General features: G+C 69.6%; 212 protein-coding genes and 3 tRNA genes (1 of these 215 running past the window's edge). 86 read left to right on the forward strand and 129 right to left on the reverse strand.

The features are described 5' to 3' along the window. Positions 1-59 precede the first annotated feature (59 nt). Entirely contained in the window at positions 60-1139 is a 1080-nt protein-coding gene (locus tag ACLF3G_RS18440) for an EDSAP-1 family PEP-CTERM protein (RefSeq protein ID WP_430670868.1), read from the reverse strand. A gap of 379 nt (positions 1140-1518) precedes the next feature. Then, a complete protein-coding gene (locus ACLF3G_RS18445) occupies positions 1519-1752 on the reverse strand; it encodes a hypothetical protein (protein ID WP_430671095.1) in 234 nt (77 codons plus the stop codon). On the opposite strand from ACLF3G_RS18445, the gene ACLF3G_RS18450 reads away from it, so the two are divergent. After that, positions 1690-2274: a GNAT family N-acyltransferase gene (locus ACLF3G_RS18450; RefSeq protein ID WP_430671084.1), complete on the forward strand. Its 585-nt coding sequence runs from the start codon at positions 1690-1692 to the stop codon at positions 2272-2274. The two genes, ACLF3G_RS18445 and ACLF3G_RS18450, sit on opposite strands and share 63 nt — an antisense overlap. A 15-nt stretch (positions 2275-2289) precedes the next feature. Here the strand turns inward: ACLF3G_RS18450 and ACLF3G_RS18455 are convergent, their stop codons facing one another. Continuing rightward, positions 2290-4806, reverse strand: coding sequence for a calcium-binding protein (locus ACLF3G_RS18455; protein WP_430670869.1), 2517 nt, complete (start codon positions 4804-4806; stop codon positions 2290-2292). Between the two features lie 169 nt (positions 4807-4975). Here ACLF3G_RS18455 and ACLF3G_RS18460 point away from each other — a divergent pair, with 169 nt between their 5' ends. The 3 genes from ACLF3G_RS18460 to ACLF3G_RS18470 are packed head-to-tail and all read left to right on the forward strand — an operon-like array spanning position 4976 to position 8646. Then, positions 4976-7318: a penicillin acylase family protein gene (locus tag ACLF3G_RS18460; protein ID WP_430670870.1), complete on the forward strand. Its 2343-nt coding sequence runs from the start codon at positions 4976-4978 to the stop codon at positions 7316-7318. A 10-nt stretch (positions 7319-7328) separates the two neighbouring features. Beyond that, the gene (locus ACLF3G_RS18465; protein WP_430670871.1) at positions 7329-7838 is read left to right on the forward strand and encodes an RDD family protein; all 510 of its coding nucleotides are present in this window, start codon (positions 7329-7331) and stop codon (positions 7836-7838) included. Positions 7839-7875: 37 nt separating this feature from the next. Then, positions 7876-8646: an arginyltransferase gene (locus ACLF3G_RS18470; protein WP_430670872.1), complete on the forward strand. Its 771-nt coding sequence runs from the start codon at positions 7876-7878 to the stop codon at positions 8644-8646. Between the two features lie 15 nt (positions 8647-8661). Here the strand turns inward: ACLF3G_RS18470 and ACLF3G_RS18475 are convergent, their stop codons facing one another. Then, entirely contained in the window at positions 8662-9306 is a 645-nt protein-coding gene (locus ACLF3G_RS18475; RefSeq protein ID WP_430670873.1) for an isochorismatase family protein, read from the reverse strand. Positions 9307-9416: 110 nt separating this feature from the next. Between ACLF3G_RS18475 and ACLF3G_RS18480 the strand changes: the two genes are divergently transcribed. After that, entirely contained in the window at positions 9417-10292 is an 876-nt protein-coding gene (locus ACLF3G_RS18480; RefSeq protein WP_430670874.1) for a LysR family transcriptional regulator, read from the forward strand. Between the two features lie 34 nt (positions 10293-10326). Here the strand turns inward: ACLF3G_RS18480 and ACLF3G_RS18485 are convergent, their stop codons facing one another. The 3 genes from ACLF3G_RS18485 to recO form a co-directional block, all read right to left on the reverse strand. After that, positions 10327-11463, reverse strand: a complete 1137-nt coding sequence (locus tag ACLF3G_RS18485) for an alpha/beta hydrolase (RefSeq protein ID WP_430670875.1) — start codon at positions 11461-11463, stop codon at positions 10327-10329. 71 nt (positions 11464-11534) lie between these two features. Then, positions 11535-13778 carry a DNA topoisomerase IV subunit A gene (gene parC / locus ACLF3G_RS18490; RefSeq protein ID WP_430670876.1) on the reverse strand — a complete coding sequence of 748 codons (2244 nt, stop codon included), beginning with the start codon at positions 13776-13778 and terminating at the stop codon, positions 11535-11537. A gap of 32 nt (positions 13779-13810) precedes the next feature. Further along, positions 13811-14554, reverse strand: coding sequence for a DNA repair protein RecO (gene recO / locus ACLF3G_RS18495; protein WP_430671085.1), 744 nt, complete (start codon positions 14552-14554; stop codon positions 13811-13813). 560 nt (positions 14555-15114) lie between these two features. Here recO and ACLF3G_RS18500 point away from each other — a divergent pair. Then, positions 15115-15843, forward strand: a complete 729-nt coding sequence (locus ACLF3G_RS18500; protein ID WP_430670877.1) for a calcium-binding protein — start codon at positions 15115-15117, stop codon at positions 15841-15843. A gap of 609 nt (positions 15844-16452) precedes the next feature. Here ACLF3G_RS18500 and era read toward each other — a convergent pair. From era to folK, 7 genes are all read right to left on the reverse strand, one after another. Beyond that, entirely contained in the window at positions 16453-17370 is a 918-nt protein-coding gene (gene era, locus ACLF3G_RS18505; protein ID WP_430670878.1) for a GTPase Era, read from the reverse strand. Next, complete coding sequence (rnc, locus tag ACLF3G_RS18510; RefSeq protein ID WP_430670879.1) at positions 17367-18056, reverse strand: ribonuclease III; 690 nt, start codon at positions 18054-18056, stop codon at positions 17367-17369. The genes era and rnc overlap by 4 nt, the downstream gene beginning before the upstream one ends. After that, on the reverse strand, positions 18053-18805 hold the full coding sequence (gene lepB, locus ACLF3G_RS18515; RefSeq protein ID WP_430670880.1) for a signal peptidase I: 753 nt from the start codon (positions 18803-18805) through the stop codon (positions 18053-18055). Before lepB ends, rnc begins: the two co-directional genes overlap by 4 nt. A 106-nt stretch (positions 18806-18911) precedes the next feature. Further along, positions 18912-19334: a holo-ACP synthase gene (gene acpS / locus ACLF3G_RS18520; RefSeq protein WP_430670881.1), complete on the reverse strand. Its 423-nt coding sequence runs from the start codon at positions 19332-19334 to the stop codon at positions 18912-18914. A 12-nt stretch (positions 19335-19346) separates the two neighbouring features. Then, entirely contained in the window at positions 19347-21593 is a 2247-nt protein-coding gene (locus tag ACLF3G_RS18525; protein WP_430670882.1) for a RelA/SpoT family protein, read from the reverse strand. Positions 21594-21666: 73 nt separating this feature from the next. After that, complete coding sequence (gene rpoZ, locus ACLF3G_RS18530) at positions 21667-22062, reverse strand: DNA-directed RNA polymerase subunit omega (RefSeq protein WP_430670883.1); 396 nt, start codon at positions 22060-22062, stop codon at positions 21667-21669. Positions 22063-22143: 81 nt separating this feature from the next. Further along, a complete protein-coding gene (folK, locus tag ACLF3G_RS18535) occupies positions 22144-22677 on the reverse strand; it encodes a 2-amino-4-hydroxy-6-hydroxymethyldihydropteridine diphosphokinase (protein ID WP_430670884.1) in 534 nt (177 codons plus the stop codon). 38 nt (positions 22678-22715) lie between these two features. Here folK and ACLF3G_RS18540 point away from each other — a divergent pair, with 38 nt between their 5' ends. After that, positions 22716-23345: a uracil-DNA glycosylase gene (locus ACLF3G_RS18540; RefSeq protein ID WP_430670885.1), complete on the forward strand. Its 630-nt coding sequence runs from the start codon at positions 22716-22718 to the stop codon at positions 23343-23345. 11 nt (positions 23346-23356) lie between these two features. After that, positions 23357-24049 carry a hypothetical protein gene (locus tag ACLF3G_RS18545; protein ID WP_430670886.1) on the forward strand — a complete coding sequence of 231 codons (693 nt, stop codon included), beginning with the start codon at positions 23357-23359 and terminating at the stop codon, positions 24047-24049. 169 nt (positions 24050-24218) lie between these two features. Here ACLF3G_RS18545 and ACLF3G_RS18550 read toward each other — a convergent pair whose 3' ends face one another. From ACLF3G_RS18550 to dapA, 5 genes are read right to left on the reverse strand one after another with little or no spacing between them, the layout of a single operon-like run. Continuing rightward, the gene (locus ACLF3G_RS18550) at positions 24219-24719 is read right to left on the reverse strand and encodes a glutathione peroxidase (RefSeq protein WP_430671086.1); all 501 of its coding nucleotides are present in this window, start codon (positions 24717-24719) and stop codon (positions 24219-24221) included. A gap of 37 nt (positions 24720-24756) precedes the next feature. Then, positions 24757-25428 (reverse strand): sulfite oxidase-like oxidoreductase, encoded by a 672-nt coding sequence (locus tag ACLF3G_RS18555; protein ID WP_430670887.1) that lies wholly within the window; start codon positions 25426-25428, stop codon positions 24757-24759. Positions 25429-25484: 56 nt separating this feature from the next. Then, positions 25485-26360, reverse strand: a complete 876-nt coding sequence (locus ACLF3G_RS18560) for an alpha/beta hydrolase family protein (protein ID WP_430670888.1) — start codon at positions 26358-26360, stop codon at positions 25485-25487. A gap of 53 nt (positions 26361-26413) precedes the next feature. Next, on the reverse strand, positions 26414-26899 hold the full coding sequence (gene smpB, locus ACLF3G_RS18565) for an SsrA-binding protein SmpB (RefSeq protein ID WP_430670889.1): 486 nt from the start codon (positions 26897-26899) through the stop codon (positions 26414-26416). Between the two features lies 1 nt (position 26900). Beyond that, on the reverse strand, positions 26901-27779 hold the full coding sequence (dapA, locus tag ACLF3G_RS18570; RefSeq protein WP_430670890.1) for a 4-hydroxy-tetrahydrodipicolinate synthase: 879 nt from the start codon (positions 27777-27779) through the stop codon (positions 26901-26903). Positions 27780-27884: 105 nt separating this feature from the next. Here dapA and ACLF3G_RS18575 point away from each other — a divergent pair, with 105 nt between their 5' ends. The 6 genes from ACLF3G_RS18575 to ACLF3G_RS18600 all read left to right on the forward strand — a co-directional run bounded on the left by ACLF3G_RS18575 (position 27885) and on the right by ACLF3G_RS18600 (position 33700). Next, a complete protein-coding gene (locus ACLF3G_RS18575; RefSeq protein ID WP_430670891.1) occupies positions 27885-29852 on the forward strand; it encodes a transglycosylase SLT domain-containing protein in 1968 nt (655 codons plus the stop codon). Continuing rightward, the gene (locus ACLF3G_RS18580; RefSeq protein WP_430670892.1) at positions 29849-30691 is read left to right on the forward strand and encodes an alpha/beta fold hydrolase; all 843 of its coding nucleotides are present in this window, start codon (positions 29849-29851) and stop codon (positions 30689-30691) included. Before ACLF3G_RS18575 ends, ACLF3G_RS18580 begins: the two co-directional genes overlap by 4 nt. After that, positions 30688-31134, forward strand: coding sequence for a phosphatidylglycerophosphatase A family protein (locus tag ACLF3G_RS18585; protein WP_430670893.1), 447 nt, complete (start codon positions 30688-30690; stop codon positions 31132-31134). Before ACLF3G_RS18580 ends, ACLF3G_RS18585 begins: the two co-directional genes overlap by 4 nt. Further along, entirely contained in the window at positions 31134-31637 is a 504-nt protein-coding gene (locus tag ACLF3G_RS18590) for a CinA family protein (protein ID WP_430670894.1), read from the forward strand. Before ACLF3G_RS18585 ends, ACLF3G_RS18590 begins: the two co-directional genes overlap by 1 nt. A gap of 2 nt (positions 31638-31639) precedes the next feature. Continuing rightward, a complete protein-coding gene (locus tag ACLF3G_RS18595; RefSeq protein ID WP_430671087.1) occupies positions 31640-33016 on the forward strand; it encodes a dipeptidase in 1377 nt (458 codons plus the stop codon). A 72-nt stretch (positions 33017-33088) separates the two neighbouring features. Then, positions 33089-33700, forward strand: a complete 612-nt coding sequence (locus ACLF3G_RS18600) for a methyltransferase domain-containing protein (protein WP_430670895.1) — start codon at positions 33089-33091, stop codon at positions 33698-33700. 1 nt (position 33701) lies between these two features. Here the strand turns inward: ACLF3G_RS18600 and ACLF3G_RS18605 are convergent, their stop codons facing one another. Together ACLF3G_RS18605 and ACLF3G_RS18610 are read right to left on the reverse strand one after the other, a co-directional pair. Further along, a complete protein-coding gene (locus ACLF3G_RS18605) occupies positions 33702-34769 on the reverse strand; it encodes a threonine aldolase family protein (protein WP_430670896.1) in 1068 nt (355 codons plus the stop codon). Between the two features lie 70 nt (positions 34770-34839). Beyond that, positions 34840-35484 (reverse strand): glutathione S-transferase family protein, encoded by a 645-nt coding sequence (locus tag ACLF3G_RS18610; RefSeq protein ID WP_430670897.1) that lies wholly within the window; start codon positions 35482-35484, stop codon positions 34840-34842. Positions 35485-35601: 117 nt separating this feature from the next. Here ACLF3G_RS18610 and ACLF3G_RS18615 point away from each other — a divergent pair, with 117 nt between their 5' ends. Further along, positions 35602-36249, forward strand: coding sequence for a hypothetical protein (locus tag ACLF3G_RS18615; RefSeq protein ID WP_430670898.1), 648 nt, complete (start codon positions 35602-35604; stop codon positions 36247-36249). Here the strand turns inward: ACLF3G_RS18615 and ACLF3G_RS18620 are convergent. From ACLF3G_RS18620 to secG, 15 genes are all read right to left on the reverse strand, one after another. Further along, the gene (locus ACLF3G_RS18620) at positions 36246-36824 is read right to left on the reverse strand and encodes a hypothetical protein (protein WP_430670899.1); all 579 of its coding nucleotides are present in this window, start codon (positions 36822-36824) and stop codon (positions 36246-36248) included. The genes ACLF3G_RS18615 and ACLF3G_RS18620 overlap by 4 nt on opposite strands. 1 nt (position 36825) lies before the next feature. Continuing rightward, the gene (locus ACLF3G_RS18625; RefSeq protein WP_430670900.1) at positions 36826-37512 is read right to left on the reverse strand and encodes a response regulator transcription factor; all 687 of its coding nucleotides are present in this window, start codon (positions 37510-37512) and stop codon (positions 36826-36828) included. 229 nt (positions 37513-37741) lie between these two features. Then, the gene (locus tag ACLF3G_RS18630; RefSeq protein ID WP_430670901.1) at positions 37742-38212 is read right to left on the reverse strand and encodes a type II toxin-antitoxin system RatA family toxin; all 471 of its coding nucleotides are present in this window, start codon (positions 38210-38212) and stop codon (positions 37742-37744) included. Continuing rightward, on the reverse strand, positions 38212-39177 hold the full coding sequence (gene lipA, locus ACLF3G_RS18635) for a lipoyl synthase (protein ID WP_430670902.1): 966 nt from the start codon (positions 39175-39177) through the stop codon (positions 38212-38214). The genes ACLF3G_RS18630 and lipA overlap by 1 nt, the downstream gene beginning before the upstream one ends. Before the next feature lie 4 nt (positions 39178-39181). Next, a complete protein-coding gene (gene lpdA, locus ACLF3G_RS18640) occupies positions 39182-40576 on the reverse strand; it encodes a dihydrolipoyl dehydrogenase (RefSeq protein ID WP_430670903.1) in 1395 nt (464 codons plus the stop codon). A gap of 1 nt (position 40577) precedes the next feature. Beyond that, positions 40578-41060 carry an N-acetyltransferase family protein gene (locus ACLF3G_RS18645; RefSeq protein WP_430670904.1) on the reverse strand — a complete coding sequence of 161 codons (483 nt, stop codon included), beginning with the start codon at positions 41058-41060 and terminating at the stop codon, positions 40578-40580. Next, entirely contained in the window at positions 41057-42367 is a 1311-nt protein-coding gene (locus ACLF3G_RS18650; protein ID WP_430670905.1) for a pyruvate dehydrogenase complex dihydrolipoamide acetyltransferase, read from the reverse strand. Before ACLF3G_RS18650 ends, ACLF3G_RS18645 begins: the two co-directional genes overlap by 4 nt. A gap of 12 nt (positions 42368-42379) precedes the next feature. After that, positions 42380-43753, reverse strand: coding sequence for a pyruvate dehydrogenase complex E1 component subunit beta (locus tag ACLF3G_RS18655; RefSeq protein WP_430670906.1), 1374 nt, complete (start codon positions 43751-43753; stop codon positions 42380-42382). Continuing rightward, positions 43750-44784 (reverse strand): pyruvate dehydrogenase (acetyl-transferring) E1 component subunit alpha, encoded by a 1035-nt coding sequence (gene pdhA / locus ACLF3G_RS18660; protein WP_430670907.1) that lies wholly within the window; start codon positions 44782-44784, stop codon positions 43750-43752. The genes ACLF3G_RS18655 and pdhA overlap by 4 nt, the downstream gene beginning before the upstream one ends. A 325-nt stretch (positions 44785-45109) precedes the next feature. Continuing rightward, positions 45110-45418: an FtsB family cell division protein gene (locus tag ACLF3G_RS18665; protein ID WP_430670908.1), complete on the reverse strand. Its 309-nt coding sequence runs from the start codon at positions 45416-45418 to the stop codon at positions 45110-45112. Between the two features lie 128 nt (positions 45419-45546). Then, a complete protein-coding gene (eno, locus tag ACLF3G_RS18670; protein ID WP_430670909.1) occupies positions 45547-46824 on the reverse strand; it encodes a phosphopyruvate hydratase in 1278 nt (425 codons plus the stop codon). 69 nt (positions 46825-46893) lie between these two features. Next, positions 46894-47199, reverse strand: a complete 306-nt coding sequence (locus ACLF3G_RS18675; RefSeq protein WP_430670910.1) for a hypothetical protein — start codon at positions 47197-47199, stop codon at positions 46894-46896. Positions 47200-47233: 34 nt separating this feature from the next. Further along, on the reverse strand, positions 47234-47398 hold the full coding sequence (locus ACLF3G_RS18680; RefSeq protein WP_430670911.1) for a hypothetical protein: 165 nt from the start codon (positions 47396-47398) through the stop codon (positions 47234-47236). A gap of 2 nt (positions 47399-47400) precedes the next feature. After that, positions 47401-49035, reverse strand: coding sequence for a CTP synthase (locus tag ACLF3G_RS18685; RefSeq protein WP_430670912.1), 1635 nt, complete (start codon positions 49033-49035; stop codon positions 47401-47403). Positions 49036-49137: 102 nt separating this feature from the next. Then, positions 49138-49461, reverse strand: a complete 324-nt coding sequence (gene secG / locus ACLF3G_RS18690; RefSeq protein WP_430670913.1) for a preprotein translocase subunit SecG — start codon at positions 49459-49461, stop codon at positions 49138-49140. Between the two features lie 86 nt (positions 49462-49547). On the opposite strand from secG, the gene ACLF3G_RS18695 reads away from it, so the two are divergent. Next, positions 49548-50012 carry a hypothetical protein gene (locus ACLF3G_RS18695; RefSeq protein WP_430670914.1) on the forward strand — a complete coding sequence of 155 codons (465 nt, stop codon included), beginning with the start codon at positions 49548-49550 and terminating at the stop codon, positions 50010-50012. Positions 50013-50022: 10 nt separating this feature from the next. On the opposite strand, the gene tpiA is transcribed toward ACLF3G_RS18695, so the two are convergent. Then, on the reverse strand, positions 50023-50769 hold the full coding sequence (gene tpiA, locus ACLF3G_RS18700; RefSeq protein ID WP_430671088.1) for a triose-phosphate isomerase: 747 nt from the start codon (positions 50767-50769) through the stop codon (positions 50023-50025). 108 nt (positions 50770-50877) lie between these two features. On the opposite strand from tpiA, the gene ACLF3G_RS18705 reads away from it, so the two are divergent. The 3 genes from ACLF3G_RS18705 to ACLF3G_RS18715 all read left to right on the forward strand — a co-directional run bounded on the left by ACLF3G_RS18705 (position 50878) and on the right by ACLF3G_RS18715 (position 55081). After that, the gene (locus ACLF3G_RS18705; protein ID WP_430670915.1) at positions 50878-52779 is read left to right on the forward strand and encodes a SurA N-terminal domain-containing protein; all 1902 of its coding nucleotides are present in this window, start codon (positions 50878-50880) and stop codon (positions 52777-52779) included. Next, complete coding sequence (trpE, locus tag ACLF3G_RS18710; protein ID WP_430670916.1) at positions 52776-54281, forward strand: anthranilate synthase component I; 1506 nt, start codon at positions 52776-52778, stop codon at positions 54279-54281. Before ACLF3G_RS18705 ends, trpE begins: the two co-directional genes overlap by 4 nt. Before the next feature lie 101 nt (positions 54282-54382). Then, positions 54383-55081, forward strand: a complete 699-nt coding sequence (locus ACLF3G_RS18715) for a hypothetical protein (protein WP_430670917.1) — start codon at positions 54383-54385, stop codon at positions 55079-55081. Here ACLF3G_RS18715 and ACLF3G_RS18720 read toward each other — a convergent pair. From ACLF3G_RS18720 to ACLF3G_RS18730, 3 genes are all read right to left on the reverse strand, one after another. Beyond that, on the reverse strand, positions 55021-56499 hold the full coding sequence (locus ACLF3G_RS18720) for a hypothetical protein (protein WP_430670918.1): 1479 nt from the start codon (positions 56497-56499) through the stop codon (positions 55021-55023). The genes ACLF3G_RS18715 and ACLF3G_RS18720 overlap by 61 nt on opposite strands. Before the next feature lie 65 nt (positions 56500-56564). Beyond that, positions 56565-57767, reverse strand: a complete 1203-nt coding sequence (locus ACLF3G_RS18725; protein WP_430670919.1) for a mandelate racemase/muconate lactonizing enzyme family protein — start codon at positions 57765-57767, stop codon at positions 56565-56567. After that, positions 57764-58735 (reverse strand): Bug family tripartite tricarboxylate transporter substrate binding protein, encoded by a 972-nt coding sequence (locus tag ACLF3G_RS18730; RefSeq protein ID WP_430670920.1) that lies wholly within the window; start codon positions 58733-58735, stop codon positions 57764-57766. Before ACLF3G_RS18730 ends, ACLF3G_RS18725 begins: the two co-directional genes overlap by 4 nt. Positions 58736-58865: 130 nt before the next feature. Between ACLF3G_RS18730 and ACLF3G_RS18735 the strand changes: the two genes are divergently transcribed. From ACLF3G_RS18735 to lexA, 6 genes are all read left to right on the forward strand, one after another. Beyond that, positions 58866-59468, forward strand: coding sequence for an anthranilate synthase component II (locus tag ACLF3G_RS18735; protein WP_430670921.1), 603 nt, complete (start codon positions 58866-58868; stop codon positions 59466-59468). Beyond that, positions 59465-60505, forward strand: a complete 1041-nt coding sequence (gene trpD / locus ACLF3G_RS18740) for an anthranilate phosphoribosyltransferase (protein ID WP_430670922.1) — start codon at positions 59465-59467, stop codon at positions 60503-60505. Before ACLF3G_RS18735 ends, trpD begins: the two co-directional genes overlap by 4 nt. Beyond that, on the forward strand, positions 60502-61317 hold the full coding sequence (gene trpC / locus ACLF3G_RS18745; protein WP_430670923.1) for an indole-3-glycerol phosphate synthase TrpC: 816 nt from the start codon (positions 60502-60504) through the stop codon (positions 61315-61317). The genes trpD and trpC overlap by 4 nt, the downstream gene beginning before the upstream one ends. A 41-nt stretch (positions 61318-61358) precedes the next feature. Next, the gene (gene moaC, locus ACLF3G_RS18750) at positions 61359-61790 is read left to right on the forward strand and encodes a cyclic pyranopterin monophosphate synthase MoaC (protein ID WP_430671089.1); all 432 of its coding nucleotides are present in this window, start codon (positions 61359-61361) and stop codon (positions 61788-61790) included. After that, a complete protein-coding gene (locus ACLF3G_RS18755) occupies positions 61790-62995 on the forward strand; it encodes a molybdopterin molybdotransferase MoeA (protein ID WP_430670924.1) in 1206 nt (401 codons plus the stop codon). The genes moaC and ACLF3G_RS18755 overlap by 1 nt, the downstream gene beginning before the upstream one ends. A gap of 134 nt (positions 62996-63129) precedes the next feature. After that, the gene (gene lexA / locus ACLF3G_RS18760; protein ID WP_430671090.1) at positions 63130-63849 is read left to right on the forward strand and encodes a transcriptional repressor LexA; all 720 of its coding nucleotides are present in this window, start codon (positions 63130-63132) and stop codon (positions 63847-63849) included. Positions 63850-64032: 183 nt separating this feature from the next. On the opposite strand, the gene ACLF3G_RS18765 is transcribed toward lexA, so the two are convergent. Then, positions 64033-66195 carry a ComEC/Rec2 family competence protein gene (locus tag ACLF3G_RS18765; protein WP_430670925.1) on the reverse strand — a complete coding sequence of 721 codons (2163 nt, stop codon included), beginning with the start codon at positions 66193-66195 and terminating at the stop codon, positions 64033-64035. Between the two features lie 117 nt (positions 66196-66312). Here ACLF3G_RS18765 and gltX point away from each other — a divergent pair, with 117 nt between their 5' ends. The 3 genes from gltX (at position 66313) to ACLF3G_RS18780 (ending at position 71935) form a co-directional block, all read left to right on the forward strand. After that, positions 66313-67719 (forward strand): glutamate--tRNA ligase, encoded by a 1407-nt coding sequence (gltX, locus tag ACLF3G_RS18770; RefSeq protein ID WP_430670926.1) that lies wholly within the window; start codon positions 66313-66315, stop codon positions 67717-67719. A gap of 67 nt (positions 67720-67786) precedes the next feature. Next, positions 67787-68437 (forward strand): hypothetical protein, encoded by a 651-nt coding sequence (locus ACLF3G_RS18775; RefSeq protein ID WP_430670927.1) that lies wholly within the window; start codon positions 67787-67789, stop codon positions 68435-68437. A gap of 87 nt (positions 68438-68524) precedes the next feature. Further along, a complete protein-coding gene (locus tag ACLF3G_RS18780; protein ID WP_430670928.1) occupies positions 68525-71935 on the forward strand; it encodes a calcium-binding protein in 3411 nt (1136 codons plus the stop codon). Between the two features lie 6 nt (positions 71936-71941). Here the strand turns inward: ACLF3G_RS18780 and ACLF3G_RS18785 are convergent, their stop codons facing one another. The 17 genes from ACLF3G_RS18785 to rpsB form a co-directional block, all read right to left on the reverse strand. Further along, positions 71942-72826, reverse strand: coding sequence for a DUF697 domain-containing protein (locus ACLF3G_RS18785; protein ID WP_430670929.1), 885 nt, complete (start codon positions 72824-72826; stop codon positions 71942-71944). Then, positions 72823-74220: a YcjX family protein gene (locus ACLF3G_RS18790; RefSeq protein ID WP_430670930.1), complete on the reverse strand. Its 1398-nt coding sequence runs from the start codon at positions 74218-74220 to the stop codon at positions 72823-72825. The genes ACLF3G_RS18785 and ACLF3G_RS18790 overlap by 4 nt, the downstream gene beginning before the upstream one ends. Before the next feature lie 10 nt (positions 74221-74230). Continuing rightward, positions 74231-74638: a lactoylglutathione lyase gene (gene gloA, locus ACLF3G_RS18795; RefSeq protein WP_430670931.1), complete on the reverse strand. Its 408-nt coding sequence runs from the start codon at positions 74636-74638 to the stop codon at positions 74231-74233. Continuing rightward, positions 74635-75513 (reverse strand): LpxI family protein, encoded by an 879-nt coding sequence (locus ACLF3G_RS18800; RefSeq protein ID WP_430670932.1) that lies wholly within the window; start codon positions 75511-75513, stop codon positions 74635-74637. Before ACLF3G_RS18800 ends, gloA begins: the two co-directional genes overlap by 4 nt. Further along, a complete protein-coding gene (gene lpxA, locus ACLF3G_RS18805) occupies positions 75510-76334 on the reverse strand; it encodes an acyl-ACP--UDP-N-acetylglucosamine O-acyltransferase (protein ID WP_430670933.1) in 825 nt (274 codons plus the stop codon). Before lpxA ends, ACLF3G_RS18800 begins: the two co-directional genes overlap by 4 nt. 29 nt (positions 76335-76363) lie before the next feature. Next, positions 76364-76840 (reverse strand): 3-hydroxyacyl-ACP dehydratase FabZ, encoded by a 477-nt coding sequence (fabZ, locus tag ACLF3G_RS18810; RefSeq protein ID WP_430670934.1) that lies wholly within the window; start codon positions 76838-76840, stop codon positions 76364-76366. Between the two features lie 34 nt (positions 76841-76874). Next, entirely contained in the window at positions 76875-77906 is a 1032-nt protein-coding gene (gene lpxD / locus ACLF3G_RS18815) for a UDP-3-O-(3-hydroxymyristoyl)glucosamine N-acyltransferase (RefSeq protein WP_430670935.1), read from the reverse strand. Positions 77907-77911: 5 nt separating this feature from the next. Continuing rightward, complete coding sequence (locus ACLF3G_RS18820) at positions 77912-78700, reverse strand: OmpH family outer membrane protein (protein WP_430670936.1); 789 nt, start codon at positions 78698-78700, stop codon at positions 77912-77914. Between the two features lie 23 nt (positions 78701-78723). Then, positions 78724-81069 (reverse strand): outer membrane protein assembly factor BamA, encoded by a 2346-nt coding sequence (bamA, locus tag ACLF3G_RS18825; protein ID WP_430670937.1) that lies wholly within the window; start codon positions 81067-81069, stop codon positions 78724-78726. 100 nt (positions 81070-81169) lie between these two features. Continuing rightward, positions 81170-82279: an RIP metalloprotease RseP gene (gene rseP, locus ACLF3G_RS18830; RefSeq protein WP_430670938.1), complete on the reverse strand. Its 1110-nt coding sequence runs from the start codon at positions 82277-82279 to the stop codon at positions 81170-81172. Positions 82280-82322: 43 nt separating this feature from the next. Beyond that, positions 82323-83492, reverse strand: a complete 1170-nt coding sequence (dxr, locus tag ACLF3G_RS18835; protein ID WP_430670939.1) for a 1-deoxy-D-xylulose-5-phosphate reductoisomerase — start codon at positions 83490-83492, stop codon at positions 82323-82325. A 4-nt stretch (positions 83493-83496) separates the two neighbouring features. After that, a complete protein-coding gene (locus ACLF3G_RS18840) occupies positions 83497-84366 on the reverse strand; it encodes a phosphatidate cytidylyltransferase (protein ID WP_430670940.1) in 870 nt (289 codons plus the stop codon). Between the two features lie 16 nt (positions 84367-84382). After that, positions 84383-85177 carry a polyprenyl diphosphate synthase gene (uppS, locus tag ACLF3G_RS18845; protein ID WP_430670941.1) on the reverse strand — a complete coding sequence of 265 codons (795 nt, stop codon included), beginning with the start codon at positions 85175-85177 and terminating at the stop codon, positions 84383-84385. 31 nt (positions 85178-85208) lie between these two features. Next, a complete protein-coding gene (frr, locus tag ACLF3G_RS18850) occupies positions 85209-85781 on the reverse strand; it encodes a ribosome recycling factor (RefSeq protein WP_430670942.1) in 573 nt (190 codons plus the stop codon). Positions 85782-85855: 74 nt separating this feature from the next. Next, entirely contained in the window at positions 85856-86578 is a 723-nt protein-coding gene (gene pyrH, locus ACLF3G_RS18855; RefSeq protein ID WP_430670943.1) for a UMP kinase, read from the reverse strand. Positions 86579-86710: 132 nt separating this feature from the next. Continuing rightward, positions 86711-87619: a translation elongation factor Ts gene (tsf, locus tag ACLF3G_RS18860; protein ID WP_430670944.1), complete on the reverse strand. Its 909-nt coding sequence runs from the start codon at positions 87617-87619 to the stop codon at positions 86711-86713. Between the two features lie 135 nt (positions 87620-87754). Beyond that, positions 87755-88621: a 30S ribosomal protein S2 gene (gene rpsB / locus ACLF3G_RS18865; protein WP_430670945.1), complete on the reverse strand. Its 867-nt coding sequence runs from the start codon at positions 88619-88621 to the stop codon at positions 87755-87757. 254 nt (positions 88622-88875) lie between these two features. Between rpsB and ACLF3G_RS18870 the strand changes: the two genes are divergently transcribed. The 3 genes from ACLF3G_RS18870 (at position 88876) to ACLF3G_RS18880 (ending at position 94588) form a co-directional block, all read left to right on the forward strand. Then, positions 88876-91206 (forward strand): glycosyltransferase, encoded by a 2331-nt coding sequence (locus ACLF3G_RS18870; protein WP_430670946.1) that lies wholly within the window; start codon positions 88876-88878, stop codon positions 91204-91206. 149 nt (positions 91207-91355) lie between these two features. Beyond that, complete coding sequence (locus tag ACLF3G_RS18875; RefSeq protein ID WP_430670947.1) at positions 91356-92528, forward strand: glycosyltransferase family 4 protein; 1173 nt, start codon at positions 91356-91358, stop codon at positions 92526-92528. Beyond that, entirely contained in the window at positions 92513-94588 is a 2076-nt protein-coding gene (locus tag ACLF3G_RS18880; protein ID WP_430670948.1) for a DUF6212 domain-containing protein, read from the forward strand. The genes ACLF3G_RS18875 and ACLF3G_RS18880 overlap by 16 nt, the downstream gene beginning before the upstream one ends. 16 nt (positions 94589-94604) lie before the next feature. On the opposite strand, the gene ACLF3G_RS18885 is transcribed toward ACLF3G_RS18880, so the two are convergent. Together ACLF3G_RS18885 and ACLF3G_RS18890 are read right to left on the reverse strand one after the other, a co-directional pair. Next, positions 94605-95435, reverse strand: coding sequence for a hypothetical protein (locus ACLF3G_RS18885; RefSeq protein WP_430670949.1), 831 nt, complete (start codon positions 95433-95435; stop codon positions 94605-94607). Continuing rightward, entirely contained in the window at positions 95432-96244 is an 813-nt protein-coding gene (locus ACLF3G_RS18890) for a sulfotransferase family 2 domain-containing protein (RefSeq protein ID WP_430670950.1), read from the reverse strand. Before ACLF3G_RS18890 ends, ACLF3G_RS18885 begins: the two co-directional genes overlap by 4 nt. A gap of 109 nt (positions 96245-96353) precedes the next feature. On the opposite strand from ACLF3G_RS18890, the gene cysQ reads away from it, so the two are divergent. The 5 genes from cysQ to ACLF3G_RS18915 all read left to right on the forward strand — a co-directional run bounded on the left by cysQ (position 96354) and on the right by ACLF3G_RS18915 (position 102365). Further along, a complete protein-coding gene (gene cysQ, locus ACLF3G_RS18895; protein WP_430670951.1) occupies positions 96354-97193 on the forward strand; it encodes a 3'(2'),5'-bisphosphate nucleotidase CysQ in 840 nt (279 codons plus the stop codon). Positions 97194-97374: 181 nt separating this feature from the next. Next, positions 97375-98787 carry a hypothetical protein gene (locus tag ACLF3G_RS18900; RefSeq protein ID WP_430670952.1) on the forward strand — a complete coding sequence of 471 codons (1413 nt, stop codon included), beginning with the start codon at positions 97375-97377 and terminating at the stop codon, positions 98785-98787. After that, positions 98780-100063, forward strand: coding sequence for a glycosyltransferase (locus ACLF3G_RS18905; RefSeq protein WP_430670953.1), 1284 nt, complete (start codon positions 98780-98782; stop codon positions 100061-100063). The genes ACLF3G_RS18900 and ACLF3G_RS18905 overlap by 8 nt, the downstream gene beginning before the upstream one ends. After that, positions 100060-101103 (forward strand): glycosyltransferase family 4 protein, encoded by a 1044-nt coding sequence (locus ACLF3G_RS18910; protein WP_430670954.1) that lies wholly within the window; start codon positions 100060-100062, stop codon positions 101101-101103. The genes ACLF3G_RS18905 and ACLF3G_RS18910 overlap by 4 nt, the downstream gene beginning before the upstream one ends. A gap of 329 nt (positions 101104-101432) precedes the next feature. After that, entirely contained in the window at positions 101433-102365 is a 933-nt protein-coding gene (locus ACLF3G_RS18915; protein WP_430670955.1) for an alpha/beta fold hydrolase, read from the forward strand. Here ACLF3G_RS18915 and ACLF3G_RS18920 read toward each other — a convergent pair. The 4 genes from ACLF3G_RS18920 to ACLF3G_RS18935 form a co-directional block, all read right to left on the reverse strand. Continuing rightward, positions 102362-103516 carry a hypothetical protein gene (locus ACLF3G_RS18920; RefSeq protein ID WP_430670956.1) on the reverse strand — a complete coding sequence of 385 codons (1155 nt, stop codon included), beginning with the start codon at positions 103514-103516 and terminating at the stop codon, positions 102362-102364. The genes ACLF3G_RS18915 and ACLF3G_RS18920 overlap by 4 nt on opposite strands. A 2-nt stretch (positions 103517-103518) precedes the next feature. Continuing rightward, positions 103519-104169 carry a hypothetical protein gene (locus ACLF3G_RS18925; RefSeq protein ID WP_430670957.1) on the reverse strand — a complete coding sequence of 217 codons (651 nt, stop codon included), beginning with the start codon at positions 104167-104169 and terminating at the stop codon, positions 103519-103521. Positions 104170-104336: 167 nt separating this feature from the next. Next, complete coding sequence (dnaE, locus tag ACLF3G_RS18930) at positions 104337-107774, reverse strand: DNA polymerase III subunit alpha (protein WP_430670958.1); 3438 nt, start codon at positions 107772-107774, stop codon at positions 104337-104339. 182 nt (positions 107775-107956) lie between these two features. Beyond that, positions 107957-108829: a hypothetical protein gene (locus ACLF3G_RS18935; RefSeq protein ID WP_430670959.1), complete on the reverse strand. Its 873-nt coding sequence runs from the start codon at positions 108827-108829 to the stop codon at positions 107957-107959. 71 nt (positions 108830-108900) lie between these two features. Here ACLF3G_RS18935 and ACLF3G_RS18940 point away from each other — a divergent pair, with 71 nt between their 5' ends. The 3 genes from ACLF3G_RS18940 to ACLF3G_RS18950 are packed head-to-tail and all read left to right on the forward strand — an operon-like array spanning position 108901 to position 110653. After that, the gene (locus ACLF3G_RS18940; RefSeq protein WP_430670960.1) at positions 108901-109542 is read left to right on the forward strand and encodes a hypothetical protein; all 642 of its coding nucleotides are present in this window, start codon (positions 108901-108903) and stop codon (positions 109540-109542) included. A 2-nt stretch (positions 109543-109544) separates the two neighbouring features. After that, entirely contained in the window at positions 109545-110180 is a 636-nt protein-coding gene (locus ACLF3G_RS18945) for a class I SAM-dependent methyltransferase (protein ID WP_430670961.1), read from the forward strand. Further along, positions 110180-110653, forward strand: coding sequence for a nucleoside deaminase (locus tag ACLF3G_RS18950; RefSeq protein ID WP_430670962.1), 474 nt, complete (start codon positions 110180-110182; stop codon positions 110651-110653). The genes ACLF3G_RS18945 and ACLF3G_RS18950 overlap by 1 nt, the downstream gene beginning before the upstream one ends. Before the next feature lie 7 nt (positions 110654-110660). Here the strand turns inward: ACLF3G_RS18950 and ACLF3G_RS18955 are convergent, their stop codons facing one another. The 32 genes from ACLF3G_RS18955 to ACLF3G_RS19110 all read right to left on the reverse strand — a co-directional run bounded on the left by ACLF3G_RS18955 (position 110661) and on the right by ACLF3G_RS19110 (position 144244). Beyond that, on the reverse strand, positions 110661-111344 hold the full coding sequence (locus tag ACLF3G_RS18955) for an ABC transporter ATP-binding protein (RefSeq protein ID WP_430670963.1): 684 nt from the start codon (positions 111342-111344) through the stop codon (positions 110661-110663). Further along, positions 111337-112587, reverse strand: a complete 1251-nt coding sequence (locus ACLF3G_RS18960; RefSeq protein WP_430670964.1) for a lipoprotein-releasing ABC transporter permease subunit — start codon at positions 112585-112587, stop codon at positions 111337-111339. Before ACLF3G_RS18960 ends, ACLF3G_RS18955 begins: the two co-directional genes overlap by 8 nt. 4 nt (positions 112588-112591) lie before the next feature. Then, the gene (proS, locus tag ACLF3G_RS18965; RefSeq protein ID WP_430670965.1) at positions 112592-113896 is read right to left on the reverse strand and encodes a proline--tRNA ligase; all 1305 of its coding nucleotides are present in this window, start codon (positions 113894-113896) and stop codon (positions 112592-112594) included. Positions 113897-114326: 430 nt separating this feature from the next. Then, complete coding sequence (locus tag ACLF3G_RS18970; protein ID WP_430670966.1) at positions 114327-114626, reverse strand: DUF1467 family protein; 300 nt, start codon at positions 114624-114626, stop codon at positions 114327-114329. A gap of 4 nt (positions 114627-114630) precedes the next feature. Then, positions 114631-116268 (reverse strand): ribonuclease J, encoded by a 1638-nt coding sequence (locus ACLF3G_RS18975; protein WP_430670967.1) that lies wholly within the window; start codon positions 116266-116268, stop codon positions 114631-114633. A gap of 102 nt (positions 116269-116370) precedes the next feature. After that, entirely contained in the window at positions 116371-117186 is an 816-nt protein-coding gene (locus ACLF3G_RS18980) for a type III pantothenate kinase (protein WP_430670968.1), read from the reverse strand. 4 nt (positions 117187-117190) lie between these two features. Continuing rightward, the gene (locus ACLF3G_RS18985) at positions 117191-117913 is read right to left on the reverse strand and encodes a biotin--[acetyl-CoA-carboxylase] ligase (RefSeq protein WP_430670969.1); all 723 of its coding nucleotides are present in this window, start codon (positions 117911-117913) and stop codon (positions 117191-117193) included. Next, positions 117910-119325, reverse strand: a complete 1416-nt coding sequence (gene nuoN / locus ACLF3G_RS18990) for an NADH-quinone oxidoreductase subunit NuoN (RefSeq protein WP_430670970.1) — start codon at positions 119323-119325, stop codon at positions 117910-117912. The genes ACLF3G_RS18985 and nuoN overlap by 4 nt, the downstream gene beginning before the upstream one ends. Before the next feature lie 5 nt (positions 119326-119330). Then, positions 119331-120842 (reverse strand): NADH-quinone oxidoreductase subunit M, encoded by a 1512-nt coding sequence (locus tag ACLF3G_RS18995; RefSeq protein WP_430670971.1) that lies wholly within the window; start codon positions 120840-120842, stop codon positions 119331-119333. Further along, positions 120839-122758 (reverse strand): NADH-quinone oxidoreductase subunit L, encoded by a 1920-nt coding sequence (gene nuoL, locus ACLF3G_RS19000; protein ID WP_430670972.1) that lies wholly within the window; start codon positions 122756-122758, stop codon positions 120839-120841. Before nuoL ends, ACLF3G_RS18995 begins: the two co-directional genes overlap by 4 nt. 4 nt (positions 122759-122762) lie before the next feature. Continuing rightward, the gene (gene nuoK / locus ACLF3G_RS19005) at positions 122763-123074 is read right to left on the reverse strand and encodes an NADH-quinone oxidoreductase subunit NuoK (RefSeq protein WP_430670973.1); all 312 of its coding nucleotides are present in this window, start codon (positions 123072-123074) and stop codon (positions 122763-122765) included. Next, the gene (locus ACLF3G_RS19010; RefSeq protein ID WP_430670974.1) at positions 123074-123754 is read right to left on the reverse strand and encodes an NADH-quinone oxidoreductase subunit J; all 681 of its coding nucleotides are present in this window, start codon (positions 123752-123754) and stop codon (positions 123074-123076) included. The genes nuoK and ACLF3G_RS19010 overlap by 1 nt, the downstream gene beginning before the upstream one ends. 11 nt (positions 123755-123765) lie before the next feature. Beyond that, complete coding sequence (gene nuoI / locus ACLF3G_RS19015) at positions 123766-124254, reverse strand: NADH-quinone oxidoreductase subunit NuoI (protein WP_430670975.1); 489 nt, start codon at positions 124252-124254, stop codon at positions 123766-123768. Positions 124255-124257: 3 nt separating this feature from the next. Continuing rightward, a complete protein-coding gene (gene nuoH, locus ACLF3G_RS19020; protein ID WP_430670976.1) occupies positions 124258-125265 on the reverse strand; it encodes an NADH-quinone oxidoreductase subunit NuoH in 1008 nt (335 codons plus the stop codon). A 5-nt stretch (positions 125266-125270) separates the two neighbouring features. Then, positions 125271-127310: an NADH-quinone oxidoreductase subunit NuoG gene (nuoG, locus tag ACLF3G_RS19025; protein ID WP_430670977.1), complete on the reverse strand. Its 2040-nt coding sequence runs from the start codon at positions 127308-127310 to the stop codon at positions 125271-125273. A 4-nt stretch (positions 127311-127314) separates the two neighbouring features. Beyond that, positions 127315-128625: an NADH-quinone oxidoreductase subunit NuoF gene (gene nuoF / locus ACLF3G_RS19030; RefSeq protein ID WP_430670978.1), complete on the reverse strand. Its 1311-nt coding sequence runs from the start codon at positions 128623-128625 to the stop codon at positions 127315-127317. Positions 128626-128628: 3 nt separating this feature from the next. Then, complete coding sequence (locus ACLF3G_RS19035) at positions 128629-129246, reverse strand: complex I 24 kDa subunit family protein (RefSeq protein WP_430671091.1); 618 nt, start codon at positions 129244-129246, stop codon at positions 128629-128631. Between the two features lie 62 nt (positions 129247-129308). Further along, positions 129309-130547, reverse strand: coding sequence for an NADH-quinone oxidoreductase subunit D (locus ACLF3G_RS19040; RefSeq protein WP_430670979.1), 1239 nt, complete (start codon positions 130545-130547; stop codon positions 129309-129311). Then, the gene (locus ACLF3G_RS19045; RefSeq protein WP_430671092.1) at positions 130544-131164 is read right to left on the reverse strand and encodes an NADH-quinone oxidoreductase subunit C; all 621 of its coding nucleotides are present in this window, start codon (positions 131162-131164) and stop codon (positions 130544-130546) included. Before ACLF3G_RS19045 ends, ACLF3G_RS19040 begins: the two co-directional genes overlap by 4 nt. A 10-nt stretch (positions 131165-131174) precedes the next feature. Further along, complete coding sequence (locus tag ACLF3G_RS19050; RefSeq protein ID WP_430670980.1) at positions 131175-131735, reverse strand: NuoB/complex I 20 kDa subunit family protein; 561 nt, start codon at positions 131733-131735, stop codon at positions 131175-131177. Between the two features lie 40 nt (positions 131736-131775). Then, positions 131776-132144, reverse strand: a complete 369-nt coding sequence (locus tag ACLF3G_RS19055; protein WP_430670981.1) for an NADH-quinone oxidoreductase subunit A — start codon at positions 132142-132144, stop codon at positions 131776-131778. A gap of 284 nt (positions 132145-132428) precedes the next feature. Then, positions 132429-132505, reverse strand: a tRNA-Asp gene (locus ACLF3G_RS19060). 61 nt (positions 132506-132566) lie between these two features. Continuing rightward, the gene (locus ACLF3G_RS19065; protein WP_430670982.1) at positions 132567-133535 is read right to left on the reverse strand and encodes a tetratricopeptide repeat protein; all 969 of its coding nucleotides are present in this window, start codon (positions 133533-133535) and stop codon (positions 132567-132569) included. Beyond that, positions 133532-134338: a hypothetical protein gene (locus ACLF3G_RS19070; RefSeq protein WP_430670983.1), complete on the reverse strand. Its 807-nt coding sequence runs from the start codon at positions 134336-134338 to the stop codon at positions 133532-133534. The genes ACLF3G_RS19065 and ACLF3G_RS19070 overlap by 4 nt, the downstream gene beginning before the upstream one ends. Positions 134339-134503: 165 nt before the next feature. Next, positions 134504-134575: transfer RNA gene (locus ACLF3G_RS19075), tRNA-Val, on the reverse strand. Between the two features lie 114 nt (positions 134576-134689). Next, the gene (locus ACLF3G_RS19080) at positions 134690-134962 is read right to left on the reverse strand and encodes an HU family DNA-binding protein (RefSeq protein ID WP_430670984.1); all 273 of its coding nucleotides are present in this window, start codon (positions 134960-134962) and stop codon (positions 134690-134692) included. Between the two features lie 255 nt (positions 134963-135217). Further along, on the reverse strand, positions 135218-137635 hold the full coding sequence (lon, locus tag ACLF3G_RS19085; protein WP_430670985.1) for an endopeptidase La: 2418 nt from the start codon (positions 137633-137635) through the stop codon (positions 135218-135220). Positions 137636-137796: 161 nt separating this feature from the next. Then, positions 137797-139053, reverse strand: a complete 1257-nt coding sequence (clpX, locus tag ACLF3G_RS19090) for an ATP-dependent Clp protease ATP-binding subunit ClpX (RefSeq protein ID WP_430670986.1) — start codon at positions 139051-139053, stop codon at positions 137797-137799. Positions 139054-139195: 142 nt separating this feature from the next. Next, positions 139196-139840 (reverse strand): ATP-dependent Clp endopeptidase proteolytic subunit ClpP, encoded by a 645-nt coding sequence (gene clpP, locus ACLF3G_RS19095; RefSeq protein ID WP_430670987.1) that lies wholly within the window; start codon positions 139838-139840, stop codon positions 139196-139198. Positions 139841-140089: 249 nt separating this feature from the next. Beyond that, entirely contained in the window at positions 140090-141427 is a 1338-nt protein-coding gene (gene tig, locus ACLF3G_RS19100) for a trigger factor (RefSeq protein ID WP_430670988.1), read from the reverse strand. A 275-nt stretch (positions 141428-141702) separates the two neighbouring features. Further along, positions 141703-141783 (reverse strand) — tRNA-Leu (locus ACLF3G_RS19105). Between the two features lie 49 nt (positions 141784-141832). After that, complete coding sequence (locus ACLF3G_RS19110) at positions 141833-144244, reverse strand: 1-deoxy-D-xylulose-5-phosphate synthase N-terminal domain-containing protein (RefSeq protein WP_430670989.1); 2412 nt, start codon at positions 144242-144244, stop codon at positions 141833-141835. 204 nt (positions 144245-144448) lie between these two features. On the opposite strand from ACLF3G_RS19110, the gene ACLF3G_RS19115 reads away from it, so the two are divergent. The 5 genes from ACLF3G_RS19115 (at position 144449) to ACLF3G_RS19135 (ending at position 148785) form a co-directional block, all read left to right on the forward strand. Then, positions 144449-145957, forward strand: a complete 1509-nt coding sequence (locus ACLF3G_RS19115; RefSeq protein WP_430670990.1) for a sensor histidine kinase — start codon at positions 144449-144451, stop codon at positions 145955-145957. Next, positions 145954-146391 (forward strand): response regulator, encoded by a 438-nt coding sequence (locus ACLF3G_RS19120; RefSeq protein WP_430670991.1) that lies wholly within the window; start codon positions 145954-145956, stop codon positions 146389-146391. The genes ACLF3G_RS19115 and ACLF3G_RS19120 overlap by 4 nt, the downstream gene beginning before the upstream one ends. Beyond that, on the forward strand, positions 146388-147434 hold the full coding sequence (locus ACLF3G_RS19125) for a sensor histidine kinase (RefSeq protein WP_430670992.1): 1047 nt from the start codon (positions 146388-146390) through the stop codon (positions 147432-147434). The genes ACLF3G_RS19120 and ACLF3G_RS19125 overlap by 4 nt, the downstream gene beginning before the upstream one ends. 97 nt (positions 147435-147531) lie before the next feature. Next, positions 147532-148023, forward strand: a complete 492-nt coding sequence (locus ACLF3G_RS19130; protein ID WP_430670993.1) for a hypothetical protein — start codon at positions 147532-147534, stop codon at positions 148021-148023. Positions 148024-148140: 117 nt separating this feature from the next. Next, a complete protein-coding gene (locus ACLF3G_RS19135; protein ID WP_430670994.1) occupies positions 148141-148785 on the forward strand; it encodes a PEP-CTERM sorting domain-containing protein in 645 nt (214 codons plus the stop codon). 40 nt (positions 148786-148825) lie between these two features. On the opposite strand, the gene ACLF3G_RS19140 is transcribed toward ACLF3G_RS19135, so the two are convergent. From ACLF3G_RS19140 to ACLF3G_RS19150, 3 genes are all read right to left on the reverse strand, one after another. Beyond that, on the reverse strand, positions 148826-150004 hold the full coding sequence (locus tag ACLF3G_RS19140; RefSeq protein ID WP_430671093.1) for an MFS transporter: 1179 nt from the start codon (positions 150002-150004) through the stop codon (positions 148826-148828). Positions 150005-150070: 66 nt separating this feature from the next. After that, positions 150071-151510, reverse strand: coding sequence for a malonyl-CoA decarboxylase (locus ACLF3G_RS19145; RefSeq protein WP_430670995.1), 1440 nt, complete (start codon positions 151508-151510; stop codon positions 150071-150073). Positions 151511-151531: 21 nt separating this feature from the next. Continuing rightward, a complete protein-coding gene (locus ACLF3G_RS19150) occupies positions 151532-152971 on the reverse strand; it encodes an NAD(P)H-hydrate dehydratase (RefSeq protein ID WP_430670996.1) in 1440 nt (479 codons plus the stop codon). 66 nt (positions 152972-153037) lie between these two features. Between ACLF3G_RS19150 and ACLF3G_RS19155 the strand changes: the two genes are divergently transcribed. The 5 genes from ACLF3G_RS19155 to ACLF3G_RS19175 all read left to right on the forward strand — a co-directional run bounded on the left by ACLF3G_RS19155 (position 153038) and on the right by ACLF3G_RS19175 (position 156237). Then, positions 153038-153400: a hypothetical protein gene (locus tag ACLF3G_RS19155; RefSeq protein ID WP_430670997.1), complete on the forward strand. Its 363-nt coding sequence runs from the start codon at positions 153038-153040 to the stop codon at positions 153398-153400. A gap of 61 nt (positions 153401-153461) precedes the next feature. Beyond that, positions 153462-154097, forward strand: coding sequence for a ParA family partition ATPase (gene parA, locus ACLF3G_RS19160; protein ID WP_430670998.1), 636 nt, complete (start codon positions 153462-153464; stop codon positions 154095-154097). Between the two features lie 163 nt (positions 154098-154260). Further along, complete coding sequence (locus ACLF3G_RS19165; RefSeq protein WP_430670999.1) at positions 154261-154692, forward strand: GNAT family N-acetyltransferase; 432 nt, start codon at positions 154261-154263, stop codon at positions 154690-154692. A gap of 13 nt (positions 154693-154705) precedes the next feature. After that, the gene (locus ACLF3G_RS19170; RefSeq protein WP_430671000.1) at positions 154706-155998 is read left to right on the forward strand and encodes a hypothetical protein; all 1293 of its coding nucleotides are present in this window, start codon (positions 154706-154708) and stop codon (positions 155996-155998) included. Positions 155999-156075: 77 nt separating this feature from the next. Then, the gene (locus tag ACLF3G_RS19175) at positions 156076-156237 is read left to right on the forward strand and encodes a hypothetical protein (protein ID WP_430671001.1); all 162 of its coding nucleotides are present in this window, start codon (positions 156076-156078) and stop codon (positions 156235-156237) included. Positions 156238-156255: 18 nt separating this feature from the next. On the opposite strand, the gene ACLF3G_RS19180 is transcribed toward ACLF3G_RS19175, so the two are convergent. After that, positions 156256-157188 carry a DMT family transporter gene (locus tag ACLF3G_RS19180; protein ID WP_430671002.1) on the reverse strand — a complete coding sequence of 311 codons (933 nt, stop codon included), beginning with the start codon at positions 157186-157188 and terminating at the stop codon, positions 156256-156258. 37 nt (positions 157189-157225) lie between these two features. Here ACLF3G_RS19180 and ACLF3G_RS19185 point away from each other — a divergent pair, with 37 nt between their 5' ends. Genes ACLF3G_RS19185 through metC form a run of 4 tightly spaced genes read left to right on the forward strand, consistent with a single transcriptional unit; the run spans position 157226 to position 160675 of the window. Next, positions 157226-157900, forward strand: a complete 675-nt coding sequence (locus tag ACLF3G_RS19185) for an NUDIX domain-containing protein (RefSeq protein ID WP_430671003.1) — start codon at positions 157226-157228, stop codon at positions 157898-157900. Further along, positions 157897-158613 carry an alanyl-tRNA editing protein gene (locus tag ACLF3G_RS19190; protein ID WP_430671004.1) on the forward strand — a complete coding sequence of 239 codons (717 nt, stop codon included), beginning with the start codon at positions 157897-157899 and terminating at the stop codon, positions 158611-158613. The genes ACLF3G_RS19185 and ACLF3G_RS19190 overlap by 4 nt, the downstream gene beginning before the upstream one ends. 5 nt (positions 158614-158618) lie before the next feature. Then, complete coding sequence (locus ACLF3G_RS19195; RefSeq protein ID WP_430671005.1) at positions 158619-159473, forward strand: sulfurtransferase; 855 nt, start codon at positions 158619-158621, stop codon at positions 159471-159473. After that, a complete protein-coding gene (gene metC, locus ACLF3G_RS19200) occupies positions 159473-160675 on the forward strand; it encodes a cystathionine beta-lyase (RefSeq protein ID WP_430671006.1) in 1203 nt (400 codons plus the stop codon). Before ACLF3G_RS19195 ends, metC begins: the two co-directional genes overlap by 1 nt. A 92-nt stretch (positions 160676-160767) precedes the next feature. On the opposite strand, the gene ACLF3G_RS19205 is transcribed toward metC, so the two are convergent. Together ACLF3G_RS19205 and ACLF3G_RS19210 are read right to left on the reverse strand one after the other, a co-directional pair. Continuing rightward, positions 160768-161127, reverse strand: a complete 360-nt coding sequence (locus ACLF3G_RS19205; protein ID WP_430671007.1) for a hypothetical protein — start codon at positions 161125-161127, stop codon at positions 160768-160770. Between the two features lie 59 nt (positions 161128-161186). Continuing rightward, entirely contained in the window at positions 161187-161672 is a 486-nt protein-coding gene (locus ACLF3G_RS19210; RefSeq protein WP_430671008.1) for a Fur family transcriptional regulator, read from the reverse strand. A gap of 49 nt (positions 161673-161721) precedes the next feature. Between ACLF3G_RS19210 and hisI the strand changes: the two genes are divergently transcribed. The 4 genes from hisI to ACLF3G_RS19230 all read left to right on the forward strand — a co-directional run bounded on the left by hisI (position 161722) and on the right by ACLF3G_RS19230 (position 164249). Then, positions 161722-162132 (forward strand): phosphoribosyl-AMP cyclohydrolase, encoded by a 411-nt coding sequence (gene hisI, locus ACLF3G_RS19215; RefSeq protein ID WP_430671009.1) that lies wholly within the window; start codon positions 161722-161724, stop codon positions 162130-162132. Then, positions 162129-163160: a CobW family GTP-binding protein gene (locus ACLF3G_RS19220; RefSeq protein ID WP_430671010.1), complete on the forward strand. Its 1032-nt coding sequence runs from the start codon at positions 162129-162131 to the stop codon at positions 163158-163160. The genes hisI and ACLF3G_RS19220 overlap by 4 nt, the downstream gene beginning before the upstream one ends. 76 nt (positions 163161-163236) lie before the next feature. Then, complete coding sequence (locus tag ACLF3G_RS19225) at positions 163237-163887, forward strand: GOLPH3/VPS74 family protein (protein WP_430671011.1); 651 nt, start codon at positions 163237-163239, stop codon at positions 163885-163887. A 29-nt stretch (positions 163888-163916) separates the two neighbouring features. Next, positions 163917-164249: an STAS domain-containing protein gene (locus ACLF3G_RS19230; protein ID WP_430671012.1), complete on the forward strand. Its 333-nt coding sequence runs from the start codon at positions 163917-163919 to the stop codon at positions 164247-164249. Positions 164250-164305: 56 nt separating this feature from the next. On the opposite strand, the gene ACLF3G_RS19235 is transcribed toward ACLF3G_RS19230, so the two are convergent. Next, complete coding sequence (locus ACLF3G_RS19235) at positions 164306-165289, reverse strand: Bug family tripartite tricarboxylate transporter substrate binding protein (protein WP_430671013.1); 984 nt, start codon at positions 165287-165289, stop codon at positions 164306-164308. Between the two features lie 104 nt (positions 165290-165393). Here ACLF3G_RS19235 and ACLF3G_RS19240 point away from each other — a divergent pair, with 104 nt between their 5' ends. Further along, positions 165394-166134 carry an aspartate/glutamate racemase family protein gene (locus ACLF3G_RS19240; protein ID WP_430671014.1) on the forward strand — a complete coding sequence of 247 codons (741 nt, stop codon included), beginning with the start codon at positions 165394-165396 and terminating at the stop codon, positions 166132-166134. A gap of 6 nt (positions 166135-166140) precedes the next feature. Here the strand turns inward: ACLF3G_RS19240 and ACLF3G_RS19245 are convergent, their stop codons facing one another. The 4 genes from ACLF3G_RS19245 to ACLF3G_RS19260 form a co-directional block, all read right to left on the reverse strand. Beyond that, complete coding sequence (locus tag ACLF3G_RS19245) at positions 166141-166533, reverse strand: hypothetical protein (RefSeq protein ID WP_430671015.1); 393 nt, start codon at positions 166531-166533, stop codon at positions 166141-166143. Between the two features lie 214 nt (positions 166534-166747). Continuing rightward, positions 166748-167536 (reverse strand): cold-shock protein, encoded by a 789-nt coding sequence (locus tag ACLF3G_RS19250; RefSeq protein ID WP_430671016.1) that lies wholly within the window; start codon positions 167534-167536, stop codon positions 166748-166750. A 102-nt stretch (positions 167537-167638) separates the two neighbouring features. Beyond that, positions 167639-168904, reverse strand: a complete 1266-nt coding sequence (locus ACLF3G_RS19255) for an NAD(P)/FAD-dependent oxidoreductase (RefSeq protein ID WP_430671017.1) — start codon at positions 168902-168904, stop codon at positions 167639-167641. Further along, positions 168901-169311: an AtzH-like domain-containing protein gene (locus ACLF3G_RS19260; protein ID WP_430671018.1), complete on the reverse strand. Its 411-nt coding sequence runs from the start codon at positions 169309-169311 to the stop codon at positions 168901-168903. The genes ACLF3G_RS19255 and ACLF3G_RS19260 overlap by 4 nt, the downstream gene beginning before the upstream one ends. 163 nt (positions 169312-169474) lie before the next feature. Between ACLF3G_RS19260 and ACLF3G_RS19265 the strand changes: the two genes are divergently transcribed. Beyond that, entirely contained in the window at positions 169475-170737 is a 1263-nt protein-coding gene (locus ACLF3G_RS19265) for a family 1 glycosylhydrolase (RefSeq protein WP_430671019.1), read from the forward strand. A gap of 49 nt (positions 170738-170786) precedes the next feature. Here ACLF3G_RS19265 and ACLF3G_RS19270 read toward each other — a convergent pair whose 3' ends face one another. From ACLF3G_RS19270 to ACLF3G_RS19345, 16 genes are all read right to left on the reverse strand, one after another. After that, a complete protein-coding gene (locus ACLF3G_RS19270; RefSeq protein WP_430671020.1) occupies positions 170787-171584 on the reverse strand; it encodes an FAD binding domain-containing protein in 798 nt (265 codons plus the stop codon). Positions 171585-171601: 17 nt separating this feature from the next. Then, positions 171602-173989, reverse strand: coding sequence for a xanthine dehydrogenase family protein molybdopterin-binding subunit (locus ACLF3G_RS19275; RefSeq protein WP_430671021.1), 2388 nt, complete (start codon positions 173987-173989; stop codon positions 171602-171604). Between the two features lie 99 nt (positions 173990-174088). Next, a complete protein-coding gene (locus ACLF3G_RS19280) occupies positions 174089-174595 on the reverse strand; it encodes a (2Fe-2S)-binding protein (protein ID WP_430671022.1) in 507 nt (168 codons plus the stop codon). A 109-nt stretch (positions 174596-174704) separates the two neighbouring features. Continuing rightward, the gene (locus ACLF3G_RS19285; protein WP_430671023.1) at positions 174705-175754 is read right to left on the reverse strand and encodes an ABC transporter ATP-binding protein; all 1050 of its coding nucleotides are present in this window, start codon (positions 175752-175754) and stop codon (positions 174705-174707) included. Next, the gene (locus ACLF3G_RS19290) at positions 175751-176743 is read right to left on the reverse strand and encodes an ABC transporter ATP-binding protein (protein WP_430671024.1); all 993 of its coding nucleotides are present in this window, start codon (positions 176741-176743) and stop codon (positions 175751-175753) included. The genes ACLF3G_RS19285 and ACLF3G_RS19290 overlap by 4 nt, the downstream gene beginning before the upstream one ends. Position 176744: 1 nt before the next feature. After that, complete coding sequence (locus ACLF3G_RS19295; RefSeq protein ID WP_430671025.1) at positions 176745-177692, reverse strand: ABC transporter permease; 948 nt, start codon at positions 177690-177692, stop codon at positions 176745-176747. Next, positions 177689-178630 carry an ABC transporter permease gene (locus tag ACLF3G_RS19300; protein WP_430671026.1) on the reverse strand — a complete coding sequence of 314 codons (942 nt, stop codon included), beginning with the start codon at positions 178628-178630 and terminating at the stop codon, positions 177689-177691. Before ACLF3G_RS19300 ends, ACLF3G_RS19295 begins: the two co-directional genes overlap by 4 nt. A gap of 70 nt (positions 178631-178700) precedes the next feature. Continuing rightward, a complete protein-coding gene (locus tag ACLF3G_RS19305; protein ID WP_430671027.1) occupies positions 178701-180305 on the reverse strand; it encodes an ABC transporter substrate-binding protein in 1605 nt (534 codons plus the stop codon). A gap of 142 nt (positions 180306-180447) precedes the next feature. Continuing rightward, positions 180448-182031 carry an ABC transporter substrate-binding protein gene (locus ACLF3G_RS19310; protein WP_430671028.1) on the reverse strand — a complete coding sequence of 528 codons (1584 nt, stop codon included), beginning with the start codon at positions 182029-182031 and terminating at the stop codon, positions 180448-180450. Between the two features lie 5 nt (positions 182032-182036). Further along, positions 182037-183617: an ABC transporter substrate-binding protein gene (locus tag ACLF3G_RS19315; protein ID WP_430671029.1), complete on the reverse strand. Its 1581-nt coding sequence runs from the start codon at positions 183615-183617 to the stop codon at positions 182037-182039. A gap of 37 nt (positions 183618-183654) precedes the next feature. Further along, on the reverse strand, positions 183655-185247 hold the full coding sequence (locus ACLF3G_RS19320; RefSeq protein WP_430671030.1) for an ABC transporter substrate-binding protein: 1593 nt from the start codon (positions 185245-185247) through the stop codon (positions 183655-183657). Between the two features lie 69 nt (positions 185248-185316). Then, a complete protein-coding gene (locus ACLF3G_RS19325) occupies positions 185317-185901 on the reverse strand; it encodes a hypothetical protein (protein ID WP_430671031.1) in 585 nt (194 codons plus the stop codon). Continuing rightward, a complete protein-coding gene (locus tag ACLF3G_RS19330) occupies positions 185898-187664 on the reverse strand; it encodes a hypothetical protein (protein WP_430671032.1) in 1767 nt (588 codons plus the stop codon). Before ACLF3G_RS19330 ends, ACLF3G_RS19325 begins: the two co-directional genes overlap by 4 nt. A gap of 192 nt (positions 187665-187856) precedes the next feature. After that, the gene (locus ACLF3G_RS19335) at positions 187857-189470 is read right to left on the reverse strand and encodes an ABC transporter substrate-binding protein (protein ID WP_430671033.1); all 1614 of its coding nucleotides are present in this window, start codon (positions 189468-189470) and stop codon (positions 187857-187859) included. A gap of 94 nt (positions 189471-189564) precedes the next feature. Beyond that, complete coding sequence (locus ACLF3G_RS19340; RefSeq protein WP_430671034.1) at positions 189565-191076, reverse strand: aldehyde dehydrogenase family protein; 1512 nt, start codon at positions 191074-191076, stop codon at positions 189565-189567. Continuing rightward, on the reverse strand, positions 191076-191933 hold the full coding sequence (locus ACLF3G_RS19345; protein ID WP_430671035.1) for an NAD(P)-dependent oxidoreductase: 858 nt from the start codon (positions 191931-191933) through the stop codon (positions 191076-191078). The genes ACLF3G_RS19340 and ACLF3G_RS19345 overlap by 1 nt, the downstream gene beginning before the upstream one ends. A 158-nt stretch (positions 191934-192091) precedes the next feature. Here ACLF3G_RS19345 and ACLF3G_RS19350 point away from each other — a divergent pair, with 158 nt between their 5' ends. From ACLF3G_RS19350 to ACLF3G_RS19390, 9 genes are all read left to right on the forward strand, one after another. Beyond that, a complete protein-coding gene (locus tag ACLF3G_RS19350; RefSeq protein WP_430671036.1) occupies positions 192092-192565 on the forward strand; it encodes a GtrA family protein in 474 nt (157 codons plus the stop codon). Positions 192566-192568: 3 nt separating this feature from the next. After that, the gene (locus ACLF3G_RS19355; RefSeq protein ID WP_430671037.1) at positions 192569-193537 is read left to right on the forward strand and encodes a glycosyltransferase; all 969 of its coding nucleotides are present in this window, start codon (positions 192569-192571) and stop codon (positions 193535-193537) included. 121 nt (positions 193538-193658) lie between these two features. Continuing rightward, positions 193659-194135 carry a hypothetical protein gene (locus tag ACLF3G_RS19360; RefSeq protein ID WP_430671038.1) on the forward strand — a complete coding sequence of 159 codons (477 nt, stop codon included), beginning with the start codon at positions 193659-193661 and terminating at the stop codon, positions 194133-194135. A 2-nt stretch (positions 194136-194137) separates the two neighbouring features. After that, the gene (locus ACLF3G_RS19365; protein ID WP_430671039.1) at positions 194138-195895 is read left to right on the forward strand and encodes a type I secretion system permease/ATPase; all 1758 of its coding nucleotides are present in this window, start codon (positions 194138-194140) and stop codon (positions 195893-195895) included. A gap of 22 nt (positions 195896-195917) precedes the next feature. Next, on the forward strand, positions 195918-197345 hold the full coding sequence (locus ACLF3G_RS19370) for an HlyD family type I secretion periplasmic adaptor subunit (RefSeq protein WP_430671040.1): 1428 nt from the start codon (positions 195918-195920) through the stop codon (positions 197343-197345). 53 nt (positions 197346-197398) lie between these two features. Further along, complete coding sequence (locus tag ACLF3G_RS19375) at positions 197399-197689, forward strand: hypothetical protein (protein WP_430671041.1); 291 nt, start codon at positions 197399-197401, stop codon at positions 197687-197689. A 4-nt stretch (positions 197690-197693) separates the two neighbouring features. Continuing rightward, positions 197694-198560, forward strand: a complete 867-nt coding sequence (gene mepA / locus ACLF3G_RS19380; RefSeq protein WP_430671042.1) for a penicillin-insensitive murein endopeptidase — start codon at positions 197694-197696, stop codon at positions 198558-198560. A gap of 160 nt (positions 198561-198720) precedes the next feature. Next, a complete protein-coding gene (locus tag ACLF3G_RS19385) occupies positions 198721-199530 on the forward strand; it encodes an ABC transporter ATP-binding protein (protein WP_430671043.1) in 810 nt (269 codons plus the stop codon). After that, positions 199520-200425, forward strand: coding sequence for an ABC transporter permease (locus tag ACLF3G_RS19390; protein ID WP_430671044.1), 906 nt, complete (start codon positions 199520-199522; stop codon positions 200423-200425). Before ACLF3G_RS19385 ends, ACLF3G_RS19390 begins: the two co-directional genes overlap by 11 nt. A gap of 19 nt (positions 200426-200444) precedes the next feature. On the opposite strand, the gene ACLF3G_RS19395 is transcribed toward ACLF3G_RS19390, so the two are convergent. After that, positions 200445-201608 (reverse strand): lactonase family protein, encoded by a 1164-nt coding sequence (locus tag ACLF3G_RS19395; RefSeq protein WP_430671045.1) that lies wholly within the window; start codon positions 201606-201608, stop codon positions 200445-200447. A gap of 155 nt (positions 201609-201763) precedes the next feature. On the opposite strand from ACLF3G_RS19395, the gene ACLF3G_RS19400 reads away from it, so the two are divergent. The 10 genes from ACLF3G_RS19400 to pcaB all read left to right on the forward strand — a co-directional run bounded on the left by ACLF3G_RS19400 (position 201764) and on the right by pcaB (position 211448). Next, positions 201764-202627: a 2-dehydro-3-deoxygalactonokinase gene (locus ACLF3G_RS19400; protein ID WP_430671046.1), complete on the forward strand. Its 864-nt coding sequence runs from the start codon at positions 201764-201766 to the stop codon at positions 202625-202627. Then, complete coding sequence (locus ACLF3G_RS19405; protein WP_430671047.1) at positions 202618-203226, forward strand: 2-dehydro-3-deoxy-6-phosphogalactonate aldolase; 609 nt, start codon at positions 202618-202620, stop codon at positions 203224-203226. Before ACLF3G_RS19400 ends, ACLF3G_RS19405 begins: the two co-directional genes overlap by 10 nt. A 78-nt stretch (positions 203227-203304) precedes the next feature. Further along, positions 203305-204348: a TRAP transporter substrate-binding protein gene (locus ACLF3G_RS19410; RefSeq protein ID WP_430671048.1), complete on the forward strand. Its 1044-nt coding sequence runs from the start codon at positions 203305-203307 to the stop codon at positions 204346-204348. A gap of 103 nt (positions 204349-204451) precedes the next feature. Next, positions 204452-204964, forward strand: coding sequence for a TRAP transporter small permease (locus ACLF3G_RS19415; protein WP_430671049.1), 513 nt, complete (start codon positions 204452-204454; stop codon positions 204962-204964). Continuing rightward, the gene (locus ACLF3G_RS19420) at positions 204964-206286 is read left to right on the forward strand and encodes a TRAP transporter large permease (RefSeq protein ID WP_430671050.1); all 1323 of its coding nucleotides are present in this window, start codon (positions 204964-204966) and stop codon (positions 206284-206286) included. Before ACLF3G_RS19415 ends, ACLF3G_RS19420 begins: the two co-directional genes overlap by 1 nt. A 55-nt stretch (positions 206287-206341) precedes the next feature. After that, the gene (gene pcaF / locus ACLF3G_RS19425) at positions 206342-207550 is read left to right on the forward strand and encodes a 3-oxoadipyl-CoA thiolase (RefSeq protein WP_430671051.1); all 1209 of its coding nucleotides are present in this window, start codon (positions 206342-206344) and stop codon (positions 207548-207550) included. A gap of 68 nt (positions 207551-207618) precedes the next feature. Beyond that, positions 207619-208761 (forward strand): alpha/beta fold hydrolase, encoded by a 1143-nt coding sequence (locus tag ACLF3G_RS19430; RefSeq protein ID WP_430671052.1) that lies wholly within the window; start codon positions 207619-207621, stop codon positions 208759-208761. Beyond that, the gene (gene pcaH / locus ACLF3G_RS19435) at positions 208758-209462 is read left to right on the forward strand and encodes a protocatechuate 3,4-dioxygenase subunit beta (RefSeq protein WP_430671053.1); all 705 of its coding nucleotides are present in this window, start codon (positions 208758-208760) and stop codon (positions 209460-209462) included. Before ACLF3G_RS19430 ends, pcaH begins: the two co-directional genes overlap by 4 nt. A gap of 1 nt (position 209463) precedes the next feature. Beyond that, positions 209464-210003 (forward strand): protocatechuate 3,4-dioxygenase subunit alpha, encoded by a 540-nt coding sequence (gene pcaG, locus ACLF3G_RS19440; RefSeq protein WP_430671054.1) that lies wholly within the window; start codon positions 209464-209466, stop codon positions 210001-210003. 101 nt (positions 210004-210104) lie between these two features. Beyond that, a complete protein-coding gene (pcaB, locus tag ACLF3G_RS19445) occupies positions 210105-211448 on the forward strand; it encodes a 3-carboxy-cis,cis-muconate cycloisomerase (protein WP_430671055.1) in 1344 nt (447 codons plus the stop codon). Here pcaB and ACLF3G_RS19450 read toward each other — a convergent pair. Continuing rightward, positions 211445-211720: a SemiSWEET family sugar transporter gene (locus ACLF3G_RS19450; protein ID WP_430671056.1), complete on the reverse strand. Its 276-nt coding sequence runs from the start codon at positions 211718-211720 to the stop codon at positions 211445-211447. The genes pcaB and ACLF3G_RS19450 overlap by 4 nt on opposite strands. Positions 211721-211742: 22 nt before the next feature. Here ACLF3G_RS19450 and ACLF3G_RS19455 point away from each other — a divergent pair, with 22 nt between their 5' ends. Genes ACLF3G_RS19455 through ACLF3G_RS19470 form a run of 4 tightly spaced genes read left to right on the forward strand, consistent with a single transcriptional unit; the run spans position 211743 to position 215321 of the window. After that, the gene (locus ACLF3G_RS19455) at positions 211743-212339 is read left to right on the forward strand and encodes a GNAT family N-acetyltransferase (protein ID WP_430671057.1); all 597 of its coding nucleotides are present in this window, start codon (positions 211743-211745) and stop codon (positions 212337-212339) included. Further along, positions 212336-213217, forward strand: a complete 882-nt coding sequence (locus ACLF3G_RS19460) for a carbon-nitrogen hydrolase family protein (RefSeq protein ID WP_430671058.1) — start codon at positions 212336-212338, stop codon at positions 213215-213217. Before ACLF3G_RS19455 ends, ACLF3G_RS19460 begins: the two co-directional genes overlap by 4 nt. Further along, positions 213214-214362, forward strand: coding sequence for a lipid-A-disaccharide synthase (gene lpxB, locus ACLF3G_RS19465; RefSeq protein WP_430671059.1), 1149 nt, complete (start codon positions 213214-213216; stop codon positions 214360-214362). Before ACLF3G_RS19460 ends, lpxB begins: the two co-directional genes overlap by 4 nt. After that, positions 214359-215321, forward strand: coding sequence for a DUF808 domain-containing protein (locus ACLF3G_RS19470; RefSeq protein WP_430671060.1), 963 nt, complete (start codon positions 214359-214361; stop codon positions 215319-215321). Before lpxB ends, ACLF3G_RS19470 begins: the two co-directional genes overlap by 4 nt. Positions 215322-215469: 148 nt before the next feature. On the opposite strand, the gene ACLF3G_RS19475 is transcribed toward ACLF3G_RS19470, so the two are convergent. Continuing rightward, positions 215470-216405: a Gfo/Idh/MocA family protein gene (locus ACLF3G_RS19475; protein WP_430671061.1), complete on the reverse strand. Its 936-nt coding sequence runs from the start codon at positions 216403-216405 to the stop codon at positions 215470-215472. A gap of 164 nt (positions 216406-216569) precedes the next feature. Here ACLF3G_RS19475 and secD point away from each other — a divergent pair, with 164 nt between their 5' ends. The 4 genes from secD (at position 216570) to ACLF3G_RS19495 (ending at position 221373) form a co-directional block, all read left to right on the forward strand. Then, entirely contained in the window at positions 216570-218153 is a 1584-nt protein-coding gene (secD, locus tag ACLF3G_RS19480; RefSeq protein WP_430671062.1) for a protein translocase subunit SecD, read from the forward strand. 22 nt (positions 218154-218175) lie between these two features. After that, positions 218176-219126: a protein translocase subunit SecF gene (secF, locus tag ACLF3G_RS19485; RefSeq protein WP_430671094.1), complete on the forward strand. Its 951-nt coding sequence runs from the start codon at positions 218176-218178 to the stop codon at positions 219124-219126. Further along, positions 219123-220076 carry a Bug family tripartite tricarboxylate transporter substrate binding protein gene (locus ACLF3G_RS19490; RefSeq protein ID WP_430671063.1) on the forward strand — a complete coding sequence of 318 codons (954 nt, stop codon included), beginning with the start codon at positions 219123-219125 and terminating at the stop codon, positions 220074-220076. Before secF ends, ACLF3G_RS19490 begins: the two co-directional genes overlap by 4 nt. Positions 220077-220215: 139 nt before the next feature. Further along, on the forward strand, positions 220216-221373 hold the full coding sequence (locus tag ACLF3G_RS19495; RefSeq protein WP_430671064.1) for an EAL domain-containing protein: 1158 nt from the start codon (positions 220216-220218) through the stop codon (positions 221371-221373). Here ACLF3G_RS19495 and ACLF3G_RS19500 read toward each other — a convergent pair. The 3 genes in view from ACLF3G_RS19500 to ACLF3G_RS19510 are tightly spaced (at most 32 nt apart) and all read right to left on the reverse strand, a layout consistent with a single transcriptional unit that may run on beyond the window. Then, positions 221361-222530: an iron-containing alcohol dehydrogenase gene (locus tag ACLF3G_RS19500; protein WP_430671065.1), complete on the reverse strand. Its 1170-nt coding sequence runs from the start codon at positions 222528-222530 to the stop codon at positions 221361-221363. The genes ACLF3G_RS19495 and ACLF3G_RS19500 overlap by 13 nt on opposite strands. A gap of 32 nt (positions 222531-222562) precedes the next feature. Then, positions 222563-223639 (reverse strand): ABC transporter ATP-binding protein, encoded by a 1077-nt coding sequence (locus ACLF3G_RS19505; protein WP_430671066.1) that lies wholly within the window; start codon positions 223637-223639, stop codon positions 222563-222565. Then, a protein-coding gene (locus tag ACLF3G_RS19510; protein ID WP_430671067.1) for an ABC transporter ATP-binding protein crosses the window boundary here: on the reverse strand, positions 223636-224336 show its 3' portion. The gene runs 292 nt beyond the window's last position; 701 of the gene's 993 nt are visible here — the last part of the coding sequence; the start codon falls outside the window, past its right edge — the gene reads right to left on this strand; it ends in the stop codon at positions 223636-223638. Before ACLF3G_RS19510 ends, ACLF3G_RS19505 begins: the two co-directional genes overlap by 4 nt.

Genomic DNA, 224336 nt, shown 5'->3' on the forward strand with positions numbered 1-224336 from the left:
GGGGGGGGGGGGGGGGGGGGGGGGGGGGGGGCCCCCCCCCCCCCCCCCCCACTCCGGGTTCAGCCGCGCTGACGGCGGCGGCGGACCAGGCCGAGGCCGAACAGGCCGGCGCCCAGGATCGCAAGCGAAGCCGGCTCCGGCACCGGCACGCCGGGGCTGATCGTGGCGCCCGCGGTCGAGCGCAGCGAGATGGTGTAAAGCTCACCGACAGCCAGCGGCGAGGAAGTGAAGGTGTCCGTGAACGACACCGGGCCGATCGTGCCCGTCGGCGGGACGCCGCCGGCCGAACCCGCCTGCCGGTTGATGTTGGCCGGCGAGTAGCTGTCCACCTCGTTGCCCTCCTCGTCGAAGATCTGGAAGGTGTTGGTCACCGTCGCATTCGCCGTTTCACCGGGCGCGGAGGTGGAGACCACCAACTCGATCAGGTCGGTCAGCGACAGCACGAGCGAAGCGCCGGTGCCGGTCAGTTCGAAGTTGATGGTCGAGGTGTTCTGCCCGCTCGCGGTGCCGGGCAGATTGCCGGTGCCTTCGGCGACATTGCTGACGCTGACGCCGCCGCCCTGCAAGGTGCCGGCACCGATGCTGGCATCCGCGCGCATGCCCCCCGTGCCGAAGGCGCCCGGCCCGGCGGCGGTAAACACGTTTTCTCCGATCGAGCAGGCCGACCCGCCGGCGCAGGCCTTCTGGATGTCGAGCGCGTTGCCGACGGTGCCGGTGCCGAGGAAGCCGGAGATCGGCAGGTTCGCCCAGACAGCAGAGTCGGAGGCCGAGATCGAGGCGGTGCCGAGCGGCTGGATCTGGCCCGTCGTGGTGGTGATGGTCAGGTTGGTGATCTGGTTGGACGCGTAGGCGTAGGGCGCCGCCTCCGCCGCGATCGGCACGGCGGCCACCACGGCTGTCGCCGCGCCGGCCAGCAGCATCGTCCGGAAGTATCTGCGGGTCGTGTCTCGCATGGTCTCGTCCCCTTCCTCGTCTCCCCGTGATCGGAGAGCAGTACGAGACGAGCATTTTCCATGCCAGTTGAAGTGAACGCTGATTCTACAGAAGTATTTAATGCCGGACGTGAAATTAACCTTGTACTTGTCATATTGTTCGACGGTTCCGGCTAAATCCTCTGATTGAGTTTTGTCGGTGGTCATCTTCCAAGCAGGTTGCACTGCCGATGGTGAATCAATTGCTACAGCAAAATATCCTGGAAGAAATGACCCTGCGAGTTGGTATGCAATAATCTCGTCAGCTTGATCTATTTAATGGACTCTTCACTTATTATAATCATGAACAAATTTTATCGTCTATCCGTCCGTCGCGAGCCTGTTTCATTGCGAACGGAATGATGTCCTAATCATCTGCTTCATTGAGAGAAGACATACTGTATATCGCCTCTAGGTTGCTGTTCTGCAGCATACTGTAGTACAATTATTGTCAGAATCCAGAATCTTCATAGTAACTGGCGCGGTTTCTCTGTGGCGGCCAAGTTCCAGCTGGACGATTCTTGCTTTTCCTCGGGAACTACCTCCGTTAACCCGAAGCGTACTCAAGCAACGGGGGGCAAAAGCTTCTATGGAACACCATCGGATCGACGCAATTTCGACAATCGATCGCCACTTTTTTGTCGAATTTGCCCGCACGCCCGCATCGGTTCGAGAAGTCCAGCACCTGAGACATCAGGTCTTCCGCACGGAACGCGGCATCCTTCCTGGCAGTCCTGGCACCGCGATCGAGGCGGATGAGTACGACGCCGGGTCCCGCCATGTCGTGCTCCGTAGCCGCTTGGACGGACAGGTCGTCGGCACGGCGCGCCTCGTCGCCAATGTGGGTGGCGCGGCACGTCCTGACCTGCCGATGCTGCGCTACTGCAGCCCGGACCTGCTGCGTCACCTGCCATTGCGGACAACCGGGGAGATTTCCCGCTTCGCGCTGTCCAAGCGCCGTCGTCCCATGGGCACGCCGACAGACCGGTTGCTCCGCCTTGCGCTGATGCGGGGCATCCTGCACGCCAGCCTTGATCTTGGGCTCACCCATTGGTGCGCACTGATGGAGCCGACCCTACTGCGCCTGATGCGCAGCAGCGGCATCCGCTTCAGCCCGCTCGGACCGCTGGTCGAGGCCTACGGCCTGCGTCAGCCCTCGGCCGCCACGATCGGCCATGCCCTCGCCGATGGGCGTGATCGTCATCCGGACCTTTACCGCTTCGTGGCCGGCGCGCCGGAGCCCCCATTGCGGCCGGAGGCATTCCGACCGCACGCGCCAATCTTCCTGCCCGCACCACCCTGAAGCTCGGATGCGGGCCTAGGACACCACCCAGACCTCCGCGGCCGTGATCGTGGGTGCGCCGACAATCACGGCCAATTCCATACGCGCCGCACCTCCGTTGCCATCGGCGTCCCAATACAGGCGTCCGGATGTCGTGGCGTAGAGCAGCACGCCGTTGCCGGCGGTGTTCGCCTGGCCGCTGGCGTTCGCCTCGAAGCGGTCGGATGCCAGTGCGCCTGCCGCCAGGCCGAAGCCGCCGGCCGACAGCAGCAGGCGGTCCTCGGCGACGTCGAAGTCGAAGATGCGGTCGCTGCCCTCGCCGGGGGCAGCGAACTGGAAGGCGTCGGCGCCGGTGCCACCGAACAGGCGGTCGAAGCCCAGGCCACCGGCCAGCAGGTCATGGCCCACCTCCCCGCGCAGCACGTCGTCGCCCGACCCGCCCAGCAGGGTATCCGCCGCGGCGCCGCCGAACAGCACATCGGCGTCGGCGCCACCATCCAGCAGGTCGGCATCGTCGCCACCCAGCAGCCGGTCGGCGCCATCCTGCCCCAGCAGCGTGTCGGCGCCCGCATCCCCGGACAGGAAGTCGTCGCTTGCTCCGCCCTCGATCAGGTCGTCGTCTGCCTGGCCGTAGAGTCGATCCGAATCCCCGTCGCCGCGCAACGTGTCCCGGCCGTCGCCACCATACAGCGTGTCGCGCCCGTCCCCGCCTTCGGCCACGTCGTCGCCCACCATGCCGAACAGGCGGTCGTCCTCGGCACCGCCGGCAAGCGTATCGGCGCCCGCGCCCCCGCTGAGCAGGTCGCGGCCATCGCCGCCATCCAGCACGTCGTGGCCCGCTCCGCCGAACAGAGTGTCGGCGCCGCCGCCGCCGGACAGGGTGTCGTCGCCTCCGAGGCCCAGGATCTGTTCCGCACCCGCGCTGCCCGCCAGGCTGTCCGGGCCACGGGTCGCCACCAGTGACGGGGCGAATTCCAGCGCCACGATGGTGTCGGAAAAGCGCAGCGACTCGATGCCCTCGACCGTGTCGGTGCCTTCCAGCAGGCTGGTCACGATGAAGGCGTCGCCACCCAGCGCCGCGACCACGTAGTTCGCCCGGACGCCGGCGAACGCCGCCACATCCCCACCCGCGCCGCCACGCAGCAGATCGTCGCCGTCATCGCCGCGCAGCGTATCGGCCCCGCCACCGCCCACCAGGGTGTCGCCGCCGCCGAAGCCCAGCAGGCTGTCATCACCCTCGCCGCCGATCGCATGGTCGGCCCCGAACACCTGGCCGACCAGAGTCAGGCCACGCTGCGTGGCCTGGCCGAAGGCGTCGACCTGCGCCAGTGCCCCAAAGTCGAACACGCCATCCGTCAGCAGGTTGATGACGGGCCGGCCGCCGCCCTCGCTGAACGCCAGCGCCTGGAAGGCCGCCAGTTCCGCCGCGCCGATCCCAAGGGTGCCGCCGAGCCGCAGCGTCTCGATGCCCGTGATGCTGGCGCCGAGCAGCGTCGCGCCATCCGCCTCCAGCGTGTCGTTGCCGGCGCCACCATCCAGCACCGTCCCGGCGCCGAGCGTCCCGACGTCGCGCAGCAGGTCATCGCCTTCGCCGCCGCGCAGTGTGTCGTTGGCGGACAGCGAGGCACTGAGGGTGTCGTTGCCTACGCCGCCTTCCAGCAGGCTGCCGCCACCGCCGGCGGACAGGCTGTCGTCGCCATCGCCACCCCACAGGTCGTCCGCGCCGTGGAAGGTGGTGATGGTGTCGTTGCCATCGCCCCCATCCAGCCAGTCATCCGACAGGGTCTGCTGGCTGTCGGACAGCAGGTCGTTATCCGCCCCGCCCTGGATCGTGCCGGACCCCGACAGGGTATCGTCCCCCTCGGCACCGCGGATCGTGTTGGCGCCGCCGCCGCCCGCGATCGAATCGCCCAGTTCGGTGCCGATCACGTCCTCGTCGCCGGCACCGCCGAGGAAGCGCACGGTGTAGATCACCGAATTGATCGCGTCGTATTCCTTCGATCCGAAGTCATAGGTGCCGCCGACGCCGAGAAAGGTCGTCCCGGTGCCCAGTTCCAGGACCTGGAAGGTGGCGAAATTGGTGGCGCTGAAGGTCAGGTTGACGGTCCCCCCGGCCGACGTCGCCAGCCGCTCCAGGCTGGTGACGATAGCGGAGACCAAGCGGACGTTGCCGCTCAGCAGCAACGTATCGAAACCCTCTCCGCCATCCAGCAGCGCGGCGGCCTCGACCAGGGAGCTGGTACCGGTCTCGATCAGTAGGTCGGGGTCGCCATTGCCCTCGAGCCGGTCGAGGCCGCCGCCGCCCTGGAGCGTGTCGCGCCCGGCCCCGCCGGCGAGCGTGTCCGCGCCCTCCCCTCCATCGAGCGAATCACCATCTGCCGCGCCGCCACCGACGATCAGGTCGTCGCCATTCAGGCCGGACACCCGAAATTGCGTATCGAGGCCGGGGATCAGTCCGCCAAATGAGAAGCCCGAGGACTGGATCCCGGGCGAGAAGGAGTCCGCGTCATTGCTGCCAAACCACGTCTGGATGCCGATCCCGAATCCGCTCAACCCGACCTCCATGACCAAAGGACAATTTGTTGCCGGGAAGATTAAGTAACCGCTGTGGTTTGGCAATGGATGCCCGTGGGCCACGGGCCGCACCCTGCCTCGCCCCGCGCTTCCACCGATGGTAGAGCCGCCGGATGACGGCACCGCTTGAAGGGGGGCGCTGGCCCTGATGCGCTTCCTGCTTCGGCTTACGGGCCGCCTGGTCCTGCTCAGCCTGTTCGTCGCGGGCCTCGCCGTGGCCTTCGCGTTGGCTCTGGTTTTCACCTCCCTGCCTGATGCGCGGGACGAGCTGGCGATCCCGAGCCTGTCGGCCCCGGTCGCCATCCGACTGGATTCGCTGGGCATCCCCCGCATCCGGGCGGAGACGGAACGCGATGCCGCCGTCGCGCTGGGCTACCTGCATGCGCGGGACCGCATGTTCCAGATGGAGGCGATGCGACGCGGAGCGGCGGGACGGCTGGCCGAATTGGGCGGCCCCGCCGCGCTGCGCCTGGATCGCTTCACCCGCACGCTCGGCCTGCTGCGCAGCGCGGAGGCGGATCTTGCCGCGCTCGACCCGGGCTCTCGCGACATGCTGGAGGCCTATGCCGAGGGTGTGAACGCGCTGATCGCGGTCCGCGGCCGCCTCGCCGCGCCGGAGTTCCTGGTGCTGGGTGAGCCGGAGCCCTGGAGGCCGGAGCATTCCCTGCTGTGGGGCAAGGTCATGGGCCTCTGGCTGTCCGGCAACTGGCGGCGGGAGCTGGAGCGCGCGGCGCTGGATGCCGCGCTGCCGCCGGAGAAGGTGGAGGACCTGTGGCCGCGCGACGGCAGCGACGGCCGCGCCGACCAGGCCGCGCTGCCCCCCGCCACGCACCTCGCCCGGCTCCTGCAGGCGATCCCGGTGTTCGGCGAGGATGCGCCGCTTCCGTCCTCCGCCTCCAACGCCTGGGCTGTCACCGCGGCCCGCAGTTCCACCGGCGCGCCGTTGCTGGCGAACGATCCGCATCTTGGCTTCAACGCGCCGGTGCTGTGGTACCTGGCGCGGATCGACCTGCCCGGCGGCCAGTTCCGCGTCGGCGCCACAGCCCCCGGCGTGCCCGGCATCGTCATCGGCCGCAACCAGGCCGTCGCCTGGGGCTTCACCACCACGCATTCCGACACGCAGGACGTGTTCGTCGAACGCCTGTCCGGCGCCGACGCCTACGACACGCCGGAAGGCCCCCGCCCCTTCACGGTGCGGGAGGAACGCCTGGCTGTGCGCGGCCAGGAGGAGCCGGAAGTGCTGCGGGTGCGGGAGACCCGGCATGGCCCGGTGATCTCAGGCCTCGACCCGTTCCTGCCGACGCAGGACGGCTTCGTGCTGGCGGTGTCCATGGCCAACCTGGCGCCGCAGGACACCACCGCCGCCGCGCTGCTGGCGCTGAACCGCGCAACATCCGTGGCCGAGGTGCGTGCCGCGGGCGCCTTGTTCACCAGCCCGCCGCAGACGCTGATGGTCGCCGGCACGGATGGGCGCATCGCGCAGTACCTGGTCGGCCGCACCCCGATCCGCGCAACCGGCAACGGCACCACCCCTGCCCGCGGCTGGGATGGCAGCATGGACTGGACCGGCTTCGTGCCGTTCGACGCCATGCCGCATGTGGAGGACCCGGAGTCGGGCCAGCTCGCCGCTGCCAACAGCCGCCCAGCTCCGCTCGACCATCCGGTGTTCCTCGGCCGGGACTGGTTCGGCGACTGGCGCCTGCGCCGCATCCGCGAATTGCTGGCGGCGCGGCCGCAGCACGACGCCGCTAGCTTTGCGGCGATGCAGAACGACGTGGTTTCCCTGCTGGCCCGGGACCTCCTGCCGGTGCTGCGGGCGGTGCCGATGCCGTCGGGACCGGCCGCAACCGCCCAGGCCCTTCTGCGCAACTGGAATGGCGAGATGCGGGCGGACCTCGCCCAGCCGCTGGTCCACCACGCCTGGCTGCGCCAGTTCAAGCGCCTGGTGCTGGAGGCCGGCGGAGCCCCGGCGGGCAGCGATGCGGGCCCGGAATTCGTCGCCCGCATCCTGCTGGACCCGGCCCGTGGCGCCGCCTGGTGCGGGCCGGAAGGCTGCAACCCGCTGCTCGCCCGCGCCCTGGCGGAGGCGGTCGCGGAGCTGGAGTCGGTGCATGGCGCCGACCCCGTGGCCTGGCGCTGGGGGGCCGCCCACGTCGCGCATTTCGAGCACCCGCTGCTGCGCTTCGTCCCGGTGCTCGGCCGCATGACCCGCCTGAAGGCCGCCACCGGCGGCGACAACGAGACGTTGTCGCGCGGCGGCATGCGCGGCACCGGGCCCGACCCCTTCGCGCATCTGCATGGCGCCGGGCTGCGACTGGTCGCCGACATGGCGGATGCCGATGGCACGCGGGCCATCATCGCCACCGGCCAATCCGGCCACCCGCTGTCCGATAATTTCGAGAGCCTGCTGGAACGTTGGCGGTCCGGCAGCGTTCTTCGGCTGGCGCGGCAACTGGACAGCGAGACCGGCGCCATCGACCTCACCCGTTGAGGAGACCCACGTGGCGGCCCGGACTGGCGACCCCTTTCAAGGCGTGATCGGCCGCCGGATTGCCGCCTGGGCAATCGACGCGACGCTGCTGCTGATACTGTCGTGGGTCGCCTGGGGTGGTGCCGCGCTGCTCACCGTGCTGACTATCGGCCTGGCCGGCGGGCTGCTGCTGCTGCCTTGGGCGCTGATCCTGCCGATCCTGTACGGCACGCTGTCGATCGGCTCGCCGCTATCGGCGACTCCGGGGCAGGCGGCGATGGGGCTCGTCGTGCAGTCCGAGGTGGGTGGCACGGCGCCCAGCTTCGGGCAGGCCTTCACCTCGACCACGCTCTACGCCCTGTCCTGGGCCATGGGCGGGGTGGCTCTGCTGGCGCCGTTGTTCTCCGCCCGCAGCCGCACGCTGCATGACCTGTTCTCCGGCACGCTGGTGCTGCGCCGGTCGCGCGCGGTGCAGCCGGCTTGCAAGCCCGGCCGGTCCGACCAGGTTCAAAACCAGGGGTTGGCCGCGGAGGACGGTTGATTTGCGGCCGCCCAGCGCCGACAATCATCCCAAGCAGATGTTGCACAGACCCACCCGACGCCCGCAGTTCTTCTATACGACCGCGCCCCTGCCATGCCCCTATCTGGCAGGGCGGACGGAGCGGAAGATCGTGACCGAGTTGTCGGGCGCGGAGGCGGAGACGCTGCATGACAGGCTGTCCCGCGCCGGCTTCCGTCGCAGCCACAACATCGCGTATTCCCCGGTCTGCCCCGGCTGCCGCGCCTGCATCCCGATCCGCATCGTCGCCGGCCAGTTCCTGCCCGACCGCACGCAGCGCAAGATCATTCGTGCCAACGAGGACCTGACCACCGCCGAGCTTCCGGCACGTGCCAGCGCGGAGCAGTTCAGCCTGTTCCAGCGCTACCAGGGCGCCCGGCATGGCGATGGCGACATGGCGGCGATGGGCTTCTACGATTATCGCGCCATGGTCGAGGACACGCCGATCACCACCGGGGTGGTGGAGTTCCGCGATACCAACGGCCGACTGGTTGGCGCCTGCCTGACCGATTGGCTCTCCGACGGTCTGTCCGCCGTCTATTCCTTCTTCGACCCCGAGGCGAACCGCCGCAGCCTCGGCACCTACGCGATCCTGTGGCTGGTGGCGCGCGCCCGTGCATTGGGCTTGCCCTATGTCTACTTGGGCTACTGGGTGCCGGAGAGCGCCAAGATGGCCTACAAGTCCCGCTTCCGCCCAAGCGAGACGCTGTCCGGCGGCGTCTGGCGCGTGCTGCCTGACCATGGCGCGGCCGCCATCGAGGCGCCCGCGCTCACATCGATCGAGGCCTGAGAGACTTCGGCCGCGTCAGGTCTTCGGCAACTGCATGCCATGTCCATCCGGCGTGGTGTCCTGGACCTGCCCCGTGGTGGAGGCGGGCCAGTGGCGCTGGATGACCTGCATCATCCCCGCCCCGAACGGCCCCGCGAAATCCGCGCCGAGTTCCGTCAGCGTGTTCAGCCACCCGGCATTCACCGAGCCCGCCGCCTGCAACCGCGCAAGGGCCGCATCCTCCGCAAGCCTGCTGTTGCTGCCCGAGACATCGACCACGACCTGCACGTTGTAGCCGGCCCGGAGCAGGTCCAGCGCCGTGTGCAGGGTGCAGTTGTCGATGGAGATCCCACCGATGATGACATCGCGCCGGCCTTTGGCCTGGAGCCATGCCATGAAGTCCGGCGTACAGCCGGAGGGCGTGCTGCGCGGAAATGTCGCGGCACCGGCATCGATCAGCGTGCGGATCTCCGGCAGGAAGCTGCCATAGTATTGATTTTCCTCGCCAAACACGGCGGTCGGCAGCTTGAACAGCGGCGAGAATCTGGCGAAGGCCTGGATGTTGTTGCGGAAGACCGGGCCCGGGATCGTCGTGACCAGGTTATCGAGCCCGGTGACGTAGTCGACATAGGCGATCACCGCGCTCTCGGGCGTCATGCGCCGCAGGGCCGGGTTGGTCATGGCTGGGATCCTGTCCTTGTTGGGATGCCGGACCATGTGTTGACCCGGCCCGCCTGCTGGCAGGTCCGCCGCCGGGACGCGCCGTTCCCGGGCTGGAACGGGCACCTGATGTGAACAGCGACGACCTGCGCGTCTTTCTCCGCATTGCGGAGGCGCAAAGCCTGACCAGTGCGGCGCGGCTTCTGCGGCGCCCCAAATCCTCGGTCAGCCGGCAATTGGCCCGGCTGGAGGCGGAGGCAGGGGCGGCGCTGCTGGACCGGGGCCGCGATGGGCTTCGGCTGACGGATGCCGGGCGCGTTCTGCTGGATCATGCCGTGCAGGTAGTCGCGCTGGTGGATGGCGCGGCGGCCGCCGTGCAGGCAAGCTTCACCTCCCCGAGAGGCCTGCTGCGGCTCAACGTCCCGTCGCTGTTCGCCAGCCATATCCTGGCGCCGCGCCTGCCGGAGTTCCTGCAGGATCATCCGGCGCTGGAGGTGGCGCTGGAGGTCTCCTCGACTATCGCGGGCGCGAACAAGCCGGAGATCGACATCATCGTCCGGGTCGGTGCGCTGGAGGACAGCGCCCTGCTTGCCCGCCGGATCGGCGCCAGCAGCCTGCGCCTGCTCGCCAGCCCAGCGGGCTTGGTTGGCCTTGCGCCGGAGGCAGCGCTACGCCTGCTGGAGGAGGCCGGGGTCCTGCAACCAGGGCGAGGCCGCTTCAACCGGGTGCTGGGCCTTGCGGGCGGACGCGCCATCCAGCGGGTCGAGGCACCGGACCCGCTGGTGCGACACGCCCTGGCGCTGTCCGGGGCCGGCGCCGCCTGGCTGCCGGAGTTCCTGTGTCGGGCCGACATCGCCGACGGCCGCCTCGTGGAGGTTGCGCTGCATCAGGCGCCCAGCCCGCTGCCACTGCACGCGGTCTATACCGCGCAGGCCGCGACCAGCCCGAAGGTCCGGCATTTCGTCGACTTCCTGGCACGGATCACCACGGCGGCCCTGGCCCGGTAGTAGTTCGCCGCCGGGTCGGCTCGTATTGCCGGCGCTACTCCAGGATCGCGTGCCGGCAGCGCCCGGCTTCCACCCGAAGCAGCGCATCCAGCGGCTTGTGCGGCGGTGGCTTGCCCTGGAACAGAGCCGTCAGCGCCGCCCGCGCTTTCAGGTCGTTCCGGTACCACTGGTGCTGCACCACGTCCCATTCGGTGCCGCCCTTGGCCAGAATGCGGTCGCGCGATCCGGCGTCGAGGCCGAGGAAGTAGTCGACCACCTCCACCCCCTCCGGCACCAGGTCCAGCCGTGCAGGGCCATAATGGCCGAGGCGCTTGTTGCCGTTGGCGAATTGGCTGGCGACGGACAGCGTGCAGTCATGGCTGATGCAGACCGTCACCTGGTCCGCGATCAGTGGCAGCAGGCGCATCGGCTGGCCGGGCTCGAAGCAGGTATTCGGCAGGTCGGCGCTCGCCAGCACGGCCTGCGCGAACAGCCCGGCGAGCTCACGCGTCAGCAGCCCGTTGTTCATGGCGGCGAGGCCGCTGGCCAGGGCGAGGTTGCCCATGCTGTGCGCCAGCAGCACCAGGCGGGGCGGCGTGCCGGTACCTCCCGCCGCCCGCTGGCGTGCCCGCCAAACCTCCCGCAGCAGCCGTGCCAGGGCGGGGGCGGAGTTCATTGCGTCCCGCTGGTCGTCCAGGTACTGCGCCTTGACCCCGGCATCGGCGGCGAAAAGCTGCGGGTCCAGCACGCGGCCATCGGACGGCCAGGAGAAGACCAGGGGCGCGAGCGCCAGCTTCTCCCCGTCATAGAATTCCTCGATCTGCGCCGCGCGTTGCAGCGCATCGCCGAAGCCATTACCGAAGCCGTGGATGTAGAACAGCGGCACGGCGCCGCGGGCCGCGGCATCGGCCAGCCAGGCGTCCAGCACGCGAGCGTTGCTGCCGGCGACGGGATCGGCGAAGTCATCCTCCCCGCTGATCTCGGCGGCCTCAAGCAACTGCCGGCCGGATTCGGTTTCCATCGGGTCGCCCACCCAGCCGATCCGCGCGCGGCCGAGCCACAGCCGCTGGATGGTACCGGGGGCGATGTCCGCCTCCTCCCAGAACCCATCCGACAGGCGATGACGGTTGGTGGCGAAGACGATGGTGGTGCTGTCGCGCACCGCCGGCACGGGCTTCTTCCGCCTTGGCATGGCCGCCTCCCCCGAGGATGGGGAAGCGGATCATGCCGGCCCTGCCCTGTCCACAAGGATGTGGAGTGGCGTCAGACCCCGAACTTGCGCGTCTTCGGGAAGCGGTCGGGCGGCATCTTGCCGGCGCCAGCGCGCTGGCCGCGCCAGGTTCGCAGATCCGTCTCCAGCTTCACGCCGCCGCCATGGCGCCAGGCGAGACCTTCCTTGGCCGCGAAGACCTGGGCATCGAGCAGCGTCGCGCCATCCTTCAGTTGCAGGAGCTGAACGCCGCGGCCGCGCGACATCTCCGGCACCTGGTCCAGCGGGAAGACCAGCAGGCGGTTGTTGCTGCCGGTGACGGCGACGCTGTCGCCCTCCACCGGAACACACAGCAGCGCTTCGACCGCCGCATCGACCACCAGCACCTGCTTGCCGGTGCGCTTTTCCGCCAGCAGGTCCTCGCCCTTGACCACGAAGCCTTTGCCGTCCGTGGCGGCGACCAGGAAGCGGCGACCATCCTTGTGGACGAACAGCGTCACCACGTCGTCGCCATTGGTCAGATCCAGCAGCAGCCGCACCGGCTGGCCATCGCCTCGGCCGCGCGGCAGGGAATCCGCCTTCACGGTGTAGGCCTTGCCGTTCGTGGCCAGCACCACGATGCGATCCGTGGTCTCCGCATGGATCGCCTGCTTCAGGCCGTCGCCTTCCTTGAAGCGAAGCTCGGCATCGGCGCCAAGATGGCCCCTCTGCGCCCGGATCCAGCCCTTCTCCGAAAGGATGATGGTGATCGGCTCCCGCTCGATGAACGCGGTCTCGTCGACCACCGCGCCGGCCTCGATCGTGCCGGGGATGGTGCGGCGGCGGCCCAGCGCCGTCGCCTCGCCGAATTTCCGCCGCGTCTCCGCGATCTCGTCCGCGATCGCGCGCCAGCGCTTCGCCTCGCTGGTCAGCAGGCCCCGCAGCTTCGCCTGTTCCGCCGAGAGCTTCTTGTGCTCCTTGCGGATTTCCATCTCCTCCAGCTTGCGCAGCGCGCGCAGGCGCATGTCGAGGATGGCGTTGGCCTGGGTCTCGGTCAGCTCGAAGGCGGCCATCAGGGCGTCCTTCGGCTTGTCCTCCTCCCGCACGATGCGGATCACCTCGTCCAGGTTCAGGTAGACGATGAGGTAGCCATCGAGGATTTCCAGCCGCCGCGCGATCGCGGCCAGCCGGTGCTCCGACCGCCGCACCAGCACCACGTGGCGATGGTCGAGCCAGCTCCGCAGCACCTCCCGCAGCCCCATCACGCGCGGAGTGCGGTTGGCGTCCAGCACGTTCATGTTGAGGGGGAAGCGCGTCTCGAGCTGGGTGTGGCGGAACAGCGTCTCCATCAGCATCTTGGCATCGACGCTGCGCGCCTTCGGCTCCAGCACCAGGCGGACCACGTCGGTCGATTCGTCCCGCACGTCACCCAGCAGCGGCAGCTTCTTTTCTTCCATCAGCGCCGCGGTCTGTTCGATCAGGCGGGACTTCTGGACCTGGTAGGGGATCTCGGTGACGACGACCTGCCAGGTGCCGTTCTTCAGCGGCTCAACGTTCCATTGCGCGCGCAGGCGGAAGCCGCCGCGGCCGGTGGCATAGGCCTCCCGCATCGACTCAGGGCTTTCGACCAGCAGTCCGCCGGTCGGGAAATCCGGGCCCTTCACATGCGCCAGCAGCTCGTCGATGCCGGCCTCCGGCCGGTCGATCAGCACCAGCGCGGCAGCGCACAGCTCCCCGGCGTTGTGCGGCGGGATCGAGGTCGCCATGCCCACGGCAATGCCGGCCGCGCCGTTGGCGAGCAGATTCGGGAATGCCGCCGGCAGCACCAGCGGTTCCTTGTCCTCGCCATCGTAGGTGGCGCGGAAATCGACCGAATCCTCCTCGATGCCCTCCAGCAGCGCCTGGGCGACCTCGGTAAGGCGGGCTTCGGTGTAGCGCATGGCCGCGGCGTTATCGCCGTCGATATTGCCGAAATTGCCCTGGCCCTCGACCAGCGGATAGCGCGCGGCGAATTCCTGCGCCTGGCGGACCAGCGCCTCATAGATCGAACTGTCGCCATGGGGGTGGTACTTGCCCATCACGTCGCCGACGATGCGGGCGCATTTCTTGAAGCCGCCGGTGGGATCCAGCTTCAGCTGGTTCATCGCGTGCAGCAGGCGGCGATGCACCGGCTTGAGCCCGTCGCGCACATCTGGCAGCGACCGGCTGACGATGGTGGACAGCGCATAGGCCAGGTAGCGCTCGGACAGCGCATCGGCCAGCCCCGTCTCCCGCATGTCGCCGCCTTCGGGCGGCAGGCCCTTGATGTCATCCGGCATGGTGCATGATTCGTGCTTTGTTCAGGGTGGGTTTAGCCGCTGGCGGCAGGCGAGGCCAGGGTGGTGACGCGGTCCACCAGCAGGTCCCGCGCCGCAGGCAGGCCCCTGTTGTGCACGCCGAAGACGTCCCGCGCCAGGAAATGCCCGGTCAGCCGCAGGCCCGCCGCCCAATCGACCGGGCCGGACGGCCCCTGCCCCAGCAGGAAGGCCGGCAGCGGCAGCAGCCGGTCGCGCCATTCCCCGGCGGCGGCGGCGGAGACGGCGCGGGCCGATTTCGGGGAGACGAAGGCCAGATCCTCCCGCTCCCCCGTCACCGCGCAGGCGGAGAAATCGAGGCCGTAGCCGAGATCGGCCAACAGGTCGGCCTCCCACCGCACGAGGTCTGGCAAGGCGAGGTCGGTGCCGCGGGCCAGGGTGGCAATGAAGGCGACCAGGCCATGGAAGGCGCGTGGATGTGCCTCCCGCTCCGGCAGCGCGCCCTCCGCCACGGCGCAGGCGGAGCGCAGCGCGGCAAGCGCCAGCGGATCCTCCATCGCCAGCGCCGCGGCGGGGTGTACCATCTCCGCGGACAGGGCGCCGAGCTGTTCGGGCAACCGGGCCACCCACCGCGCCTCCACCAGGTTGCCGGGCTGCCACAGCGCCGATTGGCCGCGGGAGGTGCCGCCCTTGGCCAGGCCGGCGTGGCGGCCGTGTTGCTCGGTCAGCAGCGTCGCAATCGCGCCGCCCTCGCCATGCGGGCGGATGTCGAGGATGATTGCCGGCGCGGTCCATTCGATGCTCACGGCGACCAAGGTGGGCGTTCGTCGGGCTGGTGGGAAGGCGGGAGCGGGCGATCGGCGTCCGTGCGCCAAAGAAGCCGCCCATCGACGGTGGCGCCGCCATCGCCGATCGGGACCGCCTCATGAGCAGGTCTCGGCCGCCACAGTAGCATGGCGCGGTACTTCATCCTGCGTCTGGCGCGGCACCATTCCGCGCAGGGCCCCGGTGGCCAGCGGGAGCCGCACCTGGCCGTGGATCCCGACGGGTCGAATGCTGGCCAGTCCGGCGACCGTGACGCCACATCTGAGGGACGGCCCGCACAGGACCGATCTCGACGGCCTTCTCAAGTACATGCCGCGAAACGCTCGACTTCGCCAGGGTCAGGCGTCTCGGGCGGGGCTGCGGCACCGGGCTTGGTGCCGAAACGTCGCCCGCGCCTCCCAGGCCGGTGGCCAACTAGCTCGGCGAGAGGCAGCAACTATGAATGAAACAGGAAAGAACCGCCTTCGCAAGAAAATCGCAGCATGGGAAAAAGGCGGCGCCGGCCGGATCACCCGCCGGGGGACAGGAGCGATTGATGACAGACAAGCAGGCGATCAGCGACAAGGAGTTGTCGATCGTGATCGGCGGCGTGAACCGCACCGGCGGCGACGGTCGTGACACCCTGGAGGGGACTTCGAACAACGACAGCCTGATGGGAGGCGGCGGAGACGACTTTCTCAACTCCGGCAATTCACAGGACACGCTGGATGGCGAGGGCGGCAACGACGTGATCCTGGCCGGCGACGGCGACGACAGGGCACGGGGCGGCGCGGGCAGTGACGTCATATATGGCGGAGCAGGCCAGGACCGCCTGTACGGCAATGCCGGCAATGACGAACTGAACGGGGACGGCGGCGACGACACGCTGATCGGTGGCACCGGCGCCGACCTGATCAACGGCGGCCAGGGCGGCGACACGATCGTATGGTCGAACGGCGCCGGCAACGACACGATCGACGGTGGTCCGGACAACGACGTCCTGACGCTTCAGATGACGAACGAGACCCTGGACCGCGCTTTCGGCGTCTCCCTTAACGGCATGACCTCGAGCGAGGTCCTGAATGGCATTATCAGCAAGTCCGGAGTCTTCACGCCGGATCCCGGCAGCTCGATGCCGACGCTCAGGGGCAACTACATTGATCTGACAGGCTTCTCGGGAACGATCACGATCAACCACGAGCAGATCCGCGTCACCAACCTCGAGCGCCTGTACGTCCAGAACCTGCCCACGGAACCCGACGCCATGCGTGCCGAGGTGACCTGATACTCCGCCACAACTGCGGGGGCGGCGGGATCGTCGCGATGCCCGGGACATCGGCCATGCGCAGCAGTCTCATCATCCAGCGCGAGGACGACGCCCTTGTCGGCATGGCAGGCCCGCCGCCTGCACGCGGGCAGGGCGGAGACCTCACGCAGGAGAGTAGAAGTGCGCGGCCGATGCCGCGCGCTATTTCCCATCACTTCGGCGGAGAAGCCCGATCGTTCCGCCTCGGCCCGCCCGGTCCGGAGCAGGCCAGGATGCGGTGCAGGCGCTTTGGGCTCCGTCGAAGCCAGCCGGCGCCAGCGCGTGAGGTTGGTCCAGCCGCGTCCCAGGGCGTGATCGCCGAAGGCTGCAACGGCCGCAGGGGTGATGTCGTTGAAGATCAAGAGGGGCCGGCTCTCATTCGGCGCGTCCACAGGATGGACGGATTGCAGCGCCCGCCCCCGCAACGGCGCGCCTCGCCCGCAGCATGCGCAGGCTGCAACCAGCAGGTTGCAGCACCTCGCCATTCCGGTTGCCGACCTGTCTGCCGCGAGGACCCACGACGATGAGCACCGCGGAGTCGCCGTGCAGGATGCGCGTGAAGGCTGGGCTGACGCGTGAGCCGCCTGGTCAGCCCTGATCGTCCAGCCCGAGTGCCCTGATCCGCCCGCGCTCCTCGTCCCAGCCGGCGCGTTCCTTGACGTTGACGAACAGGTGGATGCGACGTTCCAGCAACTGCTCCAGCTCCCGCCGCGCCTGCTGGCCGATCGACTTGATCTTGGCGCCGCCATCGCCGATCAGGATCGCCTTCTGGGTGGGCCGCGTGACATAGATGGTCACGTCGATCCGCGCGCTGCCATCCTTGCGCTCGGTCCAGGTCTCGGTCTCGACGGTCGCGTGGTGAGGCACTTCCTCATGCGTCTGGCGAAGCACCTGCTCACGCACGATCTCGGCGGCCAGCATGCGCTGCGGAAGGTCGGAAAGGTCGTCCTCGGGGAACAGCCAGGGGCCCTCCGGGACGTTTTCCGCCAAGACCTGCATGACCCGGTCGAGTCCCCTGCCCTTCAGCGCGGACACCATGAAGGTCTCAGCGAACGGCAAAATCTCGTTCAGGTCGCGCGCCAGCGGCAGCAGCCGGGGCGGGTCCACGAGGTCCGCCTTGTTGAGCAGCAGCATGGCGCGCCGGCCGCCCTTCTTCAGCTTCTCCGTGATGCCGCGCACCTCGTCCGTCAGCCCGGCCCGGGCGTCGACGATCAGAAGCGCCAGATCGGCATCCTGCGCCCCGCCCCAGGCGGCGGCCACCATGGCGCGGTCCAGCCGGCGGCGCGGGGCGAAGATGCCGGGCGTGTCCACCAGTACGATCTGCGCCTGGCCCTGCATCACCACCGCGCGGATGCGGAAGCGCGTGGTCTGCGGCTTCGGCGAGACGATGGACACTTTGGTGCCCGCCAGCGTGTTCACCAGCGTCGACTTGCCCGCATTGGGCGCACCCACCACGGCGATCAGTCCGCAGCGGCGGGGAAGTTCGGCAGCCTGCGTTTCGCTCATGCCGCACCCAATACTTTCAAAAGCTTCTCCGCGGCCGCCTGTTCGGCGGCCCGCTTGTTTTCGCCGGTCCCTTCCGCCTCCCGCCCCGCCACCACGGCGCGGACGATGAAGACCGGATTGTGGGAAGGGCCGGTGGTCGACATCATGACATATTCTGGCAGCCCGAGCCCTCGCCCGAGGCTCCATTCCTGCAGGCGGCTTTTCGGGGAGACCGGCGGCCGCAGCGGACCTTCCAGCAAAGCATCCCATTCGCGCCGGATCAGCGACCGCGCCGCATCCAGGCCACCATCGACATACAGCGCGCCCAGCAGCGCCTCCAGCGCATCGGACAACACGCTGGCGCGGTTGCGGACGCCGCTGCGTTCCTCGTTCGGCGTCACCCGCAGCGCCGGGCCTATGCCGAGCGCCACGGCGACCCGGGCCAGGCTGTCCTGCGCCACCAGCACGGCGAGCCGCTTTCCGAGGTCGCCCTCGCGTTCCTGCGGGAATCGTTCCGCCAGCCATTCGGCCATGACGAGCGCCAGGACACGGTCGCCGACGAATTCCAGGCGTTCGTTGCTGTCCAGCATCTGCCGCCGGGGATCGGCGGCGGAACGGTGGGTCAGGGCGTGTTGCAGAAGCTCCGGCCGCTGGAACTGGTGCGGCAACCGTGCGGCCAGCGCCGCGACGGGATCGACCTCGCTCACCGCACGGCGCTGAGCAGCCGGGTCCAGCGGATCGCCATTGGCCAGCCCCAGACTTCCCACCAGCGGGCGGAGCCATCGACGGAGAAGAAGATGAACTCGGCGCGGCCCACCAGGTTCTCCACCGGGATGAAGCCCACGGCGTTCTGCTCGCGGCTGTCCAGGCTGTTGTCGCGATTGTCGCCCATGGCGAAGACGTGGCCCTCGGGAACCCGGAATTCCTGGGTGTTGTCGTAGCGCTGGTCGTCCGACATCTCGAGGATGTAGTGGGTGTGCGCCTCCACCCCCGGCTGCGGCGGCAGGATTTCGCGGTATTCGCGCACGATCAGGCGCGGGCCGTCGCCTTCCACCGTGAAGGGGCCAACCAGTTCGCGTCGCACCGGCTGGCCGTTCAGGTGCAGCAGGCCGGCGCGCACCTGGATGCGGTCCCCGGGCAGGCCGATGATGCGCTTGATGTAGTCCGTCGAATTGTCCCGCGGCAGCTTGAACACCGCCACGTCGCCGCGTTCCGGCAGGCTGCCGAAGACGCGGCCGTTGAACAGGTTCGGGCTGAACGGCATGGAATGCCGCGAATACCCGTAGGAGTACTTCGACACGAACAGGTAGTCGCCCACCAGCAGGGTCGGGATCATGCTGCCGGAGGGGATGTTGAAGGGTTCGAAGGCGACCGTGCGGATACCGATGGCGATCAGCCCGGCATAGACCACGGTCTTGATGGACTCGAGCCAGCCGCCCGACTTCTGTTTGGCCATGGTAGGAATTTGCGCGGGCATCCTCAACGGACGCCCCAAATGCCGGACGCGTCTCTACGGGGCGGGATAGAGCCCGCCACGGCCCGACCTGTCAAGGAAAGCGCCACTAGGCACCCGCCGGGCGCGGCAGAGGCACGGCTGTGATGATGACCATGGCCTGGGCGTAGGGGAATTCGTCCGTCATCGTCAGCGCCACATGTGCGGCGTGGCCGGCCGGCGTGATGGCCGCCAGGCGCGCCGCCGCGCCGCCGCCCATGCGCAGCGTCGGCTGGCCGGAGGACAGGTTCACCACGCCGAGGTCGCGCCAGAACACGCCGGCCCGGAATCCGGTGCCGAGCGCCTTGGAGGCCGCCTCCTTCGCCGCGTATCGCTTGGCATAGGTGGCGGCGCGGATCTTCTCCGTCCGCCGGTTCGCCTTGGCCCGTTCCGCGGGCGTGAAGATGCGCTCCAGGAAGCGGTCGCCGTACTTGGCGATGACACGCTCGATCCGCCGGATGTCGATGATGTCGCTGCCGAGGCCGATGATCATGACGAGAGCAGCCTATCCCTTGGATCGCTCGACCTGCGCCACGCCCTGCAAGGCCCTCAGTGCAGCGATGATGTTGGACAGGTGGCGCAGATCCTGCACTTCCACATCTACCGCAATCTCGGTGAAGTCCGGGCCGCGATGGACGATGCGGATGTTCTCGATGGCGCCTTCCTGCCGCGCAATCGCCTCCGTCACCGCGGACAGGGCGCCCCGGTCGTTGCCGGTCACCACCTCGATCCGCCCGGTATGGGCAACGCCGGCGCCGCCGGCGTAGTCCCAGTCCACGTCGATGAAGCGTTCCGGGCTTTCGGCGAAGCCGGACAGGTTGTGGCAATCCGTTTTGTGCACGGTCACGCCCTTCCCCGTCGTGACGATGCCGAGGATCCGGTCGCCAGGCAGCGGGTGGCAGCAGCCGGCGAAATGCACCTCCATCCCCGCCACCAGCCCGGTGATGCCCATGGTGACGTCGCGCTTGAAGCCGCCCTTTGCGAGCGGCACGGCGCGCGGGCGGGACCGCGCGAGAGGCAGCGAATCGGCAGCCCGCGGCGGCCCGCGCAGCTCAGGATAGATGGCGTGCAGCACGTCCTTGGCCGAGAGCGTGCCGGCGGCGACCAGCAGGCACATCTCCTCGAAGTTGGTCTGCTTCAGCGCCTTCAGCGCCGGCTCCATCTGCTTCTCGGAGAACTCGACGCCTTCCTGCCGGAACGCCTTGGCGATCGCCGCCCGGCCTTCCTGCTGCTGCACCTTGCGCTGTTCGGCGTGCATGAAACGCCGGATGCGGGCGCGGGCTTTCCCGGTGACGACAAATCTTGCCCATTGCGGGTTCGGCGTGCCGCCGCGGGCGGTGATGATCTCGACCTGGTCGCCGTTTTCCAGCGGCGTGCGCAGCGGCTTGATCTGGCCGTTGATCTTGGCGCCGACACATTGGTCGCCAACCTGGCTGTGCACCTGGTAGGCAAAGTCCACGCAGGTGGAACCGCGCGGCAGCGCGATCAGCTCGCCCTTCGGTGTGAAGCAGAAGACCTCGTCCCTGTGCAGTTCCAGCCGCGTGGCATCGAGGAATTCCTGCGGCTCGCTGGCCTGTTCCAGGATCTCCAGCAGCGCCTTCACCCAAGGAAACTTGTGCTGGTCGCGCGCCGCGGCACCGCCCTGCTTGTAGATCCAGTGCGCGGCGACGCCGTATTCGGCGACCTCGTGCATTTCCCGCGTGCGGATCTGCACCTCGATCTTGGCGTTGCGGCGTTCCGGAACCGTCAGGCCGGTGTGGATGGACTGGTAGCCATTGGTCTTGGGGGTGGAGATGTAGTCCTTGAACCGCCCCGGCACGACCCGGTAGGCCGAATGCAGCACGCCGAGCGCCTGATAGCAGGCGGCCTGGTCCGGCACGATGACGCGGAACGCCATGATGTCGGAGAGCTGCTCGAACTCGATGCTCTTGCCATGCATCTTCAGCCAGATGGCGTAGGGCGATTTCTCGCGGCCCGTCAGCTCCAGCAGCTCGATGCCGGCTTCCTCCAGCACGCGGCGCAGGTCGGTGCGGATTTCGGCGATCAGGTCGGCACCCTGACCGTACAGGAAGCCGCGCCGGGCGACGATGGACTGGCTGGCGTCGGGCTCCAGTTCCCGAAAGGCGAGCGTTTCCATCTCGGTCTTCAGCGCGTCCATGCCGATGCGTTCGGCCAGTGGCGCATAGATTTCCATGGTCTCGCGGGCCGTCTTCCGCCGGCGGGCTTCCTGCGGCACGAAATGCAGCGTCTGCATGTTGTGCAGCCGGTCCGCCAGCTTCACCAGCAGCACCCGTATATCCTCGCTCATCGCCAGGACCAGCTTGCGGAAGTTCTCCGCCTGCTTTGTGCGCTCGGACTGCAGTTCCAGCCGGGTCAGCTTGGTGACGCCATCCACCAGCCGTGCAACCTCGCGGCCGAACTGCTTCTCCAGCTCCGCCAGCCCGACCTTGGTATCCTCCGCCACGTCGTGCAGCAGCGCGGTGGCGATGGAGGCGGCGTCGAGCCGGTACTGCACCAGGGTGCGGGCCACGGCGACAGGATGGATGATGTAGGGGTCGCCGTTGTCGCGCTTCTGCCCCTCATGCGCCGCGGTGGCGGTGAGCCAGGCCCGCTCGATGATGGAGGTATCGCTGCGCGGGGAATAGGCGGCGACGAGGCGGGCAAGTTCCTGCCCGACGGTCTCGCCCTGTATGGGCGGGATCTCGGGCACGGATGGCAGCGCGACCGCTGCCTGCTCGCCGGGCGCGTTCATGCGCGGCTCGGCCCGCCCTTCGGGGCCGTCGTTGGAAGCGCGGGGGGTGTCCCCCCGCGCCGACAACCCGGGGTCAGCGCTTCCCGCCGAGTTCGGCGGCGATCGCCGCCTCGATGTCGTCGGCCGAGAGATCCTCCAGCCCGGCGCCATCGCCGATCTGCTCCTCGTTCACGTCCATGACGCCGAAGATGTTCTCGTCGGTCGCGATGAGGTCCAGCACCTCCTCCTCGGCCGGCTCCGGCTCCGGCGCGCGCTGCAGCGACTTCACCAGGTCGGCCTGCAGCAGGTCCAGGTCGACGGTGCCCTCGGCGATCTCGCGGAGCGCCACGACCGGATTCTTGTCATTGTCACGCTCGACCGTCAGGTCCTCGCCTCGGCTGACATTGCGGGCGCGCTGCGCTGCGTGCAGGACCAGCTCGAAGCGGTTGGGGACGCGGAGGATGCAGTCCTCGACTGTGACGCGGGCCATGGCGGCTCCAATCCCAATGCGTGGGGTGCGGATGTGGGACCCGAGGCGCGAGGATCGCGCGCAGGACTCCCTTCCCCAACCCTATGATGAACCTTCCATGTAGCCATCCGGTCCGGATTCCGCAAGCACGCGAACACCTTCCAGCCCGACCGCCGCCAGCAGCCTGGCGGCGGTGGCACCTAGGCGCGGATGCACCCAGCCCGGCGCCACATCGGCCAGCGGCGCCAGCACGAAGGCCCGCAGATGCGCTCGCGGATGCGGCAGGATCGGGTCGGGTGCGTCACGCACCAGCCCATCCAGGTCGATGAGGTCCAGGTCCAGGGTGCGCGGCGCGTTGGGATAGGGCCGGACCCGTCCGAACCGCGCCTCCACCGCCTGCAGCGCCGCCAGCAGCGAAGCCGGGTCCGGCGCCCGCCCTTCAAGCCGCGCCACTCCATTCACGTAGTCAGGGGAAGCCGGGGCGGCCGGGACCGGCGCCGTCGCATACCAGAGGGACAGCGCCCGCAGCCGCAGCCCAGGCAGGGAGTCCAGTGCTGCGGCCGCGGCGCGGCAGGTGGCAAGCGCATCGCGCCCATCTGGCCCGGGCAGGTTGGCGCCGAGCGCGACAAGGATCATCCTGGCGGCTTACCGCCACCTTCAGGATTATCCAAGCCTTGGACAGCCCGGGCCATGACTGCCCCCTCTGCCCCCGCCTCGTCGCCTACCGGCTGGAGAACCGCGCCAAATGGCCGGACTGGCACAACGGCCCCGTGCCCTGCTGGGGCCAGCGGGAGGCGCGGTTGCTGGTGCTCGGCCTGGCGCCGGGGGTGCGCGGCGCGAACCGCACCGGGCGGCCCTTCACCGGCGACCACGCCGGCAAGCTGCTGTATGCGACGTTGCTGAAGTACGGCCTGGCGACAGGTTCGTACGGCGAAGATCCGGCGGATGGCATGCAGTTGCGCGGCGTGCGCATCGCCAATGCCGTGCGCTGCGTGCCGCCCGAGAACCTGCCGACGCCGGCCGAGATCGCCACCTGCAACCGCTTCGTCATCGCCGAGCGCGAGGCCATGCCCAATCTGCGCGTGGTGCTGGCCCTCGGGCTGGTGGCGCACAACGCCTGGCTGAAAAGCCATCGCATTCCGGCGGCGCGCTACCGCTTCGCGCATGGCGCGGTACACGTCCTGCCCGATGGGACGCAGCTGGCCGACAGCTACCATGTTAGCCGCTACAACACGAACACCGGCCGGCTGACGACAGAGATGTTCGAGGCGGTGGTACAGGATATCGTCGCCCGTCTGAAATGAGGACCTGAACCATGCCGGAGACCGGTCGCCTCGCGCGCCTCGCAACCGGCCAGCCGGTCTTCGGCCCCACGCTCGACGCGCTGCTGCGGGAGTTGGCGCCGCGCCTCGACCAGGAGACGCGGGTGATGGTCGAGGCATGGCCAACCCAGCCCGATGGCACGCCGAAGGATGGCGAGGCGCTGTTCGACCGGCTGATGTCGTTGCGCGCAAGGCTCGGTCCGGCGCCACTGCCGCCCGGGCGCAGACCCGGTTCGCCGGGACGGGCGCTGGGCGGTCTGCTCCTGGGCGCCGCCATAGCGCTGCCGCTAAGCTTCCTGGTCGCCTTCATCCTGCTGGAATGGCTGCTGCCGCCCGATCTGGTTCCGCCGCTTCCGGGCCTGTGGGTCCTGGTCGCGGGCATCGTCCTGGCCGGCGCTGCCGGCGGCGGGCGGCAGGGCGCGCGGCCGAGCCGGTGGGGTCATGTCGCGATGCATGGTGCCGGAGGCTTCCTGGGCGGCGCCGTCCTGGGCGCACTGCTCAGCCTGTTCGTGGCCATCGGGCTGGGGGCGGTGCTGAACGTTTCGCAGCGCGAGGGCGCCTTCGCCATGGGCGTGGTCTTCGCCATCATGCCGCTTGGCGGGTTGATCGGCGGCCTGGGCCTCGGGGCTTGGATGGCAGGTCGCGCCTGGCGGGGCTGGGACCAGGCGGCCCCCGCCCCGCCCTGAACCTCAGCGCAGGCCGAGGAAGCTCAGGATGGCGATGACGATAACCACGGCGCCGACGATGTAGACGATGCTGTTCATGACTGTCCCTCTCTCACGACAGCCCCCCAACGAAGTGGCTGCATGAAAGTTGCAGACTCGCCTGCATCGTCCGGCGTCAGGCCAAACCGGGTCAGGAGAACGCGCGACCGGCCAACGCCGCCTCCACCGCGCCCACCACGGTCGGGCTGTCCGGCGCCGTCCCGGTGGTGAAGGACCGCACGGCGAGGCCGTCCCGCGCCACGAGGAACTTGTGGAAGTTCCAGCGCGGCGGCCCGCCGCCCCGCGCCGCGAGCCAAGCGAACAGCGGATGTGCCCGAGGCCCGCGTACCGAGGTCAGGCCGGCCATGGGGAAGGTGATGCCGTAGACCGTCTCGCAGAGCTCACGGATCTTGCCCTCGTCGCTGCTTTCCTGCCGGAAGTCGTTGGAGGGCACGCCGAGCACCGTCAGGCCCTGCGGCTCGAAGCGGTCATGCAGGCGTTGCAGCGCTTCGTATTGGGGCGTGAAGCCGCAAAAGCTGGCGGTGTTCACCACCAGCAGCGCACGGCCGCGGAAGCTGGCGAGGGCGAGCGGTCCGCCCTCCAGCGACTCCAGGCGGAAATCGAAGGCCGTGCCGCCGGGTGCGGCGGCCATCAGCAGGGGCGTGGCCAGCACTGCGCGGCGCGAGACATCAGCCATACCTTTCCTCCATCCAGGGGTCGCCGCGGTTGTGGTAGCCGCGCACCTCCCAGAATCCCGGCCGGTCCTCCCGCAGCAATTCAATGCGGGTCAGCCATTTCGGGCTTTTCCAGAAATAGAGGTGCGGCACCACCAGCCGCACCGGGCCGCCGTGCCGGCGTTCCAGCGGAGCGCCGTCCCAGGCATGGGCAAACAGGTTCTCCGGCCGGGCGAAATCGGCCATCGCCAGGTTGGTGGTATAGCCGTCGTAGCTGGTCAGGTTGACGAAGCGCGCTTCGTCCTTCGGACGGGCGAGCGCAAGAAGCGCCGGTACCGGCACGCCGTCCCAGCGGTTGTCGTAGCGCGACCATTGGGTGACGCAGTGAATATCGTTGGTCCGCGTCGCCTGCGGAAGCGCCAGGAATTCGTCGAGCGTCAGCCGCAGCGGCGCGGCGACCAGCCCTTCTACCCGCAGCCGGAACTTGTCGGCCGTCACGTCCGGCTGCAGGCCGAGGTCGAGGACGGGGAAATCCGTCACCAGCCGCTGGCCCGGCGGCAGGCGCGCGGCCGCGGGGTCCGCGGTGGTGCCGGTCAGCAGCCGGCCATCGCGGGCCCAGCCCTGCTTGGTCTCCACCAGCTTGTCCCGAATGCCGCCGCTGAGCGGGACGTCGTCATCCTCGGCCATCGCCGCCTCCTGCTGATGGATAGGTGAAGCCGGGTTCCGCGGATGCAAGACCCTGCTCACGGGGTGCGGGTGGCAAAGCCCTGCTGGCGCAGGAAGGCTTCCACCGGTGGGCCCCAGACAGCACTGCCACCCGCGCCGAAGAACAGCGCGTGTCCATCGGTGGCGAAGGCCGGCAGCGCCCGTAACTCGGCCCGTCCGCCCGAGGCCGTGAAGGCGCGATGCATCCCGGCCGCCAGCTCCGGACCGAAGAAGCTGTCATTGGCCGTGTACAGCCACAGCGTCGGCAGGATGGCGGACCGGCCATAGTCGCCGGCCGCCGCCACCAGCCGGTCCGGCGCGCAAACCTGCCCCGCCACGCCGCCGGCCCAGCCGCCGCGGCCGCCGGCCATGTTGATGACCGCGGCCACCCCCACTGGCCGGTCCGCCGCCAATGCCAGCGCACCCCAGCCGCCGGCGGACTGTCCAACGACGACCACCCCGTCCGGCCTGATCCCTGGCAGGCGCATCGCGTGCAGGAGGGCGGCTTCGATATCCAGGGCCGATTCGCGCCCGGCACGGGCATAGTCCGGGCCGTCGCAGGACCCAAAGCCTTCCGCCCAGCGCCCGCCCGCCGCGCCGTAGCCCCGCCGCAGCGGCAACAGCACGGCGAAGCCGCGTGCCGTGAACCATTGCACCGCTTCCGCCGAACACGCCGCGGGCCGCATGCCAGGGCGCGCGGCGGCCCGTGCCGGGGAGCCATGGTTGATCACGGCCAGGGGCACCGCGCCGGACAGCGCCGGTCGGCAAAGGCGCGCGGAGATGAATTGTCCGGTGCCGGGCACTGCAATCTCCAGCAGACCCCGCTCTGCGCCAGGCACAGGCACCGCGCCAGTCGGCACCGCCGGCGCCGCGCAGCCCGCCAGCCACAGCCCGATCAACCATCCGGCACGCATCGCGACATCCCCGCTCAACCCATGCGGAAGGTCGCAGAGCCGGAGCCTTGCGGCTACCCGCGGTCCCGCATCAGCCGGGCCTTGTCGCGCGACCAGTCGCGCTCCGCGATTGCCGCGCGCTTGTCGTGCTTCTTCTTGCCCTCGCCGACGCCGAGCAGGATCTTCGCCACGCCGCGCTCATTGAAGTGGATGTCGAGCGGCACGAGCGAGATTCCGTCCCGCGCGATACTGGCCGCCAGGGTCTGCACCTGCTTTCGGTGCAGCAGCAGCTTGCGCGGCCTCCGCGGCTCGAACGTCGCCACATGGCTGCCGGCCTGCCATTCCGGGATGTAGCAGTTGAACAGCCACATCTCCCCGTCCCGCTCGCCGGCCCAGGCTTCGGTCAGCGTGGCGCGGCCGGCGCGCAGCGACTTCACCTCCGGCCCCACCAGCATGACGCCGGCCTCGATCTCCTCGCCGATCTTGTAGTCGTAGCGCGCCTTGCGGTTCTGGGCGGCGATGCCGTGGCTGATCAGGCCCTTCTTGCGGGGTTCCGCCATATTAGTTCAGCAACCCCGCGCCTGTCATCGCGGCGCGCACCCGGCTGCGGGACGTCTCCGCGATCGGCGCCATCGGCAGGCGGCAATGCGCCGTGCCGTGTCCGAGCAGGCTGGCCGCGTACTTCACCGGGCCGGGCGAGGTCTCGCAGAACATCGCGTCGTGTACCGACAGCAGCCGCGCTTGGATCGCCAGCGCATCACCGATGCGACCTTCCGCCCAGGCATCGTGCATCTCCCGGCACAGCCGGGGCGCGATGTTGGCGGTGACGCTGATGCAGCCATGGCCGCCGGCGGCGAGGAAGGCGAGCGCGGTATGGTCCTCCCCCGACAGCTGGCAGAAATCCGGGCCGCAGGTGGCGGTGGTGTGCTGCGGGCGGGTCAGGTTCGCCGTCGCATCCTTCACGCCGACGATGTTCGGGTGCTTCGCCAGCCTGGCCATCGTCTCCACCGACATGTCCACCACGCTGCGCGGCGGGATGTTGTAGATGATGATAGGCAGGTCCACCGCATCCGCGATCGCCATGAAGTGCAGGTAAAGGCCTTCCTGCGTCGGCTTGTTGTAGTAGGGCGTCACCACCAGCGCGGCATCGGCGCCCGCTGCCTTGGCGTGGCGCGTCAGGTCCACCGCTTCGGCCGTGCTGTTGGACCCGGTGCCGGCGATCACCGGCACGCGCCCGGCGGACGCCTCGATGCAGAGGTCCACCACCTTGTGGTGCTCGGCATGGCTGAGCGTCGGGCTCTCCCCGGTGGTGCCGACGGGGATGAGGCCCTGCGTGCCTTCGGCGATCTGCCACTGCACGAAGTCCGAAAAGCCCTTGGCGTCCAGGGACCCATCGGCTTGCATGGGCGTGACCAGCGCCACGAGCGATCCCTTGAACATGTTCTTCTGCCAATCCGGTGGTTTGCAAGGACCGGAGAAGCTAGTCGTCCGTCCCCCGCGCGACAAGGGCGCGAGGTTTTGCATATCCTGCGCTAGGATCACCTGATGCGCCCTGCCCTCACCCTGCTGCTCCTCGCCGCCCTTGCAAGCCCGGCTGCCGCCCAGCCCTGGGCGCCGGAGCCCAGCCGCGCCGCCGGCCGGCAGGCCCTTGAGGCACTTCGGCAATCCCGCTTCGAGGAGGCCGTGGCGCTGGCCCGTGCGGCCGATCCCTCCGTCCGCAAGCTGGTGGACTGGACCCGGCTGCAGAACCGCTCCAGCGGCGCCGGCGCGGCTGAGCTGGCCGCCTGGGTGGAGGCGAATCCGGACTGGCCGCTGCCCAACACCCTGGCGCTGCGCGCCGAGGAAGCGCTGGTCTACGACCGCGACGACGCCCTGGCGCTGCGCCATTTCGCCCGCAACCCGGCGCGCAGCCTGGCGGGCGCGCAGCGGCACGGCGATGCGCTGACCCGCGCCGGCCAGCCCGCCCAGGCCACCGCCGCGCTGCGGCTCGGCTGGCAGGATGCCTCCGGTGACAGCTTCGCCGAGACGGATTTCCTGGCCCGCAACACGGCGCTGCTGACGCCGGACGACCATTGGCGGCGGGCCGACCGGCAGTTCTGGGACGGGGCCACCGCCGGTGCGGCACGCCTGCTGCCACTGCTGGATGCGCCGCGCCGCGCCATCCTGGACGCCCGGCTGGCCGCACGCGGCGGGCGCAACGACTCGGCGCTCGACCAGGTTCGCGACATCGGCGTGGCGCATGAGCGTGCCAGGCTGCTGCGCCGCGCCGACCGCGACGCGGAGGCCGCCGCCATCTGGACTGCGGCCGCGCCCTGGCAGGCGGACATCCCGCCGGAGGCTGCCAAGGCGATCTGGACCGAACGCCAGGTGCTGTCCCGCAAGCTGCTGCGCCTCGGCGACCCGGCCGCCGCCTACCGGATCGCGGCGAACCACGGACAGGCGGAGGCCAGCCTGGAACGGCAGGAGGCCGAGTTCCTCGCCGGCTTCATCGCGCTGCGCCGCCTGGGCGAATCGGCCCAGGCCCGCACGCATTTCGCCCTGGTCGGCGAAGGCAGCCGCAGCGTCATCACCCGCTCGCGCAGCGCCTATTGGGAAGGCGCCGCGCTGGCCACGATGGGCCGCGCGGCGGAAGCGCAGGCGAAGTGGCAGGACGCCGCGACGCTGCCGGTGGCCTTCTACGGGCAGCTCGCCAGCCTCGCCCTGGGGGAAAGCCCGGCGCAGCTTTCGGCGCGCATCGCCCGGGTGCCAACCGCCGCGCCAGCGCAGGATGTGGGCGTTCGGTTTCTCGGGCGGGACATGGTGCGGGCGGCCATCACGCTGGCCGATCTCGGCCAGTCCGACCGCGCGCGCACCTTCCTGTTGCGGCTGGAGGAGTTGTCGCCGGATGCCGCGGATCGCTGGCTGATTGCACGCCTGGGCGTCGCCATCGGCCGGCCGGACCATGCCGTGTGGATCGCCCGGCGTGCCGGGGCGGATGGCGTGATGCTGCTGGAGGATGGCTGGCCCACCCCCTACGCAGCGCCCAGCGACGGCGCCGAGCCGGCACTGGTCTACGCAATCACCCGGCAGGAAAGCAATTTCGACCTTTCCGCCGTCTCCTCGGCCAATGCGCGTGGGCCCATGCAGTTGCTGCCGGCGACGGCGGCCTCCGTCGCGCGGCGGCTCGGGGTGCCACACAGCACGGCGATGCTGACGAGCGACGCCGCCCATAACCTCCGGCTCGGCAGCGCCTTCATCAATGAGATGCTGTCGCGCTTCGGCGGCGCCATGCCGCTGGCCGCCGCCGGCTACAATGCAGGTCCGGGCCGCGTGGACCAGTGGCTTTCCACCTATGGCGACCCGCGCCTGCCGGACGGGCCGCATATCCTGGACTGGATCGAGCAGATCCCGTTCTCCGAGACCCGCAACTACGTGCAGCGCGTGATCGAGAACGTGGTCGTCTATCGCGCCCGCAACCCGGCCACCGGCGACCTCCCGCATCCGCTGTCGGCGCTGATGGCGGGCCGCCAGTGAGCAGCCGGCGGGTCTCCTTCACCGCGCGTGACGGCCTGACTCTGTCGGCGCTGGACCATCCGGGGCCGGAGGGCCGCACCCCCATCCTCTGCCTGCCCGGCCTGACCCGCACCGCGGAGGATTTCGACGCGCTGGCGGAGCGGCATGAGGGCCGCCGCCGCGTGCTGGCGCTGGATCATGCCGGGCATGGGGAGAGCGGACGCGCTGGCTCGCCCGCCCGCTATGGCATCGAGCACAGCCTGCGCGACGTGCTGGATGCGATGGCGGCGCTGCATTGCCACCGCGCGGTGATCGTCGGCACCAGCTTCGGCGGCATCCTCGCCATGATGCTCGGCGTCCTGCGTCCGACCGCGATCGCCGGCGTGGCGCTGAACGATGTCGGGCCGGTGCTGGAGCCGGTGGCGCTGGACCATGTGCGGAACTTCGTCGCGCGCGACCCGGCCCTGCCGAGCCTGGATGCCGCGGTGGATCACCTGAAGCAGACCCTGCCGCCGATGGTGATGGACGCCGAGGCCTGGCGCCGCTTTGCCGCCGGCACCTACCGCCCCGGCCCGGACGGAGCCTGGCACCCGCGCTGGGACATCCGCATCGCCGAGGCGATGCGCGACGCCGGCAAGATGCCCGACCTCTGGCCCGCCTTCGGCGCGCTGGCCCACGCCCCGCTGCTGCTGCTGCGCGGTGCACTGTCCGAATTGCTGTCGGAGGATACGGCCGACCGGATGCAGGACGCCCGACCGGACATGCGCTTCGTCGAGATCGCCGCGACCGGCCATTGCCCGACGCTGGAGGAACCGGCCTCGGTCGCGGCGCTCGACGCCTTCTTCGACCGCATCCCATGACCCCGGCCCTGCTGGTCGCGACCCTCGGCGGCGTCGGCCGCCTGCGCCCGGGGCCGGGCACCTGGGGCTCCGCGCTGATCCTGCCCGCTGCCTGGCTCGGCCCCCTCGCCTGCCTCGTGCTGGCGATGGTGTTCGCCGTCGCGGGCTGGTGGGCAGCGCGGGAGGTGCTGCGCGACGAAACGGAGGACCCGGGCTGGTTTGTCGCGGACGAGGCCGCCGGCATGGCGCTGACGCTGGCCGCCCTGCCCGCCGCCACCCTGCCCGGCGTGCTGCTGGCCTTCGCGCTGTTCCGGCTGCTCGATATCGCCAAGCCCTGGCCGGTGTCCTGGGCGGATCGCCAGCCCGGCGCCTTCGGCGTGATGCTGGACGATGTGATCGCGGGCGCCCTCGCCGCGCTCGCCCTGCTGGCGTTTCATGCCCTGCTGCCGGGAGTGATCGCGTGATGCTGCAAGCCGAAATCCTGGACGATGCGGAGGCGCTGCTGGCGGAACTGGGGGCGCGGGGCCTGACCCTCGCCACGGCGGAATCCTGTACCGGCGGGCTCATCGCCGCGGCACTCACCGCCATCCCCGGCTCCTCCGCCATCGTGCTGGCGGGCTACGTCACCTATTCCAACGAGGCCAAGACCCGCATGGTCGGCGTACCCGCCGCGATGATCGAGGCCTTCGGCGCCGTCAGCGAGCCCGTCGCCCGCCGCATGGCGGAAGGCGCGCTGGCGGAAAGTGCGGCCGAGGTCGCCGTCTCCTGCACCGGCGTCGCCGGGCCGGGTGGCGGCAGCGCGGCGAAGCCGGTGGGCCTGGTCCACCTGGCCTGCGCCATGCGCGGCCACGCCACCCTGGCCGAGCACCATGTCTTCCCCGGCGACCGCACCGCGATCCGCGCCGCCACCGTCTCCGCGGCCTTCCAGTTGATCCGCCGCGCCCTGCCAACGGAGCCTGCCGCATGAGTATGACTGACCAGCTTCTGGCGACAATCGACGCCGACCACGACGCCGCCGTCGGCCGCCTGGTGGAGTGGCTGCGCATTCCCTCGATCAGTGCCCAGCCGGACCACGCTGGCGACTGCGTCCGCGCCGCCGAGTGGATCCGCGACCAGCTCATCGGCATCGGCTTTACCGCCAGCCTGCGCCAGACACCGAAGCATCCGGTGGTGGTGGCGCACCATCCGGGTCCCTCCGGCAACACGCGCCACCTGCTGTACTATGGCCATTACGACGTGCAGCCGCCGGACCCGCTGGAACTGTGGACCAGCCCGCCCTTTGAGCCCGTCATCATCGACGGCCCGCATGGCAAGCGCGTGGTCGCGCGCGGCGCGGTGGACGACAAGGGCCAGGTGCTGATGTGGATCGAGGCGCTGCGCGCCTACCACGCCACCGCCGGCGGCCCGCCCTGTGCCATCACCGCCGTCATCGAGGGCGAGGAGGAAATCGGCTCCCCCAACCTGGCGCCCTTCATGGCGGACAATGCGGCGGAGCTGCGCGCGGACGTCGCCATCATCAGCGACACCGGCATGTGGGACATCGAGACGCCGGCGCTGTCCACCCGTCTGCGCGGCATGTGCTTCGTGCAGCTCGACATCAAGGCGGCCAGCCGCGACCTGCATTCGGGCATGTATGGCGGCAGCGCGCTGAACCCGAACAACCTGATCACCCGGATCCTGGGCGACCTGCACGACGCGAATGGCCGCGTGCAACTTCCGGGCTTCTACGACGGCGTCCCGGAACTTTCGCCTGAACTGCGGGCGCAGTGGCAGGCACTGGGTTTCTCCGAGCATGATTTCCTGGGCGCCATCGGCCTGTCCGTGCCGGTCGGCGAGAAGGATCGCGGTGCGCTGGAGCGGCTGTGGGCGCGTCCGACGGCGGATATCAACGGCATCTGGGGCGGCTATACCGGCGCCGGCAGCAAGACCGTGATCCCCAGCGAGGCACACGCCAAGATCACCTTCCGGCTCGTCCCCGGCCAGCACCACGACAAGGTCTTCGAGAGCTTCAAGCAGTTCGTCCAGGCACGGCTTCCCGCCGATGCCACCGCGACCTTCCAGGGCGGCGGCGCCAGCCCAGGGATCGAGGTGCCGGCGGACAGCGCCTTCGTGAAGGCGGCGCAGGCGGCGTTGGCCGATGAATACGGCAAGCCCGCCGCCATGATCGGCTGCGGCGGGTCCATCCCCATCGTCTCCTCGATGAAGGACGTGCTCGGGCTGGACAGTGTGCTGATGGGCTTCGGGCTGGAGGACGACCAGGTGCACAGCCCGAACGAGAAGTTCGACATGCGCTGCTTCCACCAGGGCACCCGCAGCCACGCGCGGCTGCTGGCGAAGCTGGCCTGAAGGGCGCGAAACACGGCGAGACGCATCCGCCACGGCATCGGCGTAGAACACCCGCTTTTGCGGGAGGCAGCCATGGGCGTGGGCTTTGGCGGCAATGCGGTGTTCAACCGGGCCTCGCCCTCCAGCCACGCCGGCTGCGTCGCCCGGATCGTGCAGGACTACCTGCCCACGGCGCGGGCGCCGCGCATCCTCGATGTCGGCGGCACATCCGGCGGCTTCCGCAGCCGGGCCGCGCTGCCGCCGGGCACGCGGGTGGTGATCGCGAACCCCGAATCCGGCACAGGCGCCGACTACGGCTTCGTCTCGGACATGCCACCGGCCGAGGCCGGTTTCGACCTGGCCATGCTGTTCGGCGTGATGATGTACATCGAGCCGGCGCCGCTGCTGTCGCTGCTGCGCGACATCCGCCAGCGGCTCCGCGCCGGCGGCACGCTGCTGGTGGCAGAGCCGGACCCGGAAGGCGTCGTGGGCCGGGCGGAGGTGGCGGCAAAGACGGTCTATGCCGCCATCCGCAGCCTGTGGAACCCGACCCGCTTTACCTTCCACACCGCGGGCGACACGCGGCGGATGCTGAAGGAGGCTGGCTTCGTGCAGATCCGCGACCGGCCGGACCTGACGCCCAACGCCATGGGCGTGAAGCCGCCGCCGATGCCGCGCTACTTCGTCATCGCAGCCAGCCTGTAGCCTACCCCTTCGCCAGCGCCGCCCGGATGACCGAGAGTGCTTCGTCAATCATCGGCGCCGTCACGTCGAGATGCGTGCAGGCGCGCAGCCTGCCGCCGAGCATGGAAAGCTGCACCCCCTCCATCCGAGCCCGCCGCATCACATCCCCCGGTGCCACGCCGGTGCCGGCGACAGTGAAGAACACCAAGTTCGTGTCCGGGTCCTGCACCTCCACGCCCTCCATCTGCGCCAGGCCACGCGCCAGGGCCTTGGCGTTGGCGTGATCCTCCGCCAGCCGGTCGACGTGGTGATCCAGCGAGTAGAGGCACCCGGCCGCGCACACCCCCGCCTGCCGCATCGCGCCACCCAGCCGCTGCTTCCAGCGCCAGGCCTCGTCGATGAACTCGGCGGACCCGCACAGCACGGCGCCGAGCGGCGCGCCGAGGCCCTTGGTGAAGTCGAGCCACACGCTGTCCCAGCCCGCGACCATGTCCGCGGGCGCGACGCCCGCGGCGACGCAGGCATTCATCAGCCGCGCGCCGTCCATATGCGTCGATAGCCCGGCGCCATGCGCGATGCCGGCAATCTCATCCAGCGTCGACTTCGCCCAGACGGCGCCGCCACCCGTGTTGGCGGTCTGCTCCACCTCCACCAGCCGCTGCGTCGGCGTGTGGCGGGACTTGCCGCGCAGCGCGCCGCGCAACTGGTCCGGCGTGTACATGCCGCGCGGACCCGGCAGGGGAAGAATCTGCACGCTGCCGAGTGCTGCATGGGCGCCGCCCTCGCTGGTCAGGATGTGCGCGGTCTCATGCGCGATGATCTCCTCGCCGGGGCGGCAATGCACCAGCGTGGCGGCGACGTTGCACATGGTGCCGGTCGGCATGAACACCGCCGCCTGCTTGCCCATCAACGCCGCCATGCGATCGCACAGCGCATGCACCGTGGGATCGTCGCCATGCTGCTCGTCGCCGACCTCGGCCCGCATCATCGCGTCGAGCATGGCAGGCGTCGGCTTCGTCTGCGTGTCCGAGTACAGGTTGACGCGAACGGGCGGCGCGCCTTCGGGCGGGCGTTCGGGGGCATGGACCATGGGGCGCTCCGGCAATGTGCTGCCGCGCATCCCGCCCCGCGCGGCCTGTTCCGTCAACCCAGCCCATTCCTCAACCCAGGCCGTGCCGGTCCCACACCGGCGCGACCGCCGGTCGCACCGCCACGGCGCGGGCCAGCACCTCCAGCTTCGGCAGGTTCTCCGGCGTCCAGACCCGGCCGCCCATCCAGCGCGACAGCACCGCCAGGTACAGGTCGGCAACGCTGAAGCGCTCGCCGAGCAGGAAGGGTGCGGCGGCATCGCCGGTGAGACCCGCGTGCCGCTCGATCACGCCCAGCACCTCCTGCCCCATCTCCTGCGCCCGCCATTTCACGGGCTGCGCCTGGTCTGGCCCGATGCCGAACCGCTCCGGATAGTCGTAGCGCGTGACATGCGGGTAGAATTCGCCGGCCAGCAGCGCCATCCAGCGCAGCGCCGTGGCGCGGCCGAGGTCGCCGGGCGGCGGCAGTAGCCCCGCCTCCGGATGCAGATCGGCCAGTGTCACCAGAATGGCGAGGCTTTCCGTCATCACCATCCCGCCTGGCAGCACCAGCGTCGGCAGCCGGCCCATCGGGTTCAGCTCGAGGTAGTCCGCGCGACGCTGGTGGTCGCCTTCCAGCGGCACCTCCCGCAGTTCCACCTCGGCCCCGGCTTCGGCCAGCGCCATCTCCACCGGGCCAGAGCCCGAACCCTTGTCGCCGTAGAGTATGTATTTCATGGCGGTGAGCCTGCCCGATTTCCGCGCAAGGCGCGCGACGCAAAGCCGTGAAACAGGCGGCAACGTGGATGCCATGTCCCCGTGCTTGGTTACGCGCCCGCAGGCGGAAGACAGGGCATGGTCGGTTTGCAGCTCAGCATCGGGGAGATCCTTGCGGATCAGCGGGAGGGTGCGGCGGCGCGCGCCGGCGCCTCGGCCCGGGATATCCGGGTGGCGCGGGAGACCGGCTTCGACCCGGAGGACGTGATGACGCTGCGCCAGGCCTCCGCCGCGCAGAACCTGCTGCTGTTCTTCCGCTGCCCCAACCTCGCCGCCCGGTCCCTGCACGGCCTGCTGCCCGCCAAGACCGCGGTGACGAAGGCGAAAAGCGGTCCCTCCGGCGCCGTGCAGGGCGCGCAGGGCCACCTCATGGTGTCAGACTACGACATCATGAGTTGCTGGCGGCAGCAGGCCGGCGGCTTTCGGAAGATCCCTGTCACCGCCACCACACCCGGCTCGAAATACGGCGCCTGGCCCGTGGAGGCGCGCGAGCTGGTCCGCGGCCTGAACCGCCGGCTTCTGACCCGCATCCAGCATGGCGCGCAGGATGATTGGCTGGACCCGGCCCGGAACCGCGGCGTGAAGCCTGGGGACCTGTTCCTGGCCTTCCGGCTGGGAGTGGCGGAGCCGCTGAACGGGCCGGAGGCGCTTCAGCGCGCCTACCTCACCAACGGCCTGTTCTGGCCCTACCTGCCGAACGGCGCGCATTGCGGGCGAACGGCCTAGCGACGTGCCGCCGGCAAACCGAACAGGCGGCGCCGCCTTGCGGCGGGGCGCAGCAGCACGCCGGTGAACAGCACCAGGAAGCCGGCGAACAGCACGATCGAATCCGGCTCGGGCACCGGCACGAGGACGGTCTCAAGCGGCGGGTGCAACTCGCCGACCAGAGGTAGCTGGTCCTGGAACAGGCCGCCCAGCCTGAACAGGCTCGGGCCGCTCATGAGCAGGCCGAGCGTTTCGCCTTCCGCTGCCAAGCCGAATGGCACGCCAGCACTTTCCGCACCGGCCGTGGGTGCGGGCTGCGCGGCGTGCGGGCCGGAGAGCAGGCTCGGCAGGCCGAGGGCCTCGCAGGCCAGGATCATGCCGCTTGCCGCAGCCGCGCCGGCGGCCACCGGCGCCACGACCTGGGACGCGCGCCTTGCCACCCCGGCTGGCGCGGTAACGCCAATGACTTGCCACCGGCCATCGACGAGTTCGGTCGGCGCAGCCTCGCCCAGGCCCGCCCCTGGTCCGCCCTGTGGCCTCGGCCGGGGCCGTGGCACCAGGCGGCAGATGGCCTGGATCGCGTCCAGGGCGCCCATGTCAGGCGGCCTGGTTCAGGCGATAGCCGTCGCGGTTGGACAGCAACAACCGGGCATTCGCGGGATTGGGCTCGATCTTCTGCCGCAGCCGCCAGATATGGGTCTCCAGCGTATGGCTGCTGACGGCGTTGTTGTAGCCCCACACATCCATGAGCAGGGTCTGCTTGGCGACCGGCTGCCCATCCGCCTCATGCAGGTATTTCAGCACCGCGACCTCCTTTGCCGTCAGCCGTATCGTCCGGTTGCGGGCCCGCTCCAGCAGCAGCTTGGCGGAGGGGCGGAAGGCATAGGGGCCGATGGTCCGGACCGCGGTCCCGGCGCTGGCATGCACCCGATGATGGGCGCGAAGCCGTGCGGCCAGTTCCGGCAGGCTGAACGGCTTGACGATGTAGTCGTTGGCGCCGCTGTTCAGTCCACGGACGATGTCCTGCGCGTCTCCGGCTTCGCTGAGCAGCACGATCGGCAGGTCGACGCCGCTGGCGCGCAGGCTTGCACAGAGATCCGGACCCTCGGCCGGGGACATGCCGGTGTCGATCAGCACCGCGTCGCAATCAACGCCTGAGCCGCTGAGCAGGACCCGGGCGGCGGCGGCATCCTCCGCCTGCTGCACCGTGAAGGATTGGGCAAGGCTGTCGGCGAGGCTGGCGCGAAGGCGTTGATCGCCTGAGACAAGCAGGACGGACAACATTTGGGATGATCCTACAAAAAGATTGCGCTGCCCCGCAGTATAGGTTGTAGGTTTGCCACCGCGATTTGACGTTTATGGCATAATCTGTATTTTTATACGAGATTTGTACCATTTTTGCGCGACCTGTCACGCAGATCAGGCTTGGTTACCGCAGCCAGGCGCAGGAGAGGCCGGTTCGGCGTTCAGGCTGCCGCCGACAGTCCCAGGGACCCAGCGAAGCTAGCCCGTTTCAGGCGGAGGGGGCCGGCGTGGCGGCGGCGGGCGGCGCGGCGCGGCGGTAGAGGTTGGCGGCGCGGCGCTCGAAGGACCGCACCATCAAACGAACGGCCTCGTTGAACACGGTGCCGATCACCGCCTGCAGCAGGCGGGACTTGAACTCGAAATCGACGAAGAAATCGACTTCGGTACCGTTCGCCACTGGCCGGAAGCGCCAGTGGTTGTTCAGGTAGCGGAACGGGCCCGTCAGGTAGCGCACATGCACATGGTGCGGCCGTTCCAGCGTGACCTGGCTGCGGAAGGTCTCCCGGAACATCTTGAAGCCGATGGTCAGGTCCGCGATCAGCTCGCCCTCGGTGCGGGAGACGATGCGCGCCCCGACGCACCAGGGCAGGAATTCCGGATAGCGGCGAACATCGGCGACCATGTCGAAAAGCTGCTCGTCCGAATACGGCAGCACCCGCTTTTCCGCGTGAGTCGGCATCAGGCGGCCTTCAGCCTGGCCGCCCGCGCATCGCGCAACGCCGCGAAGTCGCGGTCCGCGTGGTAGCTCGACCGTGTCAGCGGCGTCGCCGACACCAGCAGGAAGCCCTTGCCGCGCGCTGCCTGGCCGTAATCGGCGAACTCGTCCGGCGTCACGAAGCGATCGACCGCCGCGTGCTTCACACTGGGTTGGAGGTATTGCCCGATGGTCAGGAAATCGACCTCCGCACTGCGCAGGTCGTCCATCACTTGCAGCACCTCGATCCGCTTCTCCCCCAGTCCGACCATGATGCCGGACTTGGTGAAGATGGACGGGTCCTGCTGCTTCACCCGGTCGAGCAGCCGCAGCGAATGGTAATAGCGGGCGCCCGGCCGGATGGAGGGGTACAGCGCCGGCACGGTTTCCAGGTTGTGGTTGAACACATCCGGCCGCGCCGCCACCACGACCTCCAGCGCGCCATCCTTGCGCAGGAAATCGGGCGTCAGGATCTCGATGGTCGTCTCCGGCGCCGCGGCGCGCAGCGCCCGGATCGTCTGGGCGAAGTGCTCCGCCCCGCCGTCCTTGAGGTCGTCGCGGTCCACGGAGGTGATGACAACGTGCCGCAGGCCGAGCTTCGCCACCGCATCCGCCACCCGCCGCGGCTCATCGGCATCGAGCGCCTTCGGCATGCCGGTGATGACGTTGCAGAAGCTGCAGGCGCGGGTGCAGGTGTCGCCCATGATCATCATGGTGGCGTGGCGCTGCGACCAGCATTCCCCGATGTTCGGGCAGGCGGCTTCCTCGCAGACCGTCACCAGACCATTCGCCCGCATCAGCGCCTGCGTTTCCCGGTACACCGGGCTGGTCGGCGCCTTCACCCGGATCCAATCCGGCTTCCGCTGGATCGGATTGTCGGGGCGGTTTGCCTTTTCCGGGTGCCGGATGGCTCCGGCCCTGGCGTGGTTGATCTCGACGCGGGTGCTCATGGCGCTAGATGTGGATCACCCGGCCATAGGCATCAAGCACCGACTCATGCATCGCCTCGGACACGGTGGGGTGCGGGAAGACGGTATGCATCAACTCCGCCTCGGTCGATTCCAGGGTGCGGGCGATGCCGTAGCCCTGGATCATCTCCGTCACCTCCGGCCCCACCATGTGCGCGCCGAGCAATTCGCCGGTCTTGGCGTCGAACACCGTCTTCACGAAGCCCTCCGGCTCCCCCATCGCGATGGCCTTGCCGTTGCCGATGAAGGGGAAGCGGCCGACGCGCACCTCATGGCCCGCCTCCTTGGCGCGCGCTTCCGTCATTCCCACGCTGGCGACCTGCGGGCGGCAGTAGGTGCAGCCGGGAATGTTCAGGATATCCATGGCATGCGGATGCTTGCCCGCGATCGCCTCGACGCAGATCACCGCCTCATGGCTCGCCTTGTGCGCCAGCCAGGGCGCGCCGGTCAGGTCGCCGATGGCATAGACGCCCGGCTCGCCGGTCTTGCCGAAGGCGTCCGTCACCACATGGGTGCGCTCCACCTTCACCTTCGTGCCTTCCAGCCCGAGGTCTTCCACGTTGCCGACGATGCCGACCGCTGAGATCAGCCGGTCCGCCGTGATGTCCTGGACCTTGCCGCCGGCTTCGACGATTGCGGTGATGCTGTCGGCCGACTTGCGGACACCCTGCACCCGCGCGCCGGTGATGATCTTCATGCCCTGCTTGGTGAATGCCTTGTGGACGAAGGCCGAGATCTCGGCGTCCTCGACCGGCAGGATGCGGTCCATCACCTCGATGAGCGTCACCTCTGCGCCCATGTTCAGGTAGAAGCTGGCGAATTCGGAGCCGATGGCGCCCGAGCCCATGACGATCAGCTTCTTCGGCAGCGCGACCGGCGTCATCGCTTCGCGGTAGGACCAGATCAGCTTGCCGTCCGGCTCCATCCCCGGCAGCACGCGGGCGCGGGCGCCGGTGGCCAGCAGGATGTGCTTGGCCTGAAGCTCGGCTACCGGCTTGCCGTCCTTGCTGACTGATACCTTGCCCGGCCCGGCGAGCTTCGCGTGGCCGTCGTAGACGGTCACCTTGTTCTTCTTCATCAGGTGCTTCACGCCACCCGACAATTGCCCGGCAACCTGGCGGCTGCGCTTCACCACCTTGGCGAAATCGAAGCGGATATTGTCCGCCGCGAAGCCATAGGCATCCAGCGTATGCAGCAGGTGATTGATCTCGCTGGCGCGCAGCAGCGCCTTGGTCGGAATGCAGCCCCAGTTCAGGCAGATGCCGCCCAGGTTCTCGCGCTCGACCAGCGCCACCTTCATGCCGAGCTGGCTGCCGCGGATGGCGCCGACATAGCCACCAGGGCCGCCGCCGACGACGACGAGATCGAAACTCTCCGCCATTTCAGGACTCTCCTGCCAGGGCACGCAGCGCGTCACCCGAGAGGCGCCTCACGCGCCATTCATCGCGGCTGTCCGAGCCGATGCGGTCATAGAACTTGATGGCCGGTGCGTTCCAGTCGAGCACCTGCCATTCCATCCGCGTGCAGTTTTCCGCCACCGCGCGCTGCGCCAGGTGCCGGAAGAAGGCGCCGCCGGCGCCGAGCCCGCGATGCGCCGGCTCGACGTAGATGTCTTCGAGGTAGATGCCGGGCCGGCCGGTGAAGGTCGAGAAATTATAGAACCAGATGGCCTGCCCGATCAGCCGCCCCTCGCGCTCCGCCAGCGTGCAGAAGACGCGCGGGTTGGCGCCGAACAGTGCCTCGCGGAAATCCGCCTCCGTCCCCACCGCCTCATGCAGCAGCTTCTCGTATCCGGCGAGGTCACGGACCAGCCGGAGGATCTCCGGCAGGTCCGCAGGCTCGGCGTCGCGGAGGGTGAAGCTCACAGCATCAGGCTCAGCGGCTCCTCGACGACTTTCTTGAACGCCGCGATCCACTCCGCCGCCAGCGCGCCATCCACAACGCGGTGGTCGACGCTCAGCGTGCAGGTCATCACCGTCGCGATCGCCAGCGCGCCATCCTTCACCACGGGCCGCTGTTCGCCGGCGGAGACCGCGAGGATGCCGGCCTGCGGCGGGTTGATGATCGCGGAGAAGTCACGCACGCCATACATCCCCATGTTGGAGATGCTGAACCCGCCGCCCTGGAACTCCTCCGGCTTCAGCTTGCCCGATTTGGCCCGCGCCGCGAGGTCCTTCATCTGGCTGCTGATGGAGGCGAGGCCCGCCTGATCGGCCTTGCGGATGATCGGCGTGATCAGGCCATCGGGGATGCTGACGGCCACCGAGATGTCGACGTCGTGGTACTGAAGGATCGCATCCTCCGTCCATGTCGCATTCACCGCAGGCATCCGACGCAGCGTCACCGCCGCCGCCTTGATCACCAGGTCGTTCACCGAGAGCTTGAACGCGCCCGGGCCATCCTTCGGCGACGTCGCGTTCAACTGTGACCGCAGCTTCAGCAGCGCGTCGATCTCGATATCCATCGAGACGTAGAAGTGCGGCACCGTCTGCTTCGATTCCGACAGCCGCCGCGCGATCACCTTGCGCATCGTGCTGTTCGGGATCGCGGTATGCGGCGCCGTGATCGCGGGCGCCGGGGCCTTCGGGGCCGGTACCGCGGCGGGCGCCGCAGCCGGTGCGGGTGCCGAGGCTGCTGCCGCGGGCTTCGCCGCCTGCGGCTTGGCCAGCGCCGCCTCCACATCCGTCTTCACGATGCGGCCGTTCGGCCCGCTGCCGTTGAGGCCAGCCAGGTCGATGCCCGCCTGCGCCGCCATGCGCCGCGCCAGCGGCGAGGCGATGGTGCGGTCGCCGGAGGATGCGACGGTCTTCGGCGCCTCCGTCTTCGGCGCCGCGGCGGGTTCGGTCTTGGGCGTTTCAGGCGCCACGGGCTTGGATGCCTCGGCCTTGGGCGCGTCCGCCTTGGCCGCCGGCGCCGCATCGGCGGACTCACCCGGCTCAACCAGCACCGCGATCGGGTCGTTGACCTTCACGCCCGCGGTGCCGCCCTGGACCAGGATCTTGCCCAGCACGCCCTCATCCACGGCTTCCACTTCCATGGTCGCCTTGTCGGTCTCGATCTCGGCGATGATGTCGCCGGCCTTCACCGTGTCGCCCTCGGCCTTGAGCCAGCGCGCCAGCGTGCCCTCGGTCATCGTCGGGGACAGCGCCGGCATCAGGATGTTCGTTGCCATCTGCTGTCGCTCCTATTTGTAGGTCACGCGCTTGGCAGCATCGATCACCTGTTCCAGCCGCGGCAGCGCCAGCTTCTCCAGGTTCGCCGCGTAGGGCATCGGAATATCCAGGCCGTGCACCCGCACCGGCGGCGCATCCAGGTCGTCGAAGCAGTTTTCCAGGATCTGCATGGCGACCTCCGCCCCGATGCCGGCATAGGGCCAGCCTTCCTCGAGCGTGACCAGGCGGTTGGTCTTCTTCACCGACTTCACCACGGTCTCGATATCCAGCGGCCGCAGCGTGCGGAGGTTGATGACCTCGGCACTGATCCCCTGCGCCTCCAGCGCCTCCGCCGCCTGCATCGCCATGCCGACCATGATGGAGAACGCCACCAGGGTCACGTCGGTGCCCTCGCGCTCCACCTTTGCCTTGCCGATCGGCAGGATGAAATCCTCATCCGTCGGGCAGTCGAAGGTCTGCCCGTAGAGGATCTCGTTCTCCAGGAAGATGACCGGGTTCGGATCGCGGATCGCAGCCCGCAGCAGGCCCTTGGCATCCGCCGCCGACCACGGCGCCAGCACCTTCAGGCCCGGAAGATGGGCGTACCATGAGGCATAGCACTGGCTGTGCTGCGCCGCGACGCGGCTGGCGGCACCATTCGGGCCGCGGAACACGATCTGGCAGCCAAGCTGGCCGCCCGACATGTACAGCGTCTTCGCCGCGGAATTCACGATCTGGTCGATCGCCTGCATGGAGAAGTTGAAGGTCATGAACTCGACGATGGGCTTCAGGCCCGTCATCGCCGCGCCGACCGCCATGCCGGTGAAGCCATGTTCGGTGATCGGCATGTCGATGACACGCTTCGGCCCGAACTCGTCCAGCAGGCCCTGGCTGATCTTGTAGGCACCCTGGTACTGGCCGACTTCCTCACCGATCAGGAACACGTCCTTGTCGGTGCGCATCTCCGCCGCCATCGCGTCGCGCAGCGCCTCACGCACCGTGATCGGCTTGGTCGCGCCCCATTCCTTTTCCGGCGCAGGGGCCTTGGCCATGGCGGGCGTCGTCTCGGGGCGGGTCTCGGTGCCCTTGGCCGCGATCGCACCGGCATCCTCACCATTCTTCGCCGGTGCAGGTGCAGCCTGGGGCGCCGGCTTCGCCGCGGTCTCGTTGCCGTCGGCCAACTCCGCGATCGGCGTGTTCACCGCGACGGCGTCGGTGCCTTCCGGCACCAGGATCTTGGTCAGCGTGCCCTCATCCACGGCTTCCACTTCCATGGTCGCCTTGTCGGTCTCGATCTCGGCGATGACGTCGCCGGCCTTCACCGCGTCGCCCTCCGCCTTCAGCCAGCGGGCGAGCTTGCCCTCCGTCATCGTCGGCGACAGCGCCGGCATCAGGATCTGAGTCATGCCTTCGACTCCACCAGCACGTCCGTCCAAAGCTCGCTCTCATCCGGCTCCGGCGAGGTCTGCGCGAACTCGGCGCTGTCCTGCACGATGGCCTTCACCTCGTCGTCGATCACCTTGAGCTCGGCCTCGGAGGCGCCGAACTGCTCCAGCAGCATCTTCCGCGCGGTCTCGATGCAGTCGTTCTGCTCGCGCATCTTCTGCACTTCCTCCCGCGTCCGGTACTTCGCCGGGTCGGACATCGAATGCCCGCGGTAGCGGTAGGTCTTCATCTCCAGCAGGTACGGGCCGTTGCCGGCGCGGCAGTGGGCGACGGCGCGTTCGCCGGCCTCCTTCACCGCCAGCACGTCCATGCCGTTGACCTGCTCGCCGGGGATGCCCCAGGGCGCGCCGTTCTTCGACAGATCGCGGGAGGCGCTGGCACGCTCCACGCTGGTGCCCATGCCGTACTTGTTGTTCTCGATGACGAAGATGCAGGGCAGCTTGAACAGTGCTGCCAGGTTCAGGCTCTCGAACACCTGGCCCTGGTTGGAGGCCCCCTCGCCGAAATAGGTCACGGCGACCGCGCCATCTTCCCGGTACCAGTTGGCGAAGGCCAGGCCGGCGCCGAGCGAAACCTGCGCGCCGACGATGCCGTGGCCGCCATAGAAGCCCTTCTCGCGGGAGAACATGTGCATGCTCCCGCCCTTGCCCTTGGAATAGCCGCCGATGCGGCCGGTGAGCTCGGCCATCACGCCGCGCGCTTCCATGCCGGTGGCCAGCATGTGCCCATGGTCGCGGTAGGAGGTGATGACCTCGTCGCCCGGCTTGAGGCAGAGCTGCATGCCGACCACCACGGCTTCCTGGCCGATATAGAGGTGACAGAAGCCGCCGATGAGGCCCATGCCATAAAGCTGGCCGGCCTTTTCCTCGAAACGGCGGATCAGCAGCATGTCGCGATAGGCACGGGTCAGCAGATCCTTGCTGACGGCGGGCTGGCTGCCCCCCTTGGAGGCCCCCTTTCCGCGAGCTGCGCGGGCGGCGGTCTCGGCCATGCGGTTCCTCCTCAGGGCTTGCCTTTCAACGCATCTACGCGCGCCCAAACCGCGGTGCAAGCACGCGGTTTCGATGAAATAGCGTTATTGTGCAATGCAATAAGGCGATTAACCGCGGATCGGTTAACTCAACCTCGCCGGTTTTTCGCGCTTCCGGAATGGGATTGCGAGGGCACCAGGGCAGCCAGCCGAATGCTGCTATCCGGCGGCGCCTGCCGCAATTTCACGAAATCCGCGGCCGCAAGGCAGCATGCCCGCCATCAGGGCAGGAAATTCGGGGCTCATGCCCCCTCACCCGGCCGCCCCCGATCGGGGCGGCAGCGCATCAGAACAGGCGACGCTCCGGCCCGTAGGGAACGACGATCTCGTTCTTGTCGACCATGTTGAGCAGTTGCCGCGCCCGCTCATCCAGCTGGTCGCGGTCCAGCCGGTCGCCACGAAGACCGTGGACGCGCCGTTCCACCGCCTCCAACTCGGTCTGCACCCGGGTTAGCTCCAGCCGCGCCTCCTGGATGCGCTCCTGGCGCACGTCGCGCGCGATCAGGCCGCGCTCGCCATGCACCGCATGCCAGACAAAGTAGCCGCTGGTGCCCAGGAACAGCACCGGCAGCACGGCCGCCCTGACCCGACGCATGATCCACGCGCCGGCGCCCCCCCGCCGTTCTGGCGGTAGATACAAATCACTCACCCCTGCGAGTCCCCCGACCGACAGACCCCCTGAATCGCAGCCGGCCCCGCCCCTGTAAAGCGGAAACGACGGGCTCAGCGGCGCAGGACGCTCCGCCCTGCATAACGGGCCGCGGCTCCGAGGTCCTGTTCAATGCGAATCAATTGGTTGTACTTCGCCGTACGATCGGAGCGGGACAGCGATCCGGTTTTGATCTGTCCGCAATTCGTCGCGACCGCGAGGTCCGCGATGGTCGAATCCTCGGTCTCGCCGCTGCGATGGCTCATCACTGCCTTGAAGCCGGCGCGCTGGGCCATCTCCACCGCCTCCAGCGTCTCGGTCAGGGTGCCGATCTGGTTGACCTTGACCAGGATGGCGTTGCCCGTGCCGGTCTCGATGCCACGGCGCAGGCGTTCCGTGTTCGTCACGAAAAGATCGTCGCCGACCAGGTTGACCTTGGCGCCCAGCCGCTCGGTCAGCAGCTTCCACCCCTCCCAGTCATCCTCGGACATGCCGTCCTCGATGGACACGATCGGGAACTTCCTCACCAGGCCATCGAGGTAGTCGACCATCTGGCCCGAGTCGAAGGTCTTGCCCTCGCCTTCCATGACGTACTTGCCGTCCTTGAAGAACTCCGTGGCGGCGGCATCCAGGGCGAACAGGATGTCCTCCCCCACCCGGTGGCCGGCGGCCTCGCAGGCCTTGCTGATGAAGCCCAGTGCTTCCTCGGCGCTGCCGATGTTCGGCGCGAAGCCGCCCTCGTCACCGACATTGGTGTTGTGGCCGGCGGCGTGCAGCTGCTTCTTGAGCTGCGCGAAAACCTCCGAGCCGATCCGTACCGCATCCGCCACCGTGCCGGCGGCGACTGGCATGATCATGAATTCCTGGATGTCGATCGGGTTGTCCGCGTGCTGGCCGCCATTGATGATGTTCATCATCGGCACCGGCAGGGTGCGGGCGAACACGCCACCAACATAGCGGTACAGCGGCATGTCGAGATCCGCCGCCGCCGCCTTTGCAGTGGCGAGCGACACCGCCAGGATGGCATTGGCGCCGAGGCGGGACTTGTTTGGCGTGCCGTCCAGCTCGATCATCGTTTCGTCGATCTTGACCTGCTCGGCCGCGTCCATGCCGCCGATCGCATCGAAGATCTCACCCTCGACATGGCCGCAGGCGCGCGTCACGCCCTTGCCGCCGTAGCGGGCCTTGTCGCCGTCGCGCAGTTCCACCGCCTCATGCGCCCCGGTCGAGGCGCCGGAGGGAACAATCGCGCGGCCCACGGCGCCGCTGTCCAGGATGACCTCGGCCTCCACGGTCGGGTTGCCGCGGCTGTCGAGGACCTCGCGGGCGATGATGTCAACGATGGCGGCCATGGGGCGCTCCGGGCGGTGGGGTTGCGCCGCGCTTAACGGTGTATCGGCCGGCCGGCAAGACGGCCCGGCTCAACGCGGGCGGCGGGTGTCCCACACCGCGGCGAATCCGCGGCGCAGCGGCATCCCGGTACGGTCGCACGGCTCGACGCGCCCGCAGGGCACCGCCACCGCCCGGGTCAGCACGGAATCCTTGGCCCGGCTGTACCCGGCCAGCTTCAGGTCCAGTGCGCCGCAGGGGTGCACCCGCGTGACCAGGCCCCAATCGCCCGGCCTGGCGGTGCTGACGCTGCCGCCCTCCGGGCGCGTCAGCCGCACCAGATCGCCAGGCTCATAGAGGTAGGATTCGACGCCGGAGGCGCCGTGCAGGGTCCGCATGGCGCATTAGCGCCCGGAACAGGTTACCGCCGGCCTAACCGCGGGAACGGCCGCCACCCAGCAGCAGCGTGATGCCCAGGCCGATCGCCAGCGACAGCGGCACCGCGAGGGAGCCGAATACCGCACCTACAACCACGGTGATGGCCAGCGTCACCGCCATGCCGATCCCGAACCGCCGCAGCCGCGCCTTCTCATCCATCGTCAGACCAGCCTCGCCTGCTTCACCGCCGCCCCGATGAAGCCCTTGAACAGCGGGTGCGGCTCGAAGGGCTTCGACTTCAACTCGGGGTGAAACTGCACACCGATGAACCAGGGATGGTCCGGCACCTCGACGATTTCAGGCAGCAGCCCGTCCGGCGACATGCCAGCGAAGCGCAGGCCGACCTCCTCCAGCCGGTCGCGATAGGTCACGTTCACCTCGAAGCGGTGGCGGTGGCGCTCCGTGATCTCGGGCGCGCCGTACACGTCCCGCACCAGGGACCCCTCGGCCAACTTGGCCACATAGGAGCCCAGCCGCATCGTGCCGCCCAGATCGCCGCCGGCGCTGCGCTTTTCCACCTGGTTGCCGCGGGCCCATTCGGTCAGCAGCCCCACCACCGGCTCCGGAGTCGTGCCGAATTCGGTAGAGGAAGCGGCCTTGAGCCCGACCAGGTTCCGCGCCGCCTCGATCACCGCCATCTGCATGCCGAAGCAGATGCCGAGGAAGGGGATCTTGCGCTCGCGGGCGAAGCGCACTGCCTCGATCTTGCCGGAGGAGCCACGCTCGCCGAAGCCGCCCGGCACCAGGATGCCGTGCACGCCTTCCAGCTGCTTCACCGCTTCCTCGTCGCCGGCCTCGAAGACCTGGCTGTCGACCCAGTTCAGCTTTACCTTCACCTTGTTGGCGATGCCGCCATGAGTCAGGGCTTCGGCGAGGGATTTGTAGCTGTCGAGCAGGTTGGTATACTTGCCGACGACGGCAATCGAAACCTCGCCCTCCGGCGCGCGGATCGACTGCACGATCCGCTCCCAGCGGCGCATGTCCGGCTCGCCGTAGAAGGACAGGTTGAAGTGCCGCAGCACTTCGCGGTCCAGGCCCTCCGCATGGTAGCTGATCGGCACGGAATAGATGCTGTCGGCGTCATAGGCCGGGATCACCGATTCCGGCCGGACGTTGCAGAACAGCGCGATCTTGCGGCGCTCGTTCTCCGGGATCGGCCGGTCGCACCGGCACAGCAGGATCTGCGGCTGGATGCCGACGCCGAGCAGTTCCTTGACGCTGTGCTGCGTCGGCTTGGTCTTCAACTCCCCGGCCGAGGGAATGTAGGGCACCAGTGTCAGGTGGATGAACAGGCTGCGCGTCGGGCCGAGTTCGTTGGCGAGCTGGCGGATGGCTTCCAGGAAGGGCAGCGATTCGATATCGCCGACGGTGCCGCCGACCTCGACCAGGACGAAGTCGTAGGTGTCCGTTTCCGCCTGGATCACGTCCTTGATCTTGTCGGTGATGTGCGGAATCACCTGGACCGTGCCACCGAGGTAGTCACCCCGTCGTTCCGCCGCGATCACGTCCGAGTAGATCCGGCCCGTCGTCCAGTTGTCGAGCTTGCTGGCGGCGACGCCGGTGAAGCGCTCGTAATGGCCCAGGTCGAGGTCGGTCTCCGCCCCGTCATCGGTGACGAAGACCTCGCCATGCTGGTACGGGCTCATCGTGCCCGGATCAACGTTGAGATAGGGGTCGAGCTTGCGAAGGCGCACCTTGTAGCCGCGCGCCTGCAGCAACGCACCCAGCGATGCCGCCGCGATGCCCTTGCCGAGGGAGGAGACCACGCCGCCGGTGACAAATACGAACCGCGTCATGGACGCCCCTCATAGCGAAGCCGGACGGGCATTGGAACCCGCCCGGCATGTGGAACCGGTTGTGACAGACATGCTCCCGGCACGCGACCGGGGCAGGAAGCTTCAGTTGTTCGGAACGGTCGGCACCGCAGGTACGGCCGGTGCGGTCGCGGCCGGGACGCCGCCGGCCGGCGCATCCAGGATCGACCCGCGCGGCGCCTCGTTCCGGCCCAGCATGGCCAGCACCAGCGCCAGCGCCATGAAGATGGTGCCGAGCACGGCGGTGGTGCGGGTCAGCAGGTTGGCGGTGCCGCGCCCGGACATGAACCCGCCCATGCCCTGGGAGGTGCCAATGCCCAGCCCACCCCCTTCGCTGCGCTGCACGAGGATGACCCCGATCAGCGCAAGGGTGACGAGCAGGAAGACGACGAGGAGAATGGAGGTCATGGCAGCGGGCTTGTAGCGGAACCCCCTGCGTCCCGCTACCCTGACCACCGAAGGCGGAGGCGCCTTCGTGGTGGAGAATTTGCGCCATGATCGCAACATTCCCGGACTACGGTGGAGGCGACCCCCGGCCGGCACTGTCGGCATTCCTGGACGGCTTCAGGACCGTCATGGACGATATCGCCGAAAACGCATCCACCCATGAGCAAGCGTTCCCGCCAGACATTGCCGCCCTCATCCCTCCGGCCTGGAGGGATCTGTCAAGCAGGTACGAAGATCTCTTGCGATCCGTCGATCGCCTTCAGGAGCCGACCATTTCGCAGCATGGCCTCGTTGGCCCGCAGCTTGCACTCAAGCTTGCCTTGGTACGCGCCAGGAACACTCCATTCCGGGGCGCGGCGACCTACCTGGCTGGAGGGCTGCTGGACTGGCTCATCAAGCTGCTCAAATCCATCGACGTGCTGCTGAAAAGCCTCATCAAGGCGCTGAATGCCGACAGCGCCTGGGAGGAACTCAAGGAAGCCATAGAGAACGCCTTGGACAACCTGCGCTGACGCGGGAGCGTCAGGCCGTGCCATCGCCGGCCGCGGCAGCGATCGCCAGGAAATCCGGCGCGACCAGGCTCGCGCCCCCGACCAGGCCACCATCGACATTGGCAAGGGCCAGGATCGCCTTGGCGTTGCCCGGCTTCATGGATCCCCCATAAAGGATGCGCGTGGCCTGCCCCGCCGGCCCGAACCGCGCCACCAGGGCGGCGCGGATGGTGCCGTGGATGGCGGCAATGTCGGCCTCCGTCGGCGTCCGGCCGGTGCCGATCGCCCAAACCGGCTCATAGGCCACGATGCCGGCGAAGCCGTCCGGCAAGGACCCGGCCAACTGGCCCTCGACCACCGTCTCGGCCTCCCCGGCCAGGCGCTGCGCCTCGGTCTCGCCGACGCAGACCACCGGCACGAGGCCGGCTGCCAGTGCGGCGTCCACCTTGGCGCGTACGCCGGCATCGGTCTCGCCATGGTCGGCGCGGCGTTCGGAATGCCCCAGGATCACATGCGTCGCGCCGACATCCCGCAGCATGGCGGCGGAGACATCCCCGGTATGCGCGCCCTTGCCCGCCGCATGGCAATCCTGCGCGCCCACCGCCACCTTCTGGCCCAGCATCGCCGCCGCAACGATGTGGATATGCGGGAATGGCGGGCAGACCAGCAGGTCCGCCGGCAGCCCGTCCACGGCCCCGGCGCGCACCGCCTCCGCCAGGGCGCCGGCCTCGCGCAGGGTGCCGTGCATCTTCCAGTTGCCGGCGATCAGGGGGCGGATGCCTGGGGTCACGACAGTCTCCTTATCGACAGGCTTCGCCTACCAACGTCGCCAACCGCATGCAACCGACCCCTGGCAACCAAACCCGTTCCGCGCTACCCGAACCGGATGATCACCTGGTTCCGCAACCTCACCCAGACCTGGTTCGCCAAGGTCCTGTTCCTGCTGCTCGTGCTGTCCTTCGCCATCTGGGGCATCGAGGACACCGTGCGCAATTTCGGCCGCGAGACCGCAGTGGTCAGCATGGCCGGCGGCGACATCGAGGTGCCGGAGGCCCAGACGGCAGCACGGCGCGAGCTCCAGCGCGTCCAGCAGCAGCTCGGCGCCAGCTTCGAGGCGGAGGAACCGCTGCGCCGCGCCGTCACCATGCAGGCAATCGAGCAGCTGATCGCGGAGCGCGCGCAGCGGGCGGAGGCCGCGCGCCTCGGCCTCGCCACGCCGGATGCCGCCGTGCAGGCCTATGTCTTCGCCATTCCCAACTTCCAGACCGCCGGCCAGTTCGACCGCCTGACGCTCGACAGCTTCCTGCGCCAGAGCAACCTGACGGAGGCGCAGTTCCTCGAGATCGTGCGCGACGATCTGCGCCGCATCCAGCTGTCCGGCGCCGTCCGCGCCGGCGCCCCGGCGCCGGACCTGCTGGCCCGCGCCATGGTCCGCTACGAGCGCGAGCGCCGTATCGCCGACGTGGTGGAACTACCCTTGCTCAGCGCGCCCGATCCGGAGCCCCCGGCCGAGGCGGCCCTGGCGCGCTACCACGCCAACAACCCGGAACAGTTCTCCACCCCCGCGCTGCGGGAGGCAACGATTGCCGTACTGAACGCCGAGACGCTGGCTGACCAGATCGAGGTCTCCGACGCCGACGTCGCCGCAGCCTACGAGGCCCGCCGCACCCAGTACGAGGTGGCGGAACGCCGCGACCTGCAGCAGGCGCTGCTGCCGACGGAGGAGGCCGCCCGTCAGGTCGCCGCCACCTGGCGCGCCAACCCGGATTTTCCCGCGATCGAGCAGGCCGCGACGGCGGCCGGCGGCGCGGCGCTCGCCATCGGCAACGTGCCGCGCGGCGACCTGCCGATCGAGGCCTTGGCCAACGCCGCCTTCAGCGCGCCACCTGGCGGCGTGACGGACCCGGTGCAGTCGCCCTTCGGCTGGCACGTGATGCGCGTCGCCGCCGTCACCCCGGGCGCGACGACGCCACTGGCGGAGGTCTCGGACCGGCTGCGGCAGGAACTAGCCCTGGAACGCGCCGCCGACCTCGCCTTCAGCCGCGCCAACCAGGTGGAGGATGCGCTCGCCGGCGGTGCCGCGCTGGACGCCGCGGCGCGGGAGTTCGGCCTGACCGTCGCCAACGTGACGCTGGATGCACAGGGCCGCGACGCGGAGGGCCTGCCCGCCATCCTGCCGGTGCCCGCCGCCGCCCGTGCCGAGGCGCTGCGCCTGATCTTCGCCGCCCAGCAGGGCGCCGCCCCGCGCCTGCAGGAACTGCGGGACGCCGAGGGTTTTGTCGGCGTGGAGTTGAAGGCGATCCGTCCCGCCGCGCTGCGCCCCTTCGAGCAGGTCGAGGAGGACGTGCGCCGCGCCTGGATCAACGACGCGAAGCGCCGCGCACAGGAAGAACGCGCCGCGGCCCTGCTCGGCGCCGTGCGCGGCGGCCAGCCCCTGCCGGAGGCCGCCGCCGCCGCCGGCTTCACCAGCCAGCGCATGGGCCCCTTCGGCCGTCAGCCGGAGCAGGGCGCACCGGGCCTGACGGTGCCCCGCGAATTGCTGCCGGTGCTGTTCGGCCTTTCGCCTGGGGAGCCGACCATGGTCCCGACCCCGGCCGGCTTCGCCGTGGCGCAGCTCGTGGAAGTGGTCGGCGTCGATCCTGCCGCGGATGCGGAGGCGCTGGCCAATGCCCGCCGCACCGCGCAGCAGCAGATGGCGGACGATTTGAACGCCGCCTACATCGCCGCGCTGCGGGCCCGCGCCAACCCGCAGATCAGCCCAGCCCTCCTGCAACAGGTCGTCCCATGAGCGCTCTCTCGACCTTCGCCGCCTTCGCGGAGGGGCTGTCCGCCGGCCAGGGGCAGGTGGTGTTCCGCGAACGGGTCGCGGACCTGGATACGCCGGTCGGCGCCTATCTCCGCCTGGTGCAGGGCCGGCACAACGCCTTCCTGCTGGAATCGGTGGAAGGCGGCGCCGCGCGCGGTCGCTTCTCAGCCCTCGGCCTCGAACCCGACCTGGTCTGGCGCTGCCGCGGCGGACAGGCTGAGATCAACCGCCACGCGTTGTCAGCGCCGCACGCCTTCGAGGCCGATCCGGCCCCGCCGCTCGACAGCCTTCGTACCTTAGTGCAGGCGACGCGGATGCCGATGCCGCCGGGCCTGCCCTCCATCGCGGCCGGGCTGTTCGGCTATCTCGGCTACGACATGGTCCGGCACATGGAACGCCTGCCGGACAGCAATCCGGATGTGCTCGGCATTCCGGAGGCGGTGATGATCCGCCCGACGCTGGTCGCCGTCTTCGACCATGTGCGGGATACGCTGACCCTGGTGACGCCGGTGTGGCCCGACCCGGCGCTGGACCCGAAGGCGGCCTGGGACCTGGCACAAGCGAGGCTGGACGAGGCGGAAGCCGCGCTGGACCGCCCCCTGCCCCGCCCGGCGCCGCCCGCTGCATTGCCGGTGCCGCCGGCGCCGTCCTCCAACTTCACGCCGGATGCCTACAGGGCCGCGGTCCTGCGCGCGAAGGAGTACATAGCGGCCGGCGACGTGTTCCAGGTCGTGCCCTCGCAACGCTTCACCGCGCCCTTCGGCCTGCCGCCGTTTTCCCTGTACCGCGCGCTGCGCCGGCTGAACCCGGCGCCCTACCTGTTTTTCCTGGACCTTGATGGATTGTCGCTGGTCGGCGCCTCGCCGGAGATCCTGGTCAGCGTGAAGCATGGCGAGGTGAAGCTGCGCCCCTTGGCTGGAACGCGTCCTCGTGGCGCGACGCCGGAAGAGGACAAACGGCTGGAGGCGGAGCTTCTGGCCGACCCAAAGGAGCTGGCCGAGCACCTGATGCTGATCGATCTCGGCCGCAACGACGTTGGTCGCGTCGCGGAAATTGGATCCGTCCGGGTGACCCAAAAGTTCCAGGTCGAGCGCTACTCCCAGGTCATGCACATCATGTCGGAGGTAGTCGGCCGGCTGCGCCCCGGCCTGGATGCACTGGATGCCCTGGCCGCCGGCTTTCCCGCCGGCACGCTCTCGGGCGCGCCAAAGGTGCGGGCGATGCAGATCATCGAGGAATTGGAGCCTTCGCGGCGCGGCGCCTATGCCGGCGGTGTCGGCTATTTTGGCGCCGATGGCGACATGGATATCTGCATCGCGCTGCGCACCGCCCTGGTGAAGGACGGCCAGATGCACGTCCAGGCCGGCGCCGGCGTGGTGGCCGACAGCGACCCGGAAGCCGAGTTCCAGGAGACCCACCAGAAGGCCCGCGCCCTGTTCCGCGCCGCGGAGGAAGCGGTGCGCTTCGCCGCGCAGCGGCGCTGATCTCGCGCCGCCACGCGCTGGCCCTGCTGCCGGCGCTGGCGGGATGCGCCGGCGCGGCGCGATCCGGCGGCAGCGCGGGCCAGGCCGTCCTGCCCCGTGTCGTGGCCCTGGCCAGCCATGGCAGCATCGCCGGCGAGCCGGATTGCGTGCTGCGCTGGAACGCCATTCCGGCCACGGCCACCAACCTTCGCATCGTCATCCACTTCCACGGCTTCGCTGCGCCCGATGAGCCGTTGCGCCTGGCGCCGGGCCGCCTGCCCGGCAGTGGCCTGGTGCTGCCGCGCCAGCCGCCGACCCTGGCGCTGCTGCCGCGCGGCCGCCCCATCCCTGGCCGGCCCGGTCGCTTCGACTGGCCGGCGCTCGCGGCACCTGGCGGCATGGCGGCCCTGGTGGCGGAGATCGGCGTAGCCTTCCCGCCGCCCTCCGCCCTGGTCCTGACCGGGCATTCCGGCGGCGGCAGCGGGTTGCGGGCGGCCTTGGCCTCCGGCGCGCGGGTGGACGAGGTGCATCTGTTCGACGCGCTGCATGGCGACCCCACGCCGCTGCTGCGCTGGGCCACCTCGCGCGCCGGCCTGCGCGGCGCGGTGCCGCCGCCGGCCCTCGTGGTGCTGGCGCGCGCGGGTGGCGGCACGGAAGCGCCGGCCCGCCGCCTCACCGCCGGGCTCCGCGCGGCCGGGCTCATGGGACCGCGCTGGCGGGTACTGCTGACCGCGGCGCCGCACAACGACGTGCCGCGGCTCTACGGCCCGGCGCTGCTGGCCGATGCCGGCGCGGCGCTGCCCGGAACCGTCCCGGCCTGATCCGGCCAGCAGCGCGCCACCGCCTCCGGCCGGGCCGGCACCAGCCGCAGCGGCGCCAGCACGCCGCGAAGGCCTTCCTCGGGCCAGAGCATCACGTAGTGCGACCAGTCCGTGGCGTTGAAGACCGATTGCGCCGCTGCCTCCGGCAGCGTGCAGTCGCGGCTCGCGCGCCAGGGCCGGTGGGTCAGCACGCTGGCCTCCATCGCCTGCCCCGCCGCCCCCAGCACCAGCACCGCGGCCAGTACGCCACGCCGCCAGCCGGGCGCCGCCTGCGCCAGCGCCAGCCCGGCGGCCACCGCCAGCACCGCGAGCGCGGCGATGCCGGTTCGCATCGTCATCTCGTTGCCCGGCCCGAAGACATACAGCGGCAGCAGCGCCAGCAGGACCAGGCCCGCCGCCAACAGCCGCGACCGCAGCAGCAGGCCCACCGCCAGCGCCGCGAGGCCGACCTCCAGTGCCATGAACAGCGCAAGACGGGGCAGCACTGCGACGCCGTGGCGTTCGAGCAGCGCCCAGTGCGGAATCTCGCCGGAGCCCGCCGTCAGGTACAGGACCAGCGGCACTACCATCCCCGCCGCGAGCCAGTTTACCGGGCCAAGCAGCGCCGCCCGGAGCAACCGCCAGCCCCCCAGCAGCGTCGCCACGCCGGTCAATACGCCCGCGCCCAGCGCGGCCAGCGGCGACCACCCCGCCGCCGCCGCCAGCGGCAGGGCGGCGGCGCGCAGGAACTCCGGCCGCCGGCCGTGGCGCAGCAGCAGCAGCACCGGAATCCAGCCGGCCAGCGCGTGGTTCGGCACCCACAGCAGCAGCGTGACATGGCCGGAATACTGGAAGATGCGCGCCCACCACTCGCCGCCGCGCCCCCAATAGGCGGAAAGGCCCCCGCCCTCCGTCAGGTCCAGCCAAAGGTTTGGCAGCAGGTCCAGCCCGCCGAAGCCGACGAAGACCAGCGCCACCAGCAGGGCGGCGCCGCGGCGCCCGGGCGCCACCTGCCGTGCCAGCCCGGCCAGCAGCGCCAGCACCAGGGCCAATCCAATCGCCGTCCAGCCATACAGCGCGGCCTGCGCCCACCCGGGCCCGGCCAGCGCCGCCGGCAGGTAGTAGTGCAGCGGCGCGCGCAGCAGCCAGGTCGCGTCGCCCACCACGTAGCCCACCGGCCAAGCATGGGTGGCGAGGTCGCGCAGCACCGCGTCGCGGATTTGCCAATCCATCGGGGCGTGAAGCAAGTGGTGCGTGCCGCTGCTGCCGAAGGCCCAGGCGAAGCCACCTATCAGGCAGGCCAGGGTGGCGCGCCAGCGGAAAGGCCACGCGCCGCGCCACCCCGGTAGCAGGGCCAGCCCGGCCAGCCCGGCCAGCAGGCTCGCCACCGCCCAGGGCCAGGAGGGAAAGCCGACAGAAAAGATCAGCGCCGGCAGCAACAGATACAGCGTGCAGGCCAGGAACAGCCGGTCTGGCGCCGCCCCGCCCAGCGCCGTGTCGAGATTCAGCCGCGGCTTTCGCGAATCGCCGCGCGCCGGCGCGTGTCCGGCTGCAGTTTCGTCCCGAGGCCCGGCCCCTTCATCGGGTAGCAGAAGCCGCGCTCCACCCGAGGCAGTTCCGTCACCAGGTCGCGGTACCAGGTGGCCAGCGTCGCCCGCACCACCTCCTGGAAGATCGCCGTCGCCGCATGCAGGGCGAAGTGCAGGCTTGCGACCAGCGTCACCGGCCCCGTGCAGTCGTGCGGCGCCACCGGCCGCGCCCAGGATTCCGCCAGCGCCGCGATCTTCCGCGCCTCCGTCAGGCCGCCGCACCACGTCAGATCCACCATCACCACATCGGTGGCGCCCGCCACCAGAAGATCCCGGAAGGCGACCTTGCCGCCCAGCGTCTCACTGGCACAGATCGGCACCCCAGGCACGGCCCGTCGCAGCTCCACCAGGGCCGCCGTGTCGTCCATCTTGCAGATCGGGTCCTCGACCCAGAACGGCCGGATGGGTGCCAGCGCCTGGCAGATCCGGGTCGCGGCAGGCAGCGAGAAGATGCTGTGCAGTTCCGCCATCACCTCCATCCGGTCGCCGACCGCCTTCCTGATCTTTTCGAAGGGCTCCATCCCGCGCTTCAGGTCATCGAGGTTCATCACCTGCCCGCCCGAGGCCGGCGCATAGACGTCGAAAGGCCAGATCTTCATCGCCGTGAAGCCTTCCTCCAGCAGCGAATGCGCCAGTTCGTCGGCGCGCTGCATGAAGGCGACCTGGTCGTCATAGGGACCGGCGGCGTTCTCCCCGGCCCGCACGTCGCGGCGGTCCCGCGCGCTGTTGTAGTCGTAGCCGGCGCAGGTGTTGTAGGCGCGGATCCGGTCCCGGCTCAGCCCGCCCAATGCCTCATGCACAGGCACGCCCAGGCGCTGGCCCATCAGGTCCCACAGCGCAATGTCGACGGCGGAGGCGGCGCGCATCTCGGCCGAGGAGGCGCCGAAGCCGACATAGGGCGTCATCAGGTGGCGGTGGATACGCTCGATGTTCCGCGAATCCTGGCCGAGCAAGAACGGCGCGACCAGCTCGTGGATCTGCCCCTCCACCGCCGCCGCGCCCCGGAAGCTTTCGCCGAGGCCGACCAACCCCTCTGAAGTCTCGATCTCGACCCACAGGATGTTCGCGCGCTCCGGCACGCGCAGCGTGCGGACGCAGGTAATGATCGAGGAAATCATTGCGCGCGAATCCCCTGCCGCCGCACTACATCCGCCCAGCGCGCGACCTCGCCTTGGACATGCGTGCCCATTTGCTCCGGCGTGCCGCCGAGCGGCGCCACGGCCAGTTCCGTCAGCCGCGCCCGCACGCGCGGGTCCGCCAGCGCTTGGTTGAAGGCCGCGTTCAGCGCCGCGATGGCGGGCGCCGGCGTGCGGGCGGGCGCCATGAAGCCGAACCAGCTATCGATCGCCATGCCCTGCACGCCCTGCTCGGCGAAGGTCGGCACCTCCGGCAATTCGCCGATCCGATGGTCGCTGACCGCGGCCAGGGCGCGGACGCTGCCGGCGCGGATGTGCGGCAGGATGGAGGGCAGATTGTCGAAGAACACGTCGATCCGCCCGGCGATGAGGTCCGTGATGGCGGGGCCGGAGCCGCGATAGGGCACATGCACCATCTCGATCCCGGTCACCGCCCGCAGCAACTCCGGCCCGAGGTGGTTGGAGGCGCCGACGCCGGAGGAGCCGAAGCTGACGCCGCCGGCCTGGCTGCGGGCGAGGGCGATGAATTCCGGCACGTCCCGCGCCGGCAGGTCCCGCCGCACCGCCATCACGTTGCGCACCGCGCCGGTCAGTACCACCGGCGCGAAGTCGCGCAGCAGGTCGTAGCCGGGGTTCGCATACAGTGCCGGGTTGGCGCCGCAGGGGCCGAAGGCGCATTGCAGGAGCGTGGTGCCGTCAGCCGGGCCGCGCGCTGCCTCGGCGGCACCGATGTTGCCACCGCCGCCCGCACGGTTCTCCACCACCGCGCCGCGCGGCAGGTGGGCGGAGGCGGCCTCCGCCAGGACGCGGGCCACGATATCGCTGGTGCCGCCGGGGGCGAAGGGCACGATGATGCGGACCGGCCGTTCCGGCAGGTCGGCGGCCAGGACGGCTGGCGCGATAAGTGTGAGGCCAATGACGGGCAGCAATCGGCGCAGGATCTCTTGCATCTGGGGGTCCTCCAATCCGTTCTTGGGCCGAAGCCTAGGCCCGGTCGTGTCGCCTTCGGAACCCCGGCGAGCCCCCGCGGACCTGCCCCGGCTTGATTCCCCCGCGCTCCGGGACAAAAGTCACGGAACCATGATCCTCCTGATCGACAACTACGACAGCTTTACCTTCAATCTCTACCACTTCCTCGGTGATCTTGGGGCGGTGGTTGAGGTTCGGCGCAACGACTCCCTTTCGGTTGAGGCCGCGATGGGCCTGGACCCGGAGGCGATCGTGCTGTCCCCCGGCCCCTGCACGCCGAATGAGGCGGGCATCTGCCTCGACCTTATCGGCGCCGCCGCCGCGCGGCGCCTTCCGCTGCTCGGCGTCTGTCTTGGCCACCAGGCCATCGGGCAGGCTTTCGGCGGACGCGTGGTGCGGGCGCCGGAGCCGGTGCATGGCAAGGTCTGGGACGTGACCCATGGCGGCACTGACATCTTCGCCGGCATCCCCTCCCCGTTCCGCGCCACCCGCTATCATTCGCTGGTGGTCGAGGACCTGCCGGAGACGTTGCTGCCTACCGCCCGCACCGCCGATGGCCTGGTAATGGGCCTGGCGCATCGTGACCTGCCGGTCTGGGGTGTGCAGTTCCACCCCGAGAGCATCGCCAGCGAGCACGGCCACGACCTGCTGCGCAATTTTCTCGCCCTGGCCGGCCGCAGGAACACCTTCGCATCCTCGACCGCGGCAGCATGAAGAAGATCCTGGCCCGCCTCGCCGCCGGCGAAAAACTGGCGGAAAGCGAGGCCGAGGCCGCCTTCGGCATGATCATGGCCGGCGAGGCAACGCCCGCTCAGATCGCCGGCCTGCTGATGGCGATGCGCGTGCGCGGCGAGACGGCGGCGGAGATGACCGGCGCAGTCCGCGCCATGCGCGCCCGGATGCTGGCCGTCGACGTGCCGGACGGTGCCATGGACATCGTCGGTACCGGTGGCGACGCCGCGGGCACGCTGAACATCTCGACCGCCACCGCCCTGGTCGTCGCCGGCTGCGGCGTGAAGGTGGCGAAGCACGGCAACCGCGCGCTGTCCTCGCGCTCCGGCGCCGCCGATGCGCTGTCGGCGCTCGGCATCCCGGTGATGGACACGCCGCTGGAGGCGCTGCCGCGCATCCTGGCGGAGGTCGGCATGGTGTTCCTGATGGCGCCGCGCCACCATTCCGCCCTGCGCCACGCCGCCGGGCCGCGCGTCGAACTCGGCACCCGCACCATCTTCAACCTGCTCGGCCCGCTGGCGAACCCGGCCCGCGTCACCCGGCAGATGACCGGCGTCTTCGCCCCTGAATGGCTGCGCCCGATGGCGGAGACGCTGGCCCGCCTTGGCACGCAGCGCGCCTGGCTGGTGCATGGGCAGGGGCTGGATGAGTTGACCCTCGCCGGCCCTTCCCAGGTGGTGGAACTGCGCGACGGCCGGCTTCACGAATTCGAGGTGGCCCCGGAACAGGCGGGCCTGCCGCGCGCGCCGGCCAGCGCCCTGAAAGGCGGCGATCCGGCCGAAAACGCCGCCGCGCTGCTGGCGCTGCTGGAAGGCGCGCCGGGGGCCTATCGCGATTGCGTGCTGTTGAACGCCGCCGCGGCCCTTGTGGTCGCGGGCCGGGTGGACGACATCCGCGCCGGCGCGACCCAGGCTGCCGCCGCCCTCGACAGTGGCGCGGCGCTTGCCGTGCTGACCCGCCTGCGCGCCGCCACCGCCGCTCCCCCCGAGCCGCCCCCTGCCGAGCACCCGCCCCGATGAACGTCACAACCCCCGTCATCTCCGACACCCTGGCCCGCATCCTCGCCGACAAATACGAGGAAGTGCGCCAGAGATCCGCCGCCATGCCGCTGTCCGAGGTCGAGGCGCAGGCCCGCCACGCGGACGCGCCGCGCGACTTCACCGGGGCGCTCTGCGCCGCCGTCGGCGAGGGCCGGGTCGGGCTGATCGCCGAGATCAAGCGCGCTTCGCCCTCCGGTGGCCTGATCCGCGACCCCTTCGAGCCCGCCGCGCTGGCCCGCGCCTATGAGGAAGGCGGCGCCGCCTGCCTGTCCGTGCTGACCGATGGCCCGTGGTTCCAGGGCGACCTCGGCCACATGGTCGAGGCTCGCGCCGCCTGCAGCCTGCCGGTGCTGCGCAAGGACTTCATGGTGCATCCCTGGCAGGTCTTCGAGGCGCGCGCGATGGGCGCCGACGCCATCCTGCTGATCCTCGCTGCCCTTTCGGACGAGCAGGCGCAGGAGCTTGAGGATATCGCGCGGTCGCTCGACATGGCGGTACTGGCGGAGGTGCATGACCAGCGGGAGCTGGACCGGGCGCTGGGACTGGAGACGCGGTTGATCGGTGTGAACAATCGCAATCTCAAGACCTTGGTCACCGATCTTGCGACGTCGGAGGAACTGATCCCGCAGATCCCGGCGGACCGCATTCCGGTCGGCGAAAGCGGCATCCGCACCCCCGACGACGTTCGCCGCATGTGCCATGCCGGCGCTCGCTGCCTGCTGGTGGGCGAGCACCTGCTGCGCCAGCCGGACGTCGCCGCCGCGGCGCGCGAGTTGATCTCGGCGATCTAGCGGTGGCTCTGACGCATTTCGACGCCACCGGCGCCGCCGCCATGGTGGATGTCTCCGCCAAGGCGGAGACCAGCCGCACCGCCATCGCCCGCGGCCGCATCACCATGGCGCCGGAGACGCTGGCGCTGATCCAGGCTGGTCAGGTGGGCAAGGGCGACGTGCTGGGCGTGGCGCGCATCGCCGGGATCATGGCGGCGAAGCGTACTGCCGACCTGATCCCGCTCTGCCACCCGCTGGCCCTGGCGAAGGTCACGGTGGACCTCACCGTCGCCGCGCCAGATGCCGTGGAGATCGAGGCGCTGGTGAAGGTCACCGGCCAGACCGGCGTGGAGATGGAGGCACTGACGGCGGTGACCGTGGCGGCGCTGACGATCTACGACATGTGCAAGGCCGCCGACCGCGGCATGCGGATCGAGGCGGTGCGGCTGGTGCATAAATCCGGCGGAAAATCCGGGACCTACGAGGCGTCCTGATGATCCCGCTGGAAGAAGCCCGCGGCCGGATACTGGAAGCGCTGCGCCCCACCGCGACCGAGACGGTCGCGTTGGCCGAGGCCTGGAATCGTACGCTCGCGCAGCCCGTCGTCGCCCGGCTGACCCAGCCACCGGCGGATGTCTCGGCCATGGATGGCTATGCCGTGCGCGCGGCCGACGCCGTGCTCGGCGCCCGGTTGGTCGTTGTGGGCGCCGCCCCGGCAGGCCATCCTTTCGCAGGGGATGTCGGCGCCGGGCAGGCCGTCCGCATATTCACCGGCGGCTTCGTCCCTCCCGGGGCTGATGGCATCCTGCTGCAGGAGGATGCCGAGGAAGCCGGCGGCGTGGTGACGGTGCGGGAGGCCGTGGCGCCGCAGCGCTGGATCAGGCGGCGTGGCCTGGACTTCACCACGGGCGACATCCTGCTGCCCGCCGGACGCCGGTTGACGGCCCGGGACATCGGCCTCGCCGCCGCTGCCAACCACCCCTGGCTGATGGTGCATCGCCGCCCGCGCATCGGCATTCTGGCCACGGGCGACGAGATCGCCCTGCCCGGCGAGCCGATCCCGCCCGGCGGCATCGTCAGCAGCAACGCCCATGCCCTGGCCGCCCTGGTGCGGGCCGGCGGCGGCGATCCGCTGGTGCTGCCCATCGTGGCGGATGATCGGGATGCGATCGCCGCCGCCGCCACGGCCTCCCGCGGCTGCGACCTGCTGGTGACGACGGGCGGCGCCAGCGTGGGCGAGCATGACCTGATCCAGGCAGCGCTCGGCCGGGACGGCTTTGCGCTGGATTTCTGGAAGATCGCCATGCGGCCGGGCAAGCCGCTGATCTGGGGCCGGCTCGGCGCCACGCCGGTGCTGGGCCTGCCCGGCAACCCAGTCTCCGCCCTGGTCTGTGGCGTGCAGTTCCTGCTGCCGGCACTCGCCGTGCTGTCCGGGCTGCCGCCCGCGGCGCCGCGCACCATCCTGGTCCGGGCCGGCGCCGACCTGCCGGCGAATGACCGCCGATTCGATCATTTACGCGCCACGCTCGGCACCGATTCGGACAGCCACATCACTGCCACCCCGTTTCCGCAGCAGGACAGCTCCATGTTAGCCAATCTGGCGCGGGCAGAAGCGCTGATCCTGAGGCCGCCCTTGGCGCCGGCCCTGCCCAAGGGGGCCGAGGTGCCGGCCATCCCATTGGGCCAGTTCGGCATCTAAGCCCCGCTACGGCGCGTTTTTTGGCAAGAGCCGCGAAAAAGATTTGACGGCCTCGCAGGAACCTACATAGAACATCCATGCCGGTTGCCCGTTTGTTCGGCACCCCGTGGTCCCCCGACCGGCTGGAGAACGCCATGCTGACGCGCAAGCAGCACGAGTTGCTGATGTTCATCGACAAGCACCTGCGCGCGACCGGCTTCTCGCCTTCCTTCGAGGAGATGAAGGACGCGCTGCGCCTCAAATCCAAATCCGGCATCCACCGCCTGATAACGGCCCTGGAGGAACGAGGCTTCCTGAAGCGCCGCGCGCACCGCGCCCGTGCGCTGGAGGTTGTGCGCCTGCCGGAAAACGTCGCGCCGCGCCGGGCCGATCCCGGGCCGGCACCTGCTCCGCCATCCTTCACGCCGAACGTGATCCGGGGCCATTTCGCGCCGGGCCTTGCCGGGGTGCAGAAGGCAGCGAACGAAGCGGGCTCTGTCGCCCTGCCGCTGTATGGTCGGATTGCTGCCGGCATGCCGATCGAGGCGCTGCGCGACACCTCGGCCAGCATCGACGTCCCGGCCGCGCTGCTGAGCGGCGGCGAGCATTATGCGCTGGAGGTGGCTGGCGATTCGATGATGGAGGCTGGCATCCTGGACGGCGACACGGTGATCATCCGCCGCGGCGATACGGCCGACAGCGGCGCGATCGTGGTGGCACTGGTCGATGACCAGGAGGTCACGCTGAAACGCCTTCGTCGCAAGGGCAATTCGGTGGCGCTGGAGCCTGCGAACCGCGCCTACGAGACGCGCATTTTCGGGCCGGACCGGGTTCGGGTTCAGGGCCGGTTGATCGGCCTGCTGCGCCGCTACTGAGCCCTCAGTAGGGGTCCCATTCGTGGCGGCGTGCCGCACGCCAGGCGTGCAGCCGCTGCCACGCTGCCGTGGCGACGACACCGCTCAGAATCCCGGCGACCAGCATCCATGCCATGTCCATGACTCGCGTCCTTTCCGCCCTTCCTGTCCGGGCATCCTGGATCTGGCCCGGCTAAGGCATGGTTAACGCGATCCCGTATCGACGGTTGCGCGCGGCAGGTCGGAGGCGCGACCTGGCATCGGGACCGGCGGCACCCAGGGGCGGTCGCCTCGCAGGCCGCGGTCCGTGCGGATGACGGCCGCCGTGCCGAGCCAGGCGGCCTGGGCGCCGTCGCGCCACATCGCGAACCGGTCAATGGTGACGCCGCTGCGGCAGCGCGGCTCCATCGCCTCGAGCGCCACGACCAGCGCAGCGTGGCCGCAGGCCTGTCCGGGGTCCAGGGGCGGCATACGCTCCCCGCGCCGCGCCGGTGGCCCCCGTAGCAGCACGGCGACGGCGCTGCCGGGCCTTGGCTGGAAGCGGCACGCTGTCGGCGTGCACGAAATGGCGCCGCCCGCGACTTCCCCCTGTCCCGGCAGTGCCAGCGCTTGGGTCGCGCCCATCGCGCGCAGCATGTTGTCGCGCGCGAAGTTGCGGGCCCCCGGGACGCGGTAGAGGTAAATCCCGTCCGCCGTGCGCAGCGCCACCAGCCGGGCGTCGCTGGACACCAGCAGGTCCGGCGGTGGCGAGACGAGACCCGCCGCCAGGCCCGCCAGGATCACCGGCACCCCGAACAGCCGCAGACCGCCGCGCCACAGGCACAGCCAGCAGAATCCGAAGGCCGCCAGCGCCAGCCCCCAGCCCGGCAGTGGGGGCATCGCCGGCGCAGCCCCCGGCATGTCTGCGACCAGACGCGCCACGAGCAGGATGCACTCAACCCCCCATCCCATGGCCCAGAGCGGCCAGTCCTGCAGTCCGATCGGCAGCGCCAGCACCGCCGCCAGCGCGGCCGGCATCACCAGCAGGGAAGTCAGCGGCACCGCCACCGCATTGGCCAGCACCCCGAACACCTGCAACCGCCCGAAGTGGTGCAGGCCGGACGGGGCGGTGGCCGCGCCCGCCAGCAGGGATGTCAGCACCAGCCCTGCCAGCAGCAGCAGGCCGCGCCGCCACCAGGCGCGCCGGGGCTCCAGCCGCGCCAGCCAGGGCCGCAGGGCGTCATGCCCGGCGATCAGCGCCAGCACCGCGCCGAAGGACATCTGGAAGGATGGCCCCAGCACTTCCGCCGGCGCCACCACCAGCACCGCCGCGGCGGCCATGGCCAGCACCCGCAGCGACAGCGCCCTTCGCCCGGCGAGCAGCGCCAGCGTCATCAGCGCCGCCATGCCGAGGCAGCGTTGCATCGGCACCTGCGATCCGGTCAGCAGCATGTAGAATGCCCCCGCCGCCAGCGCCCCCACCGCCGCCACGGCCTTCCCCGGCACCCGCAGCGCCACCCAGGGCACCAGCGCCAGGCCCGCCCGCAGCACGCCGAAGACCAGCCCCATGACGATTGCCATGTGCAGGCCGGACACCGACAGCAGGTGCGCCAGCCCGGAATCGCGCATCGCAACCATGGCCGGCTCCGGGATGCCGCTCTGCGTACCGGTGATCAGCGCCGCGGCCACCGCGCCGGCTGCGCCGGGGATCGCCGCCGTCACCGCCTGTTCGAGCCGCGCCCGCAGCCGTGCGAGTTTCTCCCCCTGCCCCGGCTCCACCGCCGCTGGCCCGAGCGCGAAGCCCGACCCACCCAATCCGGAAAAAAACGCGGCGCGCTGGAAGTCATAGCCGTCCGGCACCACCGGCGCCCCGGGCTCGCGCAGCAGTGCGCGCACGGTCAGCCGGTCGCCCGCCTCCGGCCGCGCCGGGTCGTCGCGCCGCAGCCGCAGCCGCACCGGGCGGGCCAGCGGCGCCGCGTCATCCAGCCGCGCCGCCGCAAGCGTCACCCGCACCCCCTCCGGCAACGGCTCCACCACCGCGACGCGACCCGAAGCGACCACCGCGCCATAAGGCAGCGCCAGCGGCTCCGGCTGCCGAGCCGCGTGCCAGCCGGCCAACCCCATCCCCAGAAGGAACGCCGCCACCAGCCCGACCGCCCAGGCGGCGAGGGCCCGCCACCGCGCCAGCACCACCGCCGCCAGCGTGGAGGCCGCCGCGAGCCAGGGGGGCGCGGCATCCGGCTCCCGGTCCAGCGCGAAGTACCACAGGATGCCGGCCCCCAGGGCAACCGCCAGCCAGGGCGCGTACCGCCCATGCTGCGCACCCGCCTGCCCCGCCAGAAGCTCGGTGACGGAATCTCGTGCCGGGAGGGAAGTGGCCAGGGACATTCCACCCAGGGTGGAACATTGAGCACGACAGCGCAACGAAGTCCGACCTTTGGCCCCGCCGCCCTTCCGGGCTACCTATCCGGCCGATAAAACCCTCTGCCGGAACCCGGAAACAAGATGTCCGTCCGCACCCGCTTCGCCCCCTCGCCCACCGGTTACCTGCACATCGGCGGCGCCCGCACGGCGCTGTTCAACTACCTGTTCGCGCGCCATCACGGCGGCCAGTACCTGCTGCGGATCGAGGATACCGACAAGGCGCGCAGCACGGATGCCGCCGTGCGGCAGATCCTGGACAGCCTTGAATGGCTCGGCCTGAGCCCGGACGAGCCGCCCGTGATGCAGACCCACCGCGAGGCCCGCCACGCCGAGGTGGCCCGGGCGCTGCTCGCCGCCGGCCGCGCCTACCTCGCCTACGACACGCCGGAGGAACTCACGGCGATGCGCGCCGAGGCCGAGGCCGCGAAGCGCCCCTTCAAATATGACGGCAGCCGCTGGATAGACCTCGACCCGGCCCGGGCCCCGAGCCTGCCCGGCGCCATCCGCATCAAGGCGCCCCGCGGCGGGGAGACGGTGGTGGCCGACCTGGTGCAGGGCGAGGTCCGCGTCGCGCACACCGAGCTGGATGACATGATCATCCTGCGCAGCGACGGCACGCCCACCTACCTCCATGCCGTGGTGGTGGACGACCACGACATGGCGATCACCCATGTGATCCGCGGCGACGACCACCTGACCAACACGTTCCGCCAGTGCATGGTGTATGACGCCATGGAGTGGCGGCGGCCGCATTTCGCCCATATCCCGCTGATCCATGGCGCCGACGGCTCGAAGCTCTCGAAGCGCCACGGCGCCGTCGGTGCGCTGGATTTTGCCGAGATGGGCATCCTGCCGGAGGCGCTGTGCAACTACCTGCTGCGCCTCGGCTGGGGCCATGGCGACGAGGAGATCGTGCCGCGGGACCGCGCGATCGAGCTGTTCGACCTGAAGGATGTCGGCCGCGCCGCCTCCCGCATGGACTACGTCAAGCTGGTCCACCTGAACGGCGTCTACATCCGGGCTGCGGAGGATGACCGCCTGGTGCGGGAGGTGCTGGCGATCCTGACCCGTCGGCGGATCGATTTCGGGACGGAGGCCGCGGGCCGCATCCGCATGCTGATGCCGGACCTCAAGGCGCGTGCGAAGACGCTGACGGAACTGGCCGACGCCTGCCTTTTCGCGGTGCCGGAGGGCGCGCCCGAGCCCGACGCCAAGGCCGCCGCGCTGCTGACGCCGGAAGCCCGCGCCCGCCTCGCCAACCTCGCCGAGTTCCTGGCCGAGGCGCCGTGGGAACGGGCGGACCTGGAACAGTGGCTGCGCGACTATGCCGAGGTGAAGGGCATCAAGCTCGGGCAGGTGGCGCAACCCCTGCGGGTGGCGCTGACCGGCAGCACGCAGAGCCCGCCGATCGACGCAGTGCTCGTGGCACTTGGGCGGACCGAGGCGTTGAGCCGGATCAACACCGCCGCAGGCACGACATTGGCTTGACCTCCACGCAAGCGACATCTAGAAAATTACGACTTAGGTGATTTTTGACGTCGTTTGCGGAGTGGGCATGCCGGGCCGATCGAAATTCTTCTACTGGGCCATGGCCCTGCTCGGCATTGCAACCTGGACCGCGGGCATCATCGGGCTGTCGGGGCTGCCCCTGCCGACTCAGGTGGCGCTGTCCGGGATGGCGGTGATGGCCTGCCTGTGGGGCCACGCCGTGCTGTTCCCGAAGCCGGTTGCAGCGGCGCCGGCGGCGCGGCCTGCCCGACCGCTTCCCCTCGGGCGCGCCCGCACCCCGACCCGCCTGGCGCAGCGCAACCTGGCACTGGACCTGCCGCCTGGCGAGCTTCCAACCCTGCTGCGCGAACCCTTCGAGGAAGCGGCGCGGATGGAGGCGCATCGACTGGCGGAAGCCATCAGTGCCGCCGGCATCTTCGGCCCGGTGAACATCCGGCTGCAGCCCGATGGCATGGCGTTGGTCGCGCCGGTCCAGGCCGAGGCCGCCGTGCGGCTGCCGGCCGCCATCCTGGTGCGGCTGGCGCAACGGCTCACGAGCCAGCCCGATCGGCGCGCGGAGCCCGGGGCCGGTCACTGGCCCGGCGAGGATCTTGCCGCCGCCATAGTGGGCCGGCTGGAGGAGACGCGGCCGGCACAGGCTTCCCCCGCCCCTCGCCCCTCCGGGCGAGCCAGCCGCGCGGGTCTCGAATCGGTTTAATCAGAGTGCAAATCTGAGCGGATGCTTTATTGGTCCTGATGTCAGTCGCGCACATCCGGTCATCGTAGACCCAACCCAGGACGTCCCATGGCGAACATCGTCGGCACTGGCAATGACGACGTCATCACCCCCGGCTTCACCTCGGCAGGCCTCCCGTCGCCGACCTCGGATGCCGACGTGATCCAGGGCCTGGCCGGCAGCGACGTGCTTGATGCCTCCGCCGGCGATGACCTCGTGCTCGGCGAGGAGGGCGCGGACCTGCTGGTGGGTGGCGAAGGCGCGGATACGCTGGATGGCGGCACGGATGCCGATACGCTCTTCGGCGGGGCCGGCGCCGACCTGCTGGTCGGCGGCGACGGGTCCGACCAGGCCTTCGGCGGTGACGGCGCCGATATCCTACTGGGGGGGGCTGACCAGGACCTGCTCTCGGGTGACGAGGGCGATGACCTGATCGATGGTGGCACAGGTGCCGACACGCTGCGCGGCGGGGGCGGACGCGACACGCTGCTGGGCGGCGACCAGGGGGACCTTATCGAGGCGGACAGCGGCAACGACCAGGCCAATGGCGGCGAGGGCAGCGACCTTATCTTCGGCGGTGAAGGCAACGACACACTCGAGGGTGGCACCGATGCCGATACGCTGCACGGCGACGCCGGCGATGACCTGCTGGTCGGCGGCGCAGGAGTCGACTGGCTGATTGGCGGTGCCGGCCGCGACACGCTGGAGGGCGGCGACGATGCCGACAGCCTGGCGGGCGGTGACGACGACGACCTGATTCTCGGCGGCCAGGGCCAGGACAGCATCGCGGGCGAAGCGGGCGCCGATACGCTACTCGGCGGCCTGGACGGCGACAATCTGGATGGCGGCGCCGACGACGACCTTCTGCTCGGCGAGGAAAGCGCGGATTTCCTGCGCGGCGGCGATGGCCGCGACACGCTGCTCGGCGGCGACGACGTCGATACGCTGGAGGGCGGCGACGGCGATGACTGGCTGGATGGCGGGGCGAGCGCCGATATCCTGGGCGGCGGCGCGGGCAACGACGTGCTGATCGGCGGCCCCGATGCCGACACGCTGCTGGGCCAGGACGGTGCGGATACCCTGCTCGGCGGCAGTGGCTACGAGGTGCTGGATGGTGGCGACGGCGATGACCTGATCCGCAACGGTGACGGCGAGGACGTCATCACCGGCGGCACCGGGCGGGACCGCGTCGAGTTCGCCGAGGTTGCCGGGGCTGCACCCGGCTCGATCTTCTTCGTCGACCTCGGCGGCGGCGTCTTCGGCACGACCAGCTTTCCGACCGGCACGCTCGCGGGCATCGAGGACGTCACCGGCAGCAGCTACGCCGACAGCATCACCGGCAGCGCCGACGACAACCGGATCGACGGCGGCTCCGGCTTCGACAGCATCGCCGGCCTGGGCGGCGCGGATAGCCTGTTCGCCGGGGCGGACGGTGCCAGTCTTTCCGGCGGCGAGGGTGACGACCTTCTGGATGGCGGGTCCGGCGATTCCACGCTGCTGGGCGGCGCCGGCGACGATGTGCTGCGGGGCGGTACCGGCCACGATCTCCTCGAGGGTGGCGAGGGCAACGACCTTCTCGGCGGCGGCGCCGGCAACGATACGATGGATGGTGGCGCCGGGGCCGACACCATCTCCTATGCCGATGCATCGGCCGGCGTGTCCGTGGACCTCGCCAACAGCAGCGCCAGCGGCCCCGGAGGCGCCGACTCGCTGGCCGGCTTCGAGGCTGCGATCGGCAGCGCCTTCGCCGATCGCCTGGCCGGCAGCGCTGGCGACGATACGCTGGATGGCGGGGACGGTGCCGACACGCTGCTGGGCGGCGCGGGAGACGATCTGCTGACCGCGAGCGCCGACGGCTGGCTGGCAGGCGGCGACGGCGCGGATACGCTGCGCGGGGGTCCGGGCGCGACCTTATCCGGTGGAGACGGAAACGATCTGCTGGCCGGCGCCGCCGGCAGCATCAGCGAGGGCGGCGGGGGCGCAGACACGCTACAGGGTGGCGCGACGCTACTGGGCGGCGAGGGCGGCGACGTGCTGCTGGGCCTCGCCGGCAGCCTGCTCGATGGCGGCGAAGGCGAAGACACGCTTCAGGGTGGCGCGACGCTGCTCGGCGGCCTTGGCGATGACCTGCTGGTCGCCGACACCGGCACCCGGTTGCTGGATGGCGGAGACGGTGACGACATAATCGAGGGCGCCTTCGGCCAGGTGCTGGGCGGAGCCGGCGCGGATCTCCTCGTGGGTGGCGCGGGGCAGCAGACGCTGCATGGCGGCGCGGGCGCCGATACGCTGCTGGGTCTCGACAGTGACGACGTGCTGATCGGCGATGACGGTGCGGATGTGCTGGTGGGCGGGGCCGGCAACGACGTGTATTTCATCGAGGACCTGGCCGACACGCTGGTGGAGGAGGCAGGCGGCGGCGACGCCGATATCGTCGTGGCGTCGACCGGCTACGCGCTGTTCGACAACCTCGAAATCCTGATGCTGAAATCCACCGCCCAGGGCGGCACCGCGGTGCATGGCTTCGGCAACCAGGACGCCAACCGGCTGTTCGGCAACGAACTCGGCAACCTGCTCGCCGGCTTCGGAGGAGATGACACCATTGCCGGCGGAGCGGGCGCGGAAAGTGTCCTGGGCGGCGAAGGCCGCGACGTGATCTTCGGCCAGGATGGCGACGACGTGATCTTCGGCGAAGGTGGCGCCGACACCATCGATGCCGGCGCTGGCGCCGACACCGTCCTCGGGGGCGACGGAGACGACCTGGTGCTGGGCGGCCTGGACGGCAGTGCCGAGCTGCTGTCCGGCGGTGCCGGCCGCGATACTATCGATGGGCGCGGTGGCCGCGACACGATCTTCGGCAACGAGGGCGACGACCTGCTTCTGGGCAACAGCGGCGGCCAGCTAATGGCGGGCGGCACCGGCGATGACACCATCGATGGTGGCGGCGGCAGCGACACCATGCTCGGTAATGAGGGCGACGACCTGTTCCTGGTCGACCATGGCAGCGACGTGGTGTTCGAACTGGCAAACGAAGGCAACGACACCGTCATCGCCGACACCGCGGAGGGCTACTACCTGCTCGACCACATCGAGAACCTGTTGCTGGTCGGCAGCACCTACCTCGGCGTCGGCAACGCGCAGGCCAACGCCATCTCGGGCCATGCCGGAAGCAACATGCTGGCCGGTGGCGACGGCGCCGATACGCTGGATGGCGGCGGCGGCCGGGACGAGCTGTACGGTGGTGCCGGCCACGACACATTCGTCATCGGCAGGGGGGCCGGCCTGTCCACCGTGATGGACTTCAACGTGGCGGAGGACATGCTGCTGCTGCACGGCACCGGCTTCACCTCCCTCGCCACGGCGCTGGATGAGATGGTGACGCATGGCGCGGATATCGCGCTCGACCTTGGCAACGGCGCCGTGCTGCATCTGCGCGGCGTGGACTGGGAGGATTTGAACGGCGGCAACGTCGCGCTGGGATGAACCGCCTCAGCGCGGCGTGACGATCCGGCAGGCGCGCGCCGTCGCGCGTGCCAGCAGCAGCATCCGCCGCGCCGCCACAGCCCCGGTCGCGGCATCGCCAACCAGGGAGCCGACCACCGGGTTGGTGGTCACCGCCGTGACCGCCGCGTTGATCGCGACATCGGCCACCGCCACCGCCCCGGCCTCGAACAGGGTGCGCCGCAGCAGCTTCAGCGTGCCGACCAGGCCGGGCCGCAGCCCGTGGATCGCCGCAACCTCCCGCACCAGGCGCACGCCGCGCCAGGCGACAAAGATGCCGTCCAGCGCCGGGGACGGCACGATGGCGGTCGCCGCCAGGGATTGCAGCGCGGCCGCCCGACCGGCCGCCACCGCGGCACGGTCCAGTCGGGCGAGCGGCCCGGCCTCCAACAGCGCGAGCAGGGTCGGCAGGTCGTCGGCCTTGCGCAGCGCCGGCAGCATCGCCTGCGCCTCCGGCAGACGTGCCGCCCAGGCCAGGATCGCGGTGCGGGATTCGGCGAAGTCGCCGCGCGCCACCGCGGCGCGGCCGCGCTCGACCGTACCGAGCCCGGCGAGCCCGCGCAGTTCCCGCAGGATCGCCGCCGCGATCAGACCGTAGCCCGCGACGGCGACGCCAAGCGTCAGCCAGCCGAGCCAGCTTCCCCGCGTGAACTGATCCGCCACGAAGCCGGCGACGTCGATTGCCGACAGGCCCAGCAGCAGCACGCCGACACCGGTGGCCGCCAGGCTGATCGCCGACCAGCGCCGGCCGGCGGGCGGCGGCACGGCGATCGGTGCAACCGAAAGCTCCCAGCTGTGGTCGATCCGCGGCGCCGGTGGCTCGGTCGTGTCGGTCAGGATGCGGGGTCCGCGCGGGGCGGAAGGGTCGCTCACAGCAGGTCTCCGATCAGGGACGCCAGCAGCCGGTCCACCCCCAGATGGGGAACGCCGGCCATGCCGTCACCGGTCAGGCGGGGCGGGCGGAATACCGGCATCTCGAATTCCCCGGTTTCCCAGAACTGCGACTCCGGCCGCCGCAGCGGCACCTCGCCCGGATAGATCCGCGCACTGCGGCCACCCTGCATCAGCACGCCGCGCACCGCCTGCACCTGGCGCCCATCCACCACGGCCACGTCGTCCTGGGTGCAGCGCAGGCTGGCGATGGCATGGACGGACGTGCTGGCGCCGCCGATCGCGGTCGATTCCCGCCCCACCAGATCCCCCAGCAGCCGGACCAGCGCATCGCGAGACGCGGCCGGGACATGATCCGCCTTGGTCGCGGCGAAGCCCACATGCTGAACGCCCTGCCCGGTCAGCAGGTCCAGCCAGCCGCCGCCACGCCGCAGCGATCCGGCGATGGCGGACAGCGCCGCCGCGGTGTCGTCGAAGGCCTCCTCCCCGGCATGCAGCGCGCCGAGCGCATCGACGAGCACCGCCTGGCGGCGGAAGCGGCGGAAGAACGGCTCGAAGAACGCGGATTTCTGATCCGCCAGATAGGCCGCATGGCGCCGAGCCAGCAGTCGGCCGAGGTCGCCGCCCCGCCCGCCCGGCAGGGGAAAGAACCACAGCAGCGGCGCCTCCCCGCGCGGCCCCGGGTTCAGCGCGCGGCCTGGTTGCAGGAAGCGGAAGCCGAGGTCGTCCCGGCAGCGCAGCAGCGCCGCCTGATACAGGCGGAAGCCCTGCCGGGCCAGCGCCTCGTCATCCCGGGCATCGGCCGGCAGCGCATCGACGAATTGAAGGAAATCCCCCGCGGCCGCCGCACGACGCCCGATCCGCAGACGGGCCAGCGTCTCCCGCGACCAATCCTCGTAGGACTGGTCCAGCATCGGCAGGTCGAGCAGCCATTCGCCAGGATAATCCAGCAGTTCCAGAGTCACCTGCCGGCGGCCCATGACCATGCCGCGCGCCTGGCCGAGCCAGGAGGCGGGCTCGAGTTCCAGCGCGATTTCCAGCGTGGACAGGTCCTCGGTCCGCTCCGGCCAGCGCGGCGGATCGGCCGCCAGCGCGTCCAGATGCGCCCGGGCGTCGAAGCGTGGCGTCGCCTCGATGCCTGGGGGCACCAGCCGCGCGCCGCGCAGCCGGTTGCCGGAGGCGGCTGCCAGCGCCGGCAGCGTGTTCACCCCCTGCCCGGCCGCGATCAGGTTCGCCACCAGCGACGTGAGGAACACGGTCTTCCCGGCGCGCGACAGGCCGGTGACCGCCAGCCGCACCCTCTCCCGCCCCGCCAGCGCCCGCGCCGCATCCGTCATGCCCGCGAGGGCATCCTCCAGCGGCGTCAGGATTGCCATGCGAGGTGGCTTACTTCCGCTCGATCAGCTCGATCTTGTAGCCATCCGGGTCCTCGACGAAGGCGATGACCGTGGTGCCGAATTTCACCGGCCCCGGCTCCCGCGTGATCTTTGCCCCGCCGGCGCGCAGCTTGTCGCAGGTTGCGTAGATGTCCGGCACGCCGACGGCGAGGTGACCGAAGGCGTTGCCCTGCTCGTAGCTTTCCGTGCCGTAGTTGTAGGTCAACTCGACGGCGGCGGCGCCGGTCGATTCCTCGGCGTAGCCAACGAAGACCAGCGTGTACTTGCCCTCCGGCACGTCACGCCGGCGGAGTTCCTTCATGCCGAGCAGATTGGTGTAGAAATTCACGCTACGGTCAAGGTTGCCGACGCGGATCATGGTGTGCAGCAGCGAGCCGCTGGTGGTTGCTGAGCTCATGGTTCTGGGTCCTCGGTTTTCAGGAATGCGTCGACATCCAGCGCCAGCAGGAACAGCCCCGCGGCGTCGGCTTCCGATATGGTGGCCGCGCGGTCCAGGACGATGGTACCGACGTGGACGTTATATCGCGCCTCCACCGCCACGCCGCGCAGCCCAGCGGCGGCGGCGGCCCGGATTGTGTCCGGCCCGATCACCGGCAGATCGATCAGCCGGCTTTGCGTCGGCTTCACAAGCTTCACCAGCACGCCGCCCGGACCTTCCCGCCGCAATGCCGTGCAACGCGCCAGCATGGCATCGGTGCCCTCGATCGCTTCCACTGCCAGCACGAGGCCCTGTTGCACGACGCAGCCCTGCCCGGTGTCGGCCATTCCGAGCTGCCGCGCCACGCCGATGCCGCGCCTGATGTCGGCCAGCGCCTGCGCATCCGGCTGCGCGCGGGTCGGGCAGCCCGCCTCCATCAGCAGATCGGCAAACACCTGCTGCGCGCCGATCGGCTCGAAGCCTTCCTCGCGCAGCACGGCGAGCACGGCGCTCAGCAGCGCGTCGTCGCCGCCGAACAGGGCCCTGCGACCGACCTTCGCCGCCAACCGCACACCTTCGCCATCGAGGCGCAGCGACAGGATGGAGGGCCGCTTGATGCGCCCGGCCAGCACCAGTTGCCGCGCCCGAGCCTGACGCATCAGCCCGAGCATGCGGCCGACGGCACCCAGCCGCACCACCTCATGCGGTACCGCGCGCCATTCGCGCGGATCGGCGAACCCATCGACAAGGACCGCGAAGACAGGGCGCCCTGCGCGCGCGGCAGCGTCGGCCACGCGCAGCGGCATCACGCCGCCGCCGGCCAGGATGCCAAGGGGGGGCGGTGGCGCAGTCACGCGGCCTCCCCGCCTTCCTCCTCCTCCCCGGCCCGGCCGAAGGGCACAAGGCCGTGTCGGCCGCGGTTGCGCGCGAAGGCGAGGATCTCGGCAACGATGGGGTTGTCCGGGTAGCTGGCGGCAAGGGTCCCGGCCACTTCGTCCGGCCGTCCGCCGCGATACAGGTCGTGCACCGCATGGGCGACGGTCACCACCTGGTCCTTGCTGAGGCCCAGGCGGCGGCGCATGGCAATCGTGTTCAGGCCGGCATGCTTCGCGCGAAAACCCTTCACGCGGCCATAGGGCAGCACGTTGCGCTCCACGCCGGACATGCCGGCGATCATCGCCATGCGGCCGATGCGCACGAATTGCTGGATTGCGGCGCCGCCCTGCACCACGGCGAAGTCGCCGATGGTGACATGGCCGGCCAGCATCACGTTGTTCACCAGGATGACGCCATCGCCGATCTGGCAGTCATGGCCGACATGGGCGACGCACATCACCAGGCCATCGGCGCCGATCCGGGTCATGCCATCGCCGCCGGTGCTGCCGCGATGAATGGTGGCGTGTTCGCGCACCTGGGTCCGCGCGCCGATGGAAACGCCGGTAGGTTCGCCCTTGTACTTCAGGTCCTGCGGCGCGAGGCCGATGGTGGCGAAGGGGAAGATCTTCGCCCCCGCGCCCAGGCGGACCCGCCCATCGAGCACGACATGTGCCATCAGTTCGACGCCCGGCTCCAGCACCGCCTCCGCGCTGACGACGCAGCCCGGGCCAATGCGGCAGCCGGCACCGATCTCTGCCCCTGCCGCGACATGCGCAGATGGGTGGATGAAGGCTGGCATCGTTTGCGTGTCCAAGCCCGCGGTTGCGCTCACTTGTCGAGGATCATGGCAGCGTAGCCGGCCTCGGCCACCACCTTGCCATCCACCTTGGCCTCGGCGGTGAACTTCCAGATGTTGCCGCGCTGCTTTTCCTTGCGGACATGCACGCGCATCTGGTCGCCGGGCACCACGGGCTTGCGGAACTTGGCGCTGTCCACGGTCATGAAATACACCAGCTTGCCCTGCGCCGAGGGTCCCAGCGTCTCCACCACCAGTACGGCCGCGGTCTGCGCCATGCTTTCGATGATCAGCACGCCCGGGAAGACCGGGTGCTGCGGGAAATGGCCCTGGAAGAAGTTCTCGTTGATCGAGACGTTCTTGATGCCGACGGCGGATACGTCGGGCACGATCTCCACCACCCGATCGACCAGCAGGAACGGGAAACGGTGCGGGATCGCCTGCATGATCCGCGCGATGTCGTAGGTGTTCGCGGTGCCGGATGGCGTCGTGTCGTCGCTGTCAACCATGTCTCGTTCTTTCGCCCGCCCTGAACCCTGAACGTCAGCCCGGCTTTGCCGCTGGCTTTGCCAGCCGCCGCAACGCCGCGAAGGCGCGCAGGGTCTCGCGCATCGGCCAGGCCGGCGACCCGCCGACCACCTCGCCCGCCGCGACATCGGACAGGATGCCGGATTGCGCCGCGACCTGCACCCGGTCCCCGATCTCGACATGCCCTGCGACGCCCGACTGGCCGCCCATCTGCACGCCGTTGCCAAGGCGGGTCGACCCCGCGATGCCGACATGCGCCACCAGGACGCAGGCCTTGCCCGTCCTCACGTTGTGGCCGATCTGCACCAGATTGTCGAGGCGCGTACCCGCCCCGAGCACGGTGTCGGATTGGCTGCCGCGGTCGACGCAGGCATTCGCGCCGATCTCGACCGCATCCTCCAGCAGCACACGGCCGAGCTGTGGCATCGTCTCGAACCGGCCCTCCGGCGTCACCGCGAAGCCGAAGCCCTCCTGCCCCACGCGCGCGCCCGGGTGCAGCACCACGCCGCGCCCGGCGATGCAGTGGCTGATGCTGGCATGGGCGCCGATGCGGCAACCCTCCCCCAGCACCACGCCCGCGCCGATGACGGCATGCGGGCCGATGATGCAGCCAGCGCCGACCTCCGCCCCCGACTCGATCACGGCGAAAGGCCCGACCTCCACGCCCGCGCCGAGGCTGGCGGCCGGATCGACATGGGCGGTCGCATGCACGCCCGGCCGCACAGGCGGCACGGGGTAAAGGGCGCGGGCGATCCGCCCGAAGCCGAGATACGCATCCTTCGTGACGATGGCGACGCGACCCTCGGGCAGCCGCGGGAGCAGTTCCGGCGGCAGGACCACCGCCGCCGCCCGCGTTTCCGCCAGCAGCGGCAGGGCCTTGCGATTGTGCAGGAAGCTGATGTCGGAGGGTCCAGCCTCGCCGAGCGGGCCGACCCCAGTGATCCGAAGGGCGGCGTCGCCGCCCTGCAACGTGCCGCCCGCCAAGGCGGCGGCTTCACCCAATGTCAGCGGGACCCCCGCCGGAAAGAAGCGGGGATCGACCGCCATCGGCTTCAGTTCCGTCGTGCGGGCGCGGCCGGGGCCGCCGGGGCGGGCGGCGGCGGCGGCGGCGGCGCGCCGTTGGCGGCAGGCGGCGCATCGACCGGTGGGGCACCCTCCGGCGGAATGGTCACGCTGCGCAGCACGCGGTTCATCTGCGCGGAGATCTCGTCCGTCAGGTCGAAGCCGCTGTCATTAAAGATCACCAACGGCCGCGGCAGCACGATGTTCACACCGCGGGAGGCCGCCACCTGGCGGATTACGGCGCCCAGCGCCTGCTCGATCTGGCCAAGGCCGGCCTGCGCCGCCTGGTCGATGGCGCGCGAACGGTCGCGGAAGATGCGCTGCGCGTCGGTGATGCGCTCCTGCAACTCACGCTCCCGCTGGCGAAGCTGTTCCGGCGGCAGGGTGGCGCGGGCGGCGGCCAGCGCCTGCTGTTCCTCGCGCCAGCGGCCCTGTTCGCGCTGCAGGTCGGTGTTCAGCGTCGCACGGCGCCGCTCGATCTCCTCCCGCACCTGGTTGAAGGCGGCCGATAGGCGCTGCACTTCCGGAATGTCGACGATCGCGATCACCGGCGGCGGGGTGCGCTGGCCGGCGGCCGGGGCCTGGGCCGGGCGCTGCTGCTGCGCCGGCGGCCGTTGCTGCTGTGCGGGTGGGCGCTGCTGCTGGGCTGGCTGCTGCGCCCCCTGGCCGGGCGGCACGAACCATTGCTGGCCGGGCTGTTGCTGGCCAAGGGCCGACTGGCCGGTCAGCAGCGACGGCCCAATCAGCAGGGAAGCCGCGAGGAGGTGGCGCAGACGCATGAAAGGGTAATCCCGGATGGTGCTCAGAAGCGGGTGCCGAAGCCGAAGCGCACGAGCTGCGTCTCGTCGTAGTCCTTCTTCACCACCGCCTGGGCGATGTCGATGTTGATCAGGCCGACCGGCGTGCGCCAGGACACGCCGACACCGACGCCGACGCGCGGGGAAGTATCATCCTGCACGCCCGGCCCGGAGACCGGCGTACTGGACAGCGAGCCGACATCGACGAAGGCGCGGCCCAACAGGCCGATTTCCTGCGGCAGCGGCAGCGGGAAGCGCAACTCCGTCGTCTGCGTCCAGATCAGCCGTCCGCCGAGCGGGTCGTCGGCGCCGCCCGAGCTGATGTCACGCGGTCCGGCACCCGCCAGCGCGAAGCCGCGCAGGTTGTCGCCGCCCAGGAAGAAGCGGTCGATGATCCGCTCCGGCCGGTCGCCCCAGGGCGTCAGCAGGCCGACGCCGGCCTGAAGTGCCAGCACGTAGTCCGCATTGCCGAGGTAGCGCTCCAGCGGCACATACCCGGCCACGTCGCCGCGCCAACGCACATAGGCGACATCGCCGCCGAGGCCGGCGACGTCGGAGCCGACGCGGACGATGAAGCCACTCTTCGGCTCGATCCGGCTATCGCGCACGTCGTAGGACAGCGTCGTGCCGATCTGCGAGAGCAGCGTTACGCCCTGCTGTTCGCGGATGAAGCGGCTGGCGTCGGACTGGATGTCGAAGACATCGCGCTGCACCAGGCTGTAGGCCCAGCTCTGCCGCACGCGCTCGTTGAACTCATAGCCGGCGCGCAGCACCACGCCCTGGCGCTTCTCGGAGTAGGAGGACGTCTCCTGCAGGTTGCGCGTGACGTAGAACAGGTCGATGCCGGCCGCGAGGTTGCGGTCCAGGAAGGCCGGGTCGGTGATGCTGAAATCGACCTGCGTCCGGCGCTGCGCCAGCAGCGCCTGCAGCCGCGCGTCGATGCCAGTGCCGAGGAAATTTCGTTCCCGGATGCCGAAATCGGTCAGCAGGCCGGCATCGGTGGAGAAGCCGCCGCCAAGCGAGATCTCGCCGGTCGGGCGTTCCTGCACCGTGGTCTGCAACACTGTCCGGTCGGGCGCCGAGCCTGGCTGCACCGCGATCTCGGCGCCGGCGAAGTAGCCGAGGTCCCGGATGCGCTGGCGCGAGCGCCGGACCTGCGCGGCGTTGAAGGGGTCGCCTTCCGCGATGCGGAATTCGCGGCGGATCACGCGGTCTGCGGTACGGCTGTTGCCCAGGATGTCGATGCGCTCGACATAGGCGCGGGTGCCTTCCGCGACCTCGAAGGTCACGTCGACGCGCTGGTTTTCCCGGTCCCGGACGACGCGCGGGCGGACCTCCACGAACGGCACGCCGCGCAGGCCGACGGCATCGGACAGCGCCTCCACCGAGCGTTCCACCGCGTCGCCGTCGTACCAGTCGCCCTCGGATATCGCGAGCGCGCTGCGCAGCGATTCGGGCTCGACGCCACGCAGGCTGCTGGTGATCTCGGCACGGCCGACACGGTAGCGCGGGCCTTCGTTGATCGTGAAGGTAACGAAGAAGCCGCTGCGATCGGGCGACAGCTCGGCGACCGCACCGGTCACCTCCACATCCGCATAGCCCTGGCGCAGGTAGTAGCGGCGCAGCAATTCTCGGTCGAAGTTCAGGCGCTCGGGGTCGTAGATATCGGCGGTGGACAGGATGCGGTACCAAGCCTGCTCCCGTGTCGCCACCACGTCCCGCAGGCGACTATCCGAGAAGGCGGTGTTGCCGACGAAGCTGACGCGGCTGACCAGCGCCGCCTCGCCTTCCGTGATCTCGAACACCACGTCGACGCGGTTCTGGTCGAGCTGGATGACCTTGGGTTCCACCCGCGCGGCGAAGCGTCCGCGGCGGGCGTAGAGGTCCAGGATGCGCTGGCGGTCCGCCTGAGCCTGCTGCGGCGTGAACACCGCCCGGGCGCGCAGCTGGACTTCCGGCGTCAGCACATCGTCCGAGACCTTGCTGTTGCCCTCGAAGGCCACTCGGTTGACGATGGGGTTCTCCACCACCGCCACGGCGATCCGGTCGCCCTGCCGAGCCACGCGCACGTCCTGGAACAGGCCGGTGGCGAACAGCGTGCGAAGGCTGCGATCCAGCCGATCCGCGTCGAAGGCATCGCCGGGTTGCAGCAGCATGTAGGACCGGACGGTGTCCGCCTCGATGCGCTGGTTACCGGTGACATCGATGGCACGGACGATGCCGCCTGCGGCGGGCAATACCGCGGCCGGGCGCGTGGCGCGCGGCGTTCGGGTCTGCGCCTCCGCGTTCAGCGCGAAGCCGACGGGAACGAGGCAGGTGGCTGCGAGGAGCAGGAGCCGATTGCGGACCAAAGCGTATATCCCCGGCGGGGTGAGGGTGGCCGCGGAGACTACCCGAGCGGCAGGGGTGCCGCCACCCCCGCCACTGCCGGCGCGCGCCGGACCGCCCGGCTCAGCCGAACAACCCGGTCGCCCAGCGCACCACGCCGAGCTGCGACAGGTCGTTCCATGTGGCGAAGACGAACAGCGTGATGAGCAGCGCAAACCCAGCCCGGAAGCCGATTTCCTGCGCCTTCGGGGGCAGCGGACGGCCGCGGATGGCCTCCGCCGCATAGAACATCAGGTGGCCACCATCGAGCACGGGGATGGGGAACAAGTTAATCAACGCAAGGTTCACGGACAGCACCGCCATGAAGGAAACCAGGCTGGCAATGCCCAGCTCCGCCACCTGGCCCGACATCTGGGCGATTCGCAGCGGCCCGCCGAGTTCATCCGCGCCGCGCCCGCCGAAGATCATCTGGCCCACGGCGGCCAGGGTCTGGCGGGTGATGTCGGCGGTCTGAACCGTGCCGGCCCAGAGTGCGCTGAACGGGTCCAGCCGCTCGAAATCCGCCGGCGCGGCGCCGACGCCGAGCACGCCGACCGAGGTCTCGCCGGTGACCCGGGCCTGCGGCGTCGCCGTCATGGTGCGCTCCGCACCTTCGCGCTGCACCGTCACGGCGATCGGCGTGCCGGCACGCGGCTGGACGTGGCGCTGCACCTCCTCGAAGCGGGTCATCGCCTGGCCATCCAGCGCCACGATTCGGTCGCCGGGCAGCAGGCCGGCGCTGGCGGCGGCGGAGCCTTCCTGGACAGTGCCGATGGCCGTGGTGGCGGAGGGCCGGCCCACGGTCATGAACAGCAGGCCGAACATCACGGCGGCCAGGATGAAGTTGGCCAGCGGCCCGGCCGCCACGACGATGGCGCGGTCGCCCACCGATTTCTCGTGGAACGTCTGCCCCGGGCGCCAGGTGGCGCGCACTTCCTCCGGGACGTCGGCCGGTTGTTCCTGGCCATGCAGCTTCACGTAGCCGCCGAGCGGCAGCCAGCCGATACGCCATTCGGTGCCCTGCCGGTCGGTCCAGGTGGCGATGGCACGGCCGAAGCCGACGGAAAAGCGCTCCACGTAGACGCCGCGCCAGCGCGCCGCGAGGTAGTGGCCAAGCTCGTGGAAGAACACCAGCACGCCGAGCACGAGCACGAAGGCCAGCACGGTGCGGATCGGGTCGGGCAGGAAGTCCAAGGTGTTCTCCAAACGTGTTCAGGCCGTAGCGTCGGGACCGGCCTCAGGACACCGCGGCGCGGGCCCCGGCCAGCCGCGACGCCAGGCGCCGCGCCTCGGCATCGAGTTCCAGGATCGGCTCCAGCCCCTCGGCCAGTGGCGCCACCATCGCGGCCATGGTCGCCTCCACCACCGCGGCGATGTCGAGGAAACCCAGGCGACGGTCGAGGAACAATCCGACTGCCACCTCGTTCGCCGCGTTCAATATAGTCGGGGCGCCACCACCGGCCTGCAAGGCCTCCCGCGCCAGGCGAAGCGCCGGGAAACGTACGGGATCGGGCGCCGCAAATTCCAGCCGCCCGAGTGCCGCCAGGTCGAGCCGCGGAGCCGCCACATGGATGCGCTTCGGCCAGGCCAGCGCGTGGGCGATCGGCGTGCGCATGTCCGGCGTGCCGAGTTGCGCCAGCAGCGAGCCATCCGCGAACTGCACCAGCCCGTGCACGGCCGATTGCGGATGCACCAGCACCTCGATGCGCGCCTCCGGCACCGGGAACAGCCGGGCGGCCTCGATCAGCTCCAGCCCCTTGTTCATCATGGTGGCGGAATCGATGCTGATCTTGGCGCCCATTGACCACACCGGGTGGCGCACCGCCTGTTCCGGCGTGGCGCAGGCCATTTCCGCCAGCGTCCAGTCGCGAAACGGGCCGCCCGAGGCGGTGAGGATGATCTTCTCCACCCCTGCCGGGTCCTGGCCATCGAGGGCCTGGAAGATGGCGTTGTGTTCGGAATCGACCGGAAGCAGCGTCGCACCGCCCTTCCGCGCCACGGCCAGCACCAGTTCCGCCGCGCAGACCAGGCTTTCCTTGTTGGCCAGCGCCAGGGTCCCGCCGCGCGCCAGCGCCACCAGGGTCGAGCGCAGGCCGGCGGCGCCGACGATGGCGGCCATGGTCCAATCCGCCGGCCGCGCCGCGGCGTCCTCCACCGCCTGCGGGCCGGCAGCCGCCTCGATGCCGGTGCCGGCCAGCGCAGCCTTCAGGTCGGCCCAGGCGGTCGGGTCGGCGACCACGGCCAGGCGCGCGCCGTGCCGCACCGCCTGTTCGGCCAGCACGGCAAAATCCCGATTGGCGACCAGCGCCTCCACCCGGAAGGCCCCCTCCGGCGCCGCATCCAGCAGCGCCATGGTGGACCGGCCGACGGAGCCCGTGCAGCCGAGGATCGTAACCGACCGCGTCACCTGTTCAGCCCCATCCCCAAAGCGGTCGCCCCTGGCCCAGCATGAAGGACAGCAGCGCCGCCACCGGCGCCGCCGCCAGCACCCCGTCCAGGCGATCCAGCAGCCCGCCATGACCCGGAATGAGGGACGAGGTGTCCTTGACCTTGAAATGGCGCTTGATCGCGGATTCCAGCAGGTCCCCGGCCTGGGAGGCGGTGCCGACCAGAAGCACGACGGCGGATATGGCCAGCAGCGAGGCGCCCGGCGTGAAGGCCAGCGCGCAGGCGCCGCCCACCACCAGCGCGCAAACCATGCCGCCCACCGCCCCCGACCAGGTCTTGTTCGGCGAGATCGACGGCGCAAGCTTCGGGCCGCCGAAGGCCCGGCCGGCCATGTAGGCGCCGATGTCCGAGGCCCAGACCACCAGGAACAGGAACAGCACGTTACCGCGCCCGGCCTCGCCATCGTGCCGCAATTCGATCAGCGCCAGCCCGGCCAGGCCGATATACAGGACCCCCGCCGCAAGCCGCCGCGCCGGCTGGGTGATGCCGGATCGCCGCCCGCGCAGCGCGACCCCTATCCAGGTGATCGCGAAGCCCGCCAGCAGCACCACGACGCCAAGCCGCGTGCGTTCCATCACCGCCAGCGCGCCGGCGGCAAACACCACCAGCGGCACCGCAAGCCCCGGGAAGACACGCGTGCGGCGGCCGCAGAGATGCACCCATTCCCAGGCCAGCACCGCGACGGCCAACGCCACCAGCGCGGTGAAGGATTCGGCGCCGAACCAGATACAGGCCAGTGCCGCCGGCAGCAGCAGGGCGGCGGACAGGGCGCGCTTGCGCAGGTCCGTCCAGCGCTTCTTCTCGGCCTTCGTCGCCGGAGGCGCCGTCACCATGCGATCCGCCGGGCGTTCACGCGAGTCGGAGGCCGTAGCGCCGTTCGCGTCGTGCGAATTCGGCGATGGCCGCCGTCAGGTGCTCCTGGTCGTAATCCGGCCACAGCACGTCCTGGAAGACGAACTCGGCATAGGCGGACTGCCAAAGGAGGAAGTTGGAGATGCGCTGCTCGCCGCTGGTGCGGATGATGAGGTCCGGGTCCGGCATGCCGGAGGTCGACAGCATGCGGCCAAACGTCGCTTCGTCCAGCGAATTCGCATCCAGCGTACCAGCGGCCACCCGACGCGCCACTTCCCGCGCCGCCGAGACGATCTCCCCGCGCCCGCCATAGGACACGGCGACGTTCAGGTTCAGCCGGGTGCCCGCCGCGGTCGTCGCCTCCGCCGCCGCGATGGCGCGTACGGTGTCGGCCCCGAATCGTTCGCGTTCGCCGATCACGCGGAGGCGGATGCCTTCCTTTGCCAGCGCCCCGACCTCGGAGCGCAGGTACATCCGCATCAGCCCGGTCAGGTCGCGCACCTCATCCACTGGGCGGTGCCAGTTCTCCGAAGAGAAGGCGAACAGGGTCAGCCAGCCGACGCCGGCCCGCGCTGCCGCCTCGATGGTCCGTCGCACCGCCTCGGCCCCCGCCCGGTGCCCCATGACACGCGGCTGGCCGCGGGCCGCGGCCCAGCGGCCGTTGCCATCCATGATGATTCCGATATGGGTCGGAACGGCCGGCGGCGCTTCGCCGGACCTCGATGGCACCTGGCCGGAGGAGTCGGGCCCAGAGGCCTCCGCACCAACCAGCGGCTTCGCGGCCGCGCTCATCACCCGCACATCCCGGCCGACATCCCCGCCATCAGCTTGTCCGGATGTCCTTTTCCTTCTCCGCCAGGGCGGCATCCACGGTGCGGATGCTCTGGTCGGTCATCTTCTGGATCTCGTCGCTCCAGCGCTTCACGTCGTCCTGGCTGACCTCGGACTTCTTGTCCTTTTCCCAACCCTTCACCGTCTCCATCGCATCGCGCCGCACGCCCCGCATGGCGACCCGCGTCGCCTCGGCGTATTTCGCAGCGGTCTTCACCAGGTCGTTGCGGCGTTCCGTCGTCAGCGGCGGCAGCGGCACGCGCACCACCTGGCCTTCCGTCTGCGGGTTCAGCCCGAGGCCCGAATCGCGGATCGCGATCTCCACCGCCTTCACCACGGATTTGTCCCAGACCTGCACGGAAAGCAGCCCCGGCCCGGCGACCGAGATGTTCGCCACCTGCACCAGCGGCTGCACATTGCCATAGGCCTCGACGCGAATCGGCTCGAGCAGCGCCGGGCTGGCGCGGCCGGTGCGCAGGCCTTGGAACTCCTTCTTCAGCGTCTCCAGCGCGCCATCCATGCGGCGCTGCAGGTCCCGCTTGTATTCGGCGAAGTCGGCGGCCATGCCCGGTTCCCTCTAAAGCATCTTCGGGCCAGGCAAGCCTGCCGGACCCAGAGGAATGCAGCAAACAGACGGTCTTAAGGATCGACGACCGTGGTGAACTTCCCCTCGCCCTGCATCACGGCGGTGAAGGCACCCGGCTCATGGATGTTGAAGACGACGATCGGCAGCTTGTTCTCCCGCGCCAGGCTGATGGCGGCGGCGTCCATCACCGCCAGGTCGCGCGACAGGACATCGAGGTAGGTAATCGTCGTGTAGCGCTCGGCGTTCGGGCTTTTGCGCGGGTCCGCAGAGTAGACACCATCCACCTGCGTGCCCTTCAGCAGCGCGTCGCAGCCCATTTCCACCGCCCGCAGCGCCGCGGCGGTATCGGTCGTGAAGAACGGGTTGCCGGTGCCGGCGGCAAAGATCACCACGCGCCCCTTCTCCATGTGCCGCATGGCGCGGCGGCGGATGAAGGGCTCGCACAGGCTGGCCATGGCGATGGCGGACTGCACGCGCGTCGGCACGCCGAACTTCTCCAGCCAGTTCTGCATGGCCAGCGCGTTCATCACCGTGGCCAGCATGCCCATGGCATCGGCCTGCGCCCGGTCCATGCCGGCGGAGGCGCCGGCGACGCCGCGGAAGATGTTGCCGCCGCCCACCACCATGCAGACCTCGGTGCCGAGCGCGGTGACGTCGCGGATGTCCTCGGCGATGTTCTTCAGCGTCCCGATGTCCAGCCCGTAGTCACGGGAGCCCATCAGCGCCTCGCCCGAAACCTTGAGCAGTACTCGCTTGTAGATCGGGGGTCTGCTCATCTTATGACGATAATCCGGATGGCTGGGCGTTGCGCAACATAGGCGGCGCACCATGTCCGGAGCAAGGCGAGGCCCGCCCTCGGCGCGCCCTGCCCTGCCTTTCGTGATGTGCCCGTCCGGGTGGTATGCCGTTCAGCCCTTGGCGGCTGCGGCCACTTCAGCGGCGAAATCGCTGGCCGCCTTCTCGATACCTTCACCAAGCTGGAAGCGCGCGAATCCGGTCAGCTTGCCGCCGGCCTTCTGCACGACCTGGCGCACCCGGCTTTCGCCGTCATGCACCCAGACCTGCTCCAGCAGAACCACTTCCTCGTAGTACTTGCGGATGCGACCCTCGATCATCTTCTCGATGATCTCCGGCTTCTTGCCCGAAGTCGCGGCCTGCTCGCGCAGGACTGCCTTCTCGCGCTCCAGCGCGGAGGGGTCGACGGCGTCGACCTCCAGCGCCTCCGGCCGCGTCGCCGCGACATGCATGCCGATCTGGCGGCCCAGCGTCTCCAGCGCCTCGATCTCGCTGGATGCCTCCAGCGCCACCAGAACGCCGATCTTGCCGAGGCCCGGCTTCACCGCGTTGTGCATGTAGGTGGCGACGGTGCCGGACGGCACGCGCAGCACGCGGGCGCGGCGGATGGTCATGTTCTCGCCGATCGTGGCGATCATCCGGGTCAGCTCCTCCTGCGTGGAGTGGCTGGTGCCAGGGTATGTCGCGGCCTTCAGCGCCTCGACATCCTCGCCGACCGACAGCGCCAGGCCGGCGACCTCGGAGACGAAGTTCTGGAAGGTCTCGTTGCGCGCCACGAAGTCGGTCTCGGCATTGACCTCGACCATGGCGGCGACGTTCGGGCCGGAGGCGACGCCGACCAGGCCCTCGGCGGCGACGCGGCCGGACTTCTTGGCGGCGGCCGACAGGCCCTTCTTGCGCAGCCAGTCGATGGCGGCTTCCATGTCGCCCTCGGCTTCGACGAGCGCCTTCTTGCAGTCCATCATGCCGGCGCCGGTCTTCTCGCGCAGCTCGCGCACCATCGCCGCGGTGATCTCGGCCATATCGATCGCTCCCAAACCATCAAGTCCGGGCCGCTCCGGGACGGGCCGGGCGGCCTTGGTCATCGTCCTGTCGGAGGGCGGCATGGCCCCCCGCACCCAACCCTCCCCCCCTCAATGGGGGAGAGGGCTTCATCGTCAGGCGGCGGGGCCGTCCTTGGCCGGCTCGCCGTCGAGGCCGGCCTGGACCTCGGCCATCACCTCAGGCGACAGCGGCAGGGTAGCGACCGCCTCAGGCGCCAGCTCGGCGGCGACGTCCGGCAGGATCTCGGCCGGCAGTTCCTCGGCCGCGCCGATATCGGCGCCCGACGAACCCAGTTCCGCCGAGATGCCATCCAGCACCGCCCCGGCGACCATGTCGCAGTACAGGTGGATGGCGCGGATCGCATCGTCGTTGCCCGGGATCGGGAAGGCGATGCCCATGGGGTCGGCGTTGCTGTCGACCACCGCGACCACCGGAATGCCAAGCTTGTTGGCCTCCTCGATCGCCAGCTTCTCCTTCACCGTGTCGATGACGAAGATGATGTCGGGCAGCCCGCCCATGTCCTTGATGCCGCCGAGCGCGCGGTCGAGCTTCTCGCGCTCCCGCGTCAGCATCAGAACTTCCTTCTTGGTCAGGCCCTGGATGTTGCCGCCGAGCTGCTCCTCCATCTGCTTCAGGCGCTTGATGCTGCCCTGGATGGTCTTCCAGTTGGTCAGCATGCCGCCGAGCCAGCGGTGGTTCACGTAGTACTGGCCGCAACGCGCGGCGCTTTCCGCCACGTATTCCGCCGCCGCCTTCTTGGTGCCGACCAGCAGCACGCGGCCACCGGCGGCCACCACGTCGCGGATCGCACGCAGCGCGCGGTCCATCATCGGCACGGTCTGCTGCAGGTCCAGGATGTGGACCTGGTTGCGCACGCCGAAGATGTACGGCGACATCCGCGGGTTCCAGCGGCGGGTGTGGTGGCCGAAATGCACGCCGGCCTCGAGCAGGCCGCGCAGGGTAACGTCGGGCATCGCCATGGGCGAATCGTCCTTCACAGTGGTCCGGTTGAGCCTCCGCGTGGCCGCCCCCCTCCATCAGACCGAAGGACGGGGACCGGACCCTCGGGGATTGCCCCGGAAGGTGCCACGCGTGCGAATTTGCCGCCCCGGGACAGCCCCGGGCCGGCCGGCGCGGTATGCCCCACACGACGCGGCGCCGCAACCCCGAGCGCTTGCCGCACCCGCCCGACCCCCTATCCTGCCGCCTCGCCTTCCGGACAGCCGAAGCCGCCATGCGCATCCTGGTCGTCTCCCCCACCCCGAGCCATCCGCAGGATGCCGGCAACCGCGCCCGCATCCATGCCGTGCTGTCAGGCCTGAAATCCGCTGGGCATTCGATTACGCTCTGCCTGGTGGATCGTGAGAAGGTCGCGCCGGAACATCTTGATTCCATGCGGTCCACCTGGGGAGAGCTGATCCTGGTGCCGCATGACCGGACGCAGGAAAAGCCCAGCCTCGGCACCACCTACGGCCTCGACGACTGGATCCAGCCGCCGCTGGAGGATGCCTTGCAGGCGCTGGCGGCACGGCGGCCGGGGTTCGACATGGTGCTGGTGGAATACGTCTTCCTGAGCCGCGCCTTCACCTTCTTCCCGGCGCCGCACCTGCGTTTCCCGAGCCCGGTCCTGAAAGTGCTGGATACGCACGACCAGTTCGGCGGGAGGGACCACCGCCTGCGCGCGCTCGGCCTGCCGGCCGGCTTCTTCCACACCACGGCGGCCGAGGAAGCGCGTGGCTTCGGCCGCGCCGACCTGGTGCTGGCGATCCAGGACGAGGAACGCACGGCTTTCGAGACGATGAGCCCGGCGCCGGTGCTGACCCTCGGGCACATTCCGGCGGACCCGCGCCCGAAGCTGCCGCGGCGCATGCCCGATGGCCGCCTGGTCGTCGGCTACCTCGGAAGCTCGAACCCGATGAACACCCGCGCGCTGGGCCGCTTCATTGCGGAGCTGGACCTGCCCGCCTTCGCCGCCGCCGGCGGCGAACTGCGTGTCGCCGGCGCCGCCGCCAACGCGCTGCAGCCGGCGCCGGGCCTGGTCCTGCTTGGGCCCGTGACGGACCCGGACGAGCTGTACGCGCAGGTGGACCTGGTGGTGAACCCGCATGAAGGCGGCACCGGGTTGAAGATCAAGACGGTGGAGGCCCTGGCACGCGGCCGCCCGGTCGCCGGCACGGCGGAAGCCTTCGCCGGGTTGGCGCCGGACGAGGTTTGGCAGACGGCGGTGGACGCCGAAGCGCTGGCACGGCTTGTCCGGTCGTCGGCCCAGAACCCGGCTATTCACGCGGCAATATCATCCAGTTCAGCCGCACTCTTTGAGCGCTATGCGAGCTCTGTCGCGTCGCAGGCACGTCTTCTGGCGAACCCGGCGATGTTGCGGCTTGCGGCCAGCCGGCCGCGGACCCTGCTGGTCACCGATATCCGCTTCTGGCAACGGAGCCTCGGCAACCACGCCCGCATCGCGGCTCTGGCGCTGACAGCGCGGTCCGAGATGGATCTCGACCTGTTCTTTCTCGGCAGCATGTCCGCGCCGGAGACCGAGCAGGCCCAGGCCCTGCTGGGCGGCCGGGCGCGGCTGTTCCCAACCGGCCCGATGCCGCCGACGCCGGAGGCCAGGCTGCCCAAGGCCATGACGCCGTTCGAGCAGCGCTCCACCATCGCCGCGGCATTGCCGCTGCTGACCCGCCACCTGGCGGAGAACCCGCCGGATGCCGTCATCATCGAATACATCCGCCTGTCCTACCTGCGCCACGCGATTGCCGCCCCGGTCCTGAAGGTGCTGGACACGCACGACATCATGTCGCTCCGCGCCCGCAACTTCGCGCATTTCGGCCACCGCCACTTCATCGAGATCAGCGTGGCGGAGGAGCTGCGCATCCTGTCCGGATTCGACCATCTGCTGGCGATCCAGGCGGAGGAGTTCCGCTGGATCGACGCCCTGTTGCCCGGCCGTGCGCTGCTGGCCCCGCATGTGGTGCCCCAGGCACCCCGTCCACCACGGCGTGCCGAGGGACCGGTGCGCGTCGGCTTCATCGGCGGCGACAGCCCGATGAACCGGGATGGGCTCGGCTGGCTGCTCGACCAGGTTTGGCCCGCCATCGCGCCGCTCGGTGCCGAGCTGCATGTGGCCGGCGAGGTCTGCACCGCGATGCCCCAGGGCCGCGCCGGCGTGGTGCTGCATGGCGCGGTGCCGCGGCCGGAGGATCTGCTCGCCACGCTCGACGTCGCGGTGAACCCGGTGTTCTACGGCGGCGGCCTGAAGATCAAGACCGTGGAGTATCTGTGCCATGGCCTGCCCGCCGTCCTGACGGCGGAGGCGCTGTACGGCATCACGGGCGGCGCCGGACAGGCCTATGCCCTGGCGCAGGACCGCGCCGGCTTTGTCGCCGCCCTGGCCGGGCTGGTGCTGGACCCGGCGGCGCGGGCGCGGATGGGCGATGCCGCCTTCGCCTTCGGACACCGCAATTTTGGGCCCCAGGCGCTGGCGCCGGCCATGCGGACGCTGGCCGGCCTGGCGCGTGGGATCCCGGTCACTGCCGCACAGCCAGCCCTGGCGCAGGAATAGTGTCCCGGCCGAGTGTTGCGCCCTGGCCGGCCGGCTTGGCGTTTCCAGGCGGCCTGAGGTAGACCGACGTACAACGTGGCAACAAGATTCCCCCCCATCGCCAGGAGGCCGCGATCCCATCCACCGGCCGCAGCACCGGTCCGGGCGTGATGGCGTTCGCGCGGGTGACGCGGATCGAACATCTGCTGATCCTGCTGCCGGCCACGCGCTGGGGCGGGACGGAGGCCCATACGGCCGATCTCGCTGGCCGCCTGGCATCGCAGCCCGGCCTGCGCGTCACCCTGGCGGCGGAGCCCGCCCTGCTGGGCTCGCTGCACGCCGCCTCCCCCGCCCGGATCGTCCCCGCGGCCATCGGCTGGCAGCAGGGCGAGGAGCCGGCCCGTAACATTGCGCGCCAGCAGGCCGAGGCGACGCGGCTGATCGAGGGCCTGGCGCCGGACCTGCTGCTGGTGCCGCTGCCTTGGCCCAATGCCGGCCTCGGCCTGCTGCGCGCCGCAGCCCAGGCGAGCCTGCCGCGATTGGTGGTGGCGCATCTCGTGCCGCATGGCGCGCCACCGCCGGAGGTGACGGAGGCGCTGCCGGAGCTCGACACCGCGGGTACCACCTGGTGCGCTGTCTCATCCCCCGGGGCACGCCGCGTGGAGGCCTGCTTCGCGCTGCCGCATGGTCGGGTGGCGGTGATCGACAACCCCGCCCCGCCGCCGCCCACGGCCGAACCCGCGCTGCTGCGCGCCGGCCTGCGCGCCAGCCTAGGCCTGCATGCCGATGCGCCGCTGCTGCTGTTCGTCGGGCGGCTGGAGCGCGGCAAGGGTGCGCAGCTGCTGCCTGGCATCGCCGCCGCGGCCGGCATGACCCTGGCCTGCGCCGGCAGCGGCCCGCTGGGCCCGATGCTGGAGCGTCAGGCGGCGGCGAGGCCGGGCGCCTGGTTCCGCATGCTGGGCCAGTTGCCCGATCCGACGCCCTGGTACCTGGCCGCCGATGCGCTGGTGCTGCCCTCCCTGCTGGAGGGCCTGCCGCTGGTGTTCCTTGAGGCCGCGGCTGCCGGCTGCCCGCTCGTCGCGACGGAAGCGGCCATGGAAGGCCTGGGCAGTGCCGCACCGGACCTGGCCTGGCTGGTTCCGGACGCCACCGTGCCCTTGTTCGCCGCCGCCCTGCGCGACCTCATGGCCGACCCGGCCGGGCGCGCCGCCATTGCCGCCCGCGCCCGCGCCGAGGCCGCGCGCCGATCCTGGGACCGTATCCTGCCCGGCTGGCTCGGCCTGCTGCGCGCCGCCGCTTCCAACGCACACCACCCGGAGCCCCCCGCATGGCAACCCGCATGATGGGCCCCACCACGGCCGAATTCCTGATCGGCGCCAGCGAGAGCGCCAGCATGGCCGCCGGAGCGCCGGCCATCGTCGCCGATGGCGCGCTGCCCGGCCTGGAGGGGCTTCCGCTGCTGGTCCTGCGGCCACGCGAGGGCGTGCTGCGGCGGCAGGGTGCCGCGGACTCGCCCGCCCATCCCTTGCCTGCCGGGCTGCGCCCCCTGGCCATCCTTGCCGTCAGCGCCGGGGCGGCTGAGACCCTCGCGGCCGGCTTGCCGGACGGCGTACCGCGCCTGGTCGGGCCAGAGGCGATCCCGGCGCTGATCGGCCGCCTCGCGGATGCGCTGGCGGAATCCCAGGCCGCGCGGCTGCGGTTGCAGGGCCGTCCAGGCAGCCGGCCACCCGCAGCGCGGCGACTTGTCCTGGACCTCGCCCCGGCCATGGAGGCGGTGCCGCCGCCGGCACGGGTCACGCAGTACCTTGGTCGGCCGGCGGAGGGGCTCTGTTCCTTCTCCCTCTACGTCGCGGCGGCGCGTGCCAGCGCCGCAAGCCTGCTTCGGGTCCGGCTGGTGGCGGCGGGGCGCATCCTTGGCGCCTGGCTGGTGCCCGGCGACGCCGTCCAGCCCGGCTGGCTGCCGCTGGACCTGCCGGAGCCTGCGCCGCATGGCGCCGCGGAGGCGGTGCTGGAGGTAGCGGTTGAGGTTGCGACGGACGAGATCCTGCACCTTTCCACCACGGCAGGGGCTGGCCCCGATGCCGCGGCGCCGCTGGCGCTGCGCGCCGAGATCGCGGAGGCCGGCCACCTGGCGCTGCCGCAATTCTTCGACTGGGCGGCGCGGGACCTGCCGCTGCCCGCGCCCGGCATCGCGCTGCCCGTGCCGGAGCAGGTCCTGGCCGCGGCGCATGTGGAGGGGGCCACGCACCGCCTGCTTGCCGCCGGTGGCGAGGCGACGCGGATCCTGCTCGAGATCGCGCCGGGCGCCACGGCCTGGATGACTCTGCCCGCAGTGCCTCCGGGTGCGGCGGAACTTGCGCTCGGCGAGTTCGCCTGCCGGGCGGGCGACCACACGGCGTTGGAGTTGGTGCTGCTGGCGGGTCAGGAGATCAGGCCGGCCGAGGGCGGCGCTTCCGCGCGACCGCCGCGCCACAGCGACTGGCGCATGCCGGACGCGACCGGTGCTATGCGCGTGGCGCTGCCGCTGCCGGCCGGCCTCTGGGGAGAGGTCTGTCTCGGCGTCGTGGCGCGGAACCGCGGCGCCAGCCCGATCACGCTCGAGATCCTGACCCTGGCGCTGATGGCGGGTGCCGCCGGGGCGCCACGGCGGCTGTCGCCGGTGGCGGCAGGCCTGCCGTCGACGCGGACGCCGCGGCTGTTCGTGAAGCCATTGGGCGCGGCCGCGCCCGCCCAGCCCGCGGCCGCGGTTCCCGCGAAGGCGGAGGCCGAGCCTGCCGGCCTGCCGGGGCCCGCCAGTGCCGTCGGTCCTCGACCGCCACCGGTTGCCGCCACAGACCCCGGCGCACCCGTCGAGCCCGCCTTGCCGACCGCGACGCCGATGACCGCACCGGCGCCCGCCCCGAGCCTTGCCGCGGAAATGCCGCCCGGCGGTGCGGATTTCCAGGACCTTCGCCTGCACCAGCACACGGTCAGCCAGGACGGCGTCTACCAGCACCTGGAACTCGGCTTGACCGGGCTGATCGCCGCAACGGGTGTGTGGCGCGAGGTTCGGCTGAAGCTGTTCGAGCGGCGCGGCACGGTCGGGCTGGAGTTCCGGCGCATCAAGGGATGGCCGCAGATGTTCGACGCCTGGCCTCAGGGCGGCACCGACCAGTACGGGCCCTACTGGCGGCTTGAAAGCCAGGATACGTTGGATTCGATGGTCAAGCTGGGCAACGCGCATGACCGCGCGCTGGTCGCGGCGCTGCTGGAGGTGCTGCCGGTCCTGGCGCGACGCGGTGCCCGCATCGCCGCTTTGCCGGCAGAGGCGCAGGAGGCCTGGGCGGAGCGGGCCCGCATCCTGGCCGCCGCCGTCGATGCCACGCGTCCCGGGCAGGCCCGCCCTATGGCGCGCACAGCCTGAGCCGGGGCGGCGATCCTCAGGCGAGCTCGCCCCGCCTGGCGAGCCAGGCCTCGAGCGGCCGCGCAACCGCCTGCCAGCGCGCGGCAAAATGCCGGTGGATCGCGAAATCCAGCGCATGGGTTTCCGCGATGCGTCGGGCCAGGTCCGGGTCGCGGAGCCTGGTGCCAATTGCCGTGCGTTCTGCCGCCGCCGCATCATTCGCGCGCAGCCTTTGCGCCGGTTTGCGCGGGCGCCCCAGCATCGTCGTCAGCGCCCGGAAGCCTGCCGCGTAGTCTTCCTGCAGGCCAAGGAAGGCGAAATGCCGTTCGATGTGCTCGATCGCGGCAATGGTATCCCCGGCATCGACGATGGGCTTCGGCACCAGGTGGCGCGCGGCGCGGTTGCGCTGGCCGGGCAGCAGCAGGAACGCCTCGAAATCCGGCACCTTCTGGCGCACTTCCTCGGCCAGCGGATGCATGGCGGAACGCTGGTACAGGAAATCCGAGACCAGCCGCGCCGCGGGCTCGCGCAGCATGGTGAACAGCCGGGTTCCTGGAATGCCCTGCATCAGCCGGGCCACGTGGCGGTGCTGGACATGGCCGGAGGCGAGGCGGAACGGGCTGGCCGCATGCGCCGCCAGCGCCTGGTCCACCGCCCGGTCGTAGCGCACCAGCGCCGGGCTGCCGCGGTCCAGGTGGTCGATATGCAGGCTGCGATAGGGCGGCACATCCAGTGCGAGTTCCGCGGCAAGGGAGGAGCCGGCGGTCTTCGGCACATGCACGAACAGCCATAGCGGCGGCGGTGGTGTCGATGCCATCTCCAGCCAGTCGTCGAAGCGGCCCGCGAAGAAGGTCCGCAACGCGCTCACGCGCCAAGTGCCTCGGTCAGCAGGGGCTCGACCGCCCGAAGGCGGCCCGCGAAGTGGTCGTACAGCGCGCTGTCCAAGGGGTTGAGCGCACGGATCCGCGCGGCCATCGCGCCTGTCACCTCCGCCGGCTCCGCCAGCCCGACATTCTCCCGCAGTCGCGGCGCCCGCGACCGCCCGGCGAGGGCCGTGATCAGCCGGAAGCTCGTCGCGTACATCTCCTGGATGCCGACGAAGATGAAGCGCCGCTCGATGAAGTCGACGCAGGCCGCCACATCTCCGCGCCGCCGCAGGTCCGGCGGCAGCAGGTGCACCGCCGCCTTGTCGCGCTCCCCCGTCAGGTCGAGGTAGGCCTCGAGGTCCGGCACGCGCGCCCGGAACGCCTCGAACCCGGGCTGCCGTGGCGAACATTGGTGGCGGTAGTCGGACACCACGCGCGCCACCGGGTCGCGCAGCAGCGTCACGAACCGCGCCGCGGGAAGTTCCTTCGCGATCCGCGTCGCGTGCCGCGCCTGGATGTGGCCGGACGCGAAGCGGATGCCTTCCGGGGCGCGTTCGAGGAACCGCGTCACCGCATCATCCAGGCGGTCGTTGAAGCTGCGGCTGGCGTCGGCGTAGTCGACATGGATGTTGATGTCGGGCGGCAGCAGCGTGGCCAACTCGGCGCGCAGCGAGGTGCCGGCGGTCTTCGGCACGTGCACGAAGATGCAGGGGGCGTCGCCGAAGGCGGCCGCGCTCAGGTAGTCGCCGATCCGGCCGGAATACAGCAACTCCATCGGCGCGGCGGCGGTGGCGCTGGACGGCGTGAACATGGCGTGCGCTGCGGCTCCCCTGCAGCGGCGCCGGGCCGCTGCTTGCCTCGCGGCTATCCCATGGCCATCCTGCGCGCGGCAAGATGTGCGCCAGGATGCAATGCTTGAGATGACCGACCATACCGCCCTGCTCGCACTCTTCGCCGCCATCGCGGCGCGCGCTGGCCATCGCATCGTCGAGATCCGCGCCCGACCGCATGATGTCACCGCGAAATCGGACGGCTCACCACTGACCGAGGCCGACCTGGCGGCGGAGGCCATCATCGCCGAGGCGCTGCCCGCCGCCGCGCCGGGAATTGCCGTGGTGTCGGAGGAGGATGCGGCCCGGCCAGCCCCGCCGGAGGGCGCCGCCTTCATCCTGGTGGACCCGCTGGACGGCACCCGCGAATTCCTCGGCCCGTCCGGTGAATTCACGGTCAACATCGCGCTGATCGAAGCCGGGCGGCCGGTGTGCGGCGTGGTCTACGCCCCCGCGCTCAGCCGCATCTGGCGCGGTGCCCGCGGCACCGGGGCCGCCATGGCAAGCCTGCCACCCGGTGCCGACCCCTCACAGGCGGCGTGGCGGCAGATCCACGCGCGGCCGCGCCCGGCAGCCGACTGGACCGCTGTCGCCAGCCGGTCGCACCTCGATGCCGAGACGCAGGCCTTCCTGGCCGGCCTGCCCGTCGGCGAGCATCGCGCCATCGGCTCATCGCTGAAGTTCTGCCTGCTGGCGGAGGGGGTCGCGGATGTCTACCCGCGATTCGGGCCCACGATGGAATGGGACACCGCCGCCGGCCAGGCGGTGTTGGAGGCCGCCGGCGGCAGGGTCGAGACCCCGGCAGGCGGGCCCTTCACCTACGGAAAGTCCTCGCAGGGCTTCCGCAATGGCGCCTTCGTCGCCTGGGGCGCGACGGCGCCGACGTCGCCCGTGGTGTCGGTGCAGCCCGCGGAAGTTCAACACGGTTGACTCGCCCGGCGTAAGCCCTTTTGACGTTGGCGCAGGCGCGGCGTCGCGCCGTGATCGGGAGACCATCGTCATCGCAGCGGTCAGCAACCTTCCGCGCCTGGGCCTCGACTGTGTCGCGGCCCTGCCCTGCGGGCGACGCCTTGTCCTCGGCTGGGCTGCCACAAGCGAGGACGCGCCCGGCATGCTGTCCATTCAGGCCGGCGCGGCCGAATGGTCGATCGAGCATGCAAGCCTGCATCCGACCACCGAGCCCGTACCCGCCCAGGGCTTCATCCTGCTGGCGGTTCCCCCGCCCGCCGGTGCGACGGCAACGCCGGACCTGATCCTTGCCGCCGGCACCGCGCAGCGCCGCGTGATGCTTGCGGGCGGCGGCATCGAGACGGATCCCGGCCGCGGCCTCGCCACCGCTGATCCGCAGGCCGGGTTCGCCCTCCTGCGGGATGCCGCCTCCAGCCCAGCCATGGCCGGCCTTCTGGACAACGGCACGCCACCCTTCGGCGGCTTCGGCGCGTGGATCGCCCGGATCGAGCCGGTCCGCGGCAAGTCGGTGGAGGGAGGCGGCGGCCTCGAGGAGGCCGAGACGCTGACCTCCGCCGCCGGCGAGGTGCTGGTGGTGCTGCGCGGCGCCCAGCCCTTCCCGCCTATGGCGCGGGTCGAAGCCGTCGCCATCGGTGTGGTTGCCGATGCCGAAGGCGTCCACCGCGCGGTGCCGGTGCCCCTGCTGGACTGGCAATCGACGTGCCTGCCGCAGGCCCTGGTCGGCCACGCCCAGCTCGACCCTGCCTGGCTCGACCGCCTGGACGCGCTGGAACTGGTGCTCGCGGTGCATGGCGGGCCGGATGAGTGCCGCCTGCTGCGCTGCCGGCCGCGCGCCGCCACGGCGCCCGACCTGTTGGACGCGGTGTGCCGCACCACGCCTTTCGCCGAACGGACCGAGGCGGGTGCCGCGGGCGCGCTGGCGCTGCTGCGGCTGTTGATCGCCCGGCGCGAGGCTCGCCTGGCGCCGGTGCTGGCCAGCCTGGCCACGCCCAGCGCCGCACAGGGTGCCGGCGCCTCATCCCGCCTGCCCCGGATGGCGCTGCTTCTCGGCGCCGACGACCCGTTCGCCGCGCGCCTGTTCCAGGTAACGGCAGCCGAGATCGAGTCGCGATGCGACAGCCTGCTCGTGCTGGGCGATGCGGCGACGGAGGTGGCGGAGGTGTTCCTGCGCCGCGGCCGCATCCCGGTGCAGACCGGCGCCGCGGCGGCGCAGGCGCTGCGCCGGGCGGCCGGGTGCTGCACCGTACTGCCGGTGCCGGCAGCACGGTTTGCCGAGGCCGTCGCCCGAGGTCGCCCGGCGGAGGCGATGGACGACGCGTTCGGGGCGCGGGAGCTGGCCCTGCTGACCGTGCTGCATGGCGCGGCCGGCTGCGAGGCGGCGCTGGCGGATACCTTGGCGCGGCTGCTGCGGCTGCGACGCCTGCGCTCCGGAGAGGCGCCGTTCCTGCCGGTGCAGCGCGGCTGGACCAGTCTGGCTGCCGCCGACCTCGTCAACCGGCACCTGTCGCGGCTCTGGCAGGCCGCGGTCCCGCCGGAGGAGTCGCGGCATGGCTGAGCCCCGCATCTGCATCGTCGCCCATTCGCACCCTGAATTCTCCAAGGGCGGCGGGGAGCTTGCGGCCTGGCGGCAGTTCGAGGCGATGCGTGCCGCCGGGCGCGACGTCCGCCTCGTCGCGGCGTCGGAGGTCGGCACGCAGTATGCCGGGCTGCGCGGCATCGAGCCCGTCACCGCGCTCGGGGAAGACGAGTACCTGTACATGTTCGATGGCATGGCGGAGGACCGGCTGGCCTGGGACGACCCGTTCAAGCGCCGCGTGCTGGTCGACTTCCTGGCCGGGCTGGACTGCGATGTCTACCACTTCCACCACTATTGGCGCGTCGGCGTCGACCTGATCGATGATCTGATGCAGGCGCGGCCGGAAGCCCGCTTTGTCATGACCATGCACGAGATGCTGGCGATCTGCCTGCATCACGGCCAGATGGTGAAGACCCGTGCGCGGGAGCTGTGCCGGCGGGAGTCGCCGATGAGCTGCCTCGCCTGCTTTCCGGACCAGACGCTGGAACGCTTCGCCTACCGCAAGGCCATGCTGCTGGCCGTGCTGTCGCGCTTCGACAGCATTGTCCACCCGAGTGAATTCATCCGCGACCGCTACCGCGCCTGGGGCCTGACCGCGCCGCACGATCCGGTGGTGGAGAATTACCTGGGCGATCCGCTGCTGGCCTTGCCGCGTGTGGCGGCGGATGCCGGGGCCATGGCGCACCGCTTTGGCTTCTTCGGCCAGCCCACCTCGTTCAAGGGGCTCGACGTGCTGCTGCGCGCGCTGCCGATGGCGCTGCGGACCTCGCCCGGGATCTTGATGACCGTCTTCGGCGCGGAGCGGGAGGATGCGCTGCGCCTGTTCCCGGTGCTGGAGCCGCTGGTCGAGGAATGCGGCGCGAGCCTGACCTTCGCCGGGCGCTACGATCCCGCCGATGCGGTGGCGCTGATGCGCAGCGTCGGCTGGGTCGTGGTGCCCTCGGTGTGGTGGGAGAACTCGCCGGTGGTGATCCAGGAGGCCCGTCGGGCCGGCACGCCGTTGATCGTCTCCGACATCGGCGGCATGGCCGAGAAGGTGCTGCCCGGCATCGATGGCCTGCACTTCAAGCGCGCCGCGCCGGTGGATCTGGCGGCGGTGATGTTGGCGGCGACGCAGCCGAGGCTGCGCGCGGACCTCGGCGACAGCCTCCGCGATGTCCTCGGCCGCGCAGAGTTCCTGCGACAACTCGACGATGCCTATGCCGCGCGCGCGCCGCGGCGCGAGGCGATCCTGATGCCGGCCGGGCGCGCGTGAGCCAGGCCGTCGGACGGATGCGCGTCGCCATCCTGATGTCGCATGCCAGCCGCAACATGAACGGCGCGGTTCGCGACATGATCCTGGCGCGCGCCATGGCCACCCACGGGATGCAGGCGCGGGTCTTCCGGATGCATCCGGGACCTGCGACCGAGCACGAGATGATGCTTGGCGGCGCCGTGCCGGTGACCTTCTGCGCCGCCGACAACCCGCAGGACATCCCGCATCGGCAGCTTTCGGCCTCGCTGCTGGCCGAGGTCGTGTCCTTCGCGCCCGATGCGGTGCTGTACAAGGGCCTCGGCTACGCGGTGAACGCCAGCCTGCACGCGGCGCTGCCCGCCACCACGCGCGTCGTGCTGGTGATCGGTGGCGGCGTGACCGATCCGATCGTGCCGCAAGCCAGCCTGGTGCTCGGCGAGTACCCCGAGCAGATGCAGAAGCACTTCCCGGAGCTGGCCAAGGCCAAGCGCGCCCTGGTGCTGCCGAAGTTCATCGACATGGCAGTGGCGGGGTTGGGTCGGCCGGTGCCGTGGCGCGAGGCCGATTTCGACATCGTCAATGTCGGCAACTTCAACGAGAAGCGGAAGAACCAGGTGGCGCTGCTGCCCTTCACGGAGCGCTACCGCGTTCTGTGCATCGGCGCCGGACCGCTGGCAGTGCCGCTGAGGAAGGCCGAAAACCCGCGCCTGTTCCTGCCAGGCCGGCTCAGCCAGCCCCAGGTCTTCGATCATCTGCGTCGGTCGCGCATCATGGTGCATACCTCCACCATGGACGGGCTGCCGCGCGCGACGGTGGAAGCGATGGCGAGCGGCGTGCCTGTCATCGCCTTCCAGGCCACGATCGCGGGGGGCATTCCGCCGGCCGCGGGACTGCTGGTGTCCCCCGCCGGGCTGCCGCATGCGGTGGAACTGCTCATGGCGGATGACGGCATGCGCCTGCGCATGGGCCGTGCCGCACGGCGCTATGTGGAACGTGAGCATGGCGCGGCGGCGATCGAGCGCTGTGCCACCCAGGTCATCAAGCTCCTCGCGGAAAGCTGACGCGGGCACCACTCCCCGCACCGCGTCAGAGCGTCTCGCGGCGATGGAAGCAGAGCGAGGCGCTTCGTTCGCTTCACGGCCACATCAGGAAGACGACGCCGGAAGCCGTGCATCGCACCCATGGCAGGCGCCCGATCCGCGCCGCATTGGAAGCTTTCGTTGTGCCGGGCCTTGGTGCGGAGCGCGGCAGGCGACCGCACCTGCCACGGCCTGAAACGATGCCGGGCTTGCCGGATCGGCGCTGCCGTTGAATCCCCGCCGCCGCCACCGGATGGGCACCCTTGACCATCCGCGGCCGCCGCCCAAGGCTGGCCACGGAGGAAACACCCATGTCCGATGAGACCAGGCCGCCCAGCGCCGTGGCCGCCGCCCTGCTACCCGGCTTCCGCCATCAGCGCATCCGCACCGCTGGCGCGGACATCCAGGCGGCCATCGGCGGTTCAGGACCACCACTGCTGCTGTTGCACGGCAACCCGCTGACGCATGTGAGCTGGCACAAGGTGGCACCCGATCTCGCGCGCCGCTTCACCGTCGTCGCCATCGACCTGCGCGGCTATGGCGACAGCAGCAAGCCGGAGGGCGGCGCCGACCACGCCGGCTACAGCTTCCGCGCCATGGCGCAGGACGGGGTGGAGGTAATGGCGGCCCTCGGCTTCTCCCGCTTTGCCGTGGCGGGGCACGACCGTGGCGCCCGCGTCGCGTTCCGCATGGCGCTGGACCATCCTGGCTGCGTCGACCGGCTCGCCTCGCTGGACATCGTGCCGACCTGGCACCTGCTGTCCAACATCACGCTGGGCTGGGGCCTGGAGAGCTACCACTGGTTCTTCATGGCGCAGAAGGCGCCGTTCCCCGAAAAGCTGCTCTGCGCCGACCTCGACTACTACATCAACTACAAGCTGAACAAGAAAGGCGTGGGACTTTCGATCTTCTCGCCCGAGGCGTTCTCCGAATACGTCCGCTGCACGACGCCTGAGCAGGTGCATGCGGTGTGCGAGGACTACCGCGCCACCGTCACGCTGGACTACGAGATGGACCGCGAAGACTTTGGCAAGCGCCGGATCGAATGCCCGGTGCTGGTGCTGTGGGGCAGCAACAGCCATGTCGGGCGGCATCTGGCGGTAATGGAGGCTTGGTCCCCCTGGGCGCCGGATTTGCGCGGCTGGGCCATTCCGACCGGCCACTATCCGGCCGAACAGCGGCCGGACCTCGTGCTCGGCGCCTTCCTGCCGTTCTTCTCCGGCGAGGAGCCTGTGCCCGGTTAACCCGCGCGTTCCCTGGCGCGGGTCTGCGCCAGGTCCCAGGGAAGCTGGAAGAAGATTTCGTCCCAGCCCCAGAACTGCCGCAGGGAGGTGCGCAGCGCGTTGGGTGGCAGCACCGGCCGCCTGCCATCGCGCGCCGTCACCGCCAGCACCGGCGCCAGCAGGTCGCGCCAGAAATCCGCCGAGAGCCAGGCATCCACCACGCTGGCATGCCGGCCCGGTGCCAAATCGCCCCGGTGCGGCGCGACCCGCATCGGCGGCGTGCCGAGGAAGATCCCCTCCTTGCCAAAGAACCGCGCCTCCGCGACGACGGAGGAGGATACGCCGACGACGCGGCGGATCGCGTCCTGCGCCAGCAGGACATAGGCATTCTCCCGGGTCTCATGGATGCGGGACAGCCGCAGGCCCACCTGGTGCAGGCCGAAGCCATCCGGGTTGTAGGGGTGCGGCTTGAACAGCACCGGCCCGACCCCGCCGATCGCCGCGTGCAGCCGGGCCGCGAAATCCGACAGGTCCAGCAGCCGGCCATTGGCGATCAGCGCGCGGTCCACCTGGGTCTGGCCGACCAGCAGGCAGGGCTCCTCCACCGGGACGCGCGGCGGCATCTTCACCGCGGTCGCCGCCAGAAGGTCGGCCCAGGGCTCGAAGACATGGTCCTCGGCATGGTGAGGCACCAGGCGCGCGAGGATTTCCGGATGGTCGGTCGCGATGGCGAACAGCACGTCCGGGCCAAAGCGGTAGGGGTGGATGTTCACGTCGATCCAAGGCACGCCGACCAGCGTCAGCAGCCGCTTCTGCAACTCCGTCAGCTCGAATCCGATCACCGCCACGGCGCCGGCGAAGGGCTCCGCCAGCAGCGCCGCCGCGTCGCGCGGCAAGTCCCTGGCATCGAACAGGCCGACCCAGCCGGAGACGTCCGGCGTGGCGCCGGCCGCCGCGAAGAAGCCTGCGGTGTCGAAGCCCACCACGTCGGACTCCGGCGGCGCGATGCCTGGCTCGTCCCAGACCAGCGCCTGAACCGGCAGGCCGGAGGCCGCGGTCAGCGCGCGGCGCACCAGCCGGTGGAACCACAGGATGTTGCCGTTCTGCGATGGCTTGAACAGCCTGTCCTGCGGCCGCAGCAGGTCGCCGGTGACCAGGATGCGACGCGCCATGCTCAGGCCGCGCGCTCGATCCGCACCCAGCCGAGGCCCAGGCCCAATTCCCGCGTATCGCGACGCGGCCCGGTGGCGGCATCGGCGAAGCGGGTGCCGGTCAGCAGCAGCGCCACGCGCGACCCGGCCGGAAGTTCGGGCAGCATCGCAAGCGCACGGCAGGTGTGCACGGCACCGTCCTGCGACAGCACCTCAAGCTCCAGCTTCAGGCCATCCAGGAACAGGTCGTGCTGCGCCGGGTCCAGCGCCACGCCGAAGGGGGCGCGCAGCGCCAATGTCACCAGCACCGGCCCGCCGCCCAGCCCCGGCAGTTGCATCGTGGCGAAGCGTGCCGGGCCGGACCAGCGCAGGGAACCGGCCTCCGTGGATTCAGCGGGGTACCAGCCGAAGCCGATGAAATCTTCGGAGGCCACATCCACAGCATAGGGGCCGGCGTCCGGCGCCTCGGCCGGGCCGGAAGCCGCGTCGCGCCGCGCCGCCGGGATGAAGGGCAGCGGGTCGATCCGCAGCCGCTCGGCGCGGGAGAGCGCATCCGCCTGCCGAAGCTGCGCCATGCCCTCGACCTGCGCCGAGAGCCGCGCGACCTCCTCGACCAGGTATTCGCCGAATACGCGCTGATCGGCGTCGAGCCGCGCCAGGAAGGGCTCCGCCACCGCCCGCATCCGCGCCGCCTCCGCGGCGTGCAGCCCGGCTTCCAGCAGGACGGCGGCGCGACGATCCGGCGACAGGTCGAGCAGCGGATGATGACCCAGGGTCTGATCGTGCGGCAGGGCGAAGGTCCTCCGGCGGGCGCGGCCAATCTACCCGAGCGAAAGCGCCCCTACAATTCCGTGACATCCGCGACGCCGGGCAGCACCTTCATCGCCTGCATCAGCCGGGGGGAGACGTTGAAGCGGCCAGGCAGCGCGACCTCCACCTCCTGCCCAGGCCCGGTGATGGACACCACCCGCACCTCGCCACGTCCCTTGCCCTCCCGCGCCAGCAGGCCCCGGATGTGCTCAACGGCAGCGGTCTGATCGAGCCAGAGGCGGATGCCCTGCCCCATGCCCTGCGCCACCTTCTCCAGCGGCTCCAGTTCCTGCGCCGTCAGCCGCACCGTGTCGCCATCCAGTCGCACTTCGGTGGTCACCAGCAGTGCGGTGCCCTCGACCAGCATGCCGTCCGCGCGCGCCAGGCTTTCGCTGAAGAAGGTCACCTCGAAGCTGCCCTCGGCGTCGGAGAAGCGCACCCAGGCCATCTTGTTGCCGGACTTGGTGCGGCCGGACTTCACCGCGACCACGGTGCCCGCCAGCTTCATGCGGCCCGACCCGCCGCGGGCCCGTTCCTCGATGCGGGAGGACGGCACGGCGCCGAGCTTGCCGAGCACGCGGCGGTAGGTGTCCAGCGGATGCGCGGAGAGGTGGAAGCCGACGGCCTCCGCCTCGAAGGACAGTTTCTCCAGCCCCGGCCAGTCCTGCGCCTCCGCCAGGCGCAGCGGCGGCGGCGCGGTCTCGGCGCCGAACATGTCTCGCGTCGGGTTGCTGCGGCGTTCCGCGGCTTCCTGCGCGGCGCGCAGCACCGCCTCCGCGCCCTGCACCATGCGCGCGCGGTTGGGCTCCAGCGCGTCGAAGGCGCCGGCCTTGGCCAGGTTCTCGAGCTGCATCTTGTTCAGCAGCTTCGGATCGACACGCCCGGCGAAATCCGACAGCGATGCGAAGGGCGCCCCGCGGGCCGCGACCAGTTCCTTCATCGCGGCGAGGCCTACTCGCTTCACGGCCGCCAGCGCGAAGCGGATGGCGGGCGTGCCGTCCTCCTTCGCCTCGATGCTGAACTCCGCGTCGCTGCGGTTGATGTCGGGCGGCAGCACGGCAATGCCGAGCCGCGACGCTTCCTGCATGTGGCCCGCCAGCTTGTCCGTATTGCCGAGGTCGAGCGACATCGACGCCGCGAGGAACGCCACCGGATGGTTCGCCTTCAGCCAGGCGGTCTGGTAGCTGACCAGCGCGTAGGCGGCCGCGTGCGACTTGTTGAAGCCGTATTCGGCGAACTTCTCCATCAGGTCGAAGATTTCGCCAGCCTTCGCCTCCGGCACGCCGTTCGCGGTCGCGCCGTCGACGAAGATCTTGCGCTGCGCCTCCATCTCGGAGCGGATCTTCTTGCCCATGGCGCGGCGCAGCAGGTCCGCGGTGCCGAGCGAGTATCCCGCCAGTTCCTGCGCGATCTGCATCACCTGTTCCTGGTAGACCAGGATGCCGTAGGTCTCGCCGACGATCGCGGCCATCTTCGGATGCGGCGCTTCCCACTTCTCGCCGTGCTTGCGCTGGCAATAGGCGGGGATGTTCGCCATCGGGCCCGGCCGGTACAGCGACACCGCGGCGATCAGATCCTCGAAGCGGTCCGGCCGCATCATGCGCAGGCATTCGCGCATGCCCTGGCCTTCGAACTGGAACACCCCGGCGGCATCGCCCTTCGCCAGCATGGCGTAGGTCTTCGCATCGTCCAGCGGCAGGGTCTCGAGATCGATCGTGATCCCCTGCCGCGCCAGCAACTGAACGGCGCGTTGCAGCACCGTCAGCGTCTTCAGCCCGAGGAAGTCGAACTTCACCAGGCTCGCCTGCTCGACATACTTCATCGAGTACTGCGTGATCAGCGTCTCGCTGCGCGGGTCGCGGTACAGCGGCACGATGTCGACCAGCGGCCGCTGCCCGATAACGACGCCGGCGGCGTGGGTGGAGGCATTGCGGTACAGCCCCTCCAACTCCTGCGCCACTTCCAGCAGTCGGTGCACCTGTTCGTCGCTGCGCTGCATCTCCTGCAGCTTCGGCTCGCCGGCGATGGCCTGACCCAGCGTCACGGGCTTCGCCGGGTTGAACGGGATCAGGCTGGCGATGCGGTCCACCTGGCCGTAGGGCAGGCCCATGACGCGGCCGACATCGCGTACCGCCGCCTTGGCCTGCAGCTTGCCGAAGGTGATGATCTGCGCGACGCGGTCGGCGCCATATTCGCGGCGAACATAGTCGATCACCTCGTCCCGCCGGTCCTGGCAGAAGTCGATGTCGAAGTCCGGCATGGACACACGCTCGGGGTTCAGGAACCGCTCGAACAGCAAGCCCCAGCGCATCGGGTCGAGGTCGGTGATCAGCAGCGCCCAGGCGGCGACGGAACCCGCACCCGAACCGCGTCCCGGCCCGACTGGGATGCCCTGCGCCTTGGCCCATTGGATGAAGTCGGCGACGATCAGGAAGTAGCCGGAGAAGCCCATCTTCTCTATGACGGACAGCTCATAGGCAAGCCGTTCGCGGTAGGGCGCTCGCGCCGCGTCATCCAGCTTGAGCACGTCGAGCCGCCCCTCCAGCCCCTGCTTCGCCATGGCGAAGACCGTCTCGGCCTCCGTCATGCCCGGCGAGACCTTGGGGCAGATTGGCAGTTCGGGCTTCTTCGATTCCGCCATCACGGCGCAGCGCCGCGCGATCGCCAGCGTGTTGTCGCAGGCCTCCGGCAGGTCGGCGAACAGCGCCCGCATGGCCTCCGCCGATTTGAAGAAATGCTCCGCGGTGACGCGGCGCCGGTCGGTCTCGGCGATGACGCGGCTTTCGGCGATGCAGAGCAGCGCGTCGTGGGCTGCGTGCATCCCGGCCTCGGCGAAGTACACGTCGTTGGTCGCGACGATGGGCAGCCCGGCCTGGTCGGCCAGGGCCAGCAGGCCGGCCTCGATCATCTTCTCCCCGGGCAGCCCGTGGCGCTGCAATTCTACCACGAGGTCATCCGGCCCGAAGATGTCCCGAAGCTGCCGCAGCAGCTTCGCCGCCGCATCCCGCCGCCCCTCCGACAGCAGCCGGCCGAGCGGACCCGGGGTGCCGCCGGTCAGCAGGATGATCCCGGCGCGATGCCGGTCCAGCGTATCCAGCGACAGGCAGGGCAGGCCGGAGATGTCGCTGCCGAGAAATCCCGCGGAGGACAGCCTTTGCAGGTTGTCCAGCCCCTGCGCATCCCGCGCCAGCGCCACGATCGGGTCCGGCCGGAAGCGCGCCGGGTCGCCGCCGCGCCCCGATTCGTCCGTGACCGCGCGCCCGAGGAACAACTGGCAGCCGAGAATGGGCTGCACCCCCTTCCCAGTGCAGGCCTGGGAAAATTCCAGCGCCCCGAACAGGTTGCCCGAATCGGTCAGCGCCACCGCCGGCATCCCGGCCGCTCGCGCCAGCGCCGGCAGCTTGTCCGCCTTGATGGCGCCTTCGCTGAGGGAATAGGCGGAGTGGGTGTGCAGATGGATGAAGGACAAGTCGGCGCTCCCGGATCGGATTGCAGTCTAGCCGCCAGACCGCGCCGCCACCATCGGATCGCAAGCCGCAGCGCCGGGTCGCATCGTCGCGCGCCTCACTCGGTTCGGCCCCGGTTGCCGGCGAAGGACCGTGGCGCGGCCGGCTTCAGGCATCCGCGACTCCCGTGTCCTCCAGCGTGCCTTCAGGCCGCAACCGCCACCGAAGGCTGCGCCAGCGGCAGCAGGGCGTCGGGCCCGATCGGCATGCCGGATTCGGTCCCTTCCAGCACCGCCGCCATCTCCGCCGCGCTGCCGGTCCAGACATCGTGCGGCAGCAGGTGGAAGCGGTAGCGCGGGTCGGTCAGCGGCAGCAGGTCGATATCGGCACGCCGGCGCGGATGGTACATGCCGAGGATCGGCAGGTGGATTGTCTCCGCCTCGGACAGCCAGCAGGCCAGCCAGGAGAAGGTGCTGACGGATGCAACCAGGTGCCGGGCCGCGCGCAGCGCCGCGAAGTCCTCCATCGGGCCCTGGCTCGGCACGAAGGTCGCGGCCGGGAACTGCGCCCGCAGCGCCTGGGAATAGGCATCCTCGCCAAGCTGGCCGAGGAAGACAGGCGACAGGCCAGTTTCCGCCACCAGGCGGCGATACAGCGCGATGGGCACCGGCCGGTAGTCCTTGTGCACCCCACCGAGGATCTCGGCGCCCCGCACGCTGATCACAAGGCTGCCTTCCGGAAAGCGCAGCGGCTGCGTCGACGGCGAACGGAACACCTGGCGTGCCGCCGCGACCTCGCCCAGGTATTCCATGCGCATCCCGAGCGCCGTCGTCTCGATCCCCTGCACCAGGCCGCTGCGCACCAGGTAGGCCAGGCGCTCCAACTCCACCCGGTTGCCGGCAACCTTCACATGGCGGGCGGGCAGCGGCAGGCTCGGAAGGTGGATGCCCCATTGCAGCAGGCTCTTGCCCGTCAGCTGCATCTCCGGGATGCGGCGCAGGATGGCGCGCGCCAGCAGATGCTCGAACATGCAGTTGCCGAGGCCGCCAGCCAGTTGCTGGCTGAGGATGGGTGTCACGCTGCAGGCTTCCCCTGGCCTGCCCCGGGGAAGGTCCGTATCATCAACTTGCATCCGCCGAGGCCCGCCTGATGAAACTGCATACCTATCTCACCCCGGACGGTAAATTCGACTACGAGAAGTACAGGTCGGTGCAGGAGGCCGGCAACCGCCGCAAGCTGCATGCCCATTGGGTGCACCGGCAGACCATCGGCTTCCTGTCCAACTGGCTGCGTGACCACATCGACCCGCTGCGCTTCGGCCTGTGCCACGGCACCCGTCGCGGCTACGAACAGGTGTGGATGCGCGAACAGCTGGGCATCAAGGTGATCGGCACCGAGATCAGCCCGACAGCCAAGGATTTCCCCCATACCATCCAGTGGGACTTCCACGAAACAAAGCCGGAATGGCTGGAATCCGTGGATTTCATTTATAGTAATTCCTACGATCACAGCTACGACCCGGAGAAATGCTTCGCCGCCTGGGCTTCGTGCCTGCGGGTCGGCGGTGTGATGCTGCTTGAGCATACCGACCAGAACGCCCCGAAGGCGGTGACGGAACTCGACCCCTTCGGCGCGGAGCGGGACGAACTGGTGGCGCTGCTCAACCGGATCGGCGGCGCGCAGTTCGGGGTGCGGGAAGTAATCGGCACCTTCCCTTTCACCCCCGCCGCGCATCTGAAGGACCTGCACTTCATCATCGTCGAGAAGCGCCAGCGCATGGATGGGCGCTGAAGATGGCGCGACAGGACACCCTGGATGCGATCGGCATCCGGCACGGGACGGACAAGTCGAGCCGCAACCACGGCTACCTGCCGATCTATGACCGGGAACTGTCGGCCATCCGGGCCCAGCCCGTGACCCTGCTCGAGATCGGGGTATTCGGCGGATCGAGCCTGCGGATGTGGCAGGAGTATTTCCCGCAGGGACGAATCCTTGGCGTGGACCGGGATTCGTCCGCCCTCGCCCATGCCGGCGACCGGACCCAGGTCCTGCTGGCGGATCAGTCCGACCCGGAGGGGCTGCGGAAGGTCGTGGCGCCGCATGGGCCCTTCGACGTGGTGATCGACGATGGATCCCACATCTGGGCGCATCAGATCGCAAGCCTGCGCAGCCTTCTGGCACTGGTGCGGCCCGGCGGCTGCTACATCCTTGAGGATTTGCACACGAGCTACGGCCGCTGGGCGCCGAAATACCGCGGCGAGGGTGGCGAGACCGGTGCGGCCTTTGCGCTGCGCGTTGCCGAACGCGTGATCGCCTCCAACGCGATGACGCCACCGGAGCCGGACGACCCGTTCCTGCGGGATGCCCCCAATCTGCTGGAAAGCGTGCTGTTCGCCCAGCGCTGCGCGATCTTCCGGCGCAAGGCCTGATGTCGCCCGACACAACGGACCGCCTGCTGCGCCGCGCCATCGCGCTTGCCGCCGGAAGCCGCGCCGCGGGGCAGCATCCCTTCGCCGCGCTGCTGGTGGACCAGGACGGCAAGGTGCTGCTGGAACAGGGCAACGGGTTTCACCCGCATGGCGACGGAACCGGCCATGCGGAGCGGTTAATCGCCACCCGCGCCTGCGTCGAATTTTCGCCGGGAATTCGTGTCGCCGCGACGCTCGTCAGCAGCGCGGAGCCCTGCGCCATGTGCGCCGGCGCGATCTACTGGGCCGGCATCGGCCGCGTCGTCTACGGCCTGTCCGAGCACCGCCTGAAGGCGCTGATCGGCCCACACCCCGAGAACCTGACGCTGGACCTGCCCTGCCGCCAGGTCTTCGCCGCCGGGCAGCGCCGCATTGACGTGGTTGGCCCGCTGCTGGAGGACGAGGCCGAGGCGCCGCATCGCGGCTTTTGGTAGCCGCGCATCAGTCCGCGACCACGCGGCCATCCCTCAGCGTCACCACCCGGTCCATGCGGCGCGCCAGGTCCGGGTTGTGCGTCGCGATCAGCGCCGCCATCCCCTGCCCGCGCACCGCCTCCAGCAGTTCCGCGAAGACGCGATCGGCGGTGGCGACATCAAGGTTGCCGGTCGGCTCGTCCGCCAGCAGCACGCGCGGCTTGTTGGCCAGGGCACGGGCGATGGCAACGCGCTGCTGCTCGCCGCCCGAGAGCTTGCCTGGCCGGTGCTGCTCCCGCCCCTGGAGCCCGAAATCGGCCAGCAGCGACCGCGCCCGCGCCTCGGCATCCGTCTTCGCCACGCCCGCGGCCATCTGCGGCAGCGCGATATTCTCGATGGCGGAGAATTCCGGCAGCAGATGGTGGAACTGGTAGACGAAGCCGATACCGCCGCGGCGGATCGCGGTGCGCGCATCGTCGCCCAGCGTACCCACCGGTTTGCCGGCGAAGAAGACCTCCCCACCATCCGGGCGCTCCAGCAGCCCCGCCAAGTGCAGCAGTGTGGATTTTCCGGTGCCGGAGGGGGCCACCAGCGCCACGATCTCGCCGGCCACCAGGGTCAGGTCCGCGCCGGTCAGCACGGCAAGCTCGCCCGCCTCGGTGCGGAACTTCCGCACCACGGCGCGCAGTTCCAGCGGCGCGGCGTTACTCATTGCGCAGCGCCACCACCGGGTCGGTCTTGGCCGCGCGCCAGCTTGGATAGATCGTGGCCAGCAGCGACAGGCCGAGGCCCATGCCGACCACCTGCATGACCTCCTTCGGGTCGACCACGGCCGGCAGCCGCGTCAGGAAATAGACCTCGGCGTTGAACAACTCGGTGCCCGACAGCGCCTGGATCGCCTGGCGGATGGACTCGATATTCAGGCAGAACAACAGCCCTACGGTGAAGCCGATCAGCGTGCCGAGCACGCCGACGCTGGCGCCGCACAACAGGAAGATGCGCAGGATGGACCCGCTGGTGGCGCCCACAGTCCGTAGCACCGCGATATCCCGCCCCTTGTCCTTCACCAGCATGATGAGGGAGCTGACGATGTTGAACGCCGCCACGACGATGATCAGCGTCAGGATCAGGAACATCACGTTGCGTTCCACCTGCACCGCCGCGAAGAAGCTGGAGTTCGCGTCCTGCCAATCGACGATCCGCACGGGCCTGTCGCCGAGCTCCGCGCGGATCGCCCGGGTCACGGCGCGGACGCCTGTGGGGTCCTGCACGAAGACCTCGATCTGGCTCGCCGCGTCGCCGGTCTGGAAGAACACCTGCGCCGCCGACATCGGCAGGAAGACGAAGCTGCTGTCGTATTCCTGCATGCCCACTTCGAACAACGCCACCACGGAATAGGCGCGCACCCGCGGCACCGTGCCGAACACCGTGGTGCGCCCCTGCGGCGAGACCAGCGTCAGCTTGTCTCCCACCGTGATCCGCAGGCGCTGCGCCAGGCGCGTGCCGATGATGATGGCGTCCTCGCCCTCGAACCGCTCCAGCGACCCGGCCATGATGTTCTGGGCTACCAGCCCCCGCGCGCGCAGGTCTTCCGGCCGGACCCCCCGCGCAAGCCCGCCCGAGGCGCCGCCCTGCTCACTGGTCAGCAAGACCTGCCCTTCGACGATGGGCGTAGCCGACACCACGCCCGGCAGCGCCCGGATGCGCCCGGCGATCGCGTCGTAGTCGCTCAGCGGCCGCTCGATCCCGTGCACGCCAAGGTGCCCGTTCAGGCCGAGGATGCGGCCCAGCAACTCGATCCGGAAGCCGTTCATCACCGACATCACGATGATCAGCGTGGCGACACCGAGCGCTATGCCGACCAGGGAGAAGATCGCGATGACCGAGACGAAGCGCTCCCCCTTGCGGGCGCGCAGATAGCGGAAGGCGATGGCGCGTTCGAAGGCGTTGAACATGCGTTCAGCCGAGAATCTTCGCGAGCGCATCCTCGGGCGAGACTTCCTGCTTCTCCCCCGTCGCGCGCCGCTTCAACTCCACCACGCCGGCCGCCACGCCACGCGGGCCGATGACGATCTGCCAGGGATGCCCCATCAGGTCGGCATCGGCGAATTTCGGGCCGGCGCGTTCGGTGCGGTCGTCGTATAGCGCCTCCGGAATCGCGGCGTACATGCGCTCGGACAGCGCGTCGCAGGCCGCGTCGCCCTGCTTCAGGTTGATCACCACCGCCTTGAACGGCGCCACCGCATCCGGCCACTTGATGCCGGCCTCGTCGTGATTCGCCTCGATGGTGGCGCCGACCAGGCGGGAGACGCCGATGCCATAGCTGCCCATCTCCGGCACCACCGGCTTGCCATCGGCGCCCTGCACCGAGAGCCCCATCGTCGCCGAATACTTGGTGCCGAAGTAGAAGATGTGCCCCACCTCGATGCCCCGCGCCGAGACGCGCTTGGCTTCCGGCACCTGCTCCCAGGCAACCGGGTCGTGCATTTCCTCGGTGGCGGCGTAGTGGCTGGTCCAGGCCTTCACGGCCGGTTCAAGGTCGCCGGCAAAGTCCGGCGCGCCGGCCAGGGCATCCATGTCGAGCAGGTCCTGGCTGACGAAGACCTGCGATTCGCCGGTGTCGGCCAGGATGATGAACTCGTGTGACAGGTCGCCGCCGATCGGCCCGGTATCGGCGCGCATCGGCACCGCCTTCAGGCCCATGCGGGCGAAGGTGCGGAGATAGGCCAGGAACATCTGGCGGTAGCTGTGCTGCGCGCCTTCCTTCGTCAGGTCGAAGGAATAGGCATCCTTCATCAGGAATTCGCGCCCCCGCATCACACCGAAGCGCGGCCTGACTTCGTCCCGGAACTTCCACTGGATATGATAGAGATTCCGGGGAAGGTCCCGGTAGCTCTTCGCGTAGCCGCGGAAGATGTCGGTGACCATTTCCTCGTTGGTCGGGCCGAACAGCATGTCCCGTTCATGCCGATCCTTCAGGCGCAGCATTTCCGGCCCATAAGCGTCGTAGCGACCGGACTGGCGCCAGAGGTCGGCCGACTGGATCGTCGGCATCAGGATTTCCTGCGCACCGGCGCGGTCCTGCTCCTCCCGCACCACCTGCTCGATCTTCTGCAGCACCCGCCAGCCGAGCGGCAGCCAGGCATAGATGCCCGCCGAGGTCTGCCGCACCAGGCCGGCGCGTAGCATGAGCCGGTGCGAGGCAATGGTCGCCTCGGCCGGGGTTTCCTTCAGGGTGGGCAGGAACGCACGGGAGAGGCGCAAGACGCGGCTCCTAAAAGGACGGTGGGGCAGCGCAACCTAGTGCCCGCCATGGCGCGGCGCCAGTCATGCTGCCCGCCCTGGATGTCGGCCTCGGAAGCGGGTGCTGCACCGCAGCAACAAAAATACGCCGTCCCTGTCATTCAGGTAAGGAAAGAGCGGAAAAGCGCTTCGGACCTTAAGAAATGACTTGCAACAGGTTCGGACTGGGTCCAAAAAAGACGGGCCGCACCCGCTAGGGTGCAGCCCGAGTTTAGGGAGGAAACGCCAGTCACACGGCAGAAGGAGGATCAACCTCCCTCTGGAACCAAGATTGGCCCCAGCACCAAGGCGGCACAACAATAAACGCCGCCACCGGAAGCCAAAAAACAGGCTTCCAAAACTGAGTTGCCAGTTAAAGAGGCGGCACCCGCGGGGAGGCGGGTTTGCCGCCTTAATTTTGTGCAGGACGTCCCGGCAGCACCGCGGAACTGCCCGGGCCGGTATAGGCCCACCAGCCTTCCCGGAAGCTGACCCAGCCGCTTTCGACCACGGCGAAGACCCCGAGCCAGAGAATCGCGGCCAGCACCGTCGTCCCCACCACCTTGCGCAGGATCAGCGGGCGCTCCGGCGCACCGCGCCAGCCGCCATCCTCCGCCGCCGCATCCACCGGTCGCGTGCCGATGGGCAGCACGATGAACAGCGCCGTCCACCAGATCAGCAGGTAGACGAAGATCCCAGCGAGCAGGCTCATCGCCTCAAACCCGCATCAAATGCACCTCGATGGAGGGCCGCTTGCGCATGCGCCGCCCCACAGCCTTGCGCACCGCGGTCCGCGCGGCTTCGCGCAGCAGTCCGTCCTCGCGCTTCAAGTTGCCCGGCATCTCCGTGACCGCACGTGCCAGGTCGGCGGCGATCTGGCCGGATTCCTCGCCGGTTTCCTCGAACAGACCAGGTGCCGAGATCTGCGGCCGGCCCAGGACCTTGCCGGACCCGTCCACCACGAACGACGCCACGATGACGCCGTTCAGCAGCATCTTCTTGCGTGCCGCCAGCACGTCGCCGTCCAGCCGCAGCAGGCGGTCGCCATCGATGGCAAGGCGCCCGACGGGCACGCTCTCCACCACATCGACCTTGCCGGGAGCGAGGCGCAGCACGTCGCCATCCTCGATGACATGGGCGATGGCGCCCAGGCTCTCGGCGAGGTTTGCGTGCTCGTTCATGTGGCGCCATTCGCCGTGCACCGGCACCGCGTATTTCGGCCGCACCAGCTGGTACAGCCGCTTCAGCTCGTCCCGCGCCGGATGGCCGGAGACATGGACCATGTGGTCCTCCGCCGTCATCACCCGCACGCCGGCGCGCGAAAGCTCGTCCTGCACCCGCAGGATGGCGCGCTCGTTGCCCGGGATCATGCGGGAGGAATAGATCACGGTGTCGCCCTCCCCCATCGAGATGTGCGGGTGGGTGTCGGCCGCGATCTTGGTGAGCGCGCTGCGCGGCTCACCCTGGCTGCCGGTGCAGATGACCAGCAGCCGGTCGTCGGAGACGTCGTTTGCCTCGTCCTCGGTCAGGAAGGGCGGCAGGCTGCGGAGGTAGCCGCATTCCCGCGCCGAGGCGTCGGCATTGCGGAGCGACCGGCCGAAGAGCGCCACCTCCCGCCCCGCGGCGCGTGCCGCCAGGGTGATGGATTCGATGCGCGCCAGATTGGTGGAGAAGCAGGAAACGGCGATGCGGCCCTTCAGGCCCTTGATCAACGCCGCCAGGTTGCGCCGAACCTCGGCCTCGCTGCCGGAATGGCCCTCGACCATGGCGTTGGTGCTGTCGCAGACCATGGCCAGCACGCCCTCGTCGCCCAGGCGCCCGAAGGCGGCCTCGTCCGTCGGCGGGCCGATCAGCGGGTTGGGGTCCAGCTTCCAGTCGCCGGTGTGCAGGATGGTGCCGTGCTTCGTGCGGATCGCCAGTGCCTGCGGCTCCACGATGGAGTGCGCGACGCGCAGGAATTCGAGGTCGAACGGCGCAAGGTTCCAGCGGCCGCCGAGCGGGATGGTGATGATCTCCGCCTGCTGCAGCAGCCCCGCCTCGCCGAGTTTCCGGCGCAGCACGCTGGCCGTGAACGGTCCGGCATAGATCGGGCAGCGCAGCTTCGGCCAAAGGTGCGCCACCGCGCCGACATGGTCCTCATGCGCGTGGGTGATCACCAGCCCCACCAGCTTGTCGCGCCGCTCCGCCAGCCAAGCCGGGTCCGGCACCATGACGTCGACTTCCGGGTGCTCCGATCCCCCGAAACCGAGGCCGCAATCCACCGCCAGCAGTGCGCCATCGCAGCGGTAGACGTTGAAGTTGAGTCCAATTTCCCCCGTCCCGCCGAGCGGGATGAAGGCGAGGTCACCAGTCATTCTTTTTGTTCCAGTCTTGTGTAGCGTGTTCGATCTCGTGGCGCTTCGCGTCGTCTCGCCTGCTGCGCCGCCCCGTCGCCATCATGGGCGCCAGGGGTCGCGTCAGGGGTCGTCGCGTCGCGCGGTACGAGTAAAGATGGGGGCGGGGTTGCGGCTCGCCAACAGGCGCAACCCGTCCAAAGTCGTATCCTGGTCGGTCGTTTCGATCACGGTGGTGCCTTCGGCGAACAGAGGCGCCAGCCCGCCGGTCGCGATCACCTTCAGATTGCCGACCGGATGTTCCTCCTGCTCCGCCCGGATCCGGGCGACGATACCTTCGATCAACCCGACATAGCCCCAATAGATGCCGGACTGCATCGCCGCCACCGTATTCCGTCCCACCACGGCCTGCGGCCGGCCGATGCCGATGCGCGGCAGCCGCGCCGCGGCCCGGTGCAGCGCCTCGATCGACAGGTTGATGCCTGGCGCGATGACGCCGCCGAGATAGGCGCCATCGAGGCCGACCACGTCAAAGGTGGTCGCGGTGCCGAAATCAATGACGATCAGCGGCCCGCCGTAGCGTTGATGCGCCGCCAGTGCGTTCAGCAGGCGGTCCGCGCCCACCTCGTGCGGTGCGTCGACGCGGATGTCGAAGCCCCAGTCGAGGTTGGCGCGCGCGATCAGTGGCTCGCAGTCGAACCATTCGCGGGACAGTCGACGCAGGTTGTACAGCGCGGCAGGTACCACCGTGCCGATGACGCAGCGCTTGATGTCCGTGGCCCTCAACCCGCAGTGCTGCAACAGCGCCAGCAGCCACACCGCGTATTCGTCGGAGGTCCGCTCCGCATCGGTGCGGATGCGCCAGCGCCCGCGCCACTCGCGACCGTCATGCACGGCGAAGACGACGTTGGTATTGCCCGCATCCACCGCCAGCAGCATTGTCTCAACCCGTCCCTGCGATCTCGCCGCTGGCAATGGCGTGCACCCGGCCGCCCGTTGCGAGCAGCAGGCTGCCATCCTCGGCCAGGCCGGCGTAGCGTCCGGCGATGCCGCCGCGAATCGCCAGATGCTGGTCCAGCTTCGGCCCACGCGCCATCCAGGCCGCGCGGATCGCACCGAACCCCTCGACCAGCCAGGCGCGCCGCCAGCGATCCAGCGCCGCCAGCAGGGCCACCGCCACATCCTCCGGCGGCACGGCGCCGAGGCAGGTGGTCGCCCGATCCTCCAGCGCCGGCGCCACGGCGAGGTTGGCGCCGAGGCCGATCACCAGCCAGTCCATCCGCCCCTCGGCATCCGAGGCGCTTTCGCAGATCAGCCCGGCGAGCTTGGCCTCGCCCAGAAGCACGTCATTCGGCCACTTCAGCGTGATGGCGCCAGGATCCGGGGCGAAGCCCGCCAGCGCATCCGCCAGCGCCACCGCGCCCAGCAGGGACCACCGCCCCGCCTCTCGCGCCGGCCCAGCCGGGCGCAGCAGGACCGAGAGGTACATGTTTCCCGCCGGGCTTTCCCAGCGCCTTCCGTCCCGCCCACGCCCGCCGGTCTGCCGCCGCGCCAGCACCGCCAGCCCCTCCGGCTCCCCGGCCGCGGCGAGGCGCAGCAAAAGGTCACTGGTCGAGATCAGGCTTTCATGCACCCGCAGCCGCCAACCAGGCGGAATGGCGGTCACAGCAACGAAGCCACCGCCGCCTGCGCGAGCGCGATGATCGGTGCCGGGAACAGGAAGAACAGCACCGTCAGGATGCCCGTGCCGGCCATCACCACCGTGAGGCCAGCCGGGCGCGCGTCCAGCGCCTCCTCACCCGCGTCGAAGTACATCACCTTGACGATGCGCAGGTAGTAGTAGGTGGCGACGACGCTGGTACCGATGCCGACCGCGGCCAGCACCCAGTAGCCGCCCTGCACCGCCGCCAGGAACACGTAGAGCTTGCCGAAGAAGCCGGCGAGCGGCGGGATTCCGGCCATGGAGAACATGAACACCGCCATCCACATGGCCATCGCCGGATCCGTGCGGCCGAGGCCCGCCAGGTCGTCCACCTGCTCCAGCGCCCGGCCGCGGCGGCGCATCGCCACCAGCACGGCGAAGGTGCCGATGGAGGTCACCATGTAGATCGCCATGTACACCAGCACGCCGCGCAGCCCGACATCGCTGGCGACCGCGAGGCCCATCAGCGCGTAGCCGACATGGCCGATGGATGAGTAGGCCATCAGCCGCTTGATGTTGCGCTGCCCGATTGCGGCGAAGGCACCCAGCAGCATGGAGCCCACCGAGGCCACCCAGATCACCTGCTGCCACTGCCCCGCCAGGTCCTGGAACGGTCCGGCGAGCACGCGCATCAGCAGGGCGATGGCGGCCACCTTCGGCGCCGTGGCGAAGAAGGCGGTCACTGGCGTCGGCGCGCCTTCATACACGTCGGGCGTCCACATGTGGAACGGCACGGCCGAGATCTTGAAGCACAGCCCGGCCAGCACGAAGACCAGTCCGACGACCAGGCCCATCCCGGCCTGCCCGCCCACCAAGGCATCCGCGACCTGGTCAAAATTGGTGCTGCCCGAGAAGCCATAGATCAGCGAGGAGCCGTACAGCAGCAGGCCGGAAGCCAGCGCGCCAAGCACGAAGTACTTGAGGCCCGCTTCCGCACTGCGCGGATTGTCACGGTCGAAGGCCGCGATGACATAGAGCGACAGGGACAGCAGCTCGAGCCCGATATACAGCGACATCAGGTCGTTGGCGGACACCATCACCATCATGCCGACGGTCGCGAACAGCATGAGCACGGCGTACTCAAAGCGCCCGATGCCGGCCTTCATGTTGAAATCGAGCGCCAGCACCAGGCCACCCGCGGCACCGAGCAGGATCAGTACCTTGGCGAAGCGGCTGAAGGCATCGGAGACGTATTGCCCGAGGAAGGCGGTGCCATCCCCCTGCCCCATCACCAGAACCGCCGTCAGCACGAGGCCGCCAATCACTGCCATGGAGACAGGGAAGAACGTCTCCCGCTTCGGGATCACGCCCCCCACCAGCACCAGCAGCCCGAGGACGCCGAGGACTATTTCCGGCGTGGCCAGTTCCCAGTTCATCGCGCTCACATCCCGGCCAGTCGTGCGGCGCCCAGTGCCGCTTCATGGCGCGCCAACAGCGCGGCCACGGTCGCTTCGAAGAAGTTCAGGAAGGAGGAGGGGTAGACCCCCATCCAGATCGTCAGCAGGATCAGCGGCGCGAAGGTCGCGTACTCCCTCGGGCTGAGGTCGAGCAGCGCCTTCAGGTCATCCCGCACGATCTTCCCGAAGATTACGCGGCGATACAGGTACAGCGCATAGGCCGCGCCCAGGATCATGCCCATCGCGGCGCCGAGTGCGACCCACGGGTTCACCCGGAAGGCTCCGACGATCACCAGCAGTTCGCCCGGGAAGCCGGCGAGCCCCGGCAGCGCGACGCTCGCCATGGTGAACACCATGAAGACCAGCGCATAGGCCGGCATCACCTTCGCGACGCCGCCATACCGCGCGATCTCGCGCGAATGCACCCGGTCGTACAGCACCCCGACGCAGAGGAACAAGGCGCCGGAGACGACGCCATGGCTCAGCATGGTGAACAGGGCGCCGGACAGCCCCTGCGCCGTGAAGGTGAAGATGCCGAGCGTCACGATGCCCATATGCGCGATGGACGAATAGGCAATCAGCTTCTTCATGTCCTCCTGCGCCAGCGCCACCAGGCTGGTGTAGATCACCGCGATGACCGACAGCGCGAAGATCAGCGGCGCGAAGTCGGCGGAGGCCTGCGGCAGCAGCGGCAGCGAGAAGCGCAGGAAGCCATAGGCGCCCATCTTCAGCAGCACGCCCGCCAGGATGACGGACCCGGCGGTCGGCGCCTCCACATGCGCATCCGGCAGCCAAGTGTGCACCGGCCACATCGGCACCTTCACGGCGAAGGACGCGAAGAAGGCCAGGAACAGCCAGAACTGCATCTGCGGCGAGAAGGTCTGCTGCATCAGCGCCGGGATGTCGGTGGTGCCGGCCTGGTACCAGATCGCCAGGATCGCCAGCAGCATCAGCAGGCTGCCCGCCAGCGTATAGAGGAAGAACTTCAGCGCGGCATACACCCGGCGCTGGCCGCCCCAGATGCCGATGATGAGGAACATCGGGATCAGCACGGCCTCGAAGAAGATGTAGAACAGCACGAAGTCCAGAGCGGCGAACATGCCGATCATCATGGACTCGAGCACCAGGAACGCGACCATGTACTCGCGCACCCGGGTCTGCACGCTCTCCCACGACGCGAGGATGCAGAGCGGCGTCAGGATGGTCGACAGCAGGATGAACAGCACCGAGATGCCATCGACGCCCATGTGGTAGCCGACGCCGAATTCCGGCAGCCACTGCGCGCGCTCGACGAATTGGAACTCGGCCGTGGTCTGGTCGAAGCCGCCCCACAGCAGCAGCGACAGCGCCAGCGTGATCAGGCTGGCCCAAAGCGCTGTCCAACGCGCGTTGCGGGCGACCACCGCCTCCTCACCCCGCACCGTCATGATGATCAGCGCGCCGACCAGCGGCAGGAAGGTGACGAGGCTCAGCAGGGGAAACCCGGCGGCATTCATCGGGAGGGCATTCCAACCAGAAGAAGGCTCACGAACAGCACCAACCCGATGATCATGGTGAAGGCATAGCTGGCGACACGCCCTGACTGCAGCCGCACCGCACCGCCAGCGACACCGACCGCCATGGCAGCCGCACCGTTCGGCATGCCGTCGATCAGGCGGCCATCGCCGGTCTTCCACAATGCGCGCGCGAGATACAGGGCCGGACGGACGAAGATCGCGTCGTACAGCTCGTCGAAGTACCACTTGTTCAGCAGGAAGCGGTGCACGCCGGCGAAGCTGGCGGCCAGCTTACCCGGCAGGCTGGGCACGAACATGTACATCACATAGGCCAGCGCGATGCCCGCCACGCCCACTACGGTCGGTGCCAGCGGCACCCATTCCGGCACGTGGTGCGCGTGTTCCAGCACATGGTTGGTGGCGGCGGTAAAGATCGAGCCGTTCCAGAAATGCGCCTGATGCTCGCCTACGAACAACCCGTAGAACTCGTAGCCTGCCATCACCGCCCCGACGCCGAGCAGCAGGAGCGGCACCATCATGGTCCACGGGCTTTCATGCACGTGCTCCATGGTGTGGTGGTCAGCACGCGGCTTGCCGTGGAAGGTTAGGATGATCAGGCGCCAGGAATAGAAGGCCGTCAGGAAGGCGGCGAGCAGGCCCATCGCGAAGGCGTACATGCCGGCGTTGCTATGCGCGGCGTAGGCCACCTCCAGCACCATGTCCTTCGAGTAGTAGCCGGCGAAATACGGCACGCCGGCCAGCGCCAGCGAGCCGATCCACATCAGGCCATAGGTCATCGGGATCTTGCGCCAGATGCCGCCCATGCGCCGGATATCCTGTTCGTCCGACATCGCATGGATCACGCTGCCGGCGCCGAGGAACAGCAGCGCCTTGAAGAAGGCGTGCGTGAACAGATGGAACATCGCAGCCTGGTACGCGCCGACACCCACCGCGAAGAACATGTAGCCAAGCTGCGAGCAGGTCGAATAGGCGATGATGCGCTTGATGTCGTTCTGCACGCAGCCGATCGTCGCTGCGAAGATCGCCGTGGTGGCGCCGACGATGGTGATGATGGTCAGCGTTACCGGCGCGTATTCCAGCACCGGCGACATGCGCACCATCAGGAACACGCCCGCCGTCACCATCGTCGCCGCATGGATCAGCGCCGAGACCGGCGTCGGCCCCTCCATCGCATCCGGCAGCCAGGTGTGCAGCCCGATCTGCGCCGACTTGCCGCAGGCGCCGAGGAACAGCAGCAGCGCGATCACCTCCAGCGACGGCAGGCCAAGGAAGGTCGCGTCCCGCACCCGCTCGCTGGCGGCGAAGATCGTATCGAACTCGACGGACTGGAAGGTCCAGAAGGTCAGCGCCAGGCCGAGCATGAAGAACAGGTCGCCGACGCGGTTGACGATGAAGGCCTTCATCGCCGCTTTGTTTGCGCTGTCCTTCTCGTACCAGTAGCCGATCAGCAGATAGCTCGCGAGACCGACGCCTTCCCAGCCGAAGAACAGCTGCACCAGGTTGTCCGCCGTCACCAGCATCAGCATCATGAAGGTGAACAGGCTGAGGTAGGCGAAGAAGCGCGGGATTGTCGCGTCATGCGACATGTAGCCCACGGAATACAGGTGGATCAGCGTCGAGATGAAGGTGACCATCGCCACCATCACCACGCTCAGCGTGTCGTAGCGCAGCGCCCAGGAAACCTCGAAGCCGCCGACATCGATGAAGGTGAACAGCGGCGCCACGCCGGGGTTGCTGGCCAGCGCCACCTGGATGAAGGCGGCGATGCCGCAGCCCGCCGCCAGCGCCATGCAGAACACGGTGGCCCACTGCGCCGCCCGGTCGCCGATCCAGCGCCCGAGGAACCCGGCGATGCAGGCCCCGAGCAGTGGGAAGAAAATCGCGCCCACAAACATCGGTTCAGCCCCTCAGCGTGGACACGTCGTCCACCTCGATCGTGCCGCGGTTGCGGAAGTGAATGACGACGATGGCGAGCCCGATAGCCGCCTCCGCCGCCGCGACCGTCAGGATGAACATCGCGAAGATCTGGCCGGTCAGGTCGCCCAGCTGCGCCGAGAAGGCGACCAGGTTCAGGTTCACCGACAGCAGGATGAGTTCGACCGACATCAGGATGACGATGATGTTCTTGCGGTTCAGGAAGATGCCGAGGATGCCCAGCACGAACAGGATGGCACCGACCGTGAGGTAGTGCGCGAGGCCGATGGCCAGCATCAGTGGTGCCCCCCGCCGTGATGTTCGACTTGCTTGGCAGGCTTGGGCGCATCAACCGGCGGTCGCTCGATACCAATCTCGCCGAGACCCGCTCCGCTTCGCACCTGTCGCAATTGCACGCTGCCTGCGCGCGAAACCTGCTTCGAGATGTCCTGCCGCTTGGAAACCGGCTTGCCACGCAGTGTCAGCACGATAGCGCCGATCATCGCCACCAACAGGATCAGCCCGGAAAGCTGGAACAGCCAGACGAAGTCCGTATAGAGGATGCGCCCGATCGCCCGCGTGTTGTCCACGCCGACCGGCGTCGGATTGAGTCGCAACGCCGTCGCGTCGCTTGCGAAAGTCCAGGACCCGAAGACGAAGATCAGCTCCAGGAACAAGATCGCGCCGACCACGGCGCCGATCGGCGCGTAGCGCTGGAATCCTTCCCGGATCGCGGAAAAGTCCACGTCCAGCATCATCACGACGAACAGGAACAGCACCGCCACCGCGCCGACATAGACAATGACCAGGATCATCGCCAGGAACTCAGCCCCCGCGATCAGGAACAGGGCGGCCGCGTTGAAGAAGGCCAGGATCAGGAACAGCACGGAATGAACAGGGTTGCGGCTGGTCACCACCATGACCGCGCTGGCGATCAGCACGGCGGCGAAGACATAGAAGGCTAGGGCGGCGATCATCGTCCCGTCTTTCAGCGATACGGCGCGTCGAGTTCGAGGCGCTTGGCCAGGACGGCTTCCCACCGATCGCCGTTGTCCAGCAGCCGCGCCTTGTCATACAGCAGCTCAGACCGCGTCTCGGTGGCAAATTCCAGGTTCGGCCCCTCGACGATCGCATCCACCGGGCAGGCTTCCTCGCACATGCCGCAGTAGATGCACTTCGTCATGTCGATATCGTACCGCGTAGTGCGACGGGACCCGTCCTCGCGCGGCTCGGCCTCGATGGTGATGGCCAGCGCCGGGCACACGGCCTCGCACAGCTTGCAGGCGATGCAGCGCTCCTCCCCGTTCGGGTAGCGACGCAGCCCGTGCTCGCCCTTGAAGCGCGGCGACAGCGGCGTCTTCTCATACGGGTAGTTGATCGTCGCCTTGCGGCTGAAGAACTGCTTTAGCGTCAGCGCCATGCCGCCGACCAGCTCAGTCAGCAGCAGGCTGCGTGCGACGCGGTCCAGGGTTGCCATGGGTCAGACTCCTACCGGCAGCAGGCCGAAGATCTTCAGCACCGCGGCGGTCAGCACCAGCCACACCAGGCTGAACGGCAGGAACACCTTCCAGCCCAGCCGCATCAACTGGTCGTAGCGATAGCGGGGAAAGGTCGCGCGGACCCAGACGAAGACGAACAGGCAGAAGCAGATCTTCAGCACGAACCACAGCGGCCCGAGCGCCGGCAGCAGCCCGAACGGCCCGTACCAGCCACCGAGGAACAGAATGGTGATGAGCGCGCTCATCAGGATCATGTTCGCGTATTCGCCGAGGAAGAACAACGCGAAGGACATCGAGGAGTATTCGACGAAGAACCCCGCCACCAGCTCGCTTTCGCCTTCCGGAAGGTCGAATGGCGCACGGTTGGTCTCGGCGAGCGCACTGATGAACATGATGACGAACATCGGGAACAGCGGGAAGATGAACCACATTCCCTCCTGCGCCCGCACGATGGCCGACAGGTTCAGCGACCCCACGCACAGCAGCACCGTGACGATGACGAAGCCCATCGAGACTTCGTAGCTGACCATCTGCGCCGCGCTGCGCAGCGCGCCGAGGAAGGCGTATTTCGAGTTCGACGCCCAGCCCGCGATGATGATTCCGTAGACGCCGAGAGACGAGATCGCAAACAGGTACAGGATGCCCACATTGATATCGGCAATCGCCCAGCCATCGTTTACCGGAATCACCGCCCAGGCCAGCATCGCCAGCATGAAGGTGATCATCGGTGCCATGATGAACAACGCGCGCGATGCGCCGGAAGGTATGATGGTCTCCTTCATCAGCATCTTGATGGCATCGGCGAAGGGCTGGAGCATGCCGAACGGGCCGACGACATTCGGCCCCTTCCGCATCTGCATCGCGGCCAGCACCTTGCGTTCCGCCCAGGTGAGGTAGGCGACGCCCAGCAGCAACGGCACCAGCAGCGCCATCGCCTGCGCGACCGTCAGCGCCAGCACGCCGACCGGCGTGGCGAGGAAAGCATCCATTCCTGCTACTCCGCCGCGACCGGCACAGACGCGCCGTAGGTCGCCGCACATTCCGCCATCACGTCCGAGGCGCGCGAGATCACGTCCGCCTGGTGGTAGTTCACCAGCGGGAGGACGAACGGCGTGTCATCCATCGCGCCGGCATCACCCGCCGGACCGGCAGCGTCTGCGCAGAACGGCCGTTCGAAGGCCTCTCGCAGCGGCATCGCATCCCGCAGCTGCGGCAAGGTGTCGAAGGGCAGGGTCACGCCCAATGCAGCGCTTGCGGCTCGGATGATGCGCCAATCCTCGCGAGCCTCACCCGGCGGATACACCGCCAGGTGGCCGCGCTGAACGCGACCCTCGGTATTCAGCCAGGTGCCGTCCTTCTCGGTATAGGCGGCGCCCGGCAGGATCACATCGGCACGGCCCGCGATACGGTCACCATGATGGCCCTGGTAGATGACGAAGGTAGCCGGCGGGATCGCCCCCGGGTCCAGCCCATCCGCGCCGAGCAGCCAGAGCGCGTCGACGCCACCGCCCAGCATCTGGCCGAGATCCCTGCCACCGGCGCCCGGCAGGAAGCCGAGGTCCAGCGCGCCCACCTGCCCGCCGAACAGGTGCAGCAGGTTGAAGCCGTGCCAATCGGATCGCAGCGCATCTGCCGCCTTCGCCACAGCCCAGGCCGCGGCCAGCACCGCCAGGCCATCAGCCCGCGCGAGCGCGCCACGCCCGAGCAGCACCATCGGCTTCTTCGCGCCGCGCAGCGTGTCCATGAACGGGTGGGAGCCATCCAGCAGTGCGCGGATCGCCTCCGGCCCCTCACCCAGATGCTCATGACCATAGGTCAGGTCCAGCCCCGCCGGCCCAATGCGCCCGACCGGGAAGCGCCCCGCGGCCCAGCGCTTGCGGATGCGCGCGTTGATGACGGGGGCTTCGGTCCGCGGATTGCTGCCGATGATCAGCAGCGCATCCGCTTCCTCAATGCCCGCGATCGTCGTGTTGAAGCGGTAGAAATCCGGCCGCGTCGTATCGAGCGCCGCACCATCCTGGCGGCAGTCCAGGTTTGTCGAACCCAGCTTCGCCATCAGCGCTTTCAGCGCGAACAGGCTCTCGCCATCGACCAGGTCGCCAGCGATGGCGCCGATCCGGTCTCCCGACATGTCACGCAGCTTCCCTGCGATCGCCGCGAAGGCCTCCTCCCAGCTTGCCGCCTTCAGACGCCCCTCGACGCGAAGCCATGGCCGATCAAGCCGCTTGCGCTTAAGCCCGTCGAAGGAGAAGCGGCCGCGGTCGGCCATCCACTCCTCGTTCACCTCGTCATTGATGCGCGGGATGATGCGCAGCACTTCCGGCCCGCGCGTATCGATGCGGATGTTGGTGCCGGTCGCGTCCAACACGTCGATCCCCTCCGTCTTCCGCAACTCCCAGGGCCGCGAGACGAAGGCGTAGGGGCGCGAGGTCAGTGCGCCGACCGGGCAGATGTCGATCAGGTTGCCGGACAGCTCGCTGGTCAGCGCCTTCTCGACATAGGTCCCGACTTCCATCGATTCGCCACGACCCGTCGCACCCATCTCCGGCACGCCGGCCACTTCCGCGGCGAAGCGGACGCAGCGCGTGCAGTGGATGCAGCGGGTCATGATCGTCTTGATCAGCGGCCCGACATACTTGTCCTTCACGGACCGCTTGGCTTCGCGATAGCGGCTGTGGTCCATGCCGTAGGCGACAGCCTGGTCCTGCAGGTCGCACTCGCCGCCTTGGTCGCAGATCGGGCAATCGAGCGGGTGGTTGATCAGCAGAAATTCCATGACGCCACGCCGCGCGTTTCGCACGACGGGGCTGTCCGTCTTCACCACCATGCCATCCGCGACCGGATAGGCGCAGGAGGCGACGGGCTTCGGCGCCTTCTCCACTTCCACCAGGCACATCCGGCAATTGCCGGCGACGCTCAGGCGCTCGTGGTAGCAGAAGCGCGGGATTTCCTTGCCGGCCGCCTCGCAGGCCTGCAGCACCGTGGCCCCGTTCGGGACCTCGACCTCGATCCCGTCGACCGTGACCTTCGCCATGACCTTACTCCGCCGCCAGCGGCAGCGCCGCCGGCTTCGCATGACGCGCCTTGTACTCGGCGATGCGCGCTTCCATCACCGGTCGGTAGTGCCGGATCAGGCCCTGCACCGGCCATACGCCACCATCTGCCAACGCACAGATCGTGTGCCCCTCGATGCGCCGCGTCACTTCCTCCAGCACGTCGATCTCCTCGACCTCCGCGCGGCCCTGCACCATCCGGTCCATCATGCGGCTGACCCAGCCCATGCCCTCGCGGCACGGCGTGCACTGGCCGCAGCTCTCATGCTTGTAGAAGCGCGACAGGCGGGCAATGGCGCGGACGATGTCGGTCGACTTGTCCATGACGATGACGCCCGCCGTGCCGAGTCCCGACTTGTGCTCGCGCAGCGCGTCGAAATCCATCAGCACGTCGTCGCAGATGTGCTTCGGCAGCAGCGGCGTGGAACTGCCGCCGGGGATAACGCAGAGTAGGTTGTCCCAGCCGCCGCGCACGCCGCCGGCGTGGCGTTCGATGAGCTCCCGCATCGGGATGCTCATCTCCTCCTCCACGTTGCAGGGCTTGTTCACATGGCCCTGGATGCAGAAGATCTTCGTGCCGGAGTTCTTCGGGCGGCCGAAGCCCGCGAACCACGCGGCACCTCGCCGCAGGATGGTCGGCACCACCGCGATGGTCTCGACGTTGTTCACCGTGGTCGGGCAGCCGTAAAGGCCGACGGCCGCCGGGAATGGCGGCTTCAGCCGCGGCATGCCCTTCTTGCCCTCAAGCGATTCGATCAGCGCCGTCTCTTCGCCGCAGATGTAGGCGCCCGCGCCACGGTGCACATACAGGTCGAAGTCCCAGCCCGAGCCCGCCGCATTGGCGCCGAGCAGCCCCGCCGCATAGGCCTCCTCGATGGCGGCCTCCAGCACCAGGCTCTCGTTGTAGTACTCGCCGCGGATGTAGATGTAGCCGGCATGCGCGCCCATCGCGAAGCCGGCGATCAGACAGCCCTCGATCAGCGTGTGCGGATCGTGCCGGATGATGTCGCGATCCTTGCAGGTGCCAGGCTCGGACTCGTCGGCGTTTACCACCAGGTAGTGCGGCCGCTCACTCGCCTGCTTCGGCATGAAGGACCACTTCATGCCGGTCGGGAAGCCCGCGCCGCCGCGCCCGCGCAGACCAGAGGATTTCATTTCCTCGATGATCCAATCACGGCCCTTGGCAAGGATCCCGCCCGTGCCGTCCCAGTTGCCGCGCATCTGTGCCGCCGGCAGCCGCCAATCCTGCATGCCGTAAAGGTTGGTGAAAATGCGGTCCTTGTCGGAGAGTGCCATCGCCTATTCCCTCCCCGTCCCATCCATGTCGACAAGCGTCAGCGGGCCGCCCTCGGGCGCGCTGGTCTGCCGCCCGATCGTGCTGCCTGGCGTCGGCGTCTCGCCACGCTTCAGCGCCTCGAGCAACGCCACGGTGCGGTCGTAGTCGAGGTCCTCGAAGTAGTCGTCATCCACCTGCAGAACCGGCGCGTTGACGCATGCGCCGAGGCATTCGACCTCCGTCAGCGTGAACAATCCGTCGGCCGACGTCTCGCCGACCTTCACGTGTCCCGCATCGTGGCAGGCGCGCATCACGTCGTCCGAGCCACGCAGCATGCACGGCGTCGTGCCGCAAAGCTGCAGGTGGTGCCGGCCAATCGGCTTCATGTTGAACATGAAGTAGAAGGTCGCGACTTCGTAGACACGGATCGGCGCCATGCCGAGCCGCTCCGCGATCAGGTCCATCGCCACCTTCGGCACCCAGGCGCTGCCGGTGTCGCGGCCCATCTGGCGCTGCGCCACGTACAGCAACGGGATCACGCCGGACGCCCGCTTCTCTACCGGATAGCGCGCCAGGATCTTGGTGATCTGCGCCTCGCTCGCCTCGTCGAAGGCGAAGTGGCTCGGCTGCACCTTCGGCATCTGGTCGCCCGCATGGGTCGCGGACCAGCCGCCGCCCGGCGACTGCACTCCCTCATCGACGCTCACCGGTCGATCTCCCCGAACACGATGTCGAGGCTGCCGATGATGGCCACCGCATCGGCCAGCATGTGCCCCTTGGAAAGCGCCTCCATCGCCTGGAGGTGCGCGAAGCCCGGTGCGCGGATCTTGCAGCGGTACGGCTTGTTGGTGCCGTCCGCCACCATGTAGACGCCGAACTCGCCCTTCGGCGCCTCGGTCACGGTGTAGGTCGCACCTTCGGGCACGTGGTAGCCCTCGGTGTAGAGCTTGAAGTGGTGGATCAGGCTTTCCATCGACCGCTTCATCTCGCCACGCGAAGGGGGCGAGATCTTGTTGTCGGCGATCTTCACCGGACCCGGACGGATGTGGTTCAGGCACTGCTCGATCATCCGCAGGCTCTGCCGCATCTCCTGCATCCGCACCAGATAGCGGTCGTAGCAATCGCCTTGCACGCCAACGGGAATCTCAAAATCCAGTTGCTCGTACATCTCGTAGGGCTGTGACTTGCGCAGGTCCCAGGCGCAGCCGGAGGCGCGCAGGCACGGACCACTGAAGCCCCAGGACATCGCCTGTTCGGCCGACATCACGCCGATATCCACGGTGCGCTGCTTGAAGATCCGGTTTTCCGTCAGCAGGCCCTCGAGCTTGTCGAGAAAGGCGGGGAACTGCCGGCACCAGATGCCGATCCGGTCCTCCAGCCCCGCCGGCAGGTCGCGCGACACGCCACCCGCCCGGAAGTAGTTCACATGGTAGTGCGAGCCACCGACCTGCTCGTAGAACTCCAGCAGATGCTCGCGCTGCTCGAAGCCCCACAGCGACGGCGTGATGGCGCCGACGTCGAGCGCGTAGGTCGTCACGTTCAGCAGGTGGTTCAGGATTCTCGTGATCTCCGCGAACATCGTGCGGATCCACTTCGCGCGAAGCGGCACGTCGTCCTCGATGCCAAGCAGCCGCTCGACCGCCAGCACGAAGCTGTGCTCCATGCACATTGGCGACACGTAATCGAGCCGGTCCATGTACGGCATGGCCTGCAGGTACGTCTTGTACTCGATCAGCTTCTCGGTGCCGCGATGCAGAAGGCCGATATGCGGATCGGCACGCTCCACCACCTCGCCCTTCATCTCCAGGATCAGCCGCAGCACGCCATGCGCCGCCGGGTGCTGCGGGCCGAAATTGATGGTGTGCGTCTCGGCGTCGAACAGCTTCTGCGAAGCGTTCGGGCCATCGATCTGCGGCAGGCCGCTGATGAGTTCGGTGCTCATGCTTTCGGCCCTTCGATCTGGCCACGTTCCGCGCGTGTCAGATGCACCTTCTCGTCACCCGGAAGCGTGGTCATGCCTTCCCAGGGCGATAGGAAATCGAACGTCCGGAAATCCTGCGTCAGCGTCACAGGCTCGTTCACCACCTGCTTGCGGCTTTCGTCGTAGCGGACCTGCACATGGCCAGTCAGCGGGAAGTCCTTGCGCAGCGGATGACCCTCAAACCCGTAATCGGTCAGCAGGCGGCGCAGATCCGGCTGATTCTCGAACACGATGCCGTACATGTCCCAGGCCTCGCGCTCGTACCAGGTCGCAACCGGCCACAGTCCGGACAGGCTCGGCACCGGCGTTGCCTCATCCGTCGAAACCACCACCCGCACGCGCCGATTGGTTGCGAGCGACAGCAGGTTGCACACCACCTCGAATCGCTCTGCGCGCTCCGGCCAGTCGACACCGCACAGATCCATCAACTGCTCGAAGCCGAAGCGCGGATCGTCGCGCAGCATCGCCATCAGCGGCACCAGCGATTCGCGCCGCGCGCGCACGACAAGTTCGGCGCCGCGCTCGACAAAAACCTCGACCACCGCGTGCCCTGCGGCCTCCGCGATCGTCGTCCCCAGTTCCTGCAGGTCAGCCACGAAGAATGCTCCCCGTCCGGCGGATCTTCTTCTGCAACTGCAGGATCCCGTAGACCAGCGCCTCCGCCGTTGGCGGGCAGCCCGGGACGTACACGTCCACCGGCACGATCCGGTCGCAGCCGCGCACGACGCTGTAGCTGTAGTGGTAGTACCCGCCGCCATTGGCGCAGGAGCCCATGGAGATCACCCAGCGCGGCTCGCTCATCTGGTCGTAGACCTTGCGTAGCGCGGGGGCCATCTTGTTGGTCAGCGTTCCGGCCACGATCATCACGTCGCTCTGTCGCGGCGACCCGCGGGGGATGATGCCGAATCGATCAAGGTCGTAGCGCGCCATGTAGGCGTGGATCATCGGCACCGCGCAGCAGGCCAGGCCGAAGGTCATCGGCCACAAGCTGCCCGTACGCGCCCAGTTCACCACCTTGTCGAGGTTGGCGATGACGAAGCCTTTTTCCTCGATCTCACCGGTGATGCCCTTCACCACCGAATCCTGCGCCGGACCCGGAGGCAGCGCCTCGCGGTTCCAGGCGATGTCGTTCGTGTTCGAGATGCTCATGCCATTCTCCGGGCGCCCCGCCGGCGCCCCGCAACAGGCTTCATTCCCACTCCAGCGCACCCTTGCGCCACTCATAGATGAACCCGACCGTCAGGACGCCCAGGAAGCCCATCATCGACAGGAAGCCGAACCAGCCGATCTCGCCCAGCGTCACCGCCCAGGGGAACAAGAACGCCACTTCCAGGTCGAAAATGATGAAGAGGATGGCGACCAGGTAGAACCGGACGTCGAATTTGCGGCGCGTGTCGTCGAAAGGCTCGAAGCCGCACTCATAGGCTGAGAGCTTCTCGGCGTAGGGCTTCTGCTTCGCGGCCAGCAACGCCCCGCCCACCATCGCGCTGGCGATGACGGCGGCGATCCCCAGGAACACCAGGATCGGGAAATACTCTGCCAGCAGCGGCTCGGTCATTGGTGCCTCGGCTGTCCTTGCTGTCCGGCCGCCCTGCGAAGGCCGGGAAGTTCGATCTGCGCGCCAAGGCAGGGCTTATCTGCGCCAATCCCGCAGGCCCTACCCATTCGCGTTGCAGCGCAGCGCAGATTAGCCCCGCAGCGCCTGCTCCGCCATAGCCTCACTGCGTGATGGAAGCATTGACATCCGCAACGACGACGCCATGGGCATGAAAAGGATATAGGGCCCGCGCCGTAACGGCGAAGACCCTGATCCTGTCCAACATGCTGTAAAATCTGTTCGCGTGGCGCGAGTGACGGGGCTCGAACCCGCGACCTCCGGCGTGACAGGCCGGCGCTCTAACCAACTGAGCTACACCCGCCCGCGAACAGGAGGCCGGAATACGGGCGCGGTCGGCCGCTGTCAACCGCCCCGCAGCATTATCACCAGACGCCCACCACGTAGGTCACTGGCGGCGGCATCAGGAACGCCGCCAGGGCGACGGAGGCCCAGAGCGCCTGCGTCTCCGCCGCCTGAATCTGCAATTGCCGCTGGAACGCCAAATCCTCGCGCTCCTCCCGTTCGATCTGTCGCAGCCAGCCCTGCGCCTCCCGGTCACCGCGGTAGGCCGCGAGACTCAGCCAGCTCCGTGCCTCCGTCAGGTCCTGCCCCATGGTGTCGAGGCCGGTCATGTACAGCCGCCCCACTGCTTTCTGCGCCGGCGCATAACCGCCCTGGGCAGCCTGCCGCATCCAGCTCAGCGCGTCATGCAACTGGCGCGGCACGCCATCGCCGCGGAAATACATCAGGCCGAGATTGTACTGCGCCTCCGGAATGCCATTCTCCGCGGCCACGGTCAGCCAGCGCGCCGCCTCCCCGACGTCCCGGGCCACGCCATTGCCGGACCGGTGCATCATCCCGAGGTTGTGCGCTGCCGGCGCCACCCCGCCCTCGGCCGCCGCGAGGGTGAGCCGGACGGCGGCGGCGCGATCCCGCCGCCCGGCGGCACCCGATTCCAGCATCTGTGCCAGGCGGAACTGCGCCCAGGAATGTCCCTGGTCTGCCGCCTGGCCGTACCACCGCGCCGCCTCCGCGCCCCGCCGCGCCCGGCCACCCAGGCCGAATTCGTGCACCTGGCCCAGCAGGTAGGCGGCACGGGCATCCCCGGACGCAGCGGCGGCCTGCAGCGCGCCGAGGTCCTCGCCCCGGTACAAGTCGGGATCGGTTTGGCGGGTGCCGCGCCGATCCTCCTGCGGCGTCGCATTGCGAAGCTGCGCCGTCGGCACCACACGGCACGCCTCGCCGGCCCTACAGACCTGCACCTCCGGCCCGAATGCGCCGCCGGTCTGCGGGGCCTGCTGCACGCAGCCGGCCAGAAGCAGCGCCAGGGCGAATTGGGGCGCGCGCTTCATCGCACCCGCAGCCGGCCACCCGTTCCAGAGCCGCCGCGGACCTCCTGCGCCTGGTAGTTGCGCACGGCGATCACCAGCTTGTTGTAGGAATCGACGAAGGCCGCGAGCGTCGCCTGGCCCTGCGGTGTGCGCTGATAGGCAGCGAGCGTACCGCCCATGCCGCCGCCCGACCCGAGCCCAAGCCCGGCCAGCCCGCCCGACAGGTCATTGCTGGTGGAACTGCCTTCCGAGGCTGCAATCTGCACGCCGCTGCGGATATCGAACAGGGACATGGTGACGCTGGTCGAGCTGGTCCGCATCGCGGCGCCGGCCACGCCGGCCGCAAGCTGGCCCCAGCCGCCGCCGAAGCCGCCCAGGCTGCCGGCAAGGCCGCCGGTATTGGCGCCAGCGAACAGGATGGCCGGTTCCAGATAGTAGTCGGCTGCCACCCGTTGGCCGCGCTGCTGGTTGGAGCCGGCGCGGAATTCGCCGGAACGCTGCCGCGCGGTGATGTTCGACATCCGCGAATCAAGTCGCTCGTTGCCGATCGAGGTAATGATGAAGCAGTTGGACTGCTGCGCGACGATGCGGACCATCGGCTCGATCGTGGTGATCTGCGTCGCCTGCGTGAAGGGACCCCACCACGCCTGCTGGCGACCGTCATCGACCGCCAGGGTGCCCAGGGTCTCCGGGCAGCGCTCCAGCCCGGAATTCGCGCCGACGCTGGTCGAACCGCCGACGGAGCCGGACACCGGGCCGCCTCCCGTTCCCTGCGTGACGCCCTGCACGCAGCCCCCCAGGGCGAACATCGACAGAAGAAGCATGGCGCTGCTGGCGCGCGATCCAAGTCGGGTCACTGCACACTCCACTTGCTGTTTAAAGCCTGGTCGGGCGAAGTCCCTGCGCTGGGCGCGGGCGGCGGCCGAGGCTAACAGAAGCGGCTTCGTTCTGAAAAGCGCTCTGAAACAATACGGAACAGGGCGCGGGAATGGGCGCTGACGGGATCGAACCGCCGACCACCTGTGTGTAAGACAGGCGCTCTACCGCTGAGCTAAGCGCCCCTCGCCAAGCGACCTACGCCGGACGACCTGCACCTGCCAAGCCCCGGCCAATGAAAAAGGCCGGCCCCCCTGAGGAGAGCCGACCTTCAGGAACCGCGCAGTGTGAGCGACGAGTCAGGTCACCGCGTCCTTCAGCCCCTTGCCGGCCTTAAACCGCACGGTCGTGGAGGCTGGAATCTCGATCTCCTCCCCGGTGCGCGGGTTGCGGCCCTTGCCAGCCTTGCGCTTGGACGTGCTGAAGGTTCCAAACCCGACAAGCCGGACTTCCGCCTGCTTCTTCAGCGCCCCCTGGATCGCATCGAAGACCGCGTCGAGCACATCGCCCGCCTTGGCCTTCGGAATGTCGGCGGCCTCAGCAACGACGGCAACCAAATCCTGCTTGTTCATGTCGGACCCCCCTTCAGGTTCCTGGTCAACTGGCATCATGGAACGGGTCCGAATCTCGCCCCGCATGGCGGCACACTAGGAGGCGCGTTTCAGGCCAGTCAACGCCGCCTGCCCGTATTCGCCGCGGCGGACCGCCGTTTCAGCGACCGTTGGCTGCACATCGGGCGCAGTGTGGCCGAAAAGCTCGTCCTCACGATGAGAAAGGGCGCCGGCCTGTTCGGCCGACGCCCCCATCTCACGCAATAGTCAAGCTTCTCAATGAGGACGCACGGCGGCACCATCTCCGGTGCCACCTCCGGCCGGTGCCGCAGGCTCCGCCGGCTCCTCCCAGGTGATGGCCTCCGGCTTCCGCGCCAACGCCTGGGAAATCACCTCATCCGCATGGCTGACCGCCAGGATGGTGAGGTTCTTCTTCACGTTGTCGGGGATTTCCGCGAGGTCCTTCTCGTTTTCCTTCGGGATGAACACCGTGGTGACGCCGGCCCGCAGTGCTGCCAGCAGCTTCTCCTTCAGGCCGCCGATCGGCAGGATGCGCCCGCGCAGCGTGATTTCACCCGTCATCGCGATATCCCGCCGCACCGGAATGCCGGTGAGAACGGACACGATGCTGGTCGCCATCGCGACGCCCGCGGATGGACCGTCCTTCGGCGTCGCGCCCTCCGGCACGTGCACATGGATGTCCCGCTTCTCGAACACAGTCGGCTTGATTCCGAAGTTGATCGAGCGGCTGCGAACATAGGACAGCGCCGCGCTGACGCTCTCCTGCATCACGTCGCCGAGCTTGCCGGTGGTCTTCACCGCACCCTTGCCCGGCAGCACCACGGATTCGATGGTCAGGATCTCGCCGCCCACCTCGGTCCAGGCCAGGCCGGTGACCACGCCCACCATGTCCTCGGCCTCGGCTTCGCCGTAGCGGAACTTCCGGACGCCCGCGAATTTGTCGAGGTTCTTGACGTTGACCGCCACCTTCTTGGACTTCTTCGAGACGATCTCCTTCACCGCCTTGCGGGCGATGCCGGCCAGCTCGCGCTCCAGGTTGCGGACGCCCGCTTCCCGCGTGTGGTAGCGCACCAGGTCGCGCAGCGCCTCGTCCGAGATGCTCCACTCGCCGGTCTTCAGCCCATTAGCCTCGCTGACCTTCGGGATCAGGTGGCGCTTGGCGATCTCGACCTTCTCATCCTCGGTGTAGCCGGGGATGCGGATGATCTCCATGCGGTCGAGCAGCGGCTGCGGCATGCGCAGGCTGTTGGCCGTGGTCACGAACATCACGTCCGACAGGTCGTAGTCGACCTCCAGGTAATGGTCGTTGAAGGTCGAGTTCTGCTCCGGGTCCAGCACCTCCAGCAGCGCCGAGGACGGATCGCCGCGCCAGTCGGCGCCCAGCTTGTCGATCTCGTCCAGCAGGAACAGCGGGTTGGAAGACTTCGCCTTCTTCATCCCCTGCAGCACCTTGCCGGGCATGGAGCCGATATAGGTCCGCCGGTGACCACGCACCTCCGCCTCGTCCCGCACGCCGCCGAGCGACATGCGCACGAAGTTGCGCCCTGTCGACTTGGCAATGGACTTGCCGAGCGAGGTCTTGCCGACGCCGGGCGGGCCGACCAGGCACAGGATCGGGCCACGGATCTTCGGGCTGCGGGTTTGCACCGCCAGGTATTCGATGATTCGTTCCTTGATCTTCTCAAGGCCGTAGTGGTCGGCGTCCAGCACCTTCTCCGCCGCGACGATGTCGTTACGGATCTTGGTCTTCTTCTTCCACGGAATGCTCAGCATCCAGTCGAGGTAGTTGCGGACGACGGTCGCCTCGGCGCTCATCGGCGACATGGTCTTGAGCTTCTTCAGCTCCGCCATCGCCTTCTCGCGAGCTTCCTTGGTCAGCTTGGTGGCCTTGATCTTGGCCTCCAGCTCCGCAGACTCGTCCTTGCCTTCCTCGCCTTCGCCGAGCTCCTTCTGGATCGCCTTGAGCTGCTCGTTCAGGTAGTACTCGCGCTGCGTCTTCTCCATCTGCCGCTTGACGCGGCTGCGGATGCGCTTTTCCACCTGCAGGACGCCGATTTCCGACTCCATATGGGCGAAGACACGTTCCAAGCGCGGGCCGACACCTTCGATTTCCAGAAGCTCCTGCTTCTCGGCAATCTTCAGGTTCAGGTGGCTGGCGACGGTATCGGCGAGCTTCGCCGGCTCCTCGATCTGGTTGATCGAGACCAGGACCTCCGGAGCGATCTTCTTGTTCAGCTTGATGTACTGCTCAAACTGCGCGACGACGGTGCGCGCCAGCGCCTCGAGCTCACGCCCCTCGACCTTCGGCTCCTCCGCCGTCTCGGCAAAGGCTTCGAAGAAGGGCTCGGTGCCCTTGTAGGCGACGACCTTTGCACGGCGGCCGCCCTCGACCAGCACCTTCACGGTACCGTCCGGCAGCTTCAGCAGTTGCAGCACCGTGGACACGGTGCCGACCTGGTACAGGTCGTCGGAGCCCGGATCATCCTGAGCCGCGTTCTTCTGCGCGACGAGCAGGATCTGCTTGTCGTCGCGCATCACGGCTTCCAGCGCGCGGACGGATTTCTCACGCCCGACGAACAGCGGCACGATCATGTGGGGGAAGACAACGATATCGCGCAGGGGCAGAACGGGAAGAAGCTCGCCGCGCACGGGTTCAGTGGGATTGGCCGCCATATCGGACCTCGCTTTGGACGATCGGCGCGGAAGCCGCCCCCAGGATGATCCCACCAAGGGAGGCCTGGTTATCGGCACGGCCCCCGACGCCACGGGATTGTCAGATCAGATGCGTCCCCCTCCCCACCGCCGCAAGACACGGTGGGAAGGACGCGGGAGCCTCAGCCGGCGGACTGCTCCGCCGGCCGCTCACCATAGATATAGAGTGGGCTGGCGCGCCCTTCCGCCACTTCGCGGTTCACCACCACCTCCTCGATATCCTCGAGGCCCGGCAGGTCGAACATGGTGGTCAGCAGGATCGCCTCCATGATGGACCGGAGCCCGCGGGCTCCTGTCCGCCGCTGGATGGCCCGCGTCGCCACGGACTTCATGGCGTCCTCGGTGAAGGTGAGCTTTGCCCCCTCCATCTCGAACAAGCGCTGGTACTGTTTGACCAGCGCATTCTTCGGCTTGGTCAGGATCTCGATGAGCGCCTTCTCATCCAGGTCCTCCAGCGTCGCCACCACCGGCAGGCGGCCGATGAATTCCGGGATCAGCCCGAACTTCAGCAGATCCTCCGGCTCGACCTCCTTGAGGATAGCACCCGTCCGCCGCTCATCCGGGGCCCGCACCTCGGACCCGAACCCCATCCCCGAGCCCTTGCCGCGGGCGCCGATGATCTTCTCGAGGCCGGCGAAGGCGCCGCCGCAGATGAAGAGGATATTGGTCGTGTCCACCTGCAGGAATTCCTGCTGCGGATGCTTGCGCCCGCCCTGCGGCGGCACGGAGGCCACGGTGCCCTCCATGATCTTGAGCAGGGCCTGCTGCACGCCTTCGCCGGACACGTCCCGGGTGATGCTGGGGTTGTCTGACTTCCGGGAAATCTTGTCGACCTCGTCGATGTAGACGATGCCGCGCTGGGCGCGTTCCACGTTGTAGTCGGCCGCCTGCAGCAGCTTGAGGATGATGTTTTCGACATCCTCGCCGACATAGCCGGCCTCGGTCAGCGTGGTCGCATCGGCCATGGTGAAGGGCACATCGAGGATGCGGGCCAGGGTCTGGGCCAGCAGCGTCTTGCCCGACCCGGTTGGGCCGACCAGCATGATGTTGGACTTGGCGATCTCGACCTCGCCGGTCTTCCCGCCATGCGCCAGGCGCTTGTAATGGTTGTGGACCGCGACGCTCAGGACCTTCTTGGCGTGGTCCTGCCCGATCACGTAGTCATCCAGCACCTTGCAGATCTCGCGCGGCGTCGGGACGCCATCGCGGGACTTGACGAGGTGCGTCTTGTGCTCCTCGCGGATGATGTCCATGCAAAGCTCGACGCATTCGTCGCAGATGAACACGGTCGGCCCGGCGATGAGCTTCCGGACCTCGTGCTGCGATTTGCCGCAGAACGAGCAGTACAGGGTATTCTTCGAGTCGCCGGACTTGCTCATGCGCGCTCCGAAAACCTCAGGCCACGGCCGCCATGCAGGCTGGCGGCTCGGGACGCCGGCCCCCCCACTGGGGGGCGGGAAACATGTGAATGTAGCCGCACAAGCGGGTGGGGGGAAGGGCCACCCAACCCCGTCAGCCCGCTCAGATCTTCACCGGGTCGGCCGGCGGCAGCGGGCGCTGTTCCACCACCTGGTCGATCAACCCGAAATCGCGGGCTTCCTCGGCCGAGAGGTAGGTATCCCGTTCCATCTTCCGCTCGATCTCCTCGAGCGCCTGGCCGGTGTGGTGGACGTAGATCTGGTTCAGCCGGGCTCGGGTCTTGATGATCTCCCGCGCCTGGATCTCGATATCCGTCGCCTGGCCTTGGGCGCCACCGGAAGGTTGGTGGATCATCACCATGCTGTTTGGCAGGGCGAAGCGCTTGCCCTTGGCACCCGCCGTCAGCAGCAGCGAGCCGGCCGAGGCCGCCATGCCGACGCACACGGTGGAAACCGGGCTGCGGATGTACTGCATGGTGTCGTACATCGCGAGGCCGGCCGTCACCACGCCCCCGGGGCTGTTGATGTAAAAGGCGATCTCCTTGTTCGGGTTCTCGCTTTCCAGGAACAGCAGCTGGGCGCAGATCAGCGAGGCCACCTGGTCGAAGATTGGCCCGGTCAGGAAGATGATCCGCTCCTTCAGCAGGCGCGAATAGATGTCGTAGGCCCGCTCGCCACGTGCCGTCTGTTCGACGACCATCGGGACGAGAGAGTTGTTGTAGAACTCGACCGGATCGCGGTCACGCATGGTCGTCCCTTTCATGCCCTGCCGTTGCCGGCGCGGGCGCAATCCCTCGGCGGGGCGCACCCCACCTTGGCAGCGAATCTCTGCCATTCCGTTTAAGATGGGCAAACCGGGGCGGCCCGCAAAGCCCCCCTTCTTCAACCACCCATGCCCGTCATCGGGCCCATCCCGCAAATCGGGCGCCTGTCACGGAAAAGCAAGCGGGGCGGGCCTTCCGGCGCCGCCCCGTGCAACGCAGCCCGGCCGGGATCTTCAGGCCGGCTCGGCCGACAGGTCCGCCGGCGCCGTCGGAATCTCGGTCACCTTGGCCAGTTCCAGCACGAAATCGACGACCTTCTCCTCGAAGATCGGCGCGCGCAGGTTGTCGACCGCCTGCGGGTTCTTGCGGAAATACTCCAGGACCTGCTTTTCCTGGCCCTGGTAACGCGCGGCCTCTTGCCGCATCGCGGCGCCGAGTTCGTCGTTCGTCACCTGGATGTTGTTGGTCCGCCCGATCTCGGACAGCAGCAGGCCGAGCCGGATCCGGCGTTCCGCGATTGCGCGGTATTCCGTCTTCAGCGTGTCCTCGTCCTTGCCCTGGTCGTCGGCGTCGAGCTTGCCTTCCTTCAGGTCAGCCTCGACCCGCTGCCAGATCTGGGCGAACTCGCCCTCGACCATGCCGGCCGGGACCTCAAAGGTCGCGCGCTCGGCCAGCGCGTCCAGCAGGGCGCGCTTCACCTTCATCCGCGCCATGGCGTCGTATTCGGCCTGCAGGTTCTCGGCGACCTTGGCGCGCAGTGTAGCGATGTCGTCCAGGCCAAGGCGCTTGGCGAATTCGTCGTCCATCGCCGGCAGCACCTTGGTCTTCAATGCCTTGGCGTTGATGGCGAAGACCGCATCCTTGCCCGCGAGCGCGGCGGAGCCGTATTCGGCCGGGAAGCTGACATTGATGTCCTTCTTCTCGCCCGGGGTCATGCCTTCCAGCTGCTCGGTGAAGCCGGGGATGAAGCCGTCGCCGGCCACCTCGATCGGAGTATCCGTCGCCGTGCCACCCGGGAAGGGCTCGCCGAGGCTGCCGTCTTCCTGCTTCAGCCGCCCCTCGAAGTCGCAGACCAGCATGTCGCCCTTAACCGCCGGGCGCGGCTCGGCCACGTCCTCCAGCGTCGCCAGGCGGGTCGCCATGGTCGCCAGGAAGGCATCAATCTCGGCGTCGCCGGGCGTCGCCTTCTGCCGGTCCAGCGCGATGCCCGCGAAATCCGGCATCGGGATCTCGGGCAGCAGCTCCAGGTCGATCTTGTATTCGAGGTCGGCGCCCTCGCTGTAGTTCACCAGCTCGATCTTCGGCTGCATGGCCGGCCGCAGACCCCGGTCCGCGATCACCTGGCGCGTCGCGTCATCGACGGACTGCTCCAGCACCTCGCCGGCGACGGCGGTGCCGTAGCGCTGCTTGACCACGGCCACCGGCACCTTGCCGGGGCGGAAGCCGGGCAGCCGCATGTCGGCGCCGAGTTCCTTCAGTCGCTTCTCGCGCTTCTCGGCCAGGCTCGCGGCCGGAACCACGACCGTGAACGCCCTTTTCAGCCCCTCTGCGGGAAGCTCGGTGACCTGCATGGTGAACCTTCTTTATCGACAGGGGCGCGCGCGGGAACACCCCGGCGGGCGCGATACGCTCTGAGGCCCGCCCCGTTACCGCCCAACCGGGCCGGGGGCAATGCCTGACGGCCCGAAAGGCGTCCAAACCACACACGCTGGCGCTTGGCCACGCCGGGCGAGCGGCCGAATGGCCGCCGCGCCCAGACCACCAGCTTCACCTGGCGCAGCAGTGCACCGGCGCGCCAGGCACGGCGGCGGGGCCGCCGCCCGCCGCCTGAGGGCCGGCAAAATTCTGCGGGCGGAGGGACTCGAACCCCCATGGCTTGCGCCACTGGTACCTAAAACCAGCGTGTCTACCGTTCCACCACGCCCGCGCGCTGCCCCTCTATCGCGTCCGCCCCCCCAAGGCCAAGCCCCGGGCGGCTACTGGCCCAGCACCGCCGCGGCGCAGGCATCAACGATGGCCGCCGCATCGAGCCCGTATTCGGCATACAGGTCCGGCAGGTCGCCCGCCTGTCCGAAGCGATCCACACCCAGCGGCACCACCCGCTGCCCACGCACCGCGCCGAGCCAGGCATGCGCCGCCGGATGCCCGTCCAGGATCGTCACCAGCGCGGCGTCGCGGTCCAGCGGCGCCAGCAGCGCCTCGATGGCCGAGGGTGCCGCGGCGGTGCCGTTGCGGGCGCCGCGCCGCGCCTCCAGCCAGCCGGCCTGCAGCCGGTCCGGGCTGGTCACGGCCAGCAGGCCGGCATCCGGCACGTCCTCTCGCACCGCGTCGAACGCCTCCAGCACTTCGGGCGCCACCGGGCCCTGATAGGCGATGGCGAGGCTGGCCCCCGGTCCCGGCGGCACCACCCAGTAGCCGCCGGCGATCACGCCCGCCGGGTCCAGCCGGCGGTCGGGCTGCGCCAGCGCACGGGTTGAAAGCCGCAGCCAGACGGCGCTGCCATCGGGCTTCTGCATGTGCTCGAAGGCGAAGCGCATCAGGATTGCGAGTTCGTCGGCATAGGCCGGCTCGTAGGCCACCAGCCGGTCCTGGGCGATGCCGATCAGCGGCGTGTTCACCGACTGGTGCTGGCCGCCTTCCGGGGCGAGGGTCAGCCCGGACGGCGTTGAAACCAGTAGGAACCGTGCGTCCTGGTAGCAGCCATAGATCATCGCATCGAGGCCGCGGTTCACGAAGGGATCATACACCGTCCCCACCGGCAGCAGCCGCGCCCCATACAGCGAATGCGAAAGCCCCAGCGCCCCCAGCAGCAGGAACAGGTTCTGCTCGGCGATGCCGAGTTCGATGTGCTGGCCCTCCGGCCCCATCCCCCAGCGCTGCGCGCTCGCCAGCTTGGCGTCCCTGAACACGTCGTTCTTCAGGTGCCGGTCGAAGATGCCGCGCCGGTTGACCCAGGGCCCAAGGTTCGTCGAGACCGTCACGTCCGGGCTGGTGGTGACGATGCGCTCGGCAAGCGCCGCATTCTCCCCCTGCCCTCGCCCGATCTCGGCGAGGATTTCGCCGAAGGCCGCTTGGGTCGACATCATCCGCCCCGGCGGAACCCGCGGCGCGGGCAATAGCGCTGGCACCGGCACGGTGGGTGCCGAGAGTCGGCGTCCCTCCGGCGCCAACACCTGCGCGAAGGGGATGCCGGCGAGGAACGCCTCCAGTTCGCCGGGGCTGACCTCCAGCCCCTCGAACCGGTCCCATTCATGGCCGTCACGGATGCCCATGGCGTCCCGGAAGGTCGCCATCTGCTCCTTCGTCATCAGCCCGGCGTGGTTGTCCTTGTGGCCGGCGAAAGGCAGGCCCATGCCCTTGATGGTGTAGGCGATGAAGCAGGTCGGCTGGTCGCCCTCCGCCGCCGCCACCCGGAAGGCCTCGGTCAGCGTCTCGATGTCGTGGCCGCCGAGGTTGGTCATCAGCGCCGCGAGTTCATCGTCGGTCAGCGGGTCGATGATCGCCCGCACGCCCTCCACCCGGCCCAACTCCGCCAGCAGGGCCTGGCGGAAGGCGGCGCCGCCCTGGAAGGTCAGCGCGGCATACAGGCTGTTCGGGCAGTCATCGATCCAGCGCCGCAGCGCCTCGCCATCCGTCCGCGCGAAGGCGGCTTCCAGCCGGCGGCCGTATTTCAGGGTGACGACGTTCCAGCCCATGTCGCGGAACAGGCCTTCGATCCGGCCGAACAGCCGGTCCGGCACCACGCTGTCGAGCGACTGGCGGTTGTAGTCGACCACCCACCAGACATTGCGGACGTCGTGCTTCCAGCCCTCCAGCAGCGCCTCGTAGATGTTGCCCTCATCGAGTTCGGCATCGCCGACGATGGCCACATGCCGCCCGGCCGGAATTTCCGGCCGTCCCATCCCGTGCAGCTTCACGTAGTCCTGCACCAGGCTGCCGAAGGTGGTCAGCGCCACGCCGAGGCCGACGGAGCCGGTGGAAAAATCCACCTCCGCCCCGTCCTTGACCCGCGAGGGATACGGCTGGATCCCGCCGAACTGCCGCAGCGTCGCAAGCTTGTCGCGGTCCTGCCGCCCCAGCAGGTAGTTGATGGCATGGAACACCGGCCCGGCATGCGGCTTCACCGCCACCCGGTCCTGCGGCCGCAGGATCTCGAAATACAGGGCCGCCAGGATCGAGACGGAGGAGGCGCAGGAGGCCTGGTGGCCACCGACCTTCAGCCCATCCCGGTTTGGACGGATGTGGTTGGCGTGATGGATCATCCAGGCAGAGAGCCACAGCAGCTTGCGCTCCAGCGCATGCAGCAGGCGCAGGCGCTGCGCTTCCTCGCGCGCCTCCTCCCGGTCCGCCCCTGGCGATGGCTTGCCGATCGGCCGTTCCGCGGTCATCTGCGCCTTCTCCTCTGGTCCTTCGCAGCAGGATAGGACGCCCGGGCCGTGACGCGAAGGCGGCGCGCCAAGTCATGCCACCTGGCTCGTCACCGGTAATTGAGCAGGCTGCACATATCGTCAACAAACGCGCGCCTGTGCTAGAGACAAGCGCCGGGCAGGACGATCCAGGCCCGGGATTCCCGTCGTATTCGAAATGGTTGCATGACCTGGTCCCAGGCCGCGTTCGGCCGCATCACCCTTGGCCTGACCGCCTTCGGCCTGCTTGTGCTGTTCGCCCTCGGCGTCGGCATCGTCTGGATGGTGCAGCAGCAGCGCCTCTACACGGATGGCGTTGTCGCCACCCAGCAGTTGCGGGTGACCACCGCTGGCGTACTGGGCTCGCTGCAGGATGCCGAGACGGGCCAGCGCGGCTACCTTCTGACCGGCAACCCCGACTACCTTGAGCCGTACCACCGGGCGCAGGCGGACCTGCCGCAGGAACTGCGCGAACTCGCGGCGCGCGCCGTGGCCGATGGAGGGCGGGCCGACAGGCTCGAGGAGCTGCGCCTGCACATAGACGCGAAGCTGGCGGAACTGCGGGAGACGGTGGCGCTGGCCGAGGCCGGCAATGTCGGCGCAGCCATTGCCCGGGTGCGGGATGGCGAGGGCAAGGTGCTGATGGACGAGATCCGCCGGCAGATCGCGGGCGTCGAGGCGCGCAGCATGCAGCGGCAGGCAACGCGCAGCGCGCAGCTGGACCGCGCCGGCCGCCTGATCCTGTTCGCCGCCCTAGGCGGCCTGGCGCTGATCGCGCTGCTGAGCTTCGGAATCAGCCGCCTGGCGGTGAAATACACCCGGGACCTGGAACAGGCGCGCGCCGAATTGCAGCGTGCCAACGCCGGACTGGAACAGCGCGTCACAGCCCGCACCGGATCGCTCATGGCGGCGAACGAGGAGATCCAGCGCTTCGCCTACATTGTCTCGCATGACCTGCGCGCCCCGCTGGTGAACGTCATGGGCTTCACGCAGGAGCTGGAGACCGCGATCGGCACGGTGCGTGAGATGATGACCCGCGCCGAGGCCGGAGCGCCCGCCCTGGTCACACAGGATCTGCGCAATGCGGTGGAGGAGGACATTCCCGAGGCGATCGGCTTCATCCGGTCCTCGACCAACCGCATGGACCGCCTGATCGGCGCCATCCTCGCCCTGTCGCGCGAAGGCCGCCGGCGACTGACGGCGGAACAGCTGCAGGTGGGCACGCTGATGGAGGGGCTGTCCTCCAGCCTGCAGCATCAGTTCGATGCCGCGGGGGCGGAACTGCGCCTGGCCCCGCCCTTCCCCACGCTGCGGACGGACCGGCTGGCGCTGGAACAGATCCTCGGCAACCTGCTCGACAACGCCGTGAAGTACCTGGACCCGGCCCGCCCCGGCCGCGTGCTGGTCCGCGCGCGACGCGAAGGCGGGATGCACGCGATCGACGTGATCGACAATGGCCGCGGCATCGCGGCGCGCGACCATGAACGGGTGTTCGAGCTGTTCCGCCGCTCCGGCCCGCAGGACCAGAAGGGCGAAGGAATCGGGCTTGCCCACACCCGGGCGCTGGCCCGACGCATGGGCGGCGATATCCGGCTGACGTCCAAGCTCGGCGAAGGCTCCGTCTTCACCCTGCTGCTGCCCGAGGCGCTGCCCGCGTACGACCCTGCACTTGAGACCGAGGACCAGCCGGCATGAACGTCTCCGCCCAGGCCGTCACCATCGTCATGATCGAGGACGATGACGGCCACGCCCGCCTGATCGAGAAGAACCTCAAGCGCGCCGGCGTCTATAACGAGGTGCTGCACCTGGCCTCCGGCACCGCCGCGGTGAACCACCTGTTTGGCCCGCAACGCCAGGCCGGCGCGCCGGTGCTGGTGCTGCTCGACCTGAACCTGCCGGACATGAGCGGCATCGACATCCTGGCCCGGCTGAAATCGGACCCCGAACTGCGCCTTGCCCCCGTCATCGTGCTGACCACGACGGATGACGACCGCGAGATCCGCCGGTGCTATGAACTGGGCTGTTCCGTCTACATCACGAAGCCGGTAAACTACGAGACCTTTGCTTCCGCGGTTCGCCAACTCGGCCTTTTCCTCGCCGTCATCCAGGTGCCGCCAACAGCCCAATGACCGACCCGGCGTCCCGCATCCTCTACATCGACGACGACCAGGCGCTGTGCCGCCTGGTGCAGCGGGCGCTCGGCCGTCTTGGCCACCAGGTCGTCACGGCGCATGACGGCGATGCCGGCGTCACGCTGGCGCGCCACGGCGGCTTCGGCGCCATCTGCCTCGACCACTACATGCCCGGCGCGGATGGGCTGGAGACGCTCGCCGCACTCAGCGCACTGCCGGACCCCACCCCCGTCATCTTCGTCACCGGCGCCGACGAGACCCGCGTTGCGGTCGCGGCGCTCCGGGCCGGGGCCGAGGATTTCGTGGTGAAGACGCCGGGTGAGTCCTTCCTGCTGCTGCTGCACCGCGCGATCGAGGGGGCCGTCCATCGCGCCGCCATGCGCCGCCGCCACGCCGAGGCAGAGGCCGAGGTGCGCGAGGCGCGCGACCGGGCGGAGGAACTCGCCGCCAGCCGCGCCCTGCTGCTGCAGGAGGTGAACCACCGCGTCGCCAACAGCCTGCAGATCATCGCCTCCCTGACCCGCCTGCAGGAGAATGCGCTGGCCGACCCTGGGGCGCGCGCGGCACTGGCCTCCGTCCGCAACCGCATCGCGGCGGTCGCCCAGGTGCATCGCCGGCTCTACACCTCCGCCGATGTGCGCAGCGTGGCCCTGCCGGATTACCTCGGTGGCCTGCTGGCCGAGATCGGCCGCAGCGTCGAGACCGCGCGGATCGATTTTCGCGCAGCGCCTTTGACCGTGCCACCCGATCGCGCGGTCTCGCTGGGCGTCATCCTGTCCGAACTGGTGACCAATGCGCTGAAATACGCCTACCCCGAGCTGCCGGAAGGCGGCCCGATCCGGGTGATCCTGGAACAGCATGGCGAGGCGGGCGTGCTGCGGGTTGAGGATGACGGCGTGGGCGGCGCCGGGGCGGAAAGCGCGGCGGGGTCCGGCCTGGGCGGGCGCATCATCCATGCCATGGCCTCGACCATCGGGGGGCTGGTGGAATTCGCCGAGGGGCCGGGGTCGCGGGTCACGGTTCGCTTCGCCCTGGCCTGAACAAGAAACTTTGTAACAGACGAAGCGAAGTCACGGCGCAATATGGCCGTGGCAGGGTCCGGTCCCGTCAAGCCACCTGCCACAGGACCTGCCGAAGATGCGCCTCGCCCTGCTTCCGTTTCTCGCCCTGCTGACCGCCGGACCCGCCGCGGCGCAGCAATACTGGCTGCCAAACGGCCCCGGCGGCACCACCTGGAACAACCCGCAAGGCTCGCTCCAGGGCACCATCAACGAGCACATGCTCCAGCGCCACATGCAGCAGCGCCAGTGGGAAAGACAGCGCCAGTCGGGCGTGGCGCCCGCCGCCACGCGAGCGCCCGACCCGTCGTTTCGGCTGGTGAATGGCGGCAACCGGACGATCAGGGAAGTCTATGTCTCCCCAAGCACCGACCGGAACTGGGGCCCGGATCGCCTCGGCACCGCTGTCGTGCCGCCCGGCCAGCGCTTTGTCATCGGCCTGCCACGGGGCGCCTGCGTCAACGACCTGCGCATCGTCTTCGCCGATGGCCGCGCCGAGGAGCATCGGCAGCTGGATACCTGCCGCCTGACCGACGTGACGGTGAACGAGCGGGGTAAAGCCGCGAACTGAAACAGGCGGCAGGCTGCGGCGGATCAACTACGCGCGAGACCCGTCCATGACCGCAGGATCGCTGCATAGTAGCTTCGAAGACGACGATGTGCACGTACTGGAAATGAGGTCCCAGCCATGCTGCATCAACAATCTCCACAAAGTAATCAAGCTCGCCGCATGAGACCGCTGCGATGGCTGATACTAGCCGTCGGGGGAGCCGCTCTCGCAGGCCCGGCGACAGCCGCGCCCATCGCCTGGAACTACTCCGGCTATGTCGATTTTGGTGGCGTCGCGGGATACGCGTCTATCGGCGACCCGGTCACGGGCTCCATTATATTCGACCCCGCCACCGCGCCCGCCTCACCCGGCCGGTTCGACCTGCCAAGTGGGCTCATCAACCTGACTGCCGGCAACCTGGCGATCCAGGCGGAGGATCTCACGGCGACCATCGGCGCGACAGGCATCGTGCTGACCTTCTCGGCACTGGTGCCGCCAATGTCGCTGCCATCGCTGTACAACGGTCGCCTGACCATCAGCTTCCACTACAACCTGCTGCTTGATCCTTCGGTCCTGCCGTCAACGCCACCGTTCGGCGCGGAGAAGCTTCTGTTCCTCAGCTACGAGACCGCGCCATCGGGTGGCGAGTCCAGGATCCTTTCCGCCACGCTGACAGGCCTTTCCGGGCCAACGCCCGTGCCGGAACCAGCGTCGGCACTCCTTCTCGGCTCGGGGCTGCTCGGTCTGATCGGCTTGCGGAGGCTCGCCTCCGCGCCACGATAGCGAAGCGTCCCGAGCAAAGTGCGTCGGTGGCGATCACGCTCTAGCGCCACCACCGCCGCGTCAGCGCCAAGGCCAGCACGCCCTCCGCGCCGATCAGCGCCGTGGCGGTGGAGGCGCCGAGCCAGTTCGCCATCAGGCCGAGATGCAGGAAGCCCAGCAGGCCTAGCCCAATGCAGGCGGAGAGCACGCCGAGTGCGCGGCTGCGCAGTTCGGGCGGCGCCGTGGTGTAGACCAGGGTCGCCTGCATCGAGGCAAATCCGGCGCTGCCCACGCCGACCAGCAGCAGCGCAACGGCCGCGGGCACCGGCTGCCCGACGAGGGCGAAGACCACGTACATGCCGCAGAACATCGCCGCACCCCCGGCATAGATCGCGCGGTACCAGCGCGGCCGCACCAGCGGCACCAGCAGCGCGGCGCCGATCAGCGCGCCGAGGCCATCCATCCCCGCCAGCAGCCCGACCCCATCGGCGCCGAGCCGCAGGTCCTCCTGCCCGATCACCGGCACCATGCTGCCGGCCGGCCAGCCGAAAAGGTTGAAGATCAGCGTCACCACCATCACGCCGGCCATGCCCGGCGTGCGCAGCACCAGGCCGAAGCTGTCCCGCATCTCCCGCAGCACGGACCCGCGCGGCGGCAGCACGGTGCTGCGATGCGCCAGCCGCAGCGCCGCCACCGCCGCCGCCGCATACAGCACCAGCGACAGCATGAAGGGCGCACCCACGCCCGCCGCCGCCAGGATGGTGCCGCCGAGCGCCGGGCCGGCGATGCGGCTGGCATTGTTCGCCACCACATCCATGGAAACCGCGGTGGCCATGCGGTGCGCACCGACAACTTCGCCCAGCATCATCCGCCGCACCGGATTGTCGGCGCCCCAGACGATACCGGCGACGAAGCTCGCCACCGCCAGGTGCCACACTGCCAGCATGTCCGCCTGCGCCAGCAGCGCCAGCACCGCCGCGGAGGCCGCCTGCACCACCAGCATCAGGATCAACGCGGAGCGGCGTTGCACCCGGTCCGCCGCGACGCCGAGGAAGGCGCCGAACAGCCCCATCGGCAGCAGCCGCAGCAGCGTCATCAGGGCGACCAGAAAGGCGGAGTGCGTCTGCTGCCAGACCACCACGCCGATCACCAGCATCTCCAGCCAGCGGGCGACGGACACCAGCAGCCCCACCAGCAGGATGCGCCGGAAATCCGGCACCCCCAGCACCCCCGCCCGCACTTGCAAGTTACTGTCCCGACGTTTCCGCCGACGATCCTTGCAGCCGCGCGCGGCGCGCTCAACCCGTCAGACGAAACCCTTGGCCAGCTTGCGCACGGCGGGGGATGCCGCACGCTTGCCCTCGCCGGCGTAGCTCTCGTGGTAGTCCTCGATCTTCTCCGGGTCGTAGCGGTAGTTCACCATCAGCCCGCAGGACTCCCGGAAACCCTTCTCCGAGGTATCGCCGCGCCAGTTCAGCCGCTCCACCCGGGCGCCGTTGGAAAGGTGGAAATGCGCCACCGGGTCGCGCGCCCGCTTGGGGTTGCGTCCCGATTCCGCCAGCAGGTAGCGCGCGCAGGCGCGCAGCAGGATCGGCTCCAGCCCCTTCGAGGTCGCCTCCACCCGCGCCCAGCCGCGCCGCGCGATCAGCCGCCGCAGGGTTTGCGTGGCGCTCTCGCCATCGCCCTTGCCAGCCTCCACGCCCGGCGCCACCAGCGCCAGGTCGGGCGGTGCGGCGGCGCGCAGCGCATTCGCCTCATCCTCCGTCAGCAGCGTCGTATCGCCGGCCTCCAGCCGTTCCTCCAGCCAGGTGCGGAAGCCGGGGATGGGGGACAGGGTGGCGAAGCAGTCCAGGTTGCGGAACTCGACGGACAGCAGCTCCACCACCCGCTTGATCAGGAAGTTGCCGAAGGAGATGCCATCCAGCCCGCGCTGGCAGTTGTTGATCGAGTAGAACACGGCAGTGTCGGCGACGCGCGCATCCAGCAGCGGCGCCTTCTCGTCCAGCAACGCCTGCACGTTGGCGGCCATGCCCTCCACCAGCGCGACCTCGACGAAGATCAGCGGCTCGTTCGGCATGCGTGGATGGAAGAAGGCGTAGCAGCGGCGATCCGAATCCAACCGGTTCTTCAGGTCGCGCCAGCTGCGGATGCGGTGCACCGCCTCGTACTGCACCAGCTTCTCCAGCAGCTCCGCCGGCGAGGACCAGTCGACGCGGCGCAGCTCCAGGAAGCCGACATCGAACCAGCTCGCCAGCAGCCCGCGCAGATCGGCCTCCAGCGCCTCCAGCATCGCATCGCCGCGCATCCGCGCCATCAAATCCGCGCGCAGCTCCACCAGGAACTTCACGCCGTCGGGGATGGTGGTGAACTGCGTCAGCAGCCGCAGGCGCGGCGGCTCCAGAACCCGGCGCAGCTTGGCCTTGGCGGTGGCCCGGGCCTCCGCATCCTGCGCCGCCGCCACGGCTTCCCAGGCCTTCGCCACCGCCGCCGAATCCGAATCGAAGCCGGCCAGCGCGCGCAGGAACTCGCCGCGCTGCGCGTGGTCGCCGGCCAGGTAGCTCTGCGCCAGCCGCGCGGCGCGAGACCGTGCCGAAACCTCGCCGCCACGCGCATCCAGACAGGCGCGCATCTGGGTCGCGATGCCCTCGCCCTCGCCCGGCGCCGAGGACGCGATGTCCCGCCAGAGCGATGTCACGCGCCGCAGCGCGCGGTCGATGAATCCGGGCGGGGCGGCGACGTCGGACATCACGCAACCTTTCAGCGTATTTCAGGAACCATGCCCGACTCCTTTGGGAAGGTCGAGCAACATTGCCGCCAGCACGGCCGGCATCGCATCCGGCAGATCCTCCGCCAGCAGCCCGGGCCCAAGGCGTTGCGCCGCAGCCCCGTGCAGGTGGCAGGCGCAGCACGCGGCCTCGAAGGCGGGCATCCCCTGCGCCAGCAATCCGGCGACGAGGCCCGCCAGCACATCGCCGGTGCCGCCCGTCGCCAGCCAGGGCGGCGCGTTGGCATTGATCGCCGCGCGGCCATCCGGCGCCGCCACGATACTGTCCGCACCTTTCAGGATGATGACCGCGCCGGTGGCCCGCGCCGCGGAACGCACCGCCGCCAGCCGATCCTCCCCAGGCGGGCCGAACACGGCGGCAAATTCGCCGGCGTGGGGCGTCAGCACGGTGCATCCCGCCAGCGCCGAGGGCTCGCCCGCAGCCGCCCGCAACGCACCTGCATCCGCCACCACCCGCCGGCCTGCCGTCACCGCCCCGCGCAGGGCCTGGAGCGTTCCCGCATCCGGCGGCAGGCCAGGGCCGAGGACCCAGGTGCCGATCCGCGCATCCGCCAGCAGCGGCGCGGCATCACCCTCGGCAACCATCACCCCCGGATCGCCGGCCCGCAACACCGCGGCCGTCGCAGCGTCGGCCGCCAGGATGGTCAGCAGCCCCGCCCCCGCCCGCCGTGCCGCGGTCGCGACCAGTCGCGCGGCCCCCGTCATCGCCGGACCGGCCCGCACCGCGGCATGCCCGCGCGCATATTTGTGGTCCGAGGCCCCCGGCACCGGCAGCCGCCACAGCGCCGGCCCGTTGCGGAAGGTCCGCAAGCCCAGGCCCGGCAGCACGGAGGCAGGCAGGCCGATATCAGCCAGCACCACCTCGCCGCACAGCGCCCGGCCGGGCAGCAGCAGGTGTCCCGGCTTCAGCCGGAAGAAGGTCACCGTGAGCATCGCACGAGGTGCGAAGCCGCGCACCGCGCCGGTTGCGCCATCGAGCCCGGAGGGCACGTCCACCGCCACCACCTCGCGCGCCGCCGCCAGAACCTCCGCCACCTTCCCTGTCACCGGGCGTGCCAGCCCGGCGCCGAACACCGCATCCACCACAAGCGCGGCGCGCGCTGCCTCCACCGTGGTGAACGGCACGACCGGACCGCGCCAGCGCGCCGCCATGGCCGCCGCATCGCCTCCGGAAGGCGGCGCCAGCACCGCCAGCCGCACGCCCCAGCCTGCATGGTCCAGCAGGCGCGCGACCACATAGCCGTCGCCGCCATTGTTGCCCGGCCCGGCCAGAACCAGCACGGAGCGCGGCGGGTAACGGCGCAGGATCGCGCGCGCCACCGCCCGCCCCGCTGCCTCCATCAGCCGGAGTCCCGGCACCCCGGCCGCGTTTGCCGCCGCATCGGCGCGCGCCATTTCCTGCGGTGTCAGCAATTCGTGCATCACCGCAGCCTATCGCAGCACCCGTCACGAACGAACCCGCGACCGGTGCCGGGCGTTGACAACGTCATGAAAGCCGCACTCCTCCTGCTTCCCGCCCTGGCGTTGCTGCCGCTGAGCCCCGCCACCGCCCAGCAGCTTGACCGCCAGCCCGCCGCCAGCTCGCAGCCGCCGCGCGTCGCGGTTCCGGGAGACCGCGCCGGGCCGCCCTCAGCCCCGGCACGTCCACCGGTCGGCGTCGGCACGCCGCGCACCCAGCCGCCGAGCACCCAGCCACCGCCCGGCCACCAAACCCTGCAGGCGCCGTCCGTTCCCGGCGCCGCGCGGCCCGACCGCAGCGAAGGCATTACGGATTTCGGCCGCAGCCCGGTCCCGGATCGCCCCGGCGCCAGGCCCGATGCCTCGACCACCACGCCGCCGGACCGGCGCTGAACGGGACCGCCGAGGTGCAACCTGTTAGGCTTCGCACTCACTCTTTCGCGGAGTCGCAGGCATGGCCTTCGTCGTGGCGGTGGCGCAGCGCAAGGGCGGCGCCGGCAAATCCACTCTCAGCGCCAACCTTGCGACGGCGCTGGCGGGCCAGGGCTTGCGCGTCGCATTGCTCGATACCGACCCGCAGCAGACCCTGACCCGCTGGGCCGATGAGCGCAGCCGGGCCGGCCCCCGCGCCCTGCCGCTGCACCTCGATGCACCGGCCGGCTGGCGCCTGCCCGCCGCGCTGGACAAGTTGCGGCGCGGCCAGGACGTGGTGCTGCTGGACACGCCACCGCATGCCGACACCGACGCGCGCATCGCCATCCGCAACGCCGACCTGGTGCTGGTCCCGTTGCAGCCCTCCTCCGCCGATCTCTGGGCCATGGATGCGACGCTCGACCTCGCGCGCGGAGAAAAACGCCGGACGGCCATCGCGCTGAACCGCGCGCCGGCCAGCGGCCGCCTGCTGGCGCAGATCCTTGCCGAGCTCGGGCGCCGCGACCTGACCCTGCTGAGTCCGGCCATCGGCAACCGCACCGGCATCGCCCAGGCCTTCGCCGCCGGGCTTGGGGTCACCGAATCCGCGCCGAAATCCGTCGCCGCGGCCGAGATGCGGGCCCTCGCCGAGGCCTTGATGGCATCGCGGCAGGGTTAGCGCGCACCGCCCCTTTCCAGCCGCCGCGCAGTATGGCCACTTCCCGCCCCGGCACAGGAGGCGCGGCGGTATGGCGAAGGCGGCGAAGGGCAGGACGACACGGCCGAAAAGTCTTTCCGCGGCCGCGAGCCCGCCCGATTTGCCCCGCGATGCGCCACGGGGAATGGCCGAGGACACCGGCATCGAAATCTCGGAGGACACCTTCCCTGAACTCGACGCCGTCGCCGCCATCCAGCGCGGCCTGCACACCTTCAACCAGGAAATGGGCGGCCCCTACGACCGCGAACCTGTCACCCTGCTGGCCCGCGGGCCGGATGGCGGCACGCGCGGCGGCCTGCTCGGGATGACCTTCTGGGGCTGGCTGTTCGTCGACTGGCTCTGGCTCTCGCGCGAATCCCGCGGCAAGGGCGTCGGCACCGAACTGCTGCTGCGCGCCGAGGCCATTGCGCGGGAACGCGGCTGCGGGCAGGCCTATACCGACACCTTCAGCTTCCAGAACCCCGGCTTCTGGCAGCGCAACGGCTATGTCGAGTTCGGCCGGCTGGACGGCATGCCGGCCGGCCATTCCCGCGTCTGGTTCAGGAAGACCCTCTGACCGCAAGCGCCCAATGAAGCCCGACCTCCTCCTGCATATCGGCCAGTCGAAGACCGGTACCTCCTCGATCCAGCGGGTGCTCGGCGCGCGGCGGGCGGCGCTGGCCAGGCTCGGCGTCTGCTACCCGGCCTCCCCCGGCTGGGCCAACCATGGGATGCTGCCGGCTTCGCTGGTGCCGCTGTCGCGCCTCGGGCACTTCAACCCCGCGCTGTGGGACGGCATCGGCGCGGAAGCGCGGCTGTCCCGCTTCCGCCGCGAGTTCCAGGCCGAGATGTCGGGGCTGCCGGCGACGACACGCCTCGTCATCCTGTCGGCCGAGCAGTGCGGCGGGCTCCTCGACACGCGCGAACTCATCACCGCGCTGCGCGACCTGCTGGCCCCGCATGTCGGCCGCATGCGCGTGGTGATCTACCTGCGCCGCCAGGACCAGCACGCCGCCAGCGGCTACACTCAGGCGCTGCGCGTCGCCCATGTCGGCCCGCCGATGCTGCCGCGGCACGGACCGGAGGCGCTACCGCACTACGACTATGCCCGGCAGCTGGACGACTGGGCCGGCGTGTTCGGGGAGGATGCCATGCTGCCCCGCATCTTCGAGCGTCCGCGGCTGCTGAACGGCGACGCCGTCGACGACTTCCTGGCGCTGGCCGAAGTGCCGTTGCAGGTGCCGGCCGAGGATCCGGACCGGCAATCGAACCTATCCCTGACCCCGGGCGGCATCGACCTGGTGCGGGCCATGGGCCAGCATCTCAAGGCCTCCCCCGCCGGACTCACCGCCGCCTCGCCCCTTTGGCGCCGCTTCACCCAGGCGGCGTCGGAAGCACTGCCGGGCCGCGGCTGGCGCCCGCATCCCGCGGAGGCCGCGGCGTTCCTCGCGCGCTTTGAGCAGGTGAACGAGGCGGTGCGCCGCCGCTGGTTCCCGGACCAGCCGACCCTGTTCGAGCCGCTCGAGCCGTCTGCCACGCCGCCACCTGCGGGCCCGCCGCCCCTCGACCCGGAGGCGGCACTGGAGGCCGCTTGCATCCTGCTGGAGCAGGACCTGCGCGCCGCCGCGTTGCGCGAGGCGAACCAGCTGGCGCAGATCGGCGCGCTGCACGCCCGGCTTGGCGAGGCGCCACAGGCCATGGCGGCCCTGCGTGCGGCTATCCGGGCGGTGCCGGATCATCCGATGGCCCAGCAGCACCTGGCCGAAGCGGCGCTGCGGGCGGGTGATCGCGCCGGCGCGGAAGCGCATCTGGCCGTGCTGCGCCGCGCCCATCCCGACCACGCCGCGACGGCCCGCGTCGAACGGCTGCTGACACTCGCATAGCCCTGGAAGCACCCGCGGAACGGCCATGAACCCGGCCGTGGCAGGTGGCGTTTTCCCCTGGCCAAGGAGGAAATGCCATGAGCTACAGCACCACGACCACCAACCGCACCGACCATCGCAGCGACGACATGCACCGCGACATCCAGAAGTACCGGCACCCCATGATCTTCCCCGGCATCGCCGGCGCGGCGATCGTGGCCGTCCTGCTGATGTACGTGCTGGAGCGCGCCTTCAACTGAGCACGGTGGGGGCGTTGCCTACCGCTTTGCCCCCCGCACGACCTCGCGCCGCCAGATGTAGAGCCCGGCGCCGACCAGCACGCCGAATCCGGCCAATTCCCAGCCATCCGGCCATTCGGCCCAAATGACGATGCCGACCAGCATGGTCCAGATCAGCCCCGAATACTCGAACGGGGCCAGCAGCGTGGTCTCACCGCGGCGATAGGCCGCCGTCATCATCACCTGCGCCAGGGCGGAGACGCCGCCGATGCCCGCCAGCAGCGCCCATTGCCGCGCATCCGGCATGACCCAGACCGGCACGGTCGCGACCCCCGCGAGCACGGCGCTGGAGAGCGCGAACCAGAACACGATGGCGACACCGGATTCCCCGGCCTCCCCCATGCGGCGGATGCTCAGCATGGCCATGGCCCAGCCGAAGGCACCCAGCAGCACCAGCGCGACGGAGCCTACCGGCAGCGCCGCGCCGCCGAAGCCCGGCCGCACCATGATGAGCACGCCGCAGAAGCCGACCGCGACGGCGGACCAGCGCCGCCAGCCCACCTTCTCCCCCAGGAACACCACCGACAGTCCGGTCAGGAACAGCGGCATGGTGAACCCGAGTGCGGTGGCCGTCGCCAGCGGCAGGTTTGCAAACCCGTGGAAGGCGCCGACCATGCCACACATGCCCCAGAAAGTGCGCTCCGCATGCTTCCAGGGCATCTTCGTTCGCAGCACCGCGAAGCCGCCGGCCTGCGCCACCAGCAGCAGCAGCACGGGCAGTGCGAAGGCGTTGCGGAACAGGATGACCTGCGGCAGCGGGATGGACGGCCCGATCGCCTTCACGAAGGCAGCCGAGACGACGAAGGCGGCGGAGGCCGCCAGCACCAGCAGGATGGCGCGCTTGCGCGCCGCCAGCAGGCTGAGAGGCAGGATGGGCGGCGACAGAGTAGAGGCGGATTCGGGTGGGGACATGGACGTTCCTGGCGCCCAAGGGTAGGGTCCGCCCGGCATGAGCGCCAGCCCGCCCCCCCTCCCGAATGCGCCACCACGCCACCCGAAGGCTCCGCCCATCCCGCCCTGGCCAGGCGTGGAAGTGCTGGAGGATGAGGTGATGTGGGGCCAGCGCTTCGCCCTGCAGCGCGTCCGCTTCCGCTACACCCGCTTCGACGGCGCACAATCCCCGGTGCTGACCTGGGAGCTGTGGCGGCGTGGCCAAGGCGTGGTCATCCTGCCCTACGACCCGATCACCGACCGCGTCGCCCTGATCGAGCAGTTCCGCCTGCCGGCGCTGGCCGCGGGGCGGAACCCGGTGATGACCGAATGCCCCGCCGGGCTGCTGGAAACCGGCGAGGACCCCGAATTGGCCGGCGCCCGCGAACTGGCGGAGGAAACCGGCCTCGCCGCCCGCGCCATGGCCCGCATCGGCCAATTCCTGCTGATGCAGGGCGGCTGCGACGAGGTGGTGCATTTCCACTGCGCCTGCGTCGATCTCTCCGCCAAGGCTGACGACACACATGGCCTGCCAGGCGAGGGCGAGGACACCCGCGTGCTGGTCGTGCCCGCCGAGGACGCCTTCCGCATGGTCGCCGACAACCGCATCGAGAACGCGCCGGGCGCGCTCGCCCTGCTCTGGCTCCAGGTCAACCGCCCGCGCCTCCGCACCGAATGGAAGCATCTGCTGTGACAGAACCGCTGTTCCTCGAAGACGCCTACCTGCGCACCGCCACGGCCCGCGTGGTCGCGGCCGATGAGCGTGGCGTGGTGCTGGACCGGACCATCCTCTACGCCCGCAGCGGCGGCCAGCCGGGCGATGCCGGCACCTTGCGCTGGGAAGGCGGCGAAGCGGCGGTCGCCGAGGCGATCAAGGGTGAGGCCGGCGCCATCCTGCACACCCTGGCTCCCGGTGCGGCGCTGCCGCAGGTTGGCGCGGAGGTCACGCTCGACCTCGACTGGGCGCGGCGCCACCTGCACATGCGCATGCACACCACGCTGCACCTGCTGTGCAGCGTGATGCCGGGCATCTTCGCGACCGGCAACCAGATCGGCACACAGAAGTCGCGCCTGGATTTCGACCTGCCCGAGCCGCCGGCGAAGGAATGGTTCAACGAACGCCTGGCGGACCTCGTCGCCGCCGACCACCCGACCGGCACAAGCTGGATCACCGATGCGGAACTCGACGCCAACCCGCAGATGGTCCGCACCCTTTCGGTGCAGCCGCCGCGCGGCGCCGGCCGGGTGCGGCTGGTGCGCATCGGGCCGCAGGACGCGCCGATCGACCTGCAACCCTGCGGCGGCACCCATGTGCGCTCGACCGGTGAGATCGGCCGCGTCGAGGTCTCCAAGCTGGAAAGCAAGGGCCGCCAGAACCGCCGCATCCATATCGTGCTGCCGGAGTGACCCAGATGATGGATTTGATCGTTTCCACGGACTGGCTCGCCGCTGAACTCGGCAAACCGGATCTCGTCGTGCTGGACTGCACCACCTACCTGCCGACCGAACAGGGCAACGCGCCGGACGGCTTCCGGGCCGCGCACATCCCCGGCGCCCGGCTGTTCAACATCGACCGGATCGCCGATGCCGACAGCACGTTACCGCACATGGTCCCGACGCCCGCACGCTTCGAAAAACTGATCGGCGCGCTCGGCGTGTCCAATGCCACCCGCGTGGTGTTCTACGACCAGCACGGCCTGCGCGCCTCCCCGCGCGGCTGGTGGATGCTACGGCTGTTCGGGCATGAGAACGCCGCGGTGCTGGATGGCGGCCTACCGAAATGGCAGCGCGAGGGACGTCCGGTGGAGTCCGGCGACGCGCCGGAGGCGACGCCCGCCACCTTCGTCGCCGACCTCATCGCCCGCCGCCTGGCCGGCATCGGCGACATCAAGCGTATCGTCCGGCAGGGCGGTGGGGAGGCGCTGATCCTCGACGCACGCTCCAAGGCCCGCTTCGACGGCACCGCCCCGGAACCCCGCCCCGGACTGCCGTCCGGCCACATGCCCGGCGCCCGCTCGCTGCCCGCCGCCGACGTCGTCGGCCCCGACGGCACGATGAAGGATGCGGAGACATTGAAGAAAATGTTCGCGGAACGCGGCGCGGACGACACACGGCCGATCGTCACCTCCTGCGGCACGGGCGTCACCGCCTGCGTCGTCACGCTGGCCGCCTTGCGCGCCGGCCTGCCGGAGCCCGCCGTCTATGACGGCTCCTGGACCGAATGGGCCGGACGCCCGGAAACCCCCAAGGAAACGAGCACACCCTGATGCCCGACGACGCGCACGCACCCGACCCGAAGAAGCACGGCTTCGCCACCCGCATGTCGCACGCCGCGCGGCCGCACATCCGCGCGCTCGGCTTCGTCAACCCGCCCGTCTATCGCGGCTCCACCGTCACAGCGCAGTCCTGCGAGATGCGGCGGGAGAATGCGAAGAACCGCTTCAACCGGGTGATGACCTACGGCACCCAGGGCGGGCCCACGCATTACGCGCTGGAGGATGTGGTTGCCGAGATCGAGGGCGGCACGCATTGCACGATCACCGGCACCGGCCTTGCCGCCGTGGCCGTGCCGCTGCTGGCCTGGCTGAAATCCGGCGACCGCTGCCTGATGCCGGACAGCGTGTACGGCCCGGCGCGGAACCTGGCCGAGAACGTCATGCCGAACTGGGGCATCGAGACCACCTTCTACGACCCCTGCATCGACGCGGAGGGGCTGGAGGCGTTGTGGACGCCGAACACCAGGGTGCTTTACCTCGAAAGCCCCGGCTCCCACACCTTCGAGGTGCAGGACGTGCCGGCGCTGAATACTGTAGCGAAGCGGCACGGTGCGATTTCCATGATCGACAACACCTGGGGCATCCACAGCTTCCAGCCCTTCGCGCATGGCTGCGACGTCTCGATCCAGGCGCTGACCAAGTATGTCGGCGGGCATTCCGACATCCTGCTGGGCAGCGTCACCGTAGCGTCCGAGGCGCATCACCTGATCGTCCGAGGCCATGCGTCGTCGATGGGCCACTACGCCAGCCCGGATGATTGCTGGCTGGCGCTGCGCGGCGTGCGGACCATGCCGGTGCGGCTGAAGCACCAGGCCGACAGTTCGCTGAAGGTCGCCGCCTGGTTGGCGCAGCGGCCTGAGATCCTGGAGGTGCGCCACCCCGCCCTGCCCGGCGCGCCCGGCCACGAGATCTGGAAGCGCGATTTCGACGGCGGCTGCTCCCTGTTCGGCATCGTCTTTCAGCCGCGCTACTCGGAAGCCGACATCTTCGCCTTCGTGGACGGGCTGAAGCTGTTCGGCATCGGCGCGAGCTGGGGCGGCTACGAATGCCTGGCGCTGCCGACCAACGGCATGCTGGTGCGGCGCGTGACGGAGCCGATGCCGGGCCAGGCGGTGCGCCTGCATATCGGGCTGGAGGAGGTGGCGGACATCATCGCCGACCTCGAGCAGTCGCTCGGCAACCTGCCGGCCTGACGCCGGCAGGCCCCCGCCTCAGGGCGCTTGGAAGGCTCCGCCTCAGGGCGCCCCCGGAAGGCTCCGCCTCAGGGCGCCTGGAAGGCTCCGCCTCAGGGCGCCTGGAAGGCGACGATGGCTTCGACATAGCCGTCGAAGCCTTCCACGCCCTTTTGCGTCATCGCATAAAGCTGCGTCTTGCCCACCCGCCGGCCGGGCGCGATGACCTCGGCCAGTAGCAGCCGCTTGAGCACCAGCCGCACGGTGGGGCCGCTGTAGCCCGTCGTGGCCGCGATCTGGTCGACAGACAGTGAGTCAGGGGGGTCAGCGACGGCCGCCTCGAAGAACAGCATGGCGACGTCGAAGGCGATACGGCTGTTGCGGACGCCTGCTTGCACGTCGACGACACGCAGCGCGCGAAGCAGGCGCAGTGCAGCAACCCGGCGTTCCGAACGAATCGGGGGAAGATCCATGACCTGCTATTGCCATAGCGCAACAATAAAGCAACCACGGAAATTAAAGGTTGTTTTTTCTACGCCGGAGCAGCAGCCCCGCCGCCGGCGCAGCGAGCGCAGCTCCCCTCCACTTCAATGGTGCTCCGCCGCGGCGTGAAGCCGGCCTCCGCCGCGGCGCGCGCCACCGCCGCCGCCACGCCCGGGTCGCAGATCTCTGCGGTCGCGCCGCAGTCGCGGCAGATCAGGAACTGGTGCGGGTGGTCCTCCCCGTGCGCATGGCCGTGTCCGGCCTCGTCGCAGCCAATGAAGGCGTTCAGGCGCTCCACCTTGTGGATCAGGCCCTGCGCCAACAGGAAATCCAGCGCCCGGTACACCGTGGGCGGCGCCGCGCCACGCCGGGCCTGCTGCAGCCGGTCGAGCAGCGCGTAGGCGCCGATCGGCTGCGGCGATTCCAGCACCAGGCGCAGCACCTGCCGGCGCAACTCCGTCAGTTGGGCCCCGTGCCGCGTGCAGGTCGCGGCGGCGCGATCCAGTGCCGCGTCGAGTGTCATATCGCCCGCCATGCGCCCTCCCCTGTGTGCAATCGCGTCCGCTCCGATATATGGGATCGCCATGACCGACGCACCCACCCCCACCCAGGCCCTGATCGACGCGATCCGGTTCGACGCCGCCGGCCTCGTCGCCTGCATCGCCCAGCAGCATGACAGCGGCGAGGTGCTGATGATGGCCTGGATGAACCGGGACGCCGTGGCCGAGACGCTCGCCACCGGCCACGTCTGCTACTGGAGCCGGTCGCGCCGCGGCCTTTGGCGCAAGGGAGAGACCAGCGGCCAGGTGCAGCGCCTGGTCGACCTGCGCGTTGATTGCGATGGCGACACGCTGCTGGCGCTGGTCGACCAGCAGGGCGTCGCCTGCCACACCGGCCGCCGCAACTGCTTCTTCCGCGCCATCCGCGACGGCGCCCTGGCCGAGATCGCCGCCCCGCTAGTGGATCCCGGCGCGCTGTACGGCGGCGGTGCATGAGCAGCCCGATCCCGCTCACGGTCCTCACCGGCTTCCTTGGCGCCGGCAAGACCACGCTGCTGAACGCCCTTCTGCGGCAGCCGGCGCTGGCCAACACCGCCGTGCCGATCAACGAATTCGGCGAGGTTGGACTGGACCACCTGCTGGTGGAGCGCCTGGATGGCGATACCGTGCTGCTGAACGCCGGCTGCCTTTGCTGCACCATCCGCGGCGACCTCATGAAGGCACTGGACGGGCTGTGGGATCGCGTCCTGGCCGGCCAGCCGGTCGCCCGGGTGGTGGTCGAAACCACCGGCCTCGCCGACCCGGCGCCCATCCTGCAGACCCTGATGTCCGACCCCCGCCTGGCGCTGCGCTTCGTGCTGGATGGCGTCGTCACGCTGGTGGATGCCGCCAACGGTGCCGCCACGCTGGACACGCAGGCGGAGGCACAGCGCCAGGCCGCCGTGGCGGACCGGCTGGTGCTGACCAAGACGGACCTCGCCACCGCCGAACAGGTTGCCGCCCTCACCGCCCGGCTGCGCGCCCTGAACCCGATCGCGCCAATCCTGACCGCCGCGGCGGGCGAGATCGCCGCGGCCGACCTGCTGGATGCCGGCGCCTTCGACACCGGCGCGAAGGTGCCGGACGTGGCGACCTGGATCGGCGCCGCCACGCCGCACCACCACCATCACCACGATACGAACCGGCACGACTCGCGCATCCAGGCGCTTTGCCTGGAGTTCGACCGCCCGCTGCCCTGGTCCGGCCTCGCCGGCTGGCTGGAGATGCTGGCGATGACCCGCGGCGCCTCCGTGCTCCGCATGAAGGGCATCCTGGACCTGGTGGGCGAGACGCGGCCAGTGGTGGTGCATGGCGTGCAGCACCTGTTCCACCCGCCGACGCGGCTGGGCGCCTGGCCGGATGACGCGCCGCGCCGGTCCCGCCTCGTCTTCATCCTGCGCGACCTGGAACCGAAGGTGGTGGAGGACGGCCTGCGCGCCTTCCTCGCCGCGGCGGAACAGGAATCTGCTTTGGAAAGCAGGTGAAAGAAGCTTCCGCCCGCGTTGACTAAGGCCGCGCCGCGCGCTCTGCTGCCCGCGGATCGGGGAGCTGCGTGACGCCATGCCATTGACGATGCCGGAGGAAATCCTCCTCCTCATGCTCGATGACGAGAGCGGGCGCCTGCAGGAACGCGCAGCGCCCTCCGGCGACTACGCGATTGCGGGCGCCGTCCTCGCCGAACTGGCGCTGGCTGGGCGGATCGACACCGATCCGGGCCGCCTCTATGTCGTGAATCCGGAGCCGACCGGCGACGCGCTGATGGACCGCGCCCTGGCGCAGATCGTCGCCTCGCCGGAAACCGGCGACAGCCGGCACTGGATCGAGACACTGGCCGCGGACGCGGATTCCTACCGCGATGCATTGTTCGAACGCCTGGTCGCCAAGGGCATCCTGAAGCGCGTCGAGGGCCGCTTCCTGTGGGTGTTCCCGGAACGCCGCTACCCCGTGATCTCGGACAAGGAGGAGCGGGAGGTGAAGGCGCGCATCATGGGCGTGCTGTTCCAGGACGATATCCCCGACCCGCGCGATTCCATGCTGATCGGCCTGTGCCGTGCCGGCGGCCTGTTCTCGCTGATCCTGTCGACGCAGGAGTTGGACCGCGTGCAAGCGCGCATCGACCAGGTCGCGGACCTCGAGGAGCTGAACCGTTCCCTGGCCGATGCGATCCGTGAGATCTACGCCCAGATCGCGCGCTACGCGCCCATGGTATAAGCACCCGACTCCAGCACAGGACTGATTTCATGGACATCACGGAAAGCACCGACCAGGGCGTGAAGGTGGCCGCCCTCAAGGGCCGGCTCGACACCGCCACCGCCCCGGCCGCCGAGGCGAAGATGCTGGCCCTGCTGGAGGGCGGCGCCAAGGTCGTGGCCGACCTCGGGGAAGTGCACTACGTCTCCTCCGCAGGACTGCGCGTGCTGCTGAAGGCGGCGAAGCAGGCCAAGGCCATCGGCGGCAGCTTCGCCATCGCATCCCCCCAGGCCCCGGTGCGCGAGGTGCTGGAGATTTCCGGCTTCGACAAGATCCTGGCGATCCATCCGACCCGCGACGCCGCCGTCACCGCCCTCGCCTGAAAGAATAGCCCTCTCCCCCTTTGGGGGAGAGGGTTGGGTGAGGGTGAAACGCCGCCTCAATCCACCGTCGCGCCCGCCGCGCGCACCACCTGGCCCCAGCGCTCGATATCCTGTTCATGCACCGCGCGGAATTCTGCGGGCGTGCGCACGCTGCTCGGCGCGATGCCCTGGCTGCTCACCAGCCACTGGCGGAACTCCGGCGCCTCGATGATCTTCAGGATCTCGGCGTTCAGCCGCATCTGGATCGCCTCCGGCATGCCGGGAGGGCCAAAGACGCCGTACCAAGTGGTGCTCTCGAAGCCCGGCAGATTGCAGGCCTCGGCGATGGTCGGCACGTCCGGCATCGCCGGGATGCGCGCCGGCGTGGTCACCCCCAGCGCCCGCACCGCACCCTGCTGCACCAGGCCCAGCGCCGGTCCGGTCTGATTGAAGAACAGGTCCACCTGCCCGCCGAGCAGCGACGTCACCGCGCCGCCTTGTCCGGTGAAGGGCACATGCACCATGTCGATCCCTGCCGCTTGCGCGAAACGCACGCCGGCCAGGTGGGTGGAGGCGCCGTTGCCGGTGCTGGCGAAGTTCAGCGCGCCCGGCCGTGCCTTCGCATCGGCAACCAGCGCCTGGCAGTTGGTGTATTGCGGGCGGTGCTGGATGCTGGTGGTCAGCACGTTCGGCACGTCGCCGAGATGCGCGATATGCGTCACGTCGCGCAGCGGGTTGAAGGGCAGGCGGCGATACAGCGTCGCGTTGATGGCGTGCGTGCCCGCCGTGCCGAACAGGATCAAGTAGCCATCCGGCCGCGCCTTCGCGACGAAGTCGGAGGCGATGTTGCCGCCGGCGCCGACGCGGTTGTTGACCACCACCGGCACGCCCAGCGCCTGCGACAGCGGCGCGGCCAGCCGGCGCGCATAGATGTCGACTCCCGAGCCGTTCGGAAAGCCGCCGAGGAACTCGATGGGTCGCGACGGCCACTGGTCCTGCGCCACGGCCGGCCCGGCCAGAAGCCCCAGCAATGGCAGCAGGAAGCGATGTCTCATCTTCATGTCGGCTCCGATCGAATGTGTGATCGTCGCTAGAAGAGACGCCCCGGGCCGCCGCGCGCAACCCCTTCCCTTGCCAGAAAGCTGAAGCCCTCTACGCTTCGCCCATGCAGCCCCACGCACCCGCCGCGCGCCTCGCCCGCGGCGGCAAATCCATCTACGGCGCGCCGCTCGGCATCCTGATGCTGGAGGCCCGCTTTCCGCGGATTCCCGGCGACATGGGCAACGCCACCACCTGGCCCTTCCCGGTGCTGTTCCGCGTGGTACGCGGCGCCAGCCCGGAGCGTGTGGTGCTGCAGGGCGCGCCCGGCCTGCTGCCGGACTTCATCGCGGCGGCGCGCGACCTGGTGGACCTCGGCGCCGAGGCCATCACCACCAACTGCGGCTTCCTGTCGCTGTTCCAGGCGGAGCTCGCGGCGGCGGTGCAGGTGCCGGTCGCGACCTCCTCCCTGATGCAGGTGCCCTGGGTGCAGGCGCTGCTGCCACCCGGCCGCCGGGTCGGCGTCGTCACCGTCAGCCGCCAGTCCCTGACGCCCGCGCACCTGGCCGCCGCCGGTGTGCCGCTGGACATACCGGTGCAGGGCACCGAGGCCGGGCGGGAGTTCTTTCGCGTGCTGATCAAGGCCGAGAAGTCCGACATGGACATCGCGCTGGCCGAGCAGGACATCCTGGATGCCGGCCGCGCCCTGGTGGCCCGGCACCCGGAGGTCGGCGCGATCGTGCTCGAATGCACCAACATGCCGCCCTACGCGGCCGCGTTGCAGGCCGAACTCGGCCTGCCCGTCTATGACATCTACACCCTGGTGAGCTGGTTCCACGGCGGGTTGCGACAGCGCCGTTTCGGCTGAACCCGCTCAGCGTGCCGCCTGTCGCCCCATCAGGGCGCGCAGCCCTTCCGCCTCCCGCCCCAACTCCATGTCCAGGATGGCTGGGGGCTCCTGGCTGCGGGCCTCGCGTGGGTCGATGCCCGCCTCGGCCACGGCTGCACCACCCATCAGGGCCCGTTCGACCGCGTTGCGCAGCGCCGCGAAGTCGCCCGCATCCCGAGCCCGCGCCGCGGCGATGCCGACGATGCCGGCAACCGCCTCGGCCAGCGCCACCGTGCTGGTGGGCCTGCGGTCCGCGCGCCTGGGCGGTTCCAGCCACGACAGTCCCAGCTTCAGGACCGGGTCATAGAACACCCCCGACTCATCGGGTGGTGGACCATAGGTCCCGAAGGATGAGGGGCTGAAGTGGGTGAGCGACATAGCGTCTTCCCTTCGGGATCTTCCCGTGAGGCGAGGTCCCACTTCCACAAGGGACGATCACCATGGGTGTCACCTTGCGGCCAACTTCGTAAACGGAGTCTGAAGGACTGTCGGAATACCTGACACCGCATGCCAATCGGGCCTGACATCCCACAAAAAACCCCGACCATCTGCATGGCCGGGGTGACGCTTCCGAAGCCGCAGGGGCGTTCGGTTACTCCTTCATATTGACAGCCTGGCGTCCGCGCTGACCGTCGCGCACATCCAGCGCCACCTTCTCGCCCTGCTGCACATCGGCACGGCCGGCGCGCTGCAGGACGGAGGAGTGCAGGAACACGTCCTGGCCGCCATCCTCCGGCGTCACGAAGCCGAAGCCGCGCACCTGGTCGAACCACTTGACGGTGCCCTGCACGGCATAGGTCGGCCCGCCCTCGTCGCGCGCGCCCATGTCGCGGCGCGGCGGCGGACGGTCGCCGAAATTGCCACGCGGCGCGCCGAAGCCACCGCCGCCGCCACCGTAGCCACCGCCGGCCGGCGGGCCACCGAAGTCGCGGCGCGGCGGACGATCGCCAAAGCCACCGCCGGCGCCACCACCAAAGTCCCGACGCGGGGGGCGATCGCCGAAACCACCGCCGCCACCCGGCGGGCCACCGAAGTCACGCCGCGGCGGACGATCGCCGAACCCGCCACCGCCGAAGTCCCGACGCGGCGGACGATCGGCGAAACCACCCGGACGCGGCGCACGGTCGCCGCCGCCCGGACCCTTGATGATCGAGATGATCCGCGTGACCAGACGCCGCCCCTGGCGGTCCGACCCGATCTCGCAATTCAGCTTGTCGCCGGTGTCCGGCGGCTCGATCCCGGCCTCGGTCAGGGCCGAGGCGTGGAAAAACACATCCTGTCCGTCCGGTCCCAAGACGAAGCCGAACCCCTTGCGGGCATTGTACCACTTGACTTCGGCTTCGACGGACGCGCCGCCGCCCTGTTCGCTGTCGGGAAACACGATCTTATGCAATCCGTACTGGTGGACGCGACCCGACACGATGCAGGGTCGCCACCGTGCAAGATTGCACCACGTCGCAAGAAAAACCAGCGCAAATCCGGGCTACGCAAAGCGGGTGGGGCTGAATCGTTCCATCGGCAACGCCGGTTGACGCCCCTGCAACAAATCCAGCACCGCACGCGCCGTCCGCGGTGCCGCAACCAGCCCGACATGGCCGTGTCCGAAGGCCAGCAGCACATCCGGCGTCGCGGCCGAGGGGCCCATGCAGGGCAGGCCATCGGGCATCGAGGGGCGATGCCCCATCCAGACCTTCACCCGGTCCGCCGGCAGGTCCCGTGGCAGCCCTGGAAAGCTGCGCAGCAGGTGATCACGCAGGATCTCCGCCCGCTTCCAGTTCGGCGCGGCGTCCAACCCAGCAATCTCGACCTGTCCGGCGCAGCGCAGGCCGCGATCCGTCCAGGTGATCGACATCTTGCCGTCATAGGGCATCATCGGCGTGCGCGGGCCGACCTCGGCATCCCGCACCATTGCATGGTAGCCGCGCTCCGTCTCCAGCGGCACGCGGGACCCCACGGCCGCCGCCAGCGGCTTGGAATGCGCGCCGGCGCAGATCACCGCGCGGTCGCAGCCGATCTCCCCGCCCTCCGTCCGCACGGCCTTCAAGCGCCCCCCCTCAACCCGGAAGCCGGTCGCGCGCGCCTGTTGCAACGCTGCGCCCTCGGCCTGCGCCTGCGCCACCAGCGCTGCGACATAGGCGCCGGGATCGCGGCAATGGCCGCCTTCCTCGACCAGTGCGCCGAAGGTGTAGCGCCGGTCCAATTCCGGCTCGCGCTGGCGCATCTCGTCGGCGTCGAGCTCCAGCCACTCGATGCCGACCTGCTTGCGGACCCGCCAGGCCAGCGCCTCGCGCTCGAACTGTTCGCGGGTCTCGTAGATGTAGACCAGGCCGCGCCGCTCGATGAGGTGGCCGACGCCGGCACTCTCGGCCAACTCGCGGTGCAGCGCCGGCGCATCCACCAGCAGCGGCCGCAGCGCCTGCGCCGCACGCAGCACCTTTGCCTCCGTCCAGCCGGCCCACAGATAGCGCGCGAGCCACGGCAGCACCTTCGGCAGGTAGGACCAACGGATTGCCAGCGGCCCGAGCGGGTCCGCCAGGAAGCCCGGCACCTTCTTCCACAGCCCCGGCCCCGCCGGCGGGATCACGGACATCGGGCTGAGCCAGCAGCCATTGCCGTAGCTTGCCGCCTGCTCCCCACCCGGCTCGCCCGGCTCCAGGATCGTCACCCGGAAACCTTCCCGCAGCGCGCCCAGCGCCGTCGCCGCGCCGATGATCCCGGCGCCGATCACCACGACATGCGCAGCACTCACCGGCCCGGCTCCATCGTGCGACCGGGATCGCCACCGGCGAGCAGCGACACATGGGCGGAGACGACGCGCCAGCCCTGCCCCGGGATGCGCGCCATGATCTTCGTCTCCCGCCCCACCAGGCCGGTGCCGATCCGCTCATACTCCAGATGCGTTGCCGCCACGTCCGGCCCGAAGCTGGTGATCCGCACCTGGCGCTGCACCCGCTGCGCATAGCCTTTCACCGAGGCGCGAAAGGCGCGGATCGCGTCATGGCCGTACAGGATCTCGGCGATGCCGAAGCGCACCGTGCGCGGGTCCGCCCAGAAGATCGCGTCCAGCACCGCGGTTTCATTCGCCATCAGCGCCGCCTCGTAGCGGTCGAACACCTCGCGCACCTCCGCGAGGACTTCCGGGTCGTCGATCCGCACGCCTCATCTCCTGCAGCCGCACGCCAGCGTGCCCCCTTCGCCGGGCCCTGAACAGCCTGGGGCGAAACAAGTAAAGAAACTTCTTCACGCCGACGTGATACATCACGTATAAGTCAAGGCAGAGGGAGCCGGCCGCAAACGGCCATCAATCCGGGGAACGCCCATGCTCGACGCAATGATGCCGCAGAACTATTCCAGTTCCATCCAGTATCCGGCGCAGGGCGGATTCCTGTTTGCCACGGGGATAGAGAACAGCGCGCCCACGATCCAGGGCGGAACGGTCCGCCGGGACCAGATGCTGGAATGCGGTCACTATGATCGCTGGCGCGAGGATTTCGCGCTGGTGCGGGAGGTCGGCTGCAATGCGCTGCGCTACGGCCCGCAGTTGCACACCACGCTGCGGGCCGACGGCGTGCATGACTGGTCCTTTGCCGATGAGAGCTTCGCCGAGATCCGCCGCCTCGGCATCCGCCCCATCGTCGATCTCTGCCATTTCGGCGTTCCCGACTGGATCGGCGACTTCCAGAACCCGGACTTCCCCCGCCTCTTCGCGGACTATGCAGGTGCCTTCGCCGCGCGCTTCCCCTGGGTGCAGCTCTACACCCCGGTGAACGAGATGTTCATCACCGCCGTCTTCAGCGCCCGCTATGGCTGGTGGAACGAGCAGCGCACCGATGACCGCAGCTACGTCACCGCCATCAAGAACATCGTCCGCGCCAATGTCCTGGCCATGCAGGAAATCCTGAAGCACCGGCCGGACGCCATCTTCATCCAGTCGGAGAGCACCGAGGCGTTCCACGCGGAATGCCCACTCGCCGTCCCGCACGCCGATTTCCGCAATGCCGAGCGCTTTCTGACGCTCGACCTGAACTACGGCCGCCGGGTCGACAGCGCGATGTACGAGTTCCTGATGGACAACGGCATGACCCGTGCCGAATACCATTTCTTCCTGGACAACCGCCTGAAGCGCCACTGCGTGATGGGCAATGACTGGTACCAGACCAACGAGCACCTGCTGAACGCGGAAGGCCATGGCCGCTGGGCCGGGGAGGTCTTCGGCTACGACACGGTGACCCGCGACTACCACGCCCGCTACGGCCTGCCGGTGATGCACACGGAAACCAACATCGCCGAGGGCCCCAACGGCGACGAGGCGGAGCGCTGGTTGTGGAAGCAGTGGTCCGGAATCCTGCGCCTGCGGCGGGAAGGCATCCCGGTGCTTGGCTTCACCTGGTATTCGCTGACCGACCAGATGGATTGGGCGCATGCCCTGCGCGAGGTGCGTGGTGAATCCGACCCGCGCGGCCTGTACGATCTGGACCGCAAGCCCCGCCGGGTGGGGCTCGCCTACAAGCGCCTGATCGAGGCCTGGCGCGACGTCCTGCCGACGCAGAGTCTCTGCCTGCAGGTTCCGCTGGCCGCTTGAAGCCCTTCCCCCCTACTCGGGGGGAAAGGGTTGGGCGAGGCGAAACGTCTCAGCCCGCCTCGATCACCGCGCGCTTCGCCATCACCGTCACCAGATGCGCGCGGTATTCTGCGCTGCCGTGGATGTCCCCGTTCAGCAGGCTCGGGCTGACCTTCACGCCGGCGACCGCATCCGGCGACCAGTTGGCGGACAGCGCCGCCTCCATCGCCTTCTCGCGGAACACGCCGTTGGCGCCGGCGCCGTTCACCGCGACCCGCACACCCGCCGCCGTCTTCGCCACAAAGACGCCCGCCATGGAATAGCGGCTCGCCGGGTTGCGCATCTTGGCGTAGCCGGCCTTGGTCGGGATCGGGATATGGATCGCCGTCACCAGCTCTCCGGTCTCCAGCGCCGTGGTGAACATGCCGGTGAAGAACTGGTCCGCCGGCAGCTTGCGCTTGTCGGTCTGGATGGTCGCATTCAGCGCCAGCAGGGCGGCCGGGTAGTCCGCCGACGGATCGTTGTTCGCGACCGACCCGCCCATGGTGCCGCGGTTGCGCACCTGCGTGTCGCCGATGGTGTGCGCCATCTTGGCCAGCGCCGGGATGGCGGCCGCCACCTCGGCCGAGGTCGCAACCTCGTAGTGCCGGGTCAGCGCCCCGATCACCAGGCTGTCGCCCTCCCGCTTCACGCCGCGAAGTTCCGCGATGCCGGACAGGTCGACAACCGAGGTCGGCTTGTTCAGCCGCAGCTTCAGCGCCGGCAGCAGGGTCATGCCGCCGGAGATCGCCCGCGCATCCGGGTCTGCGGCCAGGATCTTGACGGCATCCGCGACCGAGGCCGGCTTGTGATAGGCAAAGTCATACATTTTTCCGAGTTCCCTATCTATTCCGCAGCCACGCGAGGGGCGTTGACGATGCCCCAGATCTTCTGTGGCGTCGCCGGCATTTCCACGTGGCGGACACCGTAATCCTTCAACGCATCGACCACGGCATTCATCACCGCGGGCGGCGAGCCGATGGCGCCGACCTCGCCGCAGCCCTTCACCCCCAGCGGGTTGTGGGTGCAGAGCGTGGTGTGGGTGGCGACGCCGACATTCGGCAGATCCTCCGCCCGCGGCATGGTGTAGTCCATGAACGAGCCCGAGATGAGCTGCCCCTGCGGATCATACAGCGCCGCTTCCAGCAGCGCCTGGCCGATGCCCTGCGCCACGCCGCCCTGTACCTGGCCCTCGACGATCATCGGGTTGATGACGCGACCGACATCATCCACCGCCGTGAAGTTCACGACCTGCACGCGGCCAGTATCCGGGTCGATCTCGACCTCGCAGATGTGGCAGCCGCCGGGGTAGGTGAAGTTCTTCGGGTCGTAGAAGGCGGTTTCCTCCAGCCCCGGCTCGATCTCGTCGATCGGGTAGTTGTGCGGCACATAGGCTGCAAGGCTGATATCCGTCAGCGACTTGGTCTTGTCGGTTCCCGCCACCCGGAAGGTGCCGCGCTCGAACTCCACATCCTCGACGCTGGCTTCCATCAGGTGGGCCGCGATGCGCTTGCCCTTGGCGATGATCTTGTCCATCGCCTTGTCCATGGCGGAGCCACCCACCGCGAGCGACCGCGAGCCATAGGTGCCCATCCCGAACGGCACCTTGGCCGTGTCGCCGTGCACGATGTCCACATTCGCCGTCGGCACGCCGAGCTTGTCCGCAACCAGCTGCGCAAAGGTCGTCTCATGCCCCTGCCCGTGGCTGTGCGCACCGGTCAGCACGGTGACGCTGCCCGTCGGGTGCACGCGGATGACGCCGACCTCGTACAGCCCCGCCCGCGCGCCGAGCGATCCCACCACGGCGGAGGGCGCGATACCGCAGGCCTCGACATAGGTCGAGATGCCGATGCCACGCAGCTTTCCCCGAGCCTTCGCCTCGGCCCTGCGGGCTTCGAAGCCTTCCCACTCCGAAGCCTTGAGCGCCATGTCGAGCGTCGAGTGGTAGTCGCCGCTGTCGTACTGCAGCGCCACCGGCGTCTGGTAGGGGAACTGGTCCGGCCGGATGAAATTGCGCCGGCGGAATTCGACCTTGTCGAGGCCCGCTTCGGCGGCCGCCACATCCATCAGCCGTTCCAGCAGATAGGTCGCCTCCGGCCGCCCGGCGCCGCGATAGGCATCGACGGGCACCGTATTGGTGAACACCGCCTTCACCTCGGCATAGATCACCGGAGTCGCGTACACGCCCGAGAGCAAGGTCGCGTACAGGTAGGTCGGCACGCAGGGCGCGAAGGTGGACAGGTAGGCGCCCATATTCGCCAGCGTGTGCACCTTCAGGCCGAGGATCTTGCCCTCCGCATCCAGCGCCAGTTCCGCGGTGCTAACATGGTCTCGCCCATGCGCATCGGACATGAAGGCTTCGGACCGGTCGCAGGTCCATTTGATCGGCCGCTTCACCTTGCCGGCGGCCCAGGTGACGATGGCCTCCTCGGCATAGTGGTAGATCTTGGAGCCAAAGCCGCCGCCGACATCCGGCGCCACGACACGCAGCTTGGATTCCGGGATGTGCAGCACGAAGGCGCCCATCAGCAGCCGGATCACATGCGGGTTCTGGCTGGTGGTGTACAGCGTGTAGTCGCCGGAGAAGCTGTCGTAGTCGCCGATCGCGACGCGCGGCTCCATCGCGTTCGGCACCAGGCGGTTGTTCGTCGTCTCGAACTTCACCACCCGCGCGGCGCGGGCGAAGGCCGCTTCCTGCGCCGCCTTGTCGCCGATGTGCCAATCGTAGCAGAGGTTGCCTGGCGCCGTGTCATGCACCTGCGGTGCGCCCGGCTTGATCGCCTCCACCGTGCCGGAGACCGCCGGCAGTGGCGCGTAGTCCACGATGATGGCCTCCGCCGCGTCCCTGGCCTGGGACCGCGTCTCGGCGATAACCACCGCGACCGGGTCGCCGACATGCCGCACGCGGTCCACGGCAAGGGCCGGATGCATCGGCTCCGCCATCGGCGTGCCGTCCTTGTTGTGGATCTGCCAGCCGCAGGGAATGCCGCCGATGGATTCGGCCGCCATGTCCGCGCCGACGAACACCGCCTTCACCCCCGGCATCGCGCGGGCGGCGGAGGTGTCGATGCCCTCGATCCGGGCATGGGCGTGCGGGCTGCGCAGCATCACCGCATGGGTCTGGCCTGGCCGGTTGATGTCATCCGTGTACTGGCCACGGCCTTGCAGGAACCGAAAATCTTCCTTGCGCCGCAGGCTGGCGCCGATGCCCTCGAAGGGCGTCACCACGTTCATTCTTGCGATCCTCCCCGTTGACGTTGCAACAGGCTGGCCCGCCACGGCGCCTTCTCTCCGGAAGGCTGGCCCGTGGAGCACCCAACCGGTGTTCCCGGCCTACTCGGCGGCAGCGCGGGCCAGTTCGGAGACGCGGCCCTGCATCACGTCCTGGGCCGCGGCGATCGCCTTCACGATGTTGTGGTAGCCGGTGCAGCGGCAGAGGTTGCCCTCCAGCCCCTCCCGGATCTCCTTCTCGCTCATCCCATCCGGATGCTTGTTCACCAGGTCGATGGCGGACATCACCATGCCCGGGGTGCAGAAGCCGCATTGCAGCGCATGGTATTCGCGAAAGGCTTCCTGCATCGGGTGCAGCGTGCCGTCGGCCGCCGCCAGCCCCTCGATCGTGGTGATATCGGCACCCTCGCACTGCACGGACAGGATGGTGCAGGCCTTCACGCTGTCGCCGCCCATGTGGACGACGCAGGCGCCGCATTGGCTGGTGTCGCAGCCGACATGGGTGCCGGTCAGGCGGAGTTGTTCCCGAAGCGTCTCGACCAGCAGGGTGCGGGCCTCGACCTCCACCGTCTGTTTCGTGCCGTTGACCGTCAGTGTCACCTGCGGCATCGCGCGCTCTCCCCGAATTGGCCTCACGGCCGCCGGGACAGGCGGCCGTTCTGGCTGGTAAGAGTCGCCCCGCGCCCGCGCCCCGTCAAGCGTGGCGCGCGTGAAACCGTCAGACGGGCGGCACCGCCAGGATCGCCGCACCCTTGGCGCCGGACAGCGGGTTTTGGTCCGCCGGCAGGTCGTGCAGGTGGCAGGCGGAGACATGCCCCTCCCCCATCGCGTCAGCCACCGGCCGCAGCGGCGGCTCCTCGGTGCGGCAGCGATCGAAGGCGTAGGGGCAGCGGGTGTGGAAGCGGCAGCCCTTGGGTGGGTTGATCGGGCTCGGCACGTCGCCCTTCAGGATCACCCGCTGGCGCTGCACGCCGGGCGTCGGCTGCGGCACGGCGGACAGCAGCGCCTCGGTGTAGGGATGCTTCGGCGCTCCGAACAGGCTCCGCCGCGGCGCCACCTCGACGATCTTGCCGAGATACATCACCGCAACCCGGTGGGTCATGTGCTCCACGATCGCCAGGTCGTGGCTGATGAACAGCATCGCCAGGCCAAGTTCCTTCTGCAGATCCTGCAGCAGGTTGACGATCTGCGCCTTCACCGAGACATCGAGCGCGCTGACAGCCTCGTCGCAGATGATCAAATCCGGCTCACCGGCCAGCGCGCGGGCGATGCCGATGCGCTGCCGCTGCCCGCCGGAGAATTCATGCGGCCAGCGGTTGATGGCATCCTTCGGCAGCCGCACCTTGTCCATCAGCGCCACCAGCCGCGCCTCAAGGTCCGCGCTGTCCTTGGCGATGCCGAAGTTGCGGATCGGCTCGGCCAGGATATCCCGCACCCGCATGCGCGGGTTCAGCGAGCTGAACGGGTCCTGGAACACCACCTGCATCCGCCGCCGCAGCGGCCGAAGCGTGCCGTTCGGCAGGTCATCGATCCGCTGCCCGTCCAGGATCACCTGGCCATCGGTCAGCGGAAACAGTCGCAGCAGCGCTTTGCCGACGGTCGACTTGCCGCAGCCGGATTCACCCACCAGCGACAGCGTCTCCCCCTTCGCAATATCGAAGGAGATGCCATCCACCGCATAGACCTTGGCGGTGACGCCGCCGAAGAACCCGCCATGGATCGGGAAGTGCTTCTTTAGGTCGTTGACCTGCAACAGGGGCGCACTCATGCAGCCAAGGCTCCCTCGCGCAGTGCGTAGTGGCAGGCCGCGACATGCCCCGGCGCCTTTTCCTCCAGCGCCGGCGCCACATTGACGCAAAGATCGGTCGCATGCGGGCAGCGGCTGGCGAAGACGCAGCCCGGAATCTTCTGCTTCAGGCTCGGCACCAGCCCGGGAATCTCCGACAGACGCTGCGCCTCCCCAGTCAGGGAGGAGCCCAGCTTCGGTACGGAGCCCAGTAGACCCTGGGTGTAGGGATGCCGCGGCGAGGCGAACAGCGGACCCACCGCCGCCTCCTCCACCTTCTTGCCGGCATACATCACCACCACCCGCTCTGCGACTTCCGCCACGACGCCGAGGTCATGCGTGATCAGCACGATGGCGGCACCGACGCGGTGCTTCAGGTCGCGCATCAAATCCAGGATCTGCGCCTGGATCGTCACGTCCAGCGCCGTCGTCGGCTCATCCGCGATCAGCAGCTTCGGATTGCAGGCCAGCGCGATGGCGATCATCACGCGTTGCCGCATGCCACCCGAAAGCTGGTGCGGATACTCCTTCACCCGCCGCTTCGCCTCCGGAATGCCGACGAGGTTCAGCATCTCGACAGCCCGGTCCTCGGCCTGCTGCGCGGACATGCCCTGGTGCAGGCGCAGCGTCTCGCCGATCTGGCGGCCCACGGTCAGCACCGGGTTCAGGCTGGTCATCGGCTCCTGGAAGATCATGCTGATCTCGTTGCCGCGGATCGCCCGCATTTCCTTGTCGGTCGCTTCCAGCAGGTTCTTGCCGTTGAAGCGGATGGCGCCGGCGATCTTGCCGGGCGGCTCGGGGATCAGCCGCAGGATGGACATGGCGGTCACGGATTTCCCGCAGCCGCTTTCGCCCACGATCGCCAGCGTCTCCCCGGCATTTACATGGAAGGTGACGCCGTCGACGGCACGGTTGATGCCATCGGGCGAACGGAAATGCGTCTGCAACGCATCGACTTCGAGCAGTGCCATTTCAGAGCCTCTTCGCCATGCGCGGATCGAGCGCATCGCGCAGCCCGTCACCCAGCAGGTTCACCGCGAGCACGGTGATGGACAGGAACAGCGCGGGGAAGAACACGATGTAGGGCTTCACCTGCCACAGCGCCCGCCCCTCCGCCATGATGTTGCCCCAGGAGGGGATGATCGGCGGCGTGCCGGCGCCGATGAAGGACAGGATCGCCTCCGTGATCATCGCACTCGCGCAGATATAGGTCGCCTGCACCGTCAGCGGCGCCAGCGTGTTCGGCAGGATGTGCCGGATGATGATCATCGGCGTACGCGTGCCCGACGCGACGGCGGCATCGACGTAGGGCTGTTCGCGCAGGGACAGCACCACGCCGCGCACCAGACGCGAGACGCGCGGGATTTCCGCGATGGTGATGGCCAGCACCACGTTGCCCACGCTGCCGCGCGTCAGCGCCATCAGCGCGATCGCCAGCAGGATGGAGGGAATGGACATCATGCCGTCCATGATTCGCATGATGATGCTGTCCGCCACCCGGATGAACCCGGACACCAGCCCGATGAACAGGCCGATGGCCGAGGCGCAGATGGCGACGGCAAAGCCAACGGTCAGCGAAACCCGCGCGCCGTAGAGGACGCGCGAATAGATGTCTCGCCCGAGCATGTCGCTGCCGAACCAGAACTGCGCCGATGGCTCGCGCGTGCGCAATGCCGGCGCCAGCGCTGTCGGATCCTTGCTGGTCAGGAACGGCGCGAAGACCGCGATGAAGACCATCAGGAAGACCAGGAACCCGCCGATGGCGATGGTCGGGTTGCGCCGGATGAAGCCGAACACGCCACCGCGCGCGCGGACGGGGGGCATGATGTCCCGCATCGGGACGGCGGCGTTGACACCCGGTGGAAGGGTGCCGGGGGGCAGCCCGGCGGCGGAGCCGCCCTGAAAGGTTGCGGTGCTCAATACCGGATCCTCGGGTCGAACAGAGTGTAGGCCAGGTCGATGGCAAGATTGACCAGCACGTAGACGAAGCTGAACAGCAGTATCACGCCCTGGATCACCGGGTAGTCCCGCCGCAGGATCGCGTCCACCGTCAACCGCCCAAGCCCTGGAATAGCGAAGACGCTCTCCGTCACCACGGCGCCGCCAATCAGCAGCGCGACGCCGATGCCGATGACGGTGATGATCGGCACCGCGGCGTTCTTCAGCGCATGCAGGAACAGGATCGCCCTCTGGCCCAGCCCTTTGGCCTTGGCCGTGCGGATGTAGTCCTGCTGCAGCACCTCCAGCATGGTCGCGCGCGTGATGCGGGCGATCAGCGCGATGTATACGGAACCCAGCGCCACTGCCGGAAGGATGAGGTTCTGCAGCCAGGGCCAGAAGCCGCGCGCGAAAGGCGTGTAGCCCTGCACCGGCAGCCAATCCAACTCCAGGGCGAAGATGTAGGCCAGAACATAGCCGACCACGAACACCGGCACGGAGAAGCCCAGCACGGCAAAGCCCATCACCGCACGGTCGATTGCCGTTCCCTGCCGCCACGCGGCGAGGACGCCCATCGGTACCGCGATGGAGACCGCCAGGATCAGCGTCACGATCATCAGCGACAGGGTTGGCTCGATGCGCTGCTGGATCATCGTGCTGACCGGCAGGTTGGTGAAGATCGAAACGCCCAGGTCACCGCGCGCGATGTCGAACACCCAGGCGCCGAACCGCACCAGGTACGGCCGGTCCAGGCCCAGGCTGGCACGGATGCGCTCCACATCGTCCGGGGTCGCCTGGTCGCCCGCGATGACCGCCGCCGGGTCGCCCGGGGCGATGTAGAGAAGCGAGAAGACGAACAGTGCCACGATCGCCATCACGGGGATGGTGGCTAGGACTCTTCGGACAATGTAGGCGAACATCCGCTTGTCAGACCTTTCAGATCAGAAAGTCGGCCGGGCCGGCGCGAACGCCGGCCCGTACCATGCAGGGTCAGGTCTTGTTGACACCCCAGAAGAACGGCAGCGGGCCCTTCTGGATGCCGCTCACGTTGCTGCGCCAGGCGGTGTAGCCCAGGAAGAACCCGGTCGGTGCATACACCACGTCATCCATCGCGGCGGTGTTGACCTTGTCCATCGCGACCTTTTCCGCCGCGGCGTTCGGCGCGTTGAACCACTCGACGACACCGTCCTCGACACCCTTCGATTCCGGCCAGCCGAACCAGGCTTGCTGCCCGGTGCCGCGCACCGCGTTGTAGGCGGCCGGGTTCACGCAGTCCGCGCCGGCGTGCCAGGTATGGAACATGCTCCACCCGCCCGAATTCGGCGGGTTCTTCATGGCGCGCCGCTGGCCCGTGGTGCCCCAGTCGGTGGCGACAAAATCGACGTTCATGCCCATCCGCTTCAGCAGGTCCGCGGTGATGTCGCCCTGCGCCTTCGTGATGGGCTGGTCCTGCGCCACGATGCAAACGACCGGTTCGTTGTTGTAGCCGCCTTCCTGCAGCAGGCGCTTCGCCAGGTCCATGTTGCGCGGGCCCTTCAGGATGTCGCCGCCGGCTTCCGTGTAGGCCGGCGTGCCGGGTGTGAAGAAGCCCGGCAGCGGCTTCCACAGCGCATCGTCGGTGCCGACGAGGGCGCGCATGTAGTCCTCCTGGCTCATCGCCGCGAGAACCGCCTGGCGGATCTTCCTGGAGTTGAACGGAGCGTGCAGGTGGTTCATCCGGAAGCTGCCGATATTGCCGAGCGGGTCGGCGATATCCAGGCGGATGTTCCGGTTGCGGCGCATCAGCGGCACCAGGTCGGTGATCGGGTTCTCCCACCAATCCACTTCGCCGTTCTGCAGCGCCGCGACAGCGGTCGCCGGGTCCGGCATCACCACCCACTCGACGCGGTCGACGCCCATGACCTTCGGACCGGACAGCCAGCTCACCGCACCCTCGCGCGGCACGTACTGGTCGAACTTCTGGAACACCGCGGTGGCACCCGGCACCCATTCGTTGCGCACGAAGCGCATCGGGCCGGAGCCGACATACTCGTCGATCTGCGTGAAGCTGTCGAACTTCGTCGCGATCCGTTCCGGCATGATGAAGCAGATCGGCGTGTTGGTCTTGCCGAGCGCGTACTTCAACTTCGGGTAGGGGCTGCCCAGCACCCAGCGGAAGGTGGTGTCGTCCACCGCCACCAGCTCCTTCTGGATGGCGCGCACCATCTGCCCCATCGGGTCGCGCGGCGCCCAGCGGGCGATGGAGGCGACGACGTCCTTCGCCAGCACCGGCGTGCCGTCATGGAAGCGCAGGCCGGCGCGCAGCTTGAACGTCCAGGTCAGGCCGTCCTGCGATACGGTCTCGCCCTCCACCATCTGCGGCAGCGGCTCCAACTTGTCGTTCACGCCATACAGCGTGTCCCACACCATGGCGGAGGCGTTGCGCACGACATACTGCGTGCCCCAGATCGGATCGAAATTGGCGAGATTCGCCTGCGGCACGAAGCGCAGCGTGCGCGCCCGCGCACCCTGCGACAGCGCCGGGGCGCCATACCCACCCGCCGCCGCGAGCGTACCGGCACCGATGCCGGCCTTGAGGAATGACCTGCGTTCCATTCTTTGAAGCCCCTTGTCCCAGACGCCCTGATTTCGGGCAGCCTGCCTTATCCCTGTGCGATGCGCCAGCGTCCCAGGAGGTTGAACATGGGATGGCGCACACAGCCCGATGGCGTTGCACACATCGTGCCATGTGGCAGGCTCAGGCGCGGCGCACGCCCCAGAACAGCGCGGGGCCGCCCTTCACCACGCCTGTCAGGCTGCGGCGATAGGCCATGCGCGGCAGCACCTGGCCGAGTGGCAGGAACGGCACCTCCTGCCACACCACGCGCTGCATCTCCTCGGCGATGCGCTTTTCGGCCGCCAGGTCCGGCGCTTCGAACCAGGCTTCCCGCAGTTCCTCCAGGCGCGGGATCGTCGGCCAGCCTGCCCAGGCCGCGGCGCCGTGGCCACGGATCGGCTGGTGGCTGCCGGGCACGGAGACGTCGAAGCCTTCCCACGTCGTGCAGAAGGCGTTCCAGCCGCCTTGATCCGAAGGCCCACGGTTGGTGCGGCGCTGGATATGCGTGCCCCAATCCATCGCCTGCAGATCGACGTTGAAGCCGATCCGCCGCAGCAGATCCGCAGCCACCTCGGACAGGTTCTGCAGCACCGGGATATCGCTGGCGGACAGCATCGCCACGCGCTGCCCGGAATAGCCGGAAGCGCGCAGCGCCGCCCGCGCCGCCTCTAGGTTGCGCGGGCCCGACAACACCTCGAGCCCCGCATCATTCGCCAGCGGCATCCCCGGCGTGAAGGCGCCGGCCGGCACGCGGGACATCGCCGGATCGGTGCCGATCGCCGCATCCATGAAGGCCCGCTGGTCCAGCGCAGGCAGGATGGCACGGCGCACCGCTGCGTTGTCGAAGGGCGGGTGCAGGAAGTTGAAGCGCAGCACGCCGAGGTTGCCGGCGCCGTTCACCAGATCCACCACGATATCGCGGGTGCGGCGCAGCAGCGGCAGCAGATCCGCCAGCGGCGTCTCCCACCAATCCACCTCGTTGTTCTGCAACGCCGCGGCGGCGGTGGAGGGGTCGGGCATCACCCGCCATTCCACGCGGTCGAAATGCACCGGCTTGCCACCGGCCAGGAAGTCGCTCGGCTCGTCGCGCGGCACGTATTCGTTGAACTTGGTATAGATGACGCGGTCGCCAGGGCGGAACTCGTCGCGGACGAAGCGGAACGGCCCGCTGCCGGTGTAGTCCTGGATCTGCTGGAACGGATCCGTCTGCGCGACCCGTTCCGGCATGATGGCGCAGATGTTCGCGGATGGCTTGCCGAGCGCGAAGGCCAGCCCGGGCCAGGCCTTCTTCATGCGGATCTCGAAGCGCGTGTCGTCCAGCGCCCGCATGCCGTCCAGCAGCCCATCCAGCCGCTGCCCCAGCACGTCCCGCTTCGCCCAGCGCGCGATGGAGGCGACGCAGTCCCGCGCCAGCACCGGCGCGCCGTCGTGGAAGCGCAGACCCGATCGCAGCGTGAAGGTCCAGCGCCGCCCTTCGTCGGAGATCTCGTGCCCCGCCGCCATCTGCGGCTTTGGCTGGAAGTCCGCGCCGAGGCCATACAGCGTGTCGTAGATCATCAGCCCGTGGTTGCGGACCACGACGGCCGTCGACCACACCGGATCGATGTTCGACAGGTTGGCTTGCGGCACGAAGCGCAGCGTCCCCGCCTGCGCCTGTGCCGATGCCACACGCGGCGCCGCCAATCCGACTCCGGCCGCCACCATCATCCCACGCCGCGTGATCATCTGCGTCAGCCCTTGCCGATGTTCCAGAACACGGTGGCCGGCGCGCGGAACACGCCGGTGACGTTGCGCCGCCAGGCGCTCGGTTGCCAGTAGAAGCCGAGCGGAATGTAGTACATCGACTCCATCGCCTTGGCGTTCAACTGCTCCGCGATGAGGCGGCTCTCGGCGGGATCACCGGTCTGCACCCACTCCCCGCGCAGACGCTCGATCTCCGGCTCGTCCGGCCAGCCGAACCAGGCATTCGCCGCATTGGCGCGCAGGAACAGGTGGTACACCGGCAGCGCCAGCGACTGGCCGGAGGAGGTGGTGTGGATGATGCTCCAGCCGCCACGCTCCACCGGTTCCTTGCTGGCGCGCCGCTGGACCAGCGTGCCCCAGTCAGTGGAGATCAGCTCCAGGTTCATCCCCAGGCGCGTCAGGATGTCTGCCGTCACCATCGACAGCGCGTTGATCTGCGGATAGTCGCCCGGGGCGATCAGCACCACCTTCTCGCCGTTGTAGCCTGCCGCGGCGAGCGCCGCCTTGGCTCGCTCGATGTTGCGCGTCTTCAGGATCTCGCTGCCGGATTCATTGGCCAGCGGCGTGCCGCAGGTGAACACACCCTCGCACACGCCCCAGCCATCCGCGTCATTGCCCGCGACCGAGCGCAGATAGTCGCGCTGGTCCACCGCCATCGCAACCGCACGGCGGATGGCCGGGTTGTTGAAGGGTGGCTGCAGCGTGTTGAAGCGGCAGACACCATAGGTGCCGTCCAGCAAGCGCTGCTGCACCACCATCTCCCGGTTCCGCCGCATCAGCGGCAGAAGGTCGTGCAACGGATATTCCCAGTAATCCTGCTCGCCCTGCATCATTGCGTTGGCGCTGGTCGCGGGGTCGGTGATGATGGTCCACTCGATGCGGTCGATGTTCGGGCGACGGCCGCCGGCCAGCCCGTCCACCGCCTCGCCGCGCGGCACATAGCCGGCGTTCTTTTCCCACACCGCACGCTGCCCGGGATTCCATTCGCCCGGCACGAACTTGAACGGCCCGCTGCCGACGGTGTCGCGGATCTGCGTGAAGGCATCCGTGCTGGCGATGCGTTCCGGCATGACAAAGCAAGGAAACTGCGTCTGCCCCAGCGCCATGGTCAGTAGCGGCACCGGCCGGTGCAGGCGGAAGCGGAAGCGGCGGTCATCCAGCGCCTCCACCTCTGCGACATTGCCGATCAGCACCTGCATGAACGGATCGCGGCGCGCCCAGCGCTTGATGGACGCCACCGCATCCTTCGCCAGCACGCGTTCGCCATCGTGGAAGGCGAGACCCTCGCGCAGCGTGAAGGTCCAGGCGAGCTTGTCGTCCGAGACGGTCCAGCCTTCCGCCATCTGCGGCTGGATCTCGCCCTTGCTGTCCTGGGCGCAGATCTGGTCGTAGATCATGAACGCGTGGTTCCGCGTCACCACCGCCGTCGTCCAGACCGGGTCCACCGAGGTCAGGTTCGCCTGCGGGATCACCCGCAGGCTGCGCGCCGCCCCACCTTGCGCCGAGACCACATTCGGTGCCGCCACCATCGCGGCCGAAGCCGCCATCAACCCACGCCGACCGATCATCTTCACTCTCCCGCCCGAGACTTGATGCCGAGGAAACTCAGTCGCGCTTGATGCCCCAGTACAGCGCCAGTCCCGGCACGCGGCCAGACAGGTTGCTGCGCACCGCGGTCAGCGACTTGTAGGCGCCGACCGGGATGTAGGGCAGCTCGTCCATCGCCACCTCCTGCATCTCCCGACCCAGGCGCTGCTCCGCTGCCAGATCCGGCGCCTCGAACCAGGCATCGCGCAGTTCCTCCAGCCTGGGGATCGAGGGCCAGCCGAACCAGGCGCCGGTGCCGTTGCCGCGCAGCGGGAAGTGTGCCGCGGGATTGGCGAAGTCGAAGGAGGAGAAGGCGGTGAACAGCATGCTCCAGCCGCCGCTCTCCACCGGCTCGCGCGAGGTGCGCCGCTGCACCGTGGTGCCCCAATCCGTCAGCACGATGTCGGCGTTGAAGCCGAGACGGCGCACCAGATCCGCACCCACCTGCGTCATCGCCGAAGGCGCCAGGATATCGGTGGGCCCGATCAGCCGCATCGGCGCGTTGGTGTAGCCTGCCTCCCGCATCAGCGCCTTGGCACGATCCAGGCTGCGCGGTCCCATCAGCGGCGCCATGCCGGCGTCGTTGCCCAGCGGCGTGCCGGGTGTGAAGAAGCCGGTCTCCGCATTGAAATTCTCGGGGTCGGTGCCGACGATCGCCTGCATGAAGTCGGACTGGCTGATCGCCGGCAGCATCGCCTGGCGCAGCTTCTTGTCGTTGAACGGCGCGTGCAGGTGGTTGAAGCGCAGGATGCCGGTCAGCGGCAGCGGGTCGATTGCCTCGATCCGCACGTTGCGGTTGCGCCGAAGAAGCTGCTGGATCTCCGGCGGCGGCTGCTCGTACCAGTCGATCTCGCCGGTCTGGATCGCCGCGGCGGCGGTCGCCGCATCGGTGATGATGTGCCATTCCACCCGGTCGAAATTCACGATCTTCGGCCCTGCTGTCAGGCTCGGCATGCCGCCCTGCACCGGCACGTAGTCGGGGTTGCGCGTGTACACCACGAGGCTGCCGGAGTTGTACTCGTCCGGCTTGAAGCGGAACGGGCCGCTGCCCACCGCCTCGCGGATCTGCGTGAAGGCATCTGTGCTCGCGATCCGCTCCGGCATCACGAAGGCCGGGCTGTTGGAGACCTGCGCCAACGCCGCGAACAGCAGCGGGAAGGGCCGCTTCAGGCTGAACTGCACGCGCTTGTCATCGAGCGCGGACACCGCATCGGTCACCGTCGCCAGCTTCTGGCCGAACGGGTTGCGCTTCATCCAGCGGGAGACGCTCGCCGCCACGTCGCGCGCGAGCACCGGCGTGCCGTCGTGGAATTTAAGCCCGTCGCGCAGCGTGATGATGATGCGCCGCCCGCCATCCTCCGCGACATGCCCCGCCGCCATCTGCGGCTGCGGGCGGAACTGTGCGTCCATCCCGTACAGCGTGTCATAGATCATGTGCCCGTGGTTGCGGGTGATGTTCGCCGTGGTCCAGATCGGGTCCAGGCTCGTCAGGTTCGCCTGCGGGACCATCTTCAGGACGCGGTTCTGCGTCGGCTGCGCGATTGCGGCATGTGGCAACGCGCTGGCCCCGCCGATGGCAGCGCCCGTCTTCAGCAGTGTCCTGCGAAGCATCCTGTTCTCCCGTTCAAGCCATTCCCGGGAGGATCAGACCAGCCCTTGCGGTATCCCGCAAGCCGCAAGCTAGGCTGGCGGCGGCCCAGATGCCCCGGGCGGCTCGCGCGGCTCTGGCGGCTCGGGCGGCACCGGAAGCTCCGGCGCATCGGTGCGGAGCGCGGAGACGCAGCCGAACCAGTCGCGGCCGGAGATGCCGGCATCCGGCACCGTCACGGACAGCACGCGCGTGCCCGGCCGGCTGTAGCGCAGCGTGCCGCCGGCCAGCAGCGCGCGGATGCGCCGTTCGCCCGCCGCATCCAGCCGCCGCGTCACGCGGGATTGGCTGGCGGGGAAGCGGAGTTGCCAATTGCCCTCCGCGCCGCGGAATGCCACCTGGCTGATCCGCCGCCCGCTCCGCGCTTCATAGGACAGCTCGCGCCCCGGCCCCGCCGCCACCGCCAACGTCGCCGCGTCCTGCTCCAGCGATGCGCTGCACACGCCATTGGCGATACTGAAGGACCAGGCGCCATCCGCCTGCACCACCGGTTCCGCCGGCGCCGGGCGTGGCGGCAGCACCACCCGCGTACCGACCGGCTGGGGCTGCGCACAGGCCACCAGCAGGGCGGGCAGGAGGACGGGCAGCAGCAGCGCCAGGCGGCACGAAAACCTCATTCACCAGCCTCCAGGACCGTAAAGCGCGACCAGCGCCCTGCCGCGTAGCGAGGCCCATCACGAGACACCAGCGTGACCCGCCAGGCATAGCCGCGCGCGGCCGTCACCGGCACCGCGTGCCGGTCCGATTGCGGCGCGTAGCCCGAGAACACCTCCTGCCATGCACCTTCCTCCAGCCCCATCACCTCGACGAAACAGCATGGCGAGGCGCTGGTTGCCGCCGGCAGGCGCCAGCGCAGTTCCACATCCAGGGGCAAGCGCGCCGCCGGCAGAAGCGCGCCGGGGGCCGGGGCTTCCGGCTCCGGCGCCGCCAGCGTCGCAAGCTCGGGCACCGGCATCTCACGCGCAGCGGGCCGCCCGCTCGGCGCCGGCAGCGCCCATTCGACGGTGCCCGGCCGTGGCAGGGGCGCGCCGTCCGGCACCCTGCCCAGCCGGTGCGCCTGTGGCGCCTGGCCAGCCCGCGCGCCAATCGCGAGCGCCATATCCCGATCCTCGAGGAAAAAATAGCGCAGAACCTCCTCCCCGCTGGCCTGGGAGACCGGGAACGGCGCCGCGACCGTCCGCCCGGCGGTGCGCAGGGCCGCGGCCAGGGTCTCTCCCCGCGCGGCGGCGTTCGCATCGCCGCGTGGATAGGTCAGCACGATGCGCGCCGGCGGAGCCACCGGCAGCACCGGGACAACGTCCGGCGCCTCGGGTGTCACGACCGGCGGCGGCGTCGGGTCGGCCCGGTCCTGCTCCTGTGCCTGGGCGACCGGCATAACCTCCGACCCCGCGCCGCCGCGCAGTGCACCAGCCGAGCCCGGGCCGAGCATCACCCAGGCCCCAGCCGCGCCAATCAGCCCCAGAACCACGCCGGCGACCAGCCAGGGCAGGATGCCACCGGACCGCTGCGCAGCGATTTCCTGCGGCGCGGCAGCAGCCGGCGGCGGCGGTTCCGGCATGGCTTCCGGCACCTGCTCCGGTGCCGCTTCCGGCACCTGCTCCGGTGCCGCTTCCAGGACCGGCGGCGCCGATGCGAGGACGGGGGCGGCCGGCCGGGCCGGTGCAACGGCCGTGCGTGGGGGTTCGCTCACCCTCACCCGCACCGCCGACAGCGCATGCATGCCGGCCGCGCTGCGCACATGCTCGCCGCTGACCGCCTGGGCCTTCTCCAGCCCCGCGATGAACAGGCTGCTGCCGACCAGCACGTTCAGCAACCGCGGCACGCCGGCCGATTCAAGCCCCAGCGCCGCCACCGCATCCGGCCCCATGCGGGAGGCTGGAACCTCCAGCGCCGCCAGCCGCGCCGCGACATACCGCTCCACATCCTCGGCCCGAAGCCCTGGCAGCCGCACCACCCGGTGCGGAACCTCCTCCAGCCGGGCGGCGAAGGCCGGCAGCGCCGCCAGCACCGCGACCCGGTCCGGTGCCGCCGCCAGGGCGGCCAGGCCGGCATCGTCGATCCGGCCGGCCTCGTCGACCAGCAGGACCGCCGCGGCTTCTGCGCCGGTGGCCTCGTCGCCGGTGGCCTCGTCGCCGAAGTCGAGCCGCTGCACCACCAGGCCATCCGCGCGCAGCTTGCGTTCCAGCGAATCCAGCATGAGCGTCTTGCCGACGCCTGGGCCACCGAGCAGCGCCACCACGCCGCCCCCCTGCCGCACCGCGGCCAGCAGGGCCGCCTCCGCCGTCTCCCAGGCCTCATGCCGCAGTGGCCGGGCCGCATGGACGCCGTGGCTGGTCGGCGGTGGCGGGCCGGGTTCTGCGGCGACGGGCTGGCTGCACATGCGGGCTTCGCGACTTCTATCTGGTCGAGGTTGGTCCTGCGGCCAGCCCACCGGCTGCGGACCCGCAGGTCGCCCAGATCCTGGGCAGACCCGACCATATAGCTTCCGCATCCATTCCCGCAGCTTGTGCGGGATCAGGATGTTGTGCGCGGCGAACCAGGCCCCCGCGCCGATCCGCCTTCGGGCCTGCCCTCAGCTCCGCTGCACGTTCCAGAACAGCGGCAGGCCCTTCAGGACGCCGGTGATGTCGCGGCGGTAGGCGGTCGCCTGGAAATACTGGCCGAGCGGCAGGTAGGGGACCTCCTGGAACGCCACCTCCTGGATCTGCCGTGCGACCGCCTGCTGCGCCGCCAGGTCCGGCGCCTCGAACCACGCCGCGCGCAGCTCCTCGATCCGCGGGATTGTGGGCCAGCCGAACCAGGCCTGCTGGCCGTGGCCGCGCAGGCTCTGGTGGACGCCAGGGTTGAACATGTCGAGGCCGGACCAGAAGGTGAAGAACATGTTCCACCCGCCCCGCTCCGGCGCCTCCCGGCTCGCCCGCCGCTGCACCACCGTGCCCCAGTCGGTCGAGACATATTCGACGTTCATGCCGGCGCGCTGCAGCATGTCGTTGCCGACCTGCGCCAGCGCGTTCAGCGACGGGAAGTCGGAAGCCGCGATCAGCGTCACCTTCTCCCCGTTGTAGCCGGCGGCGGCGAGGTCCGCCTTCACCTTGTCCATGTTTCGCGCGCTGGTGACCGCCTGGACCCCGACGTCGGAGGCCATGGGCGTGCCCGGCGGGAAGAAGCCGATCCCCTCCCGCCACAGGCTGCGGTCGGTACCGATCACGGCGGTCATGAAGTCCGCCTGGTTCACCGCGCCCAACAGCGCGCGGCGCACCGCCGGCTTGTCGAAGGGCGGGTGCAGGTGGTTGAAGCGCGCAACCGCCATCAGCCCCGTGGGGTCGGGGATCTCCAGCACGACGTTGCGGTTGCGGCGCAGCAGCGGCTGCAGGTCGCCGGTCGGCTGTTCCCACCAGTCCATCTCGCCGTTCTGCAGCGCCGCCGCGGCGGTCGCGGCATCCGGCGTCACGTGCCATTCGACGCGGTCGAACTTCGCCACCTTCGGCCCAGCGGTCCAGCTCGCCTCGCCGCCGGTGCGCGGCACATAGTCGGCGAAGCGCTCATAGACCACGCGGGCGCCTGGAACCCGTTCCCTGGCGACGAACCTGAACGGGCCGCTGCCGATCAGGTCGCCGGTCATCGGCGTAGTGGGCGACTGGCTGGCCAGGCGCTCCGGCATCATGAAGGCGACGGGGGTGGAGGGCTTACCAAGCGCTTCGAACAGCAGCGGAAACGGCTTCTTCAGCCGGAACATGATGGTCTTGTCGTCGGATGCCGTCAGCTCATCGGTCTGCGCCAGCAGGACCTGGCCGAGCGCATCGCGCGCCCCCCAGCGGCGGATGGAAGCGACGCAATCGCTGGCTTTCACCGGCGACCCGTCATGCCATTTCAGCCCGTCGCGCAGCGTGATGGTAACGCGCTTGCCGTCATCCTCCACCGTATGGCCCTGGGCCATCTGCGGCTGCGCCTTGTAGTCGGCGTCGAAGCCGTACAGCGTATCCCAGATCATGTAGGCATGGTTGCGGGTGACATAGGCGGTGGTGACGATCGGGTCCGTCACCGCCAGGTCCGCCTGCGGGATGAATTTCAGCACCCGCGATGCCGCCGCCGCACCCTGCCCGTAGGCAGGCGCGCTCAAGGACCCGCCAAGGGCCGAGGCGCCCAGCGCCGCGCCGGCGCCGGCCATCAGATGACGTCGCAGCATTTTTCGAAGCTCTCCCAAAGCCCGCGGCGACAGGCCGCGACATTCCCAGGCGGCGAAGGGAACAGGCTTCCGCTGCCCGATGCAAGGCCCGCTTTTATGGACGGTGCCCGAAGCCCAAAGCCGGCTGTTCCGCCGTCTCCACCCACACCGCCTTGGACTGCGTATAGGCGGCCAGCGCCTCCTGCCCCGAGGACCGGCCATGCCCGCTGGCGCCAAAGCCGCCGAAGGGAACGCTGACATGGATGGTGCCGTAGCCATTCACCCAGAAGCTGCCGGCCCGAACGCCCGCCGCCACCCGATGCGCCCGGCCGAGGTCCCGTGTCCACACCGCGCCGGCCAGGCCGTAGGGCGTGGCATTCGCCAGGCGCACCGCCTCCGCCTCGTCCTCGAAGGGAATCGCGGCGACCACCGGGCCGAAGATTTCCGTCTGCGCCGCCGCTGAATCGTTTGTCAGGCCGGCGAGGATGGTCGGCATCACCCAGAACCCGTCCCGCGGCAGCGCCTCCGGCCGCGGCGCCGCCAGCGCCTGCGCACCCTCCGCCACGCCCGCGGCCACCAGCCCCGACACATGCGCGAACTGTCGTGCGGTCGCCACCGGCCCGGCCTCCGTTGCCCTGTCCAGCGGATCGCCCAGGCGGATCTTCGCCGACGCCGCGGCCATCAGCTCGATGAAACGGTCATGCACCGGGCGCTGGACCAGGAGGCGCGACCCGGCGACGCAGCTCTGCCCGCTGCTGGCGAAGATCGCCTGCTGCGCGCCCTGCACCGCCGCCGGCAAATCGGCATCCGCGAAGACGATATTGGCGGACTTTCCACCAAGCTCCAGCACGCAGGGGATCATCCTCGCCGCACAGGCCCCCGCGATGCGGCCGGCACTCGCGGCGCCGCCGACGAAGGTCACCATCGCGACCTCCGGTGCCGCCAGCAGTGCCTCCCCGGTCGTGGCCCCCAGCCCCGCCACCACCTGCACCAGGCCGCGCGGCAGTCCCGCCTCCACCGCCAGAAGGCCGAAGGCGATGGAGGTCAGCGGCGTGTATTCCGAGGGCTTCAGCACCACGGCGTTTCCCGCGGCAACGGCGGGCAGCACGTTCCAGCCGCAGGTGAAAAGGGGCGCGTTCCAAGGCGTGATCGCCAGCACCACGCCCATCGGCTCCCGCCGGATGATCACCGTGTGGCCGGAGGGGACCGGCACCGTGCGGCCTTCGATCTTGTCGCACCAACCGGCCCAGTATTCCGCCATCTCCGCGACGCGGGCCACCTGCGCCTGGCAGTCGCGCATGGGCTTGCCGGCATTGGCGGATTCCAGCCGGGCCAGCGCCTCCGCATTCTGTCGGATCAGCCCGCCGAGTGCCCAGATGCGCCGCCCGCGTTCCGCCGCGGACAGTGCCATCCAGGCCCGCTGCGCCCGCGCCGCGCCCGCCGAGGCCTGCCGTGCCACGCCCATCCCGGCATCGGCGTAGGACAGCATCGGCAGCCCGGTCGTCGGGTCCTCCAGGCAGATGGGCGCGCCCTGCCCGGCCAGCACCTCCCCTTCCACCACGCTGCCAATTCGGCCGCCGAGCAGCCGCGCCACCTCCGCCTCCAGCACCCGTCCCGCCTGGAACATCACGCGCCCTCCAGGATGGCCGCCGGTACGCGGTTGAAATCCGCGGCGTCCGAAGCTTCCGCCGCCTGCCACCGCGCGGCCGCCTGCCCGCAGACCGGCAGGACCGCCCCGACGCTGTCGGCGAGTTCGAGTGCCAGCCGCACGTCCTTGCGCATCAGCCCGGCCGAGAATCCCGAATCATAGCCTTCCGAGAGGATCCAACGTGGAAAGTTCACCTCCGTCGCCGCGGAGCGCCCAGAGGCGGCATTGACCACCGCCAGCAGGTCCGCCGGCTCGACGCCCGCGAGGCGCCCAAGCCGCAATGCCTCTCCGGCCACCGCCAGATGCGTCGCCACCAGCAGGTTGTTCACCAGCTTCGCCACCTGCCCGGCGCCCGGCCCGCCGACATGGATCAGCTTGGCCGCCACGCGGTCCAGCACCGGCCGCGCCCGCGCGATCGCCGCTGCGTCGCCGCCCAGCATCATCGCCAGGCTGCCCGCCGCCGCCCCGGCCGGGCCGCCGGATACCGGCGTATCCAGGTAGTCCATGCCCCACTCCGCCGCCGCCTCGACGAAGCGCCGGGCCGCCAGCGGGTCGAGCGTCGAGGTATCCGCCAGGACGGCCCCCTTCGGCAGCGCCGGGAACAGCGCGGGCAGCACCGCCTCCACCGCCCGGTCATGCGGCAGGGACAGGATCACCACGGGCGCCGCCACCGCCTCGACCGAGGCCGCGACCGTCACGCCGCGCGCCGCGGCGGCCTCGCAGCGTGCCGCATCCAGGTCGAAGCCGAGGACCTCGGCGCCGGTCTCCACCAGCCGCCCCGCCATCGCCAGGCCCATCTGGCCCAATCCCACCACACCGACCCGCATGCGAATCATTCTCCGAGAAGCCGCCGGAAGGCTCGCAGCCCGGGCCCAGCCGGGCAAGTTGCCGCGTTTTGGTCACGCTCTCATGGTCTACGCCGCTGCGCCCTTGATGCCGCGCCGGGGTTCAAGCCTGCCGGTGTCCCGCCATATCCCACACCCATGGAACGAACATGCCCGCACGCGCCGCCGAAGCCCTGATCGAGCGCGCCCTGGCGCGGCCCCTGGGTCCGCACCGCGCCGCGGGCCTGGTGCAGTTCCTGCGCTTCGGCGTGGTGGGCACGGTGGGGTTCGTGGTCGATACGGCGGTGCTGTACGCTGGCCTGGCACTGGGCCTCGGGCTGTACTCCGGCCGCGCGGTGTCCTACCTCGCCGCCGCCACCACCACCTGGGCGCTCAACCGCGCCTGGACCTTCCGGGCGGAGGGGCCTGCACAGCCCCTGGCGCGGCAATGGGCGCTGTTCCTGGTCGTCAACCTCGTCGGCTTCGCCTTCAACTACGGCACCTATGCGGTGCTGATTGCCTTCGTCCCGGCCGTTGCCGCCGCCCCGGTGCTGGGCGTGGCGGCCGGCGCATTGGCCGGCATGGTCGGCAATTTCATCCTGTCCCGGCGCTTCGTCTTCGCCGCCCCCCGGAGCCCTTCCTGACCCATGGCCGCGCCCCGCATCGCCGTCCTGATCCCCTGCTACAACGAGGAAGTCGCCATTCCCGGCGTCGTCGCGTCCTTCCGCGCCGCGCTGCCGACCGCCACGATCCATGTCTATGACAACAACAGCAGCGACGGCACCGCGGCCGCCGCCCGTGCCGCCGGCGCCGAGGTCCGGCGCGAACCGCAGCAGGGCAAGGGCCATGTCGTGCGCCGGATGCTGGCGGATGTGGAGGCCGACCTCTACGTTCTGGTCGATGGGGACGGCACCTACGACGCCGCCGCCGCGCCGGGCATGATCCGTCGCCTGCTGGAGCACAGGCTGGACCTGGTCACCGGCACGCGGGTGACGGAGGAGAAGGCCGCCTACCGGCCCGGCCATGTTCTCGGCAACCTGCTGCTCACCGGGATGGTCCGGCTGATCTTCGGCAACCGCATCACCGACATGCTGTCGGGCTACCGCGTCTTCTCCCGCCGCTTCGCCAAATCCTTCCCGGCGCTTGCCGAGGGCTTCGAGACCGAGACGGAATTTACCGTCCACGCGCTGGAATTGCGCATGCCGGTGGACGAAGTGCCTACCACCTACGGCGCCCGGCCGCCCGGAAGCACGTCCAAACTCAACACCTGGCGCGACGGCTTCCGCATCCTGAATGCCATCCTGCTGCTGGTCCGCCGGGAACGACCGCTGCCGTTCTTCGGGCTGATTGGCCTGGCGCTCGCCATGACGGGACTTGGCTTGGCGGTTCCGGTGGTGCAGACCTTCCTCGGCACGGGACTGGTGCCGCGGCTGCCGACCGCCGTCCTGTCGATGGGCCTGGTGCTTCTGGCCAGCCTCTCACTGGCCTGCGGCCTGATCCTGGATACCGTCACGCGCGGCCGGCTGGAGGCGCGTCGGATGGCCTACCTCGCTATCCCTGCGCCAGATTTCGCGCATGAAGCCTTCAGCAACGAATCTTCCCGGAACTTTCCATGATGCAGTGTTTTCATCACGATTGTTTGTTGGACCCGTCGCGCATGCTAAGAGGCCGCTCAGCGGTGACTTCCCGTTGCAGTTTCGCGCAGGGCACACGGACCATCCCATGTCAGGAACCGAGATGAGGCAGCTCCAGCAAGCGCCGGAGGCACGGCCGGTGGAGGCGCATGCGGTCGATCCGCGTCCCACGGAGGCGCGCCCGGCCGAGATCCGGCCCGTGGTGCCTGGCCTGTCCCTGCCGCCACCCGCCGCACCCTGCCTCGAGGATTTCCTGACGGGCCGGGAGGATGACCGCCTGCGCGATCTTCTCGCCTTCGCCATGGCGGTCGAGGCTGGCCGCCCGACGGAGCCCGAGGCTATGCGCGGCAAGGCGGAGGCCGAGCTCCAGGCGCACGCCTTCCGCACCCTGCACAACCAGGCCGAGACCATCCGGCTGGAGGCGGCGCGTGAGCAGTTGTCGCGCAGCGGCCGGTCGCTCGGCTTCACGGGCAGCTTTGCCGCAAGCCTGCTGGCCCTGCTGTTCGGTGCATCGATCCTCCTCGTGCTGTGGTCGCAGCGCGCCAACCTGATGCCGCTGCTGCCGGCGGGGATCCTGTGAGCATGTCCCGCCCCATGCCGCTGCTGCCCGGCGCGCAGGAACGAGCGCCAGATACCGTACTGTCGCGCGCCATCTCGGCCAGCCGGCGGCAGCTCGTCGGCGTCGCGCTGTTCAGCGGCGTGGTGAACCTGCTGCAGCTCACCGTCTCGCTGTACATGATGCAGGTCTTCGACCGCGTCCTCGGCTCCCGCAGCATCGACACGCTGTACTACCTGACGCTGATCGCGATCTTCGCGCTGCTGGTCATGGCAATCCTGGACGGCCTGCGCGGGCAGGTGATGCAGCGCCTGGCCTCCTGGATCGAGGGCAAGGTCGCGCCCGAGGCCTTCCTGCGCGCCATTGAATCCCAGCTTCGCGGCCGACCCTACCGGATGGAGGCGCTGCGCGACCTCGGCGCCTGCCGCGCCTGGCTCGGCTCCCCCGCCTCGCTCACCGTCTTCGACGTGCCCTGGGTGCCGATCTACCTGGCCGTCATCTTCGCCCTGCATCCGATGCTGGGCTGGATCGCGCTGGCCGGGGCGGCGATGCTGTTCCTGCTGACGCTGGCCAATGAATGGGCCACGGGCTCGCTGGTCCGGCAGGCCAGCACCGCGTCCATCACCAGCCAGCGCCGCGCGGAGAGCATGGTCCGCAATGCGGAGGTGATCGACAGCATGGGCATGGCGCCGGCCGTGCTGCAGCGCTGGCGCGAAGGCCTCGCCTCCTCGATGCCGCCGCAGGAACGCGCGGCGGACCGCGCCGCCATCCTGCTGTCCATCACCCGTTTCTCCCGCCTGGTCGTGCAGGTCGGCGTGCTCGGCGTCGGCGCCTACCTGGTGCTGGAACAGCAGCTGACCGCCGGTGCCTCCATCGCCGCCTCCATCATCATGGGCCGCGCCCTGGCGCCGGTGGAACAGATGATCGGCGGCTGGAAGCAGCTGGTGCAGGCCCGCCAATCCTATCGCCGCCTGCTCGGCTTCCTGGCGCAGCCACGGATCCGGCCGCCGGGCATGGCGCTGCCGGCGCCGGAAGGCCGGATCTCCGCCGAGCGCGTGACCTTCGGCTTCCCCGGACAGGCGGTCGCCATCATCAAGGGCGTCACCTTCAACCTGTCCGCCGGCGAGAGCCTGGCCATCATCGGACCGTCGGCCGCCGGCAAGACCACGCTGATCCGCCTGCTGATCGGCACGCTGGCACCCGCCGCCGGCACCGTCCGCCTCGACGGCGCCGACGTCTTCACCTGGCAGCGGGAGGATTTCGGCCGCTACGTAGGCTACATGCCGCAGGATGTGGAGCTGTTCGACGGCACGGTGATGAAGAACATCAGCCGGATGCGGGAGGAACCGCCGGAGACGGTGTTCGAGGCCGCTCGGCTGGCCGGGTGCCACGAGATGATCCTGCGCCTGCCGCAGGGCTACGACACCGAGATCGGCGATGGCGGCCAGCACCTGTCAGGCGGCCAGCGGCAGCTCATCGGCTTGGCGCGCGCCATGTTCGGCAATCCGCGCTTCGTGGTGCTGGACGAGCCTAACTCCAACCTGGACGGCGACGCCGAGCAGGCCTTGATCCGGGGGCTGGAGGCGCTGAAGGCAAACGGGACGACCGTGATCCTGGTCTCGCACCGCCCGACCCTGGTGCAGGGTGTCGACAAGGTGCTGCTGCTGCGCGACGGCGCGGCGGAGGCCTTCGGCCCGCGTGCCGAAGTATTGAAGCGCCTGGCCCAGGGCAGCCGCCCCCAGGAAATCGTCCAGCAAGCCCGTACGGCCGGAGGCGAGCGATGACCAGTTTCGCCGGAGGCGAGCCATGAGCAGCAGCATCCCGATCGGCCAGATCACCCCGGTTCCGGCACCGACGCCCGCGCCGAGGGGCCAGGCCCTCGCACCGCGGCCGGCCGGCGGCCCGCCCGCCCTGTGGCAGCCACCCGAGGATGCGTTGATCCTGGACGCGCCGCGCCCGCGCACCGGCGTGCCGATGACGCTCGGCTACCTCATCACCTTCGTCTTCGTCATCGGTCTCGGCCTGTGGGCCAGCCTGCTGCCGCTCGCCGAGGCCTCCATCGCCCCCGGCCTGCTCAAGGTCGAGGGCACCCGCCGCACCGTGCAGCATTTCGAGGGCGGCATCGTGCGCGACATCCTGGTCCGCGACGGCGACATCGTCACAGCCGGGCAGGTGCTGATGCGCCTCGACCAGCCGCAGGCGGCGCAGACCACCGAGACCCTGCGCAGCCAGCGCTGGGCGCTGCTGGCGCAGGATGCGCGCCTCGCCGCCGAACTCGACGATGCGCGCGAGATCGCCTTTCCCGCGGACCTTCTCGCTTCCCGCGATCCGAGGGCGGAGGAGGTCGTCACCGGCCAGCGGGCGCTGTTCCAGGCGCGCAAGCAGGCGCTGGAAAGCCAGATGCAGGTGCTGCATTCCCGCATCGACCAGCACCGCGCCACCATCGCCTCCGCCGAGGGCCAGATGGACGCCCAGCGCCGCATGCTGGTGCTGCTGCGGGCGGAGGAGACCAACACCGCGCAACTGCTGCGCCAGGGCCTCGCGCGCCTGCCGCAGTTGCTGGCGCTGCAACGCCAGGTCGCCTCGGTGGACGGCAACATCGCGGACATCACCAACCAGATGGTCCGCTCCCGCGCCCAGATCGAGGAATCGGAGCGCGAGATGGAACGCATTACCACCCAGCGCACCCAGGAAGCCTCCACCGAACTGCGTGAGGTCCGGGTCCGCCTCTCCGAGACCGACGAGCGGCTGCGCGCCGCGCAGGATGTCTCCACCCGCCTCGAGATCACAGCCCCCGAGGCCGGCACGGTGCTGAACCTGCGCGTCTTCACCGTCGGCGCCGTGCTGCGCCCCGGTGACCCGGTGCTGGACCTGGTGCCGACGCGCGACCGCATCATCGCGGAGGTGCATGTCCAGCCGAACGACATCGACGTCGTCCACACCGGCCTGCAGGCGGAGGTGCGCCTGCCTGCCTTCAAGCAGAGGCTGGTCCCCTTCCTGCACGGCCACGTCACCTACGTCGCCTCCGACGTCACGGAGGATGAACGCCGCGGGACCAGCTTCTACCGCGTGCAGATCCAGCTCGACGAGGACCAGATCCGCGCGGTCGAGGGCATCACCCTGCGCGCCGGCATGGCGGTGGAGGCGCAGATCCAGACCGGCGAGCGCACCTTCGCCCGCTACATGCTGCAACCGTTGATCGACAGCTTCCACAGGGCGTTCCGGGAGCAGTAGTGCAGTCGTTGCGCGCCCGTTAGACTGACGCCGAGACTATCCAGGAGAGAACCATGACCGGCATTCCCACCGTCTTCGGCGACGGCATCATCGACGTCCATGTCGCCAGCGGCGTCGCCCGCATCACCCTCGGCGCACAGACCGGCGCCACGAAGGAAGGCAAGCCGGACCCCTCCGCGCTGGTCGTGGTGCCGGTCTTGCAACTGCCGAACCTGGCCCGCGTGCTGGTCGAGGTGACGCGCCAGCTCGAGGCGCGTGCCAAGGATGCCGCGGCTGCGGCCGCCCCGGCGGAGCAGCCCAGCCAACCCGATCAGGTCGCCGGCGCCTTCCGCTTCAACGGCTGACGGCATGCGGCGGCTTGTCCTGGGGTCGCTGCTTGCCCTCCTTGTCGCGCCGCTGTCTGCCTTCGCGCTGGAGGCCCCGCTGGCCCGGGCCGCGGACTGGGCCGCACCGCCGCGCCCTGCCCCAGGCCCGGCACGCAGCATCGGCACAACCAATCTCGGCTGCCTCGCCGGTGCCGTCACCCTGCCGCCCGAGGGACCCGGCTGGCAGGCGATCCGGACCTCGCGCAACCGCCACTGGGGTCACCCGGAGACCATCGCCCTGGTCGCCGGCATCGCCGGCCGTGCTCGCGCCGCCGGACTGCCCGATTTGTGGATCGGCGACCTGTCGCAGCCCCGTGGCGGGCCGATGCCCTGGGGCCATTCGAGCCATCAGTCGGGCCTTGATGCCGATATCTGGCTCGACCTGCGGCCGAAGGCGCGCGTGCCGGCGGCGCAGCGGGAGGAGCTTACCATCCCGTCTCTGGTGCGAGCCGATGGGCTGGACGTGGACCCGGCCCGCTGGACCCCGCGCCACGCGACCCTCATCCGGATTGCGGCGGAGGCGCCGGGCCTTGACCGGCTGCTGGTGAACCCTGCCATCAAGCGCCGACTCTGCGCCGACCATCGCGGCGCGGCCTGGCTACGCCAGGTGCGCCCCTGGCGCGGCCATGACAGCCATATGCATCTGCGCCTGCGGTGCCCCGCCGGACACGCCGCCCACGGGCAGGAGTGCCGGGACATCGCGCCGGCACCCCCCGGCGATGGCTGCGATGCATCGCTGGACTGGTGGTTCACGGAGGAAGCCCGCAACCCGCCGCGCCGCCCGTCCACGCGCCCGGCCCCACCGCCCCGCCTGCCATTGGCCTGCGCCGCGGTGCTGGCTGCGCCCTGAGCAGAAGTCCGGCAGGTTGCCCGTTTCAGCGCCAGCTTTTGCCGTGGCTCCGCCTCCAATCCAGCAGCCACCCCGCCTCGCTGCTTGCGCCGAAGCCTTGCTCTGTCGCACACAGGACCGTGCGCAACAGGCCCGCCGGTGGCGGGGCCGGGGAACCCGAATGGAACGACCTTTCGTCGAAATCAGCGGCGTCGCCATGCGCTATGGCGGCATGGAGGGTACGCTCGCACTGCAGGGGGCCACGCTTTCTGTGGGCAAGGGCGAGTTCATCGCCGTGGTCGGCCCCTCCGGCTGCGGCAAGTCCACCCTGATGCGGTTGGTCACCGGCCTGTGGCCCGCAAGCGCGGGCACGTTGCTGGTGGCGGGGCAGGAAGTGGATGGGCCGCTGTCCATTGCCGGCATGGCCTTCCAGAACCCCACCCTGCTGCCGTGGCGCAACATCATCGACAACGTCATGCTGCCGCTTGAGGTGGTGGAGCCGCATCGCCGCCTGCTGCGCGGCCAACGCAGCATGTACGAGCAGAAGGCGCAGGACCTGCTGAAGCTCGTCGGCCTCGGCGGGTTCGACAAGAAGTTCCCATATGAACTGTCCGGCGGCATGCAGCAGCGCGCCAGCCTGTGCCGCGCGCTGATCCACGAGCCCGCCCTGCTGATGCTGGACGAGCCCTTCGCCGCGCTCGACATCTTCACCCGCGAGGATCTCTGGGCGGTGCTGCAGGGCGTCTGGATGGCGCGGAAGCCCACCGTGATCCTGGTGACGCACGATTTGCGGGAGGCTGCCTACCTGGCCGACCGCGTGCTGGTCATGTCCTCTCGCCCCGGCCGCATCATCGCGGAGCGCGTGGTAGACCTGCCGCGGCCGCGCACGCTGGAGACCACCTACACGCCGGATTTCGTCGGCCTGGTGCATGATCTGCGGGAACACATCAGCGCCGCCCGTAAGGGCGAGGAGGTTGTCCATGGCCAGTGACGTCGCGATCCCGGCGCCCGCCACGGCAAAACCCGCCCCGGCGCGTGCCGATGCCACCATGTCTCCGGAGGCGATGCGTCGGCTTCAGGCCATGGCACTGGCGCAACGACGGCGCCGCCGGCTTCAGGCCTGGCTGCCCTGGCTTGTCATCATCGGCATGTTCGTCATCTGGGAGGCCGGGGTGAAGGCGTTCAACGTGCAGCAGTTTGTTCTGCCAGCGCCGACCGATATCGCCGCCAGCATGGTGAAGTGGTGGGTGCCGCTGCTGGACAATTCCTGGCAGACGCTGATGACGACGCTGATCGGCTTCGGGCTGGCGGTGGTGTTCGGCCTGCTGCTCGGCGTCGCCATAGGTAGTTCGTCGCTGCTCTACCATGGCCTCTACCCGCTGCTGATCGGCTTCAACTCCGTCCCCAAGGTCGCCGTGGTGCCGATCCTGGTGATCTGGTTCGGCATCGGCACCGTGCCCGCCGTGATCACCGCCTTCATGATCAGCTTCTTCCCGATCGTGGTGAACGTCGCCACCGGCATCGCGACGGTGGAGCCGGAACTGCGCGACGTGCTGCGCGCGCTCGGCGCCAAGCCCTCCGACATCATCCGCAAGGTCGGTCTGCCGCGCGCGATGCCGTATTTCTTCGCCTCGCTGAAGATCGCCATCACGGTCGCCTTTGTCGGCTCCATCATCGCGGAGACGGTGGCCGCCAACAAAGGCATCGGCCATCTGATGATCCTGGCGTCGTCGCGCTTCGACGTGCCGCTGGTCTTCGCCGGGCTGATCGTCACGGCGGTGATGGGTGTCGCCATGTACGTCGCCGCGGTGGCGATCGAGAACCGCACGACGGGCTGGGCCATGCGCGGCCAGAACGATCAGCAGATCACCGTGCCGGGGGTCTGACCCCCCGGCACGCGCCGCACTACCGGTCCGCCGTCCGCAGCGCCGCGCCGCCACCGGGCAACGCAACGGCGGGGCCGCTTTCGCTCAGGGCTCCATCGGCGGCGACGCTGAACATCTGGATGTTCCGCTCGACCATGTTCTGAGCCAGCAGCGTCCGCCCATCCGCGCTGAACACCACGCCCTGCGCCCAGGTGCCGATGCGCGCCTCCCCGGCCGGCACCAGCCGCATCTCCTCAACGCGGTAGGTCCGCACCAGGCCGGGCCCGCGGAAGGGAGAGCCTTCCGGCTTGTTCGACCCATTCATCACCGTCACCGCCACCAGCCGCCCATCCGGGCTGACCTGGATGCCCTCCGGCGTCTGCCCCACCGAAACGGTATGCACCGTGCGCCAGGTAGCCGGCGGGCCGGTGAGGCTGATCAGCGAGACGGTGTCCTCGTCCCCGCCGCCACGCCCGATATTCGCCACCGCCGCAAAGCTGCCATCCCGCGCGATGCCGAGCCCATAGGGCCGCAACCCGGCGGAGATCGTCCGCGCCGTCCGCGTCACCGTGTCCCCCTCCACCGCCAGGACATGGATGAAGAAGTCGCCGTCGCGCGTCACCAGCGCGTGCCGCCCATCCGGCGTGAAGGCGGCGTGGGAGACGCCGGAGGCGGCGGCCGCGACTTCCACCTTGCCCACCGCTTCCAGCCGCCCGTCGCGGATGCGGAACACGCTGACGGTCCCTTCCTCGCGGTTCGCCACCAGCGCCAGCGTCCCGGCGCGGTTCACCGAGAGCCCGGCCGGCCCGCGCCCGGTTTCCAGTGTCTGCACCACCGCCGGCGGGCTCGCCCGCAGGTCGATGACGGAAAGCTTGTTGTCGGGAATGCTTTTCGTCGGATCGGACGGGTCGATCCGTTGGTTCGCCGTGACCAGGACCAGCCTTTCATCCGGCGTCAGCGCCACCGAGAAGGGCGGCCCCACCACCGAGGCCGGTGCCGGCACCTCCGCCACCCGCCTTGGCGGGGACACCGAGAGGTCGAGCACGGTCACGCTGTCCGGTGCCGGATTTTGCGCGATCACCGTCGCGCCGTTCACCAGCGTCGCCTTGTTGTCATTGGCCGAAGCCGCCAGTTCGGCCCGTGCCGTTCCCCCGGCCAGCAGCACTACCGCCGCACCTGCCCTGAGCATCCGCTTCATCGCCATGTCCTCCATCCGGATTATCGCTCCGGCGCCGGCAGCATCCGCCCGCGGTGAAACCTGCTTCAAGCCCGCATAGGTTGCAGCTCCGTCATCCGACCGGCCCTTGCGCCGCCGCGCGGCCCGGCGCATCCCAAGGCGGGACGGAAACGGGACCAGCAATGATCGGAGTCGACTGGGGCACCACGAGCCTGCGCGCCTATCGCATCGGCACGCTCGAGCGGATCGACCGCCCCGCGGGCATCCTGACAGTTCCCCAGGGCGGTTTCCCCGCCGCGCTGCGCGACGCCATCGGCCCCTGGCTCGATGCGGGCGAAACCAGGATCCTGCTCTGCGGTATGGTCGGTAGCCGTCAGGGCTGGGTGGAGGCGCCCTACCTCCGCTGCCCCGCCGGCCCGGCGGAAATCGCCGCAGCCACCATCGCCGTGCCCTTCGAAGGCGCCGACATCCGCCTGATACCTGGCCTGACGACAGAGGATTCCGCCGGCATCCCCGACGTGATGCGCGGCGAGGAGACCAAGCTGGTCGCCCTGGCGGATACCGTCGGGTCCGGCCTCGCGTGCCTGCCCGGCACCCACAGCAAATGGGCGCGGCTGGAAGCGGGCCGCGTCACCGGCTTCACCACCCACATGACCGGCGAGACCTTCGCCGCTCTGTCGCAGCACACCATCCTGGCCCGCACCAGCGAGGACGGCCCGGACCAGCCAGCGGCCTTTGCCCGTGGCGTCGACCGCGCGCGCCAACCGGGCGGCCTGCTGCATCATCTGTTCGGCGCCCGCACCCTGCACCTGATGGACCGGTTGGCGGCGGCAGAGACCCGCAGCTTCCTCTCCGGCCTGCTGATTGGCCATGAGATCGCCGCCGCGGCAGATGGCGTCGCGGCGGTCCACCTCGCTGGCGCCGCGCACCTTTCGGATCTGTACGAGGCCGCGCTGACCCGGAACGGCATCACGGTGACGCGGCACGACCCGGACCTGGTCGCGGCCGGCCTCACCCATATCGGCAGGAGCCTTGGATGGGTCTGAAGGACTGGCTCGCCGCCTGCCCGCTGGTCGCAATCCTGCGCGGGTTGAAGCCGGAGGAAGCCATTGGGGTGGGCGAGGCCCTGGTCGCCGCCGGCATCACCGTGCTGGAGGTGCCGCTGAACTCACCTAACCCGCTGGAGAGCATCCGCCTGCTGGCGACACGCTTCGGCGAGGACGCGCTGGTCGGCGCCGGCACCGTGACCGACCCCGCCGATTGCGCCCGCATCGCCGCCGTCGGCGGCCGGCTGGTGGTGACGCCGCACGCCGACCCAGCCGTGGTCCGCGCTGCAAAAGCCGAGGGCATGATCGCCATCCCCGGCTTCTTCACCCCGGGCGAGGCTTTTGCCCTGCTGAAGGCCGGCGCCGATGGCCTGAAGCTGTTTCCGGCGGAGGCAGGCTCGCCCGCCATGCTGAAGGCGATGCTCGCTGTGCTGCCTCCCGGCACCCGCATCCTGCCCGTCGGCGGCATCGATGCCGGCAACATCCCAGCCTGGCGCGCCGCCGGCGCCGCCGGCTTCGGCATCGGCAGCGCCATCTACCGGCCGGGCGACAGCGCCGCCGCCGTCGCCGCCAAGGCCGCCACGCTGCGCCTTGCCTGAGCCGCCCGTGCAGGGCATCCTTCTGGCACATAACAATTTGCCGCGACCAGGGCGCGGACCAAACGGGGGGCTGATACCATGACCATCCAACGCCGGCATCTGGCCCGGCTCGGCGCCGGCCTGCTCGTAGCACCGGCCTTGATCCGCAGCGCCAGCGCGCAGGAACTGACGCTCCGCCTGCACCACTTCCTGCCGCCGGTCGCCAACGTCCACCGCCACTTCCTGATGCCCTGGGCGCAGAAGGTCGCGGCCGAGTCCAACAACCGCCTGCGCATTCAGATCTTCCCCTCGATGCAGCTTGGCGGCGCCCCGCCGCAGCTGTTCGATCAGGCGCGCGATGGCGTGGTGGACATCGTCTGGACCCTGCCCGGCAACACCCCCGGCCGCTTCCCGCGCATCGAGGTGTTCGAACTGCCCTTCATCGCGCATCCCCAGGCCGCGCCGAACGCCAAGGCTTGCTGGGAATTCTTCGAAAGCCACCTCCGCCAGGAATTCAGCGACGTCCACACCATCGTCGCCTGGGCGCATGATGGCGGCGTCATCCACGCCAACCGCCCGGTCACGAAGTTGGAGGACATGCGCGGCCTGAAGCTGCGCTTCCCGACCCGCCAAGCCGGGGAGGCATTGCGCGCACTCGGCGCCGCCCCCATCGGCCTGCCGATCCCGCAGGTGCCGGAAGCGCTGTCGCAGCGCGTCATCGACGGCGCCGTGGTGCCGTGGGAGGTCGTGCCGTCCATCCGGCTGCAGGAACTGGTGACGAACCACACCGAGATCCTCGGCAACCCCACCTTCTATTCGGCCACCTTCGTGCTGGCGATGAACAAGGCGAAGTACGAGGCGATGCCGGCCGATCTGCGCACGGTGCTCGACGCCAATTCCGGCATGGTCGCCGCGGAGATGGCCGCCAAGCCCTGGGACGAACAGGGCCCCGTCGTGCGCGCCATGGTCGAGCGCCGCCGCCAGAACACCATCGTACAGCTTTCCTCCGAGGAGAAGCAGCGCTGGGTCGAGGCGACGAAGCCGGTGATCGACAGCTGGGTCGCCGCCTCCCGCGAACGCGGCTTCGACGGCGCCGCCCTGCTCGCCGACGCCCGCCGCCTGATCGCCAAGCACGCCGCCTGACCGAAAGCCCTCTCCCCCTATTCGGGGGAGAGGGTTGGGTGAGGGGGGCCGCGCAAACCCCACCTATCCCGGCAGCCCCTCCCCCACCCAGGACCGCCGGCCCATGTCCAATGACGAAGCGCCCCCCGGCGGCCCCATCCCCTTCGCCGCCCGCGCCCTCGCCTTCCTCGGCGGCCTCGCGCTGCTGACGGCCGCCAGCATCACCAGCATCAGCGTGGTGCTGCGCTTCTTCACCAGCCAGCCGATCCGCGGCGACTTCGAGATGGTCTCCATCGCCGCCGGCGTCGCCGTCTTCGGCTTCCTGGCCTATGGCACGCTGATGCGCGCCAACATCCTGGTGGACAGTTTCACCGGCTGGCTGCCCGCTTCGGTGACGTCGCGCATCGACGGCTTCTGGATGCTGGTCTGGGCCGCCGTCACCCTGTTCCTGGCGGAACGCATGAGCCTCGGCGCCATCGAGACCCTGCGCAACGGCATGCGCACCATCGGCCTGCTTGCCCTGCCCTATTGGTGGGCCGTCGCCATCGGCGCCTTCGCCTTCACGGTCACCGGCCTTGTCGCGTTGCTGTGGTCCTGGCGTTTGGTCTCCGGGCGAGCGTCGGGCGGCCGCGCCTGATGGCACCGGAATTCGCACTCGCGCTGACCGGCTTCGCCGCGCTGCTGGCCCTCATCGCGCTGCGCGCCCCGGTCGGCCTCGCGATGCTGCTGGTGGGTGTCGGCGGCTACGTCCACATCCTGGATTGGGCGGCGCTCGGCAACTACATGAAGACGACGCCCTACCACCTGTTCGCGAACTACACGCTGTCCGTCATCCCGCTGTTCATCCTGATGGGCGCGCTGGCGGAACGTGGCGGGCTGGCGCGGGATTTGTTCGCGGCGGCGAATGCACTGATCGGCCGCAAGCCGGGTGGCCTGGCGATGGGCGTCATCGGCGCCTGCGCCTGCTTCGGCGCGGTCTGCGGCAGTTCCGTCGCCACCACCGCCACCTTCGCCCGCGCAGCCCTGCCGGAATTGCGGCGCTTCGGCTACGACCCGGGCTTTTCCACCGGCACCATCGCCGTCGGCGGCACGCTCGGCATCCTGATCCCGCCCAGCGTCATCCTGGTGATCTATGCGATCAGCACGGAACAGAACATCGCCAAGCTGTTCATGGCGGCGCTGATCCCGGGGCTGATCGCGATGACGCTGTACATCATCGCCATCATGATCATGGTGAAGCTGAACCCGATGCTCGGCCCGCCGGCCGACGCGCCGAGCCCGGAGGAGCGCCGGCGCGCCTTCCTCAACGTCATCCCGGTGCTGTCCATCGCCGTCATCGTCGTCGGCGGCATCTATGGCGGCGTCTTCACGCCGACCGAATCAGCCGCCATCGGCTGCATCGCGACCCTCGGGACCGGCCTGCTGCGCCGCACCCTCGGCCCGCGCCAGATCCGCGAAAGCCTTTTCGCCACGGCCGAGACCACGGCGATGATTTTCGCGATCCTGCTCGGCGCCGAGATCTTCAACGCCTTCCTGGCGCTGTCGCAGGCGCCGGACCTGCTCGGCCTCTGGATCTCGGAGCAGAATTATCCCCCCTATGTCGTCCTCGGCATCCTGTTGCTGACCTACATCATCCTCGGCGCCGTCATGGACGAGTTGGCGATGATGCTGCTGACCCTGCCGGTGTTCTTCCCCGTCGTCACCGCACTGGATTTCGGCCTGACGACGGAGGAGACGGCCATCTGGTTCGGCATCCTGGTGCTGGTTGTCGTCGGCATCGGGCTAACGGCGCCGCCCATCGGCCTCAACGTCTTCGTCGTCTCCGGCCTGGCGCGCGACGTACCGATGACGCGCATCTACCGCGGCGTGATGCCCTTCCTCGCGATGGATGTCCTGCGCCTGGGCCTGCTGGTCGCCTTCCCGGTGCTGAGCCTCTGGCTGGTGAACCTGCTGAGTTGACGCCGAGGGCCAGGGGCGGCACGACACGCGGCAAAGCTTGAGGGAAACCTGGATCATGGCCGACGCCTTCATCTGCGACGCTGCCCGCACCCCCATCGGCCGCTACGCCGGCGCCCTGAAGGATGTCCGCCCGGACGACCTCGGCGCCGTGCCCATCAAGGCGCTGATGGCCCGCCACCCCGACCTCGACTGGTCTGCGGTGGAGGACGTGATATTCGGCTGCGCCAACCAGGCCGGGGAAGACAACCGCAACGTCGCCCGCATGTCGGCCCTGCTTGCCGGCCTGCCCGAATCGATCCCCGGCAGCACCGTCAATCGCCTGTGTGGTTCCGGCATGGACGCCGTCGGCATCGCCGCCCGCGCCATCAAGGCGGGCGATGCCGAATTCATGCTGGCCGGCGGCGTGGAAAGCATGACCCGCGCGCCCTTCGTCATGGGCAAGTCCGCCGAGGCCTTCGGCCGCAGCGCCGAAATCTACGACACCACCATCGGCTGGCGTTTCGTCAACCCGAAGATGAAGTCCGCCCACGGCATCGATTCGATGCCCGAGACCGCCGAGAACGTCGCGCAGGATTTCCAGGTGTCCCGCTCGGATCAGGACGCCTTCGCCTACCGCTCGCAGCAGCGCGCCGGCAAGGCGATCGCCTCCGGCCGCTTCGCGCAGGAGATCGTCCCTGTCTCCATCGCCCGCCGCAAGGGCGATCCGATCGTGGTGGACACCGACGAGCATCCGCGTCCCGATACGACGATGGAGGCGTTGGCCAAGCTCGGCACGCCGTTCCGCAAGGAAGGCGGAAGCGTCACCGCCGGCAACGCATCCGGCGTCAACGACGGCGCCTGCGCCATCCTGGTCGCCAGTGAATCCGCCGCCGGCCGGCACGGGCTGACGCCGCGCGCCCGCGTCGTTTCCGTCGCCACCGCCGGCGTCGCGCCGCGCATCATGGGCTTCGGCCCGGCCCCGGCCGTGAAGCGTGTGCTCGCCAAGGCGGGCCTTACCCTCGCCGACATCGACGTCATCGAGTTGAACGAGGCCTTCGCCGCGCAGGCGCTCGCCGTTACGCGCGACCTCGGGCTGCCGGACGATGCGGAGCATGTGAACCCCAACGGCGGCGCCATCGCCCTCGGCCATCCGCTCGGCATGTCCGGCGCCCGGCTGGTGCAGACCGCGGTGCAGGAATTGCACAACCGAAAGGCGCGCTACGCCCTGGTCACCATGTGCATCGGCGTCGGCCAGGGCATCGCGATGGTTCTCGAACGCGCCTGACCAGGCGACCTCCTTCCCGCCTCGGATTTGCGGGTGGTAGAAACGACAGAGCCGCGTGGGGAGCCGGGATGTTTCTGAAGCTGGGTGACATCGTCGTGCACGCCACCGTGGAGGGGCCGGAGGAGGCGCCTGCCCTGCTGATGCTGCACTCCATCGGCACCTCGATGCATGTGTTTGAGCCGCAGGTCGAAACCCTGTGCCGCACCCATCGCGTCATTCGCATGGACATGCGCGGCCACGGACTGTCGGGCGTGACCGATGGCGACTATTCGATGGAATTGCACGCGGCGGATGCTCTCGCGCTGCTCGACGCGCTCGGCATCCGCAAGGCCCATGTCCTCGGCATGTCGATCGGTGGCCGCATCGCCATGCAGATCGCCGCCCAGGCACCGGACCGCGTGCTGTCGCTGATCCTGATGGATACGGCGCTGGAGTTCCTGCCGCCCAAGGCCTGGCAGGACCGCATCGAGGCGGTGCTGGAGATCGGCACCCAGGCGCTGGTGGAGGTGGTGATGCCGCGCTGGGTGGTGGACCCGGCCCTGCCTTCCTCCGAGGGCCTGCGCCAGATGCTGCTGCGCACGGATCGCCGCGGCTATGCCGGCTCCGCCGCCGCGCTGCGTGACGCCCGTGCGGCGCAGGTCGCCGGACATATCACCTGCCCCACCACCGTCCTCGTCGGCACCGTCGACATCGCGACGCCGCCGGAGGTCGCCCGCGATGTCCAGGCGGCCATTCCCGGCAGCCGCTACGCGGAGATCGAGGGCGCCGGGCACCTGCCCACCCTGGAATTCCCCGAGGCCAGCACCGCCGCCATCCTGGCCCACTTCGCCGCCCTGGCGCCACCGGCGGGCCGCGAGGCCGGCCTGGCGGTCCGCAAGGCCGTTCTGGGGGAGGCGCATGTCGCCCGCGCCTCCGGCAACGTCACGCCGCTGGATGCGCCCTTCCAGGACTGGATCACCGCCAATGTCTGGGGCGGCATCTGGACCCGGCCAGGCCTGACGCGCCACACCCGCAGCCTGCTGACCATCGCAATGATGGCGGCGCTGGCGCGGCACGAGGAGTTGGAACTGCACATCCGCGCGACCCGCAACACCGGCGTGACGCCGGAGCAGATTGGCGAGGTATTGCTCCAGGTCGGCGCCTATGCCGGCGTGCCCACCGCGAATGCCGCGCTGAAGATTGCCAAGGCCGTGTTGAAGGAAACGCCATGAGCGACCCGGCACCCTACCGCCACCCCATCCCCGGCACGCAGCCGCCCTACGACGCGCCGGCCTATGGCAGCACCCACAAGCGCCACCCGAAGCAGCCCCTGGTGCACATCCCGACCACGCTGACGGAAGCGAGCGCCCCGCATTTCGACCCGGCGGTCTTCACGCCGCAGGCCGACATGTCCCAGGTCGGCGGTCGCAGCGCGATGGGGGAACGCATCATCGTCGCCGGCCGCGTCATGGACGAGAATGGCCGCCCACTGCGCGGCGCGATGGTGGAGGTCTGGCAGGCCAATTCCAGCGGCCGCTACCACCACGCCCGCGACCAGCACGATGCGCCGCTCGACCCCAACTTCGAAGGTCGCGCCCGGATCTTCACGGACGAAAACGGCAACTACAGCTTCGTCAGCATCAAGCCCGGCGCTTATCCCTGGCGCAACCACGCCAATGCCTGGCGCCCGATCCACATCCATTTCGGCCTGCACGGGGCCGGCTTCGCCCAGCGCATGATCACCCAGATGTACTTCCCCGGCGACCCGCTGCTGCCGCTCGACCCGGTGTTCAACAGCACGGCGGACGAGGCAGCCCGCCACCGGCTGGTTTCCGTCTTCGACCTTGATGTGACGAAGCCCGAATGGGCGCTGGGCTACCGCTTCGACATCACCCTCCGCGGCCAGGCCGCCACTCCCTTCGAGAACGCCTGAGATGACCGCCGCCACCGCCAGCCAGACCGCCGGCCCCTACTGGCACATGATTGACTTTCCCGAATGGGCGGACCTGCTGCGCCCGGACGGTCCAAATGCCGGCGTGCAGGGCGAGCGGATCACCCTCACCGGCCGCATCACCGATGGCGACGGCGCCGCCTGCGCCGATGCGCTGGTGGAAATCTGGCAGGCCGGGCCGGATGGGCGCTACAGCCCCGGCTTCCACGGCTTCGGCCGCTGCGCCAGCGACGCGGACGGGCAGTTCCGCTTCACCACCCTGAAGCCCGGCCCCGTCCCCGGCCCCGGCAACGCCACCCAGGCGCCGCACATCGCCCTGACCATCTTCGCCCGCGGCCTGATGAAGCACGTCACCACGCGCGTGTACTTCGCCGATGAGCCCCGCAACGCCGAGGACCCGATCCTGGCCCTGGTTCCCGCCCCGCGACGCGGCACCCTGCTCGCCCGCCCCGAAGCCCCCGGCACCTGGCGCCTCGACATCCGCCTGCAAGGCGCGGACGAGACCGTCTTCCTCGACATCTGACTTCCCTTCAAACCTCTCCCCCTTGGGGGAGAGCGCCGGCGCAGTGCGCCGTCGTGGTGAAGGTGCTCCACCCAGCCTTCCCAACCTCCGAGGCTCCCGCGATGACCGTCTCCCCGGCCGACGGCCCCGTCTTCGGCGCCGTCTTCGGCACCGATGCCATGCGCGCCATCATCGGCGAACGCGCCTTCCTCCAATCCATGCTCGACGTGGAGGCCGCCCTCGCCCGCGCCCAATCCCGCCTCGGACTGATCCCCGCCGAGGCCGCCGCCGCCATCACCGCCGCCGCGCGGTACGAAATCCTGGACATCCCGGCCCTCGCCCTCGCCACCCGCAACACCGGCTTTCCGGTGGTCGGCCTGGTCAAGCAATTGTCCGCCGCCGCCGGCGCCGAGGCCGGCCGCTGGACCCATTGGGGCACCACCACCCAGGACGTCACGGACAGCGCCTTCGTCCTGCAGATGCGCCAGGCCTTCACCCTGATCGCCGCCGACCTCGACCGGCTGATCGAGGCCCTCGCCCGCCTCGCCCACACCCACCGCCACACCGTGATGCCGGGGCGCACCCATGCGCAGCAGGCGCTGCCTATCACCTTCGGCCACAAGGCCGCCACCTGGCTCGACCCCCTGATCACCATGCGGGACCGCCTGGCGCAGGCGCTGCCGCGAATCCTGCGGCTGCAATTCGGTGGCGCGGTCGGCACGCTGGCCTCCCTCGGCGAGCACGGCCCCGCCGTGCAGCGCGAGTTTGCGCGCGAACTCGATCTGGCCCTGCCCGCCATCCCCTGGCACGTCGCCCGCGACGGCATGGCGGAAGCGGCCTGCTGGCTCGCGATGCTGTGCGGCACACTTGCCAAACCCGCCACCGACATCCTTCTGCTGATGCAATCCGAGGTCGCGGAAGCCGCCGAACCGAGCGCACCCGGCCGCGGCGGCAGTTCCACCATGCCGCAGAAGCGCAACCCGATCGCCTGCGAATACGTCATCGCCCAGGCCCGCGCCGCGCAGACCCTGCTGCCCCAGGTGCTCGGCGCCATGGCCCATGAGCATGAACGCGGAGCCGGCGGCCAGCAGGTCGAACAACTCGCCCTGCCGCAGATCTTCCTCTACGCGCACGGCGCCCTGTCCCAGGCGGTGTTCCTGGCGGAGGGCGTCACCGTCGACGTCGCCCGCATGCGCCGCAACCTGGAGGAATCGGGCGGGCTGATGATGGCGGAGGCGGTGATGATGGGCCTCGCCCCGCTGCTCGGCCGCAACCGGGCGCATGACGCCGTGCACCATGCCTGCGACGTAGCGATGGCCGAGCGCATCCCGCTCGCCGAGGCGCTGGCCCGCGACCCCGGCGTCACCGCGCATCTGGATCCCGCCGGCCTTGCGAAACTGACAGACCCCGCCGGCTACCTCGGCGCCACCCAGGTCTTCATCGATGCGGTGCTGGCCCGGCGCTAACCGCGGACCAGCTTCACCCACAGGATGGAGGCCGTCAGCGGCACCGTCACCAGATTCGCCGCGACCAGGCCCGCGGACCCCACCAGGGCGCCATAGGCCAGCCACAGCGAATTGCCGACGACCAGCAGCACCAGCAGCGCCAGGCTGAAATCCCGCGCGGACCGCGTCCGCCAGGTCTTCCACGCCTGCGGCACGAAGGCTGCCGTCGTCATCGCCCCAGCCAGCAGCCCCATCGCCTCGACGTCCACGACTCGGCTCTTTCCCGCCAGCATCCAGCCCCCTATGCATCGCGGCATGGCGGAAATCCACCTGAGCTTCGAAACCCTGTCCGGCCCCGCGCTGCACCCGCTGCTGCCCGCGCTTGCCGGCCTGCGCATCGCCGTTTTCCGCGAGTGGCCCTATCTGTACGAAGGCGACGCGGACTACGAGCAGGGCTACCTTCGCGCCTACGCCGAAAGCCCCGGTGCCGCCATCGTGGTGTGCCGGGATGGCGATAGGGTGGTGGGCGCCGCGACCTGCCAGCCGATGCCGCAAAGCCACCCCCCAGTTCCCGCCACCTTCCGCGCCGCCGGCCTGGAACCGGCCCGCTTCTGCTATTTCGGCGAGTCCGTCCTGCTGCCGGAGTATCGCGGCCGCGGCGCCGGCGTGCGCTTCTTTGCAGACCGCGAGGCGCATGCGCGTTCGCTCGGCCTGCCCGAGGCCGCGTTCTGCGCCGTGATCCGTGACCCCGCCGACCCGCGCCGCCCACCCGGCTACACCCCTCTCGACGCCTTCTGGCGGAAGCGCGGCTACGCGCCCGACCCCGACCTGACCGTGAGCTTTGCCTGGAAGGAACCCGGCGAGGCCGCTGAAATCGCCCATGAACTGGCGTTCTGGACCAAGACGCTTTGAGCCCGCTCCGCCTCGGCCTGCTCGCCTGGCCGATCGAGCGCCCAGCCTCCGTCGCCGCCTTCGGAGCCAAGCTGGACCATTGGCTTTCCCAGGCGCGTGGGCAGGCCGATCTCTGCGTGCTGCCCGAATACGCCTGCGTCGAACTCGGCGCTGCCCTCGCCGGCGGGGCACCGGAGGAGGCGACCGAACTCGCCGCCATGGTCGCCCATGCCGACGAGATCCTGGCCGAGATGCGCGCCGCCGCCCGCCGCGCCGGGGTCTGGCTGCTGCCCGGCAGCCTGCCCATGCGCGCATCGGACGGCCGCGTCATCAACCGCGCGCCGCTGATCGACCCGGAAGGCCGCCTTGCCTTCCAGGACAAGCAGGCGATGACCCGCTTCGAGGCGGAGCGCTGGGGGGTCTCATCCGGCGCCCCGCCCGCCGTGTTCGACACCCCCTGGGGCCGCATCGGCATCTCGATCTGCTACGACGTGGAATTCCCGAAGCACGTCCGCGCCCAGGTCGAGGCCGGCGCCTGGCTGATCCTCGCGCCGTCCTGCACCGACAGCCTGCACGGCTTCGCCCGGGTGCGCATCGGCGCCGCGGCGCGGGCGCTGGAGAACCAGTGCTTCGTCGCCATCACGCCGACGGTGGGCCTCGCGCCCTGGTCCGTGGCGCTTGATGAGAATCATGGCCACGCTGCCATCTTCGCCCCGCCCGACCGCGGCTTCCCCTCATCAGGCGTGGTGGCCGCCGGCGAGATGGACGCACCCGGCTGGCTGTTCCACACGCTGGACCCGGCGCTGATTACCCGTGTCCGGGACCATGGCGCCGTCCGCAACCACCGCGACTGGCCGCGCCGCCCGGTGCCGCCGCCGCAGCCGGCACGCTTCGCATGACACTGATCTACATCGTGGCCGGCGAGGCCTCCGGCGACGTGCTCGGCGGCCGCCTGATCGCCGCGCTGCGCGCCCGCGACCCATCCCTCACCTTCGCCGGGATCGGCGGGGATCGCATGGCCGAGCAGGGCTTCACTTCCCTGTTCCCAATGCGTGAACTCGCCCTGATGGGCCTGATCGAGGTGCTGCCCAACATCACCCGCCTCGCCCGCCGGCTGCGCGAGACGGAAGCCGAGATCACCACCCGGCGCCCCGCCGTCATCATCACCATCGACAGCCCCGGATTCACGCTGCGCCTGGCGGAGCGCACGAAGCCGCTCGGCATTCCACTGATCCACTACGTCGCCCCACAGATCTGGGCCTGGCGCCCGGGCCGCGTCGCGAAGATCCGCGCGCGGGTCGACCGCATCCTGTGCCTGCTGCCGTTCGAGCCTGTGATCTTCGAGGCCGCCGGCATCCCCGCCAGCTTCGTTGGCCACCCGGTGCTGGAATCCGGCGTCGATGCCGGCGACGCTGCCCGCTTCCGCGCCGCCCACGACCTGCCGTCCGCATCCCGCATCCTGGTCGTCATGCCCGGCAGCCGCCGCATGGAGGTGCGCCGCCTGCTGCCGGTGTTCGGCGCGACCCTTCGCCTGCTGGCGCAGCGCGTTCCCAACCTGGTCGCCGCCCTGCCGGTCTCGCCGGTGGTGGCGGAGGCGGTGCGGGCCGGCACGGCGGATTGGCCGGTGCGCCCCATCCTGATCACCGACAATGCCGGGAAGCACGATGCCTTCGCGGCGGCGGAAGCCGGCCTGATCAAGTCCGGCACCTCGAGCCTGGAGATGGCGACGGCCGGTGTCCCGCACCTGGTCGCCTACAAGGTCAACCCCATCACCGCCGCCATCGTCCGCCGCCTGGTCCGCGTGCCGTTTGCCAGCCTGGTGAACCTCCTGGCGGAGCGCGCCGTCGTTCCCGAGTACCTGCAACAGGATGCGACGCCGGAGGCGCTGGCCGCGGCGCTCGCGACGCTTTTGACCAACGCCGACGCCACCGCAACCCAGCGCGCGGCGTTCCAGGAGGTCCTGGCCCGGCTGCGCCCCCCCGAGGGCCTGCCCAGCGCCGCCGCCGCCACCATCATCCTGCAAGCCATCGAGGATCATCCATGAGCGTCGGCCTGATTGCCCTGCTGGACGACATCGCCGCCCTGGCCAAGGTCGCCGCCGCCTCGCTGGATGATATCGGCGCGCAGGCGATGAAGGCCGGCGCCAAGGCGGCCGGCGTGGTCATCGACGATGCCGCCGTCACACCGCGCTACGTCGTCGGCTTCGCCGCGGCGCGCGAGTTGCCCATCGTCAAGCGCATCGCCATCGGCTCGCTGAAGAACAAGCTGCTTTTCCTGCTGCCCGCGGCGCTGGCGCTGAGCCTGTTTGCCCCATGGGCCATCACGCCGCTGTTGATGCTGGGCGGCGCCTATCTGTGCTTCGAAGGCGCCGAGAAGGTCATCGAGGCGATCTTCCCGCACCACGCCCTGACAATCTCACAATCCCCTGGCCTCGCCGAAGGTGACCGGACGCTGGAGGACCAGAAGGTCGCGAGCGCCATCCAGACGGATTTCATCCTCTCCGCCGAAATCATGGCCATCACCCTGGCGACGGTGCCGGAGGCGACGTTCTTCGGACAGGCCGCGGTGCTCGCCGTGGTCGGCATCGGCATCACCATTGTGGTCTATGGCGCGGTCGCGCTGATCGTGAAGGCGGATGACGCCGGCATTGCCCTGGCGCAGACCAGCAGCCCCCCGGTGCGCGCGCTAGGCCGCGGCATCGTGCTCGGCATGCCCTACCTGCTGAAGGGGCTGGCCGTTATCGGCACCGCCGCCATGGTCTGGGTCGGCGGCGGCATCATCCTGCACGGGCTGGAGGAATACGGCATCACCGGCCCGGCGCACGCGCTGCATGTCGCAAGCGACGCCGCCGCCGCCGCCATGCCCACCATCGGCGGACTCGCCGGCTGGTTCGTCACCGCACTCGGCTCCGGCATCCTCGGCCTGATCCTGGGCGCGGCGCTGGTACCGGTGGTGGAGAAGGCGCTGATCCCCGCTTGGCGGCGGCTGCGCCCGGCGCGCTGACCCTTTCCAAGGCACGAGGATTGCACTTTTGTGCCCGCCGAACGCCGGGCGGGCCGCATCCGCGTCCCACGGCTTCGCGGCATAAGCTGCGGCGGCCATCCGGCTGCTCGGCGCTTCGCGCCGCTGATCGACGTTCCTTGCGCCTGCCTCAGCCGATCGCCGCCTCCACCGCCAGCGCCACCGACAGCGCCGCCCGTCCCTCCGTACCGCCCACTTCCGGCGCCATGCCATCCAGGCACGCGGCCGCGAAGCCGGCCTGTTCCGCCTCCAGGCTGTCATGGTCGGTCCAGCCGGCGCGCTCGATGCCGTAGCCCGGCATCGTCGCCACCGCCTCCGCCCCGCCGCGCCGCAGCACCGCGAGGCTGCGACCGAGGAAGTCAACGTTCATCTCCCCCTCGCTGCCCAGCACCCGCAACCGCCGCTCCATCGCCAGGGACACGCGTGATGCGGTGATCGTCGCCGCCCGCCCGCCCGAAAATCCCAGCCGCGCCACCGCGAAATCCGCATGTTCCGAGGCAACGCGCCCGCCCACGGCCTGGATCGTCTCCGGCACGTCGCCGGCCAGTTTCAGCACCAGGTCGATGTCATGGATCATCAGGTCCAGCACCACCGACACATCCAGCGAGCGCGGCCGGAAGGGTGCCACTCGCAGCGCCTCCCAATGCGTGGCCCGAGCGCCTTCCTGTGCCGCCACCACCGCGCGAAACGCGGCCGAGAACCGCTCGATATGCCCGACCTGCAAGACCAGCCCCCGCTCCGCGCCCAGCCGGGCCAGTTCATCGGCCTCCGCCAGCGTCGCCGCGATCGGCTTTTCCATGAACAAGTGCCGCCCGGCGCGCAGCACCTGCCGGCCGAGCGCCGCGTGGAAGCGCGTCGGCGCGGCGACGATCACGGCCTCCGCCGCCTCGATCGCCTCGATCGCGCCGAGCGCCGGCACCCCGCACTCCGCCGCGACGACTTCGGCCCGCGCCGGATCGGCATCGTGCAGCGCCACCAAGCGCAGCCGGCCGCCGCCGCGGGCTGCCTTCAGCGCGTGGAATCGCCCGAAATGCCCCGCGCCGAGCACCGCCACCCGCAATTCCATCGCGCAAAACCCTTTCCACAAGCCGCTGATTGATACGCCGCCTCGCGCGGGCTTGCATCAGGGGGGGCCGCGCCGCATCTTCCGGCCAGGCGGCGCCGCACCCGGATGGGTTCCGGCGGCCGCACCATCACGATTCCCATCACTTTCGGGGCCGGTCCGCGTCCATGATGTACTTCGCTCGCTGGAAGGTGCTCGCCATCATCGGCGTCTGCCTCCTCGGCATCCTGGTATCCCTTCCGAACTTCTTCCCGCGCAGCGCGCTGCCGGACTGGGCGCGCCAGATCAGCCTCGGCCTCGATCTGCGCGGCGGCAGCTACCTGCTGCTCGAGGTCGATACCTCCGCCATGGTCCGCGAACGCCTGGAAGCGCTGGTCGATACCACCCGCCGCGGCGCCGCCGCTGCCACCCCGCGCATCCTCTACACCGGCCTGAACGCCAACCCGGCGGAGCGTCGCGTCTCCGTCCGCGTCTCCGACCCCGCCCGCGCCGAGGACCTGGCCCGCATCCTGCGCGAGGCCGCCATCGTGGTCCCCGCCGGCGCCGGCGCGCAGCAGCCGGATATCGAGGTCACCACCTCCCCCGATGGCGTCGTCTCCGCCACGCTGACGGAGGTCGCGCTGCGCGCCAAGGCGGGTAACGCGGTGGAGCAGTCGCTGGAGATCGTCCGCCGCCGCGTCGACGAAACCGGCGTGGCGGAGGCACTCATCGCCCGCCAGGGGTCCAACCGCATCCTGGTCCAGCTTCCCGGCGTCGAAGACCCGGCCCGCATCAAGGACCTGCTCGGCCAGACCGCCCGGATGACGTTTCATCTGCTGGACGAATCGGCGAACCTCCAAGCCCCGACGCCGCCGCCGGGTACCATGTTCCTGCCGGGCGACCGCTTCCAGGACCGCTACGCGGTGCGTCGGCGGGTGGAGGTCGATGGCGCCAACCTGACCGACGCCCGCGCCGGCCAGGACAGCACCGGGCAATGGGTGGTGAACTTCACCTTCGACAGCATCGGCACCCGCCGCTTCGCCGATGTCACCCGCCAGAATGTCGGCCGCCCCTTCGCCATCGTGCTGGATGAACGCGTCATCACGGCGCCGAACATCCGCGAGCCGATCACCGGCGGCCGCGGCCAGATCTCCGGCAGCTTCACCGTGCAGGGCGCCAACGACCTGGCCGTGCTGCTGCGCGCCGGCGCCCTGCCCGCACCGCTGACGGTGGTGGAGGAACGAACCGTCGGACCGGAGCTCGGCGCGGACGCGATCCGCGCCGGCATCATCTCCCTCGCGGTCGGTGCTAGCTTCGTCTTCCTCTACATGGGTCTTGCCTACGGCTTCTTCGGCTGGCTGGCGAACATCGCGCTGCTGGCCAACCTGGTGATCATGATCGGCATCCTGTCGGTGATGGGCGCGACGCTGACACTGCCCGGCATCGCAGGCATCGTGCTGACGCTCGGCACGGCGCTAGACGCCAACATCCTGATCAACGAACGAATACGGGAGGAAGTGCGCAACGGGCGCACGCCGATCTCGGCGCTGGAGCTCGGCTTCACCAAGGCCTCCGGCACCATCATGGACAGCAACCTGACCAACCTGATCGCCATGGCCTGCCTGTATGGATTCGGCAGCGGGCCCATCAAGGGCTTCGCCGTCACTGTCGCCGTCGGAACCGTGGTGCAGATGTGGACCGCGACGGTGGTGGTGCGGTTGATGGTGGCGACCTGGTACCGCCGCCGCCGCCCCCAGACGCTACCGGTCTGAGGATCGAAGAAACATGTTCCGCCTGCTCTCCCGCCCACTGTTCCGCATCGTCCCGGACGACACGCGCATCCCCTTCATGAAGGGCGCCGTGCTCGGCCTGATCCTCTCGGCCATCCTGTCCGTCGCTTCCGTGGCGCTCGCCATCTACCCTGGCCTCGCACGCGGCATCGATTTCCAGGGCGGCATCGTCATGGAAGTCCGCACCCCCGGCGAGGCCGATCTCGCCACGCTGCGCAGCGCCGCCTCCGCCCTCAATGTCGGCGATGTCGGCGTGCAGCAGTTCGGCGCGCCCGACGCCGTGCTGATCCGCCTGCCCGTCCAAGGAGACGAGGCCGGCACGCAGCGTGCCGTCGCAGCCGTCCGCACGGCGCTGGAAACCGCCAGCCCCGGCACGCGCGTGGTGCGCGTCGAGGCGGTCGGCGAGCGGGTCTCGAGCGAATTGTTCCGCGGCGGCATGATCGCGCTCGGCATCAGCCTGATCGCGATGCTGCTGTATATCTGGTTCCGCTTCGAATGGCAGTTCGGCATCGCCGCCATCATCACGCTGATCCTGGACACCACGAAGACCATCGGCTTCCTCGCCGTCACGCAGATCGAGTTCAACCTGCAGACCATCGCCGCGATCCTGACCATCGTCGGCTTCTCGGTGAACGACAAGGTCGTCGTGTTCGACCGGATGCGGGAGAACCTGCGCAAATACAAGCAGATGCCGCTGCGCGACGTGGTCGACCTCTCGATCAACGAGACGCTGAACCGCTCCATCGGCACCTCCGCCACGCTGTTCCTCTCGGCGCTGCCGCTGGCGCTGTTCGGCGGCGATGCGCTGGCCGGCTTCGCCTGGACCATGCTGTTCGGCATCGTCCTGTCCACCTCCTCCTCCATCTTCATCACCGCGCCGCTGGTGCTGTACACCGGCGCCAAGTCGCTCCGCCCCAAGGAAGCCGTGCCCACTGGCCAGGCCCAGGCGACGTGACCGCCGCCTGGCTGCCGCGCCGCGCCGCCCTTGCCGCGCTGGCCGGGCTTGCCGCGCCATCCCTGGCGCGGGCGGACCGCCGCAATCCGGCGGAGCTTCTGGTCGGCGCGCGGCCTGGGTCCCCGGTCGACCAATGGGCGCGTGGCGTCGCACCCTTCCTGGAACGCGCCCTGCCGCGCTTGACCCTGGTGGTGCGAAACCTGCCTGGCCAGCACGGGCTGGACATGGTCAGCAGCCTCGAGCAGGCCGAACCATCGCAGCGCATGATCGGCGTCATCACCGCGCCGCTGCTGCTGGCCCGAGCCGTCGAGCTCGGCCAGCCCTTCCCCGCAACCCGCATCGCGCCACTCGCCGCCGTGACCACCGAGAGCATGATCCTCGTCGGCGCCCCGGGTGGGCCGGAGAACGTCGCGGCGCTGCGGGCGCTGGCGGACCGCGGCACGCTCGGTACCCCCGCACCGGGCAGCGCCGGCCACTATGCCGCCTCCCGCCTCGACGGCCGGCTCGACCTGCCGCGCTTCGCTTTTCCCTCCGCCGCCGCCGCGCGGCAGGCCGCGCATTCCGGCCATGTCGCCGCTGCCATGCTACCGTTGCCCGATGCGATCGCCTGGCTGCGGGAAGGAAAGCTGCATGGCATCGGCCTCGCCGCCACGTTGCGCAGCCCGCTGCTGCCGGAGGTGCCGACCCTGCGTGAACAGGAGGTGGACCTGGTGGCGTCTGCCCAGCGCGGTTTCGCCCTGAACCGGTCATCACCGGAGGGGTTCCGCGCCGCCCTTCTGCGGGGCCTGGAAGCCGTTGCGACCGACCCGGATTTCGCCGAACGGTCTGCCGCACTTGGCCAGCAAGCACGCTTCCTCGGCCCGGAAGCCTGGGGCGGGGTGTTGGCGCGCGCCGACGCCGAAATGCGGCGCCGGTGGGATGAGGAACCCTGGTTGCCTCGCCGGGCATAAAAACGCATCCGGCAGTTGCGAGTCCCGCGGCCCGGGCTCATCATAACGTCGCAATGTTGGTTCACTCATCTCGTTTATGTGATACGCATCGCTGGATCGTCCCGCGGGGTGACGATCCGGCCGGGAGGATGTTCGACTGATGCTCCGGCGCACCGGACGCGCGCGTGCGGAAGCGGGGACGGTGCTGCTGGTTGCCAGCGATCCGCTGGTGATCGCTGCCACGCGAGATGCTGCGCGCCGTCTGGCCGGCCCTCCACCCGTGCTCGTTACCACCTCCGCCGAGGCGCTGAGCCGCATGGTCGGACCCGGAACCGCGCCGAGTCACCTTGTGGTCGAAAGCGGCGCCGGCAGCCTTGCCTTGCTGACGGCGGCAAGGGACCCCTTTAATGGCACGGACGTCGTGATCGTCACCCGGCCGGGCCAGGAACCGCCTTACGGCCTCCGCCAGGCACCTGCGGAGGGCGCGCGTCTCGCCGCGGCCCTAGCCGGTCGGCTCCCCGACAACGACTGCCCTGCCAGCGATGCCGCCGCCCTCGACGCGGGACTGGCCCGCGGCGAGATCACCGTCCGCTTCCAGCCTATGGTGCGCCTGTCGGACCGCCGCCCGGTGATGGTCGAGGCGCTAGCCCGTTGGGAACGCCCGACCGCCGCACTCGGCGCTGCCGATTTCATCCCGATGGCCGAACGAGCCGGCCTGGCGCGCGCCCTGACACAGGCTGTCGCCAAACGTGCCGTGACGGAACTGCTGGCCCAGCGCCAAGGGCGGCACATTCGCCTGTCCTTCAACATCCCGCTGTCCGAATTGCTGAAACCCGACCTGCCTGTCTGGCTGAGCCGGCTTGCCGCACAATCCGGCTTGCCAGCCGCCGACCTGCTGCTGGAACTGACCGAAAGCACCCATGTCCGCGACCGCGCCCTGCTGCGCCGCGCCCTGCTGCGGTTGCGCGATGCCGGGTTCGGGGTGCTGGTGGACGACCTCGCCCTGCATGACGGCCGCCGCTTCCTGCTCGACCTGCCTTTCGTCGGCGTGAAGCTCGACCGCAAGCTGGTCGTCGCCATGCCGACCAGTCGCCGCGCCAGGGGGGAGGTCGAACAGGTGGTCCGCCACGCCCGCCGCCGCGGCATGATCGTGATCGCGGAAGGGGTCACGGATACGCAGATATGGCGCGCTATCGCCGCAGCCGGATGCGACCTGGCGCAAGGCTTCGGCGTGGGCCGCCCATTGCCGCCCGCCGCGCTGCCCGCCTGGATCGCGGCGTGGAGCGCGGCGGCGGTGCCGGACGCTCAGCCGGAATAGGCTTGGCGGTACAACGCGGCGATTTCGGCCACATCCGGCACAAGCGGGTTGTTGCCCGGGCTGCCGGAGGCCAGCGCCTGCCGTGCCATGGTCGGCAGCAGACCCTCCCACTTCGCGGCGTCGATGCCCCACTTCGCCGGGCTCGGCACCTCCAGGTCGCGGTTCAGGGCGCGCAATTCTTCCACCAGCCGCCGCGCCGCCGCCTGGTCGCCCTCCTCCACCGAGGCCACTCCCATCACGCGCGCTGCCTCCGCATAGCGCCCGCGCGCCGCTTCCAGGCCGAATTCCGTCACCACCGGCAGCAGCATGGCGTTGGACAGCCCGTGGGGGACGTGGAAATGCGCGCCGATCGGCCGGCTCATGCCGTGCACCAGCGCCACGCTGGCATTGCTGAAGGCGAGGCCGGCGAGCGTCGCGCCCCGCATCATCGCTTCCCGCGCCGCGTCATCCTGCGGGTTCGCCCAGACCTTGCGCAGATTGGGCGCGATCAACCGCATCGCCGCCCGCGCGTATTCGTCCGACACGGGATTCGCCTTCGCCGAGACAAAGGCCTCCAGCGCATGGGTCAGGCTGTCGATGCCGGTATCCGCGGTGATGCGCGCGGGCAGGCCGAAGGTCAGCTCATGGTCCACCACGGCGGCGAGCGGCAGGGCGCCGAGGCCGGCAATGAGCATCTTCTCATCCGTCTCGGTATCCGTGATCACGGTGAAGCGCGTCGCCTCGCTGCCCGTCCCTGCGGTGGTCGGCACGCAGATGATCGGCACCGCGCCGACATTCGCCGCCGCCGGCACCTTGAAGTCCCGCATCTTCCCAAGCGGCGGCGCGGCCGCGAGGATTGCGATGGCCTTTGCGGTATCCATCGGGCTGCCGCCGCCGAAGCCCACCAGGCAGTCATAGCGCCCGGCCCGGAACACCTCGACCCCCGCGGCGATCACCGTATCCGTCGGGTCCGGCACGGTATCGGAGAACACCACCGGCGCCATCCCCGCGGCCCGCAGCGGCGCCAGCGCCCGCTCCAGCAGGCCGGAGGACACCATGAAGGGATCCGTCACGACCAGCGGGTGCGCCAGGCCGAGCTGGCCCAGCACCTCCCCCAGCTTCGCCACCGCGCCGCCACCCATCACCATCAGCCGCGGTGCCACCAGCGACACGATCATACGCGTTTCCCCCCTGCCTGCCAGGCCGGAGGCTACGGTGCCGCGGCCCTGCTGTCAGCCCGCCGCGCCTTCGCCGCCGCATATAGCGCCAGCCGGTTCGCGGCCACGGCGGACATGCCGCCCTGGTCCACGCCGACATGCGGCGGCAACACCTCGGCAAAGTGGCAGGCGACGGTGTGGCCTGGCACGAGTTCGCGCAGCGCCGGCATCTCCGCCGAGCAGCGCGGCTGGGCGTGGGGGCAGCGGGTGTGAAAGCGGCAGCCGGAGGGCGGGTTCATCGGGCTCGGCACGTCGCCGCCGATCGGCTTCACCATGCCACGCCGCCGCGGGTCCGGATGCGGAATCGCCGCCAGCAGCGCCCGCGTATAGGGGTGCAGCGGCGCATCGAAGATCGCCCGCTTCGGCGCGCTTTCCACGATCTGCCCGAGATACATCACCGCCACGCGATCGGCCATGTGGTGCACCACCGCAAGGTCATGCGCGATGAACAGGTAGGACAGGCCGAAGCGCCGTTGCAGGTCCTTCAGCAGGTTCACCACCTGTGCCTGGATCGAGACATCTAAGGCGGAGACAGGCTCGTCGCAGATGATGAGCTCCGGCTGCACCGCCAGGGCGCGGGCGATGCCGATGCGCTGGCGCTGGCCGCCGCTGAATTCATGCGGGTAGCGCTGCGCGTGGAACGGCGCGAGCCCGACCAGGCCGAGCAATTCGCGCACCCGCGCCGCACGGGATTCGGCGGTGCCGATGCCATGCACCTCCATCGGCTCCGCGATGGTGTCCGCCACGCGCAGTCGCGGGTTGAGGCTGGCATAGGGGTCCTGGAACACCACCTGCACCCGCCGCCGCAGCGTGCGCAGCGCGGCGCCCGAAACCTCCTTGCCATCGAAGCGCACGGTCCCACCGGTCGGCTCGATCAACCGCAGCACCAGCCGCGCCGTGGTCGATTTGCCGCAGCCGGATTCGCCGACGATCGCCAGCGTCTCGCCACGCTCGATGCGGAAGGAAACACCATCCACCGCGCGCACCGTGCCCACCTGCCGCGCCAGCACCAGGCCCTTGCGGACCGGGTAGTGCTTGGTCAGGCCCTCGACCTCGAGCAGCGTCGTCATGCGGCGAGGTCCATGCTGTTCTCGACCGGTGCGCGGATGCAGGCGGCGAAATGACCCGGCGCCACTTCCTCCAGGGGCGGTGGCGCGCGGGTGCAGGCCTCGATGGCGAAGGGACACCGTGGCGCGAAGCGGCAGCCCTTCGGCAGCGCGAAGGGCGGCGGCACGGCCCCCTCGATCGCCAGCAACTCCTCGCGCGTCTCATCCAGCCGTGGCACGGAGCCGAGAAGGCCGAGCGTGTAGGGATGCTGCGGGCTGGCGAACAACTCCGCCGCCGTCGCGCGTTCCGCAATGCGCCCGGCATACATCACGGCGACCTCATCGGCCATTTCCGCGATGACGCCAAGGTCGTGCGTGATCAGCACGATGGACATGCCGGTCTCGGCCTGGAGGTCCTTCAGCAGGTCCAGGATCTGCGCCTGCACGGTCACGTCCAGCGCCGTCGTCGGCTCATCCGCGATCAGCAGCTTCGGCTGGCAAGCCAGCGCCATCGCGATCATGACGCGCTGGCGCATGCCGCCCGAGAGCTGGTGCGGAAACTCCTCGAACCGCCGCGCGGGCGCCGGGATTCGCACGCGGTCGAGCGCCGCAAGCGCACGTTCCTGCAATTCCCGCGCGCCGGCCTTTGTGTCATGCGCACGCATCGCCTCCACGATCTGCAGGCCGATCGGATGCACTGGATTGAGGCTGGTCATCGGCT

It is taken from the genome of Falsiroseomonas sp. HC035, from assembly GCF_050563525.1.
In the GTDB taxonomy this organism is placed as follows: domain Bacteria; phylum Pseudomonadota; class Alphaproteobacteria; order Acetobacterales; family Acetobacteraceae; genus Falsiroseomonas.

Bases quoted from the DNA above. Each gene is read 5' to 3' on its own strand.
- ACLF3G_RS18440 (WP_430670868.1), bottom strand. From the start codon at position 1,139: ATGACCACCGACAAAACTCAATCAGAGGATTTAGCCGGAACCGTCGAA.
- ACLF3G_RS18445 (WP_430671095.1), bottom strand. From the start codon at position 1,752: ATGGCGGGACCCGGCGTCGTACTCATCCGCCTCGATCGCGGTGCCAGG.
- ACLF3G_RS18460 (WP_430670870.1), top strand. From the start codon at position 4,976: ATGCGCTTCCTGCTTCGGCTTACGGGCCGCCTGGTCCTGCTCAGCCTG.
- ACLF3G_RS18470 (WP_430670872.1), top strand. From the start codon at position 7,876: ATGTTGCACAGACCCACCCGACGCCCGCAGTTCTTCTATACGACCGCG.
- ACLF3G_RS18475 (WP_430670873.1), bottom strand. From the start codon at position 9,306: ATGACCAACCCGGCCCTGCGGCGCATGACGCCCGAGAGCGCGGTGATC.
- ACLF3G_RS18485 (WP_430670875.1), bottom strand. From the start codon at position 11,463: ATGCCAAGGCGGAAGAAGCCCGTGCCGGCGGTGCGCGACAGCACCACC.
- parC (WP_430670876.1), bottom strand. From the start codon at position 13,778: ATGCCGGATGACATCAAGGGCCTGCCGCCCGAAGGCGGCGACATGCGG.
- ACLF3G_RS18500 (WP_430670877.1), top strand. From the start codon at position 15,115: ATGACAGACAAGCAGGCGATCAGCGACAAGGAGTTGTCGATCGTGATC.
- era (WP_430670878.1), bottom strand. From the start codon at position 17,370: ATGAGCGAAACGCAGGCTGCCGAACTTCCCCGCCGCTGCGGACTGATC.
- lepB (WP_430670880.1), bottom strand. From the start codon at position 18,805: ATGGCCAAACAGAAGTCGGGCGGCTGGCTCGAGTCCATCAAGACCGTG.
- acpS (WP_430670881.1), bottom strand. From the start codon at position 19,334: ATGATCATCGGCCTCGGCAGCGACATCATCGACATCCGGCGGATCGAG.
- ACLF3G_RS18525 (WP_430670882.1), bottom strand. From the start codon at position 21,593: ATGAACGCGCCCGGCGAGCAGGCAGCGGTCGCGCTGCCATCCGTGCCC.
- rpoZ (WP_430670883.1), bottom strand. From the start codon at position 22,062: ATGGCCCGCGTCACAGTCGAGGACTGCATCCTCCGCGTCCCCAACCGC.
- folK (WP_430670884.1), bottom strand. From the start codon at position 22,677: ATGATCCTTGTCGCGCTCGGCGCCAACCTGCCCGGGCCAGATGGGCGC.
- ACLF3G_RS18545 (WP_430670886.1), top strand. From the start codon at position 23,357: ATGCCGGAGACCGGTCGCCTCGCGCGCCTCGCAACCGGCCAGCCGGTC.
- ACLF3G_RS18550 (WP_430671086.1), bottom strand. From the start codon at position 24,719: ATGGCCGCCGCACCCGGCGGCACGGCCTTCGATTTCCGCCTGGAGTCG.
- ACLF3G_RS18555 (WP_430670887.1), bottom strand. From the start codon at position 25,428: ATGGCCGAGGATGACGACGTCCCGCTCAGCGGCGGCATTCGGGACAAG.
- ACLF3G_RS18560 (WP_430670888.1), bottom strand. From the start codon at position 26,360: ATGCGTGCCGGATGGTTGATCGGGCTGTGGCTGGCGGGCTGCGCGGCG.
- smpB (WP_430670889.1), bottom strand. From the start codon at position 26,899: ATGGCGGAACCCCGCAAGAAGGGCCTGATCAGCCACGGCATCGCCGCC.
- dapA (WP_430670890.1), bottom strand. From the start codon at position 27,779: ATGTTCAAGGGATCGCTCGTGGCGCTGGTCACGCCCATGCAAGCCGAT.
- ACLF3G_RS18575 (WP_430670891.1), top strand. From the start codon at position 27,885: ATGCGCCCTGCCCTCACCCTGCTGCTCCTCGCCGCCCTTGCAAGCCCG.
- ACLF3G_RS18585 (WP_430670893.1), top strand. From the start codon at position 30,688: ATGACCCCGGCCCTGCTGGTCGCGACCCTCGGCGGCGTCGGCCGCCTG.
- ACLF3G_RS18590 (WP_430670894.1), top strand. From the start codon at position 31,134: ATGCTGCAAGCCGAAATCCTGGACGATGCGGAGGCGCTGCTGGCGGAA.
- ACLF3G_RS18595 (WP_430671087.1), top strand. From the start codon at position 31,640: ATGACTGACCAGCTTCTGGCGACAATCGACGCCGACCACGACGCCGCC.
- ACLF3G_RS18600 (WP_430670895.1), top strand. From the start codon at position 33,089: ATGGGCGTGGGCTTTGGCGGCAATGCGGTGTTCAACCGGGCCTCGCCC.
- ACLF3G_RS18605 (WP_430670896.1), bottom strand. From the start codon at position 34,769: ATGGTCCATGCCCCCGAACGCCCGCCCGAAGGCGCGCCGCCCGTTCGC.
- ACLF3G_RS18610 (WP_430670897.1), bottom strand. From the start codon at position 35,484: ATGAAATACATACTCTACGGCGACAAGGGTTCGGGCTCTGGCCCGGTG.
- ACLF3G_RS18615 (WP_430670898.1), top strand. From the start codon at position 35,602: ATGGTCGGTTTGCAGCTCAGCATCGGGGAGATCCTTGCGGATCAGCGG.
- ACLF3G_RS18620 (WP_430670899.1), bottom strand. From the start codon at position 36,824: ATGGGCGCCCTGGACGCGATCCAGGCCATCTGCCGCCTGGTGCCACGG.
- ACLF3G_RS18625 (WP_430670900.1), bottom strand. From the start codon at position 37,512: ATGTTGTCCGTCCTGCTTGTCTCAGGCGATCAACGCCTTCGCGCCAGC.
- ACLF3G_RS18630 (WP_430670901.1), bottom strand. From the start codon at position 38,212: ATGCCGACTCACGCGGAAAAGCGGGTGCTGCCGTATTCGGACGAGCAG.
- lipA (WP_430670902.1), bottom strand. From the start codon at position 39,177: ATGAGCACCCGCGTCGAGATCAACCACGCCAGGGCCGGAGCCATCCGG.
- lpdA (WP_430670903.1), bottom strand. From the start codon at position 40,576: ATGGCGGAGAGTTTCGATCTCGTCGTCGTCGGCGGCGGCCCTGGTGGC.
- ACLF3G_RS18650 (WP_430670905.1), bottom strand. From the start codon at position 42,367: ATGGCAACGAACATCCTGATGCCGGCGCTGTCCCCGACGATGACCGAG.
- ACLF3G_RS18655 (WP_430670906.1), bottom strand. From the start codon at position 43,753: ATGACTCAGATCCTGATGCCGGCGCTGTCGCCGACGATGACGGAGGGC.
- pdhA (WP_430670907.1), bottom strand. From the start codon at position 44,784: ATGGCCGAGACCGCCGCCCGCGCAGCTCGCGGAAAGGGGGCCTCCAAG.
- ACLF3G_RS18665 (WP_430670908.1), bottom strand. From the start codon at position 45,418: ATGCGTCGGGTCAGGGCGGCCGTGCTGCCGGTGCTGTTCCTGGGCACC.
- eno (WP_430670909.1), bottom strand. From the start codon at position 46,824: ATGGCCGCCATCGTTGACATCATCGCCCGCGAGGTCCTCGACAGCCGC.
- ACLF3G_RS18675 (WP_430670910.1), bottom strand. From the start codon at position 47,199: ATGCGGACCCTGCACGGCGCCTCCGGCGTCGAATCCTACCTCTATGAG.
- ACLF3G_RS18680 (WP_430670911.1), bottom strand. From the start codon at position 47,398: ATGGATGAGAAGGCGCGGCTGCGGCGGTTCGGGATCGGCATGGCGGTG.
- ACLF3G_RS18685 (WP_430670912.1), bottom strand. From the start codon at position 49,035: ATGACGCGGTTCGTATTTGTCACCGGCGGCGTGGTCTCCTCCCTCGGC.
- secG (WP_430670913.1), bottom strand. From the start codon at position 49,461: ATGACCTCCATTCTCCTCGTCGTCTTCCTGCTCGTCACCCTTGCGCTG.
- ACLF3G_RS18695 (WP_430670914.1), top strand. From the start codon at position 49,548: ATGATCGCAACATTCCCGGACTACGGTGGAGGCGACCCCCGGCCGGCA.
- ACLF3G_RS18705 (WP_430670915.1), top strand. From the start codon at position 50,878: ATGATCACCTGGTTCCGCAACCTCACCCAGACCTGGTTCGCCAAGGTC.
- trpE (WP_430670916.1), top strand. From the start codon at position 52,776: ATGAGCGCTCTCTCGACCTTCGCCGCCTTCGCGGAGGGGCTGTCCGCC.
- ACLF3G_RS18725 (WP_430670919.1), bottom strand. From the start codon at position 57,767: ATGATTTCCTCGATCATTACCTGCGTCCGCACGCTGCGCGTGCCGGAG.
- ACLF3G_RS18730 (WP_430670920.1), bottom strand. From the start codon at position 58,735: ATGCAAGAGATCCTGCGCCGATTGCTGCCCGTCATTGGCCTCACACTT.
- ACLF3G_RS18735 (WP_430670921.1), top strand. From the start codon at position 58,866: ATGATCCTCCTGATCGACAACTACGACAGCTTTACCTTCAATCTCTAC.
- trpD (WP_430670922.1), top strand. From the start codon at position 59,465: ATGAAGAAGATCCTGGCCCGCCTCGCCGCCGGCGAAAAACTGGCGGAA.
- trpC (WP_430670923.1), top strand. From the start codon at position 60,502: ATGAACGTCACAACCCCCGTCATCTCCGACACCCTGGCCCGCATCCTC.
- moaC (WP_430671089.1), top strand. From the start codon at position 61,359: ATGGTGGATGTCTCCGCCAAGGCGGAGACCAGCCGCACCGCCATCGCC.
- ACLF3G_RS18755 (WP_430670924.1), top strand. From the start codon at position 61,790: ATGATCCCGCTGGAAGAAGCCCGCGGCCGGATACTGGAAGCGCTGCGC.
- lexA (WP_430671090.1), top strand. From the start codon at position 63,130: ATGCTGACGCGCAAGCAGCACGAGTTGCTGATGTTCATCGACAAGCAC.
- ACLF3G_RS18765 (WP_430670925.1), bottom strand. From the start codon at position 66,195: ATGTCCCTGGCCACTTCCCTCCCGGCACGAGATTCCGTCACCGAGCTT.
- gltX (WP_430670926.1), top strand. From the start codon at position 66,313: ATGTCCGTCCGCACCCGCTTCGCCCCCTCGCCCACCGGTTACCTGCAC.
- ACLF3G_RS18775 (WP_430670927.1), top strand. From the start codon at position 67,787: ATGCCGGGCCGATCGAAATTCTTCTACTGGGCCATGGCCCTGCTCGGC.
- ACLF3G_RS18780 (WP_430670928.1), top strand. From the start codon at position 68,525: ATGGCGAACATCGTCGGCACTGGCAATGACGACGTCATCACCCCCGGC.
- ACLF3G_RS18790 (WP_430670930.1), bottom strand. From the start codon at position 74,220: ATGGCAATCCTGACGCCGCTGGAGGATGCCCTCGCGGGCATGACGGAT.
- gloA (WP_430670931.1), bottom strand. From the start codon at position 74,638: ATGAGCTCAGCAACCACCAGCGGCTCGCTGCTGCACACCATGATCCGC.
- lpxA (WP_430670933.1), bottom strand. From the start codon at position 76,334: ATGCCAGCCTTCATCCACCCATCTGCGCATGTCGCGGCAGGGGCAGAG.
- fabZ (WP_430670934.1), bottom strand. From the start codon at position 76,840: ATGGTTGACAGCGACGACACGACGCCATCCGGCACCGCGAACACCTAC.
- lpxD (WP_430670935.1), bottom strand. From the start codon at position 77,906: ATGGCGGTCGATCCCCGCTTCTTTCCGGCGGGGGTCCCGCTGACATTG.
- ACLF3G_RS18820 (WP_430670936.1), bottom strand. From the start codon at position 78,700: ATGCGTCTGCGCCACCTCCTCGCGGCTTCCCTGCTGATTGGGCCGTCG.
- ACLF3G_RS18840 (WP_430670940.1), bottom strand. From the start codon at position 84,366: ATGGTGACGGCGCCTCCGGCGACGAAGGCCGAGAAGAAGCGCTGGACG.
- uppS (WP_430670941.1), bottom strand. From the start codon at position 85,177: ATGAGCGCGGCCGCGAAGCCGCTGGTTGGTGCGGAGGCCTCTGGGCCC.
- frr (WP_430670942.1), bottom strand. From the start codon at position 85,781: ATGGCCGCCGACTTCGCCGAATACAAGCGGGACCTGCAGCGCCGCATG.
- pyrH (WP_430670943.1), bottom strand. From the start codon at position 86,578: ATGAGCAGACCCCCGATCTACAAGCGAGTACTGCTCAAGGTTTCGGGC.
- tsf (WP_430670944.1), bottom strand. From the start codon at position 87,619: ATGGCCGAGATCACCGCGGCGATGGTGCGCGAGCTGCGCGAGAAGACC.
- rpsB (WP_430670945.1), bottom strand. From the start codon at position 88,621: ATGGCGATGCCCGACGTTACCCTGCGCGGCCTGCTCGAGGCCGGCGTG.
- ACLF3G_RS18870 (WP_430670946.1), top strand. From the start codon at position 88,876: ATGCGCATCCTGGTCGTCTCCCCCACCCCGAGCCATCCGCAGGATGCC.
- ACLF3G_RS18875 (WP_430670947.1), top strand. From the start codon at position 91,356: ATGGCGTTCGCGCGGGTGACGCGGATCGAACATCTGCTGATCCTGCTG.
- ACLF3G_RS18880 (WP_430670948.1), top strand. From the start codon at position 92,513: ATGGCAACCCGCATGATGGGCCCCACCACGGCCGAATTCCTGATCGGC.
- ACLF3G_RS18890 (WP_430670950.1), bottom strand. From the start codon at position 96,244: ATGTTCACGCCGTCCAGCGCCACCGCCGCCGCGCCGATGGAGTTGCTG.
- cysQ (WP_430670951.1), top strand. From the start codon at position 96,354: ATGACCGACCATACCGCCCTGCTCGCACTCTTCGCCGCCATCGCGGCG.
- ACLF3G_RS18900 (WP_430670952.1), top strand. From the start codon at position 97,375: ATGCTGTCCATTCAGGCCGGCGCGGCCGAATGGTCGATCGAGCATGCA.
- ACLF3G_RS18905 (WP_430670953.1), top strand. From the start codon at position 98,780: ATGGCTGAGCCCCGCATCTGCATCGTCGCCCATTCGCACCCTGAATTC.
- ACLF3G_RS18915 (WP_430670955.1), top strand. From the start codon at position 101,433: ATGTCCGATGAGACCAGGCCGCCCAGCGCCGTGGCCGCCGCCCTGCTA.
- ACLF3G_RS18920 (WP_430670956.1), bottom strand. From the start codon at position 103,516: ATGGCGCGTCGCATCCTGGTCACCGGCGACCTGCTGCGGCCGCAGGAC.
- ACLF3G_RS18940 (WP_430670960.1), top strand. From the start codon at position 108,901: ATGAAACTGCATACCTATCTCACCCCGGACGGTAAATTCGACTACGAG.
- ACLF3G_RS18945 (WP_430670961.1), top strand. From the start codon at position 109,545: ATGGCGCGACAGGACACCCTGGATGCGATCGGCATCCGGCACGGGACG.
- ACLF3G_RS18950 (WP_430670962.1), top strand. From the start codon at position 110,180: ATGTCGCCCGACACAACGGACCGCCTGCTGCGCCGCGCCATCGCGCTT.
- ACLF3G_RS18955 (WP_430670963.1), bottom strand. From the start codon at position 111,344: ATGAGTAACGCCGCGCCGCTGGAACTGCGCGCCGTGGTGCGGAAGTTC.
- ACLF3G_RS18960 (WP_430670964.1), bottom strand. From the start codon at position 112,587: ATGTTCAACGCCTTCGAACGCGCCATCGCCTTCCGCTATCTGCGCGCC.
- ACLF3G_RS18970 (WP_430670966.1), bottom strand. From the start codon at position 114,626: ATGAGCCTGCTCGCTGGGATCTTCGTCTACCTGCTGATCTGGTGGACG.
- ACLF3G_RS18975 (WP_430670967.1), bottom strand. From the start codon at position 116,268: ATGACTGGTGACCTCGCCTTCATCCCGCTCGGCGGGACGGGGGAAATT.
- ACLF3G_RS18980 (WP_430670968.1), bottom strand. From the start codon at position 117,186: ATGCTGCTGGCGGTGGATGCGGGCAATACCAACGTCGTCTTCGCCGTG.
- nuoN (WP_430670970.1), bottom strand. From the start codon at position 119,325: ATGAACTGGGAACTGGCCACGCCGGAAATAGTCCTCGGCGTCCTCGGG.
- ACLF3G_RS18995 (WP_430670971.1), bottom strand. From the start codon at position 120,842: ATGAATGCCGCCGGGTTTCCCCTGCTGAGCCTCGTCACCTTCCTGCCG.
- nuoL (WP_430670972.1), bottom strand. From the start codon at position 122,758: ATGTTTGTGGGCGCGATTTTCTTCCCACTGCTCGGGGCCTGCATCGCC.
- nuoK (WP_430670973.1), bottom strand. From the start codon at position 123,074: ATGCTGGCCATCGGCCTCGCGCACTACCTCACGGTCGGTGCCATCCTG.
- ACLF3G_RS19010 (WP_430670974.1), bottom strand. From the start codon at position 123,754: ATGATCGCCGCCCTAGCCTTCTATGTCTTCGCCGCCGTGCTGATCGCC.
- nuoI (WP_430670975.1), bottom strand. From the start codon at position 124,254: ATGGCAACCCTGGACCGCGTCGCACGCAGCCTGCTGCTGACTGAGCTG.
- nuoH (WP_430670976.1), bottom strand. From the start codon at position 125,265: ATGGATGCTTTCCTCGCCACGCCGGTCGGCGTGCTGGCGCTGACGGTC.
- nuoG (WP_430670977.1), bottom strand. From the start codon at position 127,310: ATGGCGAAGGTCACGGTCGACGGGATCGAGGTCGAGGTCCCGAACGGG.
- nuoF (WP_430670978.1), bottom strand. From the start codon at position 128,625: ATGGCACTCTCCGACAAGGACCGCATTTTCACCAACCTTTACGGCATG.
- ACLF3G_RS19035 (WP_430671091.1), bottom strand. From the start codon at position 129,246: ATGCCGAAGGTGCAGCCGAGCCACTTCGCCTTCGACGAGGCGAGCGAG.
- ACLF3G_RS19040 (WP_430670979.1), bottom strand. From the start codon at position 130,547: ATGAGCACCGAACTCATCAGCGGCCTGCCGCAGATCGATGGCCCGAAC.
- ACLF3G_RS19050 (WP_430670980.1), bottom strand. From the start codon at position 131,735: ATGAGCATCTCGAACACGAACGACATCGCCTGGAACCGCGAGGCGCTG.
- ACLF3G_RS19055 (WP_430670981.1), bottom strand. From the start codon at position 132,144: ATGACCGAGCCGCTGCTGGCAGAGTATTTCCCGATCCTGGTGTTCCTG.
- ACLF3G_RS19065 (WP_430670982.1), bottom strand. From the start codon at position 133,535: ATGAAGCGCGCGCCCCAATTCGCCCTGGCGCTGCTTCTGGCCGGCTGC.
- ACLF3G_RS19070 (WP_430670983.1), bottom strand. From the start codon at position 134,338: ATGCTTCTTCTGTCGATGTTCGCCCTGGGGGGCTGCGTGCAGGGCGTC.
- ACLF3G_RS19080 (WP_430670984.1), bottom strand. From the start codon at position 134,962: ATGAACAAGCAGGATTTGGTTGCCGTCGTTGCTGAGGCCGCCGACATT.
- lon (WP_430670985.1), bottom strand. From the start codon at position 137,635: ATGGCGGCCAATCCCACTGAACCCGTGCGCGGCGAGCTTCTTCCCGTT.
- clpX (WP_430670986.1), bottom strand. From the start codon at position 139,053: ATGAGCAAGTCCGGCGACTCGAAGAATACCCTGTACTGCTCGTTCTGC.
- clpP (WP_430670987.1), bottom strand. From the start codon at position 139,840: ATGCGTGACCGCGATCCGGTCGAGTTCTACAACAACTCTCTCGTCCCG.
- tig (WP_430670988.1), bottom strand. From the start codon at position 141,427: ATGCAGGTCACCGAGCTTCCCGCAGAGGGGCTGAAAAGGGCGTTCACG.
- ACLF3G_RS19110 (WP_430670989.1), bottom strand. From the start codon at position 144,244: ATGACCGCGGAACGGCCGATCGGCAAGCCATCGCCAGGGGCGGACCGG.
- ACLF3G_RS19115 (WP_430670990.1), top strand. From the start codon at position 144,449: ATGACCTGGTCCCAGGCCGCGTTCGGCCGCATCACCCTTGGCCTGACC.
- ACLF3G_RS19120 (WP_430670991.1), top strand. From the start codon at position 145,954: ATGAACGTCTCCGCCCAGGCCGTCACCATCGTCATGATCGAGGACGAT.
- ACLF3G_RS19125 (WP_430670992.1), top strand. From the start codon at position 146,388: ATGACCGACCCGGCGTCCCGCATCCTCTACATCGACGACGACCAGGCG.
- ACLF3G_RS19130 (WP_430670993.1), top strand. From the start codon at position 147,532: ATGCGCCTCGCCCTGCTTCCGTTTCTCGCCCTGCTGACCGCCGGACCC.
- ACLF3G_RS19135 (WP_430670994.1), top strand. From the start codon at position 148,141: ATGCTGCATCAACAATCTCCACAAAGTAATCAAGCTCGCCGCATGAGA.
- ACLF3G_RS19145 (WP_430670995.1), bottom strand. From the start codon at position 151,510: ATGTCCGACGTCGCCGCCCCGCCCGGATTCATCGACCGCGCGCTGCGG.
- ACLF3G_RS19150 (WP_430670996.1), bottom strand. From the start codon at position 152,971: ATGCACGAATTGCTGACACCGCAGGAAATGGCGCGCGCCGATGCGGCG.
- ACLF3G_RS19155 (WP_430670997.1), top strand. From the start codon at position 153,038: ATGAAAGCCGCACTCCTCCTGCTTCCCGCCCTGGCGTTGCTGCCGCTG.
- parA (WP_430670998.1), top strand. From the start codon at position 153,462: ATGGCCTTCGTCGTGGCGGTGGCGCAGCGCAAGGGCGGCGCCGGCAAA.
- ACLF3G_RS19165 (WP_430670999.1), top strand. From the start codon at position 154,261: ATGGCCGAGGACACCGGCATCGAAATCTCGGAGGACACCTTCCCTGAA.
- ACLF3G_RS19170 (WP_430671000.1), top strand. From the start codon at position 154,706: ATGAAGCCCGACCTCCTCCTGCATATCGGCCAGTCGAAGACCGGTACC.
- ACLF3G_RS19175 (WP_430671001.1), top strand. From the start codon at position 156,076: ATGAGCTACAGCACCACGACCACCAACCGCACCGACCATCGCAGCGAC.
- ACLF3G_RS19180 (WP_430671002.1), bottom strand. From the start codon at position 157,188: ATGTCCCCACCCGAATCCGCCTCTACTCTGTCGCCGCCCATCCTGCCT.
- ACLF3G_RS19185 (WP_430671003.1), top strand. From the start codon at position 157,226: ATGAGCGCCAGCCCGCCCCCCCTCCCGAATGCGCCACCACGCCACCCG.
- ACLF3G_RS19195 (WP_430671005.1), top strand. From the start codon at position 158,619: ATGATGGATTTGATCGTTTCCACGGACTGGCTCGCCGCTGAACTCGGC.
- metC (WP_430671006.1), top strand. From the start codon at position 159,473: ATGCCCGACGACGCGCACGCACCCGACCCGAAGAAGCACGGCTTCGCC.
- ACLF3G_RS19205 (WP_430671007.1), bottom strand. From the start codon at position 161,127: ATGGATCTTCCCCCGATTCGTTCGGAACGCCGGGTTGCTGCACTGCGC.
- ACLF3G_RS19210 (WP_430671008.1), bottom strand. From the start codon at position 161,672: ATGGCGGGCGATATGACACTCGACGCGGCACTGGATCGCGCCGCCGCG.
- hisI (WP_430671009.1), top strand. From the start codon at position 161,722: ATGACCGACGCACCCACCCCCACCCAGGCCCTGATCGACGCGATCCGG.
- ACLF3G_RS19220 (WP_430671010.1), top strand. From the start codon at position 162,129: ATGAGCAGCCCGATCCCGCTCACGGTCCTCACCGGCTTCCTTGGCGCC.
- ACLF3G_RS19225 (WP_430671011.1), top strand. From the start codon at position 163,237: ATGCCATTGACGATGCCGGAGGAAATCCTCCTCCTCATGCTCGATGAC.
- ACLF3G_RS19230 (WP_430671012.1), top strand. From the start codon at position 163,917: ATGGACATCACGGAAAGCACCGACCAGGGCGTGAAGGTGGCCGCCCTC.
- ACLF3G_RS19235 (WP_430671013.1), bottom strand. From the start codon at position 165,289: ATGAAGATGAGACATCGCTTCCTGCTGCCATTGCTGGGGCTTCTGGCC.
- ACLF3G_RS19240 (WP_430671014.1), top strand. From the start codon at position 165,394: ATGCAGCCCCACGCACCCGCCGCGCGCCTCGCCCGCGGCGGCAAATCC.
- ACLF3G_RS19245 (WP_430671015.1), bottom strand. From the start codon at position 166,533: ATGTCGCTCACCCACTTCAGCCCCTCATCCTTCGGGACCTATGGTCCA.
- ACLF3G_RS19265 (WP_430671019.1), top strand. From the start codon at position 169,475: ATGCTCGACGCAATGATGCCGCAGAACTATTCCAGTTCCATCCAGTAT.
- ACLF3G_RS19270 (WP_430671020.1), bottom strand. From the start codon at position 171,584: ATGTATGACTTTGCCTATCACAAGCCGGCCTCGGTCGCGGATGCCGTC.
- ACLF3G_RS19275 (WP_430671021.1), bottom strand. From the start codon at position 173,989: ATGAACGTGGTGACGCCCTTCGAGGGCATCGGCGCCAGCCTGCGGCGC.
- ACLF3G_RS19280 (WP_430671022.1), bottom strand. From the start codon at position 174,595: ATGCCGCAGGTGACACTGACGGTCAACGGCACGAAACAGACGGTGGAG.
- ACLF3G_RS19285 (WP_430671023.1), bottom strand. From the start codon at position 175,754: ATGAGTGCGCCCCTGTTGCAGGTCAACGACCTAAAGAAGCACTTCCCG.
- ACLF3G_RS19290 (WP_430671024.1), bottom strand. From the start codon at position 176,743: ATGGCACTGCTCGAAGTCGATGCGTTGCAGACGCATTTCCGTTCGCCC.
- ACLF3G_RS19300 (WP_430671026.1), bottom strand. From the start codon at position 178,630: ATGTTCGCCTACATTGTCCGAAGAGTCCTAGCCACCATCCCCGTGATG.
- ACLF3G_RS19305 (WP_430671027.1), bottom strand. From the start codon at position 180,305: ATGGAACGCAGGTCATTCCTCAAGGCCGGCATCGGTGCCGGTACGCTC.
- ACLF3G_RS19310 (WP_430671028.1), bottom strand. From the start codon at position 182,031: ATGATCACGCGGCGTGGGATGATGGTGGCGGCCGGAGTCGGATTGGCG.
- ACLF3G_RS19315 (WP_430671029.1), bottom strand. From the start codon at position 183,617: ATGATCGGTCGGCGTGGGTTGATGGCGGCTTCGGCCGCGATGGTGGCG.
- ACLF3G_RS19320 (WP_430671030.1), bottom strand. From the start codon at position 185,247: ATGCTTCGCAGGACACTGCTGAAGACGGGCGCTGCCATCGGCGGGGCC.
- ACLF3G_RS19325 (WP_430671031.1), bottom strand. From the start codon at position 185,901: ATGAGGTTTTCGTGCCGCCTGGCGCTGCTGCTGCCCGTCCTCCTGCCC.
- ACLF3G_RS19330 (WP_430671032.1), bottom strand. From the start codon at position 187,664: ATGTGCAGCCAGCCCGTCGCCGCAGAACCCGGCCCGCCACCGCCGACC.
- ACLF3G_RS19335 (WP_430671033.1), bottom strand. From the start codon at position 189,470: ATGCTGCGACGTCATCTGATGGCCGGCGCCGGCGCGGCGCTGGGCGCC.
- ACLF3G_RS19340 (WP_430671034.1), bottom strand. From the start codon at position 191,076: ATGTTCCAGGCGGGACGGGTGCTGGAGGCGGAGGTGGCGCGGCTGCTC.
- ACLF3G_RS19345 (WP_430671035.1), bottom strand. From the start codon at position 191,933: ATGATTCGCATGCGGGTCGGTGTGGTGGGATTGGGCCAGATGGGCCTG.
- ACLF3G_RS19350 (WP_430671036.1), top strand. From the start codon at position 192,092: ATGCCCGCACGCGCCGCCGAAGCCCTGATCGAGCGCGCCCTGGCGCGG.
- ACLF3G_RS19355 (WP_430671037.1), top strand. From the start codon at position 192,569: ATGGCCGCGCCCCGCATCGCCGTCCTGATCCCCTGCTACAACGAGGAA.
- ACLF3G_RS19360 (WP_430671038.1), top strand. From the start codon at position 193,659: ATGAGGCAGCTCCAGCAAGCGCCGGAGGCACGGCCGGTGGAGGCGCAT.
- ACLF3G_RS19365 (WP_430671039.1), top strand. From the start codon at position 194,138: ATGTCCCGCCCCATGCCGCTGCTGCCCGGCGCGCAGGAACGAGCGCCA.
- ACLF3G_RS19370 (WP_430671040.1), top strand. From the start codon at position 195,918: ATGAGCAGCAGCATCCCGATCGGCCAGATCACCCCGGTTCCGGCACCG.
- ACLF3G_RS19375 (WP_430671041.1), top strand. From the start codon at position 197,399: ATGACCGGCATTCCCACCGTCTTCGGCGACGGCATCATCGACGTCCAT.
- mepA (WP_430671042.1), top strand. From the start codon at position 197,694: ATGCGGCGGCTTGTCCTGGGGTCGCTGCTTGCCCTCCTTGTCGCGCCG.
- ACLF3G_RS19385 (WP_430671043.1), top strand. From the start codon at position 198,721: ATGGAACGACCTTTCGTCGAAATCAGCGGCGTCGCCATGCGCTATGGC.
- ACLF3G_RS19390 (WP_430671044.1), top strand. From the start codon at position 199,520: ATGGCCAGTGACGTCGCGATCCCGGCGCCCGCCACGGCAAAACCCGCC.
- ACLF3G_RS19395 (WP_430671045.1), bottom strand. From the start codon at position 201,608: ATGGCGATGAAGCGGATGCTCAGGGCAGGTGCGGCGGTAGTGCTGCTG.
- ACLF3G_RS19400 (WP_430671046.1), top strand. From the start codon at position 201,764: ATGATCGGAGTCGACTGGGGCACCACGAGCCTGCGCGCCTATCGCATC.
- ACLF3G_RS19405 (WP_430671047.1), top strand. From the start codon at position 202,618: ATGGGTCTGAAGGACTGGCTCGCCGCCTGCCCGCTGGTCGCAATCCTG.
- ACLF3G_RS19410 (WP_430671048.1), top strand. From the start codon at position 203,305: ATGACCATCCAACGCCGGCATCTGGCCCGGCTCGGCGCCGGCCTGCTC.
- ACLF3G_RS19415 (WP_430671049.1), top strand. From the start codon at position 204,452: ATGTCCAATGACGAAGCGCCCCCCGGCGGCCCCATCCCCTTCGCCGCC.
- ACLF3G_RS19420 (WP_430671050.1), top strand. From the start codon at position 204,964: ATGGCACCGGAATTCGCACTCGCGCTGACCGGCTTCGCCGCGCTGCTG.
- pcaF (WP_430671051.1), top strand. From the start codon at position 206,342: ATGGCCGACGCCTTCATCTGCGACGCTGCCCGCACCCCCATCGGCCGC.
- ACLF3G_RS19430 (WP_430671052.1), top strand. From the start codon at position 207,619: ATGTTTCTGAAGCTGGGTGACATCGTCGTGCACGCCACCGTGGAGGGG.
- pcaH (WP_430671053.1), top strand. From the start codon at position 208,758: ATGAGCGACCCGGCACCCTACCGCCACCCCATCCCCGGCACGCAGCCG.
- pcaG (WP_430671054.1), top strand. From the start codon at position 209,464: ATGACCGCCGCCACCGCCAGCCAGACCGCCGGCCCCTACTGGCACATG.
- pcaB (WP_430671055.1), top strand. From the start codon at position 210,105: ATGACCGTCTCCCCGGCCGACGGCCCCGTCTTCGGCGCCGTCTTCGGC.
- ACLF3G_RS19450 (WP_430671056.1), bottom strand. From the start codon at position 211,720: ATGCTGGCGGGAAAGAGCCGAGTCGTGGACGTCGAGGCGATGGGGCTG.
- ACLF3G_RS19455 (WP_430671057.1), top strand. From the start codon at position 211,743: ATGGCGGAAATCCACCTGAGCTTCGAAACCCTGTCCGGCCCCGCGCTG.
- lpxB (WP_430671059.1), top strand. From the start codon at position 213,214: ATGACACTGATCTACATCGTGGCCGGCGAGGCCTCCGGCGACGTGCTC.
- ACLF3G_RS19470 (WP_430671060.1), top strand. From the start codon at position 214,359: ATGAGCGTCGGCCTGATTGCCCTGCTGGACGACATCGCCGCCCTGGCC.
- ACLF3G_RS19475 (WP_430671061.1), bottom strand. From the start codon at position 216,405: ATGGAATTGCGGGTGGCGGTGCTCGGCGCGGGGCATTTCGGGCGATTC.
- secD (WP_430671062.1), top strand. From the start codon at position 216,570: ATGATGTACTTCGCTCGCTGGAAGGTGCTCGCCATCATCGGCGTCTGC.
- ACLF3G_RS19495 (WP_430671064.1), top strand. From the start codon at position 220,216: ATGCTCCGGCGCACCGGACGCGCGCGTGCGGAAGCGGGGACGGTGCTG.
- ACLF3G_RS19500 (WP_430671065.1), bottom strand. From the start codon at position 222,530: ATGATCGTGTCGCTGGTGGCACCGCGGCTGATGGTGATGGGTGGCGGC.
- ACLF3G_RS19505 (WP_430671066.1), bottom strand. From the start codon at position 223,639: ATGACGACGCTGCTCGAGGTCGAGGGCCTGACCAAGCACTACCCGGTC.